211 protein-coding genes, 1 tRNA gene and 1 other RNA gene (2 of these 213 only partly in view) are annotated in these 225,067 nt (G+C 65.2%); 125 read left to right on the top strand and 88 right to left on the bottom strand.

Annotation, left to right across the window (positions count from 1 at the left end):
* Positions 1–2,231, top strand: the 3' portion of a protein-coding gene (locus ACT531_RS01310; RefSeq protein ID WP_476016212.1) for a putative bifunctional diguanylate cyclase/phosphodiesterase. The gene continues 181 nt to the left of window position 1, outside the view; only the last 2,231 of its 2,412 coding nucleotides appear in the window; its start codon lies beyond the left edge, outside the window; its stop codon occupies positions 2,229–2,231.
* Here ACT531_RS01310 and ACT531_RS01305 read toward each other — a convergent pair.
* From ACT531_RS01305 to ACT531_RS01290, 4 genes are all read right to left on the bottom strand, one after another.
* A complete protein-coding gene (locus ACT531_RS01305) occupies positions 2,206–3,141 on the bottom strand; it encodes an ATP-binding cassette domain-containing protein (protein WP_209816342.1) in 936 nt (311 codons plus the stop codon). The two genes, ACT531_RS01310 and ACT531_RS01305, sit on opposite strands and share 26 nt — an antisense overlap.
* A gap of 116 nt (positions 3,142–3,257) precedes the next feature.
* On the bottom strand, positions 3,258–4,394 hold the full coding sequence (locus ACT531_RS01300; RefSeq protein ID WP_476016211.1) for a GGDEF domain-containing protein: 1,137 nt from the start codon (positions 4,392–4,394) through the stop codon (positions 3,258–3,260).
* Between the two features lie 24 nt (positions 4,395–4,418).
* Positions 4,419–5,900, bottom strand: coding sequence for an AMP nucleosidase (locus tag ACT531_RS01295; RefSeq protein ID WP_476016210.1), 1,482 nt, complete (start codon positions 5,898–5,900; stop codon positions 4,419–4,421).
* A 46-nt stretch (positions 5,901–5,946) separates the two neighbouring features.
* Complete coding sequence (locus tag ACT531_RS01290) at positions 5,947–8,010, bottom strand: putative bifunctional diguanylate cyclase/phosphodiesterase (protein WP_476016209.1); 2,064 nt, start codon at positions 8,008–8,010, stop codon at positions 5,947–5,949.
* Positions 8,011–8,168: 158 nt separating this feature from the next.
* Here ACT531_RS01290 and ACT531_RS01285 point away from each other — a divergent pair, with 158 nt between their 5' ends.
* Positions 8,169–9,449: a DUF4010 domain-containing protein gene (locus tag ACT531_RS01285; RefSeq protein ID WP_476016208.1), complete on the top strand. Its 1,281-nt coding sequence runs from the start codon at positions 8,169–8,171 to the stop codon at positions 9,447–9,449.
* A 33-nt stretch (positions 9,450–9,482) separates the two neighbouring features.
* Complete coding sequence (gene dbpA, locus ACT531_RS01280) at positions 9,483–10,901, top strand: ATP-dependent RNA helicase DbpA (protein ID WP_056745567.1); 1,419 nt, start codon at positions 9,483–9,485, stop codon at positions 10,899–10,901.
* Positions 10,902–10,979: 78 nt separating this feature from the next.
* On the opposite strand, the gene ACT531_RS01275 is transcribed toward dbpA, so the two are convergent.
* The 4 genes from ACT531_RS01275 to ACT531_RS01260 all read right to left on the bottom strand — a co-directional run bounded on the left by ACT531_RS01275 (position 10,980) and on the right by ACT531_RS01260 (position 14,518).
* The gene (locus ACT531_RS01275) at positions 10,980–11,672 is read right to left on the bottom strand and encodes an ankyrin repeat domain-containing protein (RefSeq protein ID WP_476016207.1); all 693 of its coding nucleotides are present in this window, start codon (positions 11,670–11,672) and stop codon (positions 10,980–10,982) included.
* A gap of 43 nt (positions 11,673–11,715) precedes the next feature.
* The gene (locus ACT531_RS01270; RefSeq protein WP_056745563.1) at positions 11,716–12,210 is read right to left on the bottom strand and encodes a GlcG/HbpS family heme-binding protein; all 495 of its coding nucleotides are present in this window, start codon (positions 12,208–12,210) and stop codon (positions 11,716–11,718) included.
* 138 nt (positions 12,211–12,348) lie between these two features.
* Positions 12,349–12,981: a response regulator transcription factor gene (locus tag ACT531_RS01265; protein ID WP_343733800.1), complete on the bottom strand. Its 633-nt coding sequence runs from the start codon at positions 12,979–12,981 to the stop codon at positions 12,349–12,351.
* Positions 12,971–14,518 carry a sensor histidine kinase gene (locus ACT531_RS01260; RefSeq protein WP_476016206.1) on the bottom strand — a complete coding sequence of 516 codons (1,548 nt, stop codon included), beginning with the start codon at positions 14,516–14,518 and terminating at the stop codon, positions 12,971–12,973. Before ACT531_RS01260 ends, ACT531_RS01265 begins: the two co-directional genes overlap by 11 nt.
* Before the next feature lie 131 nt (positions 14,519–14,649).
* Between ACT531_RS01260 and ACT531_RS01255 the strand changes: the two genes are divergently transcribed.
* From ACT531_RS01255 to ACT531_RS01245, 3 genes are all read left to right on the top strand, one after another.
* Positions 14,650–15,600 carry a cation diffusion facilitator family transporter gene (locus ACT531_RS01255; protein ID WP_476016205.1) on the top strand — a complete coding sequence of 317 codons (951 nt, stop codon included), beginning with the start codon at positions 14,650–14,652 and terminating at the stop codon, positions 15,598–15,600.
* Complete coding sequence (gene dtd / locus ACT531_RS01250) at positions 15,597–16,055, top strand: D-aminoacyl-tRNA deacylase (protein ID WP_476016204.1); 459 nt, start codon at positions 15,597–15,599, stop codon at positions 16,053–16,055. Before ACT531_RS01255 ends, dtd begins: the two co-directional genes overlap by 4 nt.
* 73 nt (positions 16,056–16,128) lie before the next feature.
* The gene (locus ACT531_RS01245; protein WP_015015916.1) at positions 16,129–16,575 is read left to right on the top strand and encodes a universal stress protein; all 447 of its coding nucleotides are present in this window, start codon (positions 16,129–16,131) and stop codon (positions 16,573–16,575) included.
* Positions 16,576–16,619: 44 nt separating this feature from the next.
* Here the strand turns inward: ACT531_RS01245 and ACT531_RS01240 are convergent, their stop codons facing one another.
* The 5 genes from ACT531_RS01240 to ACT531_RS01220 form a co-directional block, all read right to left on the bottom strand.
* Complete coding sequence (locus ACT531_RS01240) at positions 16,620–16,745, bottom strand: hypothetical protein (RefSeq protein ID WP_309826916.1); 126 nt, start codon at positions 16,743–16,745, stop codon at positions 16,620–16,622.
* Between the two features lie 10 nt (positions 16,746–16,755).
* A complete protein-coding gene (locus ACT531_RS01235; RefSeq protein ID WP_476016203.1) occupies positions 16,756–17,967 on the bottom strand; it encodes an MFS transporter in 1,212 nt (403 codons plus the stop codon).
* Positions 17,968–18,089: 122 nt separating this feature from the next.
* Positions 18,090–18,872, bottom strand: a complete 783-nt coding sequence (locus ACT531_RS01230) for a sulfite exporter TauE/SafE family protein (RefSeq protein ID WP_309826912.1) — start codon at positions 18,870–18,872, stop codon at positions 18,090–18,092.
* 143 nt (positions 18,873–19,015) lie between these two features.
* Entirely contained in the window at positions 19,016–19,474 is a 459-nt protein-coding gene (gene ybeY, locus ACT531_RS01225) for an rRNA maturation RNase YbeY (RefSeq protein WP_476016202.1), read from the bottom strand.
* Between the two features lie 62 nt (positions 19,475–19,536).
* The gene (locus tag ACT531_RS01220; RefSeq protein WP_476016201.1) at positions 19,537–20,493 is read right to left on the bottom strand and encodes a PhoH family protein; all 957 of its coding nucleotides are present in this window, start codon (positions 20,491–20,493) and stop codon (positions 19,537–19,539) included.
* A gap of 80 nt (positions 20,494–20,573) precedes the next feature.
* On the opposite strand from ACT531_RS01220, the gene ruvA reads away from it, so the two are divergent.
* The 3 genes from ruvA (at position 20,574) to ruvB (ending at position 24,211) form a co-directional block, all read left to right on the top strand.
* Positions 20,574–21,149, top strand: a complete 576-nt coding sequence (gene ruvA / locus ACT531_RS01215; RefSeq protein WP_066692719.1) for a Holliday junction branch migration protein RuvA — start codon at positions 20,574–20,576, stop codon at positions 21,147–21,149.
* Between the two features lie 69 nt (positions 21,150–21,218).
* Complete coding sequence (locus ACT531_RS01210) at positions 21,219–23,141, top strand: trypsin-like peptidase domain-containing protein (protein ID WP_476016200.1); 1,923 nt, start codon at positions 21,219–21,221, stop codon at positions 23,139–23,141.
* 8 nt (positions 23,142–23,149) lie between these two features.
* The gene (ruvB, locus tag ACT531_RS01205; protein WP_209816312.1) at positions 23,150–24,211 is read left to right on the top strand and encodes a Holliday junction branch migration DNA helicase RuvB; all 1,062 of its coding nucleotides are present in this window, start codon (positions 23,150–23,152) and stop codon (positions 24,209–24,211) included.
* Here ruvB and ACT531_RS01200 read toward each other — a convergent pair.
* The 7 genes from ACT531_RS01200 to ACT531_RS01170 form a co-directional block, all read right to left on the bottom strand.
* Complete coding sequence (locus ACT531_RS01200; RefSeq protein ID WP_476016199.1) at positions 24,168–25,970, bottom strand: lysoplasmalogenase family protein; 1,803 nt, start codon at positions 25,968–25,970, stop codon at positions 24,168–24,170. The two genes, ruvB and ACT531_RS01200, sit on opposite strands and share 44 nt — an antisense overlap.
* Positions 25,971–26,049: 79 nt before the next feature.
* Positions 26,050–27,216 carry a DSD1 family PLP-dependent enzyme gene (locus ACT531_RS01195; protein WP_099731351.1) on the bottom strand — a complete coding sequence of 389 codons (1,167 nt, stop codon included), beginning with the start codon at positions 27,214–27,216 and terminating at the stop codon, positions 26,050–26,052.
* On the bottom strand, positions 27,200–27,841 hold the full coding sequence (locus ACT531_RS01190) for a histidine phosphatase family protein (RefSeq protein WP_116748821.1): 642 nt from the start codon (positions 27,839–27,841) through the stop codon (positions 27,200–27,202). The genes ACT531_RS01195 and ACT531_RS01190 overlap by 17 nt, the downstream gene beginning before the upstream one ends.
* Positions 27,842–27,864: 23 nt before the next feature.
* Complete coding sequence (locus tag ACT531_RS01185) at positions 27,865–28,476, bottom strand: DUF4136 domain-containing protein (RefSeq protein WP_476016198.1); 612 nt, start codon at positions 28,474–28,476, stop codon at positions 27,865–27,867.
* A 55-nt stretch (positions 28,477–28,531) separates the two neighbouring features.
* A complete protein-coding gene (gene ttcA / locus ACT531_RS01180; protein WP_207780602.1) occupies positions 28,532–29,515 on the bottom strand; it encodes a tRNA 2-thiocytidine(32) synthetase TtcA in 984 nt (327 codons plus the stop codon).
* 4 nt (positions 29,516–29,519) lie between these two features.
* Entirely contained in the window at positions 29,520–29,903 is a 384-nt protein-coding gene (locus ACT531_RS01175) for a dihydroneopterin aldolase (RefSeq protein WP_476016197.1), read from the bottom strand.
* A gap of 33 nt (positions 29,904–29,936) precedes the next feature.
* Positions 29,937–30,731, bottom strand: a complete 795-nt coding sequence (locus ACT531_RS01170; RefSeq protein WP_476016196.1) for an SDR family oxidoreductase — start codon at positions 30,729–30,731, stop codon at positions 29,937–29,939.
* Between the two features lie 10 nt (positions 30,732–30,741).
* On the opposite strand from ACT531_RS01170, the gene ACT531_RS01165 reads away from it, so the two are divergent.
* Together ACT531_RS01165 and ACT531_RS01160 are read left to right on the top strand one after the other, a co-directional pair.
* A complete protein-coding gene (locus tag ACT531_RS01165; protein WP_476016195.1) occupies positions 30,742–31,860 on the top strand; it encodes a class I SAM-dependent methyltransferase in 1,119 nt (372 codons plus the stop codon).
* A 21-nt stretch (positions 31,861–31,881) separates the two neighbouring features.
* Positions 31,882–32,076, top strand: a complete 195-nt coding sequence (locus ACT531_RS01160) for a DUF2905 domain-containing protein (protein ID WP_056745516.1) — start codon at positions 31,882–31,884, stop codon at positions 32,074–32,076.
* A gap of 35 nt (positions 32,077–32,111) precedes the next feature.
* Here ACT531_RS01160 and otsA read toward each other — a convergent pair whose 3' ends face one another.
* The 3 genes from otsA to otsB are packed head-to-tail and all read right to left on the bottom strand — an operon-like array spanning position 32,112 to position 36,076.
* Positions 32,112–33,488 carry an alpha,alpha-trehalose-phosphate synthase (UDP-forming) gene (gene otsA / locus ACT531_RS01155; RefSeq protein ID WP_476016194.1) on the bottom strand — a complete coding sequence of 459 codons (1,377 nt, stop codon included), beginning with the start codon at positions 33,486–33,488 and terminating at the stop codon, positions 32,112–32,114.
* Positions 33,489–33,536: 48 nt separating this feature from the next.
* A complete protein-coding gene (locus ACT531_RS01150) occupies positions 33,537–35,342 on the bottom strand; it encodes a glycoside hydrolase family 15 protein (RefSeq protein WP_476016193.1) in 1,806 nt (601 codons plus the stop codon).
* Complete coding sequence (gene otsB / locus ACT531_RS01145; protein ID WP_476016192.1) at positions 35,339–36,076, bottom strand: trehalose-phosphatase; 738 nt, start codon at positions 36,074–36,076, stop codon at positions 35,339–35,341. Before otsB ends, ACT531_RS01150 begins: the two co-directional genes overlap by 4 nt.
* Positions 36,077–36,431: 355 nt before the next feature.
* Between otsB and trxC the strand changes: the two genes are divergently transcribed.
* On the top strand, positions 36,432–36,869 hold the full coding sequence (trxC, locus tag ACT531_RS01140; protein WP_476016191.1) for a thioredoxin TrxC: 438 nt from the start codon (positions 36,432–36,434) through the stop codon (positions 36,867–36,869).
* Positions 36,870–36,879: 10 nt separating this feature from the next.
* On the opposite strand, the gene ACT531_RS01135 is transcribed toward trxC, so the two are convergent.
* The 4 genes from ACT531_RS01135 to ACT531_RS01120 are packed head-to-tail and all read right to left on the bottom strand — an operon-like array spanning position 36,880 to position 39,260.
* Entirely contained in the window at positions 36,880–37,353 is a 474-nt protein-coding gene (locus ACT531_RS01135; protein ID WP_110961541.1) for a DoxX family protein, read from the bottom strand.
* A 10-nt stretch (positions 37,354–37,363) separates the two neighbouring features.
* A complete protein-coding gene (locus ACT531_RS01130; protein ID WP_476016190.1) occupies positions 37,364–38,125 on the bottom strand; it encodes an HvfC/BufC family peptide modification chaperone in 762 nt (253 codons plus the stop codon).
* Entirely contained in the window at positions 38,116–38,964 is an 849-nt protein-coding gene (gene bufB, locus ACT531_RS01125) for an MNIO family bufferin maturase (RefSeq protein ID WP_476016189.1), read from the bottom strand. The genes ACT531_RS01130 and bufB overlap by 10 nt, the downstream gene beginning before the upstream one ends.
* 2 nt (positions 38,965–38,966) lie before the next feature.
* Positions 38,967–39,260 (bottom strand): BufA1 family periplasmic bufferin-type metallophore, encoded by a 294-nt coding sequence (locus ACT531_RS01120; protein ID WP_015015875.1) that lies wholly within the window; start codon positions 39,258–39,260, stop codon positions 38,967–38,969.
* A 213-nt stretch (positions 39,261–39,473) separates the two neighbouring features.
* Between ACT531_RS01120 and ACT531_RS01115 the strand changes: the two genes are divergently transcribed.
* Positions 39,474–40,019: a sigma-70 family RNA polymerase sigma factor gene (locus ACT531_RS01115; protein WP_343733821.1), complete on the top strand. Its 546-nt coding sequence runs from the start codon at positions 39,474–39,476 to the stop codon at positions 40,017–40,019.
* Complete coding sequence (locus tag ACT531_RS01110) at positions 40,016–40,657, top strand: NrsF family protein (protein ID WP_476016188.1); 642 nt, start codon at positions 40,016–40,018, stop codon at positions 40,655–40,657. The genes ACT531_RS01115 and ACT531_RS01110 overlap by 4 nt, the downstream gene beginning before the upstream one ends.
* A gap of 31 nt (positions 40,658–40,688) precedes the next feature.
* On the opposite strand, the gene ACT531_RS01105 is transcribed toward ACT531_RS01110, so the two are convergent.
* Positions 40,689–41,147, bottom strand: coding sequence for an N-acetyltransferase family protein (locus ACT531_RS01105; RefSeq protein ID WP_476016187.1), 459 nt, complete (start codon positions 41,145–41,147; stop codon positions 40,689–40,691).
* Between the two features lie 107 nt (positions 41,148–41,254).
* Positions 41,255–42,514: a multifunctional CCA addition/repair protein gene (locus ACT531_RS01100; protein WP_476016186.1), complete on the bottom strand. Its 1,260-nt coding sequence runs from the start codon at positions 42,512–42,514 to the stop codon at positions 41,255–41,257.
* 44 nt (positions 42,515–42,558) lie between these two features.
* On the opposite strand from ACT531_RS01100, the gene ACT531_RS01095 reads away from it, so the two are divergent.
* The gene (locus ACT531_RS01095) at positions 42,559–43,014 is read left to right on the top strand and encodes a hypothetical protein (RefSeq protein ID WP_476016185.1); all 456 of its coding nucleotides are present in this window, start codon (positions 42,559–42,561) and stop codon (positions 43,012–43,014) included.
* Between the two features lie 24 nt (positions 43,015–43,038).
* On the opposite strand, the gene ACT531_RS01090 is transcribed toward ACT531_RS01095, so the two are convergent.
* The 3 genes from ACT531_RS01090 to ACT531_RS01080 form a co-directional block, all read right to left on the bottom strand.
* A complete protein-coding gene (locus tag ACT531_RS01090; RefSeq protein WP_060985743.1) occupies positions 43,039–43,347 on the bottom strand; it encodes an NIPSNAP family protein in 309 nt (102 codons plus the stop codon).
* A gap of 8 nt (positions 43,348–43,355) precedes the next feature.
* Positions 43,356–44,048, bottom strand: coding sequence for a glutathione S-transferase family protein (locus ACT531_RS01085; RefSeq protein WP_060985742.1), 693 nt, complete (start codon positions 44,046–44,048; stop codon positions 43,356–43,358).
* A gap of 170 nt (positions 44,049–44,218) precedes the next feature.
* Positions 44,219–44,791: a 5-formyltetrahydrofolate cyclo-ligase gene (locus tag ACT531_RS01080; RefSeq protein ID WP_060985741.1), complete on the bottom strand. Its 573-nt coding sequence runs from the start codon at positions 44,789–44,791 to the stop codon at positions 44,219–44,221.
* 14 nt (positions 44,792–44,805) lie between these two features.
* Here ACT531_RS01080 and ACT531_RS01075 point away from each other — a divergent pair, with 14 nt between their 5' ends.
* Both ACT531_RS01075 and ACT531_RS01070 read left to right on the top strand, forming a co-directional pair.
* Positions 44,806–46,791: a lytic transglycosylase domain-containing protein gene (locus ACT531_RS01075; RefSeq protein WP_476016184.1), complete on the top strand. Its 1,986-nt coding sequence runs from the start codon at positions 44,806–44,808 to the stop codon at positions 46,789–46,791.
* Between the two features lie 117 nt (positions 46,792–46,908).
* On the top strand, positions 46,909–47,505 hold the full coding sequence (locus ACT531_RS01070) for a DUF4124 domain-containing protein (RefSeq protein ID WP_309826857.1): 597 nt from the start codon (positions 46,909–46,911) through the stop codon (positions 47,503–47,505).
* Between the two features lie 84 nt (positions 47,506–47,589).
* Here the strand turns inward: ACT531_RS01070 and ACT531_RS01065 are convergent, their stop codons facing one another.
* The 9 genes from ACT531_RS01065 to ACT531_RS01025 form a co-directional block, all read right to left on the bottom strand.
* Entirely contained in the window at positions 47,590–48,522 is a 933-nt protein-coding gene (locus tag ACT531_RS01065; RefSeq protein WP_476016183.1) for an MBL fold metallo-hydrolase, read from the bottom strand.
* A 116-nt stretch (positions 48,523–48,638) separates the two neighbouring features.
* Positions 48,639–49,028, bottom strand: a complete 390-nt coding sequence (gene rbsD, locus ACT531_RS01060; protein WP_476016182.1) for a D-ribose pyranase — start codon at positions 49,026–49,028, stop codon at positions 48,639–48,641.
* On the bottom strand, positions 49,025–49,969 hold the full coding sequence (gene rbsK, locus ACT531_RS01055; protein ID WP_476016181.1) for a ribokinase: 945 nt from the start codon (positions 49,967–49,969) through the stop codon (positions 49,025–49,027). Before rbsK ends, rbsD begins: the two co-directional genes overlap by 4 nt.
* Positions 49,966–50,988, bottom strand: coding sequence for a LacI family DNA-binding transcriptional regulator (locus ACT531_RS01050; protein WP_176888217.1), 1,023 nt, complete (start codon positions 50,986–50,988; stop codon positions 49,966–49,968). Before ACT531_RS01050 ends, rbsK begins: the two co-directional genes overlap by 4 nt.
* A 56-nt stretch (positions 50,989–51,044) precedes the next feature.
* Positions 51,045–52,037 (bottom strand): ABC transporter permease, encoded by a 993-nt coding sequence (locus tag ACT531_RS01045; RefSeq protein ID WP_137748680.1) that lies wholly within the window; start codon positions 52,035–52,037, stop codon positions 51,045–51,047.
* Entirely contained in the window at positions 52,034–53,689 is a 1,656-nt protein-coding gene (locus tag ACT531_RS01040) for a sugar ABC transporter ATP-binding protein (RefSeq protein ID WP_476016180.1), read from the bottom strand. Before ACT531_RS01040 ends, ACT531_RS01045 begins: the two co-directional genes overlap by 4 nt.
* A gap of 71 nt (positions 53,690–53,760) precedes the next feature.
* Positions 53,761–54,714 carry a sugar ABC transporter substrate-binding protein gene (locus tag ACT531_RS01035; RefSeq protein ID WP_056647163.1) on the bottom strand — a complete coding sequence of 318 codons (954 nt, stop codon included), beginning with the start codon at positions 54,712–54,714 and terminating at the stop codon, positions 53,761–53,763.
* A gap of 468 nt (positions 54,715–55,182) precedes the next feature.
* Complete coding sequence (locus tag ACT531_RS01030) at positions 55,183–56,865, bottom strand: AMP-binding protein (RefSeq protein ID WP_110961523.1); 1,683 nt, start codon at positions 56,863–56,865, stop codon at positions 55,183–55,185.
* A 79-nt stretch (positions 56,866–56,944) separates the two neighbouring features.
* On the bottom strand, positions 56,945–57,691 hold the full coding sequence (locus ACT531_RS01025) for an FFLEELY motif protein (protein WP_121941899.1): 747 nt from the start codon (positions 57,689–57,691) through the stop codon (positions 56,945–56,947).
* Between the two features lie 104 nt (positions 57,692–57,795).
* Here ACT531_RS01025 and ACT531_RS01020 point away from each other — a divergent pair, with 104 nt between their 5' ends.
* Positions 57,796–58,692 (top strand): esterase/lipase family protein, encoded by an 897-nt coding sequence (locus tag ACT531_RS01020; RefSeq protein WP_476016614.1) that lies wholly within the window; start codon positions 57,796–57,798, stop codon positions 58,690–58,692.
* Positions 58,693–59,564: 872 nt separating this feature from the next.
* Here the strand turns inward: ACT531_RS01020 and phhA are convergent.
* From phhA to ACT531_RS00995, 5 genes are all read right to left on the bottom strand, one after another.
* The gene (phhA, locus tag ACT531_RS01015) at positions 59,565–60,404 is read right to left on the bottom strand and encodes a phenylalanine 4-monooxygenase (protein ID WP_056059511.1); all 840 of its coding nucleotides are present in this window, start codon (positions 60,402–60,404) and stop codon (positions 59,565–59,567) included.
* 64 nt (positions 60,405–60,468) lie between these two features.
* Entirely contained in the window at positions 60,469–61,437 is a 969-nt protein-coding gene (locus tag ACT531_RS01010) for a Bug family tripartite tricarboxylate transporter substrate binding protein (RefSeq protein WP_209816286.1), read from the bottom strand.
* A gap of 73 nt (positions 61,438–61,510) precedes the next feature.
* Entirely contained in the window at positions 61,511–62,623 is a 1,113-nt protein-coding gene (gene hppD / locus ACT531_RS01005) for a 4-hydroxyphenylpyruvate dioxygenase (protein ID WP_476016179.1), read from the bottom strand.
* Positions 62,624–62,809: 186 nt separating this feature from the next.
* Complete coding sequence (locus tag ACT531_RS01000) at positions 62,810–63,799, bottom strand: lipase secretion chaperone (RefSeq protein WP_476016178.1); 990 nt, start codon at positions 63,797–63,799, stop codon at positions 62,810–62,812.
* 3 nt (positions 63,800–63,802) lie between these two features.
* Complete coding sequence (locus ACT531_RS00995; RefSeq protein WP_099731316.1) at positions 63,803–64,744, bottom strand: esterase/lipase family protein; 942 nt, start codon at positions 64,742–64,744, stop codon at positions 63,803–63,805.
* Positions 64,745–64,909: 165 nt separating this feature from the next.
* Here ACT531_RS00995 and ACT531_RS00990 point away from each other — a divergent pair, with 165 nt between their 5' ends.
* The 6 genes from ACT531_RS00990 (at position 64,910) to fabB (ending at position 70,940) form a co-directional block, all read left to right on the top strand.
* Positions 64,910–65,392 carry an Lrp/AsnC family transcriptional regulator gene (locus tag ACT531_RS00990; RefSeq protein WP_476016177.1) on the top strand — a complete coding sequence of 161 codons (483 nt, stop codon included), beginning with the start codon at positions 64,910–64,912 and terminating at the stop codon, positions 65,390–65,392.
* Between the two features lie 345 nt (positions 65,393–65,737).
* The gene (locus ACT531_RS00985) at positions 65,738–66,412 is read left to right on the top strand and encodes an N-acetyltransferase family protein (protein WP_476016176.1); all 675 of its coding nucleotides are present in this window, start codon (positions 65,738–65,740) and stop codon (positions 66,410–66,412) included.
* Positions 66,413–66,518: 106 nt separating this feature from the next.
* On the top strand, positions 66,519–67,403 hold the full coding sequence (locus ACT531_RS00980; RefSeq protein ID WP_209816283.1) for an HlyC/CorC family transporter: 885 nt from the start codon (positions 66,519–66,521) through the stop codon (positions 67,401–67,403).
* The gene (gene lnt / locus ACT531_RS00975; RefSeq protein WP_476016175.1) at positions 67,403–69,037 is read left to right on the top strand and encodes an apolipoprotein N-acyltransferase; all 1,635 of its coding nucleotides are present in this window, start codon (positions 67,403–67,405) and stop codon (positions 69,035–69,037) included. Before ACT531_RS00980 ends, lnt begins: the two co-directional genes overlap by 1 nt.
* Before the next feature lie 161 nt (positions 69,038–69,198).
* The gene (gene fabA / locus ACT531_RS00970; RefSeq protein ID WP_440595718.1) at positions 69,199–69,720 is read left to right on the top strand and encodes a 3-hydroxyacyl-[acyl-carrier-protein] dehydratase FabA; all 522 of its coding nucleotides are present in this window, start codon (positions 69,199–69,201) and stop codon (positions 69,718–69,720) included.
* Positions 69,717–70,940, top strand: a complete 1,224-nt coding sequence (gene fabB / locus ACT531_RS00965) for a beta-ketoacyl-ACP synthase I (RefSeq protein ID WP_476016174.1) — start codon at positions 69,717–69,719, stop codon at positions 70,938–70,940. The genes fabA and fabB overlap by 4 nt, the downstream gene beginning before the upstream one ends.
* Positions 70,941–71,036: 96 nt before the next feature.
* Here fabB and ACT531_RS00960 read toward each other — a convergent pair whose 3' ends face one another.
* The gene (locus ACT531_RS00960) at positions 71,037–71,954 is read right to left on the bottom strand and encodes a LysR family transcriptional regulator (protein ID WP_209816280.1); all 918 of its coding nucleotides are present in this window, start codon (positions 71,952–71,954) and stop codon (positions 71,037–71,039) included.
* 208 nt (positions 71,955–72,162) lie between these two features.
* Between ACT531_RS00960 and ACT531_RS00955 the strand changes: the two genes are divergently transcribed.
* The 7 genes from ACT531_RS00955 to ACT531_RS00925 all read left to right on the top strand — a co-directional run bounded on the left by ACT531_RS00955 (position 72,163) and on the right by ACT531_RS00925 (position 79,697).
* Positions 72,163–73,239 (top strand): type II asparaginase, encoded by a 1,077-nt coding sequence (locus ACT531_RS00955; protein ID WP_343733840.1) that lies wholly within the window; start codon positions 72,163–72,165, stop codon positions 73,237–73,239.
* Positions 73,240–73,580: 341 nt separating this feature from the next.
* On the top strand, positions 73,581–74,486 hold the full coding sequence (gene glyQ, locus ACT531_RS00950; RefSeq protein ID WP_476016173.1) for a glycine--tRNA ligase subunit alpha: 906 nt from the start codon (positions 73,581–73,583) through the stop codon (positions 74,484–74,486).
* Positions 74,487–74,506: 20 nt separating this feature from the next.
* The gene (gene glyS, locus ACT531_RS00945; protein WP_476016172.1) at positions 74,507–76,648 is read left to right on the top strand and encodes a glycine--tRNA ligase subunit beta; all 2,142 of its coding nucleotides are present in this window, start codon (positions 74,507–74,509) and stop codon (positions 76,646–76,648) included.
* Positions 76,649–76,695: 47 nt separating this feature from the next.
* Positions 76,696–77,301 (top strand): D-glycero-beta-D-manno-heptose 1,7-bisphosphate 7-phosphatase, encoded by a 606-nt coding sequence (gmhB, locus tag ACT531_RS00940; protein ID WP_476016171.1) that lies wholly within the window; start codon positions 76,696–76,698, stop codon positions 77,299–77,301.
* Between the two features lie 94 nt (positions 77,302–77,395).
* Complete coding sequence (locus ACT531_RS00935; protein WP_476016170.1) at positions 77,396–78,181, top strand: lysophospholipid acyltransferase family protein; 786 nt, start codon at positions 77,396–77,398, stop codon at positions 78,179–78,181.
* A 10-nt stretch (positions 78,182–78,191) separates the two neighbouring features.
* Complete coding sequence (locus tag ACT531_RS00930) at positions 78,192–79,136, top strand: M48 family metallopeptidase (protein ID WP_476016169.1); 945 nt, start codon at positions 78,192–78,194, stop codon at positions 79,134–79,136.
* A gap of 138 nt (positions 79,137–79,274) precedes the next feature.
* Positions 79,275–79,697 carry a rhodanese-like domain-containing protein gene (locus ACT531_RS00925; RefSeq protein ID WP_476016168.1) on the top strand — a complete coding sequence of 141 codons (423 nt, stop codon included), beginning with the start codon at positions 79,275–79,277 and terminating at the stop codon, positions 79,695–79,697.
* 76 nt (positions 79,698–79,773) lie between these two features.
* On the opposite strand, the gene lysM is transcribed toward ACT531_RS00925, so the two are convergent.
* Complete coding sequence (gene lysM, locus ACT531_RS00920) at positions 79,774–80,262, bottom strand: peptidoglycan-binding protein LysM (RefSeq protein ID WP_015012417.1); 489 nt, start codon at positions 80,260–80,262, stop codon at positions 79,774–79,776.
* A 170-nt stretch (positions 80,263–80,432) separates the two neighbouring features.
* Between lysM and ACT531_RS00915 the strand changes: the two genes are divergently transcribed.
* Positions 80,433–81,200, top strand: a complete 768-nt coding sequence (locus tag ACT531_RS00915; RefSeq protein ID WP_209816274.1) for a type III pantothenate kinase — start codon at positions 80,433–80,435, stop codon at positions 81,198–81,200.
* 290 nt (positions 81,201–81,490) lie between these two features.
* Here the strand turns inward: ACT531_RS00915 and ACT531_RS00910 are convergent, their stop codons facing one another.
* From ACT531_RS00910 to ACT531_RS00900, 3 genes are all read right to left on the bottom strand, one after another.
* Entirely contained in the window at positions 81,491–82,267 is a 777-nt protein-coding gene (locus tag ACT531_RS00910) for a hypothetical protein (protein WP_476016167.1), read from the bottom strand.
* A 56-nt stretch (positions 82,268–82,323) separates the two neighbouring features.
* On the bottom strand, positions 82,324–82,986 hold the full coding sequence (locus ACT531_RS00905) for a TetR/AcrR family transcriptional regulator (RefSeq protein ID WP_015012420.1): 663 nt from the start codon (positions 82,984–82,986) through the stop codon (positions 82,324–82,326).
* Between the two features lie 229 nt (positions 82,987–83,215).
* Positions 83,216–83,809 carry a phasin family protein gene (locus ACT531_RS00900; protein ID WP_295941493.1) on the bottom strand — a complete coding sequence of 198 codons (594 nt, stop codon included), beginning with the start codon at positions 83,807–83,809 and terminating at the stop codon, positions 83,216–83,218.
* 228 nt (positions 83,810–84,037) lie between these two features.
* Between ACT531_RS00900 and ACT531_RS00895 the strand changes: the two genes are divergently transcribed.
* The 54 genes from ACT531_RS00895 (at position 84,038) to ACT531_RS00630 (ending at position 141,910) form a co-directional block, all read left to right on the top strand.
* Positions 84,038–86,023 carry an SDR family oxidoreductase gene (locus ACT531_RS00895; protein WP_476016166.1) on the top strand — a complete coding sequence of 662 codons (1,986 nt, stop codon included), beginning with the start codon at positions 84,038–84,040 and terminating at the stop codon, positions 86,021–86,023.
* 111 nt (positions 86,024–86,134) lie between these two features.
* On the top strand, positions 86,135–87,223 hold the full coding sequence (gene rfbB, locus ACT531_RS00890; protein WP_476016165.1) for a dTDP-glucose 4,6-dehydratase: 1,089 nt from the start codon (positions 86,135–86,137) through the stop codon (positions 87,221–87,223).
* Positions 87,220–88,110 (top strand): dTDP-4-dehydrorhamnose reductase, encoded by an 891-nt coding sequence (gene rfbD, locus ACT531_RS00885; protein WP_476016164.1) that lies wholly within the window; start codon positions 87,220–87,222, stop codon positions 88,108–88,110. The genes rfbB and rfbD overlap by 4 nt, the downstream gene beginning before the upstream one ends.
* Before the next feature lie 13 nt (positions 88,111–88,123).
* The gene (rfbA, locus tag ACT531_RS00880) at positions 88,124–89,008 is read left to right on the top strand and encodes a glucose-1-phosphate thymidylyltransferase RfbA (RefSeq protein ID WP_476016163.1); all 885 of its coding nucleotides are present in this window, start codon (positions 88,124–88,126) and stop codon (positions 89,006–89,008) included.
* Positions 89,009–89,014: 6 nt separating this feature from the next.
* On the top strand, positions 89,015–89,560 hold the full coding sequence (gene rfbC / locus ACT531_RS00875; protein WP_476016162.1) for a dTDP-4-dehydrorhamnose 3,5-epimerase: 546 nt from the start codon (positions 89,015–89,017) through the stop codon (positions 89,558–89,560).
* 11 nt (positions 89,561–89,571) lie between these two features.
* On the top strand, positions 89,572–90,750 hold the full coding sequence (locus tag ACT531_RS00870) for a DUF1972 domain-containing protein (RefSeq protein WP_476016613.1): 1,179 nt from the start codon (positions 89,572–89,574) through the stop codon (positions 90,748–90,750).
* Entirely contained in the window at positions 90,747–91,769 is a 1,023-nt protein-coding gene (locus ACT531_RS00865) for a glycosyltransferase family 2 protein (RefSeq protein WP_476016161.1), read from the top strand. The genes ACT531_RS00870 and ACT531_RS00865 overlap by 4 nt, the downstream gene beginning before the upstream one ends.
* Before the next feature lie 72 nt (positions 91,770–91,841).
* Complete coding sequence (locus ACT531_RS00860; RefSeq protein WP_476016160.1) at positions 91,842–93,569, top strand: GspE/PulE family protein; 1,728 nt, start codon at positions 91,842–91,844, stop codon at positions 93,567–93,569.
* A gap of 19 nt (positions 93,570–93,588) precedes the next feature.
* On the top strand, positions 93,589–94,770 hold the full coding sequence (locus tag ACT531_RS00855; protein WP_476016159.1) for a type II secretion system F family protein: 1,182 nt from the start codon (positions 93,589–93,591) through the stop codon (positions 94,768–94,770).
* A gap of 27 nt (positions 94,771–94,797) precedes the next feature.
* On the top strand, positions 94,798–95,235 hold the full coding sequence (gene gspG, locus ACT531_RS00850; RefSeq protein ID WP_476016158.1) for a type II secretion system major pseudopilin GspG: 438 nt from the start codon (positions 94,798–94,800) through the stop codon (positions 95,233–95,235).
* 44 nt (positions 95,236–95,279) lie between these two features.
* Positions 95,280–95,765 (top strand): GspH/FimT family pseudopilin, encoded by a 486-nt coding sequence (locus tag ACT531_RS00845; protein WP_476016157.1) that lies wholly within the window; start codon positions 95,280–95,282, stop codon positions 95,763–95,765.
* Between the two features lie 83 nt (positions 95,766–95,848).
* Positions 95,849–96,250, top strand: coding sequence for a type IV pilus modification PilV family protein (locus ACT531_RS00840; RefSeq protein WP_476016612.1), 402 nt, complete (start codon positions 95,849–95,851; stop codon positions 96,248–96,250).
* The gene (locus ACT531_RS00835) at positions 96,247–96,867 is read left to right on the top strand and encodes a prepilin-type N-terminal cleavage/methylation domain-containing protein (protein ID WP_476016156.1); all 621 of its coding nucleotides are present in this window, start codon (positions 96,247–96,249) and stop codon (positions 96,865–96,867) included. Before ACT531_RS00840 ends, ACT531_RS00835 begins: the two co-directional genes overlap by 4 nt.
* Before the next feature lie 5 nt (positions 96,868–96,872).
* Positions 96,873–97,811 (top strand): type II secretion system minor pseudopilin, encoded by a 939-nt coding sequence (locus ACT531_RS00830; protein ID WP_476016155.1) that lies wholly within the window; start codon positions 96,873–96,875, stop codon positions 97,809–97,811.
* Positions 97,808–98,806 carry a PilN domain-containing protein gene (locus ACT531_RS00825; protein ID WP_476016154.1) on the top strand — a complete coding sequence of 333 codons (999 nt, stop codon included), beginning with the start codon at positions 97,808–97,810 and terminating at the stop codon, positions 98,804–98,806. Before ACT531_RS00830 ends, ACT531_RS00825 begins: the two co-directional genes overlap by 4 nt.
* Entirely contained in the window at positions 98,803–99,366 is a 564-nt protein-coding gene (gspM, locus tag ACT531_RS00820; RefSeq protein WP_476016153.1) for a type II secretion system protein GspM, read from the top strand. Before ACT531_RS00825 ends, gspM begins: the two co-directional genes overlap by 4 nt.
* The gene (locus tag ACT531_RS00815; RefSeq protein ID WP_476016152.1) at positions 99,363–99,875 is read left to right on the top strand and encodes a hypothetical protein; all 513 of its coding nucleotides are present in this window, start codon (positions 99,363–99,365) and stop codon (positions 99,873–99,875) included. The genes gspM and ACT531_RS00815 overlap by 4 nt, the downstream gene beginning before the upstream one ends.
* A 220-nt stretch (positions 99,876–100,095) precedes the next feature.
* A complete protein-coding gene (gene gspD / locus ACT531_RS00810; protein ID WP_476016151.1) occupies positions 100,096–102,372 on the top strand; it encodes a type II secretion system secretin GspD in 2,277 nt (758 codons plus the stop codon).
* 52 nt (positions 102,373–102,424) lie between these two features.
* A complete protein-coding gene (locus ACT531_RS00805; RefSeq protein ID WP_476016150.1) occupies positions 102,425–102,880 on the top strand; it encodes a hypothetical protein in 456 nt (151 codons plus the stop codon).
* Positions 102,881–103,047: 167 nt separating this feature from the next.
* Positions 103,048–104,001 (top strand): hypothetical protein, encoded by a 954-nt coding sequence (locus ACT531_RS00800; protein ID WP_476016149.1) that lies wholly within the window; start codon positions 103,048–103,050, stop codon positions 103,999–104,001.
* Between the two features lie 353 nt (positions 104,002–104,354).
* The gene (locus ACT531_RS00795; protein WP_476016148.1) at positions 104,355–105,260 is read left to right on the top strand and encodes a hypothetical protein; all 906 of its coding nucleotides are present in this window, start codon (positions 104,355–104,357) and stop codon (positions 105,258–105,260) included.
* Between the two features lie 17 nt (positions 105,261–105,277).
* Entirely contained in the window at positions 105,278–106,165 is an 888-nt protein-coding gene (locus ACT531_RS00790) for a peptidyl-prolyl cis-trans isomerase (RefSeq protein ID WP_476016147.1), read from the top strand.
* Between the two features lie 179 nt (positions 106,166–106,344).
* A complete protein-coding gene (locus tag ACT531_RS00785) occupies positions 106,345–107,301 on the top strand; it encodes a glycosyltransferase family 2 protein (RefSeq protein WP_476016146.1) in 957 nt (318 codons plus the stop codon).
* A 2-nt stretch (positions 107,302–107,303) separates the two neighbouring features.
* Positions 107,304–108,527: a rhamnosyltransferase WsaF family glycosyltransferase gene (locus ACT531_RS00780; RefSeq protein ID WP_476016145.1), complete on the top strand. Its 1,224-nt coding sequence runs from the start codon at positions 107,304–107,306 to the stop codon at positions 108,525–108,527.
* The gene (locus tag ACT531_RS00775; RefSeq protein ID WP_476016144.1) at positions 108,527–109,447 is read left to right on the top strand and encodes an NAD-dependent epimerase/dehydratase family protein; all 921 of its coding nucleotides are present in this window, start codon (positions 108,527–108,529) and stop codon (positions 109,445–109,447) included. The genes ACT531_RS00780 and ACT531_RS00775 overlap by 1 nt, the downstream gene beginning before the upstream one ends.
* Positions 109,444–110,271 (top strand): ABC transporter permease, encoded by an 828-nt coding sequence (locus ACT531_RS00770; protein WP_476016143.1) that lies wholly within the window; start codon positions 109,444–109,446, stop codon positions 110,269–110,271. The genes ACT531_RS00775 and ACT531_RS00770 overlap by 4 nt, the downstream gene beginning before the upstream one ends.
* Before the next feature lie 3 nt (positions 110,272–110,274).
* Positions 110,275–111,510 carry an ABC transporter ATP-binding protein gene (locus tag ACT531_RS00765; protein ID WP_476016142.1) on the top strand — a complete coding sequence of 412 codons (1,236 nt, stop codon included), beginning with the start codon at positions 110,275–110,277 and terminating at the stop codon, positions 111,508–111,510.
* The gene (locus tag ACT531_RS00760; RefSeq protein WP_476016141.1) at positions 111,507–112,397 is read left to right on the top strand and encodes a lysophospholipid acyltransferase family protein; all 891 of its coding nucleotides are present in this window, start codon (positions 111,507–111,509) and stop codon (positions 112,395–112,397) included. The genes ACT531_RS00765 and ACT531_RS00760 overlap by 4 nt, the downstream gene beginning before the upstream one ends.
* Complete coding sequence (locus tag ACT531_RS00755) at positions 112,394–113,365, top strand: methyltransferase domain-containing protein (protein WP_476016140.1); 972 nt, start codon at positions 112,394–112,396, stop codon at positions 113,363–113,365. Before ACT531_RS00760 ends, ACT531_RS00755 begins: the two co-directional genes overlap by 4 nt.
* 15 nt (positions 113,366–113,380) lie before the next feature.
* Positions 113,381–114,037 carry an acyltransferase gene (locus ACT531_RS00750; protein ID WP_476016139.1) on the top strand — a complete coding sequence of 219 codons (657 nt, stop codon included), beginning with the start codon at positions 113,381–113,383 and terminating at the stop codon, positions 114,035–114,037.
* Between the two features lie 50 nt (positions 114,038–114,087).
* A complete protein-coding gene (locus tag ACT531_RS00745; RefSeq protein ID WP_476016138.1) occupies positions 114,088–114,738 on the top strand; it encodes a lytic transglycosylase domain-containing protein in 651 nt (216 codons plus the stop codon).
* Between the two features lie 217 nt (positions 114,739–114,955).
* Positions 114,956–116,059 carry an MraY family glycosyltransferase gene (locus ACT531_RS00740; protein ID WP_476016137.1) on the top strand — a complete coding sequence of 368 codons (1,104 nt, stop codon included), beginning with the start codon at positions 114,956–114,958 and terminating at the stop codon, positions 116,057–116,059.
* Between the two features lie 101 nt (positions 116,060–116,160).
* Positions 116,161–117,051, top strand: a complete 891-nt coding sequence (gene argB / locus ACT531_RS00735) for an acetylglutamate kinase (RefSeq protein ID WP_015012455.1) — start codon at positions 116,161–116,163, stop codon at positions 117,049–117,051.
* A gap of 20 nt (positions 117,052–117,071) precedes the next feature.
* Positions 117,072–117,764 carry a response regulator transcription factor gene (locus tag ACT531_RS00730; RefSeq protein WP_015012456.1) on the top strand — a complete coding sequence of 231 codons (693 nt, stop codon included), beginning with the start codon at positions 117,072–117,074 and terminating at the stop codon, positions 117,762–117,764.
* Positions 117,765–117,848: 84 nt separating this feature from the next.
* Complete coding sequence (locus ACT531_RS00725; protein ID WP_476016611.1) at positions 117,849–119,300, top strand: ATP-binding protein; 1,452 nt, start codon at positions 117,849–117,851, stop codon at positions 119,298–119,300.
* 216 nt (positions 119,301–119,516) lie between these two features.
* A complete protein-coding gene (gene slmA, locus ACT531_RS00720) occupies positions 119,517–120,179 on the top strand; it encodes a nucleoid occlusion factor SlmA (RefSeq protein ID WP_476016136.1) in 663 nt (220 codons plus the stop codon).
* A gap of 148 nt (positions 120,180–120,327) precedes the next feature.
* On the top strand, positions 120,328–121,056 hold the full coding sequence (locus ACT531_RS00715) for a TetR/AcrR family transcriptional regulator (protein WP_476016135.1): 729 nt from the start codon (positions 120,328–120,330) through the stop codon (positions 121,054–121,056).
* Positions 121,057–121,060: 4 nt separating this feature from the next.
* On the top strand, positions 121,061–122,857 hold the full coding sequence (locus ACT531_RS00710) for an acyl-CoA dehydrogenase C-terminal domain-containing protein (RefSeq protein WP_476016134.1): 1,797 nt from the start codon (positions 121,061–121,063) through the stop codon (positions 122,855–122,857).
* Between the two features lie 45 nt (positions 122,858–122,902).
* A complete protein-coding gene (locus ACT531_RS00705) occupies positions 122,903–123,340 on the top strand; it encodes a DUF2147 domain-containing protein (RefSeq protein ID WP_056745869.1) in 438 nt (145 codons plus the stop codon).
* Positions 123,341–123,406: 66 nt separating this feature from the next.
* A complete protein-coding gene (locus ACT531_RS00700; protein ID WP_476016133.1) occupies positions 123,407–125,809 on the top strand; it encodes a 3-hydroxyacyl-CoA dehydrogenase/enoyl-CoA hydratase family protein in 2,403 nt (800 codons plus the stop codon).
* A gap of 11 nt (positions 125,810–125,820) precedes the next feature.
* Positions 125,821–126,330, top strand: a complete 510-nt coding sequence (locus ACT531_RS00695; RefSeq protein ID WP_291445196.1) for a DUF4442 domain-containing protein — start codon at positions 125,821–125,823, stop codon at positions 126,328–126,330.
* 12 nt (positions 126,331–126,342) lie between these two features.
* Positions 126,343–127,542: an acetyl-CoA C-acyltransferase gene (locus tag ACT531_RS00690; RefSeq protein WP_291445198.1), complete on the top strand. Its 1,200-nt coding sequence runs from the start codon at positions 126,343–126,345 to the stop codon at positions 127,540–127,542.
* A gap of 213 nt (positions 127,543–127,755) precedes the next feature.
* A complete protein-coding gene (locus ACT531_RS00685) occupies positions 127,756–128,643 on the top strand; it encodes an alpha/beta hydrolase family protein (protein ID WP_476016132.1) in 888 nt (295 codons plus the stop codon).
* A 27-nt stretch (positions 128,644–128,670) separates the two neighbouring features.
* Complete coding sequence (locus ACT531_RS00680) at positions 128,671–129,531, top strand: acyl-CoA thioesterase (protein ID WP_476016131.1); 861 nt, start codon at positions 128,671–128,673, stop codon at positions 129,529–129,531.
* A gap of 75 nt (positions 129,532–129,606) precedes the next feature.
* On the top strand, positions 129,607–130,383 hold the full coding sequence (locus ACT531_RS00675; RefSeq protein WP_209816241.1) for an enoyl-CoA hydratase: 777 nt from the start codon (positions 129,607–129,609) through the stop codon (positions 130,381–130,383).
* 994 nt (positions 130,384–131,377) lie between these two features.
* Positions 131,378–132,127: a TetR/AcrR family transcriptional regulator gene (locus ACT531_RS00670; protein ID WP_476016130.1), complete on the top strand. Its 750-nt coding sequence runs from the start codon at positions 131,378–131,380 to the stop codon at positions 132,125–132,127.
* Positions 132,128–132,155: 28 nt separating this feature from the next.
* Complete coding sequence (locus tag ACT531_RS00665) at positions 132,156–133,085, top strand: SDR family oxidoreductase (RefSeq protein WP_476016129.1); 930 nt, start codon at positions 132,156–132,158, stop codon at positions 133,083–133,085.
* On the top strand, positions 133,082–134,695 hold the full coding sequence (locus ACT531_RS00660; protein ID WP_476016128.1) for an acyl-CoA carboxylase subunit beta: 1,614 nt from the start codon (positions 133,082–133,084) through the stop codon (positions 134,693–134,695). Before ACT531_RS00665 ends, ACT531_RS00660 begins: the two co-directional genes overlap by 4 nt.
* A gap of 23 nt (positions 134,696–134,718) precedes the next feature.
* On the top strand, positions 134,719–135,849 hold the full coding sequence (locus ACT531_RS00655) for a DNA alkylation repair protein (RefSeq protein ID WP_476016127.1): 1,131 nt from the start codon (positions 134,719–134,721) through the stop codon (positions 135,847–135,849).
* A 53-nt stretch (positions 135,850–135,902) separates the two neighbouring features.
* Complete coding sequence (locus ACT531_RS00650; RefSeq protein WP_476016126.1) at positions 135,903–137,081, top strand: acyl-CoA dehydrogenase family protein; 1,179 nt, start codon at positions 135,903–135,905, stop codon at positions 137,079–137,081.
* A 1-nt stretch (position 137,082) separates the two neighbouring features.
* Positions 137,083–137,892, top strand: coding sequence for an enoyl-CoA hydratase/isomerase family protein (locus ACT531_RS00645; RefSeq protein ID WP_436074460.1), 810 nt, complete (start codon positions 137,083–137,085; stop codon positions 137,890–137,892).
* Positions 137,889–139,823 carry an acetyl/propionyl/methylcrotonyl-CoA carboxylase subunit alpha gene (locus tag ACT531_RS00640; protein ID WP_476016125.1) on the top strand — a complete coding sequence of 645 codons (1,935 nt, stop codon included), beginning with the start codon at positions 137,889–137,891 and terminating at the stop codon, positions 139,821–139,823. Before ACT531_RS00645 ends, ACT531_RS00640 begins: the two co-directional genes overlap by 4 nt.
* 29 nt (positions 139,824–139,852) lie before the next feature.
* Positions 139,853–141,001, top strand: coding sequence for an acyl-CoA dehydrogenase family protein (locus tag ACT531_RS00635; protein ID WP_476016610.1), 1,149 nt, complete (start codon positions 139,853–139,855; stop codon positions 140,999–141,001).
* An 18-nt stretch (positions 141,002–141,019) separates the two neighbouring features.
* Positions 141,020–141,910 carry a beta-keto acid cleavage family enzyme gene (locus tag ACT531_RS00630; protein WP_476016124.1) on the top strand — a complete coding sequence of 297 codons (891 nt, stop codon included), beginning with the start codon at positions 141,020–141,022 and terminating at the stop codon, positions 141,908–141,910.
* A 207-nt stretch (positions 141,911–142,117) separates the two neighbouring features.
* Here ACT531_RS00630 and ACT531_RS00625 read toward each other — a convergent pair whose 3' ends face one another.
* The 3 genes from ACT531_RS00625 to ACT531_RS00615 form a co-directional block, all read right to left on the bottom strand.
* Positions 142,118–143,560, bottom strand: a complete 1,443-nt coding sequence (locus ACT531_RS00625; RefSeq protein ID WP_476016123.1) for a P-loop ATPase, Sll1717 family — start codon at positions 143,558–143,560, stop codon at positions 142,118–142,120.
* An 81-nt stretch (positions 143,561–143,641) separates the two neighbouring features.
* On the bottom strand, positions 143,642–145,813 hold the full coding sequence (locus ACT531_RS00620; protein ID WP_476016122.1) for a 3-hydroxyacyl-CoA dehydrogenase NAD-binding domain-containing protein: 2,172 nt from the start codon (positions 145,811–145,813) through the stop codon (positions 143,642–143,644).
* A 23-nt stretch (positions 145,814–145,836) separates the two neighbouring features.
* Positions 145,837–147,042, bottom strand: a complete 1,206-nt coding sequence (locus ACT531_RS00615) for an acetyl-CoA C-acetyltransferase (RefSeq protein WP_476016121.1) — start codon at positions 147,040–147,042, stop codon at positions 145,837–145,839.
* 146 nt (positions 147,043–147,188) lie between these two features.
* Here ACT531_RS00615 and ACT531_RS00610 point away from each other — a divergent pair, with 146 nt between their 5' ends.
* Positions 147,189–147,491, top strand: a complete 303-nt coding sequence (locus ACT531_RS00610; RefSeq protein ID WP_225581100.1) for a hypothetical protein — start codon at positions 147,189–147,191, stop codon at positions 147,489–147,491.
* 72 nt (positions 147,492–147,563) lie between these two features.
* Here the strand turns inward: ACT531_RS00610 and ACT531_RS00605 are convergent, their stop codons facing one another.
* From ACT531_RS00605 to ACT531_RS00575, 7 genes are all read right to left on the bottom strand, one after another.
* A complete protein-coding gene (locus ACT531_RS00605) occupies positions 147,564–148,727 on the bottom strand; it encodes an acyl-CoA dehydrogenase family protein (RefSeq protein ID WP_476016120.1) in 1,164 nt (387 codons plus the stop codon).
* Positions 148,728–148,854: 127 nt separating this feature from the next.
* Positions 148,855–150,021: an ABC transporter substrate-binding protein gene (locus tag ACT531_RS00600; protein WP_476016119.1), complete on the bottom strand. Its 1,167-nt coding sequence runs from the start codon at positions 150,019–150,021 to the stop codon at positions 148,855–148,857.
* Between the two features lie 124 nt (positions 150,022–150,145).
* Complete coding sequence (locus tag ACT531_RS00595; protein WP_476016118.1) at positions 150,146–152,002, bottom strand: AMP-dependent synthetase/ligase; 1,857 nt, start codon at positions 152,000–152,002, stop codon at positions 150,146–150,148.
* Between the two features lie 6 nt (positions 152,003–152,008).
* Positions 152,009–152,833 (bottom strand): ABC transporter ATP-binding protein, encoded by an 825-nt coding sequence (locus ACT531_RS00590; RefSeq protein WP_440595686.1) that lies wholly within the window; start codon positions 152,831–152,833, stop codon positions 152,009–152,011.
* Positions 152,830–153,669, bottom strand: coding sequence for an ABC transporter ATP-binding protein (locus ACT531_RS00585; protein WP_476016117.1), 840 nt, complete (start codon positions 153,667–153,669; stop codon positions 152,830–152,832). The genes ACT531_RS00590 and ACT531_RS00585 overlap by 4 nt, the downstream gene beginning before the upstream one ends.
* Positions 153,670–153,683: 14 nt before the next feature.
* Positions 153,684–154,760: a branched-chain amino acid ABC transporter permease gene (locus ACT531_RS00580; protein ID WP_209816223.1), complete on the bottom strand. Its 1,077-nt coding sequence runs from the start codon at positions 154,758–154,760 to the stop codon at positions 153,684–153,686.
* Positions 154,761–154,763: 3 nt separating this feature from the next.
* Positions 154,764–155,639, bottom strand: a complete 876-nt coding sequence (locus ACT531_RS00575; protein WP_056059365.1) for a branched-chain amino acid ABC transporter permease — start codon at positions 155,637–155,639, stop codon at positions 154,764–154,766.
* A 289-nt stretch (positions 155,640–155,928) separates the two neighbouring features.
* Here ACT531_RS00575 and ACT531_RS00570 point away from each other — a divergent pair, with 289 nt between their 5' ends.
* The 3 genes from ACT531_RS00570 (at position 155,929) to ACT531_RS00560 (ending at position 158,033) form a co-directional block, all read left to right on the top strand.
* The gene (locus ACT531_RS00570; protein ID WP_476016116.1) at positions 155,929–156,726 is read left to right on the top strand and encodes a crotonase/enoyl-CoA hydratase family protein; all 798 of its coding nucleotides are present in this window, start codon (positions 155,929–155,931) and stop codon (positions 156,724–156,726) included.
* A 107-nt stretch (positions 156,727–156,833) separates the two neighbouring features.
* Positions 156,834–157,319 (top strand): thioesterase family protein, encoded by a 486-nt coding sequence (locus tag ACT531_RS00565; RefSeq protein WP_209816220.1) that lies wholly within the window; start codon positions 156,834–156,836, stop codon positions 157,317–157,319.
* Between the two features lie 153 nt (positions 157,320–157,472).
* The gene (locus ACT531_RS00560; protein WP_476016115.1) at positions 157,473–158,033 is read left to right on the top strand and encodes a bactofilin family protein; all 561 of its coding nucleotides are present in this window, start codon (positions 157,473–157,475) and stop codon (positions 158,031–158,033) included.
* 56 nt (positions 158,034–158,089) lie between these two features.
* Here ACT531_RS00560 and ACT531_RS00555 read toward each other — a convergent pair whose 3' ends face one another.
* Positions 158,090–158,512: an acyl-CoA thioesterase gene (locus ACT531_RS00555; protein ID WP_015012492.1), complete on the bottom strand. Its 423-nt coding sequence runs from the start codon at positions 158,510–158,512 to the stop codon at positions 158,090–158,092.
* 128 nt (positions 158,513–158,640) lie between these two features.
* Here ACT531_RS00555 and ACT531_RS00550 point away from each other — a divergent pair, with 128 nt between their 5' ends.
* From ACT531_RS00550 to ACT531_RS00540, 3 genes are all read left to right on the top strand, one after another.
* Positions 158,641–160,485 carry an ABCB family ABC transporter ATP-binding protein/permease gene (locus ACT531_RS00550; RefSeq protein ID WP_476016114.1) on the top strand — a complete coding sequence of 615 codons (1,845 nt, stop codon included), beginning with the start codon at positions 158,641–158,643 and terminating at the stop codon, positions 160,483–160,485.
* Positions 160,486–160,528: 43 nt separating this feature from the next.
* On the top strand, positions 160,529–161,461 hold the full coding sequence (locus ACT531_RS00545) for a 2-hydroxyacid dehydrogenase (RefSeq protein ID WP_476016113.1): 933 nt from the start codon (positions 160,529–160,531) through the stop codon (positions 161,459–161,461).
* Positions 161,462–161,534: 73 nt separating this feature from the next.
* Complete coding sequence (locus ACT531_RS00540; RefSeq protein ID WP_476016112.1) at positions 161,535–161,867, top strand: nucleotide pyrophosphohydrolase; 333 nt, start codon at positions 161,535–161,537, stop codon at positions 161,865–161,867.
* Positions 161,868–162,041: 174 nt separating this feature from the next.
* Here the strand turns inward: ACT531_RS00540 and ACT531_RS00535 are convergent, their stop codons facing one another.
* Genes ACT531_RS00535 through ACT531_RS00525 form a run of 3 tightly spaced genes read right to left on the bottom strand, consistent with a single transcriptional unit; the run spans position 162,042 to position 164,975 of the window.
* Positions 162,042–163,079 (bottom strand): DctP family TRAP transporter solute-binding subunit, encoded by a 1,038-nt coding sequence (locus ACT531_RS00535; RefSeq protein WP_422848697.1) that lies wholly within the window; start codon positions 163,077–163,079, stop codon positions 162,042–162,044.
* Positions 163,080–163,116: 37 nt separating this feature from the next.
* A complete protein-coding gene (locus ACT531_RS00530; protein ID WP_015012497.1) occupies positions 163,117–164,415 on the bottom strand; it encodes a TRAP transporter large permease in 1,299 nt (432 codons plus the stop codon).
* A complete protein-coding gene (locus tag ACT531_RS00525) occupies positions 164,412–164,975 on the bottom strand; it encodes a TRAP transporter small permease (RefSeq protein ID WP_056745316.1) in 564 nt (187 codons plus the stop codon). The genes ACT531_RS00530 and ACT531_RS00525 overlap by 4 nt, the downstream gene beginning before the upstream one ends.
* Positions 164,976–165,191: 216 nt before the next feature.
* Here ACT531_RS00525 and ACT531_RS00520 point away from each other — a divergent pair, with 216 nt between their 5' ends.
* From ACT531_RS00520 to ACT531_RS00495, 6 genes are all read left to right on the top strand, one after another.
* Positions 165,192–166,124 carry a LysR family transcriptional regulator gene (locus ACT531_RS00520; RefSeq protein ID WP_110961430.1) on the top strand — a complete coding sequence of 311 codons (933 nt, stop codon included), beginning with the start codon at positions 165,192–165,194 and terminating at the stop codon, positions 166,122–166,124.
* A 181-nt stretch (positions 166,125–166,305) separates the two neighbouring features.
* Positions 166,306–167,202 carry an amino acid ABC transporter substrate-binding protein gene (locus tag ACT531_RS00515; RefSeq protein WP_291445230.1) on the top strand — a complete coding sequence of 299 codons (897 nt, stop codon included), beginning with the start codon at positions 166,306–166,308 and terminating at the stop codon, positions 167,200–167,202.
* A gap of 117 nt (positions 167,203–167,319) precedes the next feature.
* The gene (locus ACT531_RS00510; RefSeq protein ID WP_476016111.1) at positions 167,320–168,219 is read left to right on the top strand and encodes an amino acid ABC transporter substrate-binding protein; all 900 of its coding nucleotides are present in this window, start codon (positions 167,320–167,322) and stop codon (positions 168,217–168,219) included.
* Positions 168,220–168,327: 108 nt separating this feature from the next.
* On the top strand, positions 168,328–169,086 hold the full coding sequence (locus tag ACT531_RS00505; RefSeq protein ID WP_015012502.1) for an amino acid ABC transporter permease: 759 nt from the start codon (positions 168,328–168,330) through the stop codon (positions 169,084–169,086).
* Position 169,087: 1 nt separating this feature from the next.
* Positions 169,088–169,753, top strand: coding sequence for an amino acid ABC transporter permease (locus ACT531_RS00500; protein WP_015012503.1), 666 nt, complete (start codon positions 169,088–169,090; stop codon positions 169,751–169,753).
* Between the two features lie 40 nt (positions 169,754–169,793).
* The gene (locus tag ACT531_RS00495) at positions 169,794–170,531 is read left to right on the top strand and encodes an amino acid ABC transporter ATP-binding protein (RefSeq protein ID WP_015012504.1); all 738 of its coding nucleotides are present in this window, start codon (positions 169,794–169,796) and stop codon (positions 170,529–170,531) included.
* A gap of 107 nt (positions 170,532–170,638) precedes the next feature.
* On the opposite strand, the gene ACT531_RS00490 is transcribed toward ACT531_RS00495, so the two are convergent.
* On the bottom strand, positions 170,639–171,559 hold the full coding sequence (locus ACT531_RS00490; RefSeq protein ID WP_309826671.1) for a MurR/RpiR family transcriptional regulator: 921 nt from the start codon (positions 171,557–171,559) through the stop codon (positions 170,639–170,641).
* A gap of 99 nt (positions 171,560–171,658) precedes the next feature.
* Here ACT531_RS00490 and ACT531_RS00485 point away from each other — a divergent pair, with 99 nt between their 5' ends.
* The 6 genes from ACT531_RS00485 (at position 171,659) to ACT531_RS00460 (ending at position 178,683) form a co-directional block, all read left to right on the top strand.
* Entirely contained in the window at positions 171,659–172,840 is a 1,182-nt protein-coding gene (locus ACT531_RS00485) for a M20 family metallopeptidase (protein ID WP_476016110.1), read from the top strand.
* Between the two features lie 42 nt (positions 172,841–172,882).
* Positions 172,883–173,872 (top strand): Bug family tripartite tricarboxylate transporter substrate binding protein, encoded by a 990-nt coding sequence (locus tag ACT531_RS00480; RefSeq protein ID WP_291434582.1) that lies wholly within the window; start codon positions 172,883–172,885, stop codon positions 173,870–173,872.
* 130 nt (positions 173,873–174,002) lie between these two features.
* A complete protein-coding gene (gene pyrC, locus ACT531_RS00475; RefSeq protein ID WP_209816211.1) occupies positions 174,003–175,043 on the top strand; it encodes a dihydroorotase in 1,041 nt (346 codons plus the stop codon).
* Positions 175,028–175,801, top strand: a complete 774-nt coding sequence (locus tag ACT531_RS00470; RefSeq protein WP_476016109.1) for a DUF3025 domain-containing protein — start codon at positions 175,028–175,030, stop codon at positions 175,799–175,801. The genes pyrC and ACT531_RS00470 overlap by 16 nt, the downstream gene beginning before the upstream one ends.
* 183 nt (positions 175,802–175,984) lie before the next feature.
* Positions 175,985–176,863 carry a protease HtpX gene (gene htpX, locus ACT531_RS00465; protein WP_060983910.1) on the top strand — a complete coding sequence of 293 codons (879 nt, stop codon included), beginning with the start codon at positions 175,985–175,987 and terminating at the stop codon, positions 176,861–176,863.
* Positions 176,864–177,099: 236 nt separating this feature from the next.
* Positions 177,100–178,683, top strand: coding sequence for a methyl-accepting chemotaxis protein (locus ACT531_RS00460; protein ID WP_110961421.1), 1,584 nt, complete (start codon positions 177,100–177,102; stop codon positions 178,681–178,683).
* 9 nt (positions 178,684–178,692) lie between these two features.
* On the opposite strand, the gene ACT531_RS00455 is transcribed toward ACT531_RS00460, so the two are convergent.
* Positions 178,693–180,213 (bottom strand): DASS family sodium-coupled anion symporter, encoded by a 1,521-nt coding sequence (locus ACT531_RS00455; RefSeq protein WP_476016108.1) that lies wholly within the window; start codon positions 180,211–180,213, stop codon positions 178,693–178,695.
* 173 nt (positions 180,214–180,386) lie between these two features.
* Positions 180,387–181,454: a GlxA family transcriptional regulator gene (locus ACT531_RS00450; RefSeq protein WP_476016107.1), complete on the bottom strand. Its 1,068-nt coding sequence runs from the start codon at positions 181,452–181,454 to the stop codon at positions 180,387–180,389.
* 123 nt (positions 181,455–181,577) lie between these two features.
* Here ACT531_RS00450 and ACT531_RS00445 point away from each other — a divergent pair, with 123 nt between their 5' ends.
* Positions 181,578–182,921, top strand: a complete 1,344-nt coding sequence (locus ACT531_RS00445; protein WP_476016106.1) for an amidohydrolase — start codon at positions 181,578–181,580, stop codon at positions 182,919–182,921.
* A 33-nt stretch (positions 182,922–182,954) separates the two neighbouring features.
* Here the strand turns inward: ACT531_RS00445 and ACT531_RS00440 are convergent, their stop codons facing one another.
* The 11 genes from ACT531_RS00440 to ACT531_RS00390 form a co-directional block, all read right to left on the bottom strand.
* A complete protein-coding gene (locus tag ACT531_RS00440) occupies positions 182,955–183,497 on the bottom strand; it encodes a VUT family protein (protein WP_476016105.1) in 543 nt (180 codons plus the stop codon).
* Positions 183,494–185,212 (bottom strand): NAD(P)/FAD-dependent oxidoreductase, encoded by a 1,719-nt coding sequence (locus tag ACT531_RS00435; RefSeq protein WP_476016104.1) that lies wholly within the window; start codon positions 185,210–185,212, stop codon positions 183,494–183,496. The genes ACT531_RS00440 and ACT531_RS00435 overlap by 4 nt, the downstream gene beginning before the upstream one ends.
* A gap of 201 nt (positions 185,213–185,413) precedes the next feature.
* Positions 185,414–186,430 (bottom strand): lysylphosphatidylglycerol synthase transmembrane domain-containing protein, encoded by a 1,017-nt coding sequence (locus tag ACT531_RS00430; RefSeq protein WP_476016103.1) that lies wholly within the window; start codon positions 186,428–186,430, stop codon positions 185,414–185,416.
* A 17-nt stretch (positions 186,431–186,447) separates the two neighbouring features.
* Positions 186,448–187,698 carry a cardiolipin synthase ClsB gene (gene clsB / locus ACT531_RS00425; protein ID WP_476016102.1) on the bottom strand — a complete coding sequence of 417 codons (1,251 nt, stop codon included), beginning with the start codon at positions 187,696–187,698 and terminating at the stop codon, positions 186,448–186,450.
* A complete protein-coding gene (locus tag ACT531_RS00420; protein WP_015012519.1) occupies positions 187,695–188,468 on the bottom strand; it encodes an endonuclease/exonuclease/phosphatase family protein in 774 nt (257 codons plus the stop codon). Before ACT531_RS00420 ends, clsB begins: the two co-directional genes overlap by 4 nt.
* 186 nt (positions 188,469–188,654) lie before the next feature.
* Complete coding sequence (gene cysK, locus ACT531_RS00415; RefSeq protein WP_110961412.1) at positions 188,655–189,572, bottom strand: cysteine synthase A; 918 nt, start codon at positions 189,570–189,572, stop codon at positions 188,655–188,657.
* Positions 189,573–189,700: 128 nt separating this feature from the next.
* Positions 189,701–190,789, bottom strand: coding sequence for an RNA 3'-terminal phosphate cyclase (gene rtcA / locus ACT531_RS00410; protein ID WP_476016101.1), 1,089 nt, complete (start codon positions 190,787–190,789; stop codon positions 189,701–189,703).
* Positions 190,790–190,854: 65 nt separating this feature from the next.
* On the bottom strand, positions 190,855–192,078 hold the full coding sequence (locus tag ACT531_RS00405; protein WP_476016100.1) for an RtcB family protein: 1,224 nt from the start codon (positions 192,076–192,078) through the stop codon (positions 190,855–190,857).
* A 22-nt stretch (positions 192,079–192,100) separates the two neighbouring features.
* On the bottom strand, positions 192,101–192,841 hold the full coding sequence (locus ACT531_RS00400) for a hypothetical protein (RefSeq protein ID WP_476016099.1): 741 nt from the start codon (positions 192,839–192,841) through the stop codon (positions 192,101–192,103).
* Between the two features lie 28 nt (positions 192,842–192,869).
* On the bottom strand, positions 192,870–194,009 hold the full coding sequence (locus ACT531_RS00395) for a slipin family protein (RefSeq protein ID WP_476016098.1): 1,140 nt from the start codon (positions 194,007–194,009) through the stop codon (positions 192,870–192,872).
* 306 nt (positions 194,010–194,315) lie between these two features.
* Positions 194,316–194,388, bottom strand: a tRNA-OTHER gene (locus ACT531_RS00390).
* Between the two features lie 346 nt (positions 194,389–194,734).
* On the opposite strand from ACT531_RS00390, the gene rtcR reads away from it, so the two are divergent.
* Entirely contained in the window at positions 194,735–196,369 is a 1,635-nt protein-coding gene (gene rtcR, locus ACT531_RS00385) for an RNA repair transcriptional activator RtcR (RefSeq protein WP_476016097.1), read from the top strand.
* Positions 196,370–196,379: 10 nt separating this feature from the next.
* An RNA gene (gene rnpB / locus ACT531_RS00380) (RNase P RNA component class A) lies at positions 196,380–196,719 on the top strand.
* Positions 196,720–196,755: 36 nt separating this feature from the next.
* On the opposite strand, the gene ACT531_RS00375 is transcribed toward rnpB, so the two are convergent.
* From ACT531_RS00375 to ACT531_RS00355, 5 genes are all read right to left on the bottom strand, one after another.
* On the bottom strand, positions 196,756–197,979 hold the full coding sequence (locus ACT531_RS00375; protein ID WP_476016096.1) for a M48 family metallopeptidase: 1,224 nt from the start codon (positions 197,977–197,979) through the stop codon (positions 196,756–196,758).
* Between the two features lie 2 nt (positions 197,980–197,981).
* On the bottom strand, positions 197,982–199,247 hold the full coding sequence (locus ACT531_RS00370) for a YjgN family protein (protein WP_476016095.1): 1,266 nt from the start codon (positions 199,245–199,247) through the stop codon (positions 197,982–197,984).
* Positions 199,248–199,582: 335 nt separating this feature from the next.
* Positions 199,583–200,377, bottom strand: coding sequence for an rRNA pseudouridine synthase (locus tag ACT531_RS00365; protein ID WP_476016094.1), 795 nt, complete (start codon positions 200,375–200,377; stop codon positions 199,583–199,585).
* 34 nt (positions 200,378–200,411) lie between these two features.
* Positions 200,412–202,109 carry an MBL fold metallo-hydrolase gene (locus ACT531_RS00360; protein WP_476016093.1) on the bottom strand — a complete coding sequence of 566 codons (1,698 nt, stop codon included), beginning with the start codon at positions 202,107–202,109 and terminating at the stop codon, positions 200,412–200,414.
* A gap of 103 nt (positions 202,110–202,212) precedes the next feature.
* Positions 202,213–203,415, bottom strand: a complete 1,203-nt coding sequence (locus ACT531_RS00355; protein WP_476016092.1) for an MFS transporter — start codon at positions 203,413–203,415, stop codon at positions 202,213–202,215.
* 122 nt (positions 203,416–203,537) lie between these two features.
* On the opposite strand from ACT531_RS00355, the gene ACT531_RS00350 reads away from it, so the two are divergent.
* Entirely contained in the window at positions 203,538–204,422 is an 885-nt protein-coding gene (locus tag ACT531_RS00350; RefSeq protein ID WP_476016091.1) for a LysR substrate-binding domain-containing protein, read from the top strand.
* 25 nt (positions 204,423–204,447) lie between these two features.
* On the opposite strand, the gene ACT531_RS00345 is transcribed toward ACT531_RS00350, so the two are convergent.
* Both ACT531_RS00345 and ACT531_RS00340 read right to left on the bottom strand, forming a co-directional pair.
* Complete coding sequence (locus ACT531_RS00345; RefSeq protein ID WP_291437212.1) at positions 204,448–204,645, bottom strand: hypothetical protein; 198 nt, start codon at positions 204,643–204,645, stop codon at positions 204,448–204,450.
* 119 nt (positions 204,646–204,764) lie between these two features.
* On the bottom strand, positions 204,765–205,469 hold the full coding sequence (locus tag ACT531_RS00340) for a glutathione S-transferase N-terminal domain-containing protein (RefSeq protein WP_476016090.1): 705 nt from the start codon (positions 205,467–205,469) through the stop codon (positions 204,765–204,767).
* Between the two features lie 94 nt (positions 205,470–205,563).
* Here ACT531_RS00340 and dapF point away from each other — a divergent pair, with 94 nt between their 5' ends.
* The 4 genes from dapF (at position 205,564) to lepB (ending at position 208,960) form a co-directional block, all read left to right on the top strand.
* Positions 205,564–206,445 carry a diaminopimelate epimerase gene (gene dapF / locus ACT531_RS00335; RefSeq protein ID WP_476016089.1) on the top strand — a complete coding sequence of 294 codons (882 nt, stop codon included), beginning with the start codon at positions 205,564–205,566 and terminating at the stop codon, positions 206,443–206,445.
* Entirely contained in the window at positions 206,442–207,131 is a 690-nt protein-coding gene (locus ACT531_RS00330; RefSeq protein WP_476016088.1) for a DUF484 family protein, read from the top strand. Before dapF ends, ACT531_RS00330 begins: the two co-directional genes overlap by 4 nt.
* 51 nt (positions 207,132–207,182) lie before the next feature.
* A complete protein-coding gene (locus ACT531_RS00325; protein ID WP_476016087.1) occupies positions 207,183–208,160 on the top strand; it encodes a tyrosine recombinase XerC in 978 nt (325 codons plus the stop codon).
* Between the two features lie 119 nt (positions 208,161–208,279).
* Positions 208,280–208,960 (top strand): signal peptidase I, encoded by a 681-nt coding sequence (lepB, locus tag ACT531_RS00320; RefSeq protein ID WP_476016086.1) that lies wholly within the window; start codon positions 208,280–208,282, stop codon positions 208,958–208,960.
* 39 nt (positions 208,961–208,999) lie between these two features.
* Here the strand turns inward: lepB and ACT531_RS00315 are convergent, their stop codons facing one another.
* A complete protein-coding gene (locus tag ACT531_RS00315) occupies positions 209,000–210,655 on the bottom strand; it encodes a methyl-accepting chemotaxis protein (RefSeq protein WP_476016085.1) in 1,656 nt (551 codons plus the stop codon).
* Positions 210,656–210,689: 34 nt separating this feature from the next.
* Complete coding sequence (locus tag ACT531_RS00310; protein ID WP_476016084.1) at positions 210,690–211,217, bottom strand: chemotaxis protein CheW; 528 nt, start codon at positions 211,215–211,217, stop codon at positions 210,690–210,692.
* A 226-nt stretch (positions 211,218–211,443) separates the two neighbouring features.
* On the opposite strand from ACT531_RS00310, the gene ACT531_RS00305 reads away from it, so the two are divergent.
* The 12 genes from ACT531_RS00305 to ACT531_RS00250 form a co-directional block, all read left to right on the top strand.
* On the top strand, positions 211,444–212,706 hold the full coding sequence (locus ACT531_RS00305) for a class I SAM-dependent rRNA methyltransferase (RefSeq protein ID WP_476016083.1): 1,263 nt from the start codon (positions 211,444–211,446) through the stop codon (positions 212,704–212,706).
* A 113-nt stretch (positions 212,707–212,819) separates the two neighbouring features.
* Positions 212,820–213,881, top strand: a complete 1,062-nt coding sequence (locus ACT531_RS00300; protein WP_476016082.1) for a CobW family GTP-binding protein — start codon at positions 212,820–212,822, stop codon at positions 213,879–213,881.
* Between the two features lie 178 nt (positions 213,882–214,059).
* Positions 214,060–214,857 carry an RNA polymerase-binding protein DksA gene (dksA, locus tag ACT531_RS00295; RefSeq protein WP_015012542.1) on the top strand — a complete coding sequence of 266 codons (798 nt, stop codon included), beginning with the start codon at positions 214,060–214,062 and terminating at the stop codon, positions 214,855–214,857.
* Positions 214,858–214,904: 47 nt separating this feature from the next.
* On the top strand, positions 214,905–216,644 hold the full coding sequence (locus tag ACT531_RS00290; RefSeq protein WP_295943154.1) for an STAS domain-containing protein: 1,740 nt from the start codon (positions 214,905–214,907) through the stop codon (positions 216,642–216,644).
* 165 nt (positions 216,645–216,809) lie between these two features.
* Positions 216,810–217,376 (top strand): ATP-dependent protease subunit HslV, encoded by a 567-nt coding sequence (gene hslV / locus ACT531_RS00285; protein WP_295943152.1) that lies wholly within the window; start codon positions 216,810–216,812, stop codon positions 217,374–217,376.
* 132 nt (positions 217,377–217,508) lie between these two features.
* Positions 217,509–218,834 carry an ATP-dependent protease ATPase subunit HslU gene (gene hslU, locus ACT531_RS00280; protein ID WP_060985571.1) on the top strand — a complete coding sequence of 442 codons (1,326 nt, stop codon included), beginning with the start codon at positions 217,509–217,511 and terminating at the stop codon, positions 218,832–218,834.
* Between the two features lie 252 nt (positions 218,835–219,086).
* Positions 219,087–219,515 (top strand): division/cell wall cluster transcriptional repressor MraZ, encoded by a 429-nt coding sequence (gene mraZ / locus ACT531_RS00275; protein WP_476016081.1) that lies wholly within the window; start codon positions 219,087–219,089, stop codon positions 219,513–219,515.
* An 8-nt stretch (positions 219,516–219,523) separates the two neighbouring features.
* Complete coding sequence (rsmH, locus tag ACT531_RS00270) at positions 219,524–220,450, top strand: 16S rRNA (cytosine(1402)-N(4))-methyltransferase RsmH (protein ID WP_110961390.1); 927 nt, start codon at positions 219,524–219,526, stop codon at positions 220,448–220,450.
* 1 nt (position 220,451) lies between these two features.
* Positions 220,452–220,781 carry a cell division protein FtsL gene (ftsL, locus tag ACT531_RS00265; protein ID WP_015012548.1) on the top strand — a complete coding sequence of 110 codons (330 nt, stop codon included), beginning with the start codon at positions 220,452–220,454 and terminating at the stop codon, positions 220,779–220,781.
* Positions 220,778–222,523 (top strand): peptidoglycan D,D-transpeptidase FtsI family protein, encoded by a 1,746-nt coding sequence (locus tag ACT531_RS00260; RefSeq protein WP_015012549.1) that lies wholly within the window; start codon positions 220,778–220,780, stop codon positions 222,521–222,523. Before ftsL ends, ACT531_RS00260 begins: the two co-directional genes overlap by 4 nt.
* Entirely contained in the window at positions 222,523–224,037 is a 1,515-nt protein-coding gene (locus tag ACT531_RS00255) for a UDP-N-acetylmuramoyl-L-alanyl-D-glutamate--2,6-diaminopimelate ligase (RefSeq protein ID WP_476016080.1), read from the top strand. The genes ACT531_RS00260 and ACT531_RS00255 overlap by 1 nt, the downstream gene beginning before the upstream one ends.
* Positions 224,028–225,067 carry the 5' portion of a UDP-N-acetylmuramoyl-tripeptide--D-alanyl-D-alanine ligase gene (locus ACT531_RS00250; protein WP_476016079.1) on the top strand. The gene runs 427 nt beyond the window's last position, so only the first 1,040 of its 1,467 coding nucleotides appear in the window; it begins with the start codon at positions 224,028–224,030; its stop codon lies beyond the right edge, outside the window. The genes ACT531_RS00255 and ACT531_RS00250 overlap by 10 nt, the downstream gene beginning before the upstream one ends.

The raw sequence follows: 225,067 nt of genomic DNA, 5'->3' as shown, positions 1-225,067 counted from the left end.
AGCTCTTGTTTGGCCTGGGGCGCGTGCCCCTGCTGGCCGCGGGCGACAAGGCGGCCTGCTCGGACTTTCTGGCGGATGTCCTCAAGGAGCATCCGCAGTACACCGGCATCCTCACCATCCAGCCCGACGGCTCCCTGTTTTGCGATTCCTTGCGCAGCGGCCGGGCGCTGGATTTGCGCGACCGCAGCTACTTCCAGCGGGCGCAGACGGCCACAGGCCCGGTGCTGGAGGCCGCCATTGGCCGCCTGACGGGCAAAGGCGTGCTGCAGGTGGCCTACCCGGTGCGCGACCCTGCGGGGGCTTTGCGCTTCATCCTGCTGGCCTCGCTGGACATGCAGGACTACGGCCAGACCATGGTGCATGCGCAGCGCTACGAGCGCATGAATCTGCAGGTCTGGAATGCCGATGGATCCGTGGTCATGGACTTCCACCGGCCCGAGGTGCCGTCCTTGGCTGCGGGCGGGGCTGAACGTGCCTTCATGCTGCAGCCTGCCGACGGTCATGCCCTGATGGAGGGCAGCGATGGCGTGCGGCGTGTGTGGGTGCGCGCCCCGCTGCCGCGCTCGCAAGGCGCGGACTTGCGCCTGGCCTTGGCCGTGCCTGAAGACGACTTGCGAGGCCCCGTGGAGCGCCAGTTCCGCCGTGCACTGCTGGGGGTGCTGGCGCTGGCGGCGGTGGTCTTTGTGGCGGCCTGGCTGTTGGTGGAGTTTTCTGTCCGCCGCCACGCCATGCGTGCCATTCGCGCCATTGGCCGGTTGGACGCGGGCAACTACGCCGAACCCATCGGCGCACCTTATCCCCCCGGCGAGCTGGGGCAGGTGGCCCGCGCGCTGGATCGCATGGCGGAGTCGCTGCTGCGTCAGCAGCAGTCCATCGCGCAGCACACCGAAACGCTGGAGCGCCAGGCGCGGCGCGACCCGCTGACGCATCTGGCCAACCGCTACAGCCTGACCGAACGGCTGGACGCGGCGCTGGAGCGGGCCCGGGAGCAGGCGCACTGCGTGGCGGTGCTGGCCATGGACCTGGACCGGTTCAAAGGGGTGAACGACAGCCTGGGCCATGCACGGGGCGATGCCTTGCTCCGGGAGGTGGCGGCCCGGCTGCAGGGCTGCGTACGCCCTGGCGACGTGGTGGCGCGGCTGGGAGGGGATGAGTTTGTGGTGGTGCTGCCCGACCTGCCGGACGCGGCGGTGGTAGAGCCGATGGCGCGGCGCATCTTGCGGGCGCTGACGCTGCCCGTCGAGACCGGCGCATCCAGCTGGTTGCTGGGCACCAGCCTGGGCATCGCCGTGTTCCCGCAGGATGGAGACTCCGGCGACCTGTTGCTGCGCAATGCAGACGTGGCCATGTACGACGCCAAGGACCTCGGCGGCAACCGGCTGGCTTTCTTCAGCCAGCACATGACCGAGGTGCTGACCGAGCGCTTGCGGGTGGAAGCCGGCCTGCGCCACGCCATCGAACACGGCGGGCTGCGCTTGCACTACCAGCCCATCATGGATGCGCGGACAGGCCAGGTGTCTTCGGTCGAAGCGCTGGTGCGCTGGGCGGACCCGGAGCGGGGGCTCGTGTCGCCACTGCAGTTCATCGGCATTGCGGAAGACACGGGGCTGATTGTGCCCCTGGGCGAATGGGTGCTGAACGAGGCCTGCGCGCAGGCGCGCCGGTGGCTGGATGCCGGATGGGGCGAAATACCGGTGGCGGTGAACCTGTCGGCGCGCCAGTTCCAGGAGCCCGACCTGGACCGGGTGGTGGACCGCGCCTTGCAGCGCACGGGGTGCCCGTCCCATCTGCTGCAACTGGAGATCACCGAAAGCTCCATCATGGAGCCCGTGGAGCAGGCCCTGCAGACCATGCAACGCCTCACGTCGCTGGGCGTGCAGCTGGCCATTGACGACTTCGGCACCGGCTATTCGTCACTCAGCCAGCTCAAGCGGTTTCCGGTGCGCAAGCTCAAGATTGACCGCTCTTTCGTCAACGACCTGGGGAGCAACGACCGGGGCGAAGCGCTCGTGGACGCCATCGTGGCCCTGGCGCAAAAGCTGGGCCTGCGCACGGTGGCCGAGGGGGTGGAAACCGAGCACCAAGCCCAGTGGCTGGCACGGCTGGGCTGCGACGAACTGCAGGGCTACCTCTTTTCCCAGCCTTGTGCGCCACAAGATCTGGAAAACTGGTGGCAGGGCCGGGTGGCCGGCTCCCCGGTCGGTATCACTCGCGGATCTGCCGCCCGGTGAGCTTGAGGAACAGGTCTTCCAGGTTCGCGGGCCGGTGCAGCGTGCGCAGGTGGCCGTGCTGGCCCAGCGCCTGCAACAGCGGCTGCGCATTCTGCGTGTAGAAAAACACGGTCTCGCCACTGACCTCCACGCGGGCGGCCAGGGTGCGCAGCGCGGCGTCTTCCGCCATCTGCACGGCACCCACGCCAAACACTTCCACCACATCGGGCTCCAGGTGCTGGGCAATCAGCTCGCGCGGGCGGCCTTCGGCGATCTTGCGGCCATGGTCCAGCACCAGCAGGCGCGAGCACAGGCGTTCGGCCTCGTCCATGAAGTGGGTGGTCAGCAGGATGGACTTGCCTTGCTGCAGCAGCAATTGCAGCCGCTCCCACATCAGATGGCGGGCTTGCGGGTCCAGGCCGGTGGTGGGCTCGTCCAGCAGCAGCAGGCGCGGGTTGTTGACCAGCGCGCGCGCCAGCGACAGGCGCCGCTTCATGCCGCCGGACAACTCACCCGGCTTGGCATTGGCCTTGTGGGTGAGGGCGGCAAACTCCAGCAATTGGGGTACACGCTCGTCCATCACAGCGCCCTTCAGGCCGAAGTAGCGGCCGAAGACGCGCAGGTTTTCGGCGCAGGTGAAGTCTGGGTCCAGTGTGTCGAACTGGGTGACCACGCCCAACTGCGCTTTGATGGCCAGCGCATCGCGGGGCATCAGCAGCGGTGCGGTGCCCGGCTGCGGCGTGAAGTGCACTTCGCCACCGTCGGGCGACGCCAGGCCCAGGCACATGCGGATGGTGGTGGTCTTGCCCGCGCCGTTGGGGCCGATCACGCCCAGGCATTCGCCGGGAGCAATGGCGAAGGACACGTCGTCCACCACCGTGGTCTCGCCATAACGTTTGCGCAGGTGCAGGGCTTCAAAAAGTGCGGTCATGGAGGGATTGTGTGCGACGAGTACGCTCGTGGTGCCCGGGGCGAAATTTTTGCCAGAATATGCCACAGGCGCTAGTGGATATTGCGCCGGATGCTATCAAAAAAGGACTGATCGACTCATTCTGCTGCGACCAGCCGCCCCCGGCCCGCCGTCTTGGCTGCGTAGAGTGCGCCATCGGCTCGGGCCATCAGTTCTGCCAAGTCCGCCTCACCGGGCTGCAGCACGGCCATCCCGGCGCTGTAGTCCAGCGCAAAGCCCAGCTCTGCCACGCTGACGGCATGCAGATGCCTGCGCAGCCGCCGGTCCAGGGCCAGTCCAGCGGGTGCGCTGTTGTGCAACAGCAGCACGCCAAACTCCTCGCCACCCAGGCGCCCGACCAGGTCGCCGCTGCGGCAGGTGTCGCCCAGCAGGCGGGCAAACAGTTGCAGGGCGCGGTCTCCGGCCTCGTGGCCGTGGGTGTCGTTGACCTGCTTGAAGTGGTCCAGGTCCAGCATCATTGCCGTCATGGGCAACTGGTGGCGTGCGGCGTGTGCCAGCAGGCTGCTGCCTTGGGTGGTGAAGCCTCGCCGGTTGAGCACGCCGGTGAGGCCATCGGTCATCGCCAGCGTGCGCAGCTTGTGTTCGGCCTCCGACCGCCACGCCACCAGCAGGGCGACGGTGCCCAGCACCAGGCTCACATTGGTGGCCACAGCAGCTGCCAGGTTGACGGGATGGGGCGTGCGAAAGCTCGGGTACTGGTCGGTGAAGGCGCCCAGCATGCCCCGCGCCAGCGTGAAAGCGGCCGACGTCAGCAGGCAGCCCATCAGCAGGCTGCGCCAGCGCAGGTTGGCCTCCACCACGGGCGCCAGGGTGGCGCGCGCAACGATGCATAAAATGGTGGCCATCAAAAAGTTAGCCCAGCCCACGCGCCAGGCGTAGTGCCCAAAACCCAGGGTGTAGCCCAGCGGGGCGGCAATCACCAACACCAGCAGCACGCGGCGCAAGGGGCGGGGGCCCAGCCATTCCTCCAGCGCGCGGTACAGCATCCACTGCGCGGCCGCGTTGCAGGCAATCGACAGGGTGGAGAGGGCCTGGTCCCACAGGGTGGCCGAGGCGATGATGGTCGACCAGGCCACCGCCTGCAGCAGCATGCTGGCCTGCATGTTGCGGGCGGCGCGGCTCACGTCCCGGCCCATGATCAGCGGCAGCGCGGCCGAGATCATGAACAGGTTGGCCGCCATGACCGTCATGAGGGTGAGGAAATCCAGTGGCATGCGCAGCGGCCTCGGGCCAGTCGTTTACTGAAATGCGACCTCGGCAAAGCTGCGCAGCTTGCGGCTGTGCAGGCGGTCCACGCCGCCGTTGCGCAGGATCTCGATGGCGCGCATGCCGATGCGCAGGTGCTGGTCCACCCGCTCGCGGTAGAAGTGGTTGGCCATGCCGGGCAGCTTGATCTCGCCATGCAGAGGCTTGTCGCTCACACACAGCAAGGTGCCATAGGGCACGCGGAAGCGGAAGCCGTTGGCGGCGATGGTGGCGCTTTCCATGTCCAGCGCCACGGCGCGGCTCTGGCTGAAGCGGCGCTGCGGCGTGTTGTCCGGCAGCAGCTCCCAGTTGCGGTTGTCGGTGCTGGCCACGGTGCCGGTGCGCATCACGCGCTTCAGGTCTGCGCCGCTGATCTGCGTGACATCGGCCACCGCCTGCTGCAGCGCCAGCTGGATCTCGGCCAGCGCCGGGATGGGCACCCACAGCGGCAGGTCTTCGTCCAGCACATGGTCCTCGCGCACATAGGCGTGGGCCAGCACGTAGTCGCCCAACTGCTGGCTGTTGCGCAGGCCCGCGCAGTGGCCCAGCATCATCCAGGCGTGGGGGCGCAGCACGGCGATGTGGTCGGTGATGGTCTTGGCGTTGGCCGGGCCCACGCCGATGTTGACCATTGTGATGCCGCTCGCGTCCTTGCGCATCAGGTGGTAGGCGGGCATCTGCGGGAGACGGGGCGGGGCTGCGCCCAGCTCGTCGCCGGCTTCGGCGCTCAGACCCACGCGGCGCGTGACCACGTTGCCGGGTTCGATGAAGGCGATGTATTCGCTGTCGGGTTTGGCCATCTCGGCGTGGCCCAGGCGCACGAATTCGTCGATGTAGAACTGGTAATTGGTGAACAGCACGAAGTTCTGGAACCACTCGGGCGCTGTGCCTGTGTAGTGGCGCAGGCGGTGTAGCGAGTAGTCCACGCGCGGCGCGGTGAACAGCGAAAGCGGCTGCGCCTCGCCAGGCGCGGCCTGCCAGGTGCCGTTGGCGATGCCGTCGTCCATGGCGGCCAGGTCGGGCAGGTCGAACACGTCGCGCATCAGCATGCGGCGGGCCTGGGTCAGCGTGCCCTCGATGTGGTCGTGCTCGGCGAACGAGAAATGGATCGGGATGGGGTGGGTGCTGGTGCCCACTTCCAGTTCCACGTTGTGGGCCGCGCGCAGCAGGCGGAACTGTTCGGCGTAATAGTTGGCAAACAGGTCGGGCCGGGTCAACGTCGTTTCATACCGCCCGGGGCCTTCCACAAAACCATAGGCCAGCTTCGTGTCGGCCCGCGCCACGGTGGTGGTGTGTACCCGCACAAACGGGTAGAACGCGCGCACCGCGCCCTCGGGCGTCTCGCCCGCCACAAAACGCTGCATGGCGTCGCGCAGGTGACCGATTTGTTGTTGGTAAATACGCTGCACCTGGGCCAGGGCGTCGGCCGGGTCGGTGTGGCGGGTGGGGGCGATGAAGTCGGGGATGATGGGCATTCCCCTATTGTCCACAAGCCAGAAGGCCGGGAAGGCAAGGAATGTGTTACCCGCGCAACCAGCGCTCTGTTGCCTCTGCGTCCAAAGGGGCTGACACCGCAAACCCCTGGATCAAATCACACCCCAGTCCCGCCAGCAGGTCGATTTGCGCCTGCGTTTCCACCCCTTCGGCCACGGTTTGGAGCTGGAGGCTGCGGCCCATCTGGATGATGGCGGTGACGATGGCCACGTCGTCGGTGTTCTCTGGGGTGTCGGCCACAAAGGATCGGTCGATCTTGAGCTTGTCGATGGGGTAGCGCTTGAGGTAGGCCAGCGATGAATACCCCGTGCCGAAGTCGTCGATGGAGATGCCCACGCCCAGGGCCTTGATCGCGTTGAGGGTGTCCAGCACCTGGCCGGTCTGGTGCATGAGCACGGACTCCGTCAGTTCAATCTCCAGGTACTGCGGGGCGAGGCCGGTTTCGAGCAGCACGGCGGCGATCTCGGCGGCTACGTCCCGTTGGCGGAATTCGAGGGCCGAGAGGTTGACGGCCACGGGCACCGGGGCCAGGCCCTCGTCTTGCCAGGCCTTGAGCTGGCGACAGGCCTCGCGCATGACCCAGCGGCCGATGGGCGTGATGAGGCCGCGCGATTCAGAGAAGGTGATGAACTCATCCGGCCCGACCAGTCCCCGCTCGGGGTGGCGCCAGCGCACCAGCGCTTCCAGGCCTTGCAGCGTGCCGTCGGCCAGGCGTATTTGTGGTTGGTAGTGCAGCTCGAAGTCGTTGCGGACGATGGCGTCGCGCAGCAGGCGCTCCTGGTGCAGCACATCGAGGGCGCTGGCGTCCATGCTGGCGGCGTAGAACTGGCGGTTGCCGCGCCCACTTTCTTTGGCGTGCTGCATGGCCGCATCGGCACAGCGGAGCAACACGTCGGCACTGGCGCCGTGGTCCGGAAACAGGCTGATGCCTATGGAGGGGGAGATGGTGAGCGGCAGGTGATCGACCGTGAACACGCCATGCATCGAGTCCAGCAGTTTGTCGGCCACCATGGCTGCGTCATCGGGCGTCTGGATGTCGGTCAGCACCACCACAAACTCGTCGCCACCCAGCCGGGCCACGACATCGGCGTCGCGCACGCCGTTGCGCAGGCGCTCGGCCACGTTGCGAAGCAGCTGGTCGCCCGCGTGGTGGCCCAGTGAGTCGTTCACGGTCTTGAAATGGTCCAGGTTCATGAACAGCACGGCCACGCGGCCGTGGCGCCTGCGCGCCAGCGAAAGCACCTGCGACAGCTGCTCCATCAGGAAGTGCCGGTTGGGCAGCTGCGTGAGGGTGTCGTGCAGGGCGATGAAGGCCTCGCGTTCCTGCGCCTGCTTGCGGGCCGTGATGTCGCGCACCACCACGATGCGGTAGTCCGCGTGGTGCAGGGGCATGGTCTTGCCGACGACCTCGACGGGGATGGCATGGCCGTCCTTGTGGCAGATGGTGACCTCGTAAGGGTCCTCCCGTCCGCTGCGGGTGTACTCCAGCGCTGTGGCGCGCCATTCGGAGCTGATGAAGTTGAAGATCGACAGGCCGGTGACTTCGTGCAGGTTGTAGCCTGTGAGCCGGGTGAGCGCCTCGTTGCCGTCGGTGATGAGGCCGTCGCGGTGGAACACGATGGCCTCGTCCGTGGCCTCGGTGAACTTGCGCATGCGCTCTTCGCTCTGGCGCACCTCGCGCTCGGCGCGCCAGCGCTCGGTGATGTCGGTGATCAGCACAAAGGAGCCGAGTTGCTGCCCCGCGCCGTCAAAGTGTGGAATCAGGTTGACCTCGATCATCCGCACCTCGTCATTGGGCAGGATCTGCTCGCGGGTGTATTTCACGCGCTCACCGTGCGAGCAACGCTCCACGTGCGGCTGGATGGCCTGCCAGGCCTTGTCGCCAATCGCTTCCTGCACCGTCAGGCCCAGGATGGATTCGGTGCTGTGGCCGTTGTAGGCGGCATAGCCCTGGTTGGCAAACTGGCAGCGCAGGCCGGGCAGGTCGTAGTAGGCCATCAGCGCCGGCACCGAGTCGGCAATCAGGCGCAGCAATGCATCGCTGGAGCCGCTGGGGCCAGGGGCGGGGGCTGCGTGGGGGCGGTCTTGCATGGGCTGGCGCTGGTGGGATTCGTTATAGCCGATCCACCTGACTCCCAGCCTTGGGGCAATTCCGCATGTTCGCTGGCTGGAGGCGCTGTGCGGCCGGTCTTTCTGTCACCATGCTGCGTTGCCGCAATCACGATCAACAGGAAAGGTGTGGGCGTCCCATGCAGGAGTTTGGCGGGTTTTCCAGCGCGCTGGCCGTATTGGCGAGCGCGGCGGGCTGTGGTTTGCTCATGGGCATCGAGCGCGAGCGCCGCAAGGGCGCCGGGCCCGACCGTGCGTTGGCCGGGGTGCGGTCGTTCACGCTGGCCTCCCTGGCGGGCGCGGCGGCGGCGCTCACGGCCGTGCCTGCGCTGGTGGCGGTGGGGGCTGCCCTGGTGGCAGCACTGGCCGTGGTGGCCTATGCGCGCGACCGGTCCGGCGACCCGGGTGTGACCACCGAGATCGCCCTGCTGCTGGCCTATGTGATCGGGGTGACCTGCGCGCGCGACCAGTTGCTGGCCGCCGCCCTGGCGGTGGTGGTGACGGGGCTGCTGGCGCTGCGGGACGCGCTGCACCAGTTCTCCAACCAGTGGCTGCAGCCCGGCGAGGTGCGCAGCGGGCTCATTCTGGCCGCGCTGGCCTTGCTGGTGTACCCGCTGGCCCCCAACACGCCCCTGTGGCAAGGCGTGCTGAACCCACAGGTGGTCGTGCGCCTGGTCATCGTGCTGCTGGTGATCCAGTCGCTGGCGCACCTGGCCAAGCGGCTGATGCAGGCGCGCCACGCGGTGGCGTTGTCGGCGCTGGCGTCTGGCTTTGTGTCGAGCACCGCCACCATCGGCAGCCTGGGCATGGAGGTGCGCGCGGGCGGGGCCACGGCGCGCGCCAACGCGGGGGCTGCGGTGCTGTCGTGTGTGGCCACCATGGCACAGATATTGGTGGTGGCCGCCACGGTGCAGCCCCAGTGGCTGGCGCGGCTGTGGCTGCCCGCGCTGGCAGGCGGGTGCGTGGCGGCGGCTGTGGGCTGGTGGGGTGGGCGGGGCGCGGGGCGCCGTACGGCCACGGCGGCAGATGCCGGGGTGGATGGGGCTTGGGTCGTCCCACCAGATACCCCCATGTTCAAGCTGCGCGATGCCTTGCTGATCGCAGCCCTGCTCACGGGCATCCAGGTCGGCGTGCAGGTGCTCACCGCTTGGCAGGGCGATGCAGGCATGCTGGCTGGCGCGTTGCTGGCGGCGCTGGCCGACGTGCACGCCGCCACCGCCGCTGTGCTGGTGCGCGGCGGTCCGGACAGCGCGTTCGCCCCCGCCATCGCGCAAGCCCTGATGGCCGCGCTGCTGGTGCATGCGGGCAGCAAATGTGTGGTGGCCCTGGCGAGCGGGGGCTGGCGCTACGCCCTGGCGGTGGCGCCGGGCGTGTTGGCACACACCCTGGCCTTTGTGGGGGTGCTGGCCCTGCTGGCATAGCGGCCGATGGAGGGCGGGCCGGATAATCGGCCCATGACCTCCAAAGAAAACCAAGCCCGCACTGATTTCAGCGCGCTGGCCCTGAGCCCCGCCATGCTGGCCAACCTGCAGCAGCTGGGCTACACCACGATGACGCCCATTCAGGCGGCCAGCCTGCCGCCCGCCCTGCTGGGCAAGGATCTGATCGCCCAGGCCAGCACCGGCAGCGGCAAGACCGCCGCGTTTGCGCTGGCGCTGCTGGCCAACCTCAACCCCCGCCGCTTTGCGGTACAGGCCCTGGTGCTGTGCCCCACGCGCGAGCTGGCCGACCAGGTGACCACTGAAATCCGCCGCCTGGCGCGCGCCGAAGAAAACATCAAGGTCGTGACCCTGTGCGGCGGCGTGCCGCTGCGCGGCCAGATGCTGAGCCTGGAGCATGGCGCGCACATCGTGGTGGGCACGCCTGGCCGGGTGATGGACCACCTGGAGCGCCAGCACCTGACGCTGGAGGCGCTCAACACCCTGGTGCTCGACGAGGCTGACCGCATGCTCGACATGGGCTTCTTCGACGACATCGTCGTGGTGGCCAAGCAGTGTCCCAAAGAGCGCCAGACCCTGCTGTTCTCGGCCACCTACCCCGAGGGCATCGCCAAGCTGAGCGCCCAGTTCATGAAGTCGCCCGAGCAGATCACCGTGCAGGCGCAGCATGCCGAGGGCAAGATCGAGCAGCGCTGGTACGAGGTGAAGAACAGCGAGCGCCTGCATGCCGTGTCGCTGCTGCTCAACCACTTCCGGCCCGATTCGTCCATCGCGTTCTGCAACACCAAGCAGCAGTGCCGCGACCTGGTGGCCGTGCTGCAGGCCCAGGGCTTCAGCGCGCTGGCGCTGTTTGGCGAGCTGGAGCAGCGCGAGCGCGACCAGGTGCTGGTGCAGTTTGCCAACAAGAGCTGCTCGGTGCTGGTGGCCACCGATGTGGCCGCGCGCGGGCTGGACATTGCCAACCTGGCCGCCGTGATCAACGTGGACGTGACACCTGACCCCGAGGTGCACATCCACCGCATCGGCCGCACGGGCCGGGGCGATGCCGAAGGGCTGGCGCTGAACCTGGCCAGCCTGGACGAGATGGGCAGCGTGGGCAAGATCGAGCAACTGCAGGGCCGAGAGTCGCGCTGGTTCCCTGTGGCCGACCTGACACCGACCGGCAACGGCCCGCTGGTGCCGCCCATGGTCACCATCCAGATCATCGGTGGCCGCAAGGAGAAGATCCGTGCGGGCGACGTGCTGGGCGCGCTGACCGGTGAGATGGGCTACACCCGAGAGCAGATCGGCAAGATCAACGTGAACGACTTCTCCACCTATGTGGCGGTGGACCGTGCCATCGGCGCCCAAGCTGCCCAGCGCCTGAACCAGGGCCGGGTGAAGGGCAAGACCGTGAAGGCCCGCCTGGTGACGGGAACCCAGGACTTTGAGTAAAAAGCGCCGGATGCGCTAGTCAATCATGCGCCAATAGCTATCAATTTGATAGTGGGTGCGCGTCCTGCACTGGCGGCATCAGCGCCGTGCTGCGGCAGCCTCCAGCATCCGCACCATCTCTCCAAAGCCCCGCTGGCGTGCCAGCGGCTGGGGCGTGTTGCCCTGCCGGTCGGTCAGTGCCTGGCTGGCCCCCGCCTGTAGCAAGGCTTGCAGTGTGGCCTGGTGGCGCGGACCGCCGTTGCCCAGCACGATGGACTCGATGAGCGCCGTCCAGTGCAGGTTGTTCACATGGTCCAGCGGCGCTCCGGCGGCGATCAACTGACGCACCACGCCGTCGTGCCCCAGGTGGGCGGCGGCGATCAGGGCCGTGCCGTCGTAGCGGCTGGTCACCTGTTTGGCGCTGGCGCCCAGCTGCAGCAGCACGCGCAGCGTGGCCTCGTCGTCGGCCACGGCGGCGATGGTCACGGCGTCGTAGCGGTCGTTCTCCAGCGCATTCAGGTCGGCCCCAGCCTGGGCCAGGGCGCGGATGGCATCGGCCTGCCGCGCATAGGTGGCCACATGCAGTGGCGTGCGCCCGTAGCCATCGCGGGCATTCACGTCGGCCCGCGCTGCGATCAGCTGGGTGAGCCTGGGCACATCGCCCCGCGCCGCAGCGGCATGCAGGCCCTGGTAGGCCGCTGTTTCGGCCGTCGTGGGTGGTACCTGGGCCTGGGCCGGGGTGGCACAGGCCAGTGCGGCGGCCAGGGCGAAAACAAGATTCCACGGCTTCATGGGGGCCTCCGTTGAATGCTCAGTTGCCTGTGGTGGGGCTAGCTTATTTCAGCAAGTCCTGCACCTTGGCGATGCCCGCCACCGCGCACTGCTCGTCCAGGTGGCCGCCGGGTGCACCGCCCACGCCCACAGCGCCGATCACCTCGTTGCCCACCTTCACCGGCACGCCGCCGCCCAGCAGCAGGTAGCCGGGGATGTTCACCAGGTTGGCCGCAGCGGGGTTCTTCTGCGCGCCTTCCATCATGGCCAGCGTGGTGTTCTTGGCCGATGCCGAGGTGTAGGCCTTGAGGCGGCTGGCTTCCAGCGTGTGGGGGCCGGCGTTGTCGGCGCGCTGCACAGCGCGCACGGTGCCTGCGCGGTCCACCACGGTGGCCGTGACGGCGTAGCCGTTGGCGGTGCAGGTGGCCACGGTTTGCGCGGCGATCTGCGTGGCCAGGTCCAGCGACATGTTCTTTTCGGTGCGCACGCCTTCGGCGCTGGCGGCGGTGGCGATCAGGGACAGGGTGAGGGCGGCGACGGTGGCGAGGCGGTTTTGCATGGTGTTCTCCGGTGTTTTTGCGTCGGTGCCACCCTTTGTGGCGCCGTGGGAGAACTGTAGAAATGGCCGCCGTTTTCAGCCATTCGGGCGGCTACGCGCGAGCCTCCGTAGAACTACGGAAGGCCTATGCCGACCGATTCAGGATGCGGCATCCACCAGCGCCGCATACCGCCGGATCAGCTGTGCCAGCGACTCGGCCCCCAGTTTGGCAAACAGGTTGGCGCGGTGCGTTTCCACCGTGCGCGGCGAGAGTTCCAGCGCCCGACCGATTTCCTTGTTGGTCAGCCCCTCGACGATCAATCCCAGCACCTCGCGCTCGCGGGCCGAGAGCTGCGCAAAACGATCGCGCGCCTGCTGGTCGGCCTGGTGGCGCTCGCGCGAGCGCACATGCTGGCGCACGGCGTTTTGCAGGGCTTCGATCAGCACCTCGTCGTCCACCGGCTTTTCCAGAAACTCGGCCGCGCCGGTCTTGAACGCGCGGCGGCACATCTCCACCGTGCCGTGGCCGGTGAGCAGGATCACGGGCTGGTCCACACCCTGGGCCAGCAGCTGCTCCAGCACCGTGAGGCCGCTGATGCCAGGCATGCGCACATCAAGCACGATGGCGCCGATGCTGGCACGGTCGAACCCCGCCATGAACGACTGCGGATCGGCCCAGGCCTGCACGCGCAGGCCTACGGTGCTGATGAGCAGGGCCAGGCCATCCCGCACAGCGGCATCGTCGTCCACCAGGTGGATCAGGGGCGAGAGGGAGGGGGCGCTATCGGTCATCGGTGGGTGGTGCGGCTTGCAGGGTCAGCACAAACTCGGCGCCCCGCTGGGTGGCGGACGGGGGCGTGGCCTCGGGCGCCAGGGCGAGCTGCGCGCCCATGGCCTGCGCCAGGCTCTCGCACAGCGTGAGGCCCAGGCCCAGCCCGCCGGTGCGCGTGGTGTAGAACGGCTCGAACAGGTGCTGGCGCGCCTCGGGTGGGATACCGGGGCCGTGGTCGTGCACCGACAGTGTTACCTGCCCGCTTGCCGCACACGCCATGCTCAGGCGCAGCAGGCGCTCTGCGGGCGGCACCTGCTCCAGCGCCTGCAGCGCGTTCATCAGCAGGTTGTGGATGATCTGCTGCAGGGCCACGGGGTCGGCCAGCACCGGGGGCAAGTCTGCGGCGGCCAACACCTCGGGCACCACGCCGCGCTGCGCCAGCTCGGGCTCCAGCAGGTCCAGCACGTCCTGCACGGCGGTGGGCAGTGCCAGGGGCTGGGCCTGGCCTGCCAGATCGGGTCGCTCCACCAGACGGCGCAGGCGGCCCACCACGGTGGATGCGCGGCGCGCCTGCTCCACGGCGCGAGCCATGGCGGTCTGTGCGGTGTCGAGGTCGGGCGGGTCATCGGCCAGCAGGCGCTGGGCGGCCTGCGTGCTGGAGAGCAGTGCCGTGAGCGGCTGGTTCAGCTCGTGCGCCATGCCCGCGGCCAGTTCGCCCAGCGTGTTCAGCCGCGCCACCTGGCCCAGGCGCAGCAGCTCTTCGGCCCGCTGGCGCGCCACGCGCTGGCGCCACAGGGCGCGGCCTGCGGCCCACAGCGCTGCGGTCAGCAGGCACCAGCCCAGCATGCGCCACCAGGGCAGTTCGTGCAGGCCCACGCTGCGGCGGGCCACCACGTCCAGCGGCTGGCTGGGTGCGGCCAGCAGTTTGTGAAAGTCGTAGGTGCGGATGCCGTTGCCCCGGCCGGCCGGGCCGGGTTGCACCACAAAGGCCGTGCCGCCACGCTCCAGCGTCACGCGCACCGGGCTGGTGGCCAGGTCCATGGGCCACTCGTCGGTGGGGATGGTGGCGCGCAGGTCGATGTGCAGTGCGTAGCTGGCGGGCGTACCGGCCAGCACCAGGTAGAAGCGGCCTGCGGGCAGGTCCAGCCCCGCCATCGCGGCGTGGCCCGTGCGCCGCGATGTGGTCTCGGCCGCTGCCAGCTCGGCCTGCAGCGCGGGCGGCCAGTCGCTGTGGGCCGAGCGCTGCAGCACGGCCAGGATTTGCGGGTACACCGACGGGAGGCGGGGCAGGGGCGATGCCGCGTTGTGCGGGCCATCCGCCGCAGCGGTAGCAGGCTGCAGCAGCGCCAGCGTGGCCATGATGGCGTCGTGCTGCACCACGCGCTGGCTCAGCAGCCGATGCACGATGCGTGCGTCGGTCTCAAACGCTGCGTGCAATTGCTGCAGGCGGTCCACCACCAGCCAGCCGCAACCGATGCAGGCCACCACCACCCACAGCAGCAGGCTGGGCAGGTGCAGGGCGTGTCGGGGCAAAAGGCGGCGCCAAGCGGGGAGCATGCGCGGATTCTGGCATGGGGCTGCGTTGTATCAACGCTGGGCGCACACTCTGGGCGCTCTGTTAAACGGAGCTTAAGGTGGCTCTGGTGTAATTTCAGACTGGCCCGTTTTCGCTCCTTCGCCTACTCACCATGTCCGCAACCTCTCCCGCATCCCACCCCTGGCTTTCACCCCGCAACCTGCTGTGGGCCTCGGTGGCCGTGGCGGTGGTCACCATCGCGCTCAAGACGCTGGCCTGGGTGGTCACGGGCTCGGTGGGTTTGCTGTCGGACGCGATGGAGTCGTTTGTGAACCTGGCCAGTGCCATGTTTGCGCTGGCCATGGTGACGGTGGCGCAGCGCCCGGCCGATGACGATCACCCCTACGGCCACCACAAGGCCGAATACTTTTCGTCGGGCTTCGAGGGCATCCTCATCATGGGCGTGTCGGCAGGCATCCTGTGGGCAGCCGGGCACCGCTTGTTCGACCCGCAGCCCATCGAGCAGGTGGGCTGGGGCCTGGGCCTGTCGGTGCTCAGCTCGGCCCTGAACGGACTGCTGGCCTGGGTGATGTTCCGCGCGGCGCGCGAGCACCGCTCCATCGCGCTGGAGGCCGATGCCCGCCACCTGGTCACCGATGTGTGGACTTCGGCCGGTGTGCTGGTGGGCATTGCGGGCGCGGCCCTGACCGGGTGGCTGTGGCTGGATGCGGTGGCGGCCATCGCCGTGGCGCTGAACATTCTGAAAGAGGGCGTGGAGCTGGTGTGGCGCTCGTCCCAGGGCCTCATGGATTCAGCCGTGGAGCCCGAGGTGCAGTCCACCATCGACGCCACGCTGCAGCAGTTTGTGGCGGCCCAGGCGCCGGGCGCTGTGCGCTTCGACCATGTCTCCACCCGCCGCGCAGGCCAGCGCCAGTTTGTGGACATGCACCTGCATATGCCCGCCGACTGGACTCTGCGCCATGCCGCCGAGCTGCGCGGCCAGGTCGAGCGTGCACTGATGACCGCCGTGCCCGGCCTGCGCGCCACCATTGAGCTGTTGCCCACCGATGTGGAGGCGCATTTTGACGACCCCCGTGACGATGTGAAGGATGCCGTGAAGTGATCAGCGTATTGCAACGTGTGCGCGAAGCGCGTGTGGATGTGGACGGGCAGACCGTGGGCGCCATTGGTGTGGGCCTGCTGGTGCTGGTGTGCGCCGAGCGCGGCGACACCGATGCCGAGGCCGACAGGCTGCTGGCCAAGATCCTCAAGCTGCGCATCTTTTCGGACGCGGCGGGCAAGATGAACCAGAGCGTGCAGGATATTGGTGGAGGCCTGCTGTTGGTCAGCCAGTTCACCCTAGCGGCCGACACCACCGGCGGCAACCGCCCGAGCTTTACCCAGGCGGCGGCGCCGGACGACGGGCGGCGGCTGTTTGACTACCTGGTGGCCCTGGCGCGCAAAGTCCACCCCGTGGTCGCCACCGGCCAGTTTGCGGCCGACATGCAGGTGCATCTGGTCAACGACGGGCCGGTGACGATCCCGCTGCGGATGCCGCCTGCCGTGGTGGCCGCCTGAATGCTGCACAGAGCTGCCTGGGGTGTGCCTGCGCACGGTGAGGCGCTACGATGGGTTTTTAAGGGGAACTCTCATGTACGAAAAGATCCTGGTGCCTGTGGACGGCAGCCCCACTTCGCTCGCGGGCCTGAATGAGGCCATTGCCCTGGCGCGTGTGATGGGCTCCACCATCAAGCTGCTGCATGTGGTGGATGAAATTTCGCTGATGACGAGCTTTGAGGCCGCCATGGCGTTACCGCCCAACGTGTTCGACCTCTTGAAGGAAGCGGGTCAGCAGGTGCTGTCGGATGCCGAGGCGCGGACGAAGGCTGCTGGCATTGCGGTGGAGGCCGAACTGTTCGAGAGTTATTCCGGGCGGGTCAGTGATCTGATCCTCACCAAAGCCAAGGAATGGGGCGCCCAGATCATCGTGCTGGGCACCCATGGCCGACGGGGTGTGGGGCGCATGCTGCTGGGCAGCGACGCCGAGCAGGTGTTGCGCCAGTCACCCGTGCCCGTGTTGCTGGTGCGCGGCGGCTGACCCTCTTACAGGCGGCGGTCCTGACAACGGGGTAGGTCAGCCCGTCAGTGCTGCCAGAAAAGCACGGCCGCAATCAGCAGCCCAGTGGCCACGCCGCCCCGGCGCAGCACCTTGGCAGGCCATTGGTGCGCCACGCGGGCACCGCCGTAGCCGTCGGTCTTGATAGGCACGCGCTACAGGCTATTTGGGTTCTGGTGTCTGCGAAGAAACCAGTGGCGATACAGGCAAAAACCGAAACGCCATCGACGCCAGCGCCAGCCAGGCCGCAATGGCCAGCATGACGGCCGTGTGGGCATCCCAGCCCAGCCACTGGGCGCCGGTGGCCACGATGCCGGTGAACCACTGCATCAGCGCCACGCCCAGGAACATCGCCATCGTGTAGGCCGACAAGGCCCGGCCCGTAAGCGAGGGCGGGTACGAGGCGCGCACATCGGCGTACTGCAGCACGCCGTAGCCCGACAGAAGCCCCATCAACAAAATCAGCACCACGCTGGCCGCAGGGTGCACCCGCAAAAAGGCCAGCAGCGCGAACAGCCCGGCCATCAGCAGCGAGGCATTGCCAATCCAGCGCCGGCGGCGGCCAATGCCCGGGTCCAGCCGACCCGCCAACCCGGGGGCGAACAGTGCAATCAGCGACAGCCCCAGCGCCACGTTGCCGCTGTCCACCAGGGTGAGGTGGTAGCGGTCCATCAGCAGCGGCGCCAGCCACAGGCCCCGCAGCGACAAAAAAGCGGCGTAGCCCGACATGCCCAGCAGCAGGATGCCCCAGGTGTGCGGCATCGTGAGCAGCTGGCCAAAGCCCAGCAGCGCCTGGCCCCAGGTTTCGCGCTGCGCCGGGGGCGGCACCAGCGGGGCGGGCTCGTGCACCCGCAGCCAGATCAGCAGCCACGACAGCGCGCTGAGCACCGCCAGCACGGCATAGCCCGTGCGCCAGCCGCCGCCGTGCTGCACCAGCCAGGCCAGCGGCGTGCCGGTAAACAGCAGGCCCAGCCCACCCACGCCCATGGCCACACCCGACAAGTAGGCAAACCGGTCGGCTGGAAAATGCCGCGCAATGAACAGCGTGCAGGCCAGAAACGCGGGCGAGCAGCCCACGCCGATCATCAGCTGGCCCACCATCAGCCACGCATAGCCGGGCGCTGCGGCCGAAAGTGCGGCCCCGCCAATCGCCAGCGGGAAGGCAGTGAGCACCGTGCGCCGCAGACCCCACAGGTCTAACCCCACGCCCATCAGCAACTGAGCCACGCCGAACGACAGGCCGAACAACCCGGCAAAGGCCCCCAGCGACCCCGGAGACAGTCCGAACTCGGCGGTCAGCCCCTGGGCCAGGATGGCGGTGGTTGTGCGAAACGCCTGGCTTAACGCAAAACCACTGAGCAGCGTGAGCAGCATGGCCCACAGCACGCGGTTGGGCGGACGGCCGCTGTCTGCCTTTGGCGCCGGCGCCGGCGAGGGTGCTGGTGCCGCCGCAGGCGTGGATCTGGGCGTTGGCGACGGGGCTGAGGAGCTGCTGTTCACTGCCGCCAGAAGAACACCGCTGCCATCACCAGCCCGGTGACCACGATGCCCCAGCGCAGCACGTTGGCAGGCAGCTTGCGCGCCACGCGGGCACCGCCGTAGCCGCCTGCGGTGGCCGCCACCATCATCATCAGCGCCTGGGGCCACAGCACGATGCCGCCCGCTGCGTAGATGGCTACCGCAATCGCGGTGAGCAGGGCCGAGACCAGATTTTTCATGCCGTTCATGGCGTTGAGCTGGGTTTGCCCCAGCAGGCCAAACAGCGCCAGCAGCAAGATGCCCAGCCCGCCGTTGAAGTAGCCACCATACCCCGCCACGGCCAGCATGCCCAGGGCCGCCTTCCACGGCGCAGCAGGGCCATGGGCCGACGCACCGGCCCACTGGCGCAGCCGGGGGCCCAGTGCAAACATCGCCGTGGCCGCCAGCAGCAGCCAGGGCACGACCTTGCGGAAGGTGGCGTCGGGCGTGATCAGCAGCAGCGCAGCCCCAGCCGATCCGCCAATGAGGGCCAGCACCACCACCGCCCGCATGGACAGGCCAGGCGGCGGCTGCATGTCTTCCCGAAACCCCCAGGCCCCTGCCATGTAGCCCGGAAGCAGCGCTACCGTGCCCGTTGCATTGGCCACCACGGGCGGCACGCCGGTGAAGACGAGGGCGGGCAGGGTCAGAAAGCTGCCGCCACCGGCGACGGCATTGAGGGCGCCGGCGACGAAGGCGGCAGCGACGAGAAGGGCGGTATCCAAAGTATCTCCTTGGCCACGGCGTAACGCGCGTGGCATTGCACCGATGTTAGGTGGAGATTCGGAGCTATTGAGTCCGGATTGCGACTGTAAAAGGTGCGACTGCTTTGCCTGCAGCTGTGTTTTAAAGCGACATTTAAAAGTGGGTTGTCCTCCGAGTCGCGGAGGAGCCTTGCGGCCGATCAGGTCGCGTAGGGGTCTTCAAAGCCCAGCTCTTGCAGGATGTCGGTCTCGTACGCCTCCATCTCCTCGGCATCGGCCTCGCTGGTTTCATGGTCCCAGCCCTGGGCGTGCAGCGTGCCATGCACCAGCATGTGGGCGTAGTGCTCTTCCAGGCTCTTGTTCTGCTCCTTCGCCTCCCGCTCAATCACGGGGGCGCAGAGCACCAGGTCGGCGGTCACCACGGGCTCCTGGGTGTAGTCGAACGTGAGCACGTTGGTGGCGTAGTCCTTCTTGCGGTATTCGCGGTTGAGCTGCTGGCCTTCTTCGGCACCCACGATGCGCACGGTGATCTCGGCGTCGGTGGCCAGCGCGTGGCGAATCCAGCGTGTGACCTTATGGCGGGGCAGTACGGCGCGGTGGGCGGCCACGCCGTCAAAGGTGCCGAACTGCAGCGACAGGGAGAGTTGGTTCAATGGCATTTGGATTGCTTTTGGCACTTGACGCTTGATGTATCAGCGCAAGCAGCTATCAAATTAGGAGTTCAGTCGCGTGCACGCGCAGTGGCTGCGCGGCGGGGGGCGTCGTAGGCGTCCACGATGCGTGCAACCAGCGGGTGGCGCACCACGTCGGCGCTGGTGAAGTGGGTGACCGAGATACCCTTCACGCGTTTCAACACCCGCTCGGCGTCGATCAGGCCGCTCAGCGTTCCTTTGGGCAGGTCGATCTGGCTCACGTCGCCCGTCACCACCGCCTTGGCACCAAAGCCGATGCGGGTGAGGAACATCTTCATCTGCTCGGGCGTGGTGTTTTGCGCCTCGTCCAGGATGACGAACGCATTGTTCAACGTGCGACCGCGCATGAAGGCCAGCGGCGCGATCTCGATGGCGTTGCGCTCGAACGCCTTTTGCACCTTGTCATGCCCCATCAGCTCGTACAGCGCGTCGTACAGCGGACGCAGGTAGGGGTCTACCTTCTGCGCCAGGTCGCCAGGCAGAAAACCCAGGCGCTCGCCCGCCTCCACCGCCGGGCGGGTCAGCACGATGCGCTGTACGCTGCTGCGCTCCAGGGCATCCACGGCGCTGGCTACAGCGAGATACGTCTTGCCGGTGCCGGCAGGGCCGATGCCGAAGGTGATGTCGTGCGTGGCGATGTTCTGCAGGTACAGGTTCTGCGTCGGGGTGCGCCCGCGCAGGTCGGCGCGGCGGGTGTTGAGGATGATGGCGTCGTCCGGGGCCTCCAGCAGTTCGCTGTCGCCCGCCAGCATCAGCTGGATGTAGTCTTCGCCGATGGGCCGCTCGGCCATTTCATACAGGGCCTGCAACAGCTCCATCGCCTGCGTGGCCTTGGCCTTGGGGCCGTCGACCTTGAACTGCTCGTGCCGGTGCGCAATGCTCACCTGCAAGGCCACCTCAATGGTGCGCAGGTGCGCATCGGCCGGGCCACACAGGTTCGTAAGCCGGGTGTTGTTGTGGGGGGTGAAGGTGTGGCGCAGGATCACGCGGATAATTCCAGTCAGGCAACGGAAAACGGCAAGAACGACGGCGCGGCATGTCACGCCCGCGTCGCCAAAGGACATCAATGATAGGCAAATTGACCGGCACCCTGCTGGAGAAGAATCCCCCCGAGGTGCTGCTGGACTGCCACGGTGTGGGATACGAGGTGAATGTGCCCATGAGCACGTTCTACAACCTGCCCGCCGTGGGCGAGCGCGTGAGCCTGCTGACCCAGTTCATAGTGCGCGAGGATGCGCAGCTGCTGTACGGCTTTGCGACCGCCCCCGAGCGGCAGGCGTTTCGCGAGCTGATCAAGATTTCTGGCGTGGGGCCGCGCACGGCGTTGTCCATCCTGAGCGGCATGGGCGTGAGCGATCTGGCGCAGGCGATTTCGCTGCAGGAGGCGGGGCGGCTGGTCAAGGTGCCCGGCATCGGAAAGAAGACGGCCGAGCGCTTGCTGCTGGAACTCAAGGGCAAGCTGGGCGCTGACATCGGTGCTGTGCGCGGCGCCGCCAACAGCGATGCGCAGGCCGACATTTTGCAGGCGCTGTTGGCTTTGGGCTACAACGACAAGGAGGCAGCGGCGGCGCTCAAGGCGCTGCCCGCAGAGGTGGGGGTGAGTGAGGGGATCAAGATGGCGCTGAAAGCGCTGGCGAAATAGCGTCGAGGGGCCTTTGAACAGTCTTATGGTCTTTTGTGTTGGAGCGATTTCAGCTTGTTGGAGCATTCCATGGCAAACAGTTTGAGAAATTTGGTGGTGGTCGTACTGGGCGGTGCGGTACTGTCGTCGCTGCTTACGAGCTGTGGGGGTGGTTCGGGTCCGGTCGAGTCGACTTTTCCAGTTACTCGCGTGGAAGGGCGGGTGCAGCCCTCCAGTGCCGATCAGGGTGTTCCCTACGTCAAATCGCGCCAGGCAATAGATTTGCCAGCGCCTACGCGAATCCAACTGGGCGCTCCTACGGAAGAGAAGGCTGTCGCTTTCAAATCGAAGACTGGCGTAGCGCCCCGTTTGATAGGCATGGCCCGCACCGTGAACACCACGGAGGCATCACCACAGACGCTGCAGCAGTTTCAATGGAAGTTGACAGATTCTGGTGGGATGGTCGCTGCCATCAACTTTTCTTCAGACGGGGCGCATGGGTTGCGCCTCGGCGTTGTGCCAAAGCAGTTGCCCGGCGGGACAGTACTTCGCGTCTACAGTCAGGCAAATGCGAGCAAGGTGTTCCAGATTCCTGGCCAGGAGGTGCTACAGCGCATTCAACGACAGAAGCAGTCGGGGGATACCAGCCTGGACGGACAAACTTGGTGGACACCAGACATGGGTTCTGACGAAGTCACCCTGGAGGTCGAACTGCCTCAGGGGACACCTGTGGGATCGCTGGATATTGCGATTCCTCGCGTATCCCATATTTTTGAGAATCTTTCGCTTCCCACGGAGGAAGATTTCTCCACGAAGATCAATGAGTCGGCAGTTTGCCAGCTGGATGCCTCCTGCTACGACTCTTATGCCAACCAGCGCAATGCAGTTGCACGGATGATCTTTACCTCCGGAGGTAATACCTACCTTTGCACCGGTACCTTGCTCACCGACAGCGTTTCTTCCGGCACTCCTTATTTCCTGACGGCCAATCACTGCATTTCTTCCGCTGCAGAGGCCGAATCGCTGCAAACCGATTGGTTCTATAGGACGCCGGTTTGCAATAGCCGTACCTTGTCTTCATCGGCAGAGAGGCGGTTGGGTGGTGCGACGTTGCTTCATGCCTCCGACAGTTATGACATGACGTTGCTCAAGCTAAATGACGCACCTCCTGCGGGAGCCTTCTTTGCTGGCTGGGACGCAAGCGCCCAAGTGGTGGGGTCTGCTGTGACGGGGCTGCATCACCCGCGTGGAGATTTGCTCAAGATCAGCTTTGGCACGATTGGGGGGCAAACGTTTTGCACTCCCCCAGGCGCGGGCACCGAGTTCCAGTGCATAGGCAATTCTGGTAATTACTACCAAATCAATTGGAGTCGTGGAACCACAGAAGGCGGCAGTAGCGGCTCCGCAATATTCAACAGCGCTAACCAAGTGATTGGCACCTTGTATGGTGGAAGTTCAACGTGTAGGGCTACCACATCCCCTGAGTTCTATGGGCGATTTGATATTGCGTTCAACACGGCTTTGAAGAACTGGCTAGCCCCTGCGTCGTCCACACCTTCTAGCAACGGCCGCGTTGCTGTCTATCGGTTCTTCAATGGCACAACCGGGGCTCATTTTTTCACCACCAGCGTGGCCGAGCGCGACAATACACTGCAGACGGCCCCCAGCTTTTCTTACGAAGGCGTTGCCTTTTTTGCCCAGGCAGCACCGGCAACAGGTAATTCAGCGGTGTATCGCTTTTATGGGCTTGTGGGTGGGGCTCATTTCTACACCAACAGTACACAAGAAAGAGACGCTGTGCTGACCAGCGCGCCTTCATTCCGCTATGAGGGAATCGCATGGTATGCGGCACCCAGTCCTATTGCAGGGACTTCTCCTGTATATCGTTTTTACCGACCCTCAAAGCAGGTCCATTTCTACACTATCAGTCTGGCAGAGCGTGACTTCATCGTCGCCAACAACCCAGAGTACGTGTACGAAGGCGTCGGCTACTACGCATGGACCAGCCAGTAAGCTTTGACATGACCATCCAGACCGACGACTTTTCCCCCGCCCCCGCCAAACGCGTTATCTCTGCCGCCCCCGCCTCTCCCCAAGAGGAGGCCATCGAACGCGCCCTGCGCCCCAAGCTCCTGCAGGAATACGTGGGCCAGGCCAAGGCGCGGGAGCAGCTGGAGATATTCATCGGCGCCGCGAGGAAGCGTGAGGAGGCGCTGGATCACGTGTTGTTGTTCGGCCCGCCTGGGCTGGGCAAGACCACGCTCTCGCACATCATCGCGGCCGAGCTGGGGGTGAACCTGCGCCAGACCAGTGGACCCGTGCTGGAAAAACCCAAGGACCTGGCGGCGCTGCTGACCAATCTGGAAAAGAACGACGTTCTCTTCATCGATGAGATCCACCGCCTGTCACCCGTGGTGGAGGAAATCCTTTACCCCGCGCTGGAGGACTACCAGATCGACATCATGATTGGCGAAGGCCCTGCGGCGCGCAGCATCAAGCTGGACCTGCAGCCCTTCACCTTGGTGGGTGCGACCACACGGGCGGGCATGCTGACCAACCCGCTGCGCGACCGGTTTGGCATCGTGGCGCGGCTGGAGTTCTATGCGGCCGAAGAGCTGGCGCGCATCGTCCAGCGCAGTGCCGGGTTGCTCAACGCGCCCATGGACGAGGATGGTGGCTTCGAGATCGCTCGCCGCTCGCGTGGCACGCCGCGCATTGCCAACCGGCTACTGCGCCGGGTGCGCGACTATGCCGAGGTCAAGGGCAATGGCCGCATCACCAAGTCCATTGCTGACAAGGCGCTGGCCATGCTGGATGTGGACCCGCAGGGCTTTGACGTGATGGACCGCAAGCTGCTCGAAGCTGTGATCCACCGCTTTGACGGCGGGCCCGTGGGGCTCGACAACATCGCTGCCAGCATTGGGGAAGAGGCCGGCACCATCGAGGATGTGATCGAGCCCTATCTGATCCAGCAGGGCTTCCTGCAGCGCACGCCGCGAGGGCGCATTGCCACGCTGGCGGCGTTCCGCCACCTGGGGGTTACGCCGCCGAAGGCGAGCGGGCAAGATCTGTTTGGGGTGTGAGGGCCGTGGCAGAGCTGGGCCCTGCGCGGGCTGCGCCCTGCACCATGCCCGCCACGATCAGCGCCTGCGCCGCGTAGTACGTCGCCAGCACCCACACTTGGGCCATGGGCAGGGGCGTCACAAACCGGTTAGTGGCCAGCAGCGAGTCGCTGAGCATGAAGAACCCGGCGCCAATGGCGACCCACAGCGAGGGGGCGTCGCGCAACACGGTGGCGCGGCCAATGGCCTGGGCCGCCATCAGCGCAATCACCAGCACATAGGCTGCGACCGGTGCTCGCAGTGCAGGCGGCAAGCCGCCGGCCCATAGAAAGGCATACATCGCCACGCCTATGCCCAGCGTGGCCGCCAGTGCACCCCGGTGCGGAAACCACGTCTGCCCGCTTTTGAACAGCGCCACATAGAACAGGTGCGCCACCAGAAAGCTCACCAGACCGGGAATGAAGAAACCCGGGAACATGAGGAACACATCCCCCGCCAAGGACCCGCCCAGGGCTGCCATCAGCAAGACCCAGGGCGTTCTGGAGCCCGACGTGCCCCTTGCGATAGTCGAATGTGCGCTGGTAGCTATCAAAATAATAGCGATTGCCATGGTCAGTGGCTTGAACAGCCAATGCCACTCCGTGAGCCCCAGCGCACTGGTGGCCGTGGCCAGCGCCGCGCTTTGCAGCATCAGCGCCATCAGCATGCCGATACGCCCCTGCATCACCGCGCCCAGCGACCATTGCACCGTCAGCAGCACGGCAAACCAGAGGGCGTTGTGCGCCAGCGGCGCCGCATCGGCCTGCCACAAAAAGGCCGCCACGCCGCCGAGCAGCAGCACAAACTGCACCAGTGCAAACCATTGCACGGCGCGCGACATCGGTGGGTGGTAGCGCGCCATCTGCGCCATGTTGAAGGCCGGCTTGGGAAAGCGCTCCGCCACGTCCGCAGGCCGCCAGCCCGGCGGCTTGATCCAGACCTTGAGCTTGTCGAGCCAGCTGCGTGCGTGCCAGCTGTCGTGCGCCAGCCCCGCGTACACCTGGGCGTTGGCCCACAGTGGGTCCCAGCTATTGAGCAGGCCGCGGGTGCCATACACACATTTTTCCTGGTCGTCTTCGTCCTTGAAGGTGCCAAACAGTCGGTCCCACAGGATCAGGATGCCGCCGTAGTTTTTGTCCAGGTAGGCGTCGTTGACGGCATGGTGCACGCGGTGGTTGCTCGGGCTGCAGAACCAGCGGTCGAACCAGCCCAGGCGCCCCACCTGCTCGGTGTGCACCCAGAACTGGTAGAGCAGGTCAATCAGCGCCACGACGCCGAACACCAGCGGCGGAACGCCCGCCAGTGCCATGGGCACATAAAAGATCCAGCCCAGCAGCGCGCCCGAGCTCGTCTGGCGCAGGGCGGTGCTGAGGTTGTAGTCCTGGCTCTGGTGGTGCACCGCGTGCGCGGCCCACAGCACCGCCGATTCATGCCCCATGCGGTGGAGCCAGTAGTAGCACAAGTCGTAGAACACCAGCGCCAGCAGCCAGCCGGGCAGGCTGGTCCAGAACGCATCGTTGCGCCACAGCGCCACGTGCTCGAACAGGGCGGTGTAGATGCCGATGCGCAGCAGCCGCGTGAACACTGCGCTGGTCTGGCTGAGCATGCCCAGGCTGATGCTGCTGACGGCATCGGCTAGGCGGTAGGTGTTGCGCTGGCGCTTGAAGCCAATGGCCAGCTCAAGGGCGATCAGCAGGAAGAAGACGGGTGTGGCAAGGACGATGATCTGGCTGGGGCTCATGTTGCCGGATTGTGGTCCAGCAGCCAGCTCACACCGGGGCAGGTGAACCCCTATAGCCCCGGTGTTTAGAGGGCTGCGCCTATGTCAGCGCTCCCCGTGCATCCACCCGGATGATGCGCTCCACCGTACCGGCCGCCAAACCGCCGCGCACGCCGATCAAAAAGTCATGCAGATTGACCGTGGGGTCGCAATGGCCAGGGATGAGCCAGAGCATGTGTCCCAGGCTGGGCAGGCGGGCATCGGGAGCGTCCGCGTAGAGCAAGCCATGCTCGTCGCCCCCGTTGGCATAGCGCAGGGTGCGGTCGGCGGGCAGCAGGGCCACCGTGGGCAGGCCGGAGTCAATGGCGTGGCTCTTGTGACCGGCGTCGCACACGGCGTGGGTGTCGCGCACCGACACCACCTGGGTCTTGACGTACAGCGCATGTTCAAACGCGGGCTGCGCAGGATCGCGTTCGTTGCGAGCGTAATCTGCGTCCATGAACAAAAACGAGCCCGCCTGCAACTCGCCAAACACGCCGCTGGCGGCCTCGTGAACCAGGGTGCCTGTGCCTGATCCGGTGATCAGCGGCACGGGCAGCCCGGCGGCTTCGATGAGCTGGCGCGTGTGATCCGCCGCGCGAACGACAGCGGCGATGGTCTCGCGCCGACCCACGCTGCTGGCCAGGTGCTGGGCGCGCCCGTGGTAGGCCTGCAGCCCCGCAAACCGCAGGCGGGGGCTGCGCGACACGGCCAGCGCGAGAGGCACGGCGGCCTCGCCCGGCGGCACGCCACAGCGGCCCTGGCCCACGTCGATCTCGACCAGCACATCGATGCCCGCGTCGCTGCCGTACTGCGCCATGGCTTCGGCCAGGCGTTCGATGCCGTCGATGTGGTCCACGGCCACGCCCAGGCGACCGCCGCGTGCCGCCAGCAGCGCCGCCAGCCGCGCCACGCGGTGCAGCTTGGGCATGGCAATGACCTGGTTGGTGATGGTGATGTCATCGACCCCGCCAGCGGCCAGCGCCTCGGCCTCAGCCACCTTCTGCACGCACACGCCCTGGGCGCCAGCGCGTTGCTGCAGCAACGCGAGTTCGGCGCTCTTGTGCAGCTTGGCATGGGGGCGCCAGCGCACGTGGTGCTTGCGCGCGAAGTCGGCCATGCGCTGGATGTTGCGGTCCATGGCATCCAGGTCCACCACCAGAGCGGGGGTGTCGATAGCGTCCACCCGCTGGCCGATGGTGGATTGCAATTCAGGCGTGGTTTTCATCGCGCAGGACAATCTGGTCAAGGTGTTGGGTGTCCGCCCAGCCGACGAGGGTGAGGCCGTCAGGCGTCCACAGCAGGCGGTTGATGGCGGCGTTGGAGAGTTGCCAGGTGCGCGGCGCCTGGATGTCCTGGCGCGTGGCCAGGCGGTACAGCACATCGAGCACGCCGCCGTGCGCCACCATCACCACCTGCTCGCCCACATGCTGCTGCGCCAGCGCGGTCACGGTGCGTTCGATGCGGTCACGCAAGGTGACGAGGGATTCGCCGCCCTCGGGCGTGTAGTGGGGGTCGCGCTTGCGCCAGCGCAATGCGTCCTCGGGCAGTTCGGCCTCGATCTCGGCAAACGTGCGGCCCTGAAAGTGCCCGAAGCTGCGTTCGCGCAATCCCGGCTCGGTCTTCAACGGAGCGCCTGTGGTGCGGGCCACGGCCTGGGCGGTGGCGTGCGCGCGTTGCAGGTCGCTGGAGTAGATGGCGGCAATCGGCTCGCCCACGAGCGCCTGCGCGACCTGGGCGGCCTGCCACAGGCCGGTGTCGTTGAGCGGGATGTCCAGGTGGCCCTGGATGCGGGTGTCCACGTTCCAGGCGGTTTCGCCGTGGCGGATGGCAACGATGCGGGTGGCGTGCATGCAATAGACGGGCGTGGAGGGAATCAGTGTGAGGGCGGAACCAATGGCAGGCGTACTTGCCGTGGCCCCCCGGGCGGCTTCGGAAAGCCGTTGAGTGCGGCGTCGAACAGCACGCCATAGACGGCCGGATCGCTCACCCACACATCTTCGTGCACGGCGGAGGTTTCGTACACGACGGCCTGGGTGCTGGCGTCGCGCATCACGATGCTGACCGCGCGGCGGTGCAGGGGCGTGGGCTCGCCAAAACGCCACATGCCATGCACCCCCCAGCCCCGTCCATACCAGCCGCCCATGCCCCAGGGGCCGGGGCCGTAAGGGCCGTACGGGCGGAACGGGTCATAGCGCGGCACGGCGTCGGCCTGCACGCCCAGCTGCACCAGCAGGCGGGGCGCAGCATCGTCGCGCTGCAGGCCCGCGCGCGCCAGGGCCTGTTCGGCCAGTGTGGTGATGGTGTCGAACGAAGGGGCCTGCTGCGAAGGCAGGCGCTCAATGCGGTACGTGGCAGGTGCGGGCATGGCCGCCAGCGTTGAGAAGCTCTGCACCTGGCCCTCCACCACGCGGGTGGTGCTGCAGCCTGCGAGCAGGGTGACGGTGAGGCCCAGGAGCAGGGCGGGAATCCATCGGCGTTGTGACATGGTCAGAGTGTCCTGAAACAAGGATCTCTGTGAGAGTGCCGCAGCCCGCCAGGGTTCACGACAGTTGCACCACCTGTACGCCGGGCAGCGATGGCGATGGCGCCGCAAACTCTTCCTTGTCAAAGGCCTTGTCGCCGTCTTCGCTGGCGATGCCGGTGGCCTTGGCGTTCTTGAAGTCGTACAGGCTGCCGTCCAGCAGGTGCGAGGGCACCACGTTCTGCAGGGCGTTGAACATGTTCTCCACGCGGCCGGGGAAGCGCTTTTCCCATTCGCGCAGCATCTCGCCCACCTGCTTGCGCTGCAGGTTTTCTTGGCTGCCGCACAGGTTGCAGGGGATGATGGGGAAGTTGCGGTGCGCAGCCCAGCGGGCGGTGTCCTTCTCGGCCACGTAGGCGAGCGGGCGGATCACCACATGCTTGCCGTCGTCGCTGACCAGCTTGGGGGGCATGCTCTTCATCTTGCCGCCAAAGAACATGTTGAGCAGCAGCGTCTGCAGGATGTCGTCGCGGTGGTGGCCCAGCGCGATCTTGGTGCAGCCCAGCTCATCGGCCACGCGGTACAGAATGCCCCGGCGCAGGCGGCTGCACAGGCTGCAGGTGGTCTTGCCCTCGGGGATCAGCTTCTTGACGATGCTGTAGGTGTCCTCGTTCTCGATGTGGAAGGGCACGCCGGTGCTGGCCAGGTACTCGGGCAGCACATGCTCAGGAAACCCCGGCTGCTTCTGGTCCAGGTTCACGGCCACCAGGTCAAAGTGAATGGGCGCGCGGGCCTTGAGCTTGAGCAGGATGTCCAGCAGCGCATAGCTGTCCTTGCCACCCGACATGCACACCATGACCTTGTCGCCTTCTTCAATCATGTTGAAGTCGACGATGGCCTTGCCGACTTCGCGGCACAGGCGCTTTTCCAGCTTGTGGGTTTCACGCTCGATCTTCATGCGGGCGGCGCCGCTGGCGGCTGCCTCTGCAGGCTCGTCGGCCCAGCCGACGGGGGCGGAGAGGGCGGGGGTGGTGGTCGGGGCTTCGTTCACTACGGTGCTCATGGGGTCACCACTGTCCTGTCTCGACGCGAATGGCCACTTCGCAGTCGTCAAAAATTTCGAGTTTGGCAATCTTCACGCGCACGCCCAGCACGCCGGGCAGTTGCATCAGGCGGCTGGCCAGCTTGCCGATCAGGCTCTCCAGCAGGTTCACATGCTCGGCCGTGCACTCGTCGATGATGATCTGGCGCACACGCCGGTAGTCCAGCACATGGCCAATGTCGTCGTCGCGCGGGGCCAGCGGCTGCACGCCCAGGCTCAGTTCGGCATCGACCTGAATGGGTTGCGGGTCGGTCTTTTCGTGGTCGAGGATGCCCAGGTTGGCATCGAAGCGCAAACCGGTGAGCGTCAGGATCTGCGTGCCAGTCATCTGGGAAGGGGTCTGTGTCATGGTGGGGGCTCGTTGTGTGCTCAAGCGCTGGGCTCACATCAACGAGAAATCGCGGTCAAACTTCATCAGGTGCTGGCCGCCATCGACCAGCAGCGTGGTGCCGGTAATGGAACGGTTCTCCAGCGCAAACTTCACCGTGGCGGCCACGTCCTCGGCGGTGGAAGAGCGGCCCAGGGGGCTGAGGGAATGCAGCTGGGCGAACTTTTCGTCGCTCAGCATATGGCTGGTCAATGTGAGGCCGGGCGCCACGCCCACCACACGCACGCGCGGCGCCAGGGCCAGCGCCAGCATGGTGCCGGCGGCTTCCAGCGCGGCCTTGGAGAGCGTGTAGCTCATGAAGTCGGGGTTCTGGTTCCAGAGCTTCTGGTCCAGCAGGTTGACCACGGCGCCCTGCGCGTCGGCCTCACCCGCCGCCACCCGGTCGGCCACATGCTGGTGCAGGGCCTGGGCCAGCAGCACGGGGGCCGCGGTGTTGCTGCGCAGATGCTTTTCGAGCGCGGCAAAGCCAAAGGTCCCTACGTTGTCGTGCTCGAACAGGGAGGCGCTGTTGACCACCGCGTCCACGCTGCCAAAGTGCGCCACCACGCGGGGCAGCAGGCCGCGCACGGCGGCTTCGTCATCAAAATCGGCCTCAAAATGGGCGCTTGCGCTAGTCAATCTTGCACATTCAGCTACTGTATTGATAGCATCTTGCGCTGACGAGCGGTAGTGCACCGCCACCTGCCAGCCGCCGGCGGCCAGGGCCAGCGCAACGCTGCGGCCCAGGCGCTTGGCGGCACCGGTCACCAGCACGGTGCGGGGGCGATGGGGGAGGGAAGGGGTGGACATGTGGGGGACAATGCGGGCCGTGACCCAAAGACCCGACAGTTTAACGACCGCCCTGCACCAGCACATCACCCAGGCCATTGCCGCCGAGGGCGGATGGCTGGGTTTTGACCGCTTCATGGCCCTGGCGTTGTATACGCCCGGCCTGGGCTACTACGCCAACGACTCCACCAAATTCGGTGCCATGCCCGAGTCGGGCAGCGACTTTGTGACCGCCCCTGAACTCACGCCCCTGTTCGGCCAGACGCTGGCCGTGCAGGTGGGCGAGGCGCTTGCGCATACCGGGACCGATGAGGTATGGGAGTTTGGTGCAGGCTCGGGTGCGCTGGCGCTGCAGTTGCTGGATGCGCTGGGCGACCAGGTGCAGCGCTACACCATCGTCGATCTGTCGGGCAGCCTGCGCGCGCGCCAACAGGCCAAGCTGGTGGCCCACGCGCCCAAGCTGCGCTGGGTGGATGCGCTGCCCGAGCACATCGAAGGCGTGGTGGTGGGCAACGAGGTGTTGGACGCGATGCCCGTGCAACTGCTGGCGCGCCATGGCGGCCAGCAGGGCGGTGTGTGGCATGAGCGCGGCGTGGTGGTGGCCGAAGACGGTCGCTTTGCCTGGGCCGACCGCCCCACCGACCTGCGCCCGCCCATCGCCATCGAAGGCCCGCAGGACTACCTGACCGAAATTCACGCGCAGGGCGAAGGCTTCATGCGCATGCTGGCCGACCGGCTCACGCGCGGCGCGGCTTTCTTGCTGGACTATGGGTTTGGCGAAGACGAGTACTACCACCCCCAGCGCCACATGGGCACGGTGATGTGCCACCAAGGCCACCTGGCCGATGGCGACCCGCTGGTGGAGGTGGGCCGCAAGGACATCACCGCCCATGTCAACTTCACCGCCATGGCGCTGGCTGCGCAGGAGGCGGGCCTGAACGTGTTGGGTTACACCACGCAGGCGCATTTCCTCATCAACTGCGGGCTGCTTCCAAAAATGGAGCAGCTACCGCAGGCCCAGCGGGCGACAGCGGCCAAACTGATCATGGAACACGAGATGGGCGAGCTGTTCAAGGTGCTGGCCGTGGGTGCTGGCGAGCCGTGGGAGCCGCTGGGGTTCAGCCACGGCGACCGTTCGCACCGGCTCTGACCGCCTGCTGCCGAGCTGCCCATGTTTCGCTGGCTTCTCGTCATCCTCCTGGCCCTGATGTTCATCAGCTGGCTGTCGCCGCTGTTGCGCCGCATGGGCTTTGGGCGGTTGCCGGGGGACTTCCGGTTTCGGTGGCTGGGGCGGGACTGGGATGTGCCGCTGGCGTCCACGCTGCTGCTGAGCTTTGTGGTCAGTCTGATCACCAAGCTGTTGTAGTGCAGCGGCCGCTGCTGCTGCGCTGGTATCTCAAATTAGCCCGCCGTCTGCAGCGCATCCAGAAACGCCTTGCGCCACCAGTGCACGTCGTGCTCCTTGATGCGCGCCATGAGCTTCTGGTGGCGCGCCTGTCGCTCGGCCAGCGGCATCTGCAGCGCCTGCTGGATGCTGTCGGCCATGCCCTGGGGGTCGTAGGGGTTCACCAGCAGAGCTTCTTTCAATTGCTCTGCCGCACCGGCAAAGCGTGACAGCACCAGCACACCGGGGTTGTCCGGGTCTTGCGCCACCACGTATTCCTTGGCCACCAGGTTCATGCCGTCGCGCAGCGGCGTGACCAGCCCCACGGCAGCGGCGCGACACAGGCCCGGCACACGTTTGCGCGCCACCATGCGGTGGATATAGCGCACGGGCATCCAGTCCAGCTCGCCATAGTCGCCGTTGACCGAGCCGCACAGGCCCTCCAGCTCCTGGCGCAGGTCGGCATAGGCGTGCACATCGTCACGGCTGGGCGAGGCGATCATGATCATCGTCGCGCTGCCCCGGTTTTCGGGGTAGCGGTCCAGCAGCTCGCGGAAGGCCCGCACGCGGTGCGGGATGCCCTTGGAGTAGTCGAGCCTGTCAATGCCCAGCAGCAGCCGCCTGCGCGAATACTCGTCGCGCATGTTCTCGTAGGTCTCCACCGCGTCGGGGGCGTGCGTGAGGCGCGTGAACTCGTCCACGTCGATGCCGATGGGAAACGACTGCACCACCACCGTGACGCCGAAGGCGCGCACGCGCTTTTCGTCCACCGCTTCGGCGCTGCCTTCGTTGCGCACGTAGCGCGTGAAATGCGCCACATCGGCCTCGCTCTGCAGGCCCACCAAGTCGTAGGCAAACAGCGAACGCATCAGCCACTCGTGCTGCGGGATGGCCGCCATGATGAGTGGCGGCGGCATGGGGATGTGCAGGAAGAAGCCGATGCGCTGCTTGCAGCCCATGGCGCGCAGTTCGGCGGCCAGCGGAATCAGGTGGTAGTCGTGCACCCAGATCACATCGTCGTCGCGCAGCAGCGGCAGCAGCTTGCGCGCAAACATCTGGTTCACCCGCCGATAGCCTGCGATGTAGCTGGCGTTGAAGTCTGCCAGGTCCAGCCGGTAATGGAACACCGGCCACAACACGCTGTTGCTGTAGCCGTGGTAGTAGCTGTCGTGGTCTTCGCGGCACAGGTCCACGGTGGCCAGCTTTACGGCGCCGGCCTGGCGTGTCTGCAGCTCGCTTTCGCCGGGGGTGCCGCCTTCGACCACGGTGCCGCTCCAGCCAAACCAGAGCCCTCCGGTCTGGTTGAGGGCTTCACCCAGGGCCACTGCCAGGCCCCCGGCGGCGGGTTTGCGTGGATCGGCAAGGCGGTTGGAGATGACGACAAGACGGCTCATGGGTTGATCATCGTTGTGGATTGCCCTTGGCCGCTGTCGGACAGCGCCTCAAATCACGCTGTCCCAGGGCGCGGACAGGCGCACAGCGGCGTTGATCACGCCCACCATCGAATAGGTCTGTGGGAAGTTGCCCCACATCTCGCGGGTGTCGGGGTGTGTGTCTTCCGACAGCAGTCCCAGCGGGTTGCGGGCGGCCAGCATGGTCTCGAAGATGGCCCGCGCCTCGGCCTTGCGGCCAATGCGCGCCAGCGCGTCGATACGCCAGAAGGTGCAGATGTTGAAGGCCGTTTCGGGCTTGCCAAAGTCGTCGGCCGCCTCGTAGCGGCGCATGTAGGGGCCATCGCATAGGCTCTTTTCCATGGCCTCCACGGTGCTCACAAAGCGCGGGTCTTTGGGGTCGATGAGACCCACTTCGGCCATCAGCAACACGCTGGCATCCAGCTCGTGCCCGCCAAAGCTCTCGGCAAACGCCTGGCGTTCTTCGCACCAAGACTTGTCGAGAATCTCGGCGCGCATGCGGTCGGCATGCTGCTGCCAATGGCTGGCACGGTCGGCCAGCTGCAGCGTGGCCGCGATCTTGGCCAGCCGGTCGCAGGCGGCCCAGCTCATCAGGGCCGACGAGGTGTGCACCCGGGCGCGCGTGCGCAGCTCCCACATACCCGCGTCGGGCTGGCCGTACACGCGCACGGCGTTGTCGCCCACCTGTTCCAGCCGCTTGAATTCGGCCAGGCCCGCGCGGTGTAGCAGGCGGTGGTCGTGGAAGGCCTGGGCCGCGCCCAGCACGATGTTGCCGTACACGTCGTGCTGAAAATGCTCGGCCGCCTGGTTGCCCACGCGCACCGGGCCCATACCCCGGTAGCCCGCCAGCTGGGGTACGAAACCTTCGGGCAGGTCTTTCTCCAGCCCAATGCCATACAGCGGCTGGATGTGGCCGTCGCCGCCTTCGACCACCACGTTGCTCAGCCAGCGCAGGTAGTCCTCCATGGTGCCCACTTCGGAGATGCTGTTGAGCGCGCGCACCACAAAAAACGCATCGCGCAGCCAGCAGTAGCGATAGTCCCAGTTGCGGCCGCTGTGGGCGGACTCGGGGATGCTGGTGGTCATGGCGGCCACGATGGCGCCGGTTTCTTCGTACAACGACAGCTTGAGCGTGATGGCGGCGCGGATCACAGCGTCCTGCCACTCCAGCGGAATGGCCAGCGCGCGGCTCCAGCTGCGCCAGTAGGCCGTGGTCTCCTGCTCGAAGTGGCGGGCGGTGTCGGCAATGCCGTCCACCAGCGTCTCGTCGGCGCCCAGCAGAAAGTTGTGTTCGCGCGTGAGCACAAACGCCTGGCCCGACAGCACATGCGACACCGGTGCATCGGTGGACAGGCGCAGCGTCATGCTCTCGCCCACATAGCGGATGTGGTTGCTGCCGCGCGTGATCTCGGGCGTGGTCTGGCCCCAGTCGTAGCGCACCTTGAGCGCCACCCGGATGCGCGGCGACCCCTGAATGGGGCGCACCCGGCGCACCAGCGTCATGGGCCGGAAGTAGCGCGAGCGGCTGTAAAAGCGCGGCGCAAAGTCGGTGATCTCGATGCCGTGGCCCGCCTTGTCGAACAACTGCGTGCGCAGGATGGCGGTGTTCGGCTCGTACCACTGGTGGGCCGATGCCAGGTCTTCCAGCTCGATCGCGAAGTGGCTGCCCTCGTCGCCGGGCTGCAGCAAGGCGTTGAACACCGGGTCGCCATCAAAGCGCGGCAGGCAGCACCACACCATGCGGGCGTGGTTGTCGATCAGTGCGCTGATGGCGCAGTTGCCGATCATCCCGAGGTTGAGCGAGCCCGTCTGGGGCTGTGTGGCGGCGGTGTTCATCGTTCGCGCTCCAGCGTTGTGCGTGCAGACGACAGCCAGCCCCGCAGTGCGGCCGATGTCATGCAGCGGTGTTGTGCCATGGTGGGCCCCTCGCCCACCTTGATGCCCCAGCCGCCGAGCGATTGCGCAGCGGCAAAGCCGGCCTCATCGGTGACGTCATCGCCCACAAAGACCGGCGTGCGGCCTTCAAAGGGGGGCTGCGTCATGAAATCGATGATGGCCTGGCCCTTGTGAACGCCACGGGGTTTCACTTCAAAGACACATTTGCCGCGCAGCAGTTCCACACCGTCCACCTCGCGCATGGCGTGTACCAGCGTGTCGTGGCACAGGGATTCAAGGTGGGGCGCCAGGCGGTAGTGCAGGGCGACGCTCACACGTTTGGTCTCCACCAGCAGACCGGGGTGGCGCGCTGCCAGGGACTGAGCGGCTTGCAAGACGGACTCCAGCGCGGGTGGTGCGGTGGCGGGCACCGAAGTGTCAAAGAGGCGGTATTGGGCCCCATGTTCGCTCGCCAGCGGCAGGCGCAGCGGCGCCAGAAATCCGTCGATGTCGGCTTCGGGTCTGCCGGTCACGATGGCCAGCGCACCTCCCAACTGGGCGTGCAGCGATGACAGCGTGGGAATCAGGCCCGATGCGATGCGCACCGCCTCAGGGCGTGGTGCCAGCTCGGTGAGCGTGCCATCGAAATCGAGAAAAAGCGCATGGGCAGTTGTCAGTGTGGGGAGCAGCTGCATGCGCGAAACCATAGCAGACGCTGCAATGCAGGCACGGCCGCGAGGGGGATTCAGGGCTGGTAAACGCGCGCAAGGTCTGCGACCGGTTGCAACTGGGGTGGCCGCAGATGGCAACGCGGAGCCTTGAAACGAAGCGCTTGCGGCGCCATGTGATCAGTATGGAATGTCCTGCATAACTCCCTGCAGTCTGTGATAGCGCGGTCTCGGGCCATCCGCTGCGTTGCTTTTTTGGCCCATAGCCCCGCTATGGGCTGCAAAAAGGCGCCTTGCGGCCTGTCCCGATCCGCACTACCACCGACCCGCGAGGGTTATGCAGGACATCCCAAGCTTTTTTGCCACCAACCCTTGCTGCGCCATGACCGAAGCCTTGCACATCGTCTGCCCCCATTGCCACACCACCAACCGCGTGCAGAGCGCCGACCTGGGCAGCGCGCCCGATTGCGGCCAATGCCATCGGCCCCTGTTTGCGGGGGCGCCGCTGGAGCTGGATGTGACCAGCTTTGACAAGCATGTGGCGCGCAGCCACATCCCGGTGCTGGTGGACTTCTGGGCCCCGTGGTGTGGTCCCTGCCGACAGATGGCGCCCGCCTTTGCGCAGGCCGCCCGCGAGCTGGAGCCCCGCGTGCGCCTGGCCAAGCTCAACACCGAAGACCAGCAGGCCATTGCGGCGCGCTATGCCATCCGCAGCATTCCGACCATGATCCTGTTCCAGCAAGGGCGTGAGGTGGCGCGTATTTCGGGCGCGCTGGGGGCGGCCGATATCGTGCGCTGGGTGCGCACCACCGCAGGTTGATGCGCAGCGGTCAGCGGATTCCCAGCACGCGGTCCATCGACACGCTCCCCGCACCGCGCCCCACCAGGTACAACATCAGCCCCGCCCATGACAGGTGGGTGGGCCATGCGTCCGGATAGACAAACAGTTGAATCGTCAGCGTCATGCCCAGCAGTGCCAGCGCCGACAGGCGCGTGAACAGGCCCAGCACCAGCAGCACCGGAAACAGGTGCTCCGCCACGGCGGCCATCTGCGCCGCCAGCTCGGGCGGCAGCAAGGGCAGCTTGTATTCGTCGCGGAACAGCGCGTAGGCGCTGTCGGAGATGGTGAACCAGCCCTCGACCTTGGTGCGTGCCGACATCCAGAAGATGCCCGCGATGGCCACCCGGTTGACCAGCGCCAGCAGGCTGTGCGGGGTGAGCCAGGCGGCGGTGTCGGCCAGGCGCGCCAAGAGCAAGCGTGGGCCTTTGGCAGGGGCCGAAGGGAAGTGTGTGCTGGTGGTCATGAAGGGCTCCTCAGCCTGTGCGTGAATCGGTGGGTATCAAGGCGCCTGCGTCCAGCAAGGTGCTGATCAGGGCGGCAAAGTCGGCGGTGGGTTCGACATTCAGGGCCGACGTGGCGGCGGTTTCCAGCGTGTGGCCCTCGGCGCAGGCGTCCAGAAAGGCCACCCCAGCGCGCGACAGGGGGCGCCACACCACTTCGGCACGGGGCCGGGTCAGCAAGGCGCCGTCGCCCGTCCACTCCAGTGCCTCATTGGGATGCAGACCTTCACGGTGGCTCTGCCACAGGGCATAAGCCGGATGCTCTTCACACCAAGCCCAGCGTGCAGCGGGGTGGGGCTGCAGTGATGCTTGGGGCAAGGTGTCAGGGGTCTGCTGTGCCAGCCATTGGCGGTCCACGGCTGTGGCATCTTCCGCCAGGTGGCATTCGGTCCAGCAGCGGTCCAGGCGCGCCACGGCGCTCAGGTAGGGCAGCTCGGCGGCCGGGGCAAACCCTGCCAGAAAGTCGGCAAACCCTTCGCCATAGCTCACCAGCAGGCCGTCACGCGGCGGCTGGGCGCGGGCGAACACTGCTGCAGCGGCGCGGAACCAGTCGTCACCTACCAGCTGGCACACCGTGGGGTAGTTGGCTTGCAGCGCATCGATGCAGCCCTTGAGCACGGTGTTGCGGTACACGGCAAAGCCCGGTTGGGACTCCAGTGCCGACAGCCATGGCGCATCGGCCGCCGGGCCGAGCAGTGCGGCAGAGAAGCCGTCCTGGAAGGTGCTCAGCTGCATGGGGCCTCCTCGGGCTGCATGGCTGTGAGCGCGTGGTGGGCCTGGTCGCGTTCGGTCAGCAACTCGCTAAACACGGGCAGGTTGTCATCGCGTTCGATGAGGGTGGGCACGAGGCCGGTGTGTGCGATCACGCGCTCGTACAGGGCCCACACGACGGGCGCCACGGGCGCATCGTGGCTGTCGATGAGCAGCGCATCGCCATGCACCGGGTCCGCATGGTGGCCCGCCAGGTGGATCTCTGCCACGGCGTGCAGGGGGAAGGCGTCGAGGTAGGCCTGCGCGTCAAAACCTAGGTTGTTGGCGCTGATGTACACGTTGTTCACGTCCAGAAGCAGGGCGCAGCCGGTGCGCCGTACCAGCTCGGCCAAAAACTCGGTCTCCAGCCAATCGTGGCCGTCGATGTGCAGGTAGTGCGTGGGGTTCTCGATGGCGATGGGGCGTTGCAGCACGTCCTGCGTGCGGGCGATGTTGTCCGCGATGCGCTGCAAGGCTGCCTGTGTGCGCGGAAATGGCAGCAGGTCTGGCAGGTACTGCCCGCGCCAGGTGGACCAGGTCAGGTGCTCTGAAATTATGGCGGGTTCCACGCGCCTTGCGAGGGCGGCGAGCCGCGCCAGGTGGGCCGTATCGGGCGGCGCATCGGCCGCGAGCGACAGCGACACGCCATGCAGGGCTACCGGGTGGCGTGCGCGGATGGCTTCGAGCCACGCCAGGCGCGGGCCGCCATCGGCCAGATAGTTCTCGGGGTGCACCTCCCACCACAGGCCGGGGGCGGTGCACCGCAGCGCCTCGTCGTAGTGCTGGGGCTTGAGGCCCAGGCCAGCGGTGAGAGGGGATGTCATGATCAGCTCTTCATGGGCGTCAGCATGCCCATGCCCTTGGGCGTCTTGATCGTGGTGCAGGTGCCTGCGGGCACAAACTTCCAGGCGTTGCCCTGGTAGTCCATCTTGGACGTGCCTGCGCAGGTGGTGCCGGGGCCTGCGGCGCAGTCGTTCTTGCCGGCCATCGAGACGCCGTAGCACTTCTCCATGGCGGGCTTGGCGCCGTCCATGGGGGCGGCGCTGGTTTGGGCCATGGCGGCGCCAGAGGTCAGGGCCACAAGGGCGAGGGCGCCGAGGCTGAGGGTGCGGGTGGTCATGGTGCGGTTCTCCAAGGGTTGATAAAGGTTGAATCCGACCGGGTGACAGCACAGCGGTTGCGTTGCGTGGCCCGATCTGCGTTGTAATTCGCGCTGTGCAGCCAGCGGGTTACAGCGCTGCGCAAAAAAATGGGGTGGCATGCACCACAAAATTTTTTTGCACGGCCTGTAACCCATTCGTCCCGGCATCCGAATTGCCTTCAGGGAGACACCATGGAGATAGTGGAAGAGCGCTTGCGCGGCTTGTTGTTGCAGGGCCTGGATGCCGATGCAGCCGCCTACCAGCGCTTTCTGAAGGAGTTGAGCGCCCACCTGCGCGCCTTCTTGCGCCGCCGCCTTGCGCAGCGGCCCGATGAGGTGGAAGACCTTGTGCAGGAGACGCTGCTGGCCGTGCACAACCAGCGCCACACGTACCGGCCCGAGATGCCTGTGACGGCCTGGGCGCATGCGATTGCGCGCTACAAGCTCATCGACTGGCTGCGCTCGCATGCCGCCAAGGAGGCGCGCAACGACCCGCTGGACGATGCGGACGAGCTGTTTGCCAGCAGCGACAGCGAGGCTGCCGAGGCGCGGCGCGATCTGGGACAGTTGCTGCAGACCCTGCCGGACAAGCAGCGCCTGCCCATTGAGTATGTGAAGCTGGAAGGGTTGTCGGTGGTCGAGACGGCGCGCCTCACGGGGCTGTCGGAGTCGGCCGTCAAAGTCGGCGTGCACCGGGGGCTCAAGGCCCTGGCCGCAAAAATCAGGGGAATGGCATGAAAACCGATGAATTGATCCACCTGCTGGCGGCGGACGAGCGGCCTGTGCAGCGCACCGCCATCGAGCAGCGGTTTGCTGTGGCCAGCGCGGCGGGCATTGCCGGCGCCGGGGTCCTGATGCTGGCGCTGTTCGGCCTGCGGCCTGATCTGCTGACGACCATGGCGCTGCCCATGTTCTGGGGCAAGCTGGTGTTTGCCGCTGCACTGGCTGCCGCCGGCCTGGCGCTGCTGCGCCGCATGGCCCGCCCGGGCATGCCGCTGGGTCATGCGCTGCTGTGGCTGGCGGTGCCGCCGTTGCTGCTGTGGGCCATGGCGCTGGGGGCTCTGTGGCAGGTGCCTGCGGCCGAGCGTGTGCCGCTGATTCTGGGCAGCACCTGGCGGACTTGCCCGTTCAATATCGCAGCGCTGTCCGTGCCGGCGTTTGTTGCGGGCTTCTGGGCGCTGAAGGGCGCTGCCCCTACACGACTGGCGTGGGCCGGTGCAGGCGCTGGCTTGCTGGCAGGTGCGCTGGGAGCTTTGGTGTACGCCCTGCACTGCCCCGAGATGGCCACCCCGTTTTTGGCGGTGTGGTACGTGGTGGGCATGGCCATTCCGACCGCGCTGGGGGCAATTCTGGGGCCACGTTTGCTGCGCTGGTGAGGGCGACTGGCATCGCCAGGGGTAGGGCGGTTCAGGCGCTGATGCGTTTGTTATAGGCGCGAAACACGGTGTCCAGCGTCCAGCCCAGCGACTCGTAAAGTTTTTGCGCCGTGGTGTTGGTGTGGGCCGTGGTCAGGTCCATGCGCACCTTGCCGTGGGCGTGGGCGGTGGCTTCTGCGGCCCGCAGCAAGCTGCGACCGGCGCCTGTCTTGCGTGCGGACGGCGCCACGAACAGGTCGTACAGCGTGTAGATGGGCGCGGCCTCTACCGAGCAGAACGTGGGGTAGAGCTGGCAAAAGCCCACGGCCGTCTGCGTCCCATCCAACGCCAGAAGGATCACGGACTCTTCCCGCTCCAACCGCTCAGCGATGAAGGCCCGCGCTCCGGTCAGGTCCGGCGCCTGCTCGTAGAACTGCCGGTAGGCGTCAAACAGCGGCGCGATGGTGTCGGCGTCGGCCGTGGTGGCGGGGCGGATGTGCATAGAGGTCATGGGGCGTCGTGATCGCAAGATAGCCAAAAGGCGCACCCTTCCCAGGGCGCGAGCGGACGCGGATTGTAGGGAGGGTTGGACCGATCTTTGCGACGCAGCGCACCGGGTCAGTTGGTTGCGCCGTGCGCCTGGGTTTGCAGCCACTGTGCCACGGCTTCGACCCGTGCCTGGTGGATCAGCGCACCCACCTGCGGACCGCTCTGGCTCCTGGCGGCGGCCTGCGCAGCAATCTCGCGCGTGATGACCGACTGGACGGCGGCCAGCACGGCCAGCAGGCGGGGGCGCTGCGGGTAGGCAGACTCTTCAAACCCTAGCCGCCCGCGCGCATCGCATTCGCAGGCCAGCAGGATTTCGGCAAACCGCTCGGGCTTGCGGATCGCGTCGCAGCGCTCCAGCAGGCGCACCAGTGCTGCGGCCGACAGGTCCTGGCTGCGGTGGATGTGCCCATGTTCACGCGCCACCACATCGGCGGTCTCGCGGCAGTCCACCGGCACGCGCAGGCGCTCGGCCACGTCTTTCAGCAGCTCGGCGCTGCGGGTTTCGTGGTCGATGTGGCGCGGCAGCACATCGGCGGGCGTGGTGCCCTTGCCCAGGTCGTGCGCCAGGCAGGCAAAGCGCACGGTGAGCGGCGCCGAGAGCCGCGCGGCCATGTCCAGCACCATCATCAGGTGCACGCCGGTGTCCACCTCGGGGTGGTAGTCGGCGCGCTGGGGAACGCCCCACAGGCGAGCCACCTCGGGCAGCAGCACCTGCAGCGCGCCACAGTCGCGCAGCACCTCGAACATGCGGGACGGCTTTTCTTCCATCAGCCCGCGCGCCAGCTCTTGCCACACGCGTTCGGGCACCAGATGGTTCACCTCGCCGTGCTCCACCATCTCACGCATCAGCTGCATCGTCTCGGGCGCCACCGTGAAGTCGGTGAAGCGCGCCGCAAACCGCGCCACGCGCAGGATGCGCACAGGGTCTTCGCGGAAGGCATCGGTCACATGGCGCAGCACCCGCTCATGGAGGTCGTTTTCGCCGCGGTAGGGGTCAAACAAGCGTGTAGCGCCGGATTCATCTGTGCTGGATGCTATTGAATTGATAGTGAGATCGCGGCGTGAGAGGTCTTCCTCCAGCGTCACATCGGGCGAGCTCTGCACCACAAAGCCCCGGTAGCCGCGCCCGCTCTTGCGCTCGGTGCGGGCCAGCGCGTATTCCTCGCGCGTCTCGGGGTGCAAAAAGACGGGGAAGTCGCGCCCCACGGGCAGGTAGCCCTGTGCCAGCATCTGTTCGGGCGTGGCGCCCACCACCACCCAGTCGTGGTCATTCACCGGCCGGCCCAGCAGCTTGTCGCGGACCGCGCCGCCCACCATGTAGATTTGCATCGGTGTAGTTTAGGGCGGGCCCACGGCCGTATATTCAACGCACTATGTCCCTCTCGTCCGACCTCACCATTGCCCAGCTCAACCCCGACGGCAGCGTGCCTGTGCCCCAGGCACCTGACGCCGCCGCCAACGCGGCCGCCGAGGCCCTGCAACGCGAGGCGCAGTTCGAGGCCCTGAAGGCACAGGTGGAAGGCTTGCAGGAGATCCTGGCCAAGCCGCTCAACGACATCCTGGCTGAACACGATAAGTTCAAGGAGATGGCGGCCGCATGGGATTCGTTCGGTGCCATGTGGATGCTGTCGCAGCGCGCCATGCGCCGCGTGGCCATGGACCTGGCGGCCACGCAGGGCATGAGCGAGGAGGAGGTGGTGGCCCGTGCGCTGGCCTATGCCAACCAGGTGCTCAACACCGAGGACGAAGACCTGGGCGGCACCATCGCCCCCGCCCAGCTGGCCCACATCGCGCGGCACAAGGCGTTTTTGCGCAAGCAGTTCCGTTAAAGGACTGCCTGTGCGCGGCTTCATTCAGGCGAATACCGGCCTGAAGAAGCTCCGCTCATAGCTCACGATGCAGCCCGTCTCTTCGGCGTAGCGGAAAGCCGCCTGGCAGTCCGCATCCTGCATCGACGCCTCGCGGTAGCGCTCGTAGGCTGCAAGGCTCTCGAACGTGAACAGCGCCAGCGCAATGTTGTTGGCGCCCTCGCTGGGCATGAAGTAGCCGTGGTGCTGGCCGCCGAATTTCTCGACCAGCGGAATCCACAGTTTTCCGTAGTGTTCAAACTCTTTCAGCTTGCTGGTGTTGAGCACATAGCGCAGGTAGATGGTGACGGCCATGGTGTTGCTCAGCCTTCCGTATGGCGCAGGCGGTAGGGCTCTTCAAAGTCCAGAAAGTCCTTCTCGGCCAGTGCCTCGTCGATCCAGGCTTTGACGCCGGGCAGGGCGCGCACGCGGTCCACATAGGCCTGGATGGGCGCAGGCACGGGCAGGGCATAGGTGTGAAGGCGCATGCACACGGGGGCGAAGTAGGCATCGGCCACGGTGAAGTCGCCAAACAGCAGCGGGCCGCCGTGCTCCTGCAGCAACGCACTCCACATCTCCACCAGGCGCTGCACGTCGGCGCGCACGCCCGCCTGGTCGCGCCAGATCAGGGCGCCGGTGTCGGCCAGCTGGGCTTCGATGTTCATGGGGCAATGGCTGCGCAGGGCGGTGAAGCCGCTGTGCATCTCGGCACAGACGCTGCGGGCGCGCGCGCGGGCTTTGGCGTCCGTGGGCCAGAGCTTTTTGTCGGGATGGGTTTCGGCCACGTATTCGGCAATCGCCAGCGTGTCCCACACCACCAGGTCGCCGTCGACCAGCACGGGCACCTTGGCGGTGGGGCTCACGGCGCCGATGGTGCGCTTGAACTCGGATTGCGCGTCAAAGCTGTCAAAGCGCACGCGCACTTCTTCAAAGACGATGCCCGCCTGCTTGAGCAGCACCCAGGGGCGCATGGACCAGGACGAGTAGTTCTTGTTGCCGATGTAGAGCTTGAGCATGGTGGGCACCTGAAATGAAGAGGTCAGCCCGCCATGCTAGCCGCTGCGGCGCGCGCCAGCGATGCGAAAAACCGGCCCGAATGATGCGTGGCAGGCATCACAGGCCTTCGTGCCGACCGGCAAGTGCCCGGGGTCGACCTGCTGCGCGGTCGCCCACAGGCTCCGAAGGGTCAGACCGGCCAGACCACGCCGTTGTCGTTCAGGATGGCATCGAGCGGCAGGTCGAACTCTTCGGGCTCAAACTCGTCCAGGTAGCCGTTGGTGAAGCCCAGGCCCACGGTGAAGGGCTTGGGCTGCAGCGTGGCCAGCGTGCGGTCGTAAAAACCGCCGCCGTAGCCCAGCCGGTAGCCGCCGGCGGCGTAGCCCACACAGGGCACAAACAGCAGCGTGGGCACGATGACCTCGGTGTCCTTGGGCTTGGGGATGCCGTAGGCGTCTTCTTCCATGGGGCAGCCGGGATACCAGGCGTGGAAGGTGAGGGTCTTGTGCTGCTTGTTGACCACGGGCAGGCCGATGCGGCGGCGCAGGGGCTCGTCCAGCAGCTCGCCGTCTTCCTTCCAGCGGTGCAGGGCGGGCAGGGGGTCGAACTCGCCCTTGATGGGCCAGTAGGCGCCGATCACCGTGTCCGGCCGGTTCACCAGCCAGATGCGCATCACCTGCTGTAACAGGTCGGCCCGCTGTAGGCGGTCGGGCAGGTTGAGGCGTTCTTCTATCAATGTGCGCCGAAGGGCTGCTTTGTCCATCAGATAATTCCCCCATGCAATTTCTCAGAGCGATTCTGACACCCCTTGTGGCCGCCACCCTGCTGGCCGCCACCGCGCCGCTTGTCATGGCGCAAAACCGTGGTGACGATACCCTGCTGGAGATGCAGCAGGCGTTCCGCAAGGGCGACCGCAACAAGCTCGCGCAGTTGCTGCCTGCCGCGCGCGGCCATGCGCTGGAACCCTGGGCGGCCTACTGGGAGCTGCGGGTGCGCCTGGGCGAGGCGTCGCCGCAGGAGATCCAGTCCTTCATGCAGCGCTACGCCGGCACCTACCAGGAAGACCGCCTGCGCAACGACTGGCTGCTGCTGCTGGGTCAGCGGCGCGACTGGAGCCAGTTTGCCGAGCAGCACCCCAGCTACCGCATGTCGGACGACCGCGAGGTGCGCTGCTACGCGCTGCTCATCGACCACATCAAGGGCACGGCACCCGCCACGGTGGCGGACGATGTGCGCAGCAACTGGTACGCCATCCGCGATGCTGACGACGGCTGCAACCATGCGGCGGGCGAGCTGTACACCGCCAAGAAGCTCTCTGCGCTGGACATCTGGCGCAAGGCGCGGCTGGGTGTGGACGCCAACCGGCCCCGTGTGGTGCGCAATGCCGTCGAAATCGTGGCGCCCGATGCGCTGCCCCAGCTCAAGGAAGCGCTCGACACGCCCAGCAAATACCTGCTCGGCCGGGCCACGGCGCGGGGCAAGGTGCGCCAGGAGCTGATCGTGCTGGCACTGATCAAGCTTGCAGGCAGCGACCCGGACGGCGCAGCCCGCCAGCTCGACAGCAAATGGAGCGTGCACCTCTCGCCCGAGGAGCGCAACTGGGCCTGGGGCGTGATCGGCAAGGCGGCTGCACAAAAGCTGTCCAGCGATGCTGTGGGCTACTTTGCCAACGTCACCAAGGACAGCGACCTCAACGACGATCTGCTGGGCTGGAAGGTGCGCGCCGCGCTGCGCGCCGGTCAGTGGAAAGCCGTGGCCAAGGCTGTGGACGCCATGGGCCCCGAAGGCCGCCAGGACAGCACCTGGGTGTACTGGAAGGCGCGTGCGCTGCTCGCCGGCAAGCCCAGCGACGCGGACCGTGCCGAGGCGCGCCAGCTGTTCGAAAGCATTGCGGGCACGCGCGGGTTCTATGAGCAGCTGGCGCTGGAGGAACTGGGCCAGCGCATCAGCGTGCCGCCTGCGCCAGCCCCCCTCACCGCCGAAGAGAAGGCGGCTGCGCGCGCCAATCCGGGGCTCAATCGCGCGCTCTACGCCATTTTGCTGGGGCTGCGCAGCGAAGGCGTGCGCGAATGGAACTACACCACCAACCTGCACCAGCCCGGCGGCATGCCGGACCGCGAACTGCTGGCCGCTGCCGACTTTGCCTGCCAGCGCGAGGTGTGGGACCGGTGCATCAACACCAGCGAGCGCACCAAGGGCGTGATCGAGGTGAACCAGCGCTTCCCCATGCCGTTCCGCAGCACCGTGGTGGAGCGCGCGCAGGGCATCGGCATCGACCCGGCCTATGTGTACGGCCTGATCCGCCAGGAAAGCCGCTTTGTGATGGATGCCCGCTCGCATGTGGGGGCCTCGGGCCTCATGCAGGTGATGCCCGCCACTGCCCGCTGGACGGCCAAGAAGATCGGCCTTACCAACTTCACGCCCGACCAGATCACCGACCGCGACACCAACATCACCATCGGCACCGCCTACCTCAAGCTGGCGCTGGACGACTTTGCAGGCTCCATGCCCATGGCCGCTGCTGCCTACAACGCAGGCCCTGGCCGCCCACGCAGCTGGCGCAACGGCCCGGTGCTGGACGCCGCCATCTGGGCCGAAAACGTGCCCTTTGCCGAGACGCGTGACTACGTGAAGAAGGTGCTGTCCAACACCACCAACTACGCAGCCATCCTCACCGGCTTGCCCCAGTCGCTCAAGAGCCGCCTGGGCACCATTGGCCCGCGCGACGCGAACCTGCCTGAGGTGAACAAGGACCTGCCTTGACACCCAGGTGCTCGCCACGCGGGGGCGAGTGGTATTCGATTTGCTATCAATAGAGGAGCTGAAGGCGCATATTCAACTGGCGCCTCAGCGGTTTTTTACTAAAAAGGAGAGGGTGTGATGGGCAAACTGGCATGGATGGCCTGTGTGGCCACAATCGGCGCGGCCGTGGCGTGGAGCGCGGGCGCGCAAGCGCAGCCCGTGTACAAATGGGTGGATGCCGATGGCAAGACCCACTACGGATCGCAGCCCCCACCCGCCAAGCAGGACGCCGAGCCACTGAAGCTGCAGAGCAATAACGGCACCAGCGGAGGCAGTGGTTCCTCCAGCGGCAAGGGCGCCAGCGCCAAGGCGGGCCAGCAGTACAACCCTGACGGCACCAAAAAGGTCTCCAAGGACGTCGAAGAGTTTGGCGAGGGGCTCAAAAAATCGCTGGGCACCGTGGACAGCAAGCAAGTCCCCCTGAACTGCGCCGTGGCCGTGGACAACATCCATTACCAGGCCGACCTGATGCTGGAAGTGGGCCAGAAGAACGTGCGAGACGGCTACATGACCCAGGCGGCTTTCGACGCCACAGCCCCCAAGATCCGCGAAGCCAAGGGCAAGTACAGCGTGTCCGACTGCCAGGGGTCATCGGGCAACAAGAAGTCGTTCTACCAGTGCATGTCCAGCAGCAAGAACCACGTGACGGGCTGCGATAAGCAATACAAACATTGAGGGCGTTGGGCCGACCTTCTCGGTCGGCTTGAGCCTGTGGCAGTGTGTTCAACCCCGCAGGTACGCAGGTGCAGGCACCGCGCCTCACACGTTGTGCAGCACCTCGCCCTGGCGTACCGCAGCGCCTGACCGCACCAGTTCATCCGCCAGGCTCTGCAGCCATTCGCCCTCGGTCTGGGCTGCAAAGTGGCGCGCGCGCAGCATGCCGAAATACGGCGTGGCCTGCGCCCAGGCCGTGAGGTCGGGGATGCCGATCTGCTGCCATTCGAGCAGCTTGTACTTCAGCAACACCTTGGCCGCGTAGAGCGCGTGCTTGCCCGGGTTGCGCACAAAACCGTCCAGGCGGCGGCGGGCGCCGTCGATGGCGCGGGGCGCATCGGCAAACACGGGGCCGTGCCCCGGGATCACGACCTGCGGCGACAGCGCCTCAATCAGGTCCAGCGTGGCACCCACCTGGGCAAAGGCATCGTCGCCCTCCAGCTCGGGGAACACCACGCCAAAGCCGTTCTCCCACAGCGCATCGGCCGAAATCAGCACGCGGCCCTGGGGCTCGAACAGCACCACCGAATGCGGGTCGTGCCCGGGCGCGGCATGCACCTGCCAGGGCTTGTCGCCCAGCAGCACACACGAGCCTGGCACCAGCAGCGTGTCGGCCCGAAAGGGTGGGCACTCCTGCCCGGTGGGCGTGTAGCTCAGCGCATAGGCATCCCACTGGCGCACATGGTCGGCCTGGCCGGGCGGGATGGCGGTGAGCACGCTGGGCCAGGCTTTTTGCAGTGCGGCATTGCCGCCGCAGTGGTCGCTGTGCAGGTGGGTGTTGAGGATCCGGTCCAGCGCGCGGTCCTGCAGCGTGCCGCGCACCAGGTCCACGGTCTGATCGGCATGGCTGCAGTAGCCGGTGTCCACGATGGCCGTGTCGTGCTGACCGATGAAGAGGATGTTGTTGGCCGACAGCCAGCCGCGTTCGAGGACGGTGATTTCGGGGGGCAGGAGGTCGTGGGGCTCGGAGCTGGGCATGGGGGCAGGCAATAGGTGAAGCCCCAGCGTACCCCAGGTGTGCCTTGCCAGACGTTCTCCAAAACCCGTAACGCCTGGCCCGTGGCGGGCCTGGCGCGTTTCACAACGTCAGAACCTCAGAAGGTCACGCCCGCCACCAGGATCACGTTGGCGTACGGTGTGCACTCGCCCGTGCGCACCATCACGCGGGCTTGCTGCGTCAGGCGCTTGAAGTCCTCGTGCGAAACCGCCTGGGGCGTGACCGGCAGTTGGCACCAGCTGGGCAACTGGCCGCCGTTACGTTCCACCGCCTCGGTGGCGATCACGGCCTTTTCGACCTGCATTTCTTCCAGCACCACGCGCAGCACATCGGCCACGGCGGGGATGCCGGGCGTGAGCGCCAGGTCGATGCGGCGCGGGCCGTTGGGGATCGGCAGGCCCACGTCGCCAATCACCAGCATGTCGCCGTGGCCCAGGGTGGCGATGGCGTGGGAGAGTTCGGCGTGCAGCAGGGCGGTGCGTTTCACAGGGGGCTCCAGGCGGGCGGTTGGGGGCTTTGCGCCACGGCGGCGCGGGTGGGGATGGAGGGCTGGGCGCCAGGCTGCGTGACGCACAGCGCCGATGCGCGGATGCCTTCGCGCACGGCGGCGTCCAGTGGCTCGCCGCGTGCCAACGCCACGGCCAGCGCGCCCAGGAAGGTGTCACCAGCGGCCGTGGTGTCCACGGCTTTCACGACGAGGCCCGGGTGGTAGCGGTTGCCTGCAGCATCTGCGGCCACGGCGCCCGCAGCGCCCAGGGTCACCACCACCTGGGCGGGGCCCATGGCGCGCAGGGCTTGTGCGGCCTGCGCGGCATCGGCGGGCGTGGTCACGTTCTGGCCTGCCAGCGCGGCGGCTTCTACCTCGTTCACGACCAGCGTGTGCACCAGCGGCCACATCGCATCGGGCAGGGGCTGGATGGGGGAGGGGTTGAGCACGACCGGGCAACCCGCCGCATGGGCCATCTCGGCGGCGGCCAGTACCTGGGGCAGGGGCGTTTCAAACTGCAGCACCAGGCCGCCCGCGCCTTGTAGCGCGGGGCCCAGTGCAGCGGCATCCAGCACAAAGCGGCCGTTGGCTCCGGGCACGACCACGATGCGGTTCTGCCCCGTCGCTTCTACCGTGATGGCGGCCACGCCGGTGGTGGTGTCGGTGTCGGTCTGCACGCCGCTGTGGTCGATGCCGTCGGCGTCCAGTCCGGCGCGCAGCGTGTGGCCATAGCCGTCGTCGCCCACGCGGCCAAACAGGGCCACCTGGGCGCCCTGGCGCGCGCAGGCCACGGCCTGGTTGCCGCCCTTGCCGCCGGGCACCAGGTGCAGAGCGTCGGCCAGCACGGTTTCGCCGGGGCCGGGTGCGTGTTGCACCTGCAGCACCAGGTCCATGTTCAGGCTGCCGACGACGGCGATGCGGGGCGTGTGGGTCGGGCTCATGCCGCACCTCCAGGCGCATGGGCCGTGGAGGCGCGCACGCGCAGCTCGGGCTGCAGCATCACCTTGCGCGCGTCCTGGCGCTTGCCGTCGATGCGTTCCAGCAGCATGTCCACGGCCAGCGCGCCGATGCGCTGCTTGGGCTGGGCCACGGTGGTGAGCGGCGGGCTGGTGAAGGCGGTGAGTTCGATGTCGTCAAAGCCGACGATGGACAGTGCCTCGGGCACGCGCAGGTCGCGCTCGTGCGCGGCGCACAGCGCGCCCATGGCCATGAGGTCGTTGCAGACGAAAACGGCAGTGGGCGGCTCGGGCGCGCGCAGCACGGCGTGCATGGCTTCGTAGCCGCCCTGGCTGGTGAAGTTGCCGTGCCACAGCAGGCCCTCGCCCGTGCCGCAGCCCGCATCGGCCAGCGCGGTGCGCCAGCCGGCAATGCGCTGTTCGCTGGGGGCAATGCCTTCGGGCCCGCCAATGCAAGCAATGCGGCGGTGGCCCAGCGAGAGCAGGTGGCGCGTGGCCAGCAGGCCGCCCTGCATGTGGGCGGTTTCCACCAAGTCGCAAGGTTGTTGCCCGGCGATGTCGATTTCGCGGTCCACCAGCACGGTGGGGATGGACAGGCCCGCGAGCTGCGTGGCCAGCGTGGCGTCGTGCCCGGTGGAGACCACGATCAGCCCGTCGATGCGCCGCTCGGCCAGCACCTGCAGGTAGGTGCCCTGGCGGTGCGCCTCGTCGTTGGTGTTGCACAGGATGACGTTGTAGCCCGCGCCAAAGCAGCGGTCTTCCACGCTGTGCACGATCTCGGCAAAGTAGGGGTTGGAGCTGTTGGGGATCAGCATGCCCAGCGTGCGCGTGTTGTTGCTCTTGAGGCTGCGCGCGATGGCGCTGGGCACATAGCCCAGGGCGCGGATGGCGGCCTCGACCCGCTCGCGCCCCTCGGGGCTCACGCGGCGTGTGCCGTTGACCACGTGCGACACCGTGGTGACCGACACCTCGGCGTGGCGCGCAACGTCCTTGATAGTAGCCATGCAAAAAGAAGAATGAGGTCGTTGTGGGTGGTGCGGCTGGATGCGGGATCAGTCTCTCAGACCTTGGCGCGGCGCTGGCGCAGCGTGTCCACAATGACGGCCGCCACGATCACAAAACCCGTGATGATGCGCTTGCTGGGCTCGCTGGCGCCCACCTGGGCCAGGCCCGCTTCGAGCACCGCGATGATGAGCACGCCAAACGCGGTGTTCACCACCGAGCCGCGCCCGCCCATCAGGCTGGTGCCGCCAATCACCACGGCCGCAATCACCTGCAGCTCCATGCCGGTGCCCGCGTTGGGGTCGGCGGCTTCGAGCCGGGCCGACTGCATCAGGCCCGCCAGGCCCGCCAGCAAGCCTGTCATGGCAAACACGATCACACGGATGGGGCGCGGGTCCACGCCGGCCAGGCGCATGGCTTCTTCATTGGTGCCAATGCCCACCACGCAGCGGCCAAACACCGTGCGCGACAGCACCAGCTGCGCCACCACCACCAGCACCACGGCCAGCAAGAAGGCGAACGAGATGCCGCCAAAGAACGGCGCTGACAGCCAAGAGATCGCATCGCCCACGTACTGCGTGCGCGAGTCGGTCACCACATAGGCGCTGCCGCGCACGGCTTCGAGCATGCCCAGCGACACGATGAACGAGGGCAGCCGCCATGCGACAGAAATCATGCCGGTGATGGTGCCGCACACCAGGCCCGTGGCCAGGGCCAGCGCGGCGGCGGCGGGCACCGTCCAGCCCCACTGCAGGATGGCGGCGGCCGAGGTGGCGGCGGCCAGCGCCATCACCGAGCCCACCGACAGGTCGATGCCCGCAATGATGAGCACAAAGGTCATGCCCACGGCCATCACGGCCAGGGCCGGGATTTCGTTGGCGATGGTGATGAAGGTCTCGGCGCTCCAGAAGTATTCGGACAGCGACGAGAACAGCGCCACCATGCCCGCCAGTACGGCCATCAGGCCCAGGTAGGTGCCTAGCTGGCTGCGCCAGACCGAGGCGGAGGAAGGCGCCGCAGCGGGCGCGGCAGATGCGGTGGGGGCGTTCATGCGGTGACAGGAGAAGGGGTTGAAGGGGTGGTGTTGGCGCGCCCGCCTGGCTCGGAAAACGCGGCCGCCAGCAGCGATTGCTCGGACCACTCGCCGCGCTCGAACACGGCCACCAGGCGGCCCGCGCTCATCACGCCGATGCGGTCGGCCATGGCCATGAGTTCGCGCAGATCGGACGACACCATGAGCAGCGCGCGGCCTTCAGCGGCCATGCGGTCCAGCTCGCCGTACAGCTCGGCGCGCGCGCCCACGTCCACGCCGCGCGTGGGTTCATCGAGCAGCAGCACGCGCACCTGGCGGTGCAGCCAGCGGGCGAACACCACCTTTTGCTGGTTGCCGCCCGAGAGCTGCCCCACGGGTTGTTCCGGGCCGTGGCAGCGCACGCGCAGGGTGCGGATGAAGCCCTGCACCAGACGGCTTTCGAGCCCGCGCTGCAGCCAGCCGCCGCGCGACACGGCCGACAGGTCGGACAGCGTGGCGTTGATGCGGATGGGCTGCGACAGCAGCAGGCCCTGGGATTTGCGGTCTTCGGTGACCAGGCCCACGCCGGCGGCAATGGCTTGCAAGGGCGAAGCAAAGCCCCGGTGCCATGTGCGGGGCGCGGTGATGGCAGGTGTTTTTGCTATGTTTTGTATAGCTGATTGCGCTTGTTCATCAAGCGCTGGAGCCTGTTTTTGTTCAAAATCCGGGTGCAATGTGACGCTGCCCCGGTCCGCACGGTCGGCGCCGAACAGCAGGCGAACCAGCTCGGTGCGGCCCGATCCGACCAGCCCGGCAATGCCAAAAATCTCACCGGCCCGCAGCTCCAGGCTCACGTCCTGCACGGCGGAGCCCCGGCCCAGCTTGTCGGCGCTCATCACCACCGGGCCGACGGGGCGGCGCGGGCGGTGGTCCAGGTCGCTCACCACGCGGCCCACCATGCGCTGCACCAGGTCGTCTTCGCTCATGCCCGCCATGGGGCGCACGTCCACCAGGCGGCCATCGCGCAGCACGGCCACGCGGTCGGCAATGCGGCGCAGTTCTTCGAGCCGGTGCGACACGTAGATGATGGCCACGCCGCGTGCGGTGAGGTGGGCGATCTGCTCGAACAGGTAATTGGTCTCGCGCGGCGTGAGCATGGCCGTGGGCTCGTCGAGCACCAGGATGCGTGTGTCGTCCTGCAGGTTGCGCGCAATCTCCACCATCTGCTGCTGGCCAATGCCCAGCTGCGAAACGGGCGTGGCGGGGTCGATGCTGTCGAGCCCGATCTTGGCCAACTGTGCCCGGGCGGCGGCGTGCAGCACGTCGCGCTGCAGCCAGCCGAGGCGGTGCGGCAGGCGGCCCATCAACAAATTCTCGGCCACGGTGAGCGTGGGCACCAGGCCCAGCTCCTGCATCACCATGCGCACGCCGTGGCGCTCGGCATCGCGGCGCGACGTGGGGGCGTAGGCCTGCCCCGCCAGCAACATGCCGCCGCGTGTGGGCTGCTCCAGCCCGCAGAGGATCTTGGACAGCGTGCTCTTGCCCGCGCCGTTCTCCCCAGTCAGCGCCAGCACCTCGCCCGCAAACAGCTCCACATTCACGCCATCGAGCACGGTGGCGGTGTAGTCCTTGCCTACTGCCTGGATGGCGAGCAGGGGCGTACGTGGTGAGTCGGGTGACGGGGTGGGCATGGCGGCGTGTGCGGTTTTCAATCTTGGAGCGGAGAACAACGCCAGAAGAGCATTGTTCGCCGCACTCAGGCTTACTTGCTGTCCTTGGTCACCAGCACCACATCGGTCTTCACCGTGGCAGGCAGCTGGTTTTGCGGCGTCTTGGCGGCCAGGGCCTTCTGCGCCAGTTCGATGCCGAACACGGCCTGCTTGGCGGCGTACTGGTCGGCGGTGGCCAGCACACGGCCGTCGGCCAGCATGGGCTTGATGGCGCCGATGTTGTCGTAGCCCACCACTTGCACCTTGCCGGTCTTGCCTGCAGCCTTCACAGCGGCCACGGCGCCCAGAGCCATGCTGTCGTTGCCCGCCAGCAGGGCCACCAGGTCCGGGTGCTCACGCATCATGCCGGCGGCCACGGTGTTGCCCTTTTCAATCTCCCAGTTGCCGGACTGCACGCCCACCACGGTGATGTTGGCGGCCTTCATGGCGTCCTGGTAGCCCAGGGTGCGCTGCTGCGCATTGAAGGTGGTGGACACGCCTTCGATGATGCCGACCTTGTCACCGGCCTTCAGCGTCTTGGCCAGGTGGTCGCCCACTAGCTTGGCGCCCGCGCGGTTGTCGGGGCCCACAAAGGGCACGGTGATGTTCTTTTCCTTCAGCGCATCGGCATCGAGCTGGTTGTCGATGTTGACCACGAGGATGCCCTTGTCGATGGCCGCCTTGACCACGGGCACCAGCGCCTTGGAGTCGGCCGGGGCCAGCACGATGGCGTTGACCTTCTGCGCCACGGCCTGTTCGATCATCTTGATCTGCGCCGCCGTGTCGGTCTCGTTCTTGATGCCGTTGGCCACCAGCGTGTATTCCTTGGCGTGAGCCTTTTGGTGCGCCTTGGCGCCGTCTTCCATGGTGCGGAAGAACTCGTTGGCCAGCGACTTCATGATGAGCGCGATCTTCGGCTTGTCCTGCGCAAATGCAGGGCTGGCCAGCAGGCTGCCCACAACGGCGAGGGCGGCGGCGGTCTGAACGGAACGGCGGGTGAACTTCATGGGTGTTGTCTCCAGGTTGGAATGTGGATAAAGGCAACGCTGAACAAGCCTCTCGCGCCCGGCGCATCCCTGGCTCAGCACGGTCTGCAGCGTTGCAAATCCTCGCGATAGCTACGGCTATCGCTGTGGTTTGCGCCTTGCAGCCCATCCCGATCCAGGGCCCGCCGCATCGCGGAGGCTTATTCAGCGCCGCCCTCAGGCGACTGACAGCCCGGAGAGAAACCCCCGGCAGACTCCGCAAGAAAGGAGCGCCTGCGGCTGCCCGGTGCCTTGTCGCGATCGGGATGATAACGAAAGCAAACGTTTGCGCAAACGTTTGCTAATCAGTAAAAACCCGGAGATGCCTATATTGGAGGATCTGGAGCACGCAGGCGGTTTGCAGTTTTTGCGCCCAAGAAAAAGGGCGCCGAAGCGCCCTGGGGGAGGTTGCCGGGTGCGGTGTTCGGGCCGCCGCGCCCATGAACAAGGTCAGGCCTTGCGCAACTCCCTGCGCAGGATCTTGCCCACATTGCTCTTGGGCAGCTCGTCGCGGAACTCGATGTACTTGGGGCGCTTGTAGCCGGTGAGGTTCTGGTGGCAGTAGTTGGCCACTTCGTCCTCGGTCAGGGCTGGGTCGCTCTTGATGATGAACACCTTGATGGCCTCGCCCTGTTTCTCATCGGGCACGCCAATCGCCGCGCATTCGACCACGCCGGGGCACAGGCTGATGACCTGCTCCAGCTCGTTGGGGAACACGTTGAAGCCGCTTACCAGGATCATGTCCTTCTTGCGGTCGATGATGCGGGTGTAGCCCTGCGGGTCCATGATGCCGATGTCGCCCGTGCGCATAAAACCATCGGGCGTGAAGGCCTTGGCGTTCTCTTCAGGCTGGTTGTAGTAACCCGTCATCACGTTGGGGCCGCGGATGCAGATCTCGCCCGACTCGCCCTGGGGCAGGCTGTTGCCTTCGTCGTCCTTGATGGCAATGTCGATACCCGGCAGCGGCAGGCCGATATTGCCGCTGAAGGTGGTGCTGATCACCGGGTTGTTGGTGCCGATGGCGCAGGTCTCGCTCATGCCCCAGCCTTCGATCATGGTGCTGCCGGTTACCTTCTGCCACTGCTTGGCCGTGCCCTCGCTGGCCGCCATGCCCCCGGCCTGCGACACGCACAGGTGCGAGAAGTCCAGCGTCTTGAACTGCGGGTTTTGCAGCAGCGCGTTGAACAGCGTGTTCACCGCCGGCAGCATGTGGAAGGGCCGCTTCTTGAGTTCGGCGATGAACTTGGGAATGTCGCGCGGGTTGGGGATCAGCGTGAGGCTGGAGCCCTGGCGGATGGCCAGCAGGCACAGCGTGAGCGCGAAGATGTGGTACAGCGGCAGCGCGGCAATGCTGTTGGCCTTGGAGAGGTCGCCCACCTTGGACAGCGCGGGCGTGAACCACGCCTCGGCCTGCAGCGTGGCGGCCACGATGTTGCGGTGGGTCAGCACCGCGCCTTTCGACAGGCCCGTGGTGCCGCCGGTGTACTGCAGGAAGGCAATCGAATCCAGCGTGGCTTGGCTGGGTGCGAGCGACTTGTGCTCGCCCAGCGACAGCGCCTTCTTGAAGGTGACGACCTTGCGGCCATTGGACAGCGGCAGGTCGTACGCAGGCACCATCTTGGCCAGGTGGCGCACGGCAAAGGTGATCCATTTGCCAAACCAGAAGCCCAGCAGGTCGCCCATGGACGCCATCACCACATGCTTGACGGCGGTGTGGTCCACGACCTCGGCCAGCGTGTGGGCAAAGTTCTCCAGGATCACGATGGCCGTGGCACCGGAGTCCTTGAGTTGGTGCTCCAGCTCGCGGGCGGTGTACAGCGGGTTCACGTTCACGCAGGTGTAGCCCGCGCGCAGCACGGCGGCCATGGTCACGCCAAACTGCGGGATGTTGGGCAGCATGATGGCCACGCGCGCACCAGGCTCCAGCCCCAGGCTTTGCAGGTAGGCGCCCAGCGCGGCCGAGCGGCGTTCCAATTCGCCATAGGTCATCCACTGGTCCATGCAGACCGAGAACGGGCTCGATGCGTGTTTGCGGAACGACTCTTCCAGCAGGTGGGCCACAGAGCGGTATTGCTCGGGCTTCACGTCATGCGGGACGCCCGGGGGGTAGCTCTTGAGCCAGATCTTTTCCATGCGCGTGTTTCCTTCCCTTGTGCTCGCCAAATGCCATTGATAGGTGGGCACAGATTGTGGAAGGCGGGCGCGTTGCGGGCTATCGGGCTTGTCCTAGTGTGTGGTTAAGCTGGGTCCCGCAGGTGACAGGATCGGCGTCGAAGAGCAAATCCATCAGCGCCCGCTCACGTTGTTCAATGGTGGCCAGGAACTGCTCCACCCCGCCGCGCTGGCGCGCGAGCTGGCCGAAGGTGTCAAAGCCGGCCTCCAGAAACTTCTGCAGTGCGCCCATGCCCGCTGCGTTGGCCGGGCCGCGCATCATGCGCAGCATCATCCGCAGGCCGGGTGTGCGGGTGAGGCGCGCCAGGTCGGTGCCCATGGCCAGCACGCGCTCCAGCTGCTGCTGGCGCGCGTGGCGTTGTCCGACGGCCCGCCAGGCGGCGGCGTAGCGGGCGGCGTTGTTGGCCGCATCGGCACCTTCATGCGCAAGCCAGGCGCGGCCCATGTCCTGGTCCAGTTCCTCGGTCTGTGCGTGCAGCACGGCAAGGGCTACGGCGGTATTCACGACCGGCTGGGGAAACATGGTCTGCAGCGTGCCCGCGATGCGGCCAAACTGCTGGTCTCGGTCGGTGTAGTCGGTGTCGCTGTACAGCTCTTCCAGAAAAAACCGGGCGGCGGGCCCGAACGCGGGTGACGCCATAAGGTCCGCATAGGTGCCGCGAAAGCGCCGCGCCTGAAAGGTCTTGACGCTGCCCACCGCCGCCCCCAACGCCGGGTCGCCCGTGCGGTGCAGGCGCAGGGCGGTCACATCGGCAATGGCATCGCGGATGGTCTGGGCGGCATCCATGGGGCGGGGTCCTTTCAGCGTTCTGCGGGGTGCGGTGTCGGGCTGTAGTCAGACCGCACAATGCGGCTGGTCCATTACAACATTTGCCCATCACCACCATCATGATGATCGCGCGCTGGCAACGAACCCTTCTTCTGAGCATCCTGCTGGCCATGGCCGCCTGGCTGGTGTGGCAATGGCCCCATTCACCCTGGCGCGCCGTGCTGGGGGCCTTGGTACCGCTGTGTCTGTACCTGGTGGTGATGGCGGTGGAGTTTGTGCTGATGCATTTCACCAACCGCACCGACGCCGCGCCGCGTGCCCGCCTGTCGCAGGTGGTGGGTGCATGGTGGGCCGAGGTGTGGGTGGCGTTGATGGTGTTTTGCTGGCGCCAGCCGTTTCGCCACCAGTCCGTGCCCGACTGGCTGCCTGCGCAGCCGACCGGAAAACGCGGCGTGGTGCTGGTGCATGGGTTCATGTGCAACCGGGGCCTGTGGCTGCCGTGGTTTGCGCCGTTGCAGGCGCGGGGGCATGCCTATGTGGCGGTCAATCTGGAGCCGGTGATGGGCTCGATTGACGAGTACGCGGACATCATTGAAGACGCTGTGCGCAAGGTGACGGCGGCCACGGGGCAGGCACCTGTGTTGTTGTGCCACAGCATGGGCGGGTTGGCGGTGCGGGCGTGGCTGCGGGCGCACCAGGCCGATGGGCGGGTGCACCGGGTGTTGACGTTGGGCACGCCCCACGGGGGCACGTGGCTGGGGCGGTTCAGCCGGGCGGTGAATGGGCGGCAGATGAGCTTGGCGGGGGATTGGGTGGTGGCGTTGCAGCGGGCGGAGCCTGCGGGGCGGGCTGCGTTGTTTACCTGCTGGTATTCGAACTGCGACAACATCGTGTTTCCGGCGACCACAGCGGCGTTGGCGGGGGCGGAACACCGGTTGGTGGAAGGGGTGGCGCATGTGCAGATGGCGTTTGATCCTGGGGTGATGGAGGCTTGTCTGGAGGAGGTTGGTCGGGGGTGATGTTTTGGTTTTATTGGCTGGATGTGCTGGTGGGATGTGCGCTGGTAGCTATTGATTTTGTAGTGTTTTGTTGCTTGCGCTGATTGGGGGCGTGCCTTTGTTGAGTGCGGAGGCCGGGAGTCGCCCGGCATGCGAGTAACTTTCTTTTGCTTCGCCAAAAGAAAGTCACCAAAGAAAAGGCGACCCCCAGTCTGCGACCCCTTCGCGGAGCGAAGGGGCAAACCTGTGGCGTGTCGGTTGCGGGGTGCGCCGTGGAACTCGCTTTGCGCTGCGCGCGCCGCTCGGACAGCCACGGCGAGTCAGTTCACGAGGCATGGGCGCTTCGACGCCCATGCTCACCCCACAACCGCCCCGCCGCAGGCGCAGCCAGCAGGGGGTGGGGCAGCCGAACAGCCAACATCCATCCGGGCCATTGCTGCGCTCGGCCTCGTTTTGCGGGCGCAAGCGCCACGCGCTGCGCAAGCTGGGCCGAGCGAAGCAAAGGCCCGTATGGATGTTTGGTTCCCCTTGCCCCTCTGGATGCGCCGAGGAGCGCAGGGTTTGGCGGATCAGGGCTCGCGATTGTCTGAGCGCAGCGAGTTCTAGCGAGACCCCGCGAAACCCGAGCACCGCAGGTTGCCCCGGCGCGCAGCGCAGGGGACGCAGACAGTGGGGTCGCCCTTTCTTTGGTTCCTTTCTTTCGGCGACGCGAAAGAAAGGGACTCGCATGCCGGGCGACTCCCGGCCTCCGCCCTCAAACCAGGCACAGCGCCCGCTTCATCCGCAAGCTCCAACAACCTCAGCCACGTATTGCCGGATGTAGAGAAAATGCTATTAAAAGAGTAGCTGCTAAGGCATGACTCACTAGCGCTAGCAGCCAATACCACTAGAAATCAGGCCGCCACAGCCTCCCGTTCATCCGCCGCAAACTCCGGCAGCCCCCGTAGCCGCTCATAGATCGGCGCAAAGTCCGCTGCCGTCATCTCAAACAACTGCTCAAAGCTGTCGATCACAAAATACGTCTGCTGGTACGTATCGATCTTGTAGCGCGTGCGCATCGTCCGCTCCAGTTGCAGCGGAATGCGCTGCGGCTCCGGGCTTTGCACCGAATACGCCAACTCGCCCGAAGAACTCAAAATCCCTGCGCCGTACGCCCGCAACTGCCCCGCCTCGCGGATCAGCCCGAACTCGATCGTGTACCAGTACAAGCGGCTCAGCATCTCGCACGACCCCAGCCCCTGTGCTTTCAGCCCGCCCTGGCCGTAGCGCTGCACATAGTCGGCAAACACCGGGTTGAACAGCAGCGGCACATGGCCGAACAGGTCATGAAAAATGTCGGGCTCGACGATGTATTCGAACTCCTCGGGCTTGCGGATCCAGTCCGTCACCGGGAATTTGCGGTTGGCCAGCAGGGTGAAGAAGGGCACCTCGGGGATCAGGCCGGGCACGCCCACCAGTTCCCAGCCTGTGGCTTTGTAGAGGCGCTCGTTCACCTCTTCAAAACGCGGAATGCGGTCGCTCGCGCCCAGTGAGGGCAGGGCGTCGATGAACGCCTGGCTGGCTAGTCCCGGCAGCAGGGCGCGCTGGCGCTCGTACAGGCGGCGGTAGGTGTCGTGGTCCGCGGCGGTGTAGGCCGCGTAGTCTTGCGGGCAGGTGTAGTCCGCGTTGGCACGCGAATAGTCGCCACGCGGTGGGCGGGTGGATTGGCCATAGACGACAGGGGCTTGTCCCATTTTTTCTCCTTTGCCGCCATGGTCGGCGCACCGCGACGGGGGTGCGCACCAGCCCACGCGGCTGCTAATCGATCTTGATCTTTGCGGCCCGGATCAGAAATTCGTACTTGCTGTTTTCCGAGCGCACAAACTGCGCAAACCCGTCGAGCGTCAGCTCTTCGGGCGTGATGCCCATCTTCTTGAACTTCTCCTTGCCGGCAGGTGAATGCATCGCGGCGCTGAACGCGTTGGCATAGCGGCGCGCATCCGCATCGGGCAGCGAGGCGGGCGCGAACAGGCCGAACCAGGTGGACACGTTGAAGCCCTGCACGCTGTCGTTGATGCTGGGCACGTTGGGCAGCGCCTCGTTGCGGCTCAATGTGGTCACGCCCAACGCCAGCAGCTTGCCCGACTGGATCTGCGGCAGCGCCGAGGCCAGGTTGTCAAACACCATCAGCACCTGGCCCGACTCCAGAGCGGCCAGCGCGGGCTTGGAGCCCTGGAACGGCGTGTGGCCCATCCGGGTGTTGGTGAGCGACTTGAACATCTCGGCCGAGATGTGGCCGATGCTGCCGTTGCCGCCCGAGCCGTACTTGGCCTGGTCCGGGTTCTTTTTCAGGTACTGCACCAGGTCGGGCGTGGTCTTGATGCCCAGCTTGGCCGCCTGCTCCGCGTTCACCACCAGCACATTGGGCGTGCGGGCCACGAGGACGAGGGGTTTGAAGTCCTTGAGTGCGTTGTAGGGGAAGTTCTTGTACAGCCAGGGGTTCACCGCGTGCGTGGCCACGGCGCCCATCAGCACCTGGTTGCTGGTCTTCCCGGCCTTGGCGACCTGGTCGGCGCCGGTATTGCCACCTGCCCCCGGTTTGTTCTCCACAGTGATGGAGCCCAACTGGGCTGCGGCACCGTCGGCCACGATGCGGGCCGAGGTGTCCAGCGGACCACCAGCGGGGTAGGGCACCACGATGGTGAGCGGGGCAGACGGGTTCTGCGCCAGCGCGACAGTGGCTGCGCCGGCCAGAAGGGTGCTGAACAGGGTGCTACGGAGCGACATCGGGATCCTTTTGAGTTCCGGGGAGCGCGCAGTATAGGCACCTGTGCAGGGTTAACCCTGGATGTCTGATGTCTTACGTGTTCAGCACGCCACGGCGGATCTGGTCGCGTTCCAGCGACTCGAACAGCGCCTTGAAGTTGCCTTCGCCAAAGCCGTCGCGGTAGTCGCCTTCGCGCTGGATGAATTCAAAGAACACCGGGCCCAGCATGGGCGTGGAGAAAATCTGCAGCAGTAGACGGGGCGTGCCGTCGGCGGTGGTGCCGTCCAGCAAGATGCCGCGCGACTGCAGCTCTGGCACAGGCTGGCCGTGGCCGGGCAGGCGGGTGTCCAACATCTCGTAGTACACATCGTTGGGCGCCGTGGCGAGCTGCACGCCGGCCATGCCCAGCTTGTCCACCACGTCCAGCAGGTTGTCGCAGATCAGCGCGATGTGCTGGATGCCTTCGCCGTTGAACTGCATCAAGAATTCTTCGATCTGGCCGCCACCCTGCTTGGACTCTTCGTTCAGCGGGATACGGATCTTGCCGTCGGGCGCGGTCATGGCTTTGGAGGTCAGGCCCGTGTATTCGCCCTGGATGTCGAAGTAGCGGATCTCGCGGAAGTTGAACAGCTTCTCGTAGAAGTTGGCCCAGAAGCCCATGCGGCCGCGGTACACGTTGTGCGTGAGGTGATCGATCTCGTTCAGCCCATGGCCCACGGGGCGGCGGTCCACGCCTTCGATAAATTCGAAGTCGATGTCGTAGATGGACTTGCCGTCTTCAAAGCGGTCGATCAAATACAGCGGCGCGCCGCCAATGCCCTTGATGGCGGGCAGGCGCAGCTCCATGGGACCGGTGGGGATCTCGATGGGCTGGGCGCCCAGTTCCAGCGCGCGGTTGTAGGCCTTGTGCGCATCCTTCACACGGAAGGCGAGGCCGCAGGCCGAGGGGCCGTGCTCGGCGCCAAAGTACGCGGCCTGGCTGTGGGGCTCGCGGTTCAGGATGAAGTTGATGCCGTTCTGGCGGTACAGCACCACATCCTTGGAGCGGTGCTTGGCGACCAGGGTGAAACCGAGCTTTTCAAACACCGCCTCCAGCACGCCGGGCTGGGGCGAGGTGAATTCGACGAACTCGAAGCCCATCAGGCCCATGGGGTTGTCCCAGGCTTGAAGCTGGGCGGCGGTTTCTTGCGGCAGGGCGGCGTTCATGGGGTGTCTCCGGCATTCGTTGATGAATGTCATGGACTGTAGGCGCGGCCTGCCTCATGTTTCTGGCGAAATCAAGAGGCTTGGCCGCTTGATTTGCAGGAATCTTGTGAATGGTCAAAATTTCGCGCAGTCTGGCGGCGCGCTGCCGCTGGATTGCCGCCCCGGGCTGCGTCGGTGCCATAAGAGCTAGGAGCCCGAACTACCCGCGTTGAGCCGGCGCAGCGCCAGCGCGGCGTCGATGCGTTGCTGCTCCTCGGGCGAGAAAAGCTGCTGGCGCAATTGCTGCAGGCCAGGGCCCTCGCCCTGTTGCGCGCGGGCTTGGCTGTACTGGTTCAGGCGCTGGTTCCAGTGCTGCTCCTCCCGGTCCAGCTGGGCCATGGCCTGCGCGGCGGCCTGGCCGTATTGCGCGCTGCGGGCGGCGTAGCGGGTGCGTTCGTCGGCATTGCTCGCGTTGAACGCGGCCGTCTGCGCGGCGGCGGCCATGTGTTCGGTGGCGGTGCTGCGTTCGGCGCGGCGCTCGGCGGAGAGTTCGTTGTCTGCCGCCTGCAGCGCCTGGGCGCGCTGCTCGGGGCTGAGCTGGGTGTTGCGCTCAATCTCCAGGCGTGCCAGGGTGTAGCGATCCAGGTCGGCCTCGCGGGCAAACAGGGCGTCGTATTCGGCGTCGTCAAAGAACTGCAGGCGCACCTTGTGGCGCGCCTCCAGGGCGTCGCGCAAGGCGCGTGGGTCGGTCAGGTCCTGTGGCGCGCGCAGGCTGCCCAGGGCCACGCGGTAGTCCACGTAGCGCTCGGCCAGGGCCAGCGCCCGCGTGGCCAGGGCGGCGGGGAAATGCTGGTTGATCAGTGCGGCCAGGCGCTGCTTGAGCGTGGCCGGGTCGCTGGCGTCGCCCGCTTCCATCAGCAGGGCTTCCAGCGTGTCGCGCAGGCCGTGCACCAGCAGTGGGTCGGCCGGGCCGTCGGTGGTGATGGCGCGGCGGCGTGCAAAAAAGCTGTGGTCCGCGCCCTGTGCTGGCGAGGGTTGTACCTGGGCACCGGCGGAGGCGGCGGTCGCCCCTGCCGGTGATGGGTGTGTATCCCCCGCGCCGAACCCGGCAGGGCCCCCCAGCCACCACACCACGGCGACCGTGGTGAGGGCCAGGACTGCGGCGGCAACCGCCCAGGTGCGCGAGGGCTGGGCCATGGCTTACAGGCCTTGTTGCTTGAGGCGGTTGGCGTGCTGGCGGTACAGCGTCACCGGGTCGGTGGAGAACCAGTCGCGCAGGCCCAGCAGCTGGTTGACTTCGTCGAGGTGGTTCTGGCGGTAGTCGCCCAGGTGTTTGCCCAAGCGCGACGAGCAGGCCGACACCAGGCCATCGTTGGCTTCGCCAAAGGTCAGGCTCAGCGTGGCCAGTAGGGCGTCGCTGGCATCGAGCACGTTGGTCAGGGGCAGGGTGCCGGTCCAGGAGTAGTAGCGCACACCGTTCACCAGCTCGGCGCCGCTGCCGCAGCCGGAGGTGGGCACGCCTTGCGGAAAGCGGCTGTTGAACTTGGCCGAGCCGGCCGTGGTCAGCGAGTCCAGCGCCGCCGTGGGCATCTGGGGCAGGCCGGTGCCGCCGGAGGTCAGGTTGATCAGGCCCACCAGTGCCTTGGCGGCGGCGCTGGCCACGGCTTCGGACACTGAACCTGCGGGCGCTACGCCGCGCAGGATGTCTGCCACGCGCGAACCCCGGTTCACACCGCCAATCGACGTGACCGATGCCACCAGCTGCGGCGCCACGCCCGCCACATAGCGGGTGGTGGGGCCTCCGTGCGAATGGCCCACCAGGTTCACCTTGGGGGCCCCGGTCAGCGCCAGGATGGTCTTGACCTGCGCCAGCAATTGCTCGCCGCGCACCTCGGTGCTGTTGGCGGCCGAGACCTGGGCGACGTAGACCTTGGCGCCGCCCTGGCGCAGTGCGTCGGGGATGCCGTAGAAGTAGTCGATCCCAAGGGCCGAGTCAAAGCCGAACAGGCCATGCACCAGCACGATGGGGTAGCGCGTCTGGGTGTAGCCCGTCTGCGCCTGCGCGCCCACGCCCAGCAGCAGCAACCCCGCCGTTGCTGCCAGCACCAGTCGCCGCAAAAAGCGGCTGAAAAATCCGGTCATGTGTTTGTCTCCGTTGGTATGGTTTCTTATGCTTGCAAAAACGAACGACCGTTCTTTTTTGCAAGATCAATTTTTGTATTCGGCCCGTGGAGTCACTATCGGGACATACCCGTGTGTGCGGCGCACCATGCAGAAATCACGCAGTTGTTCGTAAAATCCTGCGCCATGAAAGCCTTTGACGCACTCGACAAGCTGGACTGCGCTATCCTGCGCCGCCTGCAGGACAACGGCCGCGAGACGTACGACGTCATCGGAGAGCAGGTGGGTCTGTCGCCCAGCGCGGTGCTGCGCCGCGTCAAGCGGCTGGAGGACAGCGGCGTGATCCACCGCTACGTGGCCCTGGTGCAGCCCGAGGCGGTGGGGCTGGGACTCACGGCGTACCTGAACGTACGGCTGGAAAAGCACACCGAAAGCCACAAACGCAACCCCATGGACCTGTTCCGCGCCAGCGTGCAGACTTGGCCCGAGGTGGTGGAGTGCGCATCGCTCACCGGCGAAATGGACTACCTGTTGCGCGTGGTGGTGGCCGACATGGCGCACTACAGCCGCTTCATCATGGACACCCTGCTCAAGCACCCCAGCGTGCAGGACTGCAAGACCAGCTTTGTGCTCGACCGCGTGAAGGCGACCACGGCCGTGCCGGTGTAACCCGGCGCGGGCCTTGGCCCGGGGATGCGCCCGGGCACGTCGCAGGTGTGACTCGCTGTGGCGTCTATTGGTGTGGCGGAGGTTGCTGTAGGGCGGTCCGCGCTTTACGCTCTACCCTGTGCGAAGACGGCTTGGCGCTGAGTGGAGTGCAGCCGCTCCAGCCGTCGCGTCTGCGACCCCTGCAGAGGAGATTTGGGTACAGATACTCTTAAATTGATAGCTGTTGAGGCATGATCTTCTAGCGCCTAGGGCCGATTTTTCGGTATTTTGAGTCGGATCACTATTTTGTTGCGGCGCAGCAATTTGGACTGGAAAAGATGAGGGAAAACCCTTATATTTGGCGACATGTTCGCAACCAAAGACTGGCTCAAGGCATCCTGGTACGCAGGCCGGGACATGCTGCGCCCGGTAACCGGCGGCTCTTCTGCCTCTGACATTCACATCCACCAGCAGGAGACGCCCGTGATGGTTCCTATCCGCTACCTGCGCTTTGGCTATGCCGCCAACGACGAGCAGATCCGCCGCTACGCCGAGCAGCTCAACTTCGAGCGCGACGAAATTTTTGGCATTTACAACCGCCGCCTGGAGCTCATCGCCATGGCGCACCTGGCGTTCTCGGAAAACCCCGAACACAAGCCCTGTGCTGAGTTTGGCGTGTCCGTGCTCAAGCAGGCGCGGGGCCGTGGTTTTGGCGCGCGCCTGTTCGAGCGCGCCGTGATGCATGCGCGCAATGAGGGTGTGAACATGGTGTTCATCCATGCGCTGTCCGAAAACACCGCCATGCTCAAGATCGCGCGCAACGCCGGTGCCACGGTGCGCCGCGATGGGTCCGAGTCCGAGGCGTACCTGCAAATCCCGCCCGCCAGCCTCGACACGCGCATGACCGAAATGGTCGAGCAGCAGTTCGCCGAGGTGGACTACCAGCTCAAGAAGCAAGCCAAGCAGTTCTGGGATTTCCTGGCCAGCGTGCAGGAAGTGCGCAGCGGCGTGCAGCACGCGCGCCACCAGTCGGCCGAGTGAGCGACCCGGGCCGCGCCGGGCCGTGAGACCGGCCGGTGTGGTCCTGTCACGGCAATCCGCTATCCTAGGGGTCTGATTCACTACCGCACGTCCTGCACTCCAGACAGTGTCTGACCCGCACCCCGCGCACCCTGGGCGACTGCCCGAGAGGGAAGACAAGCGCAGCTTCCTGCAGAAAGTGGCCGAGTTCATCCACCCTGGACCGGATTCGACGGAAGAACTCATCGAAACCCTGGCCGAGGCCGAGGACAACGAGGTCATCGGCGCCGAATCGCGCGTGATGCTGGAGCGCGTGATCCGCATGGCCGACATGACGGCGGGTGATGTGATGGTGGCCGCTCCGCGCATGGATCTTGTCAACATCGATGCGCCTTTCGAAGAGCTGTTGCACCTGGTGATCAGCACTGCGCATTCACGGTTTCCGGTGTACCAGGGCGAGCGCGAGAACATCATCGGCATCCTGATGGCCAAGGACCTGCTCAAGCTGCAGCGGGCCCCTGAGCTCAACATCCGCGCGCTGCTGCGCCCCGCAGCCTTTGTCCCCGAAAGCAAGGGCTTGAACGACCTGCTGCGCGAGTTCCGAGGCAACCGCAACCACCTGGCCATCGTGATCGACGAGTTTGGCCGCATGGCCGGGCTCATCACCATCGAAGATGTGCTGGAGCAGATCGTGGGGGAGATTGAAGACGAGTTCGACATCCCCGAAGACCAGGGCGACATCTTTGGCCTGGCCGACCGCACCTATCGGGTGAGCGGTGACACGCCGATTGAACGCGTGGCTGAAGCCTTCGAGGTGGCCATCGCCGGCAGCGACCCGGACAAGCATTTCGACACCATCGGCGGCCTGATCGCCCACGAGATGGGCCATGTGCCCAAGCGCGGCGAGCACCTTCAGCTCAGCGGCCTGCACTTTGTGGTGCTGCACACCAAGGGTGGTGCGGTGCGCTGGTTCAAGGTGTCCCGGGTCGAAGCCACCGACGCCGCCGACTGATGTCGCGGCACTCTCGGACGGCGAGCGGGCCGCTGCTGCCGCAACTGCTGCTGGCGCTGGTCGCGGGTCTGGCCCAGGCCGCCTCACTGGCTTGGCCGGGTAACGGTCAACCCCTGTGGTGGCTGCAACTGGTGTCGATGGCTGTGGTGGCCTGGCTGGTGCGACCTGCCGCAAACGCAGGCTCAGGGCTCCGCACGGTGCGCTGGCAGCGGGGCGCAATCTTCGGCGGGGTTTTTGGCACCGCCTGGCTGGCGGGTACCTTCTGGTGGCTGTTCATCTCCATGCATTCGTATGGCGGCCTGCCCGCGCCGCTGGCGGTGGCTGCGGTGCTAGGCCTGGCAGCGTTTCTGGCCAGCTACTACGCAGCCGCTTCGGCGCTCTTTTGCCGCTATGCGCCGGTCCATCGTGGCGGAGGCGCTCTCTTTTTCGGAGCGCTCTGGTTGCTGGCCGAGCTGGCGCGGGGCATCTGGTGGACGGGGTTCCCGTGGGGCGCTGGCGGCTATGCGCATGTGGACGGTCCGCTGGCCGTGTTGGCCCGCCACATGGGGGTGTATGGCATCAGTGCCGTGGCCGCTGCGTTAGCAATGGGCCTGGTGCAAGTGCGCGCGGCCGACCTGCGCAGTGTGCCCTGGTGGGCGCTGCTGCTGGCCATGGGGGGGCTGCTGGCCTGGGCCACGGTAGACCGGCATTGCGCCGTGGACCTGTGCCACACCCCGGCGCATCGCCGTCCTGCGCCCCTGAGCCTGGAGCTGCTCCAGGGCAATATCCCCCAGGACGAAAAATTCCAGCCCGGGAGCGGCGTGCCCGTGGCCCTGCAGTGGTATGCCGAGGCCTTGCGCAACGCCCAGGCCGACCTGGTGGTAGCGCCCGAGACAGCTATTCCGTTGCTGCCGCAGCAGCTCATTCCCGGGTATCTGGAGGGCATCCAGCAACGCTACGCACAAGGCAGCCAGGCCGCGATGGTGGGCATTCCGCTGGGGGATGAGGCCCAGGGCTATACCAACTCCGTACTGGGCATGAGTGCTGCCACGCAGGCCGAGCCGTACCGCTACGACAAGCACCACTTGGTGCCGTTTGGCGAGTTCATCCCGCCGTTCTTCAAGTGGTTCACGGAGATGATGAACATCCCGCTGGGTGACTTCAACCGGGGCACGGTGGGCCAGGCCTCCTTTGCTGTGGCGGGGCAGCGCATTGCCCCAAACATCTGCTACGAAGACCTGTTTGGCGAGGAGCTGGGTGCACGGTTCATCGACCCGGCCCAGGCGCCCACGGTGTTCGTCAACTTCAGCAACATTGGCTGGTTTGGCGACACCCTGGCGATTGACCAGCATCTGCACATCAGCCGCATGCGCGCCCTGGAGTTCGAGCGCCCCATGGTGCGCGCCACCAACACGGGCGCTACGGTCATCATCGACCACCGGGGCGTGGTCACGCACCAGCTGGCCCGCTACACGCGTGGCGTGCTCAAAGGCGAAGTGCACGGCCGGGGGCTGGACGCACAGAGCGGCTGGTCCATCACACCTTACGCATGGTGGGTGTCCCGCTGGGGGCTGTGGCCGCTGTGGGGCCTGGGGGCTCTGGCGCTGCTGGTTGCCATGGTCGCCGCCAGGGGCCGAAGGGCGCTTGGCGATTGATCCAGGTCAGGCATTGCGCCTGCTTGCGCAGGGGCCCGCGCAGGCCGGTGTTTAGAGGCGGCTCCCTATGCCTTGATAATAGAGCCCCGCAACCGGGGGCTGGTGTTGCGTAAAACGATGATTTGAGGCGGGCCACCCGCCGTTCTGGAGCACGACTGAACATGGCAGATTCCTTTTCCTACGAACAACTGATCGCCTCGGGCGAAGGCCGGCTGTTCGGCGCTGACAGCGGGCGACTGCCGCTGCCACCCATGCTGATGTTTGACCGCATCACGCACATCGACGGCGATGGTGGCGCGCACGGGCTGGGAAAGATCCGTGCCGAACTCGACGTCAAACCCGACCTGTGGTTCTTTGCCTGCCACTTCCAGGGCGATCCGGTCATGCCCGGCTGCCTGGGGCTCGACGCCATGTGGCAGCTCATCGGTTTTTACCTGACCTGGCTGCAACTGCCGGGCCGGGGCCGCGCGCTGGGTGCGGGCGAGGTCAAGTTCACCGGCGAGGTCGGCCCTGACGTGAAACTGGTCACCTACGAAATCGATATCAAGCGCGTCATCAAGCGTAAGCTGGTCATGGCCATCGGCGATGCCCGCCTGCTGGCAGACGGCAAGGAAATCTATGTGGCCAACGACCTTCGCGTGGGTCTGTTCAAGCGCGAGGAAGACGGCAAGGACGCAGCATGACCACCAAGAAGCGCGTAGTCATCACTGGCGCGGGCATCGTCTCGTGCATTGGTAACGACCTGGCCACCGTGGAGGCATCGCTGCGTGCAGGCACCAGCGGCATCAAGGCCGTGGAAAAGTTCAAGGAACTGGGCCTGCGCAGCCAGGTGGGCGGCGCTCCCGAGATCGACATCGAAGCGCGCATCGACCGCAAGCAGCTGCGCTTCATGGGCGACGCGGCGGCCTATGCACAGATCGCTCTAGAAGATGCGATCCAGCAGGCGGGCCTGACGCCAGAGCAGGTCAGCCACCCACGCACCGGTCTCATCATGGGCTCGGGCGGCGGCTCGCCTGCCAACCAGATTGAAGCGGCCGACACGCTGCGCGATAAGGGCATTCGCCGCGTGGGGCCCTACCAGGTCACGCGCTGCATGAGCTCCACGGTGTCTGCCTGCCTGGCCACCAACTTCAAGGTCAAGGGCATCAACTATTCCATCACCTCGGCTTGCTCCACCTCGGCGCACTGCATTGGCGCGGCAGCCCAGCAGATCGCCTGGGGCATGCAGGACGTGATGTTTGCTGGCGGTGGTGAAGAGTTGAGCTGGGGCATGTCGCTGCTGTTTGACGGCATGGGTGCCATGTCCAGCAAGTACAACGAAACGCCCGAGAAAGCCTCGCGCGCCTATGACGCGAACCGCGACGGTTTCGTGATTGCCGGCGGTGGCGGTGCCGTGGTGCTCGAAAGCCTGGACCATGCACTGGCCCGTGGCGCCAACATCCTCGCCGAAGTGGTGGGCTTTGGTGCCACCAGCGACGGTGAAGACATGGTGGCCCCGTCGGGCGACGGTGCCATTGCCTGCATGCAGCAAGCCATGGAAGGTCTGGACGCCCCCATCGACTACATCAACACCCACGGCACATCCACGCCCGTGGGCGACATGCAGGAAGTGCGCGCCATGCGCGCCCTGTTTGGCGACAAGGTGCCTCCGTTCTCGTCCACCAAGTCGCTCACCGGCCACTCGCTGGGTGCGACGGGTGTGCAAGAAGCCATCTACTGCATGATCATGCTGAACAAGGGTTTCATCGCTGGCTCGGCCAATGTCGAGACACCCGACCCGGCCCTGGGTGACATGCCCGTGGTCACCCAGACGCGCGATGCCCAGCTGACCACCGTGTTGTCCAACAGCTTCGGCTTTGGCGGCACCAACGCCAGCCTGGTGCTGCGACGCTGGAACGACTGACCGCCTCGCTCCCTCGCGGAGCGATGGTTTGGCTTGCGCCACGGCCTGCCTGTCTTCGGACGGTCAGGCCGTTTTTCATGGCGTGAACGACCACGCTCAGCGCCTGGTGGCCTTGGGGTTGGGCTGCAGGGCCTCGTGCAGCAAGGCGGGCAACATGCCCAGCATGCGCGTGGCCTGCAGGCCTGGCGGAAAGGCGCGCGCGTGGTAGCTGTACAGCGACATGGGTGCCAGCTCATGCAGCTCCTGCGCCACCATCTGCGCGGGGTCCAGCCCCTTGGCGGTGAGGAAGTCCACCACCGTCCAGCCCATGCCCCGGCGCACCAGCTCTAGCGCCAGGCGCGATGTCTGCACCTGGATGCCGGGCCCGGCGGGTGAGCCAAGGCGGTGCGCGATGTCGTCAATCGCCTGGCGCATGGGGTCATCCCCCACCAGGCGGATCACGGGCACCTGTGCCAGCCGTGCGCCGGGGCTGGCCGCGCGGGGCGCCCGCGCCCACACGCTGGTTGCCACCGCCAGATACAGGCGGCCACTCACCAGCAGGTCGCTCGCGATTTGTGGATGGGGGTGTTTGTAGAAGCCCAGGCAAAAGTCCACGCTGCGTGTGAGCAGGGCCTGGGTCATCTGGTCCTGGTGGATGGTGCGCACCTCCACGCCCACCTGCGGATGCTGCTCCGCATGGTGCTGCAGCAGGCGCGGCAGAAACTCGTGGGTGATGGAAGGGATGGCGCCCAGCCGCACATCGCCCGAATCACTCGTCGCCAGGTTGCGCGCAGTGCGTTTGAGGGCATCCAGCTGCCGGTAGATGCCGGTGGACTCGGTGGCCAGCACCTGGGCCTCGGGGGTCGGGGTCAGGCCTGCCGGCGAGCGGTTGAACAGCCGGTAGCCCAGCTGCAGCTCGGTGTGTGCCACGGCCTTGCTGACGGCCGAAGGGGTGATGCACAGCAGGCGTGCGGCAGCACTCATGTTGCCGGTTTGCAGCACGGCCTGAAAAACTTCCAGCTGTCGCAAGTTCATGGCGGATTCGTTTCGTGGCGTGGGCCGATGGGCCCTTGATGGTCGTCAAACGGCCATTCAGGGGTGTGAACCCAGTTCATAAGGGTGGGTCAATTATTCCGCATGACTGTGTTCTGGTTTCTCATAGGATGCGGCACCGCTTCACAGGCGGTTTTGAACAAAGCGGCGCAACACGCGCCGCGACCCAAAAAAATCTGGAGACCTCTTCATGCGCATTGCTTCCTCCACCACCGCCAGCCGCTGGCTCGCGGGTTTGCTGTTGTCCGCTGCCTCTGCCGTCGCCATGGCCCAGGCGGCCAAGCCCAATGTGGTGGTGCTGGCCACGGGCGGCACCATTGCCGGTGCGGGCGCTTCGGCCGCCAACAGCGCCACCTATGCCGCCGCCAAGGTGCCGGTGGACAAGCTGCTGGCAGGCCTGCCCGAGCTGGCCAACGTGGCCAAGGTGTCGGGTGAACAGGTGTTCCAGATCGCCTCCGAGAGCTTCACCAACGAGCACCTGCTGCGCCTGGGCCAGCGCGTGTCGGCCCTGGCCAAGCAGGCCGATGTGGACGGCATCGTCATCACCCACGGCACCGACACGCTGGAAGAAACCGCGTACTTCCTGAACCTCACCGTGCGCACCAACAAGCCCATCGTGGTGGTCGGCTCCATGCGCCCTGGCACGGCCCTGTCGGCCGATGGCGCGCTGAACCTGTACGACGCCGTGACCGTGGCCGCCAGCAAGGATGCTGCCGGCAAGGGTGTGCTCGTCACGATGAACGACGAGATCCAGAGCGGTCGCGACGTGAGCAAGACCATCAACATCAAGACCGAGGCTTTCAAGAGCCAGTGGGGCCCGCTGGGCATGGTGGTGGAAGGCAAGAACTACTGGTTCCGCGCCCCGGTCAAGCGCCACACCACCAACTCCGAGTTCAACATCGACGACATCAAAGCCCTGCCTGCCGTGGACATCGTGTACGGCTACGGCAACATGAACACCACCGGCATCGACGCCTACGGCAAGGCCGGCGTCAAGGCGCTGATCCACGCCGGCACCGGCAATGGCTCTGTGGCCGCCCAGGCGGTCGATTCGCTCAAGGCCCTGCGCGCCTCGGGCGTGCAGATCATTCGCTCGGCCCGCGTGCCCGATGGTTTTGTGCTGCGCAATGCCGAGCAGCCTGACGACAAGTACGACTGGGTCGTGGCTCATGACCTGCGCCCCCAAAAGGCCCGCATCCTGGCCATGGTCGCTTTGACCAAGACCAACGACAGCAAGGAACTGCAACGCATTTTCTGGGAGTATTGATCCCGGTTCTGAGGTTTGAACGCCATGCTTTGACGCGATGCATGCGTTGACGGCCACACCCGTGTGGCCACCGGTACGCACCGGCTTATAGCTCGCGTGACTGGTTGGGAAGGCTGGGGCTCCAAAAGGGCTCCGGCCTTTTTTCATGGGCGCGGGCCGATGTTGTGGGCGCTGCCGCAGCACACGCGGCGGGGCGCCGTAAAATCACCGGTTTGCGCGCGTGATGCCCGCCCTGATTGCCTTGTGGGGCGACGGGCCTGGGGTTTGCTCACGCACCGCGTTTTCTTCCTTTCCCCTTACTTGCCCGGCGCTGGCTTGCCAGTGCCTCAGCCACAGACGCCATGTTGACATTCCAGCAAATCATTTTGAAGCTGCAGTCCTATTGGGACGCGCAGGGTTGCGCCCTTTTGCAACCCTATGACATGGAAGTGGGCGCCGGCACCTCGCACACCGCCACCTTCCTGCGCGCCATCGGCCCCGAGCCCTGGAAGGCCGCCTACGTGCAGCCCAGCCGCCGCCCCAAGGACGGCCGCTACGGCGAGAACCCCAACCGCCTGCAGCACTATTACCAGTACCAGGTGGTGCTCAAGCCCGCACCGGCCAACATCCTGGAGCTGTACCTGGGCAGTCTCGAAGCCCTGGGCTTCGACGTCAAGAAGAACGACATCCGCTTTGTGGAAGACGACTGGGAAAACCCCACGCTTGGCGCCTGGGGCCTGGGCTGGGAGGTGTGGCTCAACGGCATGGAAGTCACGCAGTTCACCTACTTCCAGCAAGTCGGCGGCATCGACTGCAAGCCCGCCACCGGCGAGATCACCTACGGCCTGGAGCGCCTGGCCATGTACCTGCAGGGCGTGGACAACGTCTACAACCTCAAGTGGACCGACACGCTGAGCTACGGCGACGTGTACAAGCAAAACGAGGTGGAGCAGTCCACCTACAACTTCGAGCACAGTGACGCGGATTTCTTGTTCACTGCCTTCAACGCGCACGAAAAGCAGGCCAAGTACTTGATGGAGCAGCAGCTGGCGCTGCCCGCCTATGAGCAAGTGCTCAAGGCCGCACACAGCTTCAACCTGCTGGATGCCCGTGGCGCCATCAGCGTGACCGAGCGCGCGGCCTACATCGGCCGCATCCGCAACCTGGCCCGCAGCGTGGCGCAGAGCTACTACGAAAGCCGTGAGCGCCTGGGCTTCCCCATGGCGCCGCGCGAGTGGGTGGAACAGATGGTCAAAAAGGCCGCGTGAACGAGCGAAAGAACAAGAACATGACGACCCAAAACCTCCTCGTTGAACTGTTTGTCGAAGAACTGCCCCCCAAGGCGCTGCAAAAACTGGGCGATGCCTTTGCCACCGTGCTGGGCGACCAGCTCAAGGCCCAGGGCCTAGCGACGGCTGCTTCGGTGGTCACGCCCTTTGCCTCGCCCCGCCGCCTGGCCGCCCATGTGACCGCCGTGGCCGACAAGGCCGCCGACAAGGCCGTGCAGCAAAAGCTGATGCCCGTGACCGTGGGCTTGGACAAAGATGGCAACGCCACGCCCGCACTGCTGAAAAAGCTGCAGGCGCTGGGCGCCGATGTGTCCAACCCCGCAGCCGCCGTGGCTGCTCTCAAGCGTGCCCAGGACGGCAAGGCCGAAGCCCTGTTCTACGACAGCGTGGTGCCCGGCGCCACGTTGGCGGCGGGCCTGCAGAAGGCGCTGGATGAAGCCATCGCCAAGCTGCCCATCCCCAAGGTTATGAGCTACCAGCTCGAAACCGACTGCGAGCTGCCCGGCTGGACCAGCGTGAACTTTGTGCGCCCCGCGCACGGCCTGGTGGCGCTGCATGGCAGCACGGTGGTGCCCGTGAAGGCGCTCGGCCTGACGGCCGGCAACAGCACCACCGGCCACCGTTTTGAAGCCGCCGTGTCGCCCGTGGTGCTGAAGGACGCCGACAGCTACGCCGCCACGCTGCAAAAAGACGGCGCCGTGATCGCCAGCTTTGCCGAGCGCAAGGCCGAGATCGCCCGCCAGCTGGCCGCTGCCGCTGCCAAGGTCGGCAACGGCGCCCGTCCCATCGAAGACGAAGCCCTGCTGGACGAAGTGACCGCGCTGGTGGAACGCCCGAACGTCGTCATTTGCCAGTTTGAAGAGCAGTTCCTGGGCGTGCCGCAAGAGTGCCTCATCCTCACGATGAAGGCCAACCAGAAGTACTTCCCGCTGCTGGACGCCGCAGGCAAGCTGACCAACAAGTTCCTGGTGGTGAGCAACATCAGCCCCGAGGACACCAGCTTTGTGACCGGCGGCAACGAGCGCGTGGTGCGCCCGCGTCTGGCCGACGCCAAGTTCTTCTTTGACCAGGACCGCAAGAAGACGCTGGCCTCGCGCGTCGAGGGCCTGGGCAAGGTCGTGTACCACAACAAGCTAGGCACGCAGGGCGAGCGCGTGGAGCGCGTCCGTGCCATCGCCAAGGCCATCGCACAGCAACTGGGCGATGCTGCCTTGGTGGCCGATGCCGACCAAGCCGCTTTGCTGGCCAAGACCGACCTCGTGACCGACATGGTGGGCGAGTTCCCCGAGCTGCAGGGCATCATGGGCGGCTACTACGCGCTCAACGACGGCCTGGGCGAGACCGTGGCGCACGCGATTGAAGACCACTACAAGCCGCGCTTTGCGGGCGACGCGCTGCCCCGCAACACGGCAGGTGTGGTGGTGGCCCTGGCCGACAAGCTCGAAACCCTGGTCGGCATGTTCGGCATCGGCAACCTGCCCACCGGCGACCGTGACCCCTTCGCGCTGCGCCGCCACGCGCTGGGCGTGATCCGCATGCTGGTCGAAAAAGACCTGCCGCTCGATTTGAACGCGCTGCTGGCTGGTGCCGTGCCCGCTTTTGGCGACAAGATCAGCGACGCCTCGGCGCAGCTCGCCGACTTCATCTACGACCGCCTCGCCGGCAGCCTGCGCGAGCAAGGCTACAGCGCGCAAGAAGTGGACGCCGTGCTGGCCCTGCGCCCGCAGCGTCTGGCCCTGGTCGAGAAGCAGTTGGCCGCAGTGCGCGCCTTCGCCGCCTTGCCCGAAAGCCCAGCCCTGGCTGCCGCCAACAAGCGTGTGGGCAACATCCTGAAAAAGGCCGAGGTCGAAGGCCCGGTGGATGCCCACGTCAACCCCCAGCTGCTGCAAGAGAAGGCCGAGCAGGATCTGTTTGCCGCGCTGCAGCGCTTTGTGCCCGAGGCCAACGCCCAGTTCGAGGCCGGTGACTACACCGCCAGCCTGCAGACCCTGGCCGTGCTGCGCGCGCCCGTGGACGCTTTCTTTGACGATGTGATGGTGAACGCCGAGCAACTGGACCTACGCCTGAACCGCCAGGGCCTGCTCAAGACGCTGCACGAAGCCATGAACCGCGTGGCCGATCTGTCCCGTCTGGCGGTCTGACCCCGGGTGCTGGTAGGCTGGTGGTTCTCACAAGGCAAACCCCTCCTATGAAACTCGCCATCCTCGACCGCGACGGCACCCTCAACCCGATGGGGGACGAATACATCACCTCGGCCGACGAATGGACGGCGGTGCCCGGCGCGCTCGAAGCCATTGCCCGCCTCAACCATGCGGGCTGGCATGTGGTGGTGGCTACCAACCAGCCGGGCCTGGGCCGGGGCCTGTTTGACGTGATGGCGCTCAACGCCATCCACGCCAAGCTGCATCGGCAGGTGGCGGCGGTGGGTGGGCGCATCGACGCGGTGTTCTATTGCCCCCACGCGGCCGACGAGGACTGCAGCTGCCGCAAGCCCGCACCGGGCCTGCTGGAGCAGATCTGCGACCGCTACGGCGTGGAGCGCAACGAGGTCCGCGTGGTGGGCAGCTGCGAGGCCCACCTGCAGGCGGGTGCCGCCCTGGGGGCCCAGTTGCACCTGGTGTGCACCGGCCAGTCGGCCGCGTTGCGGCCGGGCGGGGCATTGCCTGTGGGGTTGCCGGCGGGCACGCAATTGCACGCCAGCCTCGCAGATTTTGTGGATCAGCTGCTGCCGGTGGTGCCCGGCGCTACAGGTTCTGTGGGCGCTTTGGGCGCAGCGCCCTTGCCGCTGTCGTGACAGGGCATCACAGGCGTGGCAACATCCTCATGCTATTTAATTAATAGCTGTTGGCGCATATTCCACTAGCGCTTGCGGCCTAAAAGACTTCCCAATGGCTCTTATCCGTTCCGTCATTCACCTTCTCTGGATGGGCATCACCGTGGTGCCTTACGCCCTGGCCATCATGCTGGGCACCTTGCTGGGGGTGCGCGGCCTGCCGCTGTACCGCATCGCGCGGGCCTGGTTGTCGCTGTGCATCAGCGGTGCGCGGGCCATCCTGGGCATCCGGGTGGAGATCTCCGGCATGGAGCATCTGCCGCAGGGCGACAACGCAGGTGCGGTGCTGCTGGTCAAGCACCAGTCCACGTTCGAGACATTTCTGATGCCCACGATCATGCCGCACCCCCTGGCCTACGTGTTCAAGAAGGAGCTGCTTTACGTGCCCTTCTTCGGCTGGGCCATCGGGCGCTTGGACATGATCCACATCGACCGCAGCCAGCGCACCCAGGCCTTCAACAAGGTGGTGCAGCAGGGCAAGGACCTGCTGGCCAAGGGCATCTGGATCATCATGTTCCCCGAAGGCACGCGCATCGCGCGCGGGCAAAAGGGCCAGTACAAGACCGGCGGCACGCGCCTGGCCATCGACACGGGTGCGCCCGTGATTCCGATTGCCGTGACCTCGGCCAAGGTGTGGCCGCGCAAGGCCTTCATCAAGCGCCCGGGCGTGGTGGACGTGTCGATCGGCAAGCCCATCTCCAGCGTGGGGCGCCAGCCCGACGAACTGATGCGCGAGGTGGAGGCCTGGATCGAGGCCGAGATGCGCCGCCTGGACCCCGATGCTTACCCGGCCCCAGCGGCCAACACAGCGTCCAACACGACGGCCTCCAGCGGGAAGTGAACCGACCGTGATGCAGCGGCTTGTGCAACTGGCGCTGGACCTGTTCGACCCGCCGGGCGCGCCTGCAGCAGCCCCCAGCCCCGTGGCTGCGGGTTTGAAGCCAAATCAGCCGCAAGCGTTAGTCGATCAAGCGCCAGTAGCTCCTAAAAAGATAGTGCAGCGCCCAGCAGCACCCGCGGTGCCGCTGCCCTCTCTGCTGTCCCCCGCCGAATTCCGCCACCCCCAGGCCAACCGCGAGGTCTTGCTGGGCGACGCCGTGGTGGCCTATGCGCTGCAGCGTGCGCGCCGCCGCAGCATCGGCTTCTCGGTGGGGCCCGACGGCCTGTCGGTGCGGGCACCCAGCTGGGTCACGCTGGGCGCGGTGGATTCTGCACTGCGCGAAAAATCCGACTGGATCCTGCGCAAGCTGGGCGAGGCACGCGAGCGTCAGCAGCGCATGGAAGGCGGCCGCATCGTCTGGGCCCATGGCGCCGTGCTGCCCTACCTGGGCGAGCCTTTGACGGTGGTGCTGGACCCCAGCCACGGGTTTGCGGGCAAGGGCGGGGCGCTGGTCGCTGCGACGGAACAGCCCAGCCTGCATATCGGCCTGCCCCACAGCGCCAGCCCCGCGCAGATCCGCGACGCTGTGCAGGCGTGGCTGATGCGCGATGCGCGCCGCCACTTCACCGAGCGGCTGGACCACTTTGCGCCGCTCCTGGGCGTGCGCTGGGCCAGCCTGCGCCTGTCGAGCGCCAACACCCGCTGGGGCAGCGCCAAGGCCGACGGCTCCATCCGCCTGAACTGGCGCCTGCTGCATTACCGCCCGGCCATCATCGACTACGTGGTGGCGCACGAACTGGCCCACCTGCGCGTGATGGACCACAGCCCCCGCTTCTGGGATACCGTGGCCACCGTGGTGCCCGACTACGCCCAGCTGCGCAGCCATCTCCGCGACGAACCTGCCCCTTTATGGTGAATCCCCCCTGAGTCGCCTTCGGCGCCTTCCCCCAAGGGGGACGACGCCCTCGCTGCGGGGCGGCCCTTGCTTGGCGTCCCTCGCGCCGGTCGCGCCCAGTTCGAACGTTTTGCCTAATGCCCAGAAAGGATCTAAACCATGACAAATACGCTCTCCTCCGTTTCTCCCGCCGACGGCTATGCCGGTGACGTGACGCCTCAGCAGGCCTGGCAATGGGTGCAGGCCGGGCAGGCCGTGCTGGTGGACGTTCGCAGCGATGCCGAACGCGAGTGGGTCGGCTGCGTGCCCGGCGCCGCCGCCGTGGCCTGGAAACAATGGCCGGGCATGGCGATGAACGCCGACTTTGATACCCAGATGCGCGCCGCCGTGCCCGAGGGCGCGCGGGCCGTGCTGCTGTGCCGCAGCGGCGTGCGCTCCATCGCCGCCGCGCGCCGCGCCACCGAGCTGGGCATCACTGCGTACAACATCCTCGAAGGGTTTGAAGGCGATGCGGATGCGCAAGGCCAGCGCGGCAAGAAGGGCGGCTGGCGCTTTCATGGCCTGCCGTGGAAGCAGGGCTGAATAGCTATCAAAAAAAGAGCTGCCAGCGCCTGATTTACAAGCGCTGGCAGCTCTTTGGTCTTGAGGCCGAGAAGGCTTACTTGGCCAGGGGCGGGATACGCAGCTTCTGGCCGGGATAGATCTTGTCGGGGTGGCTCAGCATGGGCTTGTTGGCTTCGAAGATCACGGGGTACTTGTTGGCGTCGCCGTAGAACTTCTTGGCAATGGCGCTGAGCGTGTCGCCGCGCACCACGTCGTGGTACTGGGCTTCGGGCTCGGGGTTGGTCACCTCCATCAGGTTCTCGACGCTGGTCACGCTGGCCACGTTGCCGCAGCACAGGGTGATCTTCTCTTTGGCGGCCTGGGTGGGGGCGGTGCCCTTCACCGTGACCTTGCCTTCGGGGCCCTGAAAGGCCACCTGCACATTGCTGGCGCCCAGGTTTTGCGCGGCGATGTAGGTCTCGATGGCCTTGCTCGCCTTGGCGTTGAGTTCATCCTGCGTGGGAGCGGCGGCGGTGGCAGCTTGCGCGTCCTTACCACCAAACAGCTTTTCACCGGCTTCCTTGATGAAACTGAAAAGACCCATGTCGTACCTCCTGAGGTTGCAGAAAAAGGAGAGGCCACTGTAGCGGCAATGGAGGGCGCGCCGGTGTCAGACGAAAGGTGTGAAACGATTTTTCACATTCCCGCGCGGGCCGCTGTGGGGCTGTCTCGGCGGGATCAGCCCCGATGCCAAAACTCGGGATAATCCGCCGCATGACTTTTCTGGCCATCGACGTCGGTAACACCCGTCTCAAATGGGCGTTGTACGACGCTCCCCGCCCCGGGGCTGCGCTGATCGCGCATGGCGCCGAATTCCTCGACCACATCGACCGCCTGGCCGAAGGCAGCTGGGCCTCTTTGCCGCACCCGGAGCGCATGCTGGGCTGCGTGGTAGCAGGAGATGCCGTCAAACGCCGCGTGCAAGAGCAAATGGAGCTGTGGGACGTGGCCCCCTCGTGGGTGGTGTCATCGGCGCAGGAGGCGGGGCTGACCAATGGCTACGACCATCCCTCGCGCCTGGGCTCCGACCGCTGGGTGGCCATGATCGGCGCGCGCCACCATGTGCTGGCACGCGGCCCCGCACGGCCGCTGGTGGTGGTGATGGTGGGCACGGCCGTGACGGTGGAATGCATCGACACCGAAGGCCGCTTCATGGGCGGCCTGATCTTGCCCGGCCACGGCATCATGCTCCGAGCACTCGAATCGGGCACGGCCGGGCTGCATGTGCCCACCGGTGAAGTGCGCCCGTTCCCCACCAATACCAGCGATGCCCTGACCAGCGGTGGCACCTACGCCATCGCAGGGGCCGTGGAGCGCATGTACCAGCACCTGCTGCAACACTGCGGCCAGGAGCCCGCCTGCATCATGACCGGCGGCGCGGGCTGGAAGATGGCGCCCAGCATGACGCGGCCGTTCGAACTGGTGGACAACCTGATTTTTGATGGGCTGCTGGAGATTGCTGCGCGGCGGTTTGGGGGCTGAGGGCTGCGGCTGCAGACGGCGGTGCGAGAGTTTTGCAGTGGGCACTCGTCCGCCAGAAACCGGAAATCGCTTCAGCCAACCTTTCACTGCGCGGTCTTTGGTGGGACTTCTTTCGTTACAGATGGTTGAAACTGTCGCTGCTCAAAACACCAGCGACCGCTGCGCAAGGGCCGCTTAGCCGCAAAGGCGGCGCTTCTCTTACGGGCGCTGGCGGTGTCCCCCTTCCCGAATCACGCAGTGATTCGAGAGAAGGGGGAAGGCGCGAAGCGCCTCAGGGGGATGTACCGAACTTATTCTTCTTCGAGTTCGCTCCGCGCCATTTCCACATCCAGCCGCTCCATGGCATCCAGGGGCTCGGCGGTGGCGGCTTTTTCGTACAGCGCGGTGGCTTCCTTCATCTTTTTGTCGCCTTCCAGCATGACCAGTGCGTTGGCGTATTCGATCATCGCAATGGCCGAGCCGGGGTTGAGCTTGAGCGCTTCCTGAAACAGCTTGAGGCCCGTGTCCTTCTTGGCGCCGTAGGTCATGCCACCAATCAGCGAGCCCACCTTGTCGATCACCTCGGCATGAAAGGCGCCCAGAGCGATGCGTGCATCGGCATGTTTGGGTGACAGGGCAATGGCCTTTTCCAGCGACTCCTTCACCTTGCCGCCCAGCCCCTGCGCCAGCGCCTTGGCCACGCTGATGCCCTGGCTGTAGCGGCCCAGAGCATACGCATGCCAGTACCAGGCGTTGGCATTGTTCGGTTCTGCGGCGGCCTGGGCCTCGGCCCTTTCGGCCACTTGCATGAACAGGTCCAGGCGCGTCTTTTCCTTGGGCTCCAGGTAGTTGGCGTAGATGGAAGTGGCTTTGTTGGCCGCAGTGATGCCTGCGCCACCGGCGGCCAGGCCTGCTGCTGCCGCCTTCTCGAAGTCTCCGTTATGGAACAGCGCCCACGCTTCCAGCACGGCTGCGTCCTTGGGGCAGGGTTCTGCATCACCGCCATGCAGTCGTGCCCAGTGCTTCTTGACGCTCGCAGCGTCGAACTGGTAGTCGCCGGCGTGGGGGAAGGGGGTCCATTTGGCCATGGTGTGTGTCTCCGGAAGTTCTTGTGGTGGGGTGTCTGTGGTGGGCTGTCTCTGCATCAGCCAGGCACTGCGGCGTAGGCGCCGACCAGCTCCAGCAGGTGGGCGCGCTGGCCGCTTTCGAGGTACGGCATGAGCAGGTTCAGCACATGGTGGGCGCCGCGCAGCAGCGCGGCTTGGGCGCTTTCGGGCTCCAGCGCACGGCGCGGGTCGCGCACATATTCAAAGCTGAGCCAGTAGGTGAGCACCACGACCATGCTGGTGGCCGTAGCCTCCAGCTCGCGCGAATCGATGTGCAATGCGTCGGCGCGACCCATGCCGTCCAGCATGGCGCGCACGGCGCGGGTCTTGTTCTTGAGGATGGCCTGGAAGTGCGTCTCCAGGCGCCGGTTCTTGGACAGCAGGTCGTTGAGATCGCGGTACAGAAAGCGGTACTGCCAGATCAGCTCGAACAGCGAGTGCATGAAGAACCAGGCGTCCTCCACATTGCGCACACCGTCTGCTGCGGCCAGCAGCTCGGTGAGCGAGGCTTCGTAGCGATCAAACAGCGCGTTGATCAGCTCGTCCTTGGCGGGATAGTGGTAGTACAGGTTGCCGGGGCTGATGCGCAGCTCGGCCGAGATCAGGGTGGTGGAGACATTGGGTTCGCCGAACCGGTTGAACAGGTCCAGCGTCACTTCCAGAATGCGTTCTGCGGTGCGGCGTGGCGCTTTCTTCACCATGTGTGCGTGCCCTTCGCGTCGTTGTACTTCGTTGTTTCGGTGTCTCTGATGGCTACTCTAACCCACGCAGTCATGCTGCAGTGCGACATGAGCAAAGGGCGCGCGTGCAGCATCCAGGCTGCTTGTAGCGCACTTCAAGGGTTTCACCAATAAAAGAAAAGCGGCCCAGGCGCTGTGGCGCGTGGACCGCTTGGTGCGGGCTGGGTGCTTGCCAGCGGCAAGCCTGTGATCAGCTGGCCGACGGCGTGCTGGTGCCAGTGTCGGCAGCGGCACGTGGTGCGGTCTTCTTGGCCGCAGCCTTCTTCGCGGGGGCCTTGGCAGCGGGCTTGGCTGCAGCCTTGGCAGGAGCGGCCTTCTTTGCGGCCGCTTTCTTGACAGGAGCCTTGGCAGCGGGCTTGGCCGCAGCCTTGGCGGGAGCCGCCTTGCTGCCCTTGGCCAGTGCGTCCACACGGGCGCTCAGGGCTTCCAGGTCGCGGGCTGAGGGCACGCCCAGCTTGGCCAGAGCCTTGGCCACGCGGTCTTCAAAGATGTTTTCGAGCTTGTCCCACTGGCCCTGGGCCTTGGAGCCGATGTCGCTGGCCATGGTGGTCACGCGGCTGGTGGCTTCGGTGATCTTTTCTTCGGCCACGGCCTGGGTCTTGCGCTGGATGGTCAGGCCTTCCTTGACCAGGGCTTCAAACACCTTGCCGCCTTCTTCCTGTGCCTTGGAGAAGGCCCCCAAGCCAGCCAGCCAGATCTGCTGGGCGGAGTCCTTGACGGTGCTGGACAGTTGGGCGTTGCTCTTCTTCTTGTCAGCGCTGAGTTTCTGCAGTTTCTTGACCATGAGGCCTCCGTGGTGCGGTTGGTTGGGGTTGCCGGGGCGATTTTGCCTTCGACGCATGGCCGCACTGTACGCCGCACGGTGCGCAAGGTGTAGGCGCGCGCTCCTAAAAATGTAGAGCGTGCCATCTAGCGGGGGAGGGCGCTGGCCGCCTAGCATCGGCGCGGGTTTCTGCTGAATCGGGGTGCGCAGGCCTTGGGCAAGAATGAAGTTATCTCAGAGGAGTTATCCATGCAGTATTTCGTGACGGGGGCAACGGGGTTCATTGGCAAGCGGCTGGTCAAGAAGCTGCTGGAGCGCAAGGGGGCGGTGGTCCACTTCCTGATCCGCAAGGAGAGTGCCGACAAGGTGGCCGACCTGCGCAGCTTCTGGGGCGTGGGCCCTGCACGCGCCGTTCCCGTGTTTGGTGACCTCACGGCCAAGAAGCTGGGCGTGGCGGCCGACGATGTCAAGAAGCTCAAGGGCCAGATCGACCACTTCTACCACCTGGCTGCGGTGTACGACCTGGCTGCCGATGAGGAAACCCAGGTGGCCGTGAACATCGAGGGCACGCGCAACACGGTGGACCTGGCCAAGGCCATCGATGCCGGGCACTTCCACCATGTCTCCTCCATCGCAGCCGCCGGCCTGTACGAAGGCGTGTTCCGCGAAGACATGTTTGACGAGGCCGAGGGCCTGGACCACCCGTACTTCCAGACCAAGCACGAAAGCGAAAAGATCGTGCGCCACGATTGCAAGGTGCCCTGGACGGTGTACCGCCCGGCCATGGTGGTGGGCGATAGCCAGACCGGCGAGATGGACAAGATCGACGGCCCCTACTACTTTTTCAAGCTCATCCAGCGTTTGCGCCAGCTGCTGCCGCCCTGGATGCCCACCGTGGGCCTGGAGGGCGGGCGCGTGAACATCGTGCCCGTGGACTTTGTGGTGAACGCGCTCAACGTGATCAGCCACCAGAAAGACATCGGCAAGAAGTGCTTCCACCTGGTGGACCCGGTGGGCTACCGCGTGGGCGATGTGCTGGACATTTTCAGCCGGGCAGCCCATGCGCCGCGCATGAACCTGTTCGTCAACGCTGCGTTGCTGGGCTTCATCCCCAAGAGCGTAAAGAAGAGCCTGATGGCGCTGGCGCCCGTGCGCCGGGTGCGCAACGCGGTCATGAAGGACCTGGGCCTGCCCGAGGACATGCTCACCTTCGTGAACTACCCCACACGCTTTGACTGCCGCGAGACACTGGCGGCGCTCAAGGGCTCAGGCGTTTCGTGCCCCAACCTCAAGGACTACGCCTGGCGCCTGTGGGACTACTGGGAGCGCCACCTGGACCCCGAGCTGTTCATCGACCGCACGCTCAAAGGCACGGTGGCGGGCAAGGTGGTGCTGATCACGGGCGGGTCGTCCGGCATCGGCCTGGCAGCAGCGCACAAGTTTGCCGAGGCGGGCGCCACCACCATCATTTGCGGCCGAGACCAGGAAAAGCTGGACGAGGCCTGTGCTGAAGCCAAGGCCAAGGGCTACCAGTTCATCGCCTATTCGGCCGACATTGCCGACATGGCCGATTGCGACCGCTTCGTGCAGCTGCTCATCGACAACCATGGCGGCGTGGACTTTTTGATCAACAACGCGGGCCGCTCCATCCGCCGCGCCATCGAGTCGAGCTACGACCGTTTCCACGACTACGAGCGCACCATGCAGCTGAACTACTTCGGCTGCCTGCGGGTAACCATGGGCCTGCTGCCCGGCATGGTGGAAAAGCGCAAGGGCCACGTGGTCAACATCAGCTCCATCGGGGTGCTGACCAATGCGCCGCGCTTCTCGGCCTACGTGGCCAGCAAGGCGGCGCTGGATGCCTGGACGCGCTGCGCGTCGAGCGAGTTTGCCGACCAGGGCATCACCTTCACCACCATCAACATGCCGCTGGTGCGCACGCCCATGATTGCGCCCACCAAGATCTACAACAACGTGCCCACCTTGGCGCCGGAAGAGGCGGCCGACATGATTGCCCAGGCCTGCATCTTCAAGCCGGTGCGCATCGCCACGCGCCTGGGCATCACCGGCCAGTTGCTGCACGCGCTGGTGCCACGGGTGGCCCAGATCACCATGAACACCAGCTTCCGCATGTTTCCGGATTCCACCGCGGCCAAGGGCAGCAAGGACGCCAAACCGCAGCTGTCGGCCGAGGCCGTGGCCTTGCAGCAGATGATGCGCGGCATCCACTTCTGACGTTTCCCTGGTTCGTGCAGAAAGACCCGCTTTGAACTCTGTTACCCGGTAGCCTGGTCGAGTGGGATAATCGTGGGTTCTGCCGAGCTGGCATTTCACACAGCCCACCCTATGATTCTGGTTACCGGCGGCGCAGGCTTCATCGGCGCCAACTTCGTTCTTGACTGGCTTGCCGCCTCCGGCGAGCCTGTGGTCAACCTCGACAAGCTCACCTACGCGGGCAACCTGCACAACCTGGATGGCATCCAGAGCGACCCCCGGCACATCTTCGTGCAGGGCGACATCGGCGACACCGCTCTGGTGGCACGCCTGCTGGCCGAGCACAAACCGCGCGCCGTGGTCAACTTCGCAGCCGAATCCCATGTGGACCGCTCCATCCATGGGCCCGAGGACTTCATCCAGACCAACATCGTCGGCTCGTTCCGTCTGCTCGAAGCAGTGCGCGCCCACTGGAGCGCACTGCCTGAGGGCGAGCGTGCGGCCTTCCGCTTCCTGCACGTGTCCACCGATGAGGTGTACGGCTCGCTTTCGCCTACCGATCCGGCCTTCACTGAAACCCGCGGCTTCGAGCCCAACAGCCCCTACAGCGCCAGCAAGGCGGCCAGCGACCACCTGGTGCGCGCCTGGCACCACACCTACGGCCTGCCGGTCCTCACCACCAACTGCAGCAACAACTACGGGCCCTACCACTTCCCCGAGAAGCTGATCCCGCTGATGATCGTGAACGCCCTGGCCGGCAAGAACCTGCCGGTGTACGGCGACGGCATGCAGGTGCGCGACTGGCTGTATGTGAAGGACCACTGCAGCGCCATCCGCCGCGTGCTCGAAGCCGGTACCCCCGGCGAGACCTACAACGTGGGCGGCTGGAACGAGAAGCCCAATATCGAGATCGTGAACATGGTGTGTGGCCTGCTCGACGAGCTGCGCCCCCGCGCTGACGGCCAGAGCTACCGCACTCAGATCACCTACGTGAAGGACCGTCCCGGCCACGACCGCCGCTACGCGATCGATGCACGCAAGATCGAGCGCGAGCTGGGCTGGAAGCCCGCCGAAACCTTCGACACCGGCATCCGCAAGACCGTGCAGTGGTATCTTGAGCATGCCGACTGGGTGGCCAACGTGCAGACCGGCGCCTACCGCGACTGGGTAGAAACCCAGTACGAGCAGCAGCCCGCCCCCGCTGCGGACGCCAGCGCATGAACATCCTGCTCTTTGGCAAAGGCGGTCAGGTCGGCTGGGAGTTACAGCGCAGCCTGTCGGTGCTGGGCACCGTCACGGCCCTGGACTTCGACAGTACCGAGCACTGCGGCGATTTCTCCAACCCCGCCGGTGTGGCCGAGACGGTACGTGCATTGCGTCCTGACGTCATCGTCAATGCCGCCGCCCACACCGCCGTGGACAAGGCTGAGAGCGAGGCCGATTTCGCCCGCACGCTGAATGCCGCCACGCCCGGCGCCATTGCGCAGGAGGCTGCGAAGCTCGGCGCATTGCTGGTCCACTACAGCACCGACTATGTCTTCAACGGCAGCGGTAGCCGCCCTTGGCTCGAAACCGACACGCCGGCCCCCTTGAGCGTGTACGGCCGCACCAAGCTCGAAGGAGAGCGGCTCATCGCAGAGGCTTGCGCAAAGCATCTGATCCTGCGCACCAGCTGGGTCTATGCGGCGCGTGGCGGCAACTTCGCCAAGACCATGCTGCGCCTGGCGCAGGAGCGCGATCGCCTGACCGTGATCGACGACCAGTGGGGGGCGCCCACGGGGGCCGACCTGCTGGCCGACGTGACGGCGCATGCACTGCGCCACCTGCAGCAGCGTCCGCAGGACGCAGGCCTGTACCACTGCGCAGCAGCTGGTGCAACGAACTGGAATGAGTACGCAAAATTCGTGATTGCGCAGGCACAGATTACGCAGCCTGCTATCAAAATAAAAGCAAGTGAGATTGCACCCGTTCCGACGAGCGCGTTCCCCACTCCCGCTGTGCGTCCGCACAATTCGCGCCTTGATACCGGCAAGCTGCAGGCCACCTTCGGCTTGAAGATGCCGCACTGGCAAGCGGGCGTGGCGCGCATGCTGGCTGAAATTCTCTGATCGGCACCCTCATATGACGCAACGCAAAGGCATCATCCTGGCTGGAGGCTCCGGCACCCGGCTGCACCCCGCCACCCTGGCCATCAGCAAGCAGTTGTTGCCGGTGTACGACAAACCCATGATTTACTACCCGCTGAGCACGCTGATGCTGGCGGGCATTCGCGACATCCTGGTCATCAGCACGCCGCAGGACACGCCGCGGTTCGAGCAGCTGCTGGGCGATGGCAGCCAGTGGGGCCTGAACCTGCAATATGCCGTGCAGCCCAGCCCGGATGGCTTGGCGCAGGCGTTCATCATCGGAGAGTCCTTCCTGGCCGGTGCGCCCAGTGCGCTGGTGCTGGGCGACAACATCTTCTACGGCCACGACTTCCACGAACTGCTGGGCAACGCCCAGCAGCGCGCGCAAGGCGCCAGCGTGTTTGCCTATCATGTGCAGGACCCAGAGCGTTACGGCGTCGCCGAGTTCGATGCCAGCGGCAAGGTGCTGTCGCTGGAAGAAAAGCCTGCGCATCCCAAGAGCAGCTACGCTGTCACAGGCCTGTACTTCTACGACAGCCAGGTGGCGCAGATGGCCAAGGGCCTCCAGCCGTCGCCACGCGGTGAACTGGAAATCACCGACCTGAACAGGCTGTATCTGGAGCAGGAACAACTGAGCGTGGAGATCATGGGCCGTGGCTATGCCTGGCTGGATACCGGTACGCATGAAAGCCTGCTCGAAGCGGGCCAGTTCATTGCCACGCTGGAGCATCGTCAAGGACTGAAGATCGCATGCCCCGAAGAGATTTCTTGGCGGTCCGGCTGGATCGATAGCGAGCAGTTGGCCCGCCTGGCGCAACCCCTGTCCAAGAACGGTTATGGCCAGTACCTGCAGCGCCTGTTGAACGACAAGGTCTATTGATCCGCCATGCAAGCTATCCGGCAATCCATCCCCGACGTTATGCTGATCGAACCCAAAGTGTTCGGTGACAGCCGCGGTTTTTTTTACGAGAGCTTCAACCAACAAGCGTTCTGGGCGGCCACAGGGGTCCAGTGCGACTTCGTGCAGGACAACCATAGCCGCAGCAGCCAGGGCGTGCTGCGTGGCCTGCATTACCAATTGCCTCCCCGGGCGCAGGGCAAGCTGGTACGGGTAGTGCGTGGAGCCGTGTTCGATGTGGCTGTGGACATCCGCAAGGATTCTCCTACCTTCGGTCAATGGGTGGGCGCGCTGTTGACGGAGGACAACCACCGCCAGCTTTGGGTGCCCCCAGGACTAGCGCATGGTTTTCTGGTGCTTTCCGAGTCGGCCGACTTCCTCTACAAGACCACCGATTACTACAGTCCTGAGCACGAGCGCTGCATCCGCTGGGATGATCCGCAGCTGTCCATTGCCTGGCCTTCCGTGGAGGCAGTCATTCAACTGTCTCCTAAAGATCAAGCGGGACGCTGGCTTGCAGAGGCGGACCTTTGAACACTCCTGCGGTGCAGGCTGCCGGGGCGTCCGGAGCCGGTGCGGTTCCAGCCACGTTGAGGGTTGCAATCCTGGGCGCGCGGGGGATTCCAGCGAGCTACGGTGGATTTGAAACCTTTGCGGAGCAATTGGCGATCCGCTTGGCATCCCGTGGGCACCAAGTCACGGTCTATGCGGAATGCACAGACCAGCCGGTGGCAGATGCCGTCTACCAAGGCGTCCGCGTTCGCTCTCGGCGACGGCCCCGGTGGGGGGCCGCGTCGGTGCTGGCCTACGACTGCGCCTGCCTTTGGGACGCTCGCCGGGGCTATGACTTGGTCTATATGCTGGGCTATGGTGCCGCTTGGGCCTGCTGGTGGCCCCGGGTGTTTGGAGTGCCCGTCTGGATCAATGTGGATGGGCTGGAATGGGCCCGCAGCAAATGGGGCTGGGGTGCGCGGACTTACCTGCGCTGCATGGAGTGGATGTCCACCAAGGTGGCTACGCGCCTGATTGCAGACGCCGAGGCTATCGCTCAGCGGTTTCGCCAGAAGTACCCATCGGGCGCTCCTACCAGCTTTATTGCCTATGGTGCGGAGTTGGTCCCGGCCGAAGCGACCGACCCCTCGGTACTCGCCGCCTGGGGCCTACAAGCGCACCGCTACATGCTTGTGGTCGCTCGACCAGAGCCGGAAAACCACATTCTGGAGATTGTCCAGGGCTACTTGCTGCATGGAGGGGACTGGCCTCTCGTGGTGGTGGGAGAAGTGTCGGGCACCACGTCCTACCAGCGGCAGCTGAAGGCGCTGGCCAGTGAGCGGGTGCGTTTTGTGGGTGGCATTTACGATACCGCTCAACTTCAGAGCCTGCGTGTGCATGCCGCCTGTTACCTGCACGGCCACTCTGTGGGAGGGACCAACCCGTCGTTGCTGGAAGCGTTGGCCTGCGGTAATTGGGTCATTGCCCATGACAACCCCTACAACCGGGAGGTTGCGCGAGACGCTGCAGAGTACTTCCGCACCCCGGAGCAACTGGCGCGAAGTTTGGACGAGCTGTTTCGCCACGGAGCGGCCCGGCAAGCCCTGCGCGCCCAGCGTGCGCGTGCCGTTGTCTCGGAGCACTACACCTGGGAAGGGATTTCCGATGCCTATGAAGCGCTGATGCGCGCTGAATGCAGACGGGGCAACCTCGCAGGAGTGGCCCAACCGTGAGCAATGGCAACGCTGGCGGGCGTGCTGTCGCGGTGGGATGGGGCGTAGAGCGGGCCAAGTGCATCCAGGGCTCCGAACGGGTGGATGTGCTGCTGGCCACTTACAACGGATCGAAGTACCTCGTGGAGCAACTCGAATCCATTTTGGCCCAAACTTACCCGAATATTCGGATTCTGGTTAGTGATGATGGCTCTACAGATGCCACCGTGGAGATCCTGCGCCAGTACCACGCCCGTTGGGGGGATCGTCTAGTCATCGTGCCTAACCCTTGTGCCGGGAAGGGAGTGGTCCGGAACTTCGAAAACCTCATGTTTGCGAGTTTGAACGATGGCCTGGCCTCGTGGGCAGTGTTTGCTGACCAAGACGATGTCTGGTATCCCGAAAAAATCGCAACGACCCTGGGCGAGATGCTGCGGACAGAAGGTTCTGACGGTTCGAACATGCCTTGCCTGGTTCATTCGGACCTCGTGGTCGTGGACGAAGGTCTGGCGGTGCTTTCCCCGTCATTTGCTCGCTACCAGCGGATGGAGCCGATGACTTGCTCGCCTCTCTCGCTTCTGAGCGTGAACCAGGTAACAGGTTGCACCATGATGGTCAATCGAGCGCTCCTCAGCATGGCCTTGCCCCTCCCAAAGGAAACCATCATGCACGACTGGTGGTGCGCCCTGATCAGCGGCAGCGGGCGAAGGTCATTTATCGACACTCCTTTGATGCTCTACCGGCAGCATGGCGCCAACCAGGTAGGGGCCAAAGACCGAGGATTGACGACTCGGTTGCTGCGCATGTGCACGGATGGCTCCGGGGTCGTTCGTCGGGTGAGGGCCTTGGGCCGTGCGACCTACCTCCAAGCCTTGGCGCTTCAGCTCCGGTTGCGTGAGCGCAAGGCGGATGAGGCCTACGTGTCAGAATACTTGGCTTGGAGACGCCGCCCTTTATGGCAGCGGCTTGCTGGCTATCGACACTATTATGTTGGCCCCGAGCTGGATCGCCTGAGCCGCTGTTTGCTGTGGTTGGAGTGATTGGTCTGTGGGGTGGATCCGATAAATCCCGCGTGTATCTGTCTGGTCGGGAAATATGCAAAGGCGCAGGTAATGAATTCTTCGGCTGAAGTCATCGAAATGAAAAGCGTTGATATCGCTGCGCCCAAGCTGGGGGAAATGTTGCTTGCCGACCAGAAGCTCTCCCGCAATGACCTTGAGCGGGCGCTAGAAGTCCAGCGCTCCATGGGCGGCAGGTTGGGGCGTCTGCTCATCAGCCTGGGTTTGGTGTCTGAGGTGGATGTTTATACGGCCCTCTCGCGTCAGGCAGGATTGCCACTAGTGCGCCAAGATGCCTTCCCCGAACAAAAGCCGCGCACCGCCAGGCTGAATACCAGCTTCCTGCTGGCAAACAATCTCTTACCGTTGGGTGACGCGGACGACCTCGATGCCGATCAGTCCATTCCTGACTTTGCGGCGGTAGACCCCCAGAGCACGCAGCTTCGGGGAGCACTGCGGCTTGTGTTTGGGCAGATTCCGCGAATCTGTTTCGGGCTGGAATCCGAGATCGCCAATCAGTTGAACGAGTGGTATGTGCAGGACCCCGCGCAAGACGAAGAGGGCGGTGGCGACCAGCCCGAAGCGTCAGAGTTCATCGAGCATCTGCGTGACATGGCGTCCGAGGCGCCCATCATCCAGCGTGTGAGCCAGATCCTGGCCCAGGCTGTGGCGGCGCAAGCATCGGACATCCACATCGAAACCTATGAAGAAAAGTCGGTGGTGCGTATCCGGGTGGATGGCGAAATCTTTCCCATCGACGAAATAGACAACAAGGACGCACCGGCGGTTGTTTCTCGCATCAAGATCCTGTCGCAGCTGGACATTGCCGAGCGCCGCATGCCGCAGGATGGTCGCACCAAACTGAGGGTGCACGGCAAGGAGATGGACGCTCGGGTGTCCACCATTCCAACCATGTTTGGTGAGTCGGTGGTCATGCGCTTGCTGGAGAAGAACTTTGACCTGCTCTCCCTGGAAAGCCTGAATTTCACGCCTGCTACGCTCCAGGTCATGCGCCAGATGCTCAGCGTTCCGCACGGCATTTTCCTGGTGACGGGGCCGACCGGATCAGGCAAGTCCACAACCCTGTATGCATCTATGCAGGAACTGGAGGGCGAGAACCTAAAGATCCTCACGGTGGAAGACCCGGTGGAATACCGACTGCAGTGGCTCAACCAGGTGCAGGTGCAGCCCCAGATTGGACTGACCTTCGCCAAGGTGCTGCGCTCTTTCCTGCGCCAGGACCCGGACGTCATCATGATCGGTGAAATGCGCGATGGCGAAACCGCCGAGATTGCCGTACAGGCTGCACTGACGGGCCATTTGGTACTCTCGACCCTCCACACGAACAGCGCTCTGGGCGCCATCGTGCGCCTCATCAATATGGGGGTGGAGCCCTATCTCATCACGGCCTCCGTGGTGGGGGTGCTGGCTCAGCGGCTGGTGCGCAAGCTCTGTGAGCAATGCAGGGCGCCGCTGGCGCAGGAGCAGGCCAACGCGGCGGCTGCCTCCCTGGGCATGCAGTTACCGCAGGGGCAGACCTTGTATCGGGCAGTCGGTTGCTCCGCCTGCCGTGGCACGGGCTATCGGGGACGGGTGGCCATTCACGAACTACTGGTCTTGACAGAAGACGTCAAGAAGGTCGTGTTGGAACGTGGATCATCGCTTGGCAGCGATGACGGAGCCTATGCCGGGGGGAACTTGTTGCAGGATGGCGCCACCAAGGTATTCAAGGGTCTGACGACTGCTGAAGAAGTGTTGCGCGTCGCTCGTCAAAATGATTGATTTCCAATACGAGGGCGTAATGTCCGATGGCAAAGCCTGTCAGGGCTCCATCCGTGCGCCCAATGAAGAGACCGCAAGGCTGCGTCTGATGGGGCAAGGGGTGACCCCCGTGCGCATCACTGATTCCGACCGGGCGTTTTCCCCGGACGCGCCGCAAAGCCGTGGCGCTCGGCTCAAGCGCGCAGACATCCTCCTGTTCAGCCGCGAGATGGCTCATTTGAAGCACGCAAATATGCCCTTGGACAAGGCTCTGGCCATGCTCAAAGAGACGGCCGAAACCGACCGTCTCAAAGTCTTTATTTCCAAAGTCGAAGAGGGAGTGCGCGGGGGGAAATCTCTTTATCAGTCTTTACAGCCGTTCGAGCCCGATCTGGGGCGCCAGTACCTGGTACTGATACGCGCCGGTGAAACCTCGGGCTCACTGCATGTGGTCCTGAAGGAACTGACGGCGCAACTGGAGGCGGATGACAAGCTGCGTAACTATGTCATCTCCTCCATGACCTACCCGGTCATCCTCCTGGTGGTGGCTGTTCTGTCGGTGGTGCTCCTGCTCGCGTTTGTGGTACCTCAGTTTCGGGAGATTTTTGACTCCATGGGCGATAAGCTGCCCTATTCGACGCGAATGGTCGTGAACATGAGCGACGCCATCCGCACGCATTGGATGGTCATTCTTCTGGGTGTGGCCGTGGCGCTGTTCGTGGGCTCGCGCTGGGCGGCGACCGCCACGGGCCGCTTGCGGCTGCATAGTCTTTTGCTGGATATTCCGCTTTTTGGCAAGGTGCTACGCAACCTGCAGTTTGCAGTCTATTTCCGGACATTCGGCATCCTGTTGCAGCGCGGTGTACCCATGGTGGACGCCTTGCGCATCGCTGTGGACACACTCACCAACGCGGCTTTGCGTAAAGATATCGAGCCCCTGGTCAGCTTGGTCAAGTCGGGCAAGCGGTTATCCACAGGTTTTGTGTCACCCTACTTGGGCAAGTCCAGCACACCGCAATTGATTCGGGTGGCTGAAGAAACTGGGCAGCTTGATGCAACCTTATTGGGCCTTGCGGACCGATATGAGGACGAAGGCCGACGGACGATGGGCCGCGTTCTGGCCGCCATGGAACCGTTGATCATTATCGTGCTCGGTGCATTGGTCGCATTTATCATTATCGCCATCCTGGGTGGTGTCTTGTCCATCAATGACACCATTTAGATTTTGTCTTGATTTTTACAAATACGCATGAATATCTCCAATATGAAAAAAATCGCGCAGCCCCGTCTTTCCCGGGGCTTTACCTTGATCGAATTGCTGGTGGTGCTGGTGATTCTGACGTTGCTAGCAGGCTTGGTAGGCCCTAAGGTGCTTGACCAGTTAGGCGGTGCCAAGGCCAAGACGGCCAAGATCCAGATCAACGAGATTGAGCAAAGCCTGGACCTCTTTAAGCTGGATGTGGGGCGCTACCCTAGTGATGCTGAAGGGCTGCGTGCCTTGGTAGAGCGGCCTGCTACAGCGCAGGGCTGGACGGCGCCCTATTTGAAGAAGGGTCTGCCGGCCGATCCATGGGGTGCGCCTTATCAATACAAGAACCCTGGCCGCAATGGTGGGCCTGATGTTTTCTCGCTGGGAGCTGATGGCAAGCCCGGTGGTGACGGTGACAACGCCGACATCTACAACTGACGAGCTAACCAAGCGAAGCGCCCGCGTCGGCTGGTCCATACCACATGAGGAGGTCTGTCCGCGCCCGGAGCGCACACGTACGCTTGGCTGGCTTCACTCTGCTTGAGCTGCTGGTGGTGTTGGTCGTAGCCAGCATCGCTGTGGGGGTGGTGGGTGTGGCAGGACAGTCGTACCTCGAGCGGTCCCGCTACCACCAGACCGTGCGTGACATCACCAGCCAGCTGCGTCAGGCTCGTGCGCTCAGTCTTCAGGAGGGGCGTCCTATCACCGTCAGGTACCGCCCTGAGATTCGCAGACTGGTGGTCGAGGGGGGCGGGTATTTGAACATTCCTCCTTCCTTGGGCGTCCAGTGGGATGTAGCCGAGCGGAATGCTAAAACACCTTCTGAGGCTGGCGTTCCCATTTTTGTCTTCAGCCCAGATGGCGGAGCCCGGGGTGGGCGTCTTGCTGTGCTGAGAGGTGGGCAGGGTGTGGCCTTTCGGGTGAATTGGTTGCTGGGCACCCTTGAGCAGACCGCCGCTGTGTCATGACTGTCTTGCACACCCCTCCGCATCGGCTAGCCTCCTGGATGGGCGTCTGTTCACAAAAGGATCGTGGATGGCGAAAGCTACCCCTGCCGCTGCAGAGGCACCGTGGGTTCAGTTTGCTTGAGGCGCTGGTCGCCATGTCGATTGCCGCTCTTGCACTGGCCAGCCTCTACAGAACCGTGGGGCAAAGTTCAAAAAGCGTAATGGATGTCGAGGCCCGGGTCGAGGCGGCTCTGGTAGCCCGCTCGGCTCTGGCGAGCAGCACCTTCGCCGAAGACATTGAGCGACAGCCCACTGGCGTTGCTGGCGACTGGCACTGGCGCATCAGTCTCCAACCGGAGCAGATTCCTCTTCGGGACGAAGAGGGGCGTCTGGCACCCGGGGCACCGCTGCGCGCAGCCATGGCGACTGTTGAGGTCACACTTGGCAAGGATGGGCCGACGGTAATGACCTGGACCACCTGGAAGCCGTACCGGGCCGTCCAATGAGCTTTATCTTGATGCAAAGAAAAAGAGCGGCACAGGGCTTTACCTTGTTGGAGTTGCTGATCGCGCTGGCGGTGACCGCTGCCGTGGTGGCTTTGATGTTTGCTGGCTTTGGCACGATTGGCCGCTCCGAGGAGCGCAACCAGCGCGTGATGGAACGGTCGGAGCGCATGTTGGTCGTCAGTCAGTGGCTGGGACGCAAATTTGACGGCTTGCGCCAGCTCAGCCGCCGCGATGGCGCTGTGTTTGTCAGTTTTTTCAGTGGCAACGCGGCAGGAGTCATCTGGGTTGCCCCCCTTCCTGAGCGCGGGGATGCGGGGGGGCTCCATGTGTTCCGTGCGACGCCCCTGCGCCATGACGACGGAAGTGTCGACCTCTCTATCGAGGCGGTTCCTTACGATGGTGCGCTGATGGCCCTGGACTGGGGAGGCGCGTTGCGCGAAACCCTACTGAGTGACGTGCGTACGCTTCAATGGTTTTACCAGGATGGCCGTACAGGAGAGTGGGTCCAGCAATGGGACACCTCCAAGGCGGGGTATCCGGCACGTGTCCGGTTAGAAATCGGAGATGAGCGTGGCTTGTGGCCGCCGCTGGTCTTCCCGTTGGCGAGGGCCCGGTGATGGATATGTTTGTGCATTCCCACCGCCGCGAGCGTGTTCACAGCCGCAAGGCCGGTGGCGCTGCGCTGATCATGGTGCTTTGGCTGGTGGCGGCCCTGTCACTGGTGGTTGTGGCTGGGGCTCAGGGAGTGCGCCAGCAGGCACAGCGGGCCTCGCTTGATATGGAGCGCCTGCGTGCAGAATCCGCGCTCGATCCGGCCATTCAGTTGGTCGCACAGAAACTGCTCGCCGATAAAGGCGCTGAAAGTCAGTACCGCATCCAGCGTCTGGCCCTCGGGCAAAGTGACGTCTGGGTCGAAGTCACGCCATCCGGCGGACTCGTGGACGTGAATGTTGCTGGTGACGCCTTGCTGCAGGCCTTGTTCTCACGGGCTGGAGGATTATCTGCCGGAGAGGCGGCCATACTGGCCTCGCGCGTGCGTGATTACATCGATCCGGACGACACTCCGGGCGGTGTCGGAGGCGCGGAAGCCGCTCAGTACCGAGCTGCGGGCTGGCCCTCTTTGCCCCGCAATGGTGCCTTGGATGACATCTCTGAACTGAAGTCGGTCCTGGGAATGACACCCGGGCTCTATGACATAATCGCGCCCCATTTGGGCATCAACGGGCAGCAGCGCATTGAGATCGATTCGGCGCCCCCTGCGCTGATAGATGCCTTGACGGGGCAACCGGGGCTTGGAACGCGCGTTCGCAATTCCCCTCCTGAAACCCGTGCTGGAGTGCTGCTTTCTGGAGCTGCCGCCGAGTTTTTCACCCCCGCACGATCATCAGGGGCGCAAACAGTGCGGTTGAGCGCATATGTGCGCGCAGGCAGTGGCCGCTGGTGGTTGCGCGAGGTGTGGATGGACCTTAGCGAACGCCCCGATGCACTCACTCCCTGGACAACGCTCTCGATAGAGCCAACACGTCGCTTTCTCAAGCCGGAACAGGAATTCAAGCCATGACAGGTCGAGGGCAACTAACTCTTGATGTACAAGCCGCGTTTGATCGTCTGGCCTGGGGGGTGGGCGACCTCAAGCGGCTGCTGGTTGAGCATGGCGCCTGGCCCGCCCCATCAAGTGTGGCCGTGGCCCCGGATGGTGATCGTTGGTCCGTGGTGGGCGAACGTTTGCGCAAGAAGGCTGGTCACCGCAAGGTGGTGAGCGTGCTGGTTCCGGAGTCCGAGTGCCTGTCTGGGGTCGTGCAACTCCCGCCCATGTCACGCAAAGCCTTGAATGGTGCGGTTGAGGAGGCCCTCTGGCGCGTGTCGCCACTGCCACCAGACCAGATCGTTGCCGCCTGGAAGCCAGAGCCCGAGGCGGACGGCTGGGCGGTGCACTGGAGCATGTGCCGCCGCAGTGCGCGCGATCAGCTGTTGGCTCAGCACGGGCTGCGCGATGATGCAATCGTGTTTCTGGAGCGACAAGGGCGCGCATTGCCGGTGCGTGACAAGGCGTGGCAGCGGCGCGCCCTCCGCCAGCGCTGGATGGACGGTGCCGCAGTGTTGCTGCTGCTGCTGTCGCTAGCATCGCTGTCCTTGCCTGCCGTGATGCCCCTGGTGCTTAAGCGCCAGGCAGTGGTCAAGGCTGTGGAGCATGTCAACGTCCTTGTGCCGCAGGCAGATCCGCTGCGCCAGAAGATGGATGAGCTACGGCGACAGGCGGGCCTGGCAGAGGAGCTTCGCAAGAACATCGCTTCCGATGTACCTCTGGCGAGTGTGGTCGAGGGCCTCTCGACCGGCCTGCCAAGCGATACCTGGCTGGACCGCATCGAAATCAACGGCCAAGAAGTGCGCATCACGGGCCTGACCGCCAACGCCACGGAGCTCATTGCGCATCTCTCCAAGCAACCCGCCTTTGCCGATGTGCGGGCCACCGGGGCCAATGTGCGCGACGGAGCGTTGAACAAGGAGCGCTTCACCTTCGAGATGCGATGGAGAGCGGAGGGAGTGAAACCGTGAACAACAAGAAAAACAACATCTGGCTGCAGCGCTCAGTGCTCACCTTATTGCTGCTGCTGCTGGTGGCTGTCGCGGGCACTGCATTGGTCTACCGTTCGCTCTGGGCACGTTATGACAACGCATTGGGTCAGCTTGAACCCCGCAGCGAGCGGCTCGAAGGGGTCGTGAATGCAGGTTCGGACATTGAAAGTCTGCTGGGCACGGCTACCGGGGCGGTGGCCCCGCTGCTGCACCCCGCCGGCGAGACTGCGCAAAACGACATCCAGCAGCAACTTCGCACCATGATCATGGCCTCCGGTAGCACCCTGGTGTCCTCTCAAGCGGTGGTGGAGCCGGGAGTCGATGGCAGGCTAACTCGCATCCGACTGACAGCCACGGTGACGGGAGAGTGGTCCAAATTGGTGAAATTCATGGAAAGCCTGCAGGTACACCGCCCGCCCTTCTGGGTGCGTTCTGCCAACATTACCCGGGAGGGAGGCAGCTCAGGCGCGGGGCCGCAGAACGCCCGCCTGGCCTTGCAGCTGGAGGCTCCCTTGGCGCCGGAAAAGGTGACGCCATGATCAAGCCCTGGCATCTGGTGCCTGTGTTAGCGGCCTCTGCACTGGCGGCCAGTGCCTATTGGTGGCAGGCCGAAAAAGATCGTTGGACACCTCCCGCTCCGCTCAAGCCCGACCTTCCCCAGGTGGATCCGCTGCCTCAGCATGAGCGCGTGCGTGCACTGCGGGCGCTGGAGCGGCCCGTGTTCTGGACGTCGCGCCGTCCAGTAGAGGTGGATGACAAAAAGAACAGTCAGGCACGCGAGATCGCACAGTCCAGATTGACTGCCGTGTTCGAGTCTGGCTCTGAGCGTGTGGCCATTCTGCAGCGGACCGACGGCAGTACGCTCAAGGTCACCGCCGACTCCAAGCCTTGGCGCATTGAGTCATTTGATGGCCGCAAGGCCACCTTCGTGTCTGCGGACGATGGGCGCGTTGTGCGACCCCTCGAAGCGGGCAACCCTCCTGCGGCCAAGACGCCACCCCCAGTTCCTGTCGCAGACCGTGTGCGCAAGCCTGCGGCCAGCCAGTAAGCCGCACAGCCCCAACATTGTGGAGTTACACCCTATGAATCTTCGGCCTTCTATCCTCCTACTGGCGTTGCTGGCTTCAGGCTGTGCAAGCTCGCAGGTGGGGCCTGCTGCCAATCCACCTGCACAGCCAACCCCCATTGCTGCGGCGGGTGACGGCGCATCGGCGAGCCAAGACGGCGCTCAGGTGCCTGTGCCGGTATCCTCTCCCGTGCCGTCTCAGATGGCATCGCCAACGCCATCAGCGGGTGGAGAGCGCCAAGACTTCGGCGCGAGCGATGCGCGTGGGGCGGCGAATGCTGACGCTGATACCAAGCGGCCCGCAGCGACCTCCAAACTTTTCCCCGGTGACGACAAACTCTTCAAGCGCGACGTGTCCCCCAAGGTGGACCCTGTGCTCGCGCGTGGCGACCGCGTAGCGCTCAATTTTGAGAGCGTTACCGTGGGCAATCTGGCCACGGCGCTACTGGGCGATCTGCTCAAGCTCAATTACACGGTGGATGCCGGGGGTGACACCGTCGTGAGCCTGCACACACGCCAGCCGCTGCTGCGCAGCCAGGTGCTGGACGTGCTGGATGCAGTGCTACTGCCGCACGACTTGGCCATCGTTCGCGACAACGCAGGGGTCTATCACGTTACCAAGCGTACTGTCACCCTGGGCGCACGCCCGGTGGTTGGCTCCTCCAACTTCAAGAACCTGGCGGGTGCGGGAACGGTCATTGTTCCCCTCAACCACATAGCAGCCGCTGAAATGGCGAAGATCCTGGCGCCCATAGCCCCCAAGGAGGCGATTGTCTACGTGGACACCATGCGAAACCTGCTGGTGCTGCAGGGCAGCAAGGGCCAACTGGGCGGCTGGCTGGAGATGGTGGAGGCCTTTGACGTGGACTTCCTCTCTGGTATGTCGTTGGGAGTGTTCGTGCTTGAGAACGCCAACGTCAATGTGGTGCGCGATGCCCTGCAGGCTCTGCTGGGCTCCGACAAATCAAGCGATCCGTATGGCGGTACCAGCGCAGCCTCATCGGCGGCGGCTGCCAGTGGTGCCTCTGGCTCGGCGGGCGGTGGTGCGGCGGCTGGCGCCTCGGCGCAACTGGCCAGTCCTCTGGCGGGGCTCATCCGGGTGATCCCGGTGGAACGCCTCAACGCCCTGGTCGTGGTCACGCCGCGTGCCCACCTGCTGACCCAGGTCGAGACCTGGATCCGGCGCCTGGACCGGCCGACCGACACGCTGGAGGCCAGCCTGTTTGTTTACCCCGTGCAAAATGGTTCAGCTTTGCAAATGGCGGAAATGCTCAACGGCCTGTTTGGTGGCCAAGCAGCCCAGAGCGGCAACGCTGGCGCTGGTGTGGCCGGGGGGGCGGCTCCCACGCAGTTCAACCAGGGCGTGGCGACGACGGTGGGAGGCAATACAGGCACTTCCAGCGGTAGCAACAATCCGTTCGCAGGCACAAGCACAGGCTCCAGCACGGGGAGCACCTCGGGTTCGATGGGCCTTCAGTCCATGGCGGGGGGAAGGACATCGCCCAACAACAAGTCGCTCACATCAACCAGCCAGCTCGATGGCAATGTTCGCGTGGTGGCGGATGAAAAGCGCAACGCCCTCCTCATCCGTGCGCCGCGCACCGAATACCGCCGCATCGAACAGGCGCTGCGCGAGCTGGACAAGGCGCCAGCGCAAATCCTGATCGAGGCCAGCATTGTTGAAGTGAGCCTGACCGGCAACCTGCAATATGGCGTGGAGTGGTTTGTGCAGAACTCGCTGTCCAATGGGCGAGAAGGGCAAGCACTCTTGAACATGCGGGACTCGGGCTCCATTGGTCCAAAGCAACCAGGGTTCTCCTACACCATCTTCAACAAGGCTGGCATGGTGCGTGCCACGCTCAATGCTCTGGCGGAAAAATCGCAGGTGCGGTTGCTGTCCAACCCTTCGGTGATGGTGCTCAACAACCACAATGCCACCATCCTGGTGGGGCAACAAACGCCCATCAAGAGCGCCACCTCGATATCCACTGGGAACAACCTGGTGACCGAATCCATCACGTACAAGGATACGGGCGTGATGCTCTCTGTGACGCCTTCTGTCAATGCCGGAGGGCTGATCAGCCTGGATATTTCCCAACAGGTCACCGATGTGGGTGAGCAGGACGGGCCTACGGGTCAGCGTGCCTTCCTTACCCGCCAGATCAACACCCGTGTGGCAGTTCGCTCCGGTGAGCCTATTGTGTTGGGCGGGCTGATTCGCGAGAACGAAACCAACGGCCGCAATGGTGTGCCGGTGCTGTCCAGCCTGCCGGTCGTCGGGGCGTTGTTTGGGAATACAACCAACAACAGCAACCGCACAGAGCTGTTGGTGCTGCTCACCCCCCGTGCGCTCGAAAACGACGATGATTTGCGTGCAGCCAGTGCGGAACTGCGAGATCGCATGCGCTCTCTGTCGCTGCAGTCCCAGCCATCGCCTGCGGGGGCGCACGACGCTTCCTCTCCGGCGGCCAAGCGCTGACAGAGAGTTTGCACTGTTGTTTGTTTAGTTTGATAACCAGGAGGTTTGTTACATGTCACAATCATCCGGCCGCCGCCGTTGGGTTGCCACTGTCGCTGCATCCATCGCCGTTTTGGCGATGGCGGGCTGTGCCACGACAGGTTCGGTATCGCCGTCCCCTGAAGATGACAAGGCGGCTCTGTTAAAGCGCGCCCAGACGTATTGGGACCTCGTGCGCACCAGGGACGCTGTTGCTGCATGGTCCTACGAGCAGGTGTCCAAGGATCAGAGCATGACCCTGGAGGCCTATATCAAGCGTGGCGGTATTACTTATGAGGCCGTCGAAGTGCGCAGTGTGCGCAGTCTTGACGGCGATGAAGCCGTGCTGGATGTGTGGATGCGCTACGGAATTCCCATCCTCCGCTTGAAAAACCAGGAAAACGTGGCCCAAGACCGATGGCGCAGGATTGATGGTGTGTGGCACCATGTGTTGCGCAGAAGCGCCAATTTCCCAGACTCCAAGGACTGAAGCGTAGCTTTGTTGCAACAAAAAACGCGGAATCCGAATTCTGACTGTATTTGGTTGAAAACCGATAGAGCTACCGCTAAGATAGGCCTAACCCAAACGAAGTGACGGATGGGTTGCATATCCCGCAATCGTGGGGAAGCTTCGTTCAATTATCTAAGGACTTAGAAATGAAAAAATTTGCAATGGCAGCCGTCGCTGCAGCTGCAATGACTGCAGGCGTTGCCCAGGCTTACACGCAAGGTACGTTCACCAACGGCGTGGTTGTTCCTAACGTGATTCACACGGGCGCTACCAACACCACCGCTGTGGGCCTGATCAACCAAACCGCCGCTGTGGTGCCTGTGTTCTGGACGTTCTTCGACCAAGACTCTAACCACGTGACCGACGGTTGCTTCCCCCTGACGCCTAAGGATACGCACGCTTTCGTGTGGTCCGCTGCTTCCGGCGTGGGTCTGGAAGGTAAGCGCGGCTACCTGGTGTTCGCTGCTGGTACTGTTGCTGCTCCTCCAGCAACTGTGGCCAACGCTTGCCAAGCTGCTAACTCCGCTGCCATCGACCCAGCTGCTCTGATCGCTGCCAGCGCCTTCCAAGTGGACACGGCTGCTCAAGACGTGGCTTACACTCCCGTGATCGACGGTCCTCTGACCATCACCGGCGACCTGAGCACGATGGGCCCCACCAGCCTGACGGCTGTGGCCGGTGCTGTGCAAGTTCCAGCCGGTCCTTCCGCTACGCCTACGTTCAGCATGCGCTATTACGTGGACGGCGTGGTTGACAGCGGCGCCAACACCCGCGTGGTGGTTTGGTCCACTGGCAGCCAAAAGGGCACTCACACTGTGAACATGTACAACGACGCGCAAGAGCGTAAGTCGGTGAACTTCAAGCTGAACTTTGCTGAGCTGGACTGGTTCGACCCAGAAACCATCGTTGGCCGTCCTGCTGCTTTCGTTGACGGCTTCATCGAGTGGGCTCCTACGGCTGCTCTGCCTGCCGACTACGCTCCAGCAACCGGCGTGGGTTCGCTGTTCAATGACGGCGGTTCCGTGTTCACGTACAGCGTGATCGACGCACCTATCTTCGGTGCTTCGCAAACCATCCTGGGCGCACACACTGCTCCTTAATTTTTCTGGGCCTGAGGGCGGTGTTCGCATCGCCTTTGGGTAAGAAAAAAGCAGCCTCCTCGCGAGGCTTGCCCAAAATAGCGCCGCAAGGCGCTATTTTTTTTTGAAGGAATGATTTCATCATGGTGTTGTTGTCCAAAAGTTTGCAGCGGTTGATGCTGGGGGTTGTGGTGGGGGTGTTGCTTGGGGGCTGCCAGACGCCGCCACAGAAACCCGCTGCACCAGGGGTTGCGCCCAAGGCTGGGGCGAGCAAGGTGGAAGTGACCGCTGACAAGGGGCGGCTACAAATAGACCTTCCCGATGCGTGGGGGGGGGATGTGCGCTGTGGCAAATCCGGCTGTTTGGTGGGTGCCGTGGAACACGAGAAAAACACCGTGGTGGTGCACAAGCTGGAGTCCAACCGCACCTCCCGTTTGTTGTCGAAGTTCAGTGTGCCCTACCACCCGGACTCTGTCGTGTGGCTGGAAGATGACCTGCTGGCTGCTGCGGTGGAAGATGGCTCCACCGTTGATATTTTCCGCCTAGTCGATGAAAAACTGGTAAAGATTCAAAGTGTGACGGTCTGGTTTGGGCCGCGCGATGTGACCCTGATCGAGGCATCTGCGGGCCGTTACCGGTTGCTGGCCACGCCCTACAGTGGCAACAAGGTCGCATGGATTGACTTGCCGGACGGAGCAACGGGTGCTGCCAAGGTGACGCAGGCTACCTGGTGCAAGTCCCCCTGGCATCCTGCCAAGGTCAGCCAGTTGCCCAAGATGACGGGTGGTGGTGTGGTGGTCGCATGCCTGGATGACCGGCGCGTGGTGGCGGTGCCCGACAGCAATCCCATGGCCGCGCCCACGGTGCTGGCGACTTTCAATGCCATTCCGCGCCGGGTGGCTCCGTCGCCCTCGGGGCGCTGGCTGTATGTGGGGCTGGAAACCGGTTCGCGCAATGCGCGCATTGACATGCAAACCGGGGAACTTCAGTGGATCGCTGCATCTCCGAATGGGTCTGTGTCGGTGGTGGCCTTGTCTGACGATCTGGTGCTTTGGGGCGAGGACGGCCGCTTGGTGATGCAGCGGTTGGACGCCCAGGGCAATGTGCTGGAGTCTGGCGAACTGCTCGCCAGTGGTTTTTCCACCGACCTGCAGGTGATCGATGTGGATGGTGATGGAGCGTTGGATGCTGTGGTGCTCAACTCTGCCGGCACCAAATCGGATGTGATCTACGGCCCCTTGTGGGAAAAGGCGTTGCAACGCCCTCTGATGAAAAAATGACAGGAACTGTGATGGGATTGAACTGGAACCTGATGCGTGGTCTGGTGGTGAGTCTGGGCCTGGGCTTGGCAGTCGCCACTGCCATGGCGGACGCGGACAAGATTGTGCTGGCTCGTTTCAAAAATGGTGAAGCGATTACCCAGCAGGATCTTGATGACTTTTTGACGCGTCGGATTGATATGCGGCCTGCTGGTCGCAGTGCCATCGGCGTGCAGGCGGCGGTGCGTGAAATGGCCTTGAACCGCGCGCTGGTGCTGGAGGGTGAGGCCCTGGGAGAGCGGCGCCGCGAGGGCAAGGAGGGCGAGCGCTTCGACGATGTGTACAGTTTCGCGATCTATAAAAAGATTGCGCCCGTGTGCGAACCTCCGGTGGATGCCGCCGCTGCGCGGCAGTTCTTTGATGCCAATCCGCAAGCGTTCCGTGTTCCTCCCATGGCGCGTGTAAGCCGTGTCATCCTGCCGGTGGAACAGACAGTGGACGGAGAGCGTGCGGGTGGCTGGCTGATGCAGCAGGCCCAGGCCATCAGCACAGGGGGTCGCAAGTTTGACGATGTGGTCTCGCGCGCAGATGCGGTCTACAAGCTGGACCCTCAGGGCGACCTGGGCTGGGTCACCTTGACTGACGAAGCCCGCATCTTGCGCGCGCTCGCGGACGCCAAAGCGGGCGACATGGTGGGGCCGGTGCGCGAGGGCAACTTTGTTTACCTGTTCTCCATCCTGGACAAGCGAGAAGCCCGGCAACTCGCGTGGGATGATGTGGCGGCCTCGGTGCCCAACAGGGCGGTGAGGTATTGCCGTGAGCAGGGCAACAAGCAGGTGCAAGACCGCTTGTTTGCAAAGTACGGTATCGAACTGGACCGCGATGCCATTCTGGGGATGTTCAAACTCCCGGAATCCCAAAAGTAGTTCACAGACCGATACAAGGGCGGGCGCTTGGCGCCTTGCCCTGCGGGGGCGGCGCAGTACAATGCGCGGTTCCGTGGAATGCCGTGGTCTGTCGACGTGAGTTGCTTGTGGGCGCTCGGGCATCTGATCTCGAGCAACGTACCAGCAGCAACCAGACAATGAATCAAATACATGCATCCGTGCTGATCCCCGTCAAAAACGGCGGTCCTTTGCTCGGTGAAGTGCTGGACGCTGTGTTGGCGCAACAGGCTCCGTGGCCCTTTGAAGTCATCGTCGTGGATTCGGGATCTTCAGATGGATCGGTGGCGCTGGCCCGTGCAAAGGGTGTGCGCGTAGAGACAATTCCCGCAGCCGAGTTTGGTCACGGCCGCACGCGCAATCTCCTGGCATCGATGGCCGCCGGGCAGTTCCTGGTGTTCATTACCCAGGATGCCAGGCCAGCCAGCACGCAATGGCTTTTCAATATAGTGCAGGGTTGCGATGCCGAGCCTGCGGTGGCGGGTGCGTTTGGCCCACACCGTGCGCACCCCCATGCCAGGCACGTTACGCACTGCGAGCTGAACCAGCACTTTGCCGGCTTTGGAGACAAGCTGTCGGTGGTGCGCCTGGAAGACCGTGCGCGGTTTGGTTTAGACCCTGGCTATAGGCAGTGGCTTCATTTCTTCTCCAGTAACAACTCCTGCATTCGCCGCTCGGTGTGGCAGCAGTTGCCACTGCCCGATGTGGCTTTTGCCGAGGACCAGACGTGGGCGCTGCGTGCGATTGAAGCCGGTTATTCGAAAGCGTTTGTCCCGGATGCGGTTGTCTACCACTCCCATGATTTTGGAGTGTGGGAGACTTTGCAGCGCAATTTCGACGAGGCGCGCTCGTTCAACCTCTATTTCGGCTACCGGGTGCAAGACAGCTTGCCCCGCGCGTTCAAGTCAGCAATCCAGTTGGCAAGGCGTGATCTGGCGTGGCTGCGAAGCGGCGGGTTGAGAGGTTGGCGTCTGTTCAAGAACGCCGGATACATGGCCTGTATCGAGCTGGCGCGGGTGTTGGGCCAATACCTTGGCACGCGCCACGACCGGCTACCCGGATGGATGCTTCGCTCGGTATCGCGCGACGAGCAATTGCAGCGAGCGGGTGCGGCCTGACCATGGCATCTAACCTCAAGCAGAAGCTCTGGCGCGTCAAGGAAATGGTGCGCAAAGAAGGGTTGATTCCCGCGTTGTGGGCGATTGTTCGCCGCTTGCGCCACGGGCCTGGTCGCCATATTGACGTTTTTAGGCACTACGGCTTTGCTTTGCCTCACGTGTTGAATGCCTTGCCTGGCGATGCAAAGCCGCGGACGCTGTTGTGGTTCATCCCGGATTTCAACCTGGGGTCGGGTGGGCATCTCAACATATTCCGTACGATCTGGCACCTTGAGCAGATGGGATACGTGTCCACCATCGTGATCGGCAATCCAGCCATGCACCACAACGCAGAGGCTGCGCGAAGCGAAATTCGCCAGCACTTTTTTCCGCTGCAGGCGCAGGTGCTGTTGGGGTTGGACAACCTGCCGCCTTCCGAGTTTGCGGTAGCAACGGGTTGGGACACCGCGTATTCAGTGCGGGCCTTCACTGGCGCTTGGCACAAGCTGTACTTTGTCCAAGACTATGAGCCGCATTTCTACCCCGTGGGGTCTGAGTCGGTGCTGGCTGAAAACACCTACCGATTCGGATTCTTTGGGATCACGGCAGGGGGATGGTTGGCCCATAAACTCAATGTCGAATATGGTATGACGACCCATCCGGTGGGCTTCGGTGTGGAGTTGGAGCGTTACCGTCGCCTGCCTAGGCGCGAGCCTGAAATTCGGCGGGTATTCTTTTACGCGCGGCCCCCCACGCCGCGTAGGGCGTTCGAAATCGGCCTGCTGGTCCTCAACGCGGTGTGGGAGCGTCTGCCTGATGTGCAATTTGTGCTGGCGGGGTGGGATACCTCTAGCTACCACATTCCATTTCCCCATCTGCCCTGTGGTACCGTCGCTTTGGATGATCTGCCGGACTTGTACAGCCAATGCGATGCAGCGCTGGTTTTGTCGTTGACCAATGCTTCCTTGCTCCCGCTTGAGCTGATGGCAAGCGGTTGTGCTGTGGTGTCCAATCGGGGGGGCAACGTGGAGTGGCTGCTCAATGATGAGGTCGTCGTGCTCGCGGATTCCTCGCCTGAGCAGCTGGCGGCTGCCTTGTGTGCTCTGCTTGAGGATGAGGGACGGCGCCATGCCCTGAGCCAGCGCGCAGAGGCTTTTGCGCGTAGTCAGACCTGGGAGGCGGTGGCCCGCGAATTCGAGGCAGGGTTGCAGCGCGCCCGGGCGCAAAACACACGAGGCGGGTCTTGATGCGTTGCGCAATTTTGGGTGGCGCCGGTTTTTTGGGGCGGCATATCGGTCGTGCTATGGCCGCGGAGGGATTAGATGTCTGGTCGGTAGACCAGACCCTGCCAGAAAATGCGAATGCGCCATGGCTGGTTGGTGCAGTGCAAGCCGACTGTTTTGACCTCGCTTCGTGGTGGGATGCCTTGGGCGGCGCGGATGTGATTGTCCATCTGGCTTCCTCCACGGTACCTGCTACAGCGAGTGAGGACCCTGTCCAGGATGCGCAAACGAATTTGGTGGGAACGCTTAGATTGTTGCAGGCCTTGCGTCAGAAAGGCGCTCGACCCCGGTTGCTTTTCGCTTCTTCGGGAGGGGCTGTGTACGGGCGACCTCAATTCGTCCCTCTAAGCGAGACGCACCCAACGATGCCAATGGGTGCTTACGGCGCAACTAAACTGGCCATCGAACACCATCTGCGTATTGAAGAGGCTCTGCACGGTTTGCCGTGCCGCATTCTGCGGTTGAGCAATCCCTATGGCGAGTGGCAGCGACCTCATGGGGTGCAGGGTGTGATCGCCGTGTTCGCTCACCGAGCCTTGCATGGCCAGTCGGTGGATGTGTGGGGTGATGGCTCCGTCGTTAGGGACTTTGTGTATGCGGCCGATGTGGGGCGTGCGTTCGTGAGCGCAGCGCGCCATGAAGGGCCGTCGCGGATTTTCAACATTGGCGGTGGTGCAGGACACAGCGTGAACGACATCATTCAGACGTTGGAGGGCCTATTGGGCCAAGCCCTCGAACGCAGGATCCTTCCTGCGAGGCCGTTCGATCCACCGGTCAATGTGCTGGATATTCAGCGTGCCCAGGAGGAGCTGGCCTGGAAACCCGTCATGGCTTTTGAAGAAGGCGTGGCGGCGTCGGTTCAGTGGCTTCGGACAGTGCCATGACGCGGTCGTCACCCGAATCTTCCGCGGCTGTGTCGTCGGCAACGCCCCGCAAGGCGCGGCAGTTGTGGGTGCTCTGGCGTTACTGGATGGTGCGCGAGTTCAAGACCCGTTATGCAGGGTCGGTCCTGGGTTTTGCGTGGGCCTTTGTGCAGCCCCTGGCCTCCCTTGCGATTTTTTATGTGCTCTTTGGCGTGGTGCTGGCTGTGCGGGTACCCGGGCTGGATGTGGACAACGGGTACCTGTTGCACCTGTTAGCGGGGCTGGCGGTATGGCTACCTTTTACCGATGCCATTGGACGGGGCGTGGGTTGCCTGGCCGCCTATGAAGACTTTCTGCGCAAGCAGCCGATGCCCGCTGAGATCCTTCCCGCTGTCTCGGTGGGGGGGAGTCTGCTGGTGTTCGGAATCGGATATGGGCTTCTGCTGGTGATGTCTATCGGCCAGGGGGTGGGGCCATATGCCTCGCTGGTCTGGTTGCCCGTGCTGCTGGTGGCTCAGATCGCGCTCACCTACGGTTTGACGCTGTTGTTGAGCATGGCGCATTTCCTGTGGCGCGATGTGGGCTCGATGGTGGCTTTTGCCTTGCAGCTGTGGTTCTACATCACGCCCATCGTCTATCCGCTGTCCCAGGTGCCGGAGCGCTTGCACAGCTGGTTCCTCTTCAACCCGGTGGCGTGCCTGGTGCTGATGGTGCAAGGCACCGTCCTGCACATGCCTGTGCCGCCGGGTACCCCCGTGGCCCTGGCCATCTGGGTGGTGCTGCTCGGCGGCGGCGGCTGGTGGTTCTTCCGGTCGATGAAATCTGCACTCGGCGAGGCGTTGTAAGCCATGACCATACGCTTTGACGGCATCGAGAAAACCTACACGGTGTACACACGCCCTCAGGACCGGCTGTGGGAGTGGGTGACGCGCCGCCCGCGCCACCGGGTACATGTGGCCTTGACCGGTGTGGACTTCGAGGTCCAGGCTGGCGAGACGTTCGGCCTGATCGGCGAGAACGGCGCAGGCAAGAGCACCTTGCTGAAGATCGCCGCGGGCACGATACGGCCCACCCGTGGCGAGGTCACGAAAGAAGGTCGGGTGGCTGCGCTGCTGGAGCTGGGAGCGGGTTTTCACCCCGAGGAGTCGGGCTACGACAACATCCGCTTCATGGCTGCGCTCCATGGCCTGGAAGGGCCCGCAATGGAGGATTTCATTGTGCGGGCCACGGCGTTCTCGGAGCTGTCGCGCGAGACGCTGGAGCGGCCCGTGAAGACGTATTCCTCGGGCATGTTCATGCGCCTTGCATTTGCTGCGGCGACGGCCATCGACCCGGACGTTCTCATCGTCGATGAAGCGCTGTCCGTGGGGGACTTGCATTTCCAGAAGAAGAGCTTGGACCGCATCCTAGGGCTGCGCGAGCGCGGTGCGACGGTACTGTTCTGCTCGCACAACCTCTACCAGGTTCGAAGCCTGTGCCAGCGAGCCGCATGGATTCACGGCGGGCGTGTGGAGGCCATGGGCAAGACCGAAGACGTGGTGACCGCGTACGAGGCCCATGAGCGCCGCCGCTATGCCCATTTGCGCGCAAGCGTATCGGCAGAACGGCCTGCTGAAGGTGCGGCGCAGGCACCCGCCGTGAACGCCGCGCCTGTGCCTGTGGACACGCCGCTGGTCAAGATCGTGCGCATCACCACCGAAACGGGCGACGGCATCAACCCGGCCCAGGTGGATTCGTTCCAGGACCTGTCTGTGGAGATCGAGGTGGAGGCGTATACCGACGCCCCATTCCATGTGGCCTTCTTCATCGTGCGGCCTGACAAGGACAATGTGTTCGGAACGGGCACGCAGTTCCGCGAGCCCAAGGGTGGCCTTCGGGGCGTGGGCCTGCACCGCCTGCGGGTGAAGTTCCCTTCTCTGCCCCTGCTGTCGGGGGAATACCTCTGGAGCGTCTACACGCTGGACGATACGGCCATCCAGATGCTGGACATGGCCGAGCTGGTACAGCCCTTCACGGTACTGAATCTGCGCAACACCGAGTTCGGGCTCGTTGCCCTGAACCATGAATGGGTGGCGGTCGAATGAGTAACGACTGGCGTATGCAGTATGGCTACCCTGGCTTGGCCAGATTGCCGGGAACCCTGCCCTGGAAGCTGGCGCCTCGCCTGGGGCGCGGCCCGCGCGAAGCGCGCCGGTCCACGGAGGATTTCCTGCTCATGCGTTTCGAGCAGATGTTCCCGGAGTCCGCGCCGGAGCAGCGCATGCAGTGGGCTCGCGCTCACATGAACATGCTCGCCCTGGAAATGATCGACGGCACGGCCCTGCCACGCCTTGGCGGAGCCAACGGGCCTTCCATCGAGCTTGAGGGGTGGGAGCATGTGCAGAGGCTGGTGGACCGGAACAAAGGTTTCATCATTGTCCTGACACACTTTGACCGGCTGATGACAAGCCTGGTGGCGTTCGCGCGCAAGGGGCTGAAGATGAATGCCCTGACGATGCCGGTGCTGGACAACCCCGATCTGGACCCGGTGCACCGCCGGTTCCTGACTCGCAAGGTCAACAACCTCGTGGGCGTGATGCAAGGCCAGTACCGCAGCACCAGCGAGAGCCTGCGCCCCGTGCACGAGGGTCTGGCCGCCGGCGAGGTCTGGATCATTCTGGCGGATGTTTGGCAGCCCACATTTGGCCGGTTGCGCAAACATCCTTTTTTGGGTGGGGAAATCAGCCTGCCCACCGGCATCGAGCGTCTGGCAAAGTCCACGGGTGTTCCCCTGGTGCATGCGATCAGCTACACGCAAGGGGTGGATCGCCTGACGGTGGATGTCGACCCGCTGCCGGAAGATCCTAAGGCCGCCGTGGATGCTGTCATCAAGCGGCTGGAGCGGGATGTCCGAGAGCGTCCCTGGGCCTGGTGGCAATGGGGAGTTTTAGACAACATGTGGCGGCGGACAAACGGGGAGGAACGGCTTTGACAGACATTGACAGATACAACTACGCCTTCGATCCCGATGGGGACGCATGGGCTGCCCGTTTGCTGCGCCGCCTTCCGCCCCAGGGCGACGTGCTCGAGCTTGGCCCCGGCCCGGGCGCGATGACCAAGGTCATGGTGGACCGTGGCTACACCGTGACCGTGGTGGAGAACGACCCGGGCGCTCTGCTAAGCCTCAACGACATGGGCGTTGAGGTTCTCAACAGCGACCTGGACGGCGACGGCTGGATCGCGGAGTTGCAGGGGCGCCGCTTCGATGCCATCCTGGCCTGCGATGTGCTGGAGCACCTACGCTCGCCGGACGCCGTGCTCAAGGCCCTTTCCGCGATGATGCAGCCTGCGGGCGCGTTGATCATTTCGATACCCAATGTGTCTTACGGCGGTGTGGTTGCGGGGCTGATCAATGGAGCCTTCGATTACACCGATACCGGGTTGCTGGATCGCACCCACCTGCGGTTCTTCACGCGCCGTAGCATGGAGCAGTCCCTGCTGGAGTTGGGGTGGTCGCCCCGCTACTGGGAGCCCTATCGGCACCCGATCGAGGCCAGCGAATTCGCCTCGTGCTGGAGCGCAATCTCCGAAGCGCAGCGGCAGAGCCTGGCCGCAGGCTGCGTGGATTTTGATGTTTATGAGTGGATGGTGGTTGCCACCCCCTTGGTGGACGCTTCGGCATGGGCCGTGCGCGAGGCCCGGGTGGCGAGCGAGAAAATGCGGGACGAGCTGCAGGCATTGACCCTGGTACATGCCAGCGAACATGCCTCGCTGCTGGAGCACCAGAAAGCGTTTGCCGAAGCCAAGACCATTATCGAGAAGATGCAGGCAGACCTGCAGGCTGCACAGCGCGAAGCGGAGGCCCTACGCCAGGAAAAGCTCGCGGCGCGGGCTGGGGCTGCAGCGCGCCCTGCATCCCGGATGCGGCGCTGGCTGGGCTCCAAGAAGGGCCAGGCCTGAGGGCGCGCAGACACCATGACACAGGCCACGTTGCTGGGTGTGCCGGACTTCACCCAGTCCCACCCCGGTATTGACGAGATGGGTGTGGATTGCCGGGTGGACCCTACGGTGTCCGTCATGCGCTTCAGCCAGCGGGAAGGCGTTTTGCGTCTGGGCGATGGCGTGAGCCTTTATTCCTACACGCGGCTCGTTCTGGGCGACGTGGTTGCCGACGAGTGCGTGGGCATGCGGATTGGCGCGCGCACCATCGTCAACGTCGGCGCCTACCTTTCGGGCGAGGGCGGGCTGGACATCGGTGAGGACGTTCTCATCGGTGCGCATGCCAAGATACTCTCCGCAGGCCATGCCATCGACGAGGGCGCCGACGTGATCATTGCGCGCAACCGCATCACGCGCGCCAAAATCGTGGTGGAAGACGGCGCCTGGATCGGTGCCGGCGCTATCGTGCTGGAGGGCGTGACCATCGGCCGTGGGGCGGTGGTCGCTGCGGGGTCCGTGGTGCGCCAAGACGTGCCGGCAGGCATGGTGGCTGCGGGTGTTCCTGCCCGCCTGATCCGTGCCCGGCGGGGGGGGGGCTGGGCCAGCGCAAGCCAGCCTCCGGTGGCCGGCCTACGCCAGCGGTGGATGTCAAGACTCAAGGGTTTTATCGGGATGGGGCGTGTTTCCCAATGAATGCAAGCATCTGGTCAAGGCGCCCTGACGGGGTCGAGTCAAGGCACGGCATGCCGCACAGACTGTGGGGTGTCGCGTTCCTGCTGCTTCTTCTGTGGGGAGGGGTGTCGGCCGCCCGCGCAGACCAGGTCTGGGAGTTTGTGGACAAGGACGGCGTGACCCATATCGGCAATGTGCCGCCTTCATCGGCGCCGCGGGGGCTGGTGTGGCTCAGCCGGGTGCCAGCCGCCTCGTCGGCCAGGGGCAAGGAGCCTCGCGGCAGCTCCGTCTCGCAGTTTGCGGGATACGGAGATGTGAAGCAGCACCTGGAAGATGCGGCCGAGGCGCAGTCGCTGGACCCCGCGCTCGTTATCGCGGTCGCGGCTGCGGAGTCCGCTTTCAACGTCAAGGCTGTGTCGCGCAAGGGCGCGCTCGGCCTGATGCAGGTCATGCCTGCCACCGCCGAAAGGTACGGAGTGGCGTCACGTCCGGCCTCCGAGGGCGAGCACGCAGCCATGGAGCCCAAGGTCAATGCGCAGATCGGCACCCGCTATCTCGCAGACCTGCTGCGCATGTTCGATGGAGACAAGGAATTGGCGCTGGCGGCGTATAACGCGGGCGAAGGGGCCGTGATCAAGTACGGCCGCAAGATACCTCCCTACCCCGAAACGCAGCAGTACGTGGAAAAAGTCATGCGTTTCTACCGCGGGCTGGTCCGCTGACCCGCACCACCAGGCCAGGCGTTCTCACGATGGTGCATTGCGAGTCGAATCGGCCGTGCGCAACCCGGGGCTGCCGGCCTCGGTGGGTTGCCCCTGCCGGCCAGCCGCCGCAAACGGCACCATGTCACGTGGACAGGCGGCTTTCGGTGCTGACGGACGCCCGCCCTAGCGCTTTATTACAGGCGCGTGTACCGAGTGCAGTTACCATCGGCCGCTCATGATCTGGTTGTCAGTGGTCGCATTCATCGTCGCAGCGTTGGCTGCAGGCTACATCGTACGGTGGATGCGCAGCCATGCTTCGGTATACGGCAACGGCATGCCGCAGCGCTTTCACCTGGGTGACGTGCCCCGTCTGGGTGGCGCCGCGTTGCTCATCGGTATTGGGTGCGGCTGGGGCCTGGGAATGCTGCAATCCCTGAAATGGGGTGATCCTGGCTCCCTTCGCCTGGGGATCTGGGTGGGCGGCTGGCTGGTGGTGCTTCTGCCGGCGGCGCTGGGCGGTATTGCTGAGGACATGACGCAGCGCCTCTCGGTACGCTACCGGCTGGTACTGACCGGAGCCTCCGGTGTGCTCGCGGTGATGCTGCTGGATCTCACGCTACCGCGCGCAGGCTGGCCCTGGCTCGATGCCGTCCTGGCGGCGGCTCCCTGGATCGGTGTCTCCATCGTGGTGCTTGCGGTGGCGGGCCTGCCGCATGCGTTCAACATCATCGATGGCTACAACGGCCTGGCTGGCATGGTGGCCTTGATCGTCTGTCTCGCGCTGGCCCATGTGGCTCTACAGGTTGGCGACCGCGCACTGGCGGCGCTTCTGGTGTCCACGGCGGCCGCTACCGGGGGCTTTCTGGTCTGGAACTATCCACGCGGCATGCTCTTTGCGGGTGACGGTGGGGCATATGTGTGGGGGGTGGTGATCGCCCTGGCCAGCATTTCGCTGGTGCAGCGCAACGCCGATGTCTCGCCGTGGTTTCCCATGCTGCTGCTGATCTATCCCGTCTGGGAGACCATCTTCTCCATCTACCGCAAAGCGGTGCGCGGCGTATCTCCCGGTGTCGCGGATGCACTTCATTTCCACCAGCTGATCTATCGCCGCATCGTGCGCGGCGTGTTCCATGACGATGAATCGCGGCGGGTGCTGATGCGCAACAACCGCACTTCGCCTTACCTGTGGGGCTTCACGCTGCTGACCGTGGTACCCGCCATCCTGTTCTGGAACAACACGCCGCTCCTCATGGCGTTCTGCGGCCTGTTCGTCATCAGCTATGTGATGGCCTACCTCGCCATCGTGCGCTTCAAGGTCCCGCACTGGCTGCGTCATTGAACTGCCCCTCGCAGGCAGCGCACATGGCGCGGTGGCTGCCGATGCCGTGAATGCGGCACAATTTGTACTTCACAGTTTCTTCCTCCGGATGGCCCGCCTCCATGACCGACCTTCTTTCGATTGCCCCGCGCGACAAGGCTGAAATCCTGGCCCAGGCGCTGCCCTACATCCGCAAGTTCCATGGCAAGACCATGGTCATCAAGTACGGCGGCAACGCCATGACCGACCCCGCCCTGCAGGCGGACTTTGCCGAGGACGTGGTTCTGCTCAAACTGGTGGGCATGAACCCTGTAGTGGTGCACGGTGGCGGCCCGCAGATTGAGACGGCGCTCAACCGCCTGGGCAAGAAGGGCGAGTTCATCCAGGGCATGCGCGTGACCGATGCCGAGACCATGGAAGTGGTCGAATGGGTGCTGGCGGGCGAGGTGCAGCAGGACATCGTGGGTCTGATCAACCAGGCCGGTGGCAAGGCCGTGGGCTTGACTGGCCGGGACGGCGGCATGATCCGCGCGCAAAAGCTCAAGATGGTGGATAGCAAGGACCCCACCATCGAACACGACGTGGGGCAGGTGGGCGACATCGTCTCCATTGACCCCAGCGTGGTGAAGGCGCTGCAGGACGATGCGTTCATTCCCGTCATCAGCCCGATTGGTTTTGGCGAGAACAACGAGAGCTACAACATCAACGCGGATGTGGTGGCCAGCAAGCTGGCCACGGTGTTGCGGGCTGAAAAGCTGATGCTCCTGACCAACACGCCCGGTGTTCTCGACAAAGCCGGCAACCTGCTGACCGACCTGACGGCCCGCCGTATCGACGAGCTGTTTGCCGACGGCACGATCTCGGGCGGCATGCTGCCCAAGATTGCCGGTGCACTGGATGCTGCCAAAGCCGGGGTTAATGCCGTTCACATCATTGACGGACGTGTGCCCCATGCCATGCTGCTGGAGATCCTGACCGACCAGGCCTACGGCACCATGATCCGGTCCCACTGATCTCCCCGCGTGAGGGCACCATGCGCCTGCTGTTGGTCGAAGACGATGTGATGGTGGCCAGCGGCATCAAGCTGGGGCTCACCGATGCAGGGTATGCGGTGGACTGGGTAGGCAGCGGCGAACGGGCCGAAGAGGTGCTGCGCGCCGAGTCGTTTGACGCCGCCATCATCGACATCGGGTTGCCCGCAATGGACGGCCTAGAGCTGACCCGCCGCCTGCGCCGCCCGGACATGGCAAGCCCTGCGATGCCGGTGTTGATCCTGACGGCGCGCGACGCGCTGCATGACCGCGTGCAGGGGCTGGACCTGGGGGCGGACGACTACATGGTCAAGCCTTTTGAGCTGCCTGAGCTGCTGGCGCGCCTGCGGGCGCTGCTGCGCCGCTCCCAGGCGGCGACCACGGCGGTGCTAAGTTTTGGCCCGCTTGAATTGGACACGGCCGGGCGCCGTGCCAGCATGCGCACGCCGGCGGGCGAACAGGTCATCGAACTGGGGCCCCGCGAGTGGACGGTGCTTGAATACCTGCTCATCAACGCGCCCAAGCCTGCGAGCAAAGACAAGCTGCTGCAGGCGCTGACAGGCTGGGACAAGGAGATCACCCCCAACGCGGTGGAGGTCTATGTCTCGCGCCTGCGGGGCAAGCTGGAGCCCCATGGCGTGGCGCTGCGGTCCATCCGGGGCTTTGGGTACCGCCTCGAACTGCAGGCCCCCTGAGCGGCAACTTCCCCACCCGCATCTTTCGGCCGCCTCGCCATGCTTTGGAAGAAGAACTCCTCCCGGCGGCCCGGCTTGCGTGCGATGACGTCGGATCTGCGCACCCGGCTCTTGCTGATGCTGGTGTTGCCCCTGTGCGTGCTGGCGCTCGTGGGGGTCTGGCTCGACTACCGGTCGGCTGACGAGGCGGCTGGCCAGCACGACCAGCGGCTGGTGCGGTTGCTGCCGGCGTTGGCCGACTCGGTGCTGGCGCCACCCATTCACGACAACGACCCACCGTTGCTCCTGCTCGCGCCGCCCATTGAAGATTTTCTGCGCCAGAACGCCGGTTTTGCTGCCTACAGCGTGCGTGACACCTCCGGCCGCCTGCTGCTGGGCGAGGGCTGGGTGCATGGCGCCGTGCCCACCACCCAGGCCCCGGAGTTCCACAGCGTGGAATTCGGCGGGGTGACGTACCGGGTGGCGGCACAGCGCGGGCGCACCGGGGCGGGCGAGCTGGTCGTGGCTCTGGCCGACGGGTCGGACCCGCGCCAGAAATGGGCGCAACAACTGCTGCTGCGCGTGTTGTTGCCCAACCTGGTGCTGCTGGTGGCGGCGGGTTTTGCGATCCACTGGGCGGTGCGGCAGGCCTTCAAGCCCCTGGTGGGTTTGGCCGAGGCGGTGGAGCGCCGCTCGCCGCGGGACTTGAGCCCCATCGACGAGGCGGCCTCGCCCGACGAGGTGCGACCTCTGGTGCACTCGCTCAACCGCCTGTTTGCGCTGGTCAATGCGCAGGCGGAGGGGCAGCGGCGCTTTGTGGCCGACGCGGCGCACCAGCTGCGTACGCCCCTCGCAGGCCTGCAGGCCCAGGTCGAGGCCTGGGCCATGATGGCCAAGGTGGCAGCGCCACCCCGCACCTCTTTCCCGGATTTCGATCGAAAAATGCCGCTAGCGCATGAAGATCGTGCGCAGGGTGCTATTGTTTTAGGAGTTGATCAGATCGAGAAGCTGCGCAATGCCACGCGCCGCACCTCGCAGCTGGCGCACCAGCTGCTGGCGCTATCCCGGGCCGATGCCCGCAGCCTGGATGCGCAACCGCCGCAGCGGGTGGACCTCAAGGACCTGTGCGAATCGCTGCTCGAGAACTTTCTGGACGCCGCCACCGGCAAGGGCCTGGATTTGGGGCTCGATGTGCAGCTGGTGCATGTCACGGGCCACGGCTGGCTGTTGCGCGAGCTGTTGTCCAACCTGGTGGACAACGCCATCAAGTACACCCCGCCGGGGGGCGTGGTCACCATCCGCTGCGGACTGCGCCAGGGGCGTCTGGGGCCGCCGCGCCCCTACATGGAGGTGGAGGACGACGGCCCGGGGGTGCCGGAGAGTGAGCGCACCCGCGTGCTGCAGCGGTTCTACCGCGTGCCCGGTGCGGGCGGCGAGGGTACCGGCCTGGGGCTGGCGATTGCGGACGAGATTGCCCGCGTGCACCGCGCCGCAATGACGCTGGGCACTGGTCCCCAGGGGCGGGGGCTCGTGGTGGCCGTGGTGTTCCCGCTGTAGTGGTGCGTGTCCTGTGGCCTGCCAGGGCCGGCGGGGATCGCTCAGGGGCCTGTGCGAGAATCATTTCTATACACGATTGACTTGTGCAAACAGGTGGCGCTCCGGCCCCTCCTGGCTGTGGCAAGACGTGACATCGTGATCCACGCCCTGCCGTGATCCGACCATGCCCGGTGGCGTGTGTTCCGGGCGCGGGGCCCACCGGAGTCCCTGTCCTGCATGTCTGAAATCTCGCCCCTCCCCGAGTCCGCCAGTACCGCCGAAGCGGGTGATGTTGCGGCTGCCCGCAAGCGGCCCAAGCCCGGGGAGCGGCGCATCCAGATCCTGCAGGCCTTGGCCGCCATGCTGGAGCAGCCGGGGGCTGAACGCATCACCACCGCCGCGTTGGCCGCACGCCTGTCCGTCAGCGAGGCCGCGCTGTACCGCCACTTCGCCAGCAAGGCGCAGATGTTCGAGGGCTTGATCGATTTCATCGAGCAATCGGTGTTCACGCTGGTGCAGCAGATCACCGGGCGCGACGTGCCCGACCCCGCACAGGCTGCCGACGCGGGCGCGCGCCAGGCTGCCCGCATCGTGGCCCTGGTGTTGCAGTTTGGCGAACGCAACCCAGGCATGGTGCGGGTGATGGTGGGCGATGCGCTGGTGTTTGAGCACGAGCGCCTGCAGCAGCGCATGAACCAGTTTTTTGACCGCATCGAATCCACCCTGCGCCAGTGTCTGCGGGCTACTACGGCTGCCTCCAGCACGCCCACGGTGGACGCCCAGGTGGCGGCCAGCGTGCTGACGGCCTTTGTGGTCGGGCGGCTGCAGGGTTATGCCCGCTCGGGGTTTCGGCGCCTGCCCACCGAGCACCTGGAAGCCAGTCTGGCGCTGATGCTTTAGCCAGCAGACGGCTGAGGCAGCGTTACCCAGCAAGGGTGGCGCGGCTGCAACGGGTGGTTTGGGTGCGTCTCCCTATTTTTTTCGGGGGCTTGGGGTGTGCGGGGAATTTGCTGCAGAATAGAACGAACGTTCGTTTTTATTCGTGCCCATGTCCTCCACCCCCGAATCCCGCCAGGTCACCCGCATTCCGCGCGCTCGCAGCGGTACGGGCCGTGCACTGCAAAAGGGCCAGCAGACCAAGGCGGCCATCGTCGAGGCGGCGTTGGGCCTGGCCACCCACATCGGGCTGGAGGGCCTCTCCATCGGGGCGCTGGCCGACGTCACGGGCATGAGCAAGTCGGGCGTGTTCGCCCACTTTGGCTCGCGCGAAGAGCTGCAGATCTCCGTGATCCGCGAATACCACACCCGCTTCGAGCAGGAAGTGTTCTACCCCGCCATGTCCGCCCCGCGCGGCGTGGCGCGCTTGTCGGCGCTGTTCGACAACTGGATGAAGCGCACCTCCATCGAAATCGACTCGGGCTGCATCTACATCAGCGGCGCGGTCGAGTTTGACGACCGCACCGGCCCCGTGCGCGATGCACTCGCCAGCTCGGTGCTGACCTGGCATGCCGCCATGCGCCGCGCCATCGAGCAGTGCAAGGAGCTGGGCGAGCTGCGGGCTGATACCAAGGAAGAGCAGATGCTCTTCGAGATCCACGGCCTCATCCTCGCGCTGCACTACGAAGCGCGGTTCCTGCAGACCCCCGGCTCCATCGACCGGGCCGTCGTGGGCTTTCACAACATCCTGGCGCGTTACAGCGCGCCCGCGGCCGCCGCCAAGGCACCCACGGTGGCGCGCCGCAAAGTTTCCAACCAAGCCACCCCATCCAAGGAGTAAACCCATGCCTACCTATACGCCGCCCCTGCGCGACATGCAATTCGTCATGCACGAAGTGCTCAAGGTGAGTGATGAATTCAAGGCGATGCCCCCCCACGCCGAAGTGGATGTGGACACCATCAACGCCGTGATCGAAGAGGCCGGCAAGTTTGCTGCCGAAGTCGCATTCCCGCTCAACATCAGCGGCGACACCGAGGGCTGCGTGCTGAACAAGACCACGCACGAAGTGAAGACCCCCACCGGCTTCAAGGACGCGTACGCCAAGTACGTGGAAGGCGGCTGGGCGGCGCTGAGCTGCGATCCGGCCTACGGCGGCCAAGGCCTGCCTTTTGTGCTGAACCAGTGCCTGTACGAGATGCTGAACTCGGCCAACCAGGCCTGGACGATGTACCCCGGCCTGTCGCACGGCGCGTACGAAGCCCTGCACGCCCACGGCACCGACGCGCAGAAGGCCCTGTACCTGCCCAAGCTGACCAGCGGCGAGTGGACCGGCACCATGTGCCTGACCGAACCCCATTGCGGTACCGACCTGGGCCTGATGCGCACCAAGGCCGAACCCCAGGCCGATGGCACCTACAAGATCACCGGCAACAAGATCTTCATCAGCGCCGGCGAGCATGACATGGCTGCCAACATCGTTCATCTGGTGCTGGCTCGCCTGCCCGATGCGCCCAAGGGCAGCAAGGGCATCAGTCTGTTTGTGGTGCCCAAGTTCCATGTGAACGCCGACGGCTCGCTGGGCGAGCGCAACCCGATCTTCTGCACGGGCCTGGAGCACAAGATGGGCATCCACGGCAACGCCACCGCGCAGATCGCGCTGGACGGCGCCATCGGCACCATGGTGGGCCAGCCCAACAAGGGCTTGGCTGCCATGTTTGTGATGATGAATGCCGCCCGCCTGGGCGTGGGCAACCAGTCGCTGGGCCTGACCGAAGTGGCCTACCAGAACGCCCTGGCCTACGCCAAGGACCGCATCCAGTCGCGCAGCCTGTCGGGCCCCAAGGCCAAGGACAAGGACGCCGACCCCATCATCGTGCACCCCGATGTGCGCAAGATGCTGCTCACCGCCAAGGCCTATGCCGAAGGTGGCCGCGCGCTGCAGATCTTCTGCACGCTGCTGCTGGACAAGGTGCACAGCCACCCCGATGAAAAGGTGCGCAAGGACTCCGAAGAACTCGTGGCCCTGCTGACCCCCATCGTCAAGGCCTTTATCACCGACAACGGCCACATCAGCACCAACGCCTGCATGCAGGTCTTCGGCGGCCACGGCTTCATCAAGGAATGGGGCATGGAGCAGTATGTGCGGGACAACCGCATCAACATGATCTACGAAGGCACCAACACCATCCAGTCGCTGGACCTGCTGGGCCGCAAGGTGCTGGGCAACAACGGCGCCACGCTGAAAAAGCTGGGCAAGCTGATTGGCCAGCTGGTGGAAGAAGAGGGCGTGAACGAGCGCATGGCCGAGTTCATCAACCCCGTGGCCATGCTGGGTGACCAGATGACCAAGTTCACCACCGAGATCGGCTTCAAGGGCATGCAAAACCCCGACGAAGTGGGCGCCGCTGCCGTGGACTACCTGCGCGTGGCCGGCCACCTGGTGTTCGGCTACCTGTTCGCCCGCATGGCGCAGGTCGCCCTGCGCGAAATTGCCGCTGGCAACACCGACCCGTTCTATGGTGCCAAGCTGCAAACCGCGCGGTTCTATTTCGCCAAGCTGTTCCCTGAGACCGCCACGCTGATGCGCACCGCCCGCGCCGGCAGCAAGGTGCTGATGGACACCGATCTGGCCCTGGCCTGATCGGCGCCGGATGCGGATTTCAAGCCTTTTTGCCAGGGAGCGCAGATGTTCAAAGCGGTAGCAGCTATTGTTTTGGTAGCGGGCGCGCTGCCGGCCTGGGCGCAGATGACGCCCGAAGGCCTGTGGCGCAACATCGATGACAAGACCGGCGAGGCCAAGGCCGAGATCCGCATCCGCGACATTGGCGGCGGCGTGCTGCACGGAGCGCTGGAAAAGCGCCTGTCCAAGGACGCCAAGCCCGACGAGGTCTGCGACGAATGCTCGGACGACCGCAAGGGCAAGCCCATCCTCGGGCTGGAGATCATCCGTGGCGCCAAGAAGGCCGACGGCAAAGAAGTGTGGGAGGGCGGCAAGATTCTCGACCCCGAGAACGGCCGCAACTACACCCTGCGCATGACCCCCGTCGAGGGCGGCAAGAAGCTCGAAGTGCGCGGTTCGATCGGCCCGTTTGGCCGCACGCAAACCTGGATCCGCGTCCAGTAAACCCCATTCCCGTGGCCGCGCGCACCCCAGCGGTGTCGCGCAGCGCCCCAACCAGGAACCCAACCCATGTCCCGATTCCAAGTGAAAAAAGTCGCCGTGCTCGGCGCAGGCGTGATGGGCGCGCAGATTGCCGCCCACCTCGTCAACGTGAAGGTGCCCGTGGTGCTGTTCGACCTGCCAGCGAAGGAAGGCCCCAAGAACGGCATCGTCACCAAGGCCGTCGAAGGCCTCAAGAAGCTCAAGCCATCGCCCCTGGGCGTGGCTGACGACGCGGCGCTGATCCAGCAGGCCAACTATGAAGAGCACATGCACCTGCTCAAGGAATGCGACCTCGTGATCGAGGCCATTGCAGAGCGCATGGACTGGAAGCTCGACCTGTACACCAAGATCGCCCCACACGTGGCCAAGCACGCCATCCTGGCGTCCAACACCTCGGGCCTGTCGATCACCAAGCTCTCGGAAGTGCTGCCCGAGAGCATCAAGCCCCGTTTCTGCGGCATTCACTTCTTCAACCCCCCGCGCTACATGACGCTGGTGGAGCTGATCAACACCCCCACCACCCAGCCCGAAGTGCTGGACCAGCTCGAAGCCTTCGTCACCAGCGGCCTGGGCAAGGGCGTGGTGCGCGCGCACGACACGCCCAACTTCGTGGCCAACCGGGTCGGCATCGCCGGCATGCTGGCCACCATGAAGGAAGTCGAGAACTTCGGCTTGACCTTTGACGTGGTGGACGACCTCACCGGCAAGAAGCTGGGCCGCGCATCGAGCGGCACCTTCCGCACCGCCGACGTGGTGGGCCTGGACACCATGGCCCACGTCATCAAGACGCTGCAGGACAACCTGAGCATCGAGACCGACCCCTTCTACGAAAGCTTTGGCACGCCCGCCGTGCTGAAGAAGCTGCTGGAACTGGGCAACCTGGGCCAGAAGACCAAGGCCGGTTTCTTCAAGAAGGTCGGCCGTGATGTGATGCGCTTTGAGCTGGAAAGCGAAGAGTACGTACCCGCCGGTCAGAAGGCCGACGAGGTGTACGCGCGCATGCTCAAGAAGCCCGCCGCCGAACGTCTGCGCCTGCTGCGCAACGCAGAAGGCGCGCCCGGCCAGTTCCTCTGGGCCATCCTGCGCAACAGCTTCCACTACGCCGCCGTGCACCTGGGCACCATTGCCGACAACGCGCGCGACGTGGACCAGGCCATGCGCTGGGGCTTCGGCATGAAGCAAGGCCCCTTCGAGCTGTGGCAAGAAGCCGGCTGGATCGAAGTCGCCAAGATGATTCAGGAAGACATCGACGCTGGCAAAGCCCTGTGCAAGGCGCCGCTGCCCGAGTGGGTCTTCAAGGGTCCCGTGGCCGAAGCCGGTGGCGTGCACACCGCGCAAGGCTCGTGGAGCGCGTCGCAGGGCAAGTTCGTGCCACGCCGCCAGCTGCCTGTGTACGAGCGCCAGATCTTCCCTGAGGCTTTGCTGGGCGAGACCAGCCTGCCCGACTGGCGCACCGCTGGCACCACCATTGCCGAATCGAAGGCCCTGCGCACCTGGACGCTTGATGGCCAAGTGCTCATCGCCAGCATCAAGAACAAGATGCACGCCATCAGCCCCGAAGTGATGGAAGCGCTGATGGAAGCCCTGGAACTGGCCGAGGCCGAGTACCAGGGCATGGTGATCTGGTCTGGCGACGCGCCTTTCAGCGTAGGTGCAGATCTGGAAGCCACGATGCCCGCCTTCATGGTCGGCGGCGCCGATGCGGTCGAAAGCATCGAGCAAGAGCTGCAGAACCTGATGCTGCGCATCCGCTACGCGCAGGTGCCCGTCGTCGCTGCCATCCACGGCATGGCACTGGGCGGCGGCTGCGAGCTGGCCGTGTATTCGGCCAAGCGCGTGGCGCACATGGAAAGCTACATCGGCCTCGTGGAAGTCGGTGTGGGCCTGGTGCCCGGCGCGGGCGGCCTGACCTACATTGCCCGCCGCGCGGCCGAGAACATGGCGGCTTCGACGAGCAAGGACCTGCTGCCCTTCCTCACCGAAGGCTTCACCGCCGCCGCCATGGCCAAGGTGGGCACCAGCGCGCTCGAATCGCGCAAGCTGGGCTACCTGCTGGACAGCGACGTGATCGTGCCCCACAAGGATGAGCTGCTGTTCGTGGCCATCAACGAAGCCAAGTCCATGGCCGCGAGCGGCTGGCGGGCACCGCACAAGCGCCTGTTCCCCGTGGCGGGCCGCAGCGGTCTGGCCACCATCAAGGCCCAGCTGGTGAACATGCGCGACGGCGGCTTCATCAGCGCCTATGACTTCAAGATCGGCGCCATGATCGCCGAGGTGGTCTGTGGCGGTGATGTGGATGCGGGTTCGATGGTGAGCGAGGAATACCTGCTCACGCTGGAGCGCAAGGTGTTCTGCCACCTGATCGCACAGCCCAAGACGCACGAGCGCATCCTCGGAATGCTCTCCACGGGCAAGCCTGTTCGTAACTGATCGGCGTCACCATGACGAGCCCAACCCCCAACAAACTCCAGCGCTCGCTGATGCGCCTGGACGAGGCGCCCGCCTTCATGCGCGGCTTCGTGCAGAACATCATCCTGCGCCGGGCCGTGCCCTTCACCGGCACGGCCGGGGTGAAGTTCGTGTCGCTCACGCCCGAGCGTGTCGAGGTGCACCTGGCCAACGAGCGCCGAGTGCAGAACCACATCGGCGGCGTGCACGCGTCTGCCATGAACCTGCTGGCCGAAACGGCCACCGGCATGGTGGTGGGCATGAACGTGCGCGACGACTGCCTGCCGCTGGCCAAGGAGCTTTCCATGGCGTTCAAGAAGCGCGCCACGGGCGGCCTCAAGGCCGTGGCCACGCTCACTGCCGAGCAGCGCGCCGCCATGTTGGCCAGCGACAAGGGCGAGGTGCAGGTGAAAGTCACCGTGACCGACGAAGCCGGTGTGGAGCCGGTCGAATGTGTATTTACGTGGGCCTGGGTTCCTTCCAGCCGCCCCCCCAAGAATTGAAGGAGTTTCACCATGGCTCAAAAACAAGTCCAGGACGCCTACATCGTCGCCGCCACGCGTACGCCCATCGGGCGCTCGGGCCGCGGCTATTTCAAGAACACCCGGCCCGACGACCTGCTGGTCGCCGCCGTCAAGAGCGCCATGCTGCAGGTGCCCACGCTGGACCCCAAGGCGATTGAAGACGCCATCATTGGCTGCTCCTTCCCCGAAGGCGAGCAGGGCATGAACATGGCCCGCATTGCGATGGGCCTGGCGTTTGACCACCCCGTGGGCGGCGTGACGGTGAACCGTTTTTGTGCATCGGGCATCACCGCGCTGCAGATGGCCGCCGACCGCATCCGCGTGGGCGAAGCCGACGTGCTGATCGCCGGCGGCGCCGAGTCCATGAGCCTGGTGCCCATGGGCGGCAACAAGCCCTCGTTCAACGCCGAGATTTTTGCCAAGGACGAAAACGTGGGCATCGCCTACGGCATGGGCCTGACCGCCGAAAAGGTCGCCCAGCAGTGGAAGGTGAGCCGCGAGGCGCAGGACGCGTTCGCCCTCGAATCCCACCTGCGGGCCATCAAGGCGCAAAAGGCCGGTGAGTTCACCGATGAAATCACGCCCATCGAAATCGTGGAGCGTTCGCCCAACCTCGCCACCGGCGAAGTGGTGGAAAAGCGCCGCACCGTGAGCCTGGACGAAGGCCCACGCCCTGACACGTCCCTGGAAGGTCTGGCCAAGCTCAAGCCCGTGTTTGCGGCGCGTGGCAGTGTCACGGCGGGCAACAGCTCGCAGACCAGCGATGGCGCGGGTGCGCTCATCGTGGCCAGCGAAAAGGCGGTGAAGCAGTTTGGCCTGACGCCCCTGGCGCGTTTTGTGAGCTACGCCGCGCGAGGCGTGCCGCCCGAGATCATGGGCATTGGTCCCATCGAGGCGATTCCTGCGGCGCTGCGTTATGCGGGCTTGAAGAGCGATGACATCGGCTGGTATGAGCTGAACGAAGCGTTTGCGGCGCAGTCGCTGGCGGTGATCAATACGCTGGGGCTGAACCCTGCGAACGTGAATCCAATGGGTGGTGCTATTGCCCTGGGTCACCCGCTGGGGGCGACCGGTGCGATTCGCGCGGCGACGGTGGTGCACGCGCTGCGTCGGCACAAGCTGAAGTACGGCATGGTCACGATGTGTGTAGGGACAGGCCAAGGCGCCGCCGGCATCATCGAGGCGTTGTAACTGGCTACTGCGCAGGCCATCTGCGTCGTTGGGCGGTGCTCGCAATCCTCACGTACCGCAAGTACGTTCCGGTTGCTGCGCTCCGTCCGCTTAGCAGCTGATCCCGCTCGCTACGCCTTTGAGGGCGGAGTGTGAAGGCAGGGGGAAGTGCACTGCCTGTTTTTGTTTTCCATTCAAGCCGGCGCAGATCGGCATTGAGCTAAGGAGACAGACATGAACAAGCAAACTTTGCAGGTCAACGGGGCAGTGTCTTTGGCACTGCGTGTCTACGAACCCGAGCGCGCTCCGCGCGCCAGTGTCGTGATCGGCGGCGCGATGGGGGTGCGGCAGTCGTACTACGAGGCCTTTGCGCTGTGGATGGCGCAGCAGGGGTTTCGGGTCACCACGTTTGACTACCGCGGCCATGGCGATTCGCTGCAGGGCGCGATGCGTGATGTGAAGGCGGATCTGTTCGACTGGGCGCAGGACTACGAGGCGGTGATCACAGCCGCCAAGGCCGCGCTGCCGTCGCAGCCGCTGTATTTGCTGGGCCACAGCCTGGGCGCGCAGTTGCCAGGGCTGCTGAAAAAGCCCGAGCAGGTGGCGGGTCTGCTGAGTGTGGCCGCAGGCAGCGGCTACTGGCGCGACAACGCGCCGCAGCTCAAGCGCATCGTTCCGTATTTCTGGTGGGTGCTGGTGCCACTGGCCACGCGGCTGTGCGGGTACTTTCCGGGGCGCACGCTCAAGAAGGTGGGCGACCTGCCTGCGGGCGTGATCCTGCAGTGGCGGCGCTGGTGTCTGGACCCTGCGTACAGCGTGGGCGCCGAGGGGCCTGCGGTGGCGCAGAGCTATGGGGCGGTGCGGTTCCCGGTGCTGGCGCTGTCGATGGCCGACGACGAGCTGATGACCTTGCGCGGCACGCACAACCTCGTCAACCTGTACGTCAACACCGAACGCCGCGTGGAGAGCATCACGCCCGCCGATGTGAAGGTGCGGCGCATCGGGCACTTCGGTTTCTTTCGTGACCAGTTCCGCCAGAGCCTGTGGCCGCGTGCGGCGGCAGCGCTGGCGGCGTTGGGCGGCGATGTGTCGCACGCCGAAGTCTCCGGCACGACGGCCTGAACGGCTGTTTCGCGGCACACTCGCAGCATGACTTCTTCCTCCCATTCTTCCACTGCGTCCGCTGCCCACCCGCTGGACGATGCGGTACAGCTGACAGCCTCGTCCTCTCCTGCGCCTGGCCAGTACGAAGGGCAGACCCACCCTGGCTACTGGAACATGGTCGGACCGTTCGGCGGCGTCACCGCCGCCACGCTGCTACAGGCCATCTTGCAGCACCCCGACCGGCTGGGCGATCCGCTGTCGCTCACCGTCAACTACGCGGGGGCGCTGACAGCCGGGGCGTTCACCGTGCAGGCCACACCCGTGCGCACCAACCGCTCGACCCAGCACTGGACGCTGTCGATCCTGCAGGCGGGTGATGACGGGGCGCAGGTGGTCACCACCACCGCTACGGCCGTCACCGCCGTGCGCCGCGAGACCTGGAGCGTGGGCGATGTGCCCATGCCCGAAGTGCCTGCACCCTCGGCACAGCCTGCCATTCCCCCCGGCTTTGGCGTGGAGTGGCTCAACCGCTACGAGATGCGCCCCGTCACCGGCGCCATTCCGCGCGAGTGGGACGGCAGTGGCGACCACAGCCTGACCCAGTTGTGGATGCGCGATGCGCCACCCCGTCCGCTGGACTTTGTGGCGCTCGCGGCCCTGGCCGATGTGTTCTTTCCCCGCGTCTGGCTGCGCCGTGCGCGCCATGTGCCGGCAGGCACGGTGTCGATCACGGTCTACTTCCATGCCAGCGCCGCACAACTGCAGGCCACGGGCACGGGTTATCTTCTCGGCCAGGCGCGCGGGCAGGAGTTCCGCAACGGCTTTTTTGACCAGACCGTGCAGCTGTGGAACGAAGCGGGCACCATGCTCGCCACCAGCCACCAGATCGTTTACTACAAGGAGTAGGGAGTCGGCCTGTTGCCCTGCGCCGTGCACCATTCCTCTCGTTCACATCCATCAGACCCCGGAACCTTCACCACCATGACCGAAGCCACCCAAGACATCCTCGTCCATTCTGAAGCGGGCGTGACCACTATCACGTTCAATCGCGTGGACAAGAAGAACTCGATCACGCGCGACATGTATGCCGCCATGGCCGACGCGCTGGACGCCGCCAAGGCCGACGCCAGCGTGCGCGTGGTGGTGTTCCAGGGCGACATCGCCATCTTCAGCGCGGGCAACGACATTGGCGACTTTCTGCAGCAGCCGCCTGCCACGCAGGACTCGCCGGTGTTCCGCTTTCTGCGCGGCATCGCCACCTTCCCCAAGCCCGTGATCGCGTCGGTCTGCGGCCCGGCCGTGGGCATTGGCACGACGATGCTGTTCCATTGCGACCTGGTTTATGCGGGCGACAACGCGGCTTTCTCGATGCCTTTTGTGAATCTGGGCCTGTGCCCCGAGGCGGCATCGAGCCTGCTGGTGCCGCAGATGCTGGGGTATCACCGTGCTGCGGAGGCTTTGCTGTTGGGCGAGCCCTTCATGGCCGAGGCGGCGCTGGAAGTCGGCCTGGTGAACCGCGTGGTGCCGCCGACGGAGTGCAATGCCTATGCCCAGGCGCAGGCCAAAAAGCTGGCGGCCAAGCCGTTGTCGTCGCTCATCGAAACCAAGCGGCTGATGAAGGGTGGGCAGACGGCGAAGGTGCTGGAGGTGATGGCGGAAGAGGGCGAGAGCTTTGGGCGCATGTTGCGCGAGCCGGCGGCGCGGGAAGCTTTCTCGGCTTTCATGGAGAAGCGTAAGCCGGATTTCAGCGCGGTTTGAGTCACCGAATTTGAAGGTTTTTTTGGCTGCAAGCGCTTATGCAGAAAGCGCTGGAAGCTATTGTTTTTATAGTTTTTTCTCGTCCCATCCGTTCGGGTTGGGCCTGTCGAGGCTTCTGTGCGGCGGCTACCGCATGCCCGTTTTGAGTGCGGGAGCCGGGAGTCGCCCGGCGTGCGAGTATTTTTTTTTTGCTTCGCCAAAAGAAAGTCACCAAAGAAAAGGCGACCCCCAATCCGCGACCCCTGCGCTTCGCTACGGGGCAAACCTGCGGCGGGGCGGTTGCGGGGTGCGCCGTGGAACTCGCTTTGCGCTGCGCGCGCCGCTCGGACAGCCACGGCGAGTCAGAGTACGAAGCATGGGCGCTTCGACGCCCATGCCCACCCCGCAACCGCCCCGCCGCAGGCGCAGCCAGCAGGGGATGGACAGCCGAACAGCCGGACAGCCACACGGGCCATCGCTGCGCTCGGCCCAGTTTGCGCAGCGCGTGGCGCTTGCGCCCGCGAGACGGGGCCGAGCGCAGCGCAGTGAAGCAATGGCCCGTGTGGATGTGCGTTTTGGGGTTCCCTTCTGCGAGCGCCGAGAAGCGCAGGGCAGGGGGGGCGTGCGTGTGCCGAAGGACACACGCACTTCGTGCACTGACTTGCCGCAGTTGTTTGAACGGAGCGCGTAGCGCGCAGTGAGTTCTGCGGCGCACCCCCTGTCCGAGCATCGCAGGTTGCCCGTAGCGCAGCGAAGGGACGCGCGCAGTAGGGTCGCCCTTTCTTTGGTAACTTTCTTTCGGCGAGACGAAAGAAAGTTACTCGCACGCCGGGCGACTCCCGGCCTCCGCTCTTCGCATAGGCATGCCATCTGCTTTCAAATGAATAGCAAATCAGGCAATAGATACAAGCGCTTCACCTCGAATAGCACTTCATGGCAAGCTTGATGGAACAAGCCATCTATTTTTACAAAGCACTTGCTTGCTAAAAATAAACAGTTTTGCTATCGTGCCAGCATGGATTCACCCGTGCCGCGCACCAGCGCCATCGCCCCCGCTCCCAAGAAACTAGCGGCCCGCCCCCGCAGCAAGGCCGCAGCCTCCTCCAGCGCCAATTCCGCACCCAACGCAACTACTGCAGACACAACCCCCACCCGCCGCCCCCGTGGCCGCCCCCGCAAAACCGCCGAAGAACTCGACGACGGCAACCGCCGCCGCAAGCTCATGGATGGCGCGGCCAAGCTCTTCCGCACCCAGGGCTTCGCCGCCACCAGCACGCGCGACATTGCGGCGGCCGCAGGCATGCACAGCGGCTCGCCCTTCTACCACTTTGAAAGCAAAAGCGCGCTGCTCTACGCCGTGATGAGCGAGGGCATGACCATGGCCGTGCAAAGCCAGCAGCAGGCACTCGATGCACTGCCAGCTCAGGCCACCCCGCGCGAGCAACTGCACACGCTCATTCGTCACCATTTTGAAATCCTGCTCGGGCCGCGCAGCAGCTTCATCCCCGTGATGTTGTACGAATGGCGCTCGCTCACGCCTGCACAGCGCAAGGGCATTGCCCGCATCAAGGACAGCTACGAGGCCACCTGGATGCCTGTGCTGGAAGCGCTGGCACAGCAGGGCGCCCTGCAGGCCGAGCCCGGTGTGGCGCGGCTGTTCATCTTTGGGGCGCTCAACTGGGCGGTGCAGTGGTTCTCTCCCAAAAAGGGCAAGTCGCTTGACGCGCTCACCGACGAGGCCCTCGCCTTGTTCATCCGTTCATAACTAACCACCCCACCAAGGCGGAACCACCATGGCCCCCACCGCGCGCAACGCCTACCAGTCTGTGTTTGCTCCGGGCCTGTTCCAGGGTCAGGTGGTGGTGGTCACCGGCGGCGGCTCGGGCATTGGCCGGTGCACGGCGCACGAACTCGCGCACCTGGGCGCGCACGTGGTGCTGGTGGGGCGCAAGCCTGACAAGCTGCTGGCCGTGGCCGAAGAGATCACCGCCGATGGCGGCCGCGTGTCATGCCAGGTGTGCGACATCCGCTCAGAAGAAGGTGTGGTCGCGCTGGTGCAGCAGATCCTTGCTGCCCAGGGCCGCATCGATGCGCTGGTCAACAACGCGGGTGGGCAGTTCATGGCGCCGCTCGAATCCATCAGCGCCAAGGGCTGGGAGGCCGTGTTGCACACCAACCTCACGGGCGGCTTTCTCATGGCGCGCGAGTGCTACCGGCAGTGGATGGCATCGCATGGCGGCTCCATTGTCAACATCGTGGCCGACATGTGGGGCTCCATGCCGGGCATGGGGCACAGCGGCGCGGCGCGTGCGGGCATGGTCAGCTTCACCGAAACCGCTGCACTCGAATGGGCGCACAGCGGTGTGCGCGTGAACGCTGTGGCGCCGGGCTACATTGCCTCCAGCGGCATGGACAACTACCCGCCCGAGGCGGCAGACATGCTGCGTGCCATGCCGCGCACCGTTCCGCTCGGCCGCTTTGGCAACGAGGCCGAGGTGTCGGCGGCCATCATCTTTTTGCTCAGCCCGGCAGCCAGCTTCATCAGCGGCACCACGTTGCGGGTGGACGGCGCCCGACCCCAGGTGCGCATGGGCTGGCCGCAGCGCCCGCCGGGTGCCACCGCCGCTGCACACCCGGCCGTGCGGCCGTTTGACGGCTTTCACCGGGCGCAGGTGCCGCAGGTGTTTGCACCTTCCCACACCCCCAAGACCGAGGCCGCATGACTGCTGTCTTCACCTCCCGATTCAACCCAGGCAGCGCCGAGGCCACGCAGCGCAGCGCGGCGCTGCAGGCCCGCCTGGATGCCCTGCGCGCGCTGGAAGAGCGTGCCGCCGCCGCCTCGGCCCGGTCGCTCCCCCAGTTTGAAAAGCGCGGCCAGCTGTTGCCGCGCCAGCGTGTGGCCCTGCTGCTGGATGCCGGTGCGCCCTGGTTGCCGCTCTGCACGCTGGCGGGCTACCTGCAGGACGTGAGAGACCCCGAGAAGTCCGTGCCTGGTGGCGGCATGGTCGCGGGCATCGGCTTTGTCAGTGGCGTGCGCTGCATGGTCGTGGCCAGCGACTCGGGCATCGAGGCCGGTGCCATCCAGCCCATGGGCCTGGAAAAGATCCTGCGCGTGCAGGAGATTGCGCTGCAAAACCGCTTGCCTTTTATTCACTTGGTGGAGAGCGCGGGCGCCAACCTCATGCGCTATCGCGTCGAAGGCTTTGTGCACGGTGGCACGCTGTTCCGCAACCTCGCGCGGCTGTCGGCGGCGGGCATTCCGGTGATCACCGTGCAGCACGGCTCGGGCACCGCAGGCGGCGCCTACATGCCCGGCCTGTCGGACGTGGTCATCATGGTGCAGGGCCGCTCGCGCGCGTTTCTGGCCGGGCCCCCGCTGCTCAAGGCTGCCACGGGCGAGATCGCAACGGAAGAAGAACTGGGCGGGGCCGAGATGCACACCGCCGTCTCGGGCCTGGGCGAATACCTGGCGCAGGACGACCGCGAGGCCATTGGCCTGGCGCGCGATGTGGTCGCGCAGCTGGGGTGGAACATGCCCCCGCGAACCAGCGCACCCGGCCCCACCTTGCCTGCCGACGATCTGCTGTCCCTGATGTCTGCCGACCTGCGCCAACCTGTGGACATGCGCGAGGTCATCGCGCGGCTGGTGGATGGCTCGGAGCTGCTGGAGTTCAAGGCGCGCTACGGTGTCGCCACCCTGTGCGCGCAAGGGCGCATCCAGGGCCATGCCGTGGGCTTCATCAGCAACAACGGCCCCATCGATGTGGCGGGCGCCAACAAGGCCACCCACTTCATCCAGTGGATGTGCCAGCTGGGCCACCCCATCATCTACCTGCAGAACACCACGGGCTACATGGTGGGCAAGGACAGCGAGCAGGGCGGCATGATCAAGCACGGCAGCAAGATGATCCAGGCCGTGACCAACGCCACCGTGCCACAGATCACCATCCAGTGCGGCGCCAGTTTTGGCGCGGGCAACTATGGCATGTGCGGTCGGGGCTATGCGCCGCGCTTTCTGTTCAGCTGGCCGGGCGCCAAGACGGCCGTAATGGGCGGCGAGCAGGCCGCGCGCACGATGCAGATCGTGACCGAGGCAGCGCTGGCGCGCAAAGGCATCACCCCCGACCCGGCCGAGTCGCAAGCCCAGTTCGACAAGATCGTCGCCATGTTCGAGGCCCAGGCCGATGCGTTCTACACCAGCGGCCTGCTGCTGGACGACGGCGTGATCGACCCGCGCGACACGCGCGCCGTGCTGGCCTTTTGCCTGGACACCTGCGCCGAGGCACAGGCCCGCACGTTGCGGCCCCTGAGCTTTGGCGTGGCGCGGATGTAAGCGCTTCGCACGCAATCTCCACGATGGCCGAGCCTCTCAAATACCTGCTGAACGACACCGTACCCCCGCGCATCGCGGCCATGGTGCGGCGCGCGTGGCGCAAGTTCGATCCCACTGCATTTCTGCAGCTAGTAGAGCCCGGCTACGAATCGCTGGAGCTGATGGCGCGCGGCCAGCGCATTGCGCAGGCCCTGCAGACCCACCTGCCGCAGGACGTGCCGCGCGCGCTGGGTGTGCTGGTCGATTCGATGGACCCACCCATGGGCCTCGATGCGGTGGGTGAGCCCGATGCGGGCGACCGCCCCTACAGCGCCTTCCTCTACCTGCCGCACAGCATCTACATTGGCACACACGGCCTGCAGCATTTCGAGGCAGCGATGGCTGCGCAGCATGCACTCACCCAGCGCTTTACCGCCGAGTTCTGCATACGCCCCTATCTGCTGCACCACCAGCAGGCCACGCTCGCGCGGCTGCGTGACTGGGCGCACGACGACAACGCCCATGTGCGCCGCCTGGTGAGCGAAGGCACGCGGCCCCGCCTGCCCTGGGCGCCGCGATTGCCTGCATTCCAGAACAACCCGCAACTGGCCCTGCCGTTGCTCGATGCGCTCAAGGACGACCCATCGTCCTACGTGCGTCGCTCCGTGGCCAACCACCTGGGCGATATCGCCAAGGATCACCCCGACCTGGCCGTGGGCACCGCGCGCACCTGGCTGCAGGGCGCACCCGCCCCGCGTGAAGCCCTGGTGCGCCACGGCCTGCGCTTTCTCATCAAACGGGGCGACGCCGCTGCGCTCGATGCCCTGGGCGTGGGCCATGCCGTGGCGCTGGACGTGCGGTCCGCGCGCGTGCTGCCCGCCCGCGCGCGCATTGGCGACAAGGTGCGCATCGAGGCCGAGCTGCACAACCCCACACCCCAGGCCCAGCGCGTGCTGGCCGACCTGAAGGTGCACTACGTCAAGGCCCACGGCGGCGCGGCGCCCAAGGTGTTCAAGCTGCAGACGCTGGACATACCGCCCGGCGCCACCGTGGCGGTGGGCAAGACGCTGTCGCTGCAGCAGATGACCACACGCACCCACTACCCCGGCGCGCACCAGGTGGAGCTGGTGCTCAACGGGCGGCCCCAGCCGCTGGGGCAGTTTCAGCTTTCGTGATCGAGGTTTGCAGGCACACCAACACACAAACGCAACAGCAGGAGACAAGCACCATGCAGTTCACGCACGAGCACCGCGAGATCCAGAAGACCCTCAAGCGCTTCATCGACGAAGAGATCAACCCCCACGTGGACGAGTGGGAAGCGGCCGAGATCTTCCCCGCGCACGAGGTCTTCAAGAAGATGGGCAACCTGGGCCTGTTGGGCCTGTGCAAGCCCGAGGAATACGGCGGCCAGGGGCTGGACTATTCGTACAGCCTCGCCATGGCCGAGGCGCTGGGCCACATCCACTGTGGTGGCGTGCCCATGGCCATTGGTGTGCAGACCGACATGTGCACCCCGGCGCTGGCGCGCTACGGCAGCGAAGAACTCAAGCGCCAGTTTCTGGCCCCGGCCATCGCGGGTGACATGGTGGGCTGCATCGGCGTGAGCGAGCCTGCGGCGGGCAGCGATGTATCCGGCATCAAGAGCGTGGCCCGCAAGGATGGTGATGACTACGTGATCACCGGCCAGAAGATGTGGATCACCAACAGCCTGCAGGCCGACTGGATGTGCATGCTGGTCAACACGGGTGAAGGCCCCGTGCACAAGAACAAAAGCCTGGTGATGGTGCCCATGCGCGACGGGCCCGGCGGCAAGCTCACCAAGGGCATCGAGGTGGCGCAAAAGATCCGCAAGATCGGCATGCACAGCAGCGACACGGGCCTGATCTACTTTGACGAGGTGCGCGTGCCGCAGCGCTATCGCATCGGTGCCGAAGGGCAGGGCTTTATCTACCAGATGCAGCAGTTCCAGGAAGAGCGCCTGTGGTGCGCCGCCAGCACGCTGGAATCGCTGAACCACTGCATCCAGTGGACCATCGACTACGCGCAGGAGCGCAAGCTGTTTGGCAGCACGCTGGCCGACCAGCAGTGGGTGCAGTTCAAGCTGGCCGAACTCAAGACCGAGGTGGAAGCGCTGCGCGCGCTCACCTACCGCGCCTGCGACCTGTACGTGAACGGGCAGGACGTGCTGGAGCTGGCCAGCATGGCCAAGCTCAAGGCCGGCCGCCTGAACCGTGAGGTGCCCGACACCTGCCTGCAGTTCTGGGGCGGCATGGGCTTCACGCTGGAGAACAAGGTCTCGCGCATGTACCGCGACGGGCGGCTGGCGTCCATCGGCGGCGGGGCCGACGAGGTAATGCTGGGCATCCTGTCCAAGCTCATGGGCATCGCCAAGCGGCCCGCGCACTGACATGGCTGATTCGCTGTTGATCGACCGCGCGCCGCTGGCCAGCGGCTGTGTGGAAACCTGGACGCTCAACGACCCGGCCAGCCGCAATGCGCTGTCCGAGGCGGTGGTTGACGGTTTGATAGCCGCGTGTGAGCGGGCTGCAACCGATGCCGACCTGCGAGGCGTGGTGCTGCGCGGCGCGGGCGGCCACTTTTGCGCGGGTGGCAGCCTGGGCGGCTTTGCCAAGACCATTGGCCAGCCCCTGGCTGCCGGCGAAGCCGACCCGCTGGTGCCCCTGAACCGCCGCTTTGGCGCGCTGCTGCAGGCCCTGTGTGCGCTGCCGCAGTGGCTCATCGTGGCGGTGGAGGGCGCGGCGATGGGGGGCGGCTTTGGGCTCGTTTGCTGTGCCGACCATGTGCTGGCCCACACAAGCGCGCAGTTCGCCACGCCCGAGGTAACGCTGGGCATCGTGCCTGCGCAGATCGCGCCCTTTGTGGTGCGGCGCCTTGGCCCGTCTGCCGCGCGGCGTTGTCTGCTGACGGGCGAGCGCTGGGATGCCGCGAAAGCTCAAATCGCGGGGCTGGTCGATGAGGTGGTGAGTGGCGACATGGAGGCTGCTATGCAAGCCGCCATCGGACGCCATGCCGTCGCTGCGCCGCAGGCCGTGGCCGCTACCAAACGTTTGTTGCTGGCACAGCCCGAGACGCCGTTGCCTGCGCTGCTGGATGAGGCCGCCATCGCCTTTGCGCAGGCGCTGCGCGGGTCCGAGGCGCCGCAAGGTCTGGCTGCGTTTGCGGCACGCAAGGCGCCGCCCTGGAGTGCGAAGCCATGAAAAAGATACTCGTAGCGAATCGATCAGAGATCGCCCGCCGCATCATCCACACCGCCCACCGCGTGGGCATCGAAACGGTCGCGGTCTATTCCGACCCCGATGCCAACGCCCTGCATGTGCGCGAAGCCACTCAGGCCGTCGCGCTGGGCGGCGCAGCCAGCGCGGACACCTACCTGCGCATCGACAAGCTGCTGGCCGTAGCGCGAGCCACCGGCGCCGATGCCGTGCACCCCGGCTATGGCTTCCTCAGCGAGAACGCCGACTTCGCCCAGGCGGTGGTGGATACGGGCCTGACCTGGATCGGCCCGCCACCTGCTGCCATCCGTGCACTCGGCAGCAAGGCCGGGGCCAAGGCGCTGGCCCAGGCGCATGGCGTGCCCTGCCTGCCTGGCTACGCGGGGGAGGATCAGAGCGACGAGCGTTTTGCCGCCGAGGCCGCGCGCATTGGCACACCCCTCATGGTCAAGGCTGTGGCCGGTGGGGGAGGGCGCGGCATGCGCTTGGTCACCGACCTCGCCCAGTTGTCTGCTGCGCTCGCCAGCGCCCGGTCCGAAGCGCTGGCGGGTTTTGGCTGTGGCGACCTGCTGATCGAACGCGCCCTGCTGCAGCCGCGCCATGTGGAGGTGCAAGTCTTTGCCGACGCCCACGGTGCGTGCATCCACCTGGGTGAGCGCGATTGCTCGGTGCAGCGTCGCCACCAGAAGATCATTGAAGAGGCACCCAGCCCCGCAGTGGACGCTGCGCTGCGCGAGCGCATGGGCGCCTGCGCCGTTGCGCTGGCGCAGGCGGCTGGCTACGTAGGCGCGGGCACTGTGGAGTTTCTGCTGGATGGTGAAGACTTCTACCTGATGGAGATGAACACCCGCCTGCAGGTGGAGCACCCGGTGACCGAAGCGCTCACCGGCTTGGACCTGGTGGAGTGGCAAATCCGCGTGGCGCGGGGCGAGCCGCTGCCGCTCGCGCAAGACCAGGTGCACCTGCAAGGCCACGCCATCGAGGTGCGCTTGTGTGCCGAAGACGCGCACTTTCGCCCCCACACCGGCCGCGTGCTGCAGTTCGCCGCGCCACCAGCCACCGCGTTTGAACGCGCCGCGCCCGGCGCGCTGCGCTTTGACCATGTGTTGGAGGAGGGCGCCGAGGTCACCCCCCACTACGACGCCATGCTGGGCAAGCTCATCGTGCACGCGCCCACGCGGGCCCAGGCCATCGCCGCGCTGGTCCGCGCGCTGCAGGGCACCCGCGTGCTGGGTCTTCGCACCAACCGCGCGTTTCTGGCGGCGTGCCTGCAGCATCCGGTGTTCGCCAGCGGGCAGGCGCTGGTGCCGTTCCTGGCCGCACATGCCGCAGATTTGCAAGAATTGCTATTAAAAAAAGAGCTTAAAGCGCTTATCCAATGCGCGGTAGGGGCCATTTGTTCTTCAAAAATGTCGTCCGATCTGCCCTGTGCGCTCGCCCGCCCGATGCGCCTGCGCCACGAGGGCCAGGTGCATGCAGTGGCCGTGCGGGAGTTGGGCGGTGGGCGGCTGCAAGTGGAGCAGGCCGGGGCAGAACCTGTGACCTTGCAACTGCCCCAGCGCGGTGTGCATTGCGTGGCGGTGGGCCCGAGGCGCTGGCACTGGCAAACCGGCGGCGTGGACGGCTGGGTGGAAGACGCATCGTGGGAGCCGGCAGCCCGCGCGGGCGCCGTCGGCGGCGCCACCGAGCTGCGCGCCCCCTTCAACGGCAAGGTGGTCGCGCTGCCCGTGGCGGCAGGCCAGGCGCTGGCGGCGGGCGACACCGTGGTGGTCATCGAGTCGATGAAGCTCGAACACAGCCTGGCCAGCCCAGCCGCCGGCACCGTGGCCGAGCTGCTGGTGGCCCCCGGCCAGCAGGTGTCTCCCGGCCAGGTGCTGGCCCGCTTTACCCCCGCCACACAAGGAGCACCCGCATGACGGCCATGACCGACTCCACCGCCGCAGCGATGGCGGGCGATGCAGAGCGCACCGCGCTCACCGACACCGTCACCCGCTTTGCCCGCACCGAGATCGCCCCGCATGTGGACGCGTGGGACGCGGCCGGTGAATTCCCTCGCAGCCTGTACCGCCGCGCGGCCGACCTGGGCCTGCTGGGTCTGGGTTACCCCGACGAGTACGGCGGCACCCCTGCCAGCTACGCCTTGCGCATGCCGCTGTGGCGCGCGCTCAGCCGCCACGGCGCCAGCGGCGGCGTGCTGGCTAGTCTGCTGTCGCACAACATCGGCCTGCCGCCCGTGCTGGCGCAAGGCAGCGATGCTGTGCGTGCCGAGGTCATCCCGCCGGTGCTGGCGGGCGATCAGATTGCCGCGCTGGCCATCACCGAGCCCGGGGGCGGGTCCGACGTGGCGCAGCTCAAGACCACCGCGCGGCGCGAGGGCGATGACTACATCGTCAACGGCGAAAAGGTGTTCATCACCTCCGGCATGCGCGCGGACTGGATCACGGTCGCTGTCAGAACGGGAGAAGCAGGCAGCAAGGGCAGTGGCGGCATATCGATGCTGCTCATGCCGGGCCACAGTGCAGGCCTGTCGCGCAGCAAGCTCGACAAGATGGGCTGGCTCTGCTCTGACACCGCCCACCTGCGGTTTGACAACGTGCGCGTGCCTGCGCGCTACCTGCTGGGCGAAGAGGGCGCGGGCTTTCGGATCATCATGGCCAACTTCAACGGCGAGCGCTTTGGCCTGGCCGCATCGGCTTTGGGCTTTGCCGAAGCCTGCTACGACGAGGCCCTGGCCTGGGCCCGCCAGCGCAAGACCTTTGGCGCCGCGCTGGTGGAGCACCAGGTCATCCGCCACAAGCTGGTGGACATGCAGATGCGCGTCCAGTCCACCGCCGCGTGGTGCGAATCCGTGGCTGCGCAGGCCGACGCGGGGCGCACTGGCCCCGATTGGGTCGCGCAGGTGTGCATGTTGAAGAACCACGCCACCCAAACCATGCAGTTCTGCGCCGACCAGGCCGTGCAGATCCTGGGCGGCATGGGCTACATGCGCGGCACCGTCAGCGAGCGCATCTACCGCGAGGTCAAGGTCATGATGATCGGCGGCGGTGCGGAAGAAATCATGAAAGACCTGGCTGCCAAGCAGCTCGGCATTTGAATGAAGGAGACAGGCCCCATGCACAGCACCGACCCCAGCAACAAAGCCATCATCACCTGCGCCATCACCGGCGTGCTGACGGACCCCGGCCAGCACCATGTGCCCGTCACGCCCGAGCAACTGGCCAAAGAAGCCTACCGCGCCTACGACGCAGGCGCCGCCGTGGTCCACGTGCATTTCCGCAACCAGGAGCCCGGCAAGGGCCACCTGCCCAGCTGGGACCCGCAGGTCGCGCGCGACTGCGTGCAAGCCATGCGCGAGGCGTGCCCCGGTTTGATCATCAACCAGACCACCGGCGTGGTCGGCCCCAATTACCAGGGCCCGCTCGACTGCCTGCGCGCCACCCGCCCCGAGATGGCCGCGTGCAACGCCGGCTCGCTCAACTACCTGAAGGTGCGCAGCAACGGCACCTGGGCCTGGCCGCCCATGCTGTTCGACAACCAGCCCGCCAAGGTCAAGGACTTCATCGACGTGATGCTGGAGACCGGCACGCTGCCCGAGTTCGAATGCTTCGACGTGGGCATCGTGCGCTGCGTGGAGATGTATGTGCAGACCGGCATGTACACCGAGCGCCTGCCCGAATACAACTTTGTGATGGGCGTCGAATCCGGCATGCCTGCGGACCCGGACCTGCTGCCCATCCTGCTCAAGCTGAAAATCAAGGACGCCCCCTGGCAAGCCACCGTCATCGGCCGCAGCGAGATCTGGCCCGTACACCAGCGCGTGGCCGAACTGGGTGGGCATTTGCGTACGGGGCTGGAGGACACGTTCTATCTGCCGGATGGGACCAAGGCGGATTCGAACGGGCCGTTGATTGAGAAGCTGGCCGAGTACGCGCGGAATGCGGGGCGGGAGGTGGCTTCGCCGCAGGAGGCGCGGGGAATGTTGGGGTTAAAGGAAAACCTCTAGGATATTACATATCGTGGTAAGTTGAATTGCTCGCAAATGTCTCATTGAAAGATATTGAATTAAATCGCAAAAAAAGCAATCTGTAAAAAATGCACGTGCTACGCGGAGCTAGTATTCGGATTGATTTGGCATTATTGAAGTTTATTTTCGAGTCTTGGAGGGAATGTTATATTGTTCTATCTGCCTCGCTGCATTTATTTAAATCTACTAGGTCACATTAAGCGCTTTCCAAAGTCCTTTGTGAAGAACGATAGTCCTGGAGCTGTTAAAGTTTGAGTTTGGATTGCGAAATTTGAACTCAAACTTGTTTTGTCGAGAGCTTCTATCTCGCCATGTCATTCCGATTGCGCTGGCTGAGAATAGTGCATGAAGAAGAACATCTAATTTCGCCTTCTGCAGCCCGAGAGGAAGTGCTACGGTCTCCAGTTTTTCTGAAGTGAAAGCTCTTTCATGAATTTCGCCTACCGCATTCAAAAATATCTCTAGCTCACGGGGGCTCACGTAGCCGACAAGTTCATCTTTGATTTCCGGTAGGAAATATTTCTCCGAGTATGACTTTGTACCGTCGAGAATTTCATGTCTTGTAAGAGTCGCACCTTTTGAAAATCTTTGAATGTGATTCAATAGCGCGATGAAATCTCTAGGGGTGTGTCGAGTGAGGTCTGCTAGATATTTTTTTGTTGCAACTCCATGATCCATTAACTTGGGCATGAATTCTTGAAAAATATCTATATCTCTGCCGAGGGAGAGTTTGCCTCGCAGGTTTGCGAGATCTACAAGTTTAGATTGTTCAACCTCTCCAGAAGGTGGATACCAATCAATTTCTAAAGAGGAGTCTTGACGAATTTTATTTTTGTTCGCGCCAGGGAGCACTTCGTATATGTCTGTGCGACACAGGATGATTATCCATATTGGCAGGTTATTGCTTTTGAAAAATGCGTTTAACCGTGATGTTTCGAAAACGAGGGCTGAAAGGGTTTCGTATTGGATCGCTTCTTTGGTGAGAATGTCGTCCAGTCCATCAATTACTAAATATTGAGTGCCTTCGAAAGAGTAGTTGGAGATTAATTCTTTTAAGCTCGATACCAAGTTGAGAAAAGCAAGGTCGGAGGGAGTGTCTGAAGAGCTGGATTCTGAAAAAAATTCCAATAATTTTGGTATTTTGGCTTTGAATCCTGACTTTGATGATCGAACAACTAGTTGCTGAAGATCTGCCGTGGGGAGTAATCCCAGTGCTCGTAGCTGTCCAATAGCTTCATTTGAATCAATATTCAGAGGTCGAACTGCTCCTGGGTGGGCGGTTAGCGCATCAATTATTTGTAAACATAATAGCCAAGACCAAGATGCGGGATACCGTGAAGCTTTCTCTACTGTTGATGGCATCAGTTGGGAGAATGCTCTGTACGGGAAATCCGCTAAATGCGTCAGTACAACTGATGTCTTATTCACCGTGCTAGATGCTACTTGCTTAATTTTTTCGCCAAGTATGGATTTCCCCGCTCCCTTTCTGGCTAATACCAGCCACTTTTTTCTCGATAAAAGTGGGGATAGAAAATTCGGATCGAAATATCCGTCCGCAATTAGATGTGGCAATTCCGCAGCTTCTGCTTCACCTGAAGTCCGTCCAAATTCAATGTTTGTAAAAGTCATGGGCTGAAATTATCTGGTTGGCGATTGCCACACTAGTTTTAGCATGAAATATAGAAAAGTGACTAACAATTCTTACGCTTTTCAGTAGGTGGGCGCTAACGTTTCCACGAAAACCTCTAGTTCATTGTCTGCTCGGAAGCCTGACCCATACTGAAGATGCAGTTGCTTGGCCCGCTGCCAGAAAGTTTGAACGCCAATCCCGTAAATGAACTGCATCGCTCCCCCCGTCCACGCCGGAAACCCAATCCCAAAAATCGACCCGATGTTCGCGTCATGCACGCTGGTCAGCACGCCCTCGGCCAGGCAGCGCGCAGTCTCGATGGCCTGGCGGTAGAGCAGGCGGTCCTGAATCTCCTGCACGCTCCACTCCACGCCGGGCTTTTCGAACAGAGGTTTCAGCTCCGGCCACAGGTGCTTCTTGGCGCCTGCGGGGTAGTCGTAAAAGCCGCCGCCACCGGCGCGACCAGGGCGTTTTAGCTCCTTGACCATGCGCTCCACCAGCAGCTCGCCGGGCGTGGCGGTGTAGGTTTTGCCTTCGGCCGCGTAGTCGGCACGGGTCTGGTCCAGCACGTGCACGCTCAGGGTCAGCGCGGTTTCATCCAGCACGGCCAGCGGGCCTACGGGCAGGCCGGCCTGCATGGCGGCGTTTTCAATCGCGGCGGCGGGGATGCCTTCGCCCAGCATGGCGGCGCCTTCCATCACAAAGGTGCCGAAGGTGCGGCTGGTGTAGAAGCCGCGGGAGTCGTTGACGACGATGGGCACCTTGCCCAGGGCCTGCACGTAGTCGAACGCGCGGGCCACGGTTTCGTCGTCCGTCTGTTTGCCGCGGATGATCTCCACCAGCTTCATCTTGTCCACGGGGCTGAAGAAGTGGATGCCGACAAACTTCTCGGGTCGGCTGCTGGCCGTGGCCAGGCCGCTGATGGGCAGGGTGGAGGTGTTGCTGGCGAAGAAGCCGCCGGGTGCGAGCTGAGGCTCGGCCTCTTGCGTGACCTTGGCTTTCAGGTCGCGGCTTTCAAACACGGCTTCGATGATGAGGTCGCAGCCCGCCAGGTCGGCCGCGCTGGCCGTGGGCGTGATGCGGGCCAGCAGCGCCTGCTGCGCCTCGGCCGTCATGCGGCCCTTGTCCACGCGGGCCTGGGTGAGCTTGGCGCTGTAGGCCTTGCCGGCCTCAGCCTTTTCCACGCTCACGTCCTTGAGCACGGTGGCGATGCCCCGGCTGGCCTGGGCCCAGGCGATACCCGCGCCCATCATGCCGGCGCCCAGGATGCCGACCTTTTGCGGCTTGTAGCGTGGGGCCGAGCCAGGGCGTGACTTGCCGCTCTTGATCGCGTTCATGTCGAAGAAGAACGTATTGATCATGTTGCGCGCGACGGGGCCGGTCATCAGGCGGGCGAGGTAGCGGCTTTCGATGCGCAGGGCAGTGTCGTAGTCCACCATCGCGCCTTCGACCATGGCGGCCAGCGCCGCCTCGGGCGCGGGGTAGCGGCCGCGCGTGGTCTTCTTGAGCATGGCGGGCGCCACCGTCAGGGCACCCGCGATCTTGGGGTTGGCGGGCGTGCCGCCGGGCATCTTGTAGTTCTTGTCGTCCCACGGCTGCACCGCGTGCGGGTGGCTGGCGATGTGGGCCAGGGCGGCGGGCAGCAGTTGCTCGCGCGTGGCGACCAGCTCGTGCACCAGTTGCAGCTCCAGCGCCTCGGCGGGGTTGAAGAGCTTTCCTTCCAGGATGTAGGGCTGCGCGCCCATCAGGCCCAGCAGGCGCGTCATCTTGGTCACGCCGGTGGCGCCGGGCATCAGGCCCAGCGTCACCTCGGGCAGGCCAAACTGGATTTTGGAGTCGGCCACGGCGATGCGGTAGTGGGCGATCAGCGCCACTTCCCAGCCGCCACCCAGCGCCGCGCCGTTCAGGCAAGCCACCACGGGAATGCCCAGCGTTTCGAGCGTGCGGAAGTGCTTCTTCATGCGCTCGATTTCGCTGAACACGGCAGGAGCATCTGCAGGTGTCAGGCGCATGGTGGCCTTGAGGTCGGCGCCCGCAAAGAAGCTGGTCTTGGCGGATGCGAGCACGATGCCCTTGAGCGCTGCGCCCAGGCGTTCGCGGTCGCCCAGCACCTGCGCGGTGACTTCGCCCAGCTCTTGCTGCCACTGGCGGCACATGGTGTTGACGGGGGAGTTGGCTTCGTCAAACGTGATGACGGCAACCTGGCCTTCGGTGCCCTGGGCGGGGATGAGTTCGTAGCGGATGGTTTGCATGTTCTTGTCTCCTACCCAGTCCATCAAATGCGTTCAACAATCGTTGCGATGCCCATGCCGCCGCCCACGCACAGCGTGGCCAGGCCATAGCGCTGGCCCCGGCGGTGCAGTTCGTCAATCAGGGTGCCGAGGATCATGGCGCCCGTGGCGCCCAGCGGGTGGCCCATGGCGATGGCGCCGCCGTTCACGTTGACCTTGTCGTGCGGCACGCCCAGCTCGCGCATGAAGCGCATCGGCACGGCCGCAAAGGCCTCGTTCACTTCAAACAGGTTGATCTGCCCGACGGTCATGCCCGCACGGGCCAGCGCCTTCTTGGCGGCCGGCACCGGGCCGGTGAGCATGATGGTGGGGTCCGCACCGCTGAGCGCCGTGGCCACGATGCGTGCGCGGGGCGTGAGGCCATGGGCCTTGGCGGCGGCTTCGTTGCCGATGAGCACGGCTGCGGCGCCGTCCACGATGCCCGACGAGTTGCCTGCGTGGTGCACGTGGTGGATGCGCTCCACCTGCGGGTAACGCTGCAGCGCCACGGCGTCAAAGCCCATGCCGCCCAGTTGCTCGAACGATGGCTTGAGCGCGCCCAGGCCTTCGAGCGTGGTCTGGGGCTTGATGAACTCGTCTTCGGCCAGGATGGTCTGGCCGATGAAGTCGCGCACGGGCACGACCGAATTCTTGAAATACCCCGCCGCGCGCGCGGCGGTGGCGCGGCGCTGCGATTCGAGCGCGAAGGCGTCCACATCGGCACGGGTGTAGCCGTCCAGCGTGGCGATGAGGTCGGCGCCGATGCCCTGGGGCACGAACAGCGTGGCGGAGTTGGTCTCTGGGTCTTGCGCCCAGGCGCCGCCGTCGGAGCCGATGGGCACGCGGCTCATGCTCTCCACACCGCCCGCCACCACCAGGTCCTCCCAGCCGCTGCGCACCTTTTGTGCGGCCAGGTTCACGGCTTCGAGGCCCGACGCGCAGAAGCGGTTGACCTGAACGCCCGCACAGCGAAAGTCCCACCCGGCCTTGAGCGCGGCCACCTTGGGCAGCACCGAGCCCTGCTCGCCCACGGGAGAGACGATGCCCATGACCACGTCGTCCACTGCGGCGGTATCAAAGCGGTGGCGCGCTTGCAGCTCGGTCAGCAGGCCCACCAGCAGGTCGATGGGCTTGACCTCGTGCAGGGTGCCGTCCTTCTTGCCCTTGCCGCGCGGGGTGCGCAGCGCGTCGAATACATAGGCTTCGGTCATGAATGGTCTCCGGTGGTTTCTCTAAGCTTCAAGCGGGTATCGTGGTGAAGCAGCTGGGCTGGCCCACGCCGCTACAAGGTGCTTTCTGACGCGGGTGCAGGGGTTTTTGCACTATCTTTCGACGGTTGCTATCTACATTTCTGGCTATGGAACGAAATACATCCCCTGCATTGCAGCGCATCGCGCGCAGCGCCATCGAGTACGACGACACGCGCGAAGGGTTTGCGCTGGAGCACCATGTTGTGCTGGCAGCATCCAGTGCGCTGGCGGTGGCGGCATTCATGGCGCCCAGCCGCAGCTCGGCGGCCATACGCGGTATTGGCGCAGGCTTGCTGCTGATGCGCGCGCTGAGCGGCAGCCAGGGTGTGCGCTCCTGGCTGAATGTGACCGACCGCCGCCCCGGTGCGCCACTCAGCCCTGAGGAAGCGCGTGCCGCCTGGTATCTGTAACGGTATTCGACGCCAGCTGGCCCGTTGTGAGGGGCGTCGTGCCTTGCGTGGCTCATGGCGCGGTGCATACGGCTATTTGCCCAGGCCCATGGCACGTGCAATCACTTCTTTCATGATCTCGTTGGTGCCGCCGTAAATGCGCTGTACGCGCGCGTCGGCGTAGGCGCGGGTGATGGGGTATTCCCACATGTAGCCGTAGCCGCCAAACAGCTGCACGCATTCGTCCATCACCTTGCACTGCAGGTCGGTCGTCCAGTACTTGGCCATGCTGGCGGTCTCGGTGTCGAGCTGGTCCTTCACGATGAGTTCGCAGCACTTGTCCACAAACACGCGGGCCACCTGCACCTGCGTTTGCAGCTCGGCCAGGGTGTGGCGGGTGTTCTGAAACGACGCCACGCTCTGCCCAAACACCTTGCGCTGCTTGACGTAGTCCAGCGTCCAGTCGATGGCAGCCTGGGCGGCAGCCACGGCGGTGATGGCAATCTGCAGGCGCTCCCAGGGCAGCTGCTCCATCAGGCAGATGAAGCCGCGCCCTTCCATGGCGGGGCCACCCAGCAGATTCTCTGCGGGCACCTTCACGTCGTTGAAGAACAGCTCGGACGTATCCTGCGCCTTCATGCCCATCTTCTTGAGGCGCTGGCCTTTCTCAAAGCCGGGCATGCCGCGCTCGACCAATAAGAGGCTGGTGCCCTTGGCTCCCGCCGCCGGGTCGGTCTTGGCGACCAAGATGACCAGGTCGGCGTGCCAGCCGTTGGTGATGAACGTCTTGCTGCCATTCAGAACGTAGTGGCTGCCGTCGGCGCTCTTGATGGCCGTGGTCTTGATGCCCTGCAGGTCGCTGCCTGCAGCGGGCTCGCTCATGGCGATGGCGCCCACCATGGCGCCGCTGGCCATCTGGGGCAGATACTTTTGTTTTTGCGCCTCGGTGCCGTAGTGCAGGATGTACGGCGCCACGATCTCGCTGTGCAGGCCGAAGCCGATGCCCGTGGTGCCTGCACGCGCCAGCTCTTCCATCTGCGCCACCGAGTACAGCTTGTCGGCCCCGGCGCCGCCGTATTCCTCGGGCAGGCTCATGCACAAAAAACCGTTGGCGCCCGCCTGGCTCCACACCTCGCGAGCCACATAGCCCTGGTCTTCCCAGGCGGCGTGGTGGGGCGTCACTTCCTTGTCGATGAAGCGGCGAAAGCTGTCGGCAAAGGCCTGGTGGTCGGGCTGGAAGAGGGTGCGTTCGATCATGGTGGGGCAACCAGGTTATTTATGCAAAGTTACTGCTTGGTTAAATTCTGCCACCGACTGAGCCCGGATGCACCCCCTGAAACGCAAAAGCCGCCCGAAGGCGGCTTGAAGGAGGCTGGTCAGGCGCTCATGGCTTGACGTAGTCGGAGACCACCTTCCACTTGCCATCGGTGATCTGCGACAGGCGAGAAAGATCGCTGCCCAGGCGCTTTTGTGGGCCAAAGGTGCCCTCGGCGCTGCCGAACATGTCGGGCGGAATCACCATGGTGTCCATGGCCTTGATGAAGCTGTCGGTGCTCAGATTGGGGCCCGCCTTCTGGGCCGCCTTGATGAAGGCGTCGATGGCGTTGTAGCCGTAGACCGAGAACACGGTGGGGTCTTCGTTGAACTTGGTCTTGTACTTGTTGGCCCAGAAACGGATGGGCTGGCTGGCTTCATCCAGGTAGGGGTGTTGCACCGTCATGGTGGCGTACAGCCCATCCATGGGCTTGCCGCCCAGCTTGTGGATGAGGTCGGTGTAGGCGGCGCTGGAGCCCAGGAAGGTGGGGTTGAAGCCTGTCTTGCGTGCCTCGCCGATCGTGCCGATGGTCTCGCGGATGATGGTGCCCAGGATCACGAAGTCGCATTCGGACGACTTCATCTTGGCGACCTGTGAAGAGAAGTCGGTAGCGCCGCGCTTGTACGAGGTCTTCTCGGTGAAGTCCATGCCCATGGACTTGAGTGCCGCCTCGCCCCCGCGCATCACCTCCAGGCCAAATTCATCGTCCTGGTAGATGGTGCAGATCTTCTTGGCGCCCTTTTCCTTGATGAGCTTGGGGGCGGCAAGGCGGATCTGGTCGTAGTAAGTGGCGGCAAACGAATACTTGAGCTTGTGGAAGGGCTCGTACATTTCCCGCGCGGCCGTCACCGGGAAGAAGTTGATCACATTCTTGCTGAACTGCACCGGCATGGCGGCCAGGTTCTGCGCCGTGCCGATGTGCGCCACCATCATGAAGATCTTGTCCTGGTTCACGAGCTTCTGCGCGGCCAGCACGGCTTTCTTGGGGTCGTAGCCCGAGTCTTCCACTTTCAGGTCCAGCTTGCGGCCGTTCACGCCGCCTTGCTCGTTGGCCTCGTCCACGCGCAGCATCATGCCCAGTCGCACCTGCTTGCCAAAACCGGCCAGCGGGCCTGACAGATCCTGGATGGAGCCCAGCGTGATGGTGTCCTTGCTCACGCCCTGGCTGGGCTGCGCCTGGGCGGAGGCACCGGCCATGGCCACGAGGGCCAGCGCGGCGATGTGATGAAACTTCATGGCACGTCTCCTTCGGTTGGATCGAAACAAAAACGATCGCTCGTTATAGAACGATGCCCGGGGTGGGGCACCAGCACTTTCCCTATCCTGATGGGCGTGGCCTGTGGTTGCTTGCCGCGCGCGCCTACCGGTACATGGCCTCGATCTGGGGGGCGTACTTTTGCTGCACCAGCTTGCGCTTGAGCTTCATGGTGGGTGTCAGCTCTTCATCCTCGGCCGTGAGCTGGGTGTCTAGCAGGAAGAACTTCTTGATCTGCTCCACACGGGCGAACTTGGTGTTGACGCGGTCGATCTCGCCCTGGATCAGCTCCTGCACCTCGCGCGTGCGGGTCAGGCTGGCGTAGTTGGAGAAGGGCACGTCTTGGTCCTGCGCGTACTTCTCCACGTTCTCCTGGTCGATCATGATGATGACCGTGAGGTAGGGCAGCTTGTCGCCAATGACCACCGCATCGGTGATATACGGGCTGAACTTAAGCTCGTTTTCCAGCTCGCTGGGCGTGATGTTCTTGCCACCCGCCGTGATGATGATGTCCTTCATGCGGTCGGTGATGCGCAGGTAGCCATCGGCGTCGATGGCGCCCACATCGCCCGTGTGCAGCCAGCCGTCGGGATCGATGGTTTCGGCCGTCTTCTCGGGCTGGTTGAGGTAACCCTTGAACACATTGGGACCGCGCACCAGAATCTCGCCGGTGGCGGGGTCGATGCGCACCTCGTTGTAGCTGGCTGCCGGGCCAATGGAGCCAGGCTTGATGCGGGTGGCGGGCACACCCGTGGAAGCGCCACAGGTCTCGGTCATGCCCCACACCTCCAGCATGGGCACGCCCAGGGCCAGGTACCACTTCACCAGCTCGGGCGAGATGGGCGCCGCCCCTGTAACCAGGAAGCGGGCGCGGTGGATGCCGATGAGCTTGCGCACATTGTTCAGCGCCAGAAAGCGCGCAAGCATGAACTGCGCCTTCAGCAGGCCACCCACGGGCTGGCCCGCCAGCACACGGTCTGCAATGCGCGTGCCCACACCAATCGACCAGGCATAGGCCGCCTGCTGCAGCCGCGTGGATTCCTTCAAGGCAATCATCACGCCCGAGTAGAACTTCTCCCACACGCGTGGCACGGCAGTGAACACTGTGGGCGCGATCTCGCGCACGTTCTCGGGCACGGTGTCGGGGTTCTCCACAAAGTTCAGGCGCGCGCCGGTGTAGAGCGAAAAGTATTCACCGCCCATGCGCTCAGCGATGTGGCACAGCGGCAGAAAACACATGGTCTCATCGGCCTCGCTGCGCGAGATGAGTGTGTTGTAGCCGCGCACGGTGTAGGTGAGCGCGCCGTGTGTGTGCATGGCGCCCTTGGGCTTGCCGGTGGTGCCCGAGGTGTAGACCAGAATGGCCAGGTCTTCGGGGCGGCAGGCCTTGACGCGCTGCATCAGCGCGTCGGGGTGTTGTGTATTCCAGGCGCGGCCCAGCTCGCGCAGGGCCGCCAGGCTCAGCACATCGGGGTCGTTCAGGCTGCGCAGGCCTTCCATGTCGAACACCACCACCTTGCGCAGGAGAGGCAACTGACCGCGCACTTCCAGCGCCTTGTCGAGCTGCTCGTCGTCTTCCACAAACAGCACGGTGGTGCGCGAGTCTTCACACAGGTAGTGCACCTGCGCCGCCGCATCGGTGGGGTAGATGCCGTTGGCCACGCCGCCGCAGCTCAGCACGGCCAGGTCGGCCAGCACCCATTCGATGTTGGTGTTGGACAGGATGGACGCGCATTCACCCGGCGCAAAGCCTAGCGACATCAGGCCGCCTGCAATCTCGCGCACGGCCTCGGCCGTCTGGTCCCAGGTCCAGCTCTTCCAGATGCCCAGCTCCTTCTGGCGCATCCACACGCGCGGGCCGCGCTCGGCCACGGCGTTCCAGAACATGGCGGCGATGGTGTCGCCCGCGAGCACGTCGGTGCCTGCGGGCTGGATGTGATCGAGGTCCCAGAGGTTAGACATTTGCGCTTATCTCCAGGTCTTCTTTTTCTTCCAGCGCCGCTCTCCGCGCACGCCGACATCTTTCATCCCAAGGTAGAACTCCTTGATGTCGTCCTTCTCGCGCAGGCGCTCGCAGCTGTCTTCCATCACGATGCGGCCGTTCTCCAGCACATAGCCGTAGTCCGATGCGTTGAGCGCCATGTTGGCGTTCTGCTCGACCAGCAGGATGGTGGTGCCGCGCTCACGGTTGATGCGCACCACGATCTCGAAGATCTCCTTGGTGAGCTTGGGGGACAGGCCCAGGCTGGGCTCGTCGAGCAGGATGAGTTCGGGGTTGGCCATGAGCGCACGCGAGATGGCCAGCATCTGCTGTTGCCCACCCGAGAGCAGGCCGGCGTCCTGCGCGGCGCGCTCCTTCAGGATGGGGAAGTAGCCATACACCGTTTCGATGTCGCGGGCCACGGCGTCGGCATCGCTGCGCGTGTAGGCGCCCATGAGCAGGTTGTCGCGCACCGAGAGCAGCGCAAACACCTCGCGCCCCTCGGGCACATGCATGAGGCCCCGGCGCACGATGGCCGCCGGATCGTTGGCGGTGATGTCGGCGCCCTGGAATTCGATGGAGCCCTTGCGCGGGTCGATGATGCCGCTGATGGTTTTGAGGATCGTCGTCTTGCCGGCGCCGTTGCTGCCCAGCACGGCAGCGATCTCGCCGCGCCGCACCTGCAGGCTCACGCCGCGGATGGCCTTGATGGGGCCGTAGGCGCTCTCCACGTTCTGCAGGCGCAGCAGGGGCTGGTCAGCTGCAGCAACCGCTGCTGCAGATGTGTTGACGGCGGAAAGTACGGCGCTCATGCCCGAACCCCCATTTGTGAACCCGCCGGACGGCGCAGGTTGCTCACATCGTCGATGGTGCCCAGATACGCCTCGACCACGCCGGGGTGCGTCTGCACCTCGCGCGGAGTGCCCATCGCCACCACCTCGCCCTGGTTCATGGCCAGCACGCGGTCGGACACCTTGGAGACCAGCGACATGTCGTGCTCCACCATCAGCACGGTGATGCCCAGCTCGTGCTGGATGTCCTGGATCCAGAAGGCCATGTCGTCAGTCTCCTCCACGTTCAGGCCCGACGAGGGCTCGTCGAGCAGCAGCAACTGCGGCTCGGTGCACAGCGCGCGGGCCAGCTCCACCACCTTGCGCACGCCGTAGGGCAGGCCGGCGACCATGGTGTCGCGGTAGTGCTGCAAGTCGAGAAAATCGATGACCTGCTCGGCCTTCTCTCGCGCCTGAACTTCGCCCTCGCGCACCTTGCGCGTGAAGAACATCTCGGCCCACAGGCTGCTGTGCTGCCGGGTGTGGCGGCCGATCAGCAGGTTGTGCAGCACGCTGGCGTGCTCAAACAGCTCGATGTTCTGAAACGTCCGCGCAATGCCCAGGCCCGCCACCTTGTGGGGCGGCTGGTCGGTGAGCGGCAGCATGGCGCCGCCGGGGCCCGCGTAGGCAATGGTGCCGGTGGTGGGCGTGTAGATGCGGCTGATGAGGTTGAACACCGTGGTCTTGCCTGCGCCGTTGGGGCCGATGAGGGTGAACACCTCGCCGCGCCGCACGTCAAAGCTCACGTTGTTGACGGCCAGCACACCGCCAAAGCGCACGCTCAAGTTCTGAGCCGAAAGCAGAACGTCTTGGTTCATGGTGGTCGCCGCGCTCATTTCAAGCGATCCGATTTCTGGAACGACTTCTGCCGCTTGAACAGGCCCTTGCGGTAGAACGGGAACATCTGCAGCCAGGTGCGTACCTTGAGCCAGCGGCCGTACAAGCCCATGGGCTCGAACAGCACAAACGCAATCAGCACCGCGCCGTACACCACTGCCTGCAGGCCAGGCGACTGGCCGATGGAGTCTGGCAACCAGTCCTTGCCCAGGGAGATGAGCTGCGGCATGGAGATCAGGAAGATCGCGCCCAGGAAGGCGCCGTGCACCGAGCCCAGCCCACCAATCACGATCATGAGCAGCAGGTCGATGGACTGCAGGATGTTGAACTGGTCGGGCGATATGAACTGCAGCTTGTGCGCGTACAACGCCCCGCCGATGCCTGCGAGTGCGGCCGATATGGAGAACGACAGCGTCTTGTAGCGCGCGAGGTGGATGCCCATGCTCTGTGCCGAAATCTCTGAATCACGGATGGCGACAAACGCGCGGCCCGTGGGCGAGCGCAGCAGGTTCAGGATGGCGAGGGTGCTCACCACCGCAATCACCAGGCACAAGAAGTAGAACGACTCCGTGGTCTCGAACGAGTAGCCCGCGATCTGTGGCGGCACCAGGTGCTTGCCCGAGTTGCCGCCGGTCACCGACTCCCAGCGCGCAAACACCTCTTCCACAATGAATCCGAACGACAACGTGGCCATTCCCAGGTAGATGCCCTTCACGCGCAGCGCGGGCAACCCCACCACCACCCCCACCGCAGCCGACAGCCCCGCCGCGCAGGCCAGCGACAGTGCAAACGGCCAGCCCATGCCCGTAAGCACCGCTTGGGTGTACGCGCCCACCCCCAGAAACGCCGCATGCCCCAGCGAGAACAGCCCCGTGAAGCCCGCCAGCAGCATCAGCCCCAGGCCCACGATGGCGTAGATGAGCACGAAGGTGAGCTGGGCCAGCCAGTATTCAGGCGCCACCCAGGGCGCGGCGACCAAAGCCAAGCAAAGCAGGCTGTACCAGAACACATGCCCGCCGTGTTTGGCCAGGCGGATGTCTTGCTCGTATGAAGTCTTGAAGAGAAAGCGCATGGGTCAGACTTTCTTTCTCAGCTTCTCGCCGAATAGCCCGTTGGGTTTGACCATCAGCATGATCAGCACCACGATGTACGCGGCCGTGTCCTTGAATCCATCGGGCAGGTAGAAGCCCGAGAGCGATTCGACGATGCCGATCACCAGCCCTCCCACGATGGCGCCGGGCAGGCTGCCAAAGCCGCCCACCACGGCGGCCGGAAAGGCCTTGAGGCCGATCAGGCCCATGTTGGCGTGCACGAAGGTGATGGGCGCCAGCAGCAGGCCCGCCACCGCCGCCACGGCGGCGGCCAGGCCCCAGGCCAGGCCGTTGAGCCGCTGCACCGGAATGCCCATGTAGTAGGCGGCCAGCTGGTTCTGCGACGACGCCTGCATGGCGATGCCCAGCTTGCTGTAGCGGAACATGGCAAACAGCAGCACACACAACACGCCCGTGGCGCCAATCACCACCAGCTGCTCGGCGTTGAGCACCAGCGCACCGAGGCGAAACGACAGGTCCTTGTAGGGCACGGGCAGCGTGTGCGTCTCGGTGCCGATGTTGGGGATCATGGTCACCAGCCCACGCAGCACGTAGCCGATGCCGATGGTGAGCATGACGATGGAGAAGGCGGGCTGGCCCAGGATGGGACGGATCACCGCGCGCTCCAGCACCACGCCAAAGCAGCCCATGGCCAGGATGCTGGCGAGCACGGCCACCCAGAAGGGAAAGCCCAGCACCGTCATGAGTGCCAGCCCGCAGAAGGCGCCGAGCATCATGAGTTCGCCCTGGGCGAAGCTAACGGTCTCCGTGGCCTTGTAGATGAGCACGAAGCCCAGCGCGATCAGGCCGTAGATGCACCCCTGGGAGACACCGCTGATCAACAGTTGCACAAATTGCACACTGGCTCTCCAGATTGAGACCTGAGCCGGTGGGCGCAAAGCGTGTGGCGGCTGGCAGCACGCACTTTGTGAAACCCTGTGGGCACAAGACCTGCAGAATATTTTTACAAAGCGATTGCTTTGCATAAATAATGGTGCACGTGCCCGGCACAGACCGCACTCGGGGCTAACCCTGATGGGGGCCTGTGAGCAGGTTGCGGCGCATATTGACGCAGTGCTGCACCCTGCGCAATAGGAATAACGTCGGGTGGGAGCGCAGGTTTTGGGCCCCCCGCCACAGGAGACGCACATGTCGGTAGAGGTTGAAACGCAAGGTGGTGTCACGCTGGTGACATTGGGCCGGCCCGATGTGCGCAATGCCGTCGATGCCGCGACCGCCCACGCGCTGCATGCAGCCTTTGTGGCCTTTGAGCAAGACGACAGTGCCCATGTGGCGGTGTTCCAGGGGGCTGGCGGGCATTTCTGTGCGGGCTGGGACCTGCAATCGGGCGCGCGTTTGCTGGGAGACGGCGTCACGCCCGAGGCGCTCGCAGACACGCTGGACTTCACGGCCGATACCGTCCACCCGCCCGGGCCCATGGGGCCCAGCCGTCTGCAGTTGTCCAAGCCGGTGATCGCGGCCATCGAAGGCGCGGCGGTGGCGGGAGGCATGGAGCTGGCGCTGTGGTGCGACCTGCGCGTGATGGCAGAGGACGCGTACATGGGCGTGTTCTGCCGTCGCTTTGGCGTGCCCCTGATTGATGGCGGCACCGTGCGGCTGCCGCGCCTGGTCGGCCTGTCGCATGCGCTGGACTTGATCCTGACCGGTCGCAAGGTCGAGGCCGACGAGGCCCTGCGCATGGGCCTGTGCAACCGCGTGGTGCCCGCAGGGCAGGCGCGGGAAGCCGCCCTGGCACTGGCCCACCAGCTGGCCGCCTTTCCGCAGGCCACCTTGCGCGCCGACCGTGCCAGCGCGCTGGCCGCCGAGGGCTTGCCCCTGCAGCAGGCGCTGCTGCAGGAGTGGGCGGGTGGCCGCGAATGCCTGGCCGAGGCACTGCGCGGAGCCTCGCGTTTTGCGGCGGGGCAAGGACGCCACGGCGAGTTTTGAGCCAAAATGGCCGAAGGTGCTTGTGTATCAAGCGCTAGCAGCTATAAAAACAGGAGTCATCGGTCTCCGGCAGGCGCAACGCCCCGCCGGGCCGCCCACAGCACACCATGAGCAAAACCATTCCTTCCCAGCCCCAGGCTTTCGAGCCCGAGTTCATTGCCGGGCTCAAGTCCATCTTTGAAGAAAAAATCGTGTTCAACCAGGTCCTGGGGCTCAAGATCACCGCCCTGGCGCCTGACGGTGTGGTGGGCCGCATCGACATGAAGCCCGACCTGGTGGGCCACTACGCCTACAACCGCATCCACGGCGGCGTGATCAGCGCGGGGCTCGACGCCATGGGGGGGCTGGCCGTGATGGCTGCGATTGGCGCCAAGCACCTGGACGAGCCGCCCGAGCAGCGCCTGCACCGCTTTGCCAAGCTGGGCACCATCGACCTGCGCATCGACTACCTGCGCCCCGGCATTGGCAGCCACTTCGAGCTGCGCGCGCAGGTGCTGCGCCTGGGATCGCGGGTCGCCACGACGCGCATGGAGTTTCTCGGGCCAGACGGGCAGATCATGTCGGCAGGCGCCGCTGCATACATCGTGTCTTGACGCGTGCGCCGCAGGATGTAACGGCGGGATGTGTGATCCCGCAAGCCCTGCAAGCGCATGCAACCATCGAACCGTTTGGTTACGGTTCTTGCGTAACGAGGGCATTTTTTTGCGTGCCGCAAACCTAGCATGGCCTCTTTTCAAGGAGATCTGATGGCCGTGCAAAACCCCTTCTTTGGCAAGCGTGAACCCGAATCGTTCCAACCCCGCAGCAGCACCACCTCAGGCTCCGTATTGGGGAGCAATGCGGTGAACAACGGTGCCGCATCGGCACAGCCGGTGCCCCCAGCGGCAGCCCCCAAGCCCAGCAGCGCCTGCGACAGCTCGGGCAGCAAGCTCACGGTGGGTCCCAACATCAAGCTCAAGGGCGTGGAGATCACCGACTGCGACACCCTCGTGGTCGAGGGCACCGTCGAGGCCACGATGGACTCGCGCGTGATCCAGATTTCGGAGAACGGAGCGTTCAAGGGCTCGGCCGAGATCGACATTGCCGAGATCCACGGCGAGTTCAACGGCACGCTCACCGTGCGGCAGAAGCTCGTGATCTATAGCTCGGGCAAGGTCAACGGCAAGATCCGCTACGGCAAGCTCGTGGTGGAAGAGGGCGGCCAGCTGGCGGGTGAGATCGAGGCTGGATTTTCTTCGTCCTCGTCCAGCGGCACACAGCGCGCTGCAGCACCGTTGAGGGCAGAGCCTGCCGCGTTGGCCGCCTGATCCAGCCCCTGGGGCCGCGTGCGGGCAGACGCTGCCTGGCGCGGCCCTTCGTCCGCTTATGCAGGCGCGTTGTGCTTCGGCACGGGGCGCGGCCTGCCCTGGTGGTCGATGGCCACGTACGTCAGGCGCGCCTCCGTCACTTTCACATACTGCCCTTGGGCAGAAAAACGCTCGGCATACACCTCCACCTCTACGGTGACCGAGGTGTTGCCCACCCGCGTGATGGCCGAGAAGAACGACAGGATGTCGCCCACGCGCACGGGCTGCTTGAAGATGAATTCATTGACCGCCACCGTGGCCATGCGACCCTGGATGTAGCGCGCGGGCAGCACGGAGCCCGCCAGGTCCACCTGCGCCATCACCCATCCGCCAAAGATGTCGCCATTGCCGTTGGTGTCGGCGGGCATAGGGATGACCTTGAGCACCAGTTCCTTGTCGGTGGGCAATGCGGCGGGTGGTGGGCTGAAAACGGCAGACATGGGCACAATCTCGGTTGGGGCTGAGCCAATCCTTGGGGAAACCGGTGGTTTCATCAGGCCTTGCGCCCCGAGAAAAACCACCTGGGCATCAGCCAGGTCGGTAAAAACAACAACCGGAATTGTCCCCCATGCGCCACCACGGCGAAACTGCCCCCACCGCTGCCGGTGCCACTGCCAGTGGCACGGCCGCCAGCCCCGCGCCGGTCCAATCGGACTGGGCCACCCTGCACCGATTGCTGCCCTACCTGTGGCAATACAAGTGGCGCGTGATCGCCGCCATCGTCTTCATGGTGGGCGCCAAGTTCGCCAACGTGGGCGTGCCCATCCTGCTCAAGACGCTGGTCGATGCCATGAGCCTCAAACCGGGCGACCCCACCGCGCTGCTGGTGGTGCCTGTGGGGCTGCTGGTGGCCTACGGCGCGCTGCGGCTGTCCACCTCGCTGTTCACCGAGCTGCGCGAGCTGGTGTTTGCCAAGGCCACGCAGGGCGCGGCGCGCTCGATTGCGCTGCAGACCTTTGAACACCTGCATGCCCTGAGCCTGCGCTTTCACCTGGAGCGGCAGACCGGCGGCATGACGCGCGACATCGAGCGCGGTGTGCGCGGCATCGAGTCGCTGATCTCCTTCACCCTGTTCAACGTGGTGGCCACGCTGGTCGAGGTGGTGCTGGTGCTGTCGGTGCTGGCCATCAAGTTCGACGCCTGGTTTGCGTGGATCACATTGGCAGCGCTGGCGCTGTACATCCTCTTCACGGTGCTGGTGACCGAGTGGCGGACCAAATTTCGCCGCGAGGCCAACGAGTTCGATTCGGCCGCGCATTCCAAGGCCGTGGACTCGCTGCTCAACTACGAGACAGTCAAGTACTTCAACAACGAAGGCTTCGAGGCCCGCCGCTACGACGAAAGCCTGGAGCGCCTGCGCCGTGCGCGCCTGAAGAGCCAGACCACGCTGTCCATGCTCAACACCGGCCAGCAGTTCATCATTGCCGTGGGCCTGGTGGCCATGCTCTGGCGCGCCACGCAGGGCGTGGTCGATGGCCGCATGACGCTGGGCGACCTGGTCATGGTCAACGCGTTCATGATCCAGCTCTACATCCCGCTCAACTTCCTGGGGGTGATCTACCGCGAGATCAAGCAAAGCCTCACCGACCTGGACAAAATGTTCACGCTGATGGACAAGGAGCGCGAGGTGGCCGATGCCCCCGGCGCCCAGCCGCTGGCAGGGTTAGACCAGCCCACCGTGCGCTTCGAGGACGTGGTGTTTGCGTATGACCCCAAGGGCGGGCGCACCATCCTGCAGGGCATCAGCTTCGAGATTCCGGCGGGCAAGACGGTGGCAGTGGTCGGGCCCTCGGGCTCGGGCAAAAGCACCCTGGCGCGGCTGCTGTTCCGCTTCTACGACATCCAGCAGGGCCGCATCACCATTGCGGGGCAGGAGATCCGCAGCGTGACCCAGGCCAGCGTGCGCCAGGCGATTGGCATCGTGCCGCAGGACACGGTGCTGTTCAACGACACCGTGGCCTACAACATCGCCTATGGCCGCCCTGGAGCGACGCAGGAAGAGATCGAAGCCGCCGCCCGGGCCGCGCGCATCCACGACTTCATCGCCAGCACGCCCAAGGGCTACGCCACCATGGTGGGCGAGCGCGGGCTCAAGCTCTCAGGCGGTGAAAAGCAGCGGGTGGCGATTGCGCGCACCCTGCTCAAGAACCCGCCCATCCTGATCTTTGACGAAGCCACCAGCGCGCTGGACTCCGCCAACGAGCGCGCCATCCAGGCCGAGCTGCAGGGCGTGGCGCAGAACAAGACCACGCTGGTGATTGCCCACCGCCTGTCAACAGTGGTGGACGCGCACGAGATCCTGGTCATGGACGCGGGCCGCATCATCGAACGCGGCACGCACGCGCAGCTGCTGGCCTTGGGGGGCCGCTACGCGAGCATGTGGTCCCTCCAGCAAAGCGATGCCGCCGCTTGAGCAGCGTCTTTCTCTCTTTCATTTGTTTCGCGATTTGTCATCCATGAAGCCCGTCCTTCTCGCCCTCATGTTTTTGTCTGAAGAGCACATCGCCCAGATGGCCCAGACCTTTGAAGTGATCTACGCGCCCGACGCGCCGCAGGCCGCAGCCGCCATCGCGCAGCATGGCAGCCGTGTGCGGGTGGCCCTCACCATCGGCTCGGTGGGCCTGGGCCTGGCGCAGATCGATGCGCTGCCCGCGCTCACCCTCATTTGCGCGCTGGGCGCCGGTTACGAGAACGTGGCGGTGGACTACGCCAAGGCCCGGGGCATCGTGGTGGCTACGGGTGCGGGCACCAACGACGACTGTGTGGCCGACCACACCTGGGGCCTGCTGATTGCGGCGCAGCGCCGCATCCTGCCGCTGGACAAGGCCACCCGCGCAGGCGTCTGGCGCACCGCTTTGCCGCTGCCACCCAACGTGTCGCACAAACGCCTGGGCATCATCGGCCTGGGCACCATCGGCAAGAAGATTGCGCAGCGCGCGCTGGGCTTCGAGATCGAGGTGGGCTACCACAACCGCAGTGCGCGCACCGATGTGCCTTACCGCTACTTTGCCGATGTGGCAGCGCTGGCCGCGTGGGCAGACTTTCTTGTCATCGCCACGCCTGGCGGCGCGGGCACCAAACATCTGGTCAACGCAGCGGTGCTGAAGGCGCTGGGCCCGCGTGGCGTAGTGGTCAACATCGCCCGTGGCAGCGTGATCGACACCGCCGCCCTGGCCGCCGCTCTGCGCGAAGGCCGCATCGCCGCAGCGGGCCTGGACGTGTACGAGAGCGAGCCCTTACCCCCGACCGAGCTGCTGGACCTGGACAACGTGGTGCTCACGCCCCATGTGGCGGGCTGGTCGCCCGAGGCCGTGCAGGCCTCGGTGGACCGCTTCATGGAGAACGCCCGGCGCCACCTGGCGGGCGAGGCACCGGTCACGCCGGTGTGATGGGTTTCAGATCTTTCAGGCCACTAGCGCAGGCGGAATATGCGCCGGCAGCTATTGAATCAGGAGCAATGGAATGTCTGTCGATCTGACGGAGCTGCAGGCCCGGTTGCGCGTGTTTGCGGCACAGCGGCAGTGGCAGCCGTTCCATTCGCCCAAGAACCTGGCGATGGCGCTGATGGTCGAGGCGGCCGAGCTGGCGGAGATCTTTCAGTGGATGACGCCGGAGCAGTCGCTCGCGGTGCGTGAGGACCCGGCGCTGAAAGAGCCCATTGCCGATGAGGTGGCCGACGTGCTGCTGTACCTGCTGCAGCTGGCGGACCACGCGGGCGTGGACCTGGCCGAGGCGGTGGAGCACAAGCTGCGCAAAAACGCGGTCAAACACCCGGTCCCCGATGATTTGAAGTGAAAGTGGTGGGTAGCGCTAGTGCAATATGCCTTGAATGCTATTAAATAGATAGCGACATTGCAGGCACGTCACCCGCAGTTGCCTTTGTGCCCGCCCAGCAAAAAGCCCCGCCATGGCGGGGCTTGGGCAGACACCGGGCGACTGTCGTGCACCGGTGTCGGGTCCACTGAAGGATTATTTCTTGCGGGCGGCAATCGCCTTCTCTGCAGAGCCCACCAGGTCGGCGCCGATCTGGCCCTTCCACTTTTCGTACACGGGGCGCGTGGCCTTCACGAACGCGTCGCGCTCGGCGGCGGACAGCTGCGTGACGGTCACGCCGTTGGCCGCGATTTCCTTGAGCAGGGGCTTGTCGGCCTCGACCATGCCTTTGCGTGCGATGGCGATTTCTTCCTTGCCGGCGTCGATGGCGGCCTGCTTCACAATCTCGCGGTCCGCAGGGGTCCACGACGCCCAGATGTCCTTGTTCACCACGAACACCAGCGGGTCGTTCACGTAGCCCCACATGGTGATGTGCTTCTGGGCCACGGTGTGCAGCTTGGCGGCCTGGTACACGGCGATGGGGTTCTCCTGGCCGTCCACAGCGCCGCTGGCAAACGCGGGCTGTGCGTCGGCCCAGCTCATCTGCGTGGGGTTGGCGCCCAGCGCGGTGAATGTGTCCAGGAACAGGGGCGAGCCCACCACGCGGATCTTCAGGCCCTTGAGATCGGCAGGGCTCTTGATGGCCAGCTTGGAGTTGGAGATTTCGCGGTAGCCGTTTTCACCCCAGGCGAGGGGCACGACGCCTGCCTTCTCCAGCGTGGTGAAGATCTGCTTGCCCACATCACCCTGCGTCACCGCGTCCACAGCGGCGTAGTCAGGGAACAGGAAGGGCAGGGAGAACAGGTTGAGCTGCTTGACCTGGGGCGACCAGTTGATGGTGGAGCCCACGGCCATGTCGATCACGCCCTGGCGCAGCGCGCTGAATTCGCGCGTCTGGTCGCCCTGGATCAGCGACACGCCGGGGTACAGCTTGATATTGATGCGGCCATTGGTGCGCTCGCGCACCTTGTTGGCCCACAGCTCACCGCCCTTACCCCAGGGGAAGGCCGTGCCCAGCACCAGCGACATGCGGTATTCGCTCTTGTACGCGGTTTGCGCGATGGCGGCCGGTGCAGTGAAGGCGAGGGCAGCGGCAGCGGCCACGGCCGAAGTGAGGAAGGTGCGCAGTTTCATTGTTTCAGTCTCCTGGTTAGAAATTCATCAAAAGAGGTCAGTAGCCCAGCTTGGCGGGCAGCCACAGGGCCAGTTGCGGGAAGGCGATCACGGCCACCATCACGAGGAACATGGCAAACAACATCCAGCCCACCCAGCGCACGGTGGATTCCATGCGCACACCGGCAATGCGGCACGACACCATCAGGTTCACGGCCAGCGGCGGGGTGAACTGGCCCAGCGCCACCTTGAGGGTCAGGATCACGCCGAACCATACGGGGTCCCATTGGTAGTGCTGCATGATGGGCAACAAAAGCGGCACGAAGATCAGGAAGATCGAGATGCCGTCGAGGAACATGCCCACGGTGATGAGCAGCACGATGAGCAGCGCCAGCACGCCGTACTCGCCCAGACCCGAATTCACGATGGCGTTGGCCACCGGGTCGATCACGCCCAACGTGGAGAGTGAATACGCAAAGATGCCCGCGAGCGACACCACGATGAGGATCACCGCCGACAGCTCGCCCGATTCGCGCAGGATGGGGAACAGGTCGCGCACGGTGATCGTGCGGTGGATGACCATGCCCACGAACAGGCCGTAGAACACGGCCACCACGGCGGCCTCGGTGGGCGTGAACCAGCCAGCGCGCATGCCGCCCAAAATCAGCACCGGCGCAGCCAGACCCCAGGTGGCTTCGCGCAGGCTCTTCCAGAATGGGGGGCGGGGCATTTCGGCCTCCAGCGCGCCCATCTTGTGTTTGCGCGCCATCCACACGGCGGGCACGATCAGCGCCACACCAGCCAGCACGCCGGGAACCATGCCCGCCGCAAACAGCGCGGGCACCGAGGCCCCCGGCACGAGCACCGAGTAGATGATGAACGCCACCGAGGGCGGGATCAGGATGTCGGTGGCCGCAGCGGCCCCCACCACGCTGGCCGAGAACGAGGGCGGGTAGCCCGCGCGCGACATGGCCGCGATCATCACCCCGCCCACAGCAGCGGCATTGGCCGGGCCCGAGCCCGAGATGCCGCCCAGGAACATGGCCACGGCAATCGCCACCAGCGGCAGCATGCCCGGGCCACGCCCAACAATGGCCACGGCGAAGTTCACGAGGCGCAGCGCCACGCCCGAGCGGTCGAAGATGGAGCCCACCAGCACGAACATCGGGATGGCCAGCAGCGGGTATTTGCCCAGGCCGGCGTAGAAGTTCTGCGGCACTGCCAGCAGGCCGAACCACTGGCTGTCGGCATTGGCCAGCGCAATGGCGGCGGCACCGGCCAGGCCCAGCGCGGCGCCAATCGGCACGCCCACAAACATCAGGCCCAGAAAGGCCACAAACAGCAGCGTGGCGATCATGGTTGCGCATCCTTGTGCGCTGGGGCGGCATCGCTGACCGTGCCGCGGCTGCGGCGGATGAACAGCCCGATGGCGCGTGCCGTGATGAGCGCAGAGAACACGGGCAGCCAGATCGAATACCACCACTGCGGCACGCCGATGCCGGGGGAGGTTTCGCCAAAGCTGTAGTCGTCCCACACCACGCGCACGCTCAGGACGGCGATGACGCCAAACAGCAGGGCCACGGTGGCCGCGCCCAGCATGGACAGGCGCTTGCTGCGCAGGGCAGAGCCGCCCTCGGCAAAGTACTCAATGCGGATGTGCTGGTCGCGCGCCACGGCGGCCGAGCCTGCGATGAGCGCCAGCGCGATCATCAGGAACACCGAGATTTCTTCGGTCCAGGCAAACGAGGAGTTGGTGAAGTAACGCACCAGCACGTTGGCAAAGGTGATGAGTGCGAGGGCCGCCATGACGATGACGGTGAGCCAGTCTTCAAGGCGCAGCGAGCGGGGCTCGGCCTCGGGACTCGCAGCGCCGGGCAGTGCGTCGGTCGCAGGCCCTTGGGGGGAGGAGGAGGACATGGGGCAGGGGCAGGAGGAGAACAAACACGGGATAGGCGGGTCGCCCTGCCCGGCAGTGTTGTGCACCAGGGGCCTCGACGCGGAGCGCTGTAGGCGCCGCTTTCTATTATGCGATGGGTTGCTATGCATGCACACCATTGGTGCGCCGCGTCCGCACTGTGTAAACCCTCATGCCTGCGGCCAGCAGGCTCCAGCCCGCGCGCGGATAATGCGCCGATGGAAACCAAGTGGCTTGAAGATTTCGTCAGTCTTGCGGAAACCCGCAGCTTCAGCCGGTCAGCGCAGCTGCGGCATGTGACCCAGCCCGCGTTCTCGCGGCGGATCCAGGCGCTGGAGGCCTGGGCCGGCACCGATCTGGTGGACCGCAGCTCCTACCCCACCCGGCTGACCCCGGCCGGCAAAACCCTCTACGACCAGGCCCTGGAGATGCTCCAGTCGCTGCAGAACACGCGCGCCATGCTGCGTGCGCACACCAGTGCGGGCAAGGACATGATCGAGTTCGCCGTACCCCACACGCTGGCGTTCACGTTCTTCCCGGCCTGGGTGTCCAGCCTGCACGACAAGTTCGGCCCGTTCAAAAGCCGCCTGATTGCGCTGAATGTGCACGACGCCGTGATGCGGCTGGTGGAGGGTGGTTGCGACCTGCTGATTGCCTACCATCACCCTTCGCAGCCCTTTCAGCTCGACGCCGATCGTTATGAAATGGTCAGCCTGGGGCAGGAGGTGCTGTCGCCCTACAGCAAGGCCGACGCTGACGGCCAGCCCGTGCACCGCCTGCCGGGCCGCGCGGGGCAGCCGCTGCCCTACCTGGGCTATGCGCCTGGCGCCTATCTGGGGCGGGTGACCGAACTCATCCTCAAGCAGTCGCAGACACCCATCCACCTGGAGCGCGTGTACGAGACCGACATGGCCGAGGGTCTCAAGGCCATGGCGCTGGAAGGGCACGGCGTGGCCTTCTTGCCGCACAGCGCCGTGAAGAAGGAACTGCGCTCGCGCCGCCTCGTTAGTGCCGCCCCCCCGGACGCTGAAGGCCTGCAAATGACCATGGATGTGCGCGCTTACCGCGAAAAGCCCAATGGCAAGGACACCCCCAAAGGCACGGCGCAGGCGCTGTGGAGCTACCTGCAGGCCCAAGCGGCCTCATGCTAAGGGTAAATACGGACATAAACAGTTTGCATAGTTGTGCGCGCAAACGGCATTGGAATTTCACCGTAACGACACGTACAGTCTGCGCCATCGCCGGATCGGTGGACAGCAGCGTGTGCCTTGGCAGGGCCCCACGGTGGCACGAAGATTGCGAACCCGGTTCATTCCTTCACAGAGGCATCGTATGAAAGTTCAGCATTGGGGATTGGCCTGGGGCCTCACAGCACTGTGCTGTGCGGTCGGTGCGTCTGCGCAGGCCAGCGTGCTGGAGCGTGTGGCTGGCGGCGGCAAGCTGGTCATCGCCTACCGCGAATCCTCGGTGCCTTTCTCTTATGTCGACAGCCAGTCGGGCAAGCCGGTGGGCTACGCGCTGGACCTGTGCCTGCGCATGGCCGAGCTGGTGCGCAAGAAGACCGGCAAGAAGGACATGGAGGTCGAGATGGTGCCCGTCACCCCGGCCAACCGCATCGCCATGATCGAGCAGGGCAAGGCCGACATGGAGTGTGGCTCCACCACCAACAACGCCGAGCGGCGCCAGAAGGTGGCCTTCACCATCCCCCATTTCATCACCGGTGCGCGTCTCCTGGTCAAGGCGGCCAGCCCCATCGACAAGGTGGAGGACCTCAATGGCAAGAAGCTGGTCTCCACCAAAGGCACTACGCCCCTGAAGGCGGCCGACCAGGCCAACCGCGAACGGCTGATGGGCATCACCATCGTGGAGGCGCCCGACCATGCCAAGGCCGTGGAGATGGTGGAAAAGGGCGAGGCCGACGCGTTTGTGATGGACGACGTGCTGCTGTACGGCCTGGCTGCAGGGCGGCCCGACCCCAAGGCGCTCAAGGTGGTGGGCCGGTTCATGACGACCGAGCCGCTGGCCATCATGCTGCCCAAGAATGACCCCGAGTTCAAAAAGCTGGTGGACGAGGAAATGCGCCGCCTGATCACCAGCCGCGAGATTTATCCGATTTACGACAAGTGGTTCAACAAACCCATTCCGCCCAACAACACGGTGCTGAACCTGCCGGTCAGTTACTTGTTGCGCGACTTCTGGAAATACCCTACCGACCAGGTCCCGTTCTGACTAATATCCCTGGTTGCGAGTTACCCCTTTTTGGAGTGCGGTCCTGACCGGAGACCCCGGGCAGGCCCCTGTCTCTAAAATCCCCCCCTTTTTCGTTTTCAACACAAGGAGATCCCTATGAAGAAACATTTGCTCGCGGTTGCCGTGACCGTCTTGGCTGCTGGCAGCGTATTTGCCCAGGCCAATGACACTCTGGCCAAGATCAAGGCCTCCGGCAGCGTGACGCTCGGCGTGCGCGAGTCTTCGGGTCTTTCGTACACGCTGGGCAACGGCAAGTACGTGGGTTTCCACACCGAAATGGGTGAAATCGTCCTGCATGACATCCAGAAGCAGCTGGGCCTGGCCAAGCTGGACATCAAGTACCAGCCCGTGACCTCGCAGAACCGCATCCCCCTGGTGACCAACGGCACCGTGGACCTGGAGTGCGGCTCCACCACCAACAACGCCGCCCGCCAGAAGGACGTGGCTTTTGCTGTGACCACCTACGTGGAAGAAGTGCGCACCGTGGTGAAGGCCAACTCGGGCATCAACTCCATCAAGGACCTGAACGGCAAGACCGTGGCCACCACCACCGGTACGACCTCCGTGCAGACGCTGCGCAAGCACGAACGTGCTGGCGGCATCGACTTCAAGGAAGTGTTCGGCAAGGACCACGCTGACAGCTTCCTGATGCTGGAAACCGGCCGCGCTGACGCGTTCGTGATGGACGGCTCCATCCTGGCTGCCAACATCTCCAAGTCCAAGAACCCCGCCGACTACAAGATCGTCGGCGAAGTTCTGAGCGTGGAACCCATCGCCTGCATGCTGCGCAAGGACGACCCTGCCTTCAAGAAGGCCGTGGACGATTCCATCAAGCGCCAGATCGCTGATGGCTCGCTGGCCAAGCTGTACGACAAGTGGTTCATGCAACCCGTGCCACCGACCAACACCAAGATCGGTCTGCCCATGTCTGAAGCCACCAAGGCAGCCTGGGCCAACCCCAACGACAAGCCCATGGAAGACTACGCCAAGAAGTAATCTTCGCAACGCTTGTGCCCCTTCGGCCAACCGGTTTGAAGGGGCTTTTTTGTTGGGTGGGCCAAGGGTGGCGCCCAACGCATAACCAAAATTTGAAGGGGTGCTCCTATGAGTTGGGATTGGCAGGTGTTCTGCCAGGACACCATGGACCGGGAAGTCGTGCAAAGCTGCTTTGGCAAGGGCGGCGACATCACGTACCTGGACTGGATGCTGTCGGCCTGGGGCTGGACCGTGTCCGTTTCGCTGCTGGCGCTGCTGCTGGCACTTGTGTTGGGTTCCATCATCGGTACGCTGCGCACGTTGCAGGACCGTCCGATGATCGTTCGGCTGGGTAATGCCTGGGTCGAGCTGTTTCGCAATATTCCGCTGCTGGTGCAGATTTTCCTCTGGTACCACGTGCTGCCCACCTTGTTCCCGGTGCTGCGCGGCGTGCCCGGTTTTGCGCTGGTGGTGTTGGCGTTGGGTTTCTTTACCTCGGCGCGTATCGCCGAGCAGGTGCGCTCGGGCATTCAGGCCCTGCCACGCGGCCAGCGTTACGCCGGCATGGCCATGGGGTTCACCACGTTCCAGACTTACCGCTATGTGCTGCTGCCCATGGCGTTTCGCATCATCATTCCGCCGCTGACCAGCGAGACGATGAACATCTTCAAGAACTCGTCCGTGGCGTTTGCCGTGTCGGTGGCCGAACTCACCATGTTCGCCATGCAGGCGCAGGAAGAAACCTCGCGCGGCATCGAGGTGTACCTGGCGGTGACTACGCTGTACATCCTCTCGGCGTTTGCCATCAACCGCATCATGGCCTTCATTGAAAAGCGTGCGCGCATCCCGGGCATGGTCGTGAGTGGCGCGGCCGGAGGGGGGCATTGATATGAATCTCGATTTCTCCTTCTACAACTGGGACCTGATCTCCAACTTCGTGCTCAAGGGGCTGTATTTCAGCCTGATCCTCACGCTGGTGGCGACCGTGGGCGGTGTGCTGTTCGGCACCGTGCTGGCGCTCATGCGCCTTTCGGGCAAGAAGTGGCTGGATGTGCCTGCCACCATCTACGTCAACGGCATGCGCTCCATCCCGCTGGTGATGGTGATCCTGTGGTTCTTCCTGCTGGTGCCGGCCATCATCGGCCGCCCCATCGGCGCAGAAGTGTCTGCCGTCATCACCTTCATCGCCTTTGAAGCGGCGTACTTCAGCGAAATCATGCGCGCGGGTATCCAGTCCATCCCGCGCGGCCAGGTGTATGCAGGCCAGGCGCTGGGCATGACCTACGGCCAGAACATGAAGCTGGTGGTGCTGCCCCAGGCGTTCCGCAACATGCTGCCCGTGCTGCTCACGCAGACCATCATCCTGTTCCAGGACACGTCGCTGGTCTACGCCATTGGTGCCTACGACATGCTCAAGGGCTTTGAAGTGGCAGGCAAGAACTTTGGCCGCCCCATCGAGGCTTACCTGGCCGCCGCCGTGCTGTACTTTGTGATGTGCTACGCGCTGTCCTGGATGGTCAAGCGCCTGCACCAGAAGATCGCGATCATCCGCTGATCGACGCTGGTGCAAAAGAGATTGGATTGAGGAAAAAGAAATGATCGAACTCAAGAACGTATCCAAGTGGTATGGCCCGGTGCAGGTGCTCAACGAGTGCTCGGCCACCATCAACAAGGGTGAAGTGGTGGTGGTGTGCGGCCCGTCGGGCTCTGGCAAGTCCACGCTCATCAAGACCATCAATGCGCTCGAACCCTTCCAGAAGGGTGAGATCACGGTCGATGGCGTGAAGCTGCACGACCCCAGCACCAACCTGCCCAAGCTGCGCAGCCGCGTGGGCATGGTGTTCCAGCACTTCGAGCTGTTCCCCCACCTGTCGGTGACGGACAACCTGACCATTGCACAGATCAAGGTGCTCGGCCGCAGCGCGGACGACGCCAAGAAGCGCGGCCTCAAGATGCTGGAGCGTGTGGGCCTGATTGCGCACAAGGACAAGTTCCCCGGCCAGCTCTCGGGCGGCCAGCAGCAGCGAGTGGCCATCGCGCGCGCTCTCTCCATGGACCCCATCGTGATGCTGTTCGACGAACCCACGTCGGCGCTCGACCCCGAAATGGTCGGCGAAGTGCTGGACGTGATGGTGGGCCTGGCCAACGAAGGCATGACCATGATGTGCGTGACCCACGAAATGGGCTTTGCGCGCAAGGTGAGCAACCGCGTGATCTTCATGGACGTGGGCGGCAAGATCCTGGAAGACTGCTCGAAGGACGAGTTCTTCAACAACCCCGATGCGCGCCAGCCCCGCACCAAGGACTTTCTCAACAAGATCCTGCAGCACTGAACGCTGCCTTGCACTCCGCGTCGTACGGCGCGGTGCCAATAAAGAGCGCTCCTCGGAGCGCTTTTTATTTATGACCCCCCGGTTGCTGGAGACACGTGCTGCGTGGGCTAGCGCTTGCCCCTTCGACCGGCGGGCGAAGGGCCTTCCACGATGAGCTGGGACTCAAAATCCGTCCACAGGTCGTCGCGCCGTTTCAGCGCTTCGGACACCGCCTTGTGCCGCAGCTGCGCCACGGCCGACACCAACGCATTGCACAGGAAGAACGCGGCGGTGTACGAGTCAAACGGCGACGCGTTGGACGTGCGCACCTGCAGCCGGTGGTGGGACAGCGCGGCCAAGGGCGCAGCGGCGCTGTCGGTGATGGCCAGCACCTGGGCGCCCGCGTCGCGAAAGCGCTGCGCCACTTTCACCGGCCCGCTCGCGTAGCGGCGAATGCTGAAGACCAGCAGGGCGTCCTCAGGCTGAATCCACAGCAGCTGGTCGGTGGCGTCCACCGCGCCAGCCCCCAGCTCGTGCACGCCGGGGCGGCACATGTTCAGGTGCAGCGCCAGCCAGGCGGCCACCGGGGCGCTGTTGATCTGCGCCAGCACAAAAATGCGGCCCTTGCCCTGCGCGATGCGCGCCACCATGGCCTCGAAGGCCGCCATGTCCAGCCCATCGCGTGTGGTGGTGAGGTTGTGCTGGTCGTGCAGCAGCGCATCGTCCACGCACTGCTGCAGGCTGCGCCGGGTGCCGATGGTGACGGGGGCACGCTGCCCGGCCGTTTGCAGCAGGGCGGTGACCTCGGCCCGCGCCTCGCGCTGCGCCTCGGCATAGCTGCCGTAGCCCAGCTTGGCAAACAGCCGCACCACGGTCGACGCACTGGTGCCTGTGCGGGCCGCGAGGGCCGTGGCGGACTCCAGCAGGGCATGGGGGTAGTCACGCCCCAGCGCCTCGGCCAACGCACGTTCGCTGGCGGTCAGGTCGGCGTCCTGGCGGGCCAGCCGCTCGGTCAGCAAGGCGGTGGATTCCTGCAATGATGATTTCATAAAATACTCAATCGTGCAAAATACGTTGCAAAACCCGGAGTCGCATGCAACACTGCGACCCAAATTTTGCCCCCACCCGGGCATTGTCCAAGGACAAAGATGCTCAATACCCCGAACGAAAGCCGACTGCCGGTGCATGCTCAGGTGCTGGACTGGCTGGCCCGGCAGCAGCAGGCCATGCAAGACCTGTTGCAAAAAGTGGTCAACATCGAGAGCGGCAGCCGCAATGAAGCGGGCGTGACGGCGGTGGCGCATGCTTTGGCCGAGCGCCTGCAGGCGGCCGGTGTGCCCGTGCAGTTCGAGCCCGTGCCCGGCTATGGCGTGCTGCTGCACGCGCAGGTCAACCCGGCAGAGGGCGCTGCAGCCGATGGCGCACCCATCATCCTCATGGGGCACATGGATACGGTGTTTCCCGATGGCACGGTGGCCAAGCGCCCCTACCGCGAAGAAGCGGGGCGCGCCTATGGCCCCGGCGTGGCCGACATGAAGTCGGGCCTGGTGCTCAACGTGTTTGTCGCCGAGGCCTTTGCACGCTGCGGTGGGCTGAAGGCCCCGCTGCACCTGTTCTTCTCGTGCGACGAAGAGGTCGGATCGCCCGCCACGCGCGATCTCATCATGGCCCGCGTGCGGGGCGCGCGTGCGGTGTTCAATGCCGAGCCCGGCCGCGTGAGCGGCAACGTGGTCACCAGCCGCAAGGGCTCGATGGTGGTGGAATTCGAGGTGCAGGGCGTGGCCGCACATGCGGGCATCAACCACGCCGCAGGCGCCAGCGCCATTGACGCCCTGGCGCGCAAGACCCTGGCGCTGCACGCGCTGACCGACACTGCCACGGGCATCACCTGCAACGTGGGCGTGGTGCAGGGCGGCATCGTGCCCAACATGGTGGCCCCTCACGCGCGCGCCGAGGTGGACTTGCGCTTCACGGCCGACACCAACCCCGACGACCTGCTGGAGCGCGTGCGCGCCATCGTCGAAGATGAATGCGTGCCCCGCACCCAGGGCCGCATCACCACCACGCGCCGCACCCTGCCCATGAAGCCCACCCCGGACGATCTGCTGGCGCTGTACCAGCAAGGCGCGCGGTCGCTGGGCTTTGAGGTGCAGGGTGAGTTCACTGGCGGCGCGGCCGACAGCGGCCTGACCGCATCGGTGGGCGTGCCCACGCTGTGCGCCACGGGCCCGGTGGGCGGACATGCACACACCGAACGCGAGTACTGCGAGCTGGCCACCTTTGTGCCACGCGCGCAGGCCGTAGCGCTGGCCGTACTGGCACACCCCTGATTTTTTGTACCTTCCCGCCCCATTTTTAGTTCTTTGATCGTCATGCACACCACACCTTCCCGCCGCCACCTCCTGACCACTGGCCTGGGTCTCGCAGGCCTTGCTGCATTGCCCGCCCTGGCGCAGGACAAATTCCCTTCGCGCCCGATCACGCTGGTGGTGCCGTTCCCGCCCGGCGGGTCGGTGGACATCATGGCGCGCCAGTATTCCGAGCCGCTGTCGCGCGTGCTGGGCGTGCCCATCGTGGTGGAAAACCGCGCGGGCGCCGGGGGCTCGGTGGGCGCGCAGTATGTGGCGCGCTCCAAGGCCGACGGCTACACCCTGGTGGTCTCGTCGCAAAGCAGCCACCTGGCCAACCCGCTCACCCAGCCCAAGATCGGCTACGACCCCATCAAGGACTTTGAAAACATCGCCATCCTGGGCCGCCAGCCCAATGCCCTGGTGGTGCATAGCAGCCTGCCCTTCAAGACCTTCAAGGAGTTCATTGACTACGCCAAGAAGAACCCCGGCAAGCTCAACTACGGCAGCGGCGGCGTGGGCAGCATGGGCCAGCTCAATGTGGAGATGCTCAAGGTCTCCACGGGCGTGTTCACCACGCACATTCCCTACCGTGGGGGCACGCCGCTGATCACGGGCGTGCTGGGCAATGAGGTGCAGTTCATCCTCGACAACCTGGTCATCATGCTGCCGCACATCCAGGCGGGCAAGGTGCGCGCCCTGGCCGTGGCCGCCGACCAGCGCCTGCCGCAGCTGCCCGACGTGCCCACCATGGCCGAGGTGGGCCACCCCGAGCTGAACCTTACCTCCTGGACCGGTCTGGCCGCCCCGGCCGGCACGCCCGAGGCTGTGGTGCAGACCCTGTACAAGGCCGTGCGCCAGGTGGCCACGTCGCCCGCCATGGTGGCCAACCTCAAGGACCGTGGCGTGATCGTGCCGGAAGAGATGCCGCCCGCTGCGTTCGAAAAGATGATGGCCGACCGCATGGTGAAGTTCGGCGCAGTCGTCAAACGCGCGGGCATCACAGCCGAATAAACCGGTCCACCTGCCCGTAGCGCGCCGGTTTTGAACGATTTTGCTCGGTAGCGCCACGCTCATATGTCTCGATAGCTATGAAAATGAGAGCGTTTGGGAGCCTCTTGCTCACAATGGGACAATCACGCCCATGACCGCAGCCCCCCAAACCCTCACCATCACCCGCCCCGACGACTGGCACCTGCATGTGCGCGACGGCGAGCCTCTGCACACCGTCGTGCCGCACACCGCCGCCCAGTTCGGCCGCGCGATCATCATGCCCAACCTGCGCCCACCGGTCACCACGGCCGAGCAGGCCCTGGCGTATAAGCAGCGCATCCTGGCCGCCGTGCCCGCAGGCATGAGCTTCGAGCCGCTGATGACGCTGTACCTCACCGACAACCTGCCGCCCGAAGAAATCGTGCGCGCCAAGGCCGCCGGCGTGGTGGCCTGCAAGCTCTACCCCGCAGGCGCTACCACCAACAGCGATGCGGGCGTGACCGACATCCGCAAGACCTATAAAACGCTCGAAGCCATGCAGAAGGCCGGCATGCTCCTGCTGGTGCATGGCGAGGTGACCAGCAGCGACATCGACCTGTTCGACCGCGAGGCCGTGTTCATCGAGCAGCAGCTCATCCCGCTGCGCCGCGACTTCCCCGAGCTGAAGATCGTCTTCGAGCACATCACCACCAAGGACGCGGCCGACTACGTGATGCAGGCCGACCGCTTCACGGCCGCCACCATCACCGCGCACCACCTGCTGTACAACCGCAACGCCATCTTCATCGGCGGCGTGCGGCCCCACTACTACTGCCTGCCCGTGCTCAAACGCGAAACGCACCGCGTGGCCCTGGTGCAGGCCGCCACCAGCGGCAGCAGCAAGTTCTTTCTGGGCACCGACAGCGCACCGCACCCCGCGCACCTCAAGGAGCACGCCACCGGCTGCGCGGGCTGCTACACCGCCCACGCCGCCATCGAGATGTATGCCGAGGCATTCGACAACGCCGGTGCGCTCGACCAGCTCGAAGGTTTTGCCAGCTTCCACGGACCGGACTTCTACAGCCTGCCGCGCAACACCGGCACCATCACCCTGCGCCGCGAGTCGTGGACACCGCCCGACAGCTTTGCGTTTGGCGAGGCCGAACTCAAGCCCCTGCGCGCCGGTGAAGCCCTGCCGTGGCGGCTGGTGTAAGTCAGCCTTTCGACGCCATCGACTGGAGCGCTCCCTGGCTGGCGCCGTGGCGCGCCCTGGGCCAACCCCTGGCCCAGCAGCTGCTGCAGGATGACCCATCGGTGCACCAGACATTGCAGACCGCAGCGCCACAGGCTGCCCCGGTGGTCTTCGTGCCCCAGTCCGACCTGCCCGAAGGCACCGCCTACGAGCAGTACATCTGGGACACCCGCCGGGTGCCCACGCGCGACAACCTGCACGACTTCTTCAACGGCCTGGTCTGGCTGCAGTTTCCGCGCACCAAGCGGCGCCTGAACCAGCTGCAGGCCCAGGCCATCGCCGCCGATGGCGTGCAGGCCGTGCGCGGGCCGCTGCGCGATGCCGTCACGGTGTTCGATGAAAACGGCGCATTGCTGCAGGCGCCCGATGCCCTGTGGGATGCGCTCCGGGCGCGGGACTGGCAGCGTCTGTTCATCGACCTGCGCCCGCTGTGGGCCGAGGCCCGGCTGGTGCTGTTCGGGCACGCACTGCTCGAAAAGCTGGTTTCTCCGCGAAAACCCATGGTGACGCACGTTTTTCATGCGCCAGTAGCTATTAATTTCATAGCAGATATGGATGGGTGGCTGGCCGATCAGGTAGAAGCCTCGGCATGGTCCACCAAGCCCTTCACGCCGCTGCCGGTGCTGGGCGTGCCCGGCTGGTGGCCTGCCAACGAGGCGCCGGGCTTCTATGACGATGCGCAGGTGTTCCGGCCCTTGCGCGCAGCGCCTGTGCCGTAATTCCCGCCAAGCCTTGTGTGATAAGGCCTTGGCCGGGGTTTGCACCTACCATAGCGCGATGCAATCGCGGCCATGGGGCGGGTGCCGTTGTCACCCAGGGTGGCGGCGCTTGAAGCGCGGCCCCCGGCCCCCATCTGAGCCAGCAAACACTTGTTGTTGTTTACCCCACGGAGAAACCATTCCATGAAGCGGATCCTTTTGTTTGTGATGACCAACCTGGCCGTCGTTGTCGTGCTGGGGGTGGTGGCCAGCCTGCTGGGCGTCAACCGCTACCTCACGGCCAACGGCCTGAACCTGGGCGCGCTGCTGGGCTTCGCCCTGGTCATGGGTTTTGGCGGCGCGATCATCTCGCTGCTCATCAGCAAGCCCATGGCCAAGTGGACCTCGGGCGTGCGCGTGATCGACGGCTCCGGCTCGCCCGACGAGCGCTGGATCGTCGAGACCGTGCGCAAGTTCGCCGACCAGGCCCAGATCGGCATGCCCGAAGTCGGCATCTTTGAAGGCGACCCGAATGCCTTTGCCACGGGCGCGTTCAAGAACTCGGCGCTGGTGGCCGTGTCCACCGGCCTGCTGCAGGGCATGACGCGCGAAGAGGTCGAGGCCGTGATCGGCCATGAGGTGGCCCACATCGCCAATGGCGACATGGTGACCATGACGCTGATCCAGGGCGTGATGAACACCTTTGTGGTGTTCCTGTCGCGCGTCATTGGCTACGCGGTGGACAGCTTTCTGCGCAAGAACGACGAGAACAGCTCGGGCCCTGGCATCGGCTACTACGTGACCACCATCGTGCTCGACATCGTGCTGGGCTTTGTGGCCGCGATGATCGTGGCCTGGTTCAGCCGCCAGCGCGAGTTCCGCGCCGATGCAGGCGCTGCCCAGCTGATGGGCCGCCGCCAGCCCATGATCAACGCGCTGGCCCGCCTGGGCGGCATGCACCCCGGCGAGCTGCCCAAGAGCGTGGCCGCCATGGGCATTGCCGGTGGCATTGGCAAGCTGTTCAGCACCCACCCGCCCATCGAAGAGCGCATTGCTGCGCTGCAAAACGCCCAGCAGCAATAACCCGCTGCAGGCGCTGCGCCTGACCGACCCGAGGGCCGCCACAGTCTTGCACTGTGGCGGCTTTTTTTGTGGGTGTGCGGGCGGCTGTTGGGCGGCTGTTGCTTTGGCGCTCCGGCAGGGTGGGGCCTGTTGTGGGCCGGCTCAAGGACTTGTAACCTTTTGTCGATACATTCCCAACGCCTGCCACCCTGAACGGTAGGCCCGCGTTGTCCCATTCACCCTCACGAGAGCCTCCCATGTCCATCTCCCACGCACGTGTTGCCGTCCGCCTGGCCCTGGCTTTTGGTGTGGTCTGCCTCGTCATGTCCCTGTCGGCGGCGGTGGGCATCTGGCGGCTGGCCGGGCTGCAGGACATTGCGGACGACCTGGGCGGTGCGTCGTCCGAGCGCGCGCTGCTGGCGCGGGAGCTGCACGCCATCGTGGTGCTCAGCTCCGCCCGCGCCGAAACGCTGCTGGAGATCGACAACAACCCCGACTACGCGGCGCGCATCGACGCCGACCGCAAGACCACGTCAGCCCGCTCGTCCGAAGTGCGCAAGCGCCTGGACGAGCTGGCGGCAGACCCGGAATCCCAGGCCTTGTTCGATGCCATCGACAAGGCCGGCAACGGCTTTCGCACGGTGCGGGACGACCTCGTCAAGCGCCGCAAGGCGGGAGAGGCTTTGCCGCCCGACGCCATTGCCAAGCAGCTGCGTCCTGCGGCAGACGCCTACGCCGCTGCCGTGGACAAGCTGGCCGAATACCAGCGCCAGCGTGTGGCCGAAGCGCGTGCCGCTGCCGCCCGCAGCGAAAGCCAGGGCATCACGCTGCTGGCGGCGGGCTCGTTGGTGGGCTTGCTGCTGAGCCTGGCCTGTGCCTGGCTGCTGTCGCGCTCCATCCTGCAGCCCCTGGCCCATGCGTCCGAGGTGACCGACCGCATTGCCGAAGGCGATCTCACTTCCCCCGTGCCCGCGCCGCAGGCGGGCAACCGCGACGAGCTGCAGGCCCTGCTGGCGCGCCTGGGGGGCATGCAGGCGCGGCTGGCCGAGCTGGTGGTGGGCATGCGCCAGGCCAGCACGTCGGTGGCCGGGGCCAGCAGCGAGATCGCGGCGGGCAACAGCGACCTGTCGGCCCGCACCGAGCAGACGGCCTCCAACCTCGAAGAGATCGCCGCCAGCATGGAAGAACTGCTGGCCACCGTGCGCCACAGCGCCGACGCCGCTGCGCAGGCCAGCACCCTGGCCGCCGGTGCCAGCAGCGTGGCCCAGCGCGGGCGCGAGGCGGTGGACCGCGTGGTGGGCACCATGGATGGCATTGCCCTGTCGTCACGCCGCATTGCCGACATCACCAGCGTGATCGATGGCATTGCCTTCCAGACCAACATCCTGGCACTGAACGCGGCCGTAGAAGCAGCCCGTGCGGGCGAGCAGGGTCGGGGCTTTGCGGTGGTGGCCAGCGAAGTGCGCAGCCTGGCCCAGCGCTCTGCCACGGCAGCCAAGGAGATCGGTGGGCTCATCAGCGACAGCGTGCGGCAGGTGGACGAGGGCACGCAGCTGGTCCACGCCGCTGGCGGCACCATGGGCGAGATCGTGCAGTCCGTGCAGCAGGTGGCCACCATCATTGGCGAGATCAGCACCGCCGCCCGCGAGCAGACCACAGGCCTGAGCCAGGTGGGCGAGGCGGTCTCGCAGCTCGACCAGATGACCCAGCAGAACGCCGCGCTGGTCGAGGAGTCGTCCGCCGCTGCTCAAGGCCTGCGCGTGCAGGCGCAGCAACTGGCCGAGCTGGTGGAGGCCTTCCGCCTGCCTGCAGCCGCTGGGGGCCAGAAGGCGTTGCGGTAAGCCTGCCGGTCAGGTGCGTGTCACCATCAGCCTCAGCCAAGGCCAGTAGGTTAGCGCAAAGACCACCAGCAGGATCACCCCGGTCAGCGTGATCACGATGCCGGTGCGCACGAAGTCGTGCGCGTCAAAGGTGTCGGTGCCGTAGGCGATCATGTTCTGCGGCGCGTTCACCGGCAGGATGAAGCCAAAGCTCACCACGAACTGCAGGATCATCGTCATGCCCACGATGTTGATGCCAGGCGTCTGCACGGTGGACAGCACGCTGATGACGATGGGAATCATGGTGGACGCCAGCGCCGTGGCGCTGGCAAAGCCCAGGTGAATGACGATCAGGAACGCGGACAGCAGCATCAGGATGGCAAAGGCCGATGCCATCTGCAGGCCCAGGTGGCCCACGATGAGCTGGGCCAGCCATCCCGCCGCCTTGGTCTGCAGCAGCGCAGAGCCCACGCTGATGCCCACCGCGAACAGCACCACCGTGCCCCACGGAAAACCCTTTTGCGACTGCTTCCAGTCCATCACGCCGATGCGCGGAAACAGCATCAATGCCACGGCCGCAAGGGTGGTGGAGGTGGTGTCAAAGTCGTGCAGCACTTTCTCGGTCGACCAGAACCCCAGCAGCACCAGCACCACGGCCAGCAGCTTCCACTGGTTCAGCGTCATCGGGCCCAGTTCGGCCAGCTGCTGCCGAATGGTCTCCTGCCCGCCCGCAATTTCCTTCATCTCGGGCTTCATCATGCGCGTCATGATGAAGAACAGCGCGACCGTCATCAGGGCTGCAAACGGGGCGGCTGCCACAAACCATTCGCCCCAGGTGATCTGCGCACCGAGCTGCTTTTCGATGAAGCCGATGGCCACCATGTTCTGCGCGGCGGCGGTCTTGACGCCCACGTTCCAGATGCTGGCTGTCTGCGCCGTGGTGATGACCAGCAGCGCGGCAAAGCGGCTCTTGCGGTCTACCTTGAAGGCCAGCACAAAGCCCATCATGATCGGCATCAGGCAGGCCACGCGCGCCGTGGTGCTGGGCACGATGAACGACAGCAGAAAGCCCACCACCATGGCCCCGATCACGATGTGGTGGGTTTGGGCGCCGACCTTGGACAGCACCGTGAGCGCGATGCGCCGGTCGAGCCCCGTGGCGGTCATCGCCGACGCAATGAAACACGCGGCAGCGACCAGCGCCACGGCGCTGTTGGCAAAGCCCGAGAGTGCGAGGTTCAGCGCCGCGCCCGTGCCCATGTCCGCGCCATCGGGTTTGGCCACGCTGGGTGCGTAGGCCAGCAAGAACACCATCAGCGCGGCGATCACCACCGCACTCACCGAGTATTCGAGCGCTTCGGTCATCCAGACGATCACCGCGAACGCGAGGATGGCCAGCATGGTCTGCCCCGCTACGGGCAAGCCGGCCGGGGTGGGCAAGGCCAGCACGGCCAGCAGCGCCACCAGGGCGCCGAGCAGGCCGAGCCGCTTGGCGAGGCTCGCCGATGCAGGGGCAGGGGCCGGGGATGTGGTCGGTGCGGCAGTGGACATGGGGTGGCTCCGGTGAAGACGCGCTGGGCGCGAACCCTTGCGCCGCGCGTGCGAATGCATGGCCGGCCCAAGGGCTTCCAGTGTTGCGCGCTGTCCGCTGCGGGTGTTGATTCAGGTCAAGGAGGAACGGTGGTGGGGCCGCGTTCGCAGCGGGGCGGAGAGGCTGCTGCGTCTCATGCCCCCACATCCACCCGCCAGCGCCTGCGCGGCGCGCGCAAGGCGTGGCGCTTGCGGTACTCCCCCGGTGCCATGCCGGTGTAGCGCACAAAGATGCGGCGGAACGCGGCGGGGTCGCTGTAGCCGCAGGCCACCGCAATGCTGGGCACACTCTCCAGCGTCACCTCCAGCAGCACTTTGGCGCGTGCACAGCGCAGGCTGTGCAGGTGGTCCAGCGGCGACTGCGACAGCTCCTGCTGAAAGTGCCGCAGCAAGGTGCGCGGGCTCACCGCCGCTGCCTCCGCCAGCCGGGCTAGCGAGTACGGCTCGTCCAGATGGTTCTCCATCCAGGCCATGGCACGGGCCAGGGTGCTGTCGCGCGTGGCGGGGATGTGTTGCTGCGCGTTGGCCTGCAGCGCGGCGCGGCCGCGGTCGTGGTCGGGCCGCAGCACGCTGGCGCAGGTCTGGGCCAGCGCATCGCCCAGCGCATGGCGCACCAGGGCAATCGCCATCTCACCCAGGCTGTGGGGCAGCGCGCAGCTGAGCCAGAGGCCGTCATCGCTCAGGTCGTGGCCAGCGTCCAGCACCACCTCGGGAAAGTCTCGCTCAAACCCGGCCAGGTAGAACCACGGCAGGCAGCCGCGGCGGCCCTGCAGGCGCCCGCTCTGCGCCGCTAGCCAGGCACCATTGCCCACGGTAAGCACCTTGTGCCCGGCGTCCAGCGCAATGCCGATCTGGCGCGAGAGGGCTCGATGGCGCGCCGCCACATCGCGGATGGCCGGGATGTCGGCCGCGTGGAACGAGGGGATGAGCCAGGCCTGTGCGGGGCCGTCGGCCGGCGCCGCCGTGGGCTGCGTGTAGGCCGCCAGCGGGCCCGGCTGGTGCGGCAGGGGCTGGCCCTGGGCATCCAGCAGCCGCCAGGCCAGGCGGGGCGAGCCTGCACCACCTCGCAGGCCGGCCAGCAGGTTGGCGCCGCGCAAGAGGTCGATGAACTGCAGTGCGTTGCCCACCGCTGATTCGGGCAGCAGCGGGATGTCGATGCGAAAAACCGGTGCCGTCGCAGACAGGACAGAAGAACGGGGCATGGCGATATTGGCTCTGTGGATGGCCATTTTCGCTTGACTGCAGCGTGGGGTGGACTCTTAGCATGAACGTGCTTTTTTTTGCTGCGTTCCCTTTTGTTTTCACTTCCTGCACGGATCTGCCTCATGCACAAACCCCTCTCTGCCATCTCGCTGGCCACCGGCCTGCTTCTTAGCGGGCTCACGTTCGCATCGTCCGCCCAGGCCCAGGCCCTGGATGCCGCCGGCCTGCAGGCCATCGACGCCGCCGTGACGGCCGTGGCGCCCAAGATGGTCAACTGGCGCCGCGACATCCATGCCCACCCCGAACTCTCGGGCCAGGAAGTGCGCACCGCCAAGCTGGTGGCCGAGCACCTGAAGAAGTTGGGCATGGAGGTGCAGACCGGCGTGGGCGGCACCGGCGTGGTGGGCACGCTCAAGGGTGGCTTGCCCGGCAAGGTGGTGGCCCTGCGCGCCGACATGGACGCACTGCCCGTGCTGGAGAACACGGGGCTGCCTTTTGCCAGCAAGGCCAAGGCCAACTACCTGGGCAAGGAAGTGCCCGTGATGCACGCCTGCGGCCACGACGCCCACACCGCCATGCTGATGGGCGCAGCCGAGGTGCTGGCGGGCATGAAGGCCCAGCTGCCCGGCACGGTGAAGTTCATCTTCCAGCCCGCCGAAGAGGGTGCGCCGGTGGAGCCCGACGCCAGCGGTAAGGTGCCCAGCTTTGGCGCCAAGGCCATGATCGAAGCCGGTGCGCTCAAGGACGTGCAGGCCATCTACGGCCTGCACATCACCTCCAACCTGCCCGGCGGCGTGGTGGGCTACCGCAGCGGCCCGCTGATGGCCGGGTCGGACAACATCACCATCCATGTGGAAGGGCGCGGCGGCCATGGCTCGTCGCCCTGGGCCACCATCGACCCCATCGTCGCCGCCAGCCAGGTGGTGATGGGCCTGCAGACCGTGGTGAGCCGCCAACTCAACATCAGCCAGGAACCGGCCGTGGTCACCATCGGCCAGATCCAGGGCGGCACGCGCTACAACATCATCCCCGACAAGGTCGAGATGCTGGGCACGCTGCGCACGTTTGACGAAGACATGCGCCAGGAAGCGCTCAAGCGCATCACCACCACGGCCGAGTCGATCGCTGCTGCCAGCGGCGCCAAGGCCAGCGTGCGTTTTGGCCCCGTGGCCTACCCCGTGACTACCAACCCCGCGCAGGTCACGCAGGCTTCGCTGCCCGCGCTGAACCTGGCGATGGGCGGCAAGACCATGGTGATTCCGAAGGTCGCTGGGTCAGAGGACTTCTCGGAGTTCCAGAAGGTTGTGCCGGGCTTCTTCTACTTCCTGGGCGCGCCGCCCAAGGGCAAGGAGTTTGCCAAGGCCCCGCCCAACCACTCTGCACTGTTCGACATCGACGAAGAGCAGCTGCCCACCGGCGCACGTAGCCTGGCCGCGCTGGCGGTGGACTTCCTGCAGCGTAAGTAGTAAGCAGCGAAAAGAAGACGGGCGCCGTGCGGCTCAGGCCGCGCGGTGGGGTCGGGCCAGCCGGCGCCCGATGAGCAGGCGAAACGGCAGCAGCAGCGCCACCCCCAGCCCCAGCTTCACGCCCAGGTCCCCCAGCGCCCAGGTGATCCACGGGTCGCTGGTGCCTGCAAACGCAATGCTCCAGAACACGGCGGTGTCCAGCACCGCCGCGAGCAGTGTGGCTACCAGCGGCGCGCGCCACCAGGTGCCGTGGCGCAGACGGTCAAACACGCTGATGTCCAGCCACTGCGAGAGCAAAAACGCCGTGCCCGACGCGATGGCAATGCGCACCGGCGCCAGCACCAGCGAGGCCGCCACGGCCACCGCAAACCCCACCCACGCCACCCGTCGCGCCTGCTGCGGGCCATGGGCGCGGTTCACCAGCTCGCTGACCAGAAAGGCCACCGGGTAAGTGATGGCACCCCAGGTGAGCCAGTCATTGAGCGGGAACTGGACGAGGATGTTGGACGCCAGCACCACGGCGGCCATGGCCAGGGCCGCTGCTGCAAACTGCGGCAGGCTGGGCGACCGCATCATGCGGCCGCGCCGAGCAGGCTGCGCGCCACGGCTTCACCGACCTTGATGCCATCCACGCCCGCCGACAGAATGCCGCCCGCGTAGCTGGCGCCTTCGCCCGCCGGGTACAGCCCCGGTGTGTTCAGGCTTTGCAGGTTCTCGCCGCGCCCGATCTTGAGCGGCGACGAGGTGCGTGTCTCCACGCCCGTCAGCACCGCGTCGTGCATGTCAAAGCCCTTGATCTTGCGGCCGAACACGGGTAGCGCCTCGCGCAGGGCCTCGATGGCATAGCCGGGCAGGGCGGCGTGCAGGTCGCCCAGGGCCACGCCGGGCTTGTACGAGGGCTCCACGCTGCCCAGCTGGGTCGAAGGCTTGCCCGCAATGAACTCGCCCACCAGTTGGCCCGGTGCGCTGTAGTCGCGCCCGCCCAGCACAAAGGCATTCGATTCCAGCTGGCGCTGCAGCACGCTGCCCGACAGGGGGTGGAACTGCCCGGCGGGCAGGGCCTCCACGCCATAGGTCTGGCCCAGGTGGGTTTCAAACGCCTGCGCGTCCTGCGGGTAATCGCGGGGGTCGATGCCCACCACCATGCCCGCATTGGCATTGCGCTCGTTGCGCGAATACTGGCTCATGCCGTTGGTCACCACGCGGTGGGGCTCGCTGGTAGCGGCCACCACCGTGCCGCCGGGGCACATGCAGAAGCTGTACACCGCGCGGCCATTGGCGGCGTGGTGCACCAGCTTGTAGTCGGCTGCGCCCAGCAGCGGGTGGCCTGCGTGGCGGCCCCAGCGGGCGCGGTCGATCACGCCCTGCGGGTGCTCGATGCGGAAACCGATGGAAAACGGCTTGGCCTCCATGGCCACGCCACGCTGGTACAGCATGGCAAAGGTGTCGCGCGAGCTGTGGCCCAGCGCCATCACCACATGGTCGGCGCGCAGCTCGGTGGTCTCGCCCGTGGCCTGGTTGAGCACCTTCAGGCCGCGCAGGTGGCGCGCACCGCCTGTGCCTTCGATGACCACATCCGTCACGCGTTGCTCAAAGCGGATCTCGCCGCCCAGCGCAATGATCTGTTCGCGCAGGTTTTCCACCACCTTCACCAGCTTAAAGGTACCGATGTGCGGGTGGGCGACATACAGGATTTCTTCGGGCGCACCGGCTTTGACGAACTCGTTCATCACCTTGCGGCCCAGGTGGCGCGGGTCCTTGATCTGGCTGTAGAGCTTGCCGTCGCTGAACGTGCCGGCGCCGCCTTCGCCAAACTGCACGTTGCTTTCGGCATGCAGCTCACGCTTGCGCCACAGGCCCCAGGTGTCCTTGGTGCGTTCGCGCACGGTCTTGCCGCGCTCCAGCACAATGGGCTTGAAGCCCATTTGCGCCAGCACCAGCGCCGCAAAAATGCCGCAGGGCCCAAAGCCCACCACCACGGGGCGCAGGGGCAGGTCGGCAGGCGCCTGGCCCACGGGGTGCCAGGCCATGTCGGGCGTGGGCTGGATGTGTGGGTTGCCAGCAAACTTTGCGAGTAGCGCGGCTTCGCGTTCAGGCTGGGCCAGCGTGATGTCCACGATGTAGACCGCCAGCAGGTCGGCCTTGCGCGCGTCAAAGCTGCGCTTGAAGACGTGCAGGTGGGCGATGTCGGCGTCGGAGATGCCCAGGATGTGGGTGACAGCGGCGCGCAGGGGCGCCTCGGGGGCTTCGGCAGCGGTGAACGGCAGCCGGATTTCGGAGAGTCGGATCATGGTCTTGCGGGCCCGTGTCGATCGGGCGAAAAGCAATGGCGTGGGGCAGGGATGATACGGGGTCTGCGCAGCGGGCGGAACCCCGTCGGCCTGTGCAACCGGGGTGTGGTAGGCGCTGGCTATATAAAAATGATAGCAATCAAGGCATGATGCACTAGCGCATCCGGCGGTTTTGGCTGAATTTTTGTTGTCAGGACGTGTTTAGGCGTCCTGGGCAGGCCGCTGGCGCCAGCGCACCTCGGCCACACCCAGTGCCACGGCCGCCAGCAGCAGCGGCCCAAAGTAGTACAGCGCCCGGTAGGCCAGCAGTGCCGCCAGCACCTGTTCCTGTCCCAATGTATCGTTGGCCAGCAGCGCCACGCCCACGGCCTCCAGCACGCCCAGGCCTGCAGGCACGCGCAGCACCAGCCCGGCCACGGCCCCCAGCAGCACCGTGGCCAGTGCGGCGGGGTAGGGCACCTGGTGTTGCAGCACCGTCCACAGTGCCGCGCCCATCAGCATCCAGTTGGTGGCCGATGCCGCGATTTGCCACAGCGCCACGGGCCAGCGCGGCAGTGGAAAAGCGTGGCCCCGCAGCGTGATTGCACGGCCTCTGCGCACCGCGCACAGTGCCAGGTAAACCAGCGGCAAGCAGCCCAGCACCGTGCCGCCCAGGCGCCACTGCCAAGGCGTTACTGCCCACCCGGCCACCGCTGGCGGCTGCCAAATCCACGCCAGCACCCCGGCCAGTAGCAGGTAGCCCACCCAGTTGGTCACGATGCTGGTGCCCACCACCTGGCCGATGGTGCCGGGGTCCACGCCGCGCCGGTCGTACAGCCGGTAGCGCACGCCCACGCCGCCGATCAGCGAGCCCAGGTTGAGCGTGAACGGATAGCTCGTCATGGCGATGGCCAGGGTGGTACTACGCGGCAGGCGATGGCCGCTGCAATGGCGGCCCACCCAGTCAAAGCTGCCGTAGGTGAAGTGGCTCAGCAGAGCCAGTGCGCCGCCCAGCGCCAGTGCGGCGGTGGGCAGATCGCGCAGCGCCTGCAGCACGGCGGGCCAGTCCACCGTGCGCGCCTGCCGAAAGATCAGCGCGGCCACCACCGCAAAGAAGGCGATGGCAACCCCCCGGGTGAGCCAGGGCCACCATGCCTGCTGCGGCCAGTGGCGCCAGCCGCTGGTGGCGTGCCGGTTGCTGCCCACCTGGGTGTCTGCGTGCAGCGTCGGGGTGGCCATGGGGTACGCCTGCCCGCTCAGGTGGCGGGGCTGCCTGCGGGCTCAGGGGCACCCGGGTTGGCGAGCGTGATGTTGGGCTCGTGCCGGGGCAGCCAGCCCGCCCAGGCGGGGAACCAGCGCAGCAGGTGGAACACCGCATAGCTGCGCAGCAGGCGCAGGCCGTTCCAGCGGCTCGGCGCTGTGGCTTCGACCTGCTTGCAGCTGTGCTCCATCAGGTGCGACAGGCGCCGGTGCAGGTGGGCGTTGAAGGCGCGGTCCTGGATGATCACATTGGCCTCCAGGTTCAGCGACAGGCTCAGCGGGTCGAGGTTGCTGGAGCCCACGGTGGACCAGTCCTCGTCCACCAGCGCCACCTTGCCGTGCAAAGGGCGGTCGCAGTATTCGTACACCCGCACCCCTGCGCGCTGCAGGTGGTCATACAGCAGGCTGGCTGCCGTCTTGACGATGGGCATGTCGGGCTGGCCTTGCAGGATGATGCGCACATCCACCCCCCGTTTTGCGGCGCGCCGCATCTCTCGGATGAAGCGGTAGCCGGGGAAGAAGTAGGCATTCGCAATCACCACCCGGCTGCGCGCTGCGCGCAGGGCCACGCGGTAGTGGCGCTCGATGTCGTTGGTGTGCTGCTGGTTGTCGCGTGTCACGAACATGGCGTGAGCTGTACCCGCGTGCGGGCGCCCGGTGATGCCGGCGGCCTGGTGGCGCTTGCGGTCCTGGCGTCTGAGCACCGCGTCGCGGGTGAAGTGGTGCATCTGCGCCACGATGGGTCCGCGCACCTGCACGGCGTAGTCCTGCTTCGCCTCGGGGCCAAAGTCGGCCACATGGTCGGCCGAGTAGTTGATGCCGCCGATGAACCCCAGGTGCCCGTCCACCACCACGATCTTGCGGTGCATGCGGCGCAACATATTCAGCCGCTGGCCCAGGAAGCGGCGGCCCGGGTCAAAGATGCGAAAGTGCACGCCCGCCTCCACCAAGCTGCCGACAAACCGGTCTGACAGGTCGGGTGAGCCAAAGCCGTCCACCAGCACGTGTACCTCCACACCCCGCTGGGCGGCCGCCAGCAGCGCCGCGTGCAGCTGCTGGCCGATCTTGTCCTCGAACAGGATGAAGGTCTCCAGCATCACCTCGCGCCGGGCGTCGGCAATGGCCTGGAACACGCGGGGAAAGAACTCCTCGCCGTTTTCTAGCAACTCAAAATGGTTGCCGGGCACCCAGCGCGAGGACCGGGGTGCGCGCAGGGCGCGGGGCGTGCTGAAGGCAGGGCGTTTCATAGCAGGATCTCCGCAGCCAGGGGCGCATGGTCCGAGAGCTTGTCCCACGGCTTCTTGGGCAGCGTCAGCGGCGAGTGCACGGTGGCGTTGCGCACATAAATGCGGTCAAGCGCCAGCAGCGGCATCGCCGCGGGAAACGTGCGCACCGCCCGGCCAAAGGCCTGCACAAACACCTCCTGCAAGCCCGCTTCGCGGTGCAGGATGTCGTGTGCGCGGTGGCGCCAGTCATTGAAATCCCCAGCCAGCACCACAGCCTCATTGGCGGGAAAGCTGTTGACCAGATCGCATACGCGGCGCAGCTGGTGCTGCCGGTGCGCCTCTTGCAGGCCCAGGTGCACACAGACTGCGTGCACGGGCAGATGGTGCCCCGGGGGCTGCAGCACGCAGTGCAGCATCCCGCGCCGCTCGGGCCCGCTCACCGAGATGTCGTGGTTCTCGTAGTGCGTGATCGGAAACTTGGACAACAGCGCATTGCCATGGTGGCCGTTGTCGTAAACCGCATTGCGCCCGTAGGCGTACTGCGACCAGAGGGAGTCGGCCAGAAACTCGTAGTGCGGCACCTGCGGAAAGTTGGCGAACCGGCTGGCATGCCGGTGGTGCGTGCCCAGCACTTCTTGCAAGAACACCAGGTCCGCCGCCACGTCGCGCACGGCCTCGCGCAGTTCATGCAGCATGAAGCGCCGGTTGAAGGTGGTGAAGCCCTTGTGCACGTTCACGGTGAGCACCTTGAACGCAATAGGCTGAGAGTCTGTCGCGGAGTTCGGGGCCATGGGCAGTTGCAATCGTTGGAAGGGGCTCCGGCGAAGCCACCGCAAAGGTGGGCCGGTGCGAAGCTTGATTGTTCTGGCCCGAGCGCGTAACCGCTGTAGGACGGCTGGCCGTAGCCTTGTGCTGCGCAGCCCAAAAAAAAGGGCCCCGAAGGGCCCTGGTGACAGCGCGCTGCGCGTGGGCGGCCATCAGGCCGGCAGGAAGCCTTCCACCGACAGGTAGCGCTCGCCCGTGTCGTAGTTGAAGCCCAGCACCTTGGCGCCTGCGGGCAGCTCGGGCAGCTTCTGGGCGATGGCGGCCAAGGTGGCGCCGGACGAGATGCCGACCAGCAGGCCCTCTTCGCGCGCAGAGCGGCGGGCGTATTCGCGGGCGGGCTCGGCATCGACCTGGATCACGCCGTCGAGCACACTGGTGTCCAGGTTCTTGGGGATGAAGCCCGCGCCAATGCCCTGGATGGGGTGGGGCGAGGGCGCGCCGCCCGAGATCACCGGCGAGGCCGTGGGCTCCACCGCAAACACCTTGAGCTGCGGAAATTTCGCCTTGAGCACGCGGGCCGTGCCTGTCAGGTGGCCGCCGGTGCCCACGCCGGTGATGATGGCGTCCAGCCCGTCGGGGAAGTCGGCCAGGATTTCTTGCGCCGTGGTGCGCACATGGATGTCGATGTTGGCCGGGTTCTCGAACTGCTGCGGAATCCACGCGCCGGGCGTCTGCGCCTGCAGCTCTTGGGCACGGGCAATCGCGCCCTTCATGCCCTTCTCGCGCGGGGTCAGGTCAAACTGCGCGCCATAGGCCAGCATCAGGCGGCGGCGCTCGATGCTCATGCTGTCGGGCATCACCAGAATCAGCTTGTAGCCCTTGACGGCCGCCACCAGCGCCAGGCCGATACCGGTGTTACCGCTGGTGGGCTCGATGATGGTGCCGCCAGGCTTCAGCGCACCAGACTTTTCCGCGTCTTCCACCATCGCCAGCGCAATGCGGTCCTTGATGGAGCCGCCGGGGTTGCTGCGCTCCGACTTCACCCACACGTTGGCGCCAGGGCCAAACAGGCGGTTGATGCGCACGTGGGGCGTTTTGCCGATGGTTTGCAGAATGTTGTCAACTTTCATGGCGTCTCCTGTGAAGCGTTGGGTTGGACACAAAGTGGAAGGTCTGTGACGCGCATTCTGAACCACTTGTTCTACGGCTCTGGCCATATGGATATAGCCAGGGTATGGGGCGGCCGCTGCAGCGCCTGTCACGGCAGGGGTGATACCTCCACGCGCATGGCGCCCGCTGCGGGCGTGATCTGCACCCGGACCGGCAGGCCCATCGCAATGGTCTGCGCGTTGGTGTCCGTGTGCTGCGTCACCTCGCTGCAGGTGTAGCTGGCAGCCTGCCCGCTGCGCCACACCGCCAGGGCCAGCGGCAGCATCCACTGGTCCGCCAGGTGCGGGCCCAGCGCGCCGGTGCTGCGCTGGTAGGCACGCACTTCGTCCACCAGCCGCTTGGCCACCTGCTCGGCCGACAGGCTGCGTTCGCCCAACTGGCAAAACACCTCGGTCACCTGCGCGTACTCCAGCGTGGCGATCAGCGCATTGCCCGGCCCTTCGTTCTGGCGTGTGGGCGGCTGGCGCAGCTGGCCAGCCTCAAACGTCCAGCACATGCGCTGGCCCAGCGCCTCCAGCTCTCGCGTGGCAATGTGGCGCGCCAGGCCGGGTGCCAGTGCCTCGCCCCAGCCGTTGTGCAACGGGCCGCGCTCCAGCACATCCACCGGCGCCAGAGGTCGGGTGGATGGGGCGGGCGTGATGTGCGCCACCAGCTCGCCGCCCCCGGCGGGGTAAAAGCCCCGCCGCTGCAGTTGCAGCTCCAGCCCCACCCCCAGCCGCCGTACGAGCGGTGCAAAGGCGCGTTCCAGAAAATCAAACGGCGGCGCCATCGGGTTGTGCGTGCCGCCCGCCAGTTCGACCTTGCTCGGGCCATCGGCCAGCATCAGCGCGGGCAGCACTGTCTGCAGCACCAGCAGGCAGCTGCCTGCGGTGGCGATCTGAAAACGGTAGTCACCTGCACGCACGTTGCCGGGTGTGAACACCAGCGTTTGCGAATTCAGCTCTGCGCCCTCGGCCTGCCCGCCGCACACGGCCACCGCCGCCTGCACGCAGGCCAGGTGCTGGCGCATGAGGCCCGGCTTGGGTCGCCTGGCGCGGATACGCGTGATGTGCAGTGGGCGGCCGGTGACCATGGACAGGGCCAGGCCAGTGCGCAGGATTAGCCCGCCACCTTCGCCGGTGGAGCCGTCGAGAACGAGGCGGGCAGAGGTGATTTTCTCCAGATTGTTCTTGTACATAAAAATCGGCCATTGCGCCCAATGGACAAGCGCAAGCAGCTATCAAATCAATAGTTAAAAGGGCGTCACCCCTTCACGCAGACGACCTGCTTGAGCGTGTAAACCACCTCCACCAGGTCCTCCTGCGCCGCCATCACCGCGTCGATGTTCTTGTACGCCATCGGAATCTCGTCGATCACGTCCGCGTCCTTTCGGCATTCCACGCCTTCGGTCGCCTTGATCTGGTCTTCCACGGTGAACAGCTTCTTGGCCTTGGTGCGGCTCATGGTTCGCCCTGCGCCGTGGCTGCAGCTGTTGAAGCTCTCGGGGTTGCCTTTTCCGCGCACGATGAAGCTCTTGGCCCCCATGCTTCCCGGGATGATCCCCAGCTTGCCCTGCTCGGCACTCACCGCGCCCTTGCGGGTGACGAACACGTCTTGCCCGAAGTGCGTTTCGCGCTGCACGTAGTTGTGGTGGCAGTTCACGGCTTCCACATGCGTCTCGAACGGCTTGGTGATGACTTTTCGCAGCGCGGCGATCACGCGGCCCATCATCACCTCGCGGTTGGCGGCGGCGAACTTCTGCGCCCACCCCACGGCCTTCACGTAGTCGCCGAAGTACTGCGCGCCTTCCTCGAAGTACGCCAGGTCCTTGTCGGGCAGGTTGCGCTGGTTCATCTCGGCGTCCTTCTTGGCCAGCTCGATGAAGTGGGTGCCGATGGCGTTCCCCACACCGCGCGAGCCCGAGTGCAGCATCACCCACACGGACTGGTGTTCGTCCAGGCAGATCTCGATGAAGTGGTTACCCGTTCCGAGCGTCCCAAGGTGCTTGTAGTTGTTCGTGTTCTTGATGCGCGGGTGCGCTTCGCAAATCTCGTCGAACTCATCCACGAGCGCGGCCCAGGCGCGGTCGGTCTCGGCGGGCGGCGTATCCCAGCTTCCCTTGTCGCGGCCGAAACGCTTGGGGGTCATCCCCACGGGCACGGCGCGCTCAATGGCGGCGCGAATGCCAGACAGGTTATCGGGCAGGTCGCTCGCAGTCAGCGTGGTCTTGCACGCCATCATTCCGCACCCCAGGTCCACCCCCACCGCAGCGGGGATGATGGCCTTGAGGGTGGGCACCACCGAGCCGATGGTCGCGCCGATTCCCAGGTGCACATCGGGCATCACCGCCACGTGCTTGAACACGATGGGCAGGCGCGCAATGTTGCGCAGCTGGTTCTTGGCGTCTTCTTCTACGGGCACGCCGTTGGTCCACATCTTTACGGGCACGCCGTTGGGCACTTCGTATTGTTCGTAGTGGTTGTTCATCTCGTTCTTTCGTCTTGGTCGTTCATTGCACCATTCCGCGTGCTGCGGCCTGGGCGTAGTTCTTCAGTTCTTCGTCGTTCTTCACGTTGCGGATGAAGGCATCCATATGCGCCTGCAGCTCTTTGTATCGCTTCAGCTCCGCTCCCTCATGACCAATGCCATGCAGTGCCGATATCTGCGCCTCGCGCCAAGGCATTTCCAGCATCTCGCAGAACACCTGCCACATCGCGTCGCGCCACTCGGGAATGTGTTTGGCATTCCAGAATGTGGGCCACACGTCAAACCACATGTAGCTCACGAAGTAGAGGCGGTCCCTTCTGCTGCCGATGGCGTTGTGTGCTGTGCTCAGCCGCGGGCCGAGGCAGTCGCGCCATAAGGTGGGCAAAGCTTGCATCATGCGCATGGCGTCGGCCAGGGGCACCGAAGGGTCGTTCACCATGTGCGGAATGTCGCCCGCGTTGTTGCTCATCACATGGTTCAGGCCCATCCCCACCTGCTCGTCGCTGTAGGGTGCCAGGTCGGTGCCCGCGTTGGCGAACAGCACGGTCTGGATGTGCGTCCATTGCAACGGCGTGGCCTCGAACTCCGGCTCGTCCATATCCCAGTACCACTCCTGTTCGTTCTTGTGGGGAACAGGGCGGTCGAAAAGGTAGCGCAAGGCCGCGCCGTAAAGCGCTGGGTCCAGGCCTATGGCTTCGCAGGTCACCGGCGAGTGGTCCCGCTGCTGGCGCTTTTCGCGCGCTGTCAATTTCTTGTTCTTCATGGCATTTCTCCCTTGCGCTGGGTTCGTCTTAGCGCATCTTCACCAATCCATTCAGCACCTGGTCCAGGCCGCCAAACACCGAGATCTTGTCGATGCGCTCGGCCACGCGTTCCAGCGTCTCCAGCTCTTTCATGCGCAGGGCGACGGGGTTGTCCTCCATCACCTTGGCAGTGTTGAGCAGCGAGCGCGTGGCGGCAGTTTCTTCGCGGCGGCGGATCACGTTGGCCTCGGCCTGCTTCTGGGCTTGCACTACCTGGGTCAAGATGGTTTTCATCTCGCCGGGCAGCACGATGTCCTTCACGCCCACGCTTTCCAGTTGCATGCCATAGGGCAACAGCTTGGCGGCCATGTGGGCGGTCACCACTTCGTCGATCACCGTCTTGTTCTCCAGCAGCTCATCAAGCGTGCGGGTGCCCACGGCGGCGCGCAGCGCAAACTGCAGCTCGCGGTACAGGTAGTCGGCAGGCTTTTGCAGCTGGCCATAGGCCTGCAGCACATGCACAAAGCGGTAGGTGGCGCACAGGTTCAGGCGCAGGCTGACCTTGTCGCGGGTCATGATGTCCTGGCCCGATACTTCCACGGCTTGCAGGCGCAAATCCACCATCTCCACGGCCACGGTGCGGCCGTACTTCCAGAAGGCGTAGGTGCCTGCGGTCAGCAGGCGTTCCACCTTGCCGTCCACCGTCAGTAGGCCGCACTGGCCCTCGGGCACTTGCACCTGCTGCACGCCGTTCAATCCGGTCACGCTGCGCTGGCGCAGCTGGGTTTGCGTCAATCGCGCCACCAGTGCGGCAGGCAGTTCTGCGCCTGCTTGCAGGTCCACCACTTGCACGCTCACCTCCACCAAGCCTTTCCAATAAAGACGGCGGGTGCCAGGGGGCAGGATCTCGACCAGCACGCCGTTTTCGCTGCGCAGGCCCACTTCGGTTTCCGACAGGCTCACCTGCACAAACTCGGCCGCCACCACGGCGGGCTCCTGTGCCATCAGGTACTCGGCCAGGCCGTGGGTGAAGGCGGGTTGTTCGAGGGCGAAGGTCTCCACGCGCAGCGCGTCGGTGCCCGCAAACAGCCAGTAGGTGCCGCTGCGCAGCACGCGGTCAAAGCTGCCATTGCGCAGCAGCAGGGCGCGTTCGTTTTTCTTCACGGTGGCGCGTTGGAACATCTTCATCAGCATCTCTTTTTCCTCTTTCTTTCTTCTTTGTTGTCGTCACTCGTCACATATCGGGTTGCCGTTACAGCGATGGCGGGGTGCCAGGGGGCGCAGCCTGGGCCGTGCAGTGCGCCGTGGTGGCTGCCCCCATCCCCAGCGGGAAGGGCGGCAGCGCGGCTGGCTGCGGGCGCGGGCTGTGCCGGGTGCTGGCACAAACCGCCACCGGCTGACGGGGTGAATCCCTTGCGGTTGCAGCGCAACCTGGGGGCTTCTCCCCGCGTTCGGCGGGTGGTCTTTCGACCGGTACTTCCAATCAAGGTCTTGCGACCGTGGGCAGGAATCGAACCTGCGACAACCGCCTTTCGGCGGGGCTCTACCAGACTGAGCTACCAGTGGTGGCACGCCTGGAGTCGAACCAGGCAGTTCCTTTCGGAGTGGTCACCACGACCGTGCCGTCGTTACCCAGCGTTTGCGATGTGCGGCATGCAGAACGTCAACAGAACCCGAAGGCCCCGGATGCCCGGCACCGGTGGGGCGAACGTTGGTCCTAACCCCGACCTGTGAGCGGTCACCGCTTGCACTGGATGCATCTTCTATTGCCAGATGCATGCCAGCTTGCAATGCAGGGCGTTAATGCGTTCAAGTTGTTGATTTGTATGGGGTATTTTCCTTTCGGTGAAATTGATTGGGTGTTTAGATGCCAAGATAATTAGAATGAAAGCTAGTTAAATAGATAAAAAAATATGCGCAAAAACAAGGTGGTCATCGGCTTCCTGGGCACCCAGCTGGACTCTGGCAAGGGCGCAGGTCGGTGGGAGAAATGGCGCCCCACGGTGTCCCTGGTGCAGCATGAGGATGTGGTGATCGAGCGGCTGGAGCTGCTCTACACCCCGCCGCACCGCGAGCTGGCCCACCAGGTGCGCGCGGACATGGCCACCGCCTCGCCCGAGACCTCGGTGAACCTGGTGCCGCTGCCCATCGCCGACCCGTGGGACTTTGGCGAGGTCTATGCCCAGCTGTACGACTGGACGCAGGCCTACCGCTTTGACACCGAGCGCGAGGAATACTGGACGCACATCACCACCGGCACGCATGTCGCACAGATCTGCCTGTTCCTGCTGGTGGAGTCGCGCCGCATTCCGGGTGTGCTGGTGCAGACCTCTCCGCCCAAGCGCCAGCGTATCGGCGACCCCGGCAGCTACACGCTGATCGACTTGGACCTCTCGCGCTACGACGTGATCGCACAGCGCTTTGGCGCCGAGCAGCAGAACGCGGTGCAGTTCCTCAAAAGCGGCATTGCCACGCGCAATGCCCGCTTCAATGCGCTGATCGACGAGGTGGAGCGCGTCGCAGTGCGCTCGCGCGCGCCCATCCTGTTCACCGGGCCCACGGGCGCGGGCAAGTCGCACCTGGCGCGGCGCATGTTCGAGCTGAAGAAGGCCCGCCACCAGGTGGGGGGCGAGTTTGTGGAAGTGAACTGCGCCACGTTGCATGGTGATGGCGCCGCGTCCACCCTGTTCGGCCACAAGAAAGGCGCGTTCACCGGCGCGGCGGCCGACCGCGCAGGCCTGCTGCGCACGGCGCACAAGGGCGTGCTGTTTCTGGACGAGATCGGCGAGTTGGGCGCAGACGAGCAGGCCATGCTGCTCAAGGCCGTGGAAGAAAAGCGCTTCTACCCCCTGGGCAGCGACCGCGAGGTGGAGAGTGACTTCCAGCTCGTGGCGGGCACCAACCGTGACCTGCGCACCGAGGTGGCGGCTGGGCGCTTTCGTGAGGACCTGTTTGCGCGCATCAACCTCTGGAGCTACGTGTTGCCCGGTCTGGCGCAGCGACCCGAGGACATCGAGCCCAATGTGGACCACCTGCTGCAGCGAGCGGGCGAAGAGCTGGGCCGCAGCGTGCGCTTTTCCAACGAGGCGCGCGCCGCCTACCTGCGCTATGCACAGTCGCCCGAAGCGCTGTGGACCGGCAACTTCCGCGACCTCTCGGCCAGTGTCACGCGCTTGGCCACGCTGGCCGACAGCGGCCGCATCGGCCTGTCGCTGGTGGAGGCCGAGATCGCCCGACTGCGCTGGCTTTGGCAGCCCGCGAGCGATGCGCGCCATGGTCTGGCTCCCGCCGCAGGAGCGGTGGGGCGCGACGAACTCGCGGCCTTGCTGGGGGGCGAGGTGGTGGAGTCCATGGACCTCTTCGACCAGTTGCAATTGGCCGCCGTGCTGCAAGTCTGCCGCCAGTCGCGCACCTTGTCGGATGCAGGGCGCGTGCTGTTCCAGGCCTCGCGCACGCAGCGCACCGTGGTTAACGATGCGGACCGGCTGCGCAAGTACCTGGCGCGGTTTGGGCTGGATTGGGAGCGGGCATCGGGTGCTGGGCGATAATCTCGCCCGTGAAGCATGCCAGACCGCCGCTGGTGCAATCTGGGAAACCAGGCACTGGAGGAACGTCCGGACTGCACAGGACAGCGTAGCAGCTAACGGCTGCCCACCGTGAGGTGAGGATCAGAGCAACAGAGACGAGTCCCGGGGGAGTGCCGCAAGGCAAACCACCGGGGGTGAAACGGGCAATCTCTACGCGCAGCAATACCAAGTAGGCCAGCGTTGATGTGGTTCCGCAGAGCTGGCGGGTAGGTAGCACCGAGCCGTGGTGGCGACACCCGGCCCAGATTAATGGCGGTCACACTGCGGGCAACCGTGGTGCACAGAATCCGGCTTATCGGCGCGCTTCACACTTTATTTCTACCCTGGCGCCTCTGGCGCAGGCGGGTTCAGCCTTTCGCGCAATGGGGCGCGTGCCCCCGCTCCAGCTCTGTCGCCCGCTCCACCGTGTCGGGGTGGCTGCTCAGCAGCGACCAGACAGGGTGCGATGCGATCTCCTGCGCCGTCTTGCGTTGGTGAGCCGCATCGGCCGTGCTGGCTCCAGACGCGGGCGCCGAGGCCACGGCTGCCGGGCTCTTGCCCGGGTCTTTTTTCTGGGCGTCTTCCTTGTCCTCATCACGCGCAATCGCCAGCAACAGCTGGCCCATGGGCGCTGTGGGCAGTGCGGCGTGGCGCATGACGGCGATGGCATAGCAGTCGGCCTCGCGCTCATGGCTGCGGCTGTAGGCCAGGCCGGTGAGCAAGGATGCGCCGGTAGAGACGATGCCGGACACATCACCCAGCGCCAGCCCCAGGCCCATGTTCAGCACCCCCTGCTGCACCACCATGCGCGTGGTGTGGCGTTGCACCACATGGCCCACCTCGTGGGCCAACACGCCCACCAGGGCGTTGTCGTCCAGGCCCTTGTCGGCCGCTGCCTTCACGATACCGTCGGTCATCACGATCTTGCCGCCGGGCAGGGCAAAGGCGTTGGCGCCCATGCCGGATCGGAACTCCAGGGACAAAGGCGGCCGATAGCCGGCGTAACGCTGCAGGCCGGGGGGCGTTTGTAGCACCAGGGCGTCAAAGCGGGCCTTGAGCTGGTCTTGCCGCTCCTTGGGGAGCTTGCTGGGCTTGAGGGTGCCTTCATCCATCTGTTTGAGCACGTTCTCAGCCACGCTGGTTTCCCAGCCCAGGGGCACAAACCGCGTGAGTTGCGTGGCGGCCCATGGTGTGCCGTAGCGGTAAAACAGCGTGAGGCCGATGACGGCGGCAGCCGTCACGCCCAGCAGCACGGGCCAGCGGGTCTGCATGCGTTGTGCGATGCCGGGGCGCTCGCCCGCAGCGGCCAGGGCCGCGCGCCACTCGGTCACGGCGTCGATCTCCACGCTGCCATGGTCGCGCAGATCGACGACCACGCGGGGCTGCGGCTTGCGCTCGTTCCAGGCCTCCGGCCAGCCCACCTGCTTCCAGGTAAAGACCACCGGCTCGGCACCCGGCTGCGAGAGCGGATGCAGCGCCAGCGATGGGCCTTGCGGTGTGGGCCGCAGGCTCACCACCACCGGACGGGCCTTGCTGCTCTGGCCGTCAAACCAGCGCCCGGGGACCAGGGCGGGGTGCTCGGGCGCCGACATGGTCAACCGATGAGGTCGAGGCCAGCGGCATCCGCCAGCGCATCGCCCAGGCCACCCTGCTGCTGGCGCACCATGGCCCCGCTCACCTGTTCCACGCCACCCTTGACGTGCAGGGTGACGGACTCGCACTTCATGCGGTATTCACTCACCCGCGCAAACGGGCGGTACAGCCCCAGCGTCAGCAGGGTGAGCAGCATGTTCTTGATGCGCAGCCACACGTACTGGCCGCTTTTCAGGTGGCACTTGAAGCGCGCCACATGGCTCACGCCGATGTTGTTCCACATCAGCTGGAACATGCGCGCCTCGCGGTAGGCGCGGGCGGGGGCCGACGCCAGGATCAGCATGAAGATGCCGGCGATGATGGACACGATGATCACCACAAACATCCACAGGCCCAGCCGGTTGCTCTGGCTGGCCACCAGGGCGATGGAGCTGCCTGCCAGGATGCCGATCAGCGCCGAGAAGCCCACCACGCACAGGATGAATACAGCCACGGTGGCCATCCACACCTTGACGAAGTCCATGTACACGGGCTTCCAGCGGCCTCGCTCGGCGCCCACCTGGGCCTTGAGCACCAAGAGGCTCTTGAAGTTGTATTCGGTGCGGATCACGCACAGCACCGACAGCACCAGGCCCAGCAGTATCAAGCCGCCCATGGCGGGCGTGAAGCGGGGCATGGGTTGTTTCTTGCCCTCTTCTTCGATGGCCTCCAGCGCCTGGGCCAGGTCGGGCGACAGCAGCTGCAGGCCATAGAACACACCAAACCACACCAGCGCCAGTGCAAACACGGGCCAGCTGGCGAGGTAGACCTCTTTCCAGCTTGCAGTGAACTGCAGTCGCAGCCCGCGCCAGCGTGTGGCCCCCAGGCGAAACCGCATGGCGCTGGCCCAGATGAAGGGCGCCAGCGCTGCGCCGGCCAGCAGGAACAGGCCCACGGCCGTATCCTGGCCGGTGTTGGCGGCCAGGTTATAGGCAATGGTCAGCAGCATCAGCAACACAAAGCCCATCACCATCTTGCGCTGCTGCGCGGTGAATTCGAGGGGGCTGCCGGCCACCAGCGTGTGGCTGTAGAAATACTGGGCGGTGCGGCGGCGTGCCCAGGGGGTGTAGATGCCCAGCGTGACGATGGACAGCAGCACGTTGACGATCCAGACCCGGAAATACTCGCCCCCGCTGCCCGTGAACTCGAGCGGGTGGGCATCGATGTTCATCGGCATGAAGGTGGACATCGGCCCCGCAGCGCCGCCTGACGATTGGTTTGTGTTCATGAACTCCCTCCAGAGTGCTGCGCAGTGTAGCAGCGGTGCGGATCGAAGGAATTCAAATGAAAAAGGCTTGAAGCGCTTGTTGTAAAAGCGCTGGTAGCTATGTTTTCAGGAGCATATGTGCTTGACTTGTCCGGTGCGCATCGGCAGGGCGCCGCTGGGCCCGCAAGCCCTTAGGGCAACGCTGAACAAGTCCCTCGCGCACCGCGCACCCCTGCTTTGGGCGGTCTGCCGCGTTGCAAATCCTCGCGATAGCTACGGCTATCGCTGTGGTTTGCGCCTTGCATCCCATCCCAAATCAGGGCGCGCGCCACTGCGGGGACTTATTCAGCGTTGCCTTAGAACTTCTCCCACGGCTGCAGGTAGCGCCACTGCCCCTCGGGCACCTTGGCCAGCGGCACGCGGCCGATGCGGATGCGCTTGATGCCCACCACCGTCAGGCCCACCGCTTCGCACATGGCAGGGATCTGGCCGGGGCGGATGCCCTTGAGCGCAAAGCGCAGCTTGGTTTCGTTCTGCCAGCTCACCTTGATGGGGGGCAGGGGGCGGCCGTTGAACGTGAGGCCATGGCACAGGCGCTGCAGGCCATTGGACGCGATGTCGCCCTTGACCTCGACGATGCACTCTTGCTCCAGCGACTCGATGTCTTCGGCCAGCTTGCGCGCAATGCGCTTGTCCTGCGTGTAGACCACGAGGCCACTGGCCTCGGTAGGCAGGGGGGTGAAGCATTCGAGCTGCTTGAAGTGGCGCTGCAGCACGCGGATGCCCGAGGCGTCTTCTGGCAGATGCGACGCGGCATTGAGCAGCGTGAGCGCCTGTGGCGCCCCCTGGCTGCGGCTGGCGTGGGCCGCTTGCCCTGTGGCTGCGCCCGGCAGGCCCAGGCCGGCTTCAAACCCTGCGGGCTTGTGCAGCAGCAAGGTCACCGGCGTCAGCGCCAGCAGACTGGCATCGGGTGCGACCGTCACGGCCTGATCGGGGCGCACACGCGCGCCGGGGGCTTCCTCGATCTGGCCGTCCACGCTCACAAAGCCGCCCTCGATGAATTGCTCGGCCGTGCTGCGCGAGCAGTTCAGTTGTTCAGCCACGCGTTTGGCCAGGCGGATGTGGGTGGGGTCGGGGTTCTTGTCGGTCATTGAATATTGAAGGCGGTCTTGGTGTTCTTGTGGCTCAGTTGTTGCCGGGCTGCAGAGAGCGGATGCGCTCCACATGCGCCAGCAGCGAGCGCTGGGCCACGGGCCACATGCGCGGCGGTACATCGTCGTAGGCGTGGCGCACCCAGTCGTCCATGCTGCCTTGCGGCAGCGCCTGCATGGCGGCCAGCACCTTGGCCTCACGTGCCAGGCGGTGGGCCTTGAGCTTGGCGATGGCATGGCGGGCACCGAGGACCGGGCCCCCGAGCACGTAGCCGTGCGCGGGCAGGATGAACTCCACGCCGTGCTCGGCGCAGACCGCATCCAGCCGGTCTAGCGAATCCAGGTAGTCGGCCATATTGCCGTCGGGCGGGTCGATCACGGTGGTGCTGCCGTTCAGGATGTGGTCGCCGCTGAACAGCAGCGCGTCCTCCACCAGCAGCAGGCACAGGTGGTTGGCCGCATGGCCCGGGGTGTGGATCACCTGCAAGGTGTGGGTGATTTTGCCCTCAGGCGCTAGTCCTTCAATCACGAGCAGCTCATTATTTTGTAGCGCCCGGTCGGGGGTGAACTGGCTGGCCGCGCGGGCCGTGGGGGCAGACGGCAGGCCCAGAACGGGCGGGCGCGCCTTGCCGGCCTGCACACACATCGCCTGCAGCGGCGCGGCGCCGGGTGAATGGTCGGCGTGCGAGTGGGTGCACACAATCATGCGGATGTCGCCCCCCGCTGCACGCCAGAGCTTGTCCAGGTGCTCGGCGTCGGCCGGGCCGGGGTCGATGGCGATGAAGCCCGTGGCCGGGTCGCCCACCAGGTAGCTGTTGGTGCCGGGGCCGGTCATCACGCCGGGGTTGGGCGCGGTCAGGCGCATCACGTTGCGCAGCAGCGGCACGGGGCGCTCGGTCTGCCAGTCCAGCGGGTGCACGATCTGCCCGTCGGGGCACACCAGCGCCAGCTCGCCAAACGGCATGTCGTCTTCCATGTAGCGCGCTTCCTTGCCCGCTAGCAGGCCTGCGCGTGGGCAGCTCACCCACAGGGGCTGCTCGTGCGCCACGGCGTCCAGCACCGCCTGGGTGCTGGCAAATTGGGCCAGGCGCTGCAGCGTGCGGATGGTGGGGAAGATCATGAAGAACTGCCCCGCCTCGTGCCGCGCCAGCGCGTCGGCCGGGCGCACCCACACGGGCTCGAACTGCTCGGCCTCGTCGGCCACGGGCTCCTGGCCCGCGGGCATGCGAGCCACCAGAAAGGGCACCTCAAAGCGGCGCGCCAGGTCGCGGTCGGCCGTCCAGTGGGCCAGCAGGTACACCCCATCGGCCGCCAGGCGCAGTCCGCGTGCGGCGCACTGCGCGGCAAACGGCTGGTGGCGGTCGATGGCGGCAATGTCCTGCGTATCGGCCATCTGCCCGTGGCGGGGGCCCTCGGCATGGCGTGCCAGCAGCACGCCCAGTTCTTCAAAACTCTCGCGGATGGCCGCAATCGCCTGGGTCAGGTGCAGGTCGCTCTGGGTGGGGCGGCGGTCCGCCGCGGCGTGCGTGGCGGGGGCGGCATCCAGCGCATCAATGCCCCCGCCGGGGAAGACATAGGCGCCGGGCGCAAAACTGGCCGTGGCCGAGCGCCGGGTCATGAGGACTTCGAGCCCGCCGCCGTCAGGCACATCGCGCAGCAGCAGCACGGTGGCGGCGGGGCGGGTGGCGACGGGTTCGCGGTGGGGGTGGAGTTGTTGGCTGGAGCGGGGCATCAGGCCATTATCGAGGCGCGCTGGACTCCGTGCACTCCTGCCAGCGCACAGGCTTCAGTGGGGGCCATAGCGTGTGCCCCTTTGTGTAAGGGGCTCGGCACGGTCAGTGCCCCACGGGCACAGGGCCGCTGGCGCGCACGGGGATGCCGCTGCGCCGGTCCAGCACACCGCTCCAGTGCGTGAGGGCCAGCGACACCAGCACCACCAGCGCACCGATCCACGGCGTGTGCTGCAGGCCCAGGTGCGTCACGATCAGGCCACCGGCCCACGCGGCGCTGGCGATGCCCAGGTTGAACGCGGCGATGTTCAGGCCCGAGGCCACGTCCACCGCCTGCGGCGTGAAGCGCTCGGCCTGCTTGACCACATACACCTGCAGCCCCGGCACGTTGCCGAATGCCACGGCGCCCCACAGCAGCACGGTGCCCACAGCCAGCCAGGGGTGGGGCGCGGTGAACTGCAGCAGCAGCAGCACGGCCGCCAGCAGCGCAAAGATGATGCGCAGCGCAGGGATGGGGCCCAGCCGGTCGGCCAGCTTGCCGCCCCAGAGGTTGCCCACGGCCACGGACACGCCGTAGACCAGCATCACCCAGCCCACGGCACTGGCGCTGAAGTCCGAGATGTCGGTGAGGATGGACGCGAGAAAGGTGAACGGGATGAAGGTGCCGCCGTAGCCAATGGCTGTCTTGGCGTACACCAGCAGCAGGCGGGGCTCGACCAGCACCTGGGCTTGTTGCGCCAGCGAAGCGGGGGGCGTGTGGGCGATGTGGCGGGGTACAAAGACTGCACTGCCGATGAAGGCCACCACCCCCAGGACCGACACGGCCAGGAAGGTCTCGCGCCAGCCGAAATGCTGGCCGATGAACGTGCCCAGCGGCACACCGGTGACCAGGGCCACCGTGAGGCCGGTGAACATGATGGCAATCGCGCTCGCGGCCTTTTCGCGCGGTACCAGGCCGGTGGCGATGGTGGAACCGATCGAGAAGAACACGCCATGCGCCAGCCCGGTCAGGATGCGCGCCGCGACCAGGGTCTCGTAGCGGGGCGCCTGCCAGGCCAGCAGGTTGCCGGCGGTGAACAGTGCCATCAGCGCCAGCAGCAGCGCCTTGCGCGGCAGCTTGCCGGTGAGTGCGGTGAGCACCGGGGCGCCAATGGCGACCCCCAGGGCGTACAGGCTGACCAGCAGGCCCGCCGAGGGGATGCTGATGGAAAGGTCTGCCGCCACGGTGGGCAGCAGGCCAACGATCACGAACTCGGTCGTGCCGATGGCAAATGCGCTGAGCGTCAGCGCGAGCAAGGCAATGGGCATGGGAACACTCCAGTTTTCAGGCTTTCGGGCTGTGGAGTGTGGGTGTTTCAGTCTTGCTGAAAAAGATCGTTAAGTGCCATTGATAATTGATCTGAAATCAACAATCAAGCGCCAGGAGGCCCATGAAAACCACGCTGGAAGAACTGCAGGCCTTTGTGGCTGTGGTGGATGGCGGTTCGATCACGGCCGCAGCCGACACGCTGGGCCAGACCGTCTCGGGCATCAGCCGGGCGCTGGCGCGGCTGGAGAAAAAGCTGGACACCACGCTGCTGCGCCGCACCACACGCCGCACCGAGCTGACGGAGGAGGGCCGGGCCTTTTTGCAGCGCACGCGCGCCATCCTGGCCTCCATCGACGACGCCGAGGAGCACATGGCCGCGCGCCGCCAGCAGCCCGCCGGCCGCCTGCGGGTGAATGCGGCCACGCCCTTCATGCTGCACGCCGTGGTGCCCCTGGTGCCTGCGTTTCGCAAGGCCTATCCACAGATCACGCTGCAGCTGGACACGGACGAGACATACATCGACCTGCTGGAGCGGCGCACGGACGTGGCCATTCGCATCGGGCAGCTACCGGATTCCACCCTGCATGCGCGCCCGCTGTGCACCAGCCGCCTGCGGGTGCTGGCCAGCCCCGACTACCTGGCGCGGATGGGCAAGCCCAAAAGTGTGGCCGACCTGGCCCGGCACACGCTGTTGGGCTTCAACCAGCCCGAGTCGCTCAACCAGTGGCCGCTGCGCGGCGCCCATGGAGACGCTTGGCCCATCGTGCCCGGCCTCACCGCATCGAGCGGCGAGACACTGCGCCATCTGGCGCTGCAAGGGGTGGGCATCGTGTGCCTGTCGGACTTCATGACGGCCGCTGACCGCGCGCGCGGCGAGCTGGTACAGGTGCTGGCCAAGGACACGGTGGAGGTGCGCCAGCCCATCAGTGCGGTGTACTACCGCAACACGCAGCTGGCGGCGCGCATTGCGTGTTTTCTTGATTTTCTGCAGGAGCGTCTGGGCTGAGCAGGCCTGCCTTGCAGGCCCGCCGCTAGCGCAAGGCGCGCAGTTGCTGCAGGCGCTGCAGCACGGCGTCGATGACGGCGTTGGCGCCCTCTACATCGCAGCTCCACAGCATTTCCAGCAACTCGATCAGCGCGATGGCGTTGGTTTCCTGCAGCGCTGCGCGGGCGGCAGCCTGCAGGTCGTGCAGGTCCAAATCCTGAAGAACATCAACGGTCAATCCCATGGGGTGCTCCTTGTTTTTTTGAGGAGGCCCATGGTAGGTGCGTGGCGGCCAGGTGCCGGGCTGCGCGGCATGATCAAGATCAAGGGCGGACGAGAAACCCGGCGCCCTGGCGCTCGCCGTCAGCCGCGCGCCGGAATCGCCAGCCCCCGGGCCACGGCCGGACGTGCCACGAAGGCGGCAAGCACGCGCTGCACCTCCTTGAACTGTTCGAACTCCACCAGGTCGCCCGCGCCGTAAAAGCCCACCAGGTTGCGCACCCAGGGCAGGATGGCGATGTCGGCGATGGTGTACTGGTCGCCCATCACCCACTGGCGGCCCGCGAGGCGCTCGTCCAGCACCTTGAGCAGGCGTTTCGATTCAGCGACATACCGGTCGCGCGGGCGCTTGTCTTCAAAGTCTTTGCCCGCAAACTTGTGGAAGAACCCGAGCTGGCCAAACATGGGGCCCACACCGCCCATCTGCCACATCACCCACTGCAGGGTTTCGTAGCGTCCGGCGGTGTCTTGTGGCAGCAGCTGGCCGGTCTTGCTGGCCAGGTAGACCAGGATGGCGCCGGACTCGAACAGCGCCAGCGGCTGGCCGTCCGGGCCGTTCGGGTCCAGGATGGCCGGGATCTTGTTGTTGGGGTTGAGCGAGAGGAATTCGGGCGTGGTCTGGTCGTTGGTCTCAAAGCTCACCAGGTGGGGCTCGTAGGGCAGGCCCAGTTCTTCCAGCGCAATCGACACCTTCACGCCGTTGGGCGTGGGCAGGGAATACAGCTGGATGCGGTCCGGGTGCCGGGCGGGCCACTTGCGGGTGATGGCAAAAGCGGAAAGATCGGTCATGCGAGGTTCCTGAAAAGCCGGTGGAATCGAGAGAAGCTGCCAAGCGTAAGCTCGTGCGCGGTTTAGCGCAGGGGCGGGGCCATAATCCCGTCCCATGAAGATTCGCTTCACCAAAATGCAGGGCGCGGGCAACGATTTTGTGGTCCTCGACGAAACCCAGGGCCGCCTGGGGCTCAGCGCCGCCCAATACCGCTTTCTGGCCGACCGCCATTTCGGCGTCGGCGCCGATCAGATCCTCACCGTGCGGCCCTCGCCGGGGGAGGGCATCGACTTTGAATACGTGATCCACAACGCTGATGGCGGCGAGGTGGAGCAGTGCGGCAACGGTGCGCGCTGTTTTGCACGCTTTGTGCACGACCGGGGGCTGTCGGGCAAGGACACCATCCGCGTACAGACCAAAAGCGGCGTGATTGCCCCCCGCCTCACGGGCGACGGCCGCGTTACCGTGGACATGGGCCGGCCCGAGTTCGACCCCGTCAAGGTGCCGTTCGACACCACCGGTCTCACGCCCGTGCAGCAGGGTTCGGGGCAAAAATGGCCGGTAGCGCTAGAGGAATATGCCTCAGGTGCTTCTGTTTTGGTAGCGGTGGCCTCCATGGGCAACCCGCATGCGGTGCAACTGGTGGACAACGTGGACACGGCGCCTGTCGCGCAGACCGGACCGCTGATCGAGCGCCACGCGCGCTTCCCCCAGCGGGTGAACGCGGGCTACCTGCAGATCGTGGACCGTTCCCATGTGCGCCTGCGGGTGTTCGAGCGCGGCGCAGGCGAGACCCTGGCCTGCGGCACTGGCGCCTGCGCGGCCGTGGCCAGCGGCATCCGGCTGGGGCTGCTCGACCCCGAGGTGAACGTGGACACGCGCGGCGGCCGCCTCACCATCGCCTGGAGTGGCCAGGAGGCTGATTCCGTTTTCATGACCGGCCCGGCCACCACGGTGTTCGAAGGCCAGATCGACATTCCCGACACGCTCGTATGACTACCCACATCCCACCGATCACCGAAGACGACATCGCCCAGTTCCTCACCAACACGCCGGGTTTCTTCGAGCGCCATGCCGAGGTGCTGGCCAGCGTGCAGATCACCAGCCCGCACGGAGCGCGCGCCGTGAGCCTGCAGGAGCGCCAGGCCGAGATGCTGCGCGAGAAGATCAAGGGCCTGGAGCATCGGATCATGGAAATGGTGCGCAACAGCACCGAAAACGCCGCCATCGCCCACAAAGTGCACCAGTGGACCGGCAGCCTGCTGCAGGTGCGCGACCCGTTCGACCTGCCCCAGGCCGTGGTCGATGGAGTGCGCACCCTGTTCGATGTGCCCCAGGCCGCTGTGCGGGTGTGGGCGGTGGCCGCGCCCTACATCGACGCCGACTTCACCCAGGGTGCCAGCGAAGACGCGCGGGCATTTGCCTCGTCGCTGACCATGCCCTTCTGCGGCCCCAACCTGGGCTTCGAGCCCGCTGGCTGGCTGGCGCAAGAGGGCGACGAGCCCGCCCAGTCCCTGGCCCTGCTGCCGCTGCGCGCGGGCGCCATCGACAGCGCCACGCCAGCGTTTGGCCTGCTGGTGCTGGGCTCGCACGATCCGCAGCGGTTTGATGCCACGATGGGCACCGACTTCTTGTCGCGTATGGCAGAGCTGGCCAGCGCAGCACTGTTGCGGCTTCAGTAACCCGCCTTCTGGCAGCCCGTGCCAACCTAGCGGCGTCTCGGCGACGGCTCCATGTCTGAAACGCCCGCAGCACCCACCACGCTCGACCCGGAGGTCGTGCGCTATCTGGAGCATGTGCGCGTCGAAAAGCGGCTGGCCGCGCGTACGCTCACGCTCTACACCCTGGACCTCGAAAAACTGGCGCAGTTTGCTGCTGGCGTGAACGTGCCGCTGCTGCAGTTGCAGACGGCACACATTCGCCGCTTTGTGGCACAGATGCACAGCGGCGGGCGCAGCGGGCGGGGCATTGCGCTCATCCTCTCGGGCTGGCGCGGCTTTTTCATCTGGGCCGGGCGGCAGGGGCTGATTCCGCACAACCCGGTGCAGGACGTGCGCGCCCCCAAGGCGCCCAAGCCCTTGCCCAAGGCGCTGGGCGTGGACGACGCCGTGCGGCTGGCCGAATTCGACAACGCCGGCGCCGACCCCTGGCTGGAGGCGCGCGATGCGGCCATGGTGGAGCTGCTGTACGGCTGCGGCCTGCGCGTGGGTGAACTGGCGGGGCTCGATGCCATCCCCAACGCCGACACCCAGCGCCAGGGCCGTGGCTGGGTGGACCTGCAAGCGGGCGAGGCCCATGTGTTCGGCAAAGGCAGCAAGCGCCGCAGCGTGCCGGTGGGCGCCGCGGCCACGGCCGCGCTGCAGGCCTGGCTGCAGCTGCGGGCCACACCGTTTGGTGGCGAAGGCTCCGCACGGCTCGACACCGCCCTGTTCGTGGGCCAGCGCGGCAAGCGCCTCACCGCCCAGTCCATCTGGCTGCGCCTGCGCCAGCGCAGCCAGCAGGCGGGGCTCACCACACCGGTGCACCCGCACATGCTGCGCCATTCGTTTGCCAGCCACCTGCTGCAAAGCAGCGGCGACCTGCGCGCGGTGCAGGAGCTGCTGGGCCACGCCAACATCACCACCACGCAGGTCTATACGCGACTCGATTTTCAGCACCTGGCCAAGGTGTATGACGCGGCCCACCCGCGTGCGCGGAAGAAGTCCCCCTGAGCCGCCGCGCGGGTCTCCGCGAAAGCGAAGCAACCGCCCGCCCGCCGCGCGGAACCAAGTGGCCCCCCGGCGCCTCCGATCCATCTGCCGCCCGCCGTGGGCGCCCTGGAGTTGTCGTCATGCTGCTGAACTGGATCCAATCGAACCTTAAATCGAACCGGTGGTTCATCGTGCTGCTGTTGTGCTTTGGCGTCTTTCGCACTGCCGTGGCTGACTGGAACCCCATCCCTTCGGGCTCGATGCGGCCCACGCTGCTGGAGGGGGATGTGGTGCTGGTCAACCGCCTGGCCTACGACCTGAAGCTGCCGCTCACCGACGTCATCCTGGCGCACATCGACGACCCGCAACGCGGCGATGTGGTCACCTTCTCGTCTCCGCTGGACGGCACCCGCCTGATCAAACGCATTGCCGCCTTGCCCGGTGACACGGTGGAGATGCGCAACGAGGTGCTCTACATCAACGGCCAGGCGGCCGAATACGAGAGGCCCGATTCTGTGCAGGAGGCGGTGATGCCGGGCCACACGCTCACCGCCACGCGCTGGACGGAGCGCCTGCTGGGGCATGAGCGCCGCGTGCAGTGGCTGCAGGGCGTGACGGCGCGCAGCAGCTTCGATCCGGTGCAGGTGCCCGAGGGCGAATACCTGGTGCTGGGTGATAACCGGGACAACAGTGCCGACTCGCGCTACATCGGCCTGGTGCCGCGCCATCTGCTCATCGGGCAAGCGCACCGCGTGCTGCTGTCGGCCGATGTGTTGGGCCACTGGGCGCCGCGCCTGGAGCGCTTTGGCAAGGCGCTGTAGTCTGGTTCATCCACAGCGTGACCGGCCGCTCTAAGCCGCTCAGGCGGCCGCCATCGGCAGATGGGCGTGGCCGAGCAAGGGGCGGCGTACGGGCCGGTGTTGCACGACAGCGCGTGGCTCTTGCACGGAAGCCTGGGCTTGCTCCTGGCCATCGGGCAGCTTGAAGGTAGCAACCGTCTGCACCAGTTCGCCCGCCTGCTGGTTCAGGCTGGCAGCGGCAGCGGCCATTTCTTCCACCAGGGCAGCGTTTTGCTGGGTGGCGTGGTCCATCTGCGTCACCGCTTCGTTGATCTGGTCCACGCCCTGGCTTTGCTCGGTGCTGGCGGCACTGATCTCGCCCATGATGTCGGTGACGCGGCGGATGGAGGCAACGACCTCGCTCATGGTTTGACCGGCGCGGTCCACCAGGGCCGATCCGGCTTCCACGCGCTCTACGCTGGTCCCGATCAGGCCCTTGATCTCGCGGGACGCCTCGGCCGAGCGGCTCGCCAGCACGCGCACCTCGGTGGCCACCACGGCAAAGCCCCGGCCCTGGTCGCCTGCACGGGCGGCTTCCACGGCGGCGTTCAGCGCCAGGATGTTGGTCTGGAACGCGATGCCGTCAATCACGCCAATGATCTCGGAGATCTTGTTGCTGCTGTCGTTGATGTCCTTCATGGTGCGCACCACGTCGGCCACCACCTCGCCCCCTTGCACGGCAATCGATGTGGCGGCCTGGGCCAGCTGGTTGGCCTGGCGGGAGTTTTCGGCGTTCTGGCGCACGGTGGCGTTCAACTGCTCCATGGAGGCAGCGGTTTCCTGTAAGGCGCTGGCCTGCTGCTCTGTGCGCGCTGACAGATCGTTGTTGCCCTGGGCGATTTCGGCTGACGCGTAGGAGACGCTGTCACTGTTGGTCCGCACCTGGCCGACCAGATGCACCAGTGACTGTTGCATCTCCTGCAGCGCCTGCAGCAGTTGTGCGGTTTCGTTGGTGCCACGGTAGGTGATGGGCAGGCTCAAGTCCCCGGCCGCCACGGCGCGGGCGGCATCCACTGCGCGGCGCAGGGGAGCCGTGGTGGAGCGCACGATGCCAAATCCAATCGCCGCACCGGCCACCAGGGCCAGCCCTGTGAGCGCCAGCACCGACACGTTCAGCGTGGACACCGCCGCCACGGCATCGGCCTGGGCGGTCTTGGCCAGCGACTCCTGGAATTCGATCAGGCCGTCGAGGGCGTCAAAGTACGCCTTGCGCGGCGCCGCCATGGACCCTGTCAGCACAGCCCGTGCATCGTCCATGCGACCGGCGGTCAGCAGTTCGGAGTAGCGCGACAACTGCGCCGCGTACTCACCGCGTGCGCGCAGGGTTTCGGCCAGTGCGGCTTTGCCTTGGGGCGTGGTGATCTGCTGTGCGAGGGCTTCGAACAGCTGCGTGATCTGTTGGCGCTTGGCGTTGATGGTGGCCTGGTGCCGTTGTACGTTTTCGGGGCTGGTATCCAGCAGCATCTGCGTGAGGGCCAGTTCGACCCCCGTCACGTCTTCCTTGGCCACATGCAGGTGCAGCACCTTGGGGAAGCGGTCATCGATGATGGAGTGGAACGCTTTGTCAGCGCGGCTTGCCAGCACCACCGACATCGTGCCCATGAGGCCGATGAGCAGCGCCATCAAGCCAAAGCCCAGCGTGAGCCGGGTCGAAATCTTCAGGTCATTGAATTTCATGGTGTGTCCAGTTCTTGGGGGAGGGGGTGGCCGTTTAGTGGGTGGCGGCAAGGGCTTCGCCCGCCACAGGCCGGGCAAGGAATTTCTCGATGTCGAGCAGGATCAGCATGCGCGGGCCCACCGAGCCGATGGCCAGAAGGTGTTCGGGCTTGACGTTGCCGCGCAGGGCGGGCACTGGGCGCAGCTGTTCGCGCTGCAGCGTGAGCACGTCGGACACGCCGTCCACCACCACGCCCACCGTGCGCTGGCCGATGTGCAGCACGATCACCACCTTCAGGTGGTCGTACTGCACGGCGGTCTGTCCCAGCTTCAGGCGCAGGTCGATGATGGGCACGATCACGCCGCGCAGGTTCATCACGCCCAGCAATTCGCCCGTGGCGTTGGCAATGGTGGTGGGCTTCTCGTACGTCCGGATCTCCTGCACGCGCAGGATGTCCACCCCGTATTCCTCGTTGCCGATCTTGAAGGCCAGGAATTCGCGCAGATCGGTCATCACGGCCTGGGCCGTGCCGGGCGCTGGGGCGAGGCGGGTGGTGCTGGGGCGTGTGGCGGAGGTGGTCATCGGAGTGCTTTGATAAAAATGATAATTTACGCAATTCTATCGATTGAAAATCACATTTGTCAAATATGCGGTTTCAAGAGAGCGACTCGTCCGGGTGTCTGCCTGGCGAAGAGGGGCGGACGGCGCGTGTCTGACCAAGGCGTGATCAGGCGCGGTGATGGCTTCTGCGCGCGTTTTCCGTCGGCGGGGCACTCTCCCGTGCCCGCCAGCCCGCACAATCCGGGGCATGAAAACCCTTCGACTCCGCGCAGGCAAAGAGCGCTCGCTGCTGCGCCGCCATCCCTGGATCTTTGAATCGGCCATCGCCAAGGGCGGCGGCGACAGCGGCGAGACCGTGCGCGTGGAATCGCACGAAGGCCAGTTCCTCGCCTGGGCGGCCTACAGCCCCAGCTCGCGCATCCGCGCGCGGGTGTGGAGCTTTGACGAGGCGCAGCGCATTGATGCTCCATTTTTTATAGCTGCTTGCGCACGTTCCATAATCGCCAGAGCCCGTTTTGATGTGCAAAGCGATGGCGTGCGCCTGGTGCACGGCGAGTCCGACGGTCTGCCGGGGCTCATCGTGGACCGCTATGGCGATACCCTGGTGGCGCAGTTCACCAGCGCAGGCACCGAGCGCTGGAAGGGCGTGATTGCCGATGCGCTGCTGCGCGAGACGGGGCTGACCAAGCTGTACGAGCGCTCGGACGCCAGCGTGCGTTCGCTGGAAGGTCTGGAGCCCGCCACCGGCTGGCTGCGCGGCGGGCCGACGGGCGCGGCGGGCGCGGCGGGCGCGGCGGGCGCGGCGGGCGATGGCGAGGGGCCGCCGCTGGAGCTGACGATCCGCGAGCACCAGTGGCGCCTGACCCTCAACATCGCCGAGGGCCACAAGACAGGCTTTTATCTGGACCAGCGCGACAGCCGCAAGCGGTTTGCCGACTACACCCAGCGCCTGGGCTTCAAGCATGTGCTCAACTGCTTTTGCTACACCGGCGGCTTCAGTGTGGCGGCGCTGGCGGGCATGCGTGCTGCGGGCAATGTGGCCGACGGGCACGTGACCTCCATCGATTCCTCCGGCCCGGCCCTGGAGCGCGCCCGCGCTCACGTGGCGCTCAATGGGTTCGATCCGAACCGCGCCACCTTCCTCGATGCCGACGTGAACGCCTCGCTGCGCCAGTTCCTCAAGGAAGGCCAGCGCTTCGACGCCATCATCCTGGACCCGCCGAAGTTTGCGCCCACTGCGGCGCATGCCGAGCGCGCCGCACGCGCCTACAAAGACATCAACCGGCTGGCACTGCAGTTGCTGTCACCCGGGGGCGTGCTGTTCACCTTCTCGTGCTCAGGCGGCATCAGCGCCGACCTGTTCCACAAGATCGTGGCCTCGGCCGGAGCGGATGCCGGGGTGGACGGCTTCATCCTGGAGCGCCTGGGCGGCGCACCCGACCACCCGATGACGCTGGAGTTTCCGGAGGGCGAGTACCTCAAGGGGCTGGTCGTCATGCGCAAGGGGTGAGCTTTCCGGCGCCAGCAGGGGCTTGACAGCCTCGGTACACTGAAAAAGATGCCCCTGGGTGGGGCACTGCTGCCGCGCAGCGCAAGTATTTGATTCCCTTGAAAGACAGATTTATGGCACTGATCCCCGTCACTATCCTCACCGGCTTCCTGGGCTCGGGCAAAACGACGTTGCTCAAGCGCCTTTTGAGCGAAGCCCACGGCCAGAAGATCGCCGTGATCGAGAACGAATTCGGCGAAGAAAACATCGACAACGACATCCTCGTGACCGATTCCAAAGAGCAGATCGTGCAGATGAGCAACGGCTGCATCTGCTGCACCATCCGCGAAGACTTGCGCGAGACCCTGCAACTGCTGGCCGCCAAGAAGCGCAAGAACCTGCTCGACTTTGACCGCATCGTGATCGAGACCACCGGCGTGGCCGACCCGGGCCCCGTGGCGCAGACCTTCTTCATGGACGAAGAGATCGCCGAGACCTACCTCATCGACTCGATCATCACCCTGGTGGACGCCAAACATGCGCCCGAGCAGCTCAACGACCGCCAGGAAGCGCGCCGCCAGGTAGGGTTTGCGGACCAGATCTTCCTGTCCAAGACCGACCTGGTCAGCGCCGAGGAAACCGATGCGCTGATCCACCGCCTCAAGCACATGAACCCGCGCGCGCCCATCAAGGCCGTGCATTTTGGCGAGGTGCCGCTCAAGGAGGTGCTGGACCTGCGCGGCTTCAACCTCAATGCCAAGCTGGACATCGACCCGGACTTCCTCAAGGAAGAGGAGCACGGCCATGACCACCACGATCACGACCATGAGCATGGCGAGCACTGCAACCACCCGTCGCACCAGCATGGCCATGAGCACGGGCACCACCATCACCATGACGATGATGTGAAGAGTTTTGTGTACCGATCGGACCGCCCGTTCGATCCGGCCAAGCTCGAAGACTTCCTTGGCGCCATCGTCAACATTTACGGCCCGCGCATGCTGCGCTACAAAGGGGTGCTGAATATGAAAGGCACGGAGCGCAAGGTGATCTTCCAGGGCGTGCACCAGCTCATGGGCAGCGACCTGGGCCCCCAGTGGGCCGAGGGCGAACCACGCACCAGCAAGATGGTTTTCATTGGCATTGACCTGCCCAAGGACATCTTCTTGCAGGGGCTGGAGCAAAGCCTGGTCTGACCTGCGCACGGGGTTTGAGGGGGCGATGGCACCCGATTTGTGTTGTATCTGCAACGTTTCCGTTTGCGTCAGCCCAGGTCGATACAATCGCGCCCCGGTAAAACCACCCAAGGCTTGCCACCAGTCCCGGGCCGTGAGAGCGGCCAAGGGCCCGCCCGTACTGCGAGGAGACCAGGAAGTGAAAGCCGACACCAGCAAATCCAAGGGGGCCACCAAGGCAACCCCTGCCGCGGCAAAAAGCGCCGCCGCCCCAGCAGCACCCAAGGTGGCTGCGAAGGCCGCTGCCAAGGCTGCTGCGGCACCCAAGGTGGCCGCGCCCCCCGCCGTGGCGGCACCCGCTGCGGCGCCTGCGCTGCAGGCGGGCTCGCAGGTACCCGTGCGCACAACCCGGCCTTCTTCCCGATTGGCCCAATTGACCGTACCATCCATGGCACAGACGGTGGCCTCCACGGCCGCCAAAGCCAGTTATCAACACACCATGCCCACGACCGCGCAAGCGCAGCCCACTTTCACGGCTGCCAAAAAAGACCCCAAGCTGGCGAACAACTGGAAAACCAAGTCCGTCGCCGAGCTGACCGACGCTGAAGTCATGGCCATGCCCGACAGCGAGTACATGAACGAAAAGCAGATGGCGTTCTTCCGCCTCAAGCTCGTTCAGCTCAAGCAGGACATCCACAACAGCGCCGGCGAAACCACCGAGCACCTGCGTGAAGACACCGTGGTGGTGCCCGACCCGGCCGACCGCGCCACCATCGAAGAAGAGCACGCACTGGAACTGCGCACCCGCGACCGCGAGCGCAAGCTGCTCAAGAAAATCGAGCAATCCATCGCCCGCATTGATGCCGGTGACTACGGCTACTGCGACGAAACCGGTGAACCCATCGGTGTCGGCCGCCTGATCGCTCGCCCCACTGCCACGCTGTCGCTCGAAGCGCAGCAACGCCGCGAACTCAAGCAGAAGATGTTTGGGGATTGAGCAGGCAGCGGCCTGTCGATCAACGCGCGCACTCTGCACCCTGAGCCATGAGCAAGGAAGAATCCACCCCCGGCGGCCTGCTATCGAAGGTGGTGCGGTTCGTGAAGAATCCGACCGTCAACTGGACGGAGCTGGATTCCCTTCAGGACGACCGGGAGAGCCAGTACAGCAAGCAGATGCTCAAGGAGATGATCGAGCGCAAGCGCCGCAACGACTTTGTGCGGCGCCGCGAGTTCGATCAGCTGCGCAAGCTGCGCCAGCGCGAGGTCTTGCACGGCCAGCGGGTGGAAGACGCTGCAGGGCGGCCCTCGTTCTTCCAGAGCAGCATGGCATCGCCCGACGAGCGGGCCGTCACGCTCAAGAAGATCGACGAGATCGAAGCGCAGATGTCCCAGCAGTGGTGGAAGAGCAAGCAGGGCGCCGACGCCCCCACCCAGCCGGGGGTGATGCCTGATTCCAGCACCGAGGCGTCTTCGGAAGAACAGGCCCGGGCCTACGCACCCACGGTGCCCGGCAGCTTGTCCGCCCCGCTGGATACCAAACCCGCCGTACAGCCCCTGTTCGCCGATGACAGCATGGCCATTGGCCGTTTTGGTGGCACGGACGCCACCATGCTGCCCGGCACCACCCCAACCGTCGAAGCATCCTTCAGCCCTGCGGCTCCTACGGCTGCGCCCGCGCCCGCATTCGAACCGGAGGAATTCGTGCACGAACCCGATCTTGAAGAAGCCGCCATCCGGTTTGCCAATGGTGACCATGCAGGGGCCGAGTCTGGTCTGCTGGAGGTGCTGGCCCAGCACCAGCAGGACGATCCAGCGCAGCAGCTGGAAATCTGGATGACGCTGTTTGACCTGTACCGGGCCACCGGGCAGCACGACCGTTTTGACACCCTGGCCATCGACTTTGCCGCGCAGTACGGCCGTTCTGCGCCGCTGTGGTTCTCCATGCCGGCGCAGCTGGGTCTGGCCGCAGAGGCCGCACCCGCCGCCGAGCCCGCCGTCGCCATGCGCCGCGATTTCAGCTGGAACGCACCACCCACCGTCGCCGTCTCTTCGGTGGCGGCCCTGCAGGCCTCGCTGGCGCGCGCCGCATCGCCCTGGACGCTGTCTTGGTCGCGCCTCACTTCCATTGACGAGGCTGCGGTGCCTCTGCTGGCCGACCAGTTCAGCCAGTGGGCCGACCGTGAAGGGCAGATCGTGTTTTCGGGTGTGGAAAAGCTCCATGCCCTGCTGGATGCCAAGACCCAGTCGGGCGACCGCTCCAACAGCCCTGAGTGGTGGCGCCTGCGCATGGCCGCCATGCGCCTCATGGGCAAGCCCGACGAATTTGAACTGGTGGCGCTGGATTACTGCGTGACCTACGAGGTCTCGCCGCCGTCCTGGGTGTCGCCGCGCTGCGGATACTCGGACAACGAAGGGGTTTCGTCTGGTTCCGCCCCGCTGGCGGCGGACAGCGACTTCATGGCCTCCGACCTGGGCGAGCTGTCGGCCCCGGCCCCGCTGGATGTGGGCCCGGTGGCAGAGCTGAAGGGCCACATCGATGGCGATGCCACGCCCCTGTTGCAGCCGTTCGAGGCGCACTTCAAGCCCGGCGTGCCGCTGACCATAGCCTGCGACAAGCTGATCCGGGTGGACTTCGCGGCCGCAGGCTCTGTGCTCAACTGGGCCGCCGAGCAGCAAGGCCATGGCCATGTGATCCAGTTCCACAACCTGCAGCGGCTGGTGGCGATCTTCTTCAACGTGATCGGCATCAACGAGCACGCCTGGGTGGTGCCCCGCAAAAACTGAGCGGAGCTAACCCCGCCACGGGCGGCTGGGTGCGCCTCTCTGTTTCTTGTTTTCTCGGGTTGTCGGCGAAGCCGCCTTCAGCGGAGTGTGTGAGGGGCGTTTTACCCGTCTTTCCGCCGGATGGCTGCCTTGCAAAATGGGCTGTCGCCCCCATCTGCCGCAGCTATGGACTCATCACAAGACAACCACCCGGTGTTCCACGGCACCACCATCCTCAGCGTGCGCCGCCAGACGCCTTCCGGCATCCAGGTCGCCATCGGCGGCGACGGGCAGGTGACGCTGGGCAACATTGTGGTCAAGGGCACGGCGCGCAAGGTGCGCAAGCTCTACCACGGCAAGGTGCTGGCGGGCTTTGCCGGGGCCACGGCCGATGCCTTCACGCTGTTCGAACGGTTCGAGGCCAAGCTGGAAAAGCACCAGGGCCACCTGACCCGTGCTGCCATCGAACTCACCAAAGACTGGCGCACCGACCGCGTTCTGCGCCGCCTCGAAGCCATGCTGGCGGTGGCCGACGCCAGCGCGTCGCTCATCATCACCGGCAATGGCGACGTGCTGGAGCCCGAGCAAGGCATCGTGGCGATCGGCTCCGGGGGCGCCTATGCGCACTCGGCGGCCAAGGCGCTGCTGGTGAACACCGCGTTGTCCGCCGAAGAGATCGTGAAGAAGTCGCTCGAAATCGCGGGCGAACTCTGCATCTACACCAACATGAACCACACCATCGAGACGCTCTGAGCGTACGGCGGTAGAACCAGCCCCACGTTGGCCGCACGGTCAGCCCCTCATGGGCTGATTGCTCTGTTATTTATAGCTGCCAGCGCATGATCCACTAGCGCTACAGCCTCATTTGATACCAGGAAGACCTGCATGTCGTCCATGACCCCCCAGGAAATCGTCTCCGAGCTGGACAACCACATCGTGGGCCAGGCCAGCGCCAAGCGCGCCGTGGCCATCGCCCTGCGCAACCGCTGGCGCCGCCAGCAGGTGGAAGGCAGCCTGCGCCAGGAGATCACGCCCAAAAACATCCTCATGATCGGCCCCACCGGCGTGGGCAAGACCGAGATCGCGCGCCGCCTTGCAAGACTAGCCGATGCGCCCTTTATCAAGGTCGAGGCCACCAAGTTCACCGAGGTGGGCTACGTCGGCAAAGATGTGGATTCGATCATCCGCGACCTGGCCGAGATGGCCGTCAAGCAGACGCGCGAGGCCGAGATGAAAAAGGTGCGCACCCGCGCCGAAGATGCCGCCGAGGAGCGCATTCTGGACGTGCTGATCCCCCCGGCCCGCGCCGCAGCAGGCAGCGAGCCTGCCGCTGACAACACCGCCCGCCAGGTCTTTCGCAAGAAGTTGCGCGAAGGCAGTCTGGACGACAAGGAGATCGAGATCGACGTGGCCGAAGGCCGCCCCCAGCTCGAGATCATGGGCCCCCAGGGCATGGAGGAAATGACCGAGCAGCTGCGCGGCATGTTCAGTCAGCTGGGGCAGGACAAGCGCAAGACCCGCAAGCTCAAGATCGCGGAAGCCTTGAAGCTCATCACCGACGAAGAGGCGGCCAAGCTGGTCAACGAAGAGGAGATCAAGACCCGCGCCGTGCAGAACGCCGAGCAGAACGGCATCGTCTTCATCGACGAGATCGACAAGGTGGCCGCGCGCCAGGAAAGCAGTGGTGCGGACGTGTCGCGCCAGGGCGTGCAGCGCGACCTGCTGCCGCTGGTGGAGGGCACCACGGTGTCCACCAAGTACGGCATGATCAAGACGGACCACATCCTGTTCATCGCGTCGGGCGCCTTCCACCTATCCAAGCCCAGCGACCTGATTCCGGAACTGCAGGGGCGTTTCCCGATCCGGGTGGAGCTGGAGTCGCTGTCGGTCAAGGACTTCGAGGCCATCCTCACGCAGACCCATGCGTCGCTGGTCAAGCAGTACCAGGCCTTGCTGGCCACGGAAGGCGTGACGTTGGAGTTTGCCCCCGAGGGCATCACACGCCTGGCGCACATCGCCTTTGAGGTGAACGAACGCACCGAGAACATCGGTGCGCGCCGCCTTTCCACGGTGATGGAGCGCCTGCTGGACGAAGTGAGTTTTGACGCCACGCGCCTGTCCGGCCAGACCATCACCATCGACGCCGCCTACGTCGATGCGCGCCTGCAGACCCTGAGCCAGGACGAGGACCTGTCGCGCTACATCCTGTGACCACTCGGTCAAGCCTTGAGAGGTCACTTTCATAGGCCTCTCTAAGTACTTCTTTTTCAACGACTTTTGGCGTTTTGGCGGCTGAAAAAACGCATCTAAGTCGTTGATTTCATTGAAAAGTTTGTGGGACACCCCCCTTGTTCGGTGTGCTTTTCCTGCTACAGTGCAAAAAAGTGCAATTAAGTGGTGAAAAGTGCCCTCAAGGTCCCCTTCGGGACCTCCGAGGCGCAAAACCGAACTGGGAATCTGTCCGTGTTTCAAGGTGCCTCGTCGCTGAGTCTCGATGCGAAGGGTCGGCTGTCTGTGCCGACCCGGCATCGTGACGTCCTCGCGGCCACGGCATCGGGCCAGCTGACCATCACCAAGCACCCGCACGGCTGCCTCATGGTCTTTCCCCGTCCTGAATGGGAGAAGTTCCGCGAGCGCATCGCCCAGCTGCCCATGTCCGCCCAATGGTGGAAGCGCATCTTTCTGGGCAACGCCATGGATGTGGACATGGACGCCACGGGCCGTGTGCTGATCTCCCCCGAGCTGCGCGAAGCCGCCGGTATTTCTAAAGACACCATGCTGCTGGGCATGGGCAACCATTTCGAGCTCTGGGACAAGGCCACCTACGACGAGCAGGAAGCCAAGGCCATGCATGGCGAGATGCCGGATGTCTTCAAGGACTTCTCCTTCTGAGGCGCGCTGTGACATCTCCCTTGCAACACACCACCGTCCTGCTGAATGAGGCTGTGGACTCTCTCTTGGGCGGCGCAGGCCCGGAGCCTTCCGGCACCTGGGTCGATGCGACCTTCGGGCGCGGCGGGCACTCCCGCCTCATCCTGCTCCGGCTGGGCCCCCAGGGGCGCTTGGTGGCCTTTGACAAGGACCCCGAGGCCATCGCCGAAGCAACGCGCATCACCGATGCGCGTTTTTCCATTCGGCACGAAGGTTTTCGCCATCTGGCCGACCTGCCGCCTGCCAGCGCTGCGGGCGTGCTGATGGACCTGGGTGTGAGCTCGCCCCAGATCGACAGCCCCGAGCGGGGCTTCAGTTTCCGTTTTGACGGCCCGCTGGACATGCGCATGGACACCACGCGCGGCGAAAGCGTGGCCGATTGGTTGGCCACGGCCGAAGTCGGTCAGATTGCGGAGGTGATACGTGACTACGGTGAAGAACGGTTTGCTGGCCCCATTGCAAAGGCGATTGTTGCTCGGCGCGAAGAACGGGGTCCTCTTGCAACCACCGCAGAACTGGCCGACCTCGTGGCTGGCGCGGTCAAAACCCGCGAGCCGGGCCAGAACCCTGCAACGCGCACATTTCAAGCTCTTCGGATTTTCATCAACGCCGAGCTTGAAGAGCTGCAACAGGCGCTAGAGGCCAGCCTCTCGGTGCTGCAGCCCGGCGGGCGGCTGGTGGTCATCAGCTTCCACTCGCTCGAAGACCGTATCGTCAAACAATTCATCGCGAAACACTCCAAGGAGGTCTACGACCGCCGCGCACCGTTTGCCGCGCCGCAGGCCATGAGGCTCATCGCGCTCGACCGCATCAAGCCCAGTGCGGCCGAGGTCGAGTCCAATCCCCGCTCGCGCAGCGCCATCATGCGCGTGGCCGAGCGCACGGCAGTCGTCTGACATGACGCGGCTGAACGTGGTCCTTTTGCTGGCGGTGCTTGCCAGCGCGATCTACCTGGTGCACACCCAGTACGAATCGCGCCGCCTGTTCACCGAGCTGGACCGCGCGGTGGCCGAGGCGCGCCGTCTGGAGACGGAGCACCAGCGCCTGCAGGTGGAAAAGCGCGCCCAGGCCACGCCGCTGCGGGTGGAAAGGATCGCGCGTGCGCAGCTGAACATGCGCACCGCCACGCCAGCCATCACGCAGTACGTGTCTGACCCACAGGGTGTCGCAACTGCCAATGCAGCAGCGGCAGCCGCCGCTTCGCAACCTGCGGGGGCGCAGCCATGAGCCGCAGCGTGCTCTACACATCCAGCCCCTTGCTGGCCAGCAAGACGCCGGTCTGGCGCAGCAAGTTCATTGTGGCGGTGATTGCGCTGGGTTTTCTGGGGCTTGCCGGGCGGGCGGCCTATGTGCAGGTGTTTGGCAATGCGTTCTTCCAGCGGCAAGGTGAGGTGCGGTTTGCGCGCACGCTGGAGCTGCCTGCCAACCGCGGCAAGATCGTGGACCGCAACGGTCTGATCCTCGCTTCCAGCGTGCCGGCTGCGAGCATCTGGGCCATTCCTGAAGACGTGGACCAGGACAAGCCCGAGGTCCGCGCCAAGCTCAAGCAGCTGGCCAAGCTGCTGGACATGCCGCAGGCCGATCTGCTGAAGAAGCTGGCGGACGAGGACAAGACCTTTGTCTGGATCAAGCGCCAGCTCGACTGGGATGTGGGCCAGCAGATTGCAGCCCTGGACATCAAGGGCATCTACCAGCGCAAGGAATACAAGCGCCAATACCCCGAGGGCGAAGCCGCCGCGCACGTGGTGGGCTTCACCAACGTGGAAGACCATGGCCAGGAAGGTATGGAGCTGGCGTTCGACAAGGAACTGGCGGGCAAGCCCGGTTCGCGCCGCGTGATCAAGGACCGCCTGGGTCGCGTGGTGGAAAGCGTGGGCGAAACCGTGCCCCCGGTCGACGGCAAGGACATGCAGCTGTCCATCGACAGCAAGGTGCAGTTCTTTGCGTACCAGAAGCTGCGCGACCAGGTGGCCGCGCACAAGGCCAAGGCGGGCAGCGTGGTGGTGCTCGATGCCCACACGGGCGAACTGCTGGCACTGGCCAACTACCCCAGCTACGTGCCCGACAAGCGCCAGAACCTCACCGGCGAGCAGCTGCGCAACCGCGCGCTCACCGACGTGTTCGAGCCCGGTTCCACCATGAAGCCGTTCACCATCGGCCTCGCGCTGGAGACAGGCCGCGTGCGCCCCGAGACCATCGTGGACACCAACCCCGGGCGCATCACCATCACCGGCTCCACGATCTCGGACACGCACAACTACGGCGTGCTCACGGTGGAAGGCGTGATCCAGAAGTCCAGCAACGTGGGCACCACCAAGCTGGCCATGCAGATGCCCGCGCGCGAGATGTGGGAGACCTTCTCGGCGGCCGGTTTTGGCCAGAAGCCGCAACTGCACTTCCCGGGTGTGGTGACGGGTCGCCTGCGCCCTTACAAGAGCTGGCGCCCGGTGGAGCAGGCCACCATGTCCTACGGCTACGGTCTGTCGGCCAGCCTGTTCCAGATGGCACGCTCGTACACCGTGTTTGCCAACGGTGGCCGGGTCATTCCCGCCACCATGCTCAAGACCAGCGAGCCCGCCGTGGGCGTGCCCGTGTTTTCCGAACGCACGGCCGACCAGGTGCGCAAGATGCTGCAGATGGCCGCAGGCCCCGGCGGCACGGGCCAGAAGGCGCAGACCGTGGGCTACTCGGTGGGCGGCAAGTCGGGCACGGCGCGCAAGCAGGTGGGCAAGAACTACGCCTCGGGCAAGTACCGCGCGTGGTTCACCGGCATGGCGCCCATCGACAAGCCCCGCATCATCGTGGCCGTGATGATCGACGAGCCCAGCAACGGCGTGTTCTACGGCGGCGCTGTGGCCGCGCCCGTGTTCAGCGAGGTGGTACAGCAAACCCTGCGCATGATGGGCGTGCAGCCCGACATGGCGGTCAAGCCGCAGATCGTGGCCAATGCGGTGGAGGAGTCGCTGTGATGCAAGCCCCGCTCCATACCCTGCAGACCGCTGGCGACGCGGTGCAATGGCTGCGCACGCGCGTCACCGGCACCCTGCACACCGACAGCCGCCAGATCACGCCCGGCGACGGCTTCATTGCCTGGCCTGGTGCCGCCACCGATGGCCGCGCGCATGTGGCCGATGCCATGGTGCGCGGCGCCACGGCCTGTCTGGTCGAACAGGCGGGGGTCGAGGCTTTCGCTTTCGAGGGCGACCACATGGCCGCGCTGCCAGGCCTCAAGGCCGCCACAGGGCCCATCGCCGCTGAATGGTTTGCACAACCCACGCAGCAGCTGAAGGTGCTGGCCGTGACCGGAACCAACGGCAAGACCAGCACGGCCTGGTGGCTGGCGGGTGCGCTGAATGTGCTATCGAATGAGGAGCGCTCGGGGCGAGATCAATGTGCGCTGGTGGGCACTTTGGGAATGGGAGTGCCTCCCGCGCTGGCCTCCACCGGCATGACCACGCCCGACCCGGTGCGGTTGCATCGCGCGTTTGCCCAGTTTGTGGCGCAGGGCCTCGGTGCCTGCGCCATCGAGGCCTCGTCGATTGGACTGGCCGAGGCCCGGCTCGATGGCACGCAGATCCACACCTCCATCTTCACCAACTTCACGCAGGACCACCTGGACTACCACGGCAGCATGGCCGACTACTGGCTGGCCAAGCGCGCTCTCTTCGAATGGCCCGGTCTGCAGGCCGCCATCGTCAATGTGGACGACCCCGCAGGCTCCCAGCTGCATGGAGAGCTGAAAGGCAGTGCGCTGGATCTGTGGAGCGTCTCGGCCCAGGCACCTGCGCGGCTGACGGCACAAGACATCGCCCTGGGTGATCAGGGCCTGCGCTTCACGGTGGTGGAGGGCAATGACCGTCATCTGCTGCAAACCCGTGTGATCGGCCAGTACAACGTGCTCAACTTGCTGGGCGTGCTGGCCACGCTGCGCAGCCTGGGCGTATCGCTGGACCGTGCCGTGCGCGCCTGCGCTAGTCTGCAGCCCGTGCCGGGCCGCATGCAGCGGCTGGTGTCTGCAGGACAACCCCTGGTGGCGGTGGACTACGCCCACACCCCCGATGCTTTGGACAAGGCCCTGCAAGCCCTTCGCCCCATAGCTGCTGAGCGTGGCGGGCGGCTGTGGTGCGTGTTCGGCTGCGGCGGCGATCGCGACGCGGGCAAGCGCCCGCTGATGGGCGCCGTGGCCCAGCAGCAGGCCGACCAGGTGGTGGTGACCAGCGACAACCCCCGCAGCGAAGACCCAGCCGCCATCCTGCACCAGATCCTGCAGGGCACGATTGCCGGTGGCACTGTGCGCGCCGAGCCCGACCGTGCGGCCGCCATCGCCCAAGCCATTGCCGAAGCTGCGCCCGCCGATGTGGTGCTGATTGCCGGCAAGGGCCACGAAGACACCCAGGAGACGGCAGGCGTGCGTGTGCCGTTCTCCGACATGGCCCACGCGCAGGCTGCGCTGCAGGCCCGAGGAGCCCACACATGGGCATGAACAGTTTTGAACCCGTCATGACACTGCAGCAAGCATGGGTGCTGCTGCAGCCAAGTATTCCCACCGCCCGTCTGGTGGGCGATGGCGCCACCCCGCTGGCGCGTGTGCACACCGACACGCGCACGCTGCAGCCGGGCGATTTGTTTGTGGCCCTCAAGGGCGAGCGTTTTGATGCCAACGCCTTTTTGGCCGATGCCCGTGCAGGCGGCGCTGCCGCCGCTATTGCGCACGGTGGCCTGGAAGCCGCGGGCTTGTCCGGCATCGAAGTGCCCAACAGCCTGGCTGCGCTGGGCGCACTGGCCACCGGCTGGCGCGCGCAATTCCACCTGCCGCTGATCGGTGTGACGGGCAGCAACGGCAAGACTACGGTGACGCAGATGATTGCGTCCATCCTGCGTGCCTGGCAGGGCGAGGCTGCGTTTGCCACGCAGGGTAATTTCAACAACGACATCGGTGTGCCGCTGACGCTGATGCGCCTGCGCGCCAGCCACCGCGCCGCCGTGATCGAGATGGGCATGAACCACCCTGGCGAGATCGCCACGCTGGCTGCGATGGCCCAGCCCACGGTGGCCTTGGTCAACAACGCCCAGCGCGAGCATCTGGAATTCATGCACACCCTAGAGGCCGTGGCCCGCGAGAACGGTTCGGTGTTTGCCAGCCTGCCGGCCGATGGTGTGGCCGTATTCCCGGCAGGGGATGCGTACACGAGCCTGTGGCAATCGCTTGCCATGGAGCGGCCCGGCCGCCGCACGGTGACATTTGGCGATGGCGGCGACGTCCGCTGCGCGCAGGCCACCTGGGAGCGCGGCGCCTGGGCGGTCACCCTGGCCACGCCACGCGGCGCGATCACCACCCGTCTGCACATCGCAGGCCGCCACAACGTGACGAACGCACTGGCGGCCACGGCGTGCACGCTGGCAGCCGGCGCACCGGTGGCTGCCATTGCCCAGGGGCTGCGCGACTTCACGCCGGTCAAGGGCCGCTCGCGCGCGTTCAGCGTGTCCGTTGCAGGCCGCGACATCACGGTGGT

The organism is Acidovorax sp. DMC1, assembly GCF_056314325.1.
Note: the sequence above shows the minus strand (reverse complement) of the source record. Positions and strands in the feature narration are given on the sequence as shown.

Excerpts from the sequence above, each read along its gene's own strand:
- ACT531_RS00630 (WP_476016124.1), top strand. The coding sequence starts at position 141,020 with ATGCACAGCACCGACCCCAGCAACAAAGCCATCATCACCTGCGCCATC.
- ybeY (WP_476016202.1), bottom strand. The coding sequence starts at position 19,474 with ATGCCATTGAACCAACTCTCCCTGTCGCTGCAGTTCGGCACCTTTGAC.
- cysK (WP_110961412.1), bottom strand. The coding sequence starts at position 189,572 with ATGAAAGTTGACAACATTCTGCAAACCATCGGCAAAACGCCCCACGTG.
- fabA (WP_440595718.1), top strand. The coding sequence starts at position 69,199 with ATGGCAGATTCCTTTTCCTACGAACAACTGATCGCCTCGGGCGAAGGC.
- ACT531_RS00360 (WP_476016093.1), bottom strand. The coding sequence starts at position 202,109 with ATGCCCCGCTCCAGCCAACAACTCCACCCCCACCGCGAACCCGTCGCC.
- ACT531_RS01075 (WP_476016184.1), top strand. The coding sequence starts at position 44,806 with ATGCAATTTCTCAGAGCGATTCTGACACCCCTTGTGGCCGCCACCCTG.
- ACT531_RS00615 (WP_476016121.1), bottom strand. The coding sequence starts at position 147,042 with ATGACCGAAGCCTATGTATTCGACGCGCTGCGCACCCCGCGCGGCAAG.
- ACT531_RS00855 (WP_476016159.1), top strand. The coding sequence starts at position 93,589 with ATGTCCGATGGCAAAGCCTGTCAGGGCTCCATCCGTGCGCCCAATGAA.
- ACT531_RS00260 (WP_015012549.1), top strand. The coding sequence starts at position 220,778 with ATGAGCCGCAGCGTGCTCTACACATCCAGCCCCTTGCTGGCCAGCAAG.
- ACT531_RS00610 (WP_225581100.1), top strand. The coding sequence starts at position 147,189 with ATGGAACGAAATACATCCCCTGCATTGCAGCGCATCGCGCGCAGCGCC.
- ACT531_RS01260 (WP_476016206.1), bottom strand. The coding sequence starts at position 14,518 with ATGCTCCCCGCTTGGCGCCGCCTTTTGCCCCGACACGCCCTGCACCTG.
- lysM (WP_015012417.1), bottom strand. The coding sequence starts at position 80,262 with ATGGGTCTTTTCAGTTTCATCAAGGAAGCCGGTGAAAAGCTGTTTGGT.
- ACT531_RS00740 (WP_476016137.1), top strand. The coding sequence starts at position 114,956 with ATGATCTGGTTGTCAGTGGTCGCATTCATCGTCGCAGCGTTGGCTGCA.
- fabB (WP_476016174.1), top strand. The coding sequence starts at position 69,717 with ATGACCACCAAGAAGCGCGTAGTCATCACTGGCGCGGGCATCGTCTCG.
- ACT531_RS00605 (WP_476016120.1), bottom strand. The coding sequence starts at position 148,727 with ATGATCGAACGCACCCTCTTCCAGCCCGACCACCAGGCCTTTGCCGAC.
- ACT531_RS00490 (WP_309826671.1), bottom strand. The coding sequence starts at position 171,559 with ATGAAATCATCATTGCAGGAATCCACCGCCTTGCTGACCGAGCGGCTG.
- ACT531_RS01275 (WP_476016207.1), bottom strand. The coding sequence starts at position 11,672 with ATGAAGCCGTGGAATCTTGTTTTCGCCCTGGCCGCCGCACTGGCCTGT.
- ACT531_RS00635 (WP_476016610.1), top strand. The coding sequence starts at position 139,853 with ATGGCGGGCGATGCAGAGCGCACCGCGCTCACCGACACCGTCACCCGC.
- lepB (WP_476016086.1), top strand. The coding sequence starts at position 208,280 with ATGCTGCTGAACTGGATCCAATCGAACCTTAAATCGAACCGGTGGTTC.
- ACT531_RS00625 (WP_476016123.1), bottom strand. The coding sequence starts at position 143,560 with ATGACTTTTACAAACATTGAATTTGGACGGACTTCAGGTGAAGCAGAA.
- ACT531_RS01105 (WP_476016187.1), bottom strand. The coding sequence starts at position 41,147 with ATGACCTCTATGCACATCCGCCCCGCCACCACGGCCGACGCCGACACC.
- ACT531_RS00660 (WP_476016128.1), top strand. The coding sequence starts at position 133,082 with ATGACTGCTGTCTTCACCTCCCGATTCAACCCAGGCAGCGCCGAGGCC.
- ACT531_RS01165 (WP_476016195.1), top strand. The coding sequence starts at position 30,742 with ATGCGGGCCGTGACCCAAAGACCCGACAGTTTAACGACCGCCCTGCAC.
- ACT531_RS00925 (WP_476016168.1), top strand. The coding sequence starts at position 79,275 with ATGACAAATACGCTCTCCTCCGTTTCTCCCGCCGACGGCTATGCCGGT.
- ACT531_RS00480 (WP_291434582.1), top strand. The coding sequence starts at position 172,883 with ATGCACACCACACCTTCCCGCCGCCACCTCCTGACCACTGGCCTGGGT.
- ACT531_RS00995 (WP_099731316.1), bottom strand. The coding sequence starts at position 64,744 with ATGACCGGATTTTTCAGCCGCTTTTTGCGGCGACTGGTGCTGGCAGCA.
- ACT531_RS00780 (WP_476016145.1), top strand. The coding sequence starts at position 107,304 with ATGGCATCTAACCTCAAGCAGAAGCTCTGGCGCGTCAAGGAAATGGTG.
- ACT531_RS01045 (WP_137748680.1), bottom strand. The coding sequence starts at position 52,037 with ATGAACGCCCCCACCGCATCTGCCGCGCCCGCTGCGGCGCCTTCCTCC.
- ACT531_RS01115 (WP_343733821.1), top strand. The coding sequence starts at position 39,474 with ATGGAGATAGTGGAAGAGCGCTTGCGCGGCTTGTTGTTGCAGGGCCTG.
- ACT531_RS00640 (WP_476016125.1), top strand. The coding sequence starts at position 137,889 with ATGAAAAAGATACTCGTAGCGAATCGATCAGAGATCGCCCGCCGCATC.
- ruvA (WP_066692719.1), top strand. The coding sequence starts at position 20,574 with ATGATAGGCAAATTGACCGGCACCCTGCTGGAGAAGAATCCCCCCGAG.
- ACT531_RS01295 (WP_476016210.1), bottom strand. The coding sequence starts at position 5,900 with ATGCCCATCATCCCCGACTTCATCGCCCCCACCCGCCACACCGACCCG.
- dbpA (WP_056745567.1), top strand. The coding sequence starts at position 9,483 with ATGACCTCCAAAGAAAACCAAGCCCGCACTGATTTCAGCGCGCTGGCC.
- ACT531_RS00905 (WP_015012420.1), bottom strand. The coding sequence starts at position 82,986 with ATGGTGAAGAAAGCGCCACGCCGCACCGCAGAACGCATTCTGGAAGTG.
- ACT531_RS00825 (WP_476016154.1), top strand. The coding sequence starts at position 97,808 with ATGACAGGTCGAGGGCAACTAACTCTTGATGTACAAGCCGCGTTTGAT.
- ACT531_RS00435 (WP_476016104.1), bottom strand. The coding sequence starts at position 185,212 with ATGATCCGACTCTCCGAAATCCGGCTGCCGTTCACCGCTGCCGAAGCC.
- ACT531_RS01135 (WP_110961541.1), bottom strand. The coding sequence starts at position 37,353 with ATGACCACCAGCACACACTTCCCTTCGGCCCCTGCCAAAGGCCCACGC.
- htpX (WP_060983910.1), top strand. The coding sequence starts at position 175,985 with ATGAAGCGGATCCTTTTGTTTGTGATGACCAACCTGGCCGTCGTTGTC.
- ACT531_RS01195 (WP_099731351.1), bottom strand. The coding sequence starts at position 27,216 with ATGAAAACCACGCCTGAATTGCAATCCACCATCGGCCAGCGGGTGGAC.
- ACT531_RS00255 (WP_476016080.1), top strand. The coding sequence starts at position 222,523 with ATGCAAGCCCCGCTCCATACCCTGCAGACCGCTGGCGACGCGGTGCAA.
- ACT531_RS00330 (WP_476016088.1), top strand. The coding sequence starts at position 206,442 with ATGACTACCCACATCCCACCGATCACCGAAGACGACATCGCCCAGTTC.
- ACT531_RS00310 (WP_476016084.1), bottom strand. The coding sequence starts at position 211,217 with ATGACCACCTCCGCCACACGCCCCAGCACCACCCGCCTCGCCCCAGCG.
- rfbB (WP_476016165.1), top strand. The coding sequence starts at position 86,135 with ATGATTCTGGTTACCGGCGGCGCAGGCTTCATCGGCGCCAACTTCGTT.
- ACT531_RS00290 (WP_295943154.1), top strand. The coding sequence starts at position 214,905 with ATGAGCAAGGAAGAATCCACCCCCGGCGGCCTGCTATCGAAGGTGGTG.
- ACT531_RS00500 (WP_015012503.1), top strand. The coding sequence starts at position 169,088 with ATGAATCTCGATTTCTCCTTCTACAACTGGGACCTGATCTCCAACTTC.
- ACT531_RS00985 (WP_476016176.1), top strand. The coding sequence starts at position 65,738 with ATGTTCGCAACCAAAGACTGGCTCAAGGCATCCTGGTACGCAGGCCGG.
- ACT531_RS00585 (WP_476016117.1), bottom strand. The coding sequence starts at position 153,669 with ATGAACCAAGACGTTCTGCTTTCGGCTCAGAACTTGAGCGTGCGCTTT.
- ACT531_RS00710 (WP_476016134.1), top strand. The coding sequence starts at position 121,061 with ATGCCTACCTATACGCCGCCCCTGCGCGACATGCAATTCGTCATGCAC.
- ACT531_RS00440 (WP_476016105.1), bottom strand. The coding sequence starts at position 183,497 with ATGATGCGGTCGCCCAGCCTGCCGCAGTTTGCAGCAGCGGCCCTGGCC.
- ACT531_RS00370 (WP_476016095.1), bottom strand. The coding sequence starts at position 199,247 with ATGAACACAAACCAATCGTCAGGCGGCGCTGCGGGGCCGATGTCCACC.
- ACT531_RS00515 (WP_291445230.1), top strand. The coding sequence starts at position 166,306 with ATGAAAGTTCAGCATTGGGGATTGGCCTGGGGCCTCACAGCACTGTGC.
- ACT531_RS00935 (WP_476016170.1), top strand. The coding sequence starts at position 77,396 with ATGGCTCTTATCCGTTCCGTCATTCACCTTCTCTGGATGGGCATCACC.
- clsB (WP_476016102.1), bottom strand. The coding sequence starts at position 187,698 with ATGAAACGCCCTGCCTTCAGCACGCCCCGCGCCCTGCGCGCACCCCGG.
- ACT531_RS01095 (WP_476016185.1), top strand. The coding sequence starts at position 42,559 with ATGTCCCTCTCGTCCGACCTCACCATTGCCCAGCTCAACCCCGACGGC.
- rfbC (WP_476016162.1), top strand. The coding sequence starts at position 89,015 with ATGCAAGCTATCCGGCAATCCATCCCCGACGTTATGCTGATCGAACCC.
- ACT531_RS00900 (WP_295941493.1), bottom strand. The coding sequence starts at position 83,809 with ATGGTCAAGAAACTGCAGAAACTCAGCGCTGACAAGAAGAAGAGCAAC.
- ACT531_RS00450 (WP_476016107.1), bottom strand. The coding sequence starts at position 181,454 with ATGCCCCGTTCTTCTGTCCTGTCTGCGACGGCACCGGTTTTTCGCATC.
- ACT531_RS00525 (WP_056745316.1), bottom strand. The coding sequence starts at position 164,975 with ATGTCCTCCTCCTCCCCCCAAGGGCCTGCGACCGACGCACTGCCCGGC.
- ACT531_RS00670 (WP_476016130.1), top strand. The coding sequence starts at position 131,378 with ATGGATTCACCCGTGCCGCGCACCAGCGCCATCGCCCCCGCTCCCAAG.
- ACT531_RS01245 (WP_015015916.1), top strand. The coding sequence starts at position 16,129 with ATGTACGAAAAGATCCTGGTGCCTGTGGACGGCAGCCCCACTTCGCTC.
- ACT531_RS00550 (WP_476016114.1), top strand. The coding sequence starts at position 158,641 with ATGCGCCACCACGGCGAAACTGCCCCCACCGCTGCCGGTGCCACTGCC.
- ACT531_RS01070 (WP_309826857.1), top strand. The coding sequence starts at position 46,909 with ATGGGCAAACTGGCATGGATGGCCTGTGTGGCCACAATCGGCGCGGCC.
- ACT531_RS00655 (WP_476016127.1), top strand. The coding sequence starts at position 134,719 with ATGGCCGAGCCTCTCAAATACCTGCTGAACGACACCGTACCCCCGCGC.
- argB (WP_015012455.1), top strand. The coding sequence starts at position 116,161 with ATGACCGACCTTCTTTCGATTGCCCCGCGCGACAAGGCTGAAATCCTG.
- gspD (WP_476016151.1), top strand. The coding sequence starts at position 100,096 with ATGGCATCGCCAACGCCATCAGCGGGTGGAGAGCGCCAAGACTTCGGC.
- ACT531_RS00675 (WP_209816241.1), top strand. The coding sequence starts at position 129,607 with ATGACCGAAGCCACCCAAGACATCCTCGTCCATTCTGAAGCGGGCGTG.
- ACT531_RS00355 (WP_476016092.1), bottom strand. The coding sequence starts at position 203,415 with ATGCCCATTGCCTTGCTCGCGCTGACGCTCAGCGCATTTGCCATCGGC.
- ACT531_RS01290 (WP_476016209.1), bottom strand. The coding sequence starts at position 8,010 with ATGCAAGACCGCCCCCACGCAGCCCCCGCCCCTGGCCCCAGCGGCTCC.
- ACT531_RS00915 (WP_209816274.1), top strand. The coding sequence starts at position 80,433 with ATGACTTTTCTGGCCATCGACGTCGGTAACACCCGTCTCAAATGGGCG.
- ACT531_RS00745 (WP_476016138.1), top strand. The coding sequence starts at position 114,088 with ATGCCGCACAGACTGTGGGGTGTCGCGTTCCTGCTGCTTCTTCTGTGG.
- ACT531_RS00300 (WP_476016082.1), top strand. The coding sequence starts at position 212,820 with ATGGCACTGATCCCCGTCACTATCCTCACCGGCTTCCTGGGCTCGGGC.
- ACT531_RS01185 (WP_476016198.1), bottom strand. The coding sequence starts at position 28,476 with ATGTCACAACGCCGATGGATTCCCGCCCTGCTCCTGGGCCTCACCGTC.
- ACT531_RS01235 (WP_476016203.1), bottom strand. The coding sequence starts at position 17,967 with ATGCTGCTCACGCTGCTCAGTGGTTTTGCGTTAAGCCAGGCGTTTCGC.
- ACT531_RS00580 (WP_209816223.1), bottom strand. The coding sequence starts at position 154,760 with ATGCGCTTTCTCTTCAAGACTTCATACGAGCAAGACATCCGCCTGGCC.
- ruvB (WP_209816312.1), top strand. The coding sequence starts at position 23,150 with ATGACCATCCAGACCGACGACTTTTCCCCCGCCCCCGCCAAACGCGTT.
- ACT531_RS00760 (WP_476016141.1), top strand. The coding sequence starts at position 111,507 with ATGAGTAACGACTGGCGTATGCAGTATGGCTACCCTGGCTTGGCCAGA.
- ACT531_RS00895 (WP_476016166.1), top strand. The coding sequence starts at position 84,038 with ATGCAGTATTTCGTGACGGGGGCAACGGGGTTCATTGGCAAGCGGCTG.
- ACT531_RS00430 (WP_476016103.1), bottom strand. The coding sequence starts at position 186,430 with ATGGCCACCCCGACGCTGCACGCAGACACCCAGGTGGGCAGCAACCGG.
- ACT531_RS00540 (WP_476016112.1), top strand. The coding sequence starts at position 161,535 with ATGTCTGTCGATCTGACGGAGCTGCAGGCCCGGTTGCGCGTGTTTGCG.
- ACT531_RS00930 (WP_476016169.1), top strand. The coding sequence starts at position 78,192 with ATGCAGCGGCTTGTGCAACTGGCGCTGGACCTGTTCGACCCGCCGGGC.
- rbsK (WP_476016181.1), bottom strand. The coding sequence starts at position 49,969 with ATGAGCCCGACCCACACGCCCCGCATCGCCGTCGTCGGCAGCCTGAAC.
- ACT531_RS00530 (WP_015012497.1), bottom strand. The coding sequence starts at position 164,415 with ATGATCGCCACGCTGCTGTTTGTGGCCTTTCTGGGCCTGATGTTTGTG.
- ACT531_RS01090 (WP_060985743.1), bottom strand. The coding sequence starts at position 43,347 with ATGGCCGTCACCATCTACCTGCGCTATGTGCTCAACACCAGCAAGCTG.
- ttcA (WP_207780602.1), bottom strand. The coding sequence starts at position 29,515 with ATGAGCACCGTAGTGAACGAAGCCCCGACCACCACCCCCGCCCTCTCC.
- rtcA (WP_476016101.1), bottom strand. The coding sequence starts at position 190,789 with ATGTACAAGAACAATCTGGAGAAAATCACCTCTGCCCGCCTCGTTCTC.
- ACT531_RS00715 (WP_476016135.1), top strand. The coding sequence starts at position 120,328 with ATGTCCTCCACCCCCGAATCCCGCCAGGTCACCCGCATTCCGCGCGCT.
- ACT531_RS00510 (WP_476016111.1), top strand. The coding sequence starts at position 167,320 with ATGAAGAAACATTTGCTCGCGGTTGCCGTGACCGTCTTGGCTGCTGGC.
- ACT531_RS01020 (WP_476016614.1), top strand. The coding sequence starts at position 57,796 with ATGATCGCGCGCTGGCAACGAACCCTTCTTCTGAGCATCCTGCTGGCC.
- otsB (WP_476016192.1), bottom strand. The coding sequence starts at position 36,076 with ATGCAGCTGCTCCCCACACTGACAACTGCCCATGCGCTTTTTCTCGAT.
- ACT531_RS00460 (WP_110961421.1), top strand. The coding sequence starts at position 177,100 with ATGTCCATCTCCCACGCACGTGTTGCCGTCCGCCTGGCCCTGGCTTTT.
- ACT531_RS00375 (WP_476016096.1), bottom strand. The coding sequence starts at position 197,979 with ATGTCGGCGCCCGAGCACCCCGCCCTGGTCCCCGGGCGCTGGTTTGAC.
- ACT531_RS01040 (WP_476016180.1), bottom strand. The coding sequence starts at position 53,689 with ATGCCCACCCCGTCACCCGACTCACCACGTACGCCCCTGCTCGCCATC.
- ACT531_RS00765 (WP_476016142.1), top strand. The coding sequence starts at position 110,275 with ATGACCATACGCTTTGACGGCATCGAGAAAACCTACACGGTGTACACA.
- otsA (WP_476016194.1), bottom strand. The coding sequence starts at position 33,488 with ATGAGCCGTCTTGTCGTCATCTCCAACCGCCTTGCCGATCCACGCAAA.
- ftsL (WP_015012548.1), top strand. The coding sequence starts at position 220,452 with ATGACGCGGCTGAACGTGGTCCTTTTGCTGGCGGTGCTTGCCAGCGCG.
- ACT531_RS00520 (WP_110961430.1), top strand. The coding sequence starts at position 165,192 with ATGGAAACCAAGTGGCTTGAAGATTTCGTCAGTCTTGCGGAAACCCGC.
- ACT531_RS01025 (WP_121941899.1), bottom strand. The coding sequence starts at position 57,691 with ATGGATGCCGCCCAGACCATCCGCGATGCCATTGCCGATGTGACCGCC.
- ACT531_RS01130 (WP_476016190.1), bottom strand. The coding sequence starts at position 38,125 with ATGCAGCTGAGCACCTTCCAGGACGGCTTCTCTGCCGCACTGCTCGGC.
- ACT531_RS01010 (WP_209816286.1), bottom strand. The coding sequence starts at position 61,437 with ATGTCGCTCCGTAGCACCCTGTTCAGCACCCTTCTGGCCGGCGCAGCC.
- ACT531_RS01100 (WP_476016186.1), bottom strand. The coding sequence starts at position 42,514 with ATGCAAATCTACATGGTGGGCGGCGCGGTCCGCGACAAGCTGCTGGGC.
- ACT531_RS00645 (WP_436074460.1), top strand. The coding sequence starts at position 137,083 with ATGGCTGATTCGCTGTTGATCGACCGCGCGCCGCTGGCCAGCGGCTGT.
- slmA (WP_476016136.1), top strand. The coding sequence starts at position 119,517 with ATGTCTGAAATCTCGCCCCTCCCCGAGTCCGCCAGTACCGCCGAAGCG.
- ACT531_RS00690 (WP_291445198.1), top strand. The coding sequence starts at position 126,343 with ATGGCTCAAAAACAAGTCCAGGACGCCTACATCGTCGCCGCCACGCGT.
- ACT531_RS00505 (WP_015012502.1), top strand. The coding sequence starts at position 168,328 with ATGAGTTGGGATTGGCAGGTGTTCTGCCAGGACACCATGGACCGGGAA.
- ACT531_RS00395 (WP_476016098.1), bottom strand. The coding sequence starts at position 194,009 with ATGAAGATGTTCCAACGCGCCACCGTGAAGAAAAACGAACGCGCCCTG.
- ACT531_RS00570 (WP_476016116.1), top strand. The coding sequence starts at position 155,929 with ATGTCGGTAGAGGTTGAAACGCAAGGTGGTGTCACGCTGGTGACATTG.
- ACT531_RS01230 (WP_309826912.1), bottom strand. The coding sequence starts at position 18,872 with ATGCCACGCGCGTTACGCCGTGGCCAAGGAGATACTTTGGATACCGCC.
- ACT531_RS01255 (WP_476016205.1), top strand. The coding sequence starts at position 14,650 with ATGTCCGCAACCTCTCCCGCATCCCACCCCTGGCTTTCACCCCGCAAC.
- ACT531_RS00725 (WP_476016611.1), top strand. The coding sequence starts at position 117,849 with ATGACGTCGGATCTGCGCACCCGGCTCTTGCTGATGCTGGTGTTGCCC.
- ACT531_RS01080 (WP_060985741.1), bottom strand. The coding sequence starts at position 44,791 with ATGGACAAAGCAGCCCTTCGGCGCACATTGATAGAAGAACGCCTCAAC.
- ACT531_RS01175 (WP_476016197.1), bottom strand. The coding sequence starts at position 29,903 with ATGACACAGACCCCTTCCCAGATGACTGGCACGCAGATCCTGACGCTC.
- ACT531_RS00910 (WP_476016167.1), bottom strand. The coding sequence starts at position 82,267 with ATGGCCAAATGGACCCCCTTCCCCCACGCCGGCGACTACCAGTTCGAC.
- ACT531_RS00485 (WP_476016110.1), top strand. The coding sequence starts at position 171,659 with ATGCTCAATACCCCGAACGAAAGCCGACTGCCGGTGCATGCTCAGGTG.
- ACT531_RS00455 (WP_476016108.1), bottom strand. The coding sequence starts at position 180,213 with ATGTCCACTGCCGCACCGACCACATCCCCGGCCCCTGCCCCTGCATCG.
- ACT531_RS00845 (WP_476016157.1), top strand. The coding sequence starts at position 95,280 with ATGAGGAGGTCTGTCCGCGCCCGGAGCGCACACGTACGCTTGGCTGGC.
- trxC (WP_476016191.1), top strand. The coding sequence starts at position 36,432 with ATGACCGAAGCCTTGCACATCGTCTGCCCCCATTGCCACACCACCAAC.
- ACT531_RS00340 (WP_476016090.1), bottom strand. The coding sequence starts at position 205,469 with ATGACCGATCTTTCCGCTTTTGCCATCACCCGCAAGTGGCCCGCCCGG.
- ACT531_RS00830 (WP_476016155.1), top strand. The coding sequence starts at position 96,873 with ATGTTTGTGCATTCCCACCGCCGCGAGCGTGTTCACAGCCGCAAGGCC.
- ACT531_RS01285 (WP_476016208.1), top strand. The coding sequence starts at position 8,169 with ATGCAGGAGTTTGGCGGGTTTTCCAGCGCGCTGGCCGTATTGGCGAGC.
- ACT531_RS00400 (WP_476016099.1), bottom strand. The coding sequence starts at position 192,841 with ATGAAGAACAAGAAATTGACAGCGCGCGAAAAGCGCCAGCAGCGGGAC.
- ACT531_RS00730 (WP_015012456.1), top strand. The coding sequence starts at position 117,072 with ATGCGCCTGCTGTTGGTCGAAGACGATGTGATGGTGGCCAGCGGCATC.
- ACT531_RS00990 (WP_476016177.1), top strand. The coding sequence starts at position 64,910 with ATGAAAGCCTTTGACGCACTCGACAAGCTGGACTGCGCTATCCTGCGC.
- ACT531_RS00775 (WP_476016144.1), top strand. The coding sequence starts at position 108,527 with ATGCGTTGCGCAATTTTGGGTGGCGCCGGTTTTTTGGGGCGGCATATC.
- ACT531_RS01210 (WP_476016200.1), top strand. The coding sequence starts at position 21,219 with ATGGCAAACAGTTTGAGAAATTTGGTGGTGGTCGTACTGGGCGGTGCG.
- ACT531_RS01035 (WP_056647163.1), bottom strand. The coding sequence starts at position 54,714 with ATGAAGTTCACCCGCCGTTCCGTTCAGACCGCCGCCGCCCTCGCCGTT.
- ACT531_RS00770 (WP_476016143.1), top strand. The coding sequence starts at position 109,444 with ATGACGCGGTCGTCACCCGAATCTTCCGCGGCTGTGTCGTCGGCAACG.
- bufB (WP_476016189.1), bottom strand. The coding sequence starts at position 38,964 with ATGACATCCCCTCTCACCGCTGGCCTGGGCCTCAAGCCCCAGCACTAC.
- ACT531_RS00365 (WP_476016094.1), bottom strand. The coding sequence starts at position 200,377 with ATGACCGACAAGAACCCCGACCCCACCCACATCCGCCTGGCCAAACGC.
- pyrC (WP_209816211.1), top strand. The coding sequence starts at position 174,003 with ATGACCGCAGCCCCCCAAACCCTCACCATCACCCGCCCCGACGACTGG.
- ACT531_RS00835 (WP_476016156.1), top strand. The coding sequence starts at position 96,247 with ATGAGCTTTATCTTGATGCAAAGAAAAAGAGCGGCACAGGGCTTTACC.
- ACT531_RS01270 (WP_056745563.1), bottom strand. The coding sequence starts at position 12,210 with ATGCAAAACCGCCTCGCCACCGTCGCCGCCCTCACCCTGTCCCTGATC.
- hslV (WP_295943152.1), top strand. The coding sequence starts at position 216,810 with ATGGACTCATCACAAGACAACCACCCGGTGTTCCACGGCACCACCATC.
- ACT531_RS00595 (WP_476016118.1), bottom strand. The coding sequence starts at position 152,002 with ATGTCTAACCTCTGGGACCTCGATCACATCCAGCCCGCAGGCACCGAC.
- ACT531_RS00305 (WP_476016083.1), top strand. The coding sequence starts at position 211,444 with ATGAAAACCCTTCGACTCCGCGCAGGCAAAGAGCGCTCGCTGCTGCGC.
- rfbD (WP_476016164.1), top strand. The coding sequence starts at position 87,220 with ATGAACATCCTGCTCTTTGGCAAAGGCGGTCAGGTCGGCTGGGAGTTA.
- ACT531_RS00650 (WP_476016126.1), top strand. The coding sequence starts at position 135,903 with ATGCAGTTCACGCACGAGCACCGCGAGATCCAGAAGACCCTCAAGCGC.
- rtcR (WP_476016097.1), top strand. The coding sequence starts at position 194,735 with ATGCGCAAAAACAAGGTGGTCATCGGCTTCCTGGGCACCCAGCTGGAC.
- ACT531_RS01110 (WP_476016188.1), top strand. The coding sequence starts at position 40,016 with ATGAAAACCGATGAATTGATCCACCTGCTGGCGGCGGACGAGCGGCCT.
- phhA (WP_056059511.1), bottom strand. The coding sequence starts at position 60,404 with ATGGGACAAGCCCCTGTCGTCTATGGCCAATCCACCCGCCCACCGCGT.
- ACT531_RS00405 (WP_476016100.1), bottom strand. The coding sequence starts at position 192,078 with ATGAACAACCACTACGAACAATACGAAGTGCCCAACGGCGTGCCCGTA.
- ACT531_RS01300 (WP_476016211.1), bottom strand. The coding sequence starts at position 4,394 with ATGCCACTGGATTTCCTCACCCTCATGACGGTCATGGCGGCCAACCTG.
- ACT531_RS00350 (WP_476016091.1), top strand. The coding sequence starts at position 203,538 with ATGAAAACCACGCTGGAAGAACTGCAGGCCTTTGTGGCTGTGGTGGAT.
- ACT531_RS00805 (WP_476016150.1), top strand. The coding sequence starts at position 102,425 with ATGTCACAATCATCCGGCCGCCGCCGTTGGGTTGCCACTGTCGCTGCA.
- hppD (WP_476016179.1), bottom strand. The coding sequence starts at position 62,623 with ATGAACGCCGCCCTGCCGCAAGAAACCGCCGCCCAGCTTCAAGCCTGG.
- ACT531_RS00955 (WP_343733840.1), top strand. The coding sequence starts at position 72,163 with ATGCGCATTGCTTCCTCCACCACCGCCAGCCGCTGGCTCGCGGGTTTG.
- ACT531_RS00665 (WP_476016129.1), top strand. The coding sequence starts at position 132,156 with ATGGCCCCCACCGCGCGCAACGCCTACCAGTCTGTGTTTGCTCCGGGC.
- hslU (WP_060985571.1), top strand. The coding sequence starts at position 217,509 with ATGTCGTCCATGACCCCCCAGGAAATCGTCTCCGAGCTGGACAACCAC.
- ACT531_RS00565 (WP_209816220.1), top strand. The coding sequence starts at position 156,834 with ATGAGCAAAACCATTCCTTCCCAGCCCCAGGCTTTCGAGCCCGAGTTC.
- ACT531_RS01160 (WP_056745516.1), top strand. The coding sequence starts at position 31,882 with ATGTTTCGCTGGCTTCTCGTCATCCTCCTGGCCCTGATGTTCATCAGC.
- ACT531_RS00555 (WP_015012492.1), bottom strand. The coding sequence starts at position 158,512 with ATGTCTGCCGTTTTCAGCCCACCACCCGCCGCATTGCCCACCGACAAG.
- ACT531_RS00695 (WP_291445196.1), top strand. The coding sequence starts at position 125,821 with ATGACGAGCCCAACCCCCAACAAACTCCAGCGCTCGCTGATGCGCCTG.
- ACT531_RS01150 (WP_476016193.1), bottom strand. The coding sequence starts at position 35,342 with ATGAACACCGCCGCCACACAGCCCCAGACGGGCTCGCTCAACCTCGGG.
- ACT531_RS00545 (WP_476016113.1), top strand. The coding sequence starts at position 160,529 with ATGAAGCCCGTCCTTCTCGCCCTCATGTTTTTGTCTGAAGAGCACATC.
- ACT531_RS01170 (WP_476016196.1), bottom strand. The coding sequence starts at position 30,731 with ATGTCCACCCCTTCCCTCCCCCATCGCCCCCGCACCGTGCTGGTGACC.
- ACT531_RS00345 (WP_291437212.1), bottom strand. The coding sequence starts at position 204,645 with ATGGGATTGACCGTTGATGTTCTTCAGGATTTGGACCTGCACGACCTG.
- ACT531_RS01030 (WP_110961523.1), bottom strand. The coding sequence starts at position 56,865 with ATGGAAAAGATCTGGCTCAAGAGCTACCCCCCGGGCGTCCCGCATGAC.
- ACT531_RS01190 (WP_116748821.1), bottom strand. The coding sequence starts at position 27,841 with ATGCACGCCACCCGCATCGTTGCCATCCGCCACGGCGAAACCGCCTGG.
- ACT531_RS00315 (WP_476016085.1), bottom strand. The coding sequence starts at position 210,655 with ATGAAATTCAATGACCTGAAGATTTCGACCCGGCTCACGCTGGGCTTT.
- ACT531_RS01050 (WP_176888217.1), bottom strand. The coding sequence starts at position 50,988 with ATGGCTACTATCAAGGACGTTGCGCGCCACGCCGAGGTGTCGGTCACC.
- ACT531_RS00420 (WP_015012519.1), bottom strand. The coding sequence starts at position 188,468 with ATGGCCCCGAACTCCGCGACAGACTCTCAGCCTATTGCGTTCAAGGTG.
- ACT531_RS00495 (WP_015012504.1), top strand. The coding sequence starts at position 169,794 with ATGATCGAACTCAAGAACGTATCCAAGTGGTATGGCCCGGTGCAGGTG.
- ACT531_RS00590 (WP_440595686.1), bottom strand. The coding sequence starts at position 152,833 with ATGAGCGCCGTACTTTCCGCCGTCAACACATCTGCAGCAGCGGTTGCT.
- ACT531_RS01200 (WP_476016199.1), bottom strand. The coding sequence starts at position 25,970 with ATGAGCCCCAGCCAGATCATCGTCCTTGCCACACCCGTCTTCTTCCTG.
- glyQ (WP_476016173.1), top strand. The coding sequence starts at position 73,581 with ATGTTGACATTCCAGCAAATCATTTTGAAGCTGCAGTCCTATTGGGAC.
- ACT531_RS00700 (WP_476016133.1), top strand. The coding sequence starts at position 123,407 with ATGTCCCGATTCCAAGTGAAAAAAGTCGCCGTGCTCGGCGCAGGCGTG.
- ACT531_RS01120 (WP_015015875.1), bottom strand. The coding sequence starts at position 39,260 with ATGACCACCCGCACCCTCAGCCTCGGCGCCCTCGCCCTTGTGGCCCTG.
- ACT531_RS00325 (WP_476016087.1), top strand. The coding sequence starts at position 207,183 with ATGTCTGAAACGCCCGCAGCACCCACCACGCTCGACCCGGAGGTCGTG.
- ACT531_RS00445 (WP_476016106.1), top strand. The coding sequence starts at position 181,578 with ATGCACAAACCCCTCTCTGCCATCTCGCTGGCCACCGGCCTGCTTCTT.
- ACT531_RS00960 (WP_209816280.1), bottom strand. The coding sequence starts at position 71,954 with ATGAACTTGCGACAGCTGGAAGTTTTTCAGGCCGTGCTGCAAACCGGC.
- ACT531_RS00860 (WP_476016160.1), top strand. The coding sequence starts at position 91,842 with ATGAATTCTTCGGCTGAAGTCATCGAAATGAAAAGCGTTGATATCGCT.
- ACT531_RS00680 (WP_476016131.1), top strand. The coding sequence starts at position 128,671 with ATGACTTCTTCCTCCCATTCTTCCACTGCGTCCGCTGCCCACCCGCTG.
- ACT531_RS00750 (WP_476016139.1), top strand. The coding sequence starts at position 113,381 with ATGACACAGGCCACGTTGCTGGGTGTGCCGGACTTCACCCAGTCCCAC.
- lnt (WP_476016175.1), top strand. The coding sequence starts at position 67,403 with ATGTCGCGGCACTCTCGGACGGCGAGCGGGCCGCTGCTGCCGCAACTG.
- ACT531_RS01065 (WP_476016183.1), bottom strand. The coding sequence starts at position 48,522 with ATGCCCAGCTCCGAGCCCCACGACCTCCTGCCCCCCGAAATCACCGTC.
- ACT531_RS00800 (WP_476016149.1), top strand. The coding sequence starts at position 103,048 with ATGAAAAAATTTGCAATGGCAGCCGTCGCTGCAGCTGCAATGACTGCA.
- rfbA (WP_476016163.1), top strand. The coding sequence starts at position 88,124 with ATGACGCAACGCAAAGGCATCATCCTGGCTGGAGGCTCCGGCACCCGG.
- dapF (WP_476016089.1), top strand. The coding sequence starts at position 205,564 with ATGAAGATTCGCTTCACCAAAATGCAGGGCGCGGGCAACGATTTTGTG.
- ACT531_RS00705 (WP_056745869.1), top strand. The coding sequence starts at position 122,903 with ATGTTCAAAGCGGTAGCAGCTATTGTTTTGGTAGCGGGCGCGCTGCCG.
- ACT531_RS00620 (WP_476016122.1), bottom strand. The coding sequence starts at position 145,813 with ATGCAAACCATCCGCTACGAACTCATCCCCGCCCAGGGCACCGAAGGC.
- glyS (WP_476016172.1), top strand. The coding sequence starts at position 74,507 with ATGACGACCCAAAACCTCCTCGTTGAACTGTTTGTCGAAGAACTGCCC.
- ACT531_RS00535 (WP_422848697.1), bottom strand. The coding sequence starts at position 163,079 with ATGAAACTGCGCACCTTCCTCACTTCGGCCGTGGCCGCTGCCGCTGCC.
- ACT531_RS01000 (WP_476016178.1), bottom strand. The coding sequence starts at position 63,799 with ATGGCCCAGCCCTCGCGCACCTGGGCGGTTGCCGCCGCAGTCCTGGCC.
- ACT531_RS00600 (WP_476016119.1), bottom strand. The coding sequence starts at position 150,021 with ATGAAGTTTCATCACATCGCCGCGCTGGCCCTCGTGGCCATGGCCGGT.
- ACT531_RS01265 (WP_343733800.1), bottom strand. The coding sequence starts at position 12,981 with ATGACCGATAGCGCCCCCTCCCTCTCGCCCCTGATCCACCTGGTGGAC.
- ACT531_RS01305 (WP_209816342.1), bottom strand. The coding sequence starts at position 3,141 with ATGACCGCACTTTTTGAAGCCCTGCACCTGCGCAAACGTTATGGCGAG.
- ACT531_RS00560 (WP_476016115.1), top strand. The coding sequence starts at position 157,473 with ATGGCCGTGCAAAACCCCTTCTTTGGCAAGCGTGAACCCGAATCGTTC.
- ACT531_RS00815 (WP_476016152.1), top strand. The coding sequence starts at position 99,363 with ATGATCAAGCCCTGGCATCTGGTGCCTGTGTTAGCGGCCTCTGCACTG.
- gspG (WP_476016158.1), top strand. The coding sequence starts at position 94,798 with ATGAATATCTCCAATATGAAAAAAATCGCGCAGCCCCGTCTTTCCCGG.
- ACT531_RS00685 (WP_476016132.1), top strand. The coding sequence starts at position 127,756 with ATGAACAAGCAAACTTTGCAGGTCAACGGGGCAGTGTCTTTGGCACTG.
- gmhB (WP_476016171.1), top strand. The coding sequence starts at position 76,696 with ATGAAACTCGCCATCCTCGACCGCGACGGCACCCTCAACCCGATGGGG.
- ACT531_RS01085 (WP_060985742.1), bottom strand. The coding sequence starts at position 44,048 with ATGCTCAAGCTCTACATCGGCAACAAGAACTACTCGTCCTGGTCCATG.